The organism is Salinicola halophilus, assembly GCF_003206155.1.
Taxonomy (GTDB): Bacteria; Pseudomonadota; Gammaproteobacteria; order Pseudomonadales; family Halomonadaceae; genus Salinicola; species Salinicola halophilus.
Genome location: NZ_PZJV01000006.1, coordinates 343,352 through 574,037, shown reverse-complemented (window position 1 = coordinate 574,037; position 230,686 = coordinate 343,352). Strand labels below are relative to the sequence as shown.

Below are 230,686 nucleotides of genomic sequence, written 5' to 3'. Positions count from 1 at the left end.
GAGGGTCGCGTGACACCGGCGGCGCGTCGCCCGGCGAGGCGTCGCGCGGCGATACGTCATCCGGCGTTGCCGCGTCCCCGGGGTTGCCCAGCGGGTAGTGGCAGAGCGTGCGCGCCGGATCACCCGGCGCGGCGACCGGCTCCACCTGGCGGCAGTGCTCGGTGACGTACTGGCAGCGCGGGTTGAACAGGCAGCCCGTGGGCCGATCGTGCTGGCCCGGCACCACGCCGGGGATGGTCGGCAGGCGATCCTGCCCCATTGCCCGCTCCGGCAGCGCCGAGAGCAGCGCTTCGGTATAGGGATGGCGCGGGTTGGCAAAGAGCGACTTCACCTCCTGCTTCTCCACCTGGCGTCCGGCGTACTGGACGATCACGTTCTTGGCCGTCTCGGCCACCACGCCCATGTCATGGGTGATCAGGATCAGCGCCATGCCGGTCTCTTCCTGCAGCGTGAGCAGCAGCTCGAGGATCTGCGCCTGAATCGTGACGTCGAGCGCGGTGGTCGGCTCGTCGGCGATCAGCAGACGCGGATCGCAGGAGATCGCCATGGCGATCATCACGCGCTGGCTCATGCCGCCGGAGAGCTGGTGCGGATACGCCTTGATCCGTCGCGCCGGGTCGGGAATCCCCACCTGGGCGAGCAGATCGAGGGCGCGCTCGCGGCGCTCCTTGCGATTGCCGCCCTTGTGCTGCTTGATCATCTCGTCGATCTGGGTGCCGACGGTGAAGCAGGGATTCAGGCTGGTCATCGGCTCCTGAAAGATCATCGACATCTCGCCGCCGACGATGCGTCGGCGCTCCCGCGCGCTCAGATGCTGCAGATCCTGGCCGTCGAACGCCATCTTGTCGGCGGTGACCTGAGCCGTCCACGGCAAGAGCCCCATGGTCGCCAGCATCGAGACCGACTTGCCCGAGCCCGACTCGCCGACGATCGACCATACTTCGCCACGGTCGACGCGGATGTCCACGTCCTCCACGGCGGCAAACAGCCCGCTGCTCGTCTGGAAACGAACGCTGAGGCCTTCGATATCTAGAAGTGCCATTGTGAACTCCTCATCGCAGCGTCTCTCACGAACGCTTCATCTTGGGGTCCAGCGCATCGCGCAGGCCGTCACCCATCAGGTTGATCATCAGCACCGTCAACAGGATCACCAGCCCCGGGAACGTCACCGCCCAGTAGGCGCTGCCCATGAACTCACGCGCATTGGCGAGCATCGCCCCCCACTCCGGCGTCGGCGGCTGCACGCCCATGCCGAGAAAGCCGAGCGCCGCGATGTCGAGAATCGCGGTGGAGAACGAAAGCGTCGCCTGCACGATCAGCGGCGCCATGCAGTTGGGCAGCAGCGTGTTGAACATCAAGCGCATGTGCCCGGCGCCGGCCAGCCGGCTGGCGGTGACGTATTCCCGGCTCTTCTCGCCGATCACCGCCGCCCGGGTCAGGCGCACGAAGTACGGCAGCTGCACCAGGGCGATGGCGATCATCGCGCTGGTCAGGCCCGGGCTCAGGATCGCCACCAGGCCGAGCGCCAGCAGCAGACTCGGGAATGCCAGCACCACGTCCATGATGCGCGTGATGACGGTCTCGACCCAGCCGCGGAAGTAGCCCGCCAGCAGGCCGAGGAAGATACCGCCGCACATCGAGATCAGCACCACCATGGCACTGATCGAGAGCGAGTAGCGCGCGCCGAAGATCAGCCGCGAAAGGATGTCGCGACCCACGGCATCGGTGCCCAGCAGATAGCGCCAGCTCCCCTCATCGTGCCAGACCGGCGGCACCAGCAGCGCCGAGCGGTCCTGCATCGCCGGGTCGTGCGGCGCGACCCAGGGCGCGAGCAGCGCCACCAGCATGATCAGCGTGATGAAGATCAGCCCGGTAAGCGCCCCGCGGTTGGTACTGAAATCCTTCCAGAAGCCACCCAACTGATGACGAAACGTGCCGGGTGCAGCGGGGGTGGAGATTGCAGCCATTGTCATGCCCCCTTAATGGCGAATGCGCGGGTTGATGACGCCATAGGCCACATCCACCAGCAGGTTGACGATCATCACGATGAACGCGATCAGCACTAGGCCACCCTGTACCGACGGGTAGTCGCGCCGCGAGATCGCATCGATCATCCACTTGCCGATGCCCGGCCAGGAGAAGATCGTTTCGGTCAGGATGGCACCGGCGAGCAGCAGCCCCACCTGCAGGCCGATCACGGTGACCACCGAGATCAGCGCGTTACGCAGGGTGTGGACCATGATAACGCGAAAGTTGGAGAGCCCCTTGGCGCGGGCGGTGCGCACGTAGTCCTCGCCCAGCACCTCGAGCATCGAGGAGCGGGTCTGACGCGCGATTACCGCCAGCGGAATGGTGCCCAGCACGATCCCCGGCAGAATCAGGTGATGGAGCGCGGAGAGAAACGCATCCCAGTCCCCCGCCAACAGCGTGTCGATGGTCATGAACCCGGTGACCGAGTCGATGAAATACATGAACGAGATTCGCCCGGAGACCGGCGTCCAGCCCAGCGTCCCGGAGAAGAACATGATCAGCAGAAGCCCCCACCAGAAGATCGGCATGGAGTAGCCGGTGAGGCTCACGCCGACGACGGTGTGATCGAGCAGCTTGCCGCGTCGCGTCGCCGCGAGTACGCCCGCCGGCAGGCCGATGATCACGGCAAAGGCCAGCGCGAAGAGCGAGAGTTCGAGGGTGGCCGGAAAGCGGCTGAAGAATTCTCCGGTGACCGGCGCGTGGGTGACGAGCGAGTCACCGAGATCGCCCTGGAGGAGCCCTTTCAGGAAGTCCCAGTACTGTACGACCAGCGGTCGGTCGAAACCGAACTGCGCCTGCAGCTCGGCGTAGCGCGCAGCGGAGATCCCCCGCTCGCCCGCCATGAGAAGAATCGGATCGCCCGGCAGCAGGCGAATGAAAGCGAACGCCACGATGGTGACGCCAATGAAGGTCGGCACCAGCTGCGCCAGCTTGACCAGTAAGAATCTGAGCATATTGGAGGTCTGGCTAGTCACGCGCGGGCGCGAAGCGGCTGTCAGGGCCGCTTCGCGCGCCACGAAGGGAGGGAGTTACTCTTGGATGTCGACGCCTTCGAAGCTATGGCCACCCAGCGGGTCGACCTTGTAGCCGGTCACGTCCTGACGCAGCGGCATGAAGACCGTGGAGTGGGCGATGGTGTCCCAGGGCGCCTGCTCCTTGAAGATCTCCTGCGCCTGCTCGTAGAGCTTGGTGCGCTCGGCCTGGTCGTCCAGCGTCTTGGCCTTCTGGATCAGCTCGTCGAACGGCTCGTAGCACCACTGAGCACGGTTGGCACCGCCCACACCGTCACAGCCGAGCAGTACGCCCATGAAGTTGTCCGGGTCACCGTTGTCGCCGGTCCAGCCGAGAATGACCGCGCCGTTGCGATCTTCGGCCTTGGAGCGCTCGAGGTACTCGCCCCACTCGTAGGTGACGATGTTGGCATCGACACCGACCTTGGCCAGATCCGACTGCATCAGCTCCGCGGTACGCCGGGCATTGGGCATGTACGGCCGTTGAACCGGCATCGCCCACAGATCCATCTGGAGATCCTCGACGCCAGCGTCCTCGAGCATCTGCTGAGCCTGCTCGGGATCGTACGGGTCGTTCTCGATGGCGTCGTTGTAGCTCCACATGGTCGGCGGAATCGGATTCTTGGCGACTTCGCCCGCGCCCTGGAAGACCGCGTCGATGATGGCTTCCTTGTTGATCGCCATATTGAGTGCCTTGCGCACTTCGGGCTGATCGAACGGCGCCTGCTGGGTGTTGTAGGCCAGATACGCCACGTTCAGGCCCGGCTCTTCCAGCACCTGAATCTCGTCGTTCTGCTTCATGGCATCGACGTCGGACGGGTTCGGGTACGGCATCACGTGGCACTCGCCGGCGCGCAGCTTCTGATAGCGAACCTGAGCGTCGGAGGTGATCGCAAAGACCAGATTGTCGATCGGCTGCTTGCCGCGGAAGTAATCCGGGTTGGCCTGATAGCGGATCGCGGCGTCTTCACGATAGTTCACGAACTGGAACGGCCCGGTGCCGATGGGGCGCTGGTTGGCCATCTCCAGCTGGTCCTGCTCGATCAGCTGCTCCTCGTACTCCTTGGAGTGAATCGAGGCGAAGTCCATCGCGAGGTTGGCGACGAACGGCGCTTCCGGACGGGTCAGATGGAACGTGACGGTGTGATCGTCGACCTTCTCGATCGAGTCGATCAGCTCGCCCATGCTCATGGCGTTGAAGTACTCGAAGCTGCCGTTGGCGAGCTTGTAGAACGGGTTGTTCTCGTCCATCTGGCGCTCGAAGGTCCAGATGACATCGTCGGCGGTGAGGCCGCGGCTCGGGGTGAAGTAGTCGGTGGTCTGGAACTCGACGTCATCACGCAGATGGAAGGTGACGGCCTTGCCGTCGTCGGAAACTTCCCAGCTCTCGGCCAGCGCCGGCTCGACCTCGGTGGTACCCGGGGTGAACTGGACGATACGGTTGTAGATCGGTTTGCTGGAGGCGTCGAAAGTGGTCCCGGCCGTGTAGAGCGAGGGGTCGAAGCCTTCCGGAGAGCCTTCCGAGCAGTAGACGAGGGTCTTTGCCATGACCGGGGTCGTCGCCATCATGGCGGCCGCCACGCCCGCGGCCAGTAACGTCTTCTTCATTGTCGTTCTCCGCACAGCGGTTGCTGTTATTGTGATGTTCGGCTCGTGGCCAGTTATCGTTATCGCGCCTGCTACCGATCGCTCCACGACCGGCAATCGCGACAGAGTAGAGCGATCCGTCGCGCAAGATCAATCCGGCGATGACGTTAGATCGTTGCGTTTGGTCGCAATCGTTAACGCATCCTCGGCGATGTCGTGCGTCGTCGCGGGGATGGCGCCTCCCTGGTAACGCTTCGTCTAGACCCCATGCAGGATCAGGCCGGCACCAGCGAGTCGGGGCCGATGTCGGCGATCGAGCGGGTGCTGGTCAGCGTCATCGCCACCCGCATCTCCTTTTCGAACAGCTCGAGCATATGGGTCACGCCCGCCTCCCCCGCGGTCGCCAGCGCGAATAGCCAGGCGCGACCGAGCAGCACGCTATCGGCGCCCAGCGCCAGCAGACGTACCACGTCGAGCCCGTTGCGCACGCCGGAGTCCGCCAGCACGGTGAGATCGCCGCTCACCGCCTCGGCGATCGCGGGCAGCGCCCGGGTGCTGGAGAGCACGCCGTCGAGCTGACGCCCGCCGTGATTGGAGACGACGATACCGTCGGCGCCGAAGCGCACCGCGTCGCGAGCGTCCTCCGGGTCGAGAATCCCCTTGATGATCATCGGCCCCTTCCAGAACTCGCGGATCCACTCCAGATCCTGCCACGAGATGGCCGGATCGAAGTTCTTCGCAAGCCAGCCGATATAGTCCTCGAGCCCCGTCACCTGGCCGCGGTATTCCGACACGTTGCCCAGATCGTGCGGGCGCCCCTTGAGCCCCACGTCCCAGCTCCAGAACGGATGCGTCGCCGCCTGCAGCATCCGGCGCTGGGCGGCGAACTTGCCGCTCATGCCGGAGTGCGCATCGCGATAGCGCGCGCCGGGGGTGGGCATGTCGACGGTGAACACCAGCGTGCGCACGCCCGCCGCCCACGCCTTCTCCAGCACGTGCTGCATGAAGCCGCGATCCTTGAGCACGTAGAGCTGGAACCAGATGGGGCGGCTGGAGGCGCGGGCGACCTCCTCCACCGGGCAGACCGACACCGTGGAGAGCGTGAACGGAATGCCCTTCGCCGCCGCCGCCCGCGCCGCCTGCACCTCGCCGCGCCGGGCGAACATGCCGGCAAGGCCGATCGGTCCCAGCGCCACCGGCATGGGCAGGCGCTCGCCGAAGAGCTCGGTCGTGAGCGACAGTTCGGACATGTCCTTGAGCACCCGCTGACGCAGCGCGATCTCGGAAAGATCGTCGACGTTACGCCTGAGGGTGTGCTCGGCGTAGGAGCCGCCGTCGGCGTAATGGAACAGAAACGGCGGCAGGCGGCGCCGGGCGGCGCGGCGGTAATCGGTGGCGGCGGAGATGATCATGGCGTGACTCGTCGACCTGAGGGAGACGTTCTCGGCCGTGGCCGTATCGGCTGGCATCATCGATGACGCCGCCCGTGGCGAGCCGGAACGTCTCCAAGCTACGCGTCGGCCGGCCCCGGCTCCATGCGTTGCACCTTCTCCTTTCGTCGTAGACACGTATGGGCACGACTCTCCGCCGTTCGAGATGCCCAGAAAGACGCGCCGCTCTCCTCAAGGCCGGAACGACTTTTGACCTTGGAGGGGATGGCATGTGTTACAAACAGCACGACCGAGAGCCGCCAGGTTACAAAGGAAGCCCCACGAGCGTCTCTTGCCGGGCGCTGACCGAATGCCGGGCCGCTTCCTCTCGCACCGCGCAGCGTCGGGTAGCGCAATGAAAGAGAGCTTGGCGTAGAGCCGCGGTTCGGGCGCTTGCCGGCCCCAACCGGCGCACTGAGCCGGTGTCCTGAAAGGCCGTCACCCCGAGTGGCAGCTACGAATCGCAACGGATCGAGCCCCTATCCATGGCATTACCCACGCTTGGCAAACTCTCTCTCTCCCTGCTTCTCGGGGGGCTGCTATCCGCCTGCGCGACCCTGCATCGGCCCGACCCCGTTCCGCCGCCGACGGGGCTGCCGAGCACTTTCCTGGCGGTAACCGGGGAGCAGGCGCTGGTATCGGGCGGCTGGTGGCGGGACCTGGAGGACGCTCGACTCAACGCTTTCGTCGAGACAGCGCTGGACGACAACCCGGGCCTTGCCCAGGCCATCGCTCAGGCGCGCATTGCCGAGGCACAGTCGCGCAGCGATCGCGCCGACCTCTTCCCTCAGATCAGCGCCGGATTGAACAGTACCCGTCAGCGCCGCCCCAGCACCCCGCTGCCGGGCGGCGAGGGGGGCGGATATAGCATCACCAACAGCCACAACGCGACGCTGGACGTCAGCTGGGAAGTCGATCTGTGGGGGCGGCTGGCCTCTCTATCGGCAGCGGGCCAGGCCGATTATCTCGCCGCCCGCGAGCAGCTGCGCGGCGTACACCAGTCTCTCGTGGCGGACGTCGTATCGCTCTATCTCGACATCGTGGAGGCCCGCGCCCAGGTAGCGCTCTCCGAGGATACGGTGAAGGCGCTGAGCGAATTCTCCCGCCAGGTCGAAAATCGCGTCGAACAGGGCGTCGTCTCGCCCACCGATGCCACCCTGGCCAACGCCAATCTGAGCTCTGCCCAGGCCGGGCTCGAACAGCGCCGCGAAACCCTCGCTCGGGTCACGCGTCAGCTGGAGATCCTGATGGGGGACTACCCGGCAGGACAGCTGATCACCACCAGCGAGCTTCCCGCCGTGCCGCCGCTGCCCGCCGCCGGGGTGCCCGCCGAGCTGCTGGCCCGGCGGCCGGACGTACGCGGTGCCGAGTGGTCGTTGCTGGCGGCGGACTATCGACTGGGAGCCGCGGAGCGCTCCTTTTTACCTGCGATTTCGCTGAGTGGCAGCACAGGCTCCACGGGCAGCGAGCTGGCCGATCTCTTCAGCAGCGGTTCGTTCATCTGGACGATTGCCGGCAATATCGTGCAGCCGATTTTTCAGGGCGGGCGGCTGCGGGCCCAGGCCGATGTCGCCGAGGGGCAGCGCGACGACGCCTTCTACGCCTACGTGGATACCGCGCTCACCGCCCTGTCGGAAGTCGAGACGGCGCTTGCCGTCGACCGCTTCCTGGCGCAGCGGGTCATCGCCACCGACAACGCCGCCGGCCACGCCGAAGATGCGGTACGCGTCTCCTTCAATCGCTACCGACAGGGCATCGAGCCCTTCCTGAACGTGCTGGAGAGTCAGCAGCGGGCGCTGGATAGCCGCAGCGCCACCATCTCGGCCCGAAGTGATCGGCTGGCCAACCGTATTGCCCTGCACCTTGCCCTCGGAGGCGGCTTCGACGACGTCTCGGCGATCGACCCGACCGTTACTGGAAATTCTGCGCTATGAAAACAACTCCCTTGGCCTGCGGGCTGATCCTGTTGCTGGTGCTGAGCGCCTGTGGAAGCGACGAAGCGCCCCCCACGGAGGACGCCGAGGTCCAGCAGGCCCCCGCGGTCAGCGTGCGTGTCGAGCCCGCCGAAGTGGTCGCGCTGCAGGGCTGGACCTACAGCCAAGGCACCGCGCGCTCCCTGCGTCGGGAGTACCTGAGCTTTACCGAGCAAGGCAAGGTGACCTTCGTCGATCAGGACTTGCGAGTGGGCATGCCGGTCGAGGAGGGCCAGCTGATTGCCCACCAGGCCCCCGGGCGCCTGGAGGCGGAGCTGGCCTCCGCCCAAGCCTCGCTCGAGGAGGCCGAGGCCAGCCTTTCGCTGGCGCGGGTCACCCAGCAGCGCTACCAGACGCTGGTCGACCAGCGCTCCGCCTCCGCCCAGGAGCTGGACCAGGCGCGGGTCGAAGTCCAGCAGGCCCTGGCGACCCGCGACGGGGCCCGCGCGGAAATCGCCCAGGCCGAGGTCATGCTCGAGGAGTCGCGGCTGGTCTCGCCCATCGACGGGGTGCTGGCACGCCTCAATATCGAACAGGGCCGCTACTTCATGCCCAGTACGGTGGACTCCTCCACCGAGCAGGGCGCGCTCCAGACGGTGCCGGCGCTGGTGATCGACCCGTCGCGCTTCGAGGTGCGGGTGGATCTGCCGTCGTACAATTTCAACCGGGTCGAGGTCGGGGCGCGCGCCATCATCGGCGGGCGGCCGCCGCAGAATGCGGACAGCCTCGACCCGGAGACGCTCGGCGAAAGCGAGATCGGCGACATTCATGCGATCAGCCCGTCGGTCGACCCGCAGTCGCGCACCTTCGAGGTCATCCTTCGCACCACCGGCGACACCCCGCGCCTGCAGGATGGCGCCTTCGTCGCTGTCTGGATGGCCGAGCCCGAAAAAACCGAGGCGCTGAGCGTGCCCTTCAGCGCCCTGCGCTTCTTGAACGACCAGGCCTTCGTGTTCGTGTTCGATGAGCAGAGCGGCCGGGTGGAAGAGCGCAGCGTACAGCTCGGCCAGCAGGCCGGCGAGCGCCGCGAAGTGCTGGAAGGGCTCGCCGCCGGCGAGCAGGTGGTGACCGAAGGGCGTACCCGATTAAACGATGGCGACCGCGTGACGCTCATCGGGGGCCAGCCATGAGTTCGGACGTCACAGAAAATCCAACACCGCCGGCGCGACGCGAAACCGACGAGGTGCGCAGCGCCCACCGGTTGATGCGCTTTTTCTTCCTCAAGCCGATCTTCGGCATTCTGCTCACCCTCACGATGCTGCTGGGCGGGCTGTTCGCCTACTCGGCGCTGGTCAAGGAGGCGCTGCCCGCCCTCGATATTCCCCAGGCGAGCATTACCACGGTATGGTCCGGGGCGGACCCGCGCTCGGTGGAAGAGCAGATCACCGACCTGATCGAGGACGAAATCACCACGCTCAGCGGCGTGAATACGGTCAACAGCGCCTCGTTTGATTCGCTGTCGGTCATCTCCGTCGAGTTCGATGCCTCGATTAACACCACCGACGCCATGACCCGGCTACGCGCCGCCGTGGCGGATGCGGAGTCCGGTTTTCCTTCCGAGGTCGAAAGCCCCAACATCAGCCAGAGCTCGGTGGACGACCGGCCGATTCTGACCCTGGCGCTGCACGGTAGCGCCGGCTCCGCCACGCTGAATCAAACCGCGCGCCAGATTCGCGACGCGCTGGAGCGCGTGCAGGGCATCAACGAGGTCAACATCGGCGGCGAGCGCGAGGATATCGTCCAGATCCTCATCGACCCGGAGCGGCTTCTCGCGCTGGGGCTTTCGCCTACCGCCATTCGCGACGCCGTGCAGCAGGCCAATATCGAGCAGCCGTTTGGCGAAGTGCGCAGCCAGAACATGGGCGCGGTGGTGCGCCTGGAAGGCCGCTTTTCCGATATCGACGACCTGCGCGCGCTGCCCGTCTCGCGCCTGGAGAACAACCAAAGCTCCCGCGCGCTGACCCTGGGTGAGGTCGCCACGGTCAAGCGCATGCAGGAAACCGAGCAGTCGCGGGCGTTTTTCAGCGAGCTTGGCCGCGACTATGAGTCGTCGCTGGAGATGTCGATCACCAAAACGCCCGGCGCCGATACGGTGCAGGTGGTAGAGCGCATTCGCGCCTCCCTTGCCGACCTGGAAGCGGCCGGCAGCTGGCCCTCTCAGGTGGGCTACTCGGTGCTGCAGGACGACGCCGTGCAGATCTGGGACTCGCTGACCGAAGTTTTCACCAGCGCCCTGCAGACCATGCTGGTGGTGTTCGCCATTTTGTTCATCACCATCTCCTGGCGCGAGGCGATCGTGTCGGGACTCGCCGTGCCCGTTACCTTTGCCGGGGTGCTGCTGGTCGTCTGGGCGCTGGGTTACTCGCTCAACGAGCTGGTGATCATCGGCATGGTCATCGCGCTGGTGATGATCATCGATGTGTTCATCATTTTGATGGAGGGCCTGCACGACGAGATCTACCGCAACGGCTGTACCTTCGGCCAGGCGGTGCTGGCTACCGTCAAACGCTACGCGATTCCGGTTTTCGCCGCGCAGGTGACCACCCTTCTGGCCATGGCGCCCTTGATGTCGATTGGCGGCACCATGGGCGCTTTCGTGCGCATCCTGCCGGCCACGATCATCATCTGTCTGGTGCTCTCTTTCGTGGTCGCCATGCTGTGCGCGGTGCCGCTCTCGCGGGCGCTTCTGGGCAAGCAGCGCCGTGGCGAAGGCGAGGAAAAACCGGGCCTGGCGGACCGGGTGACCCAGCGCGCCGTCGACCGCGTGGAGCGCTTTAACGGTCGCTATATCGTGGCCAGCCGCGGCCGCGCTTGGCTTTGGGTGCTGGGGGCGGTCGTGCTGTTTGTAATCTCGCTGTTCGCGTTTACTCAAACACGCCTTGAGCTCTTTCCGGCAGCGGACGGCGAGCGGCTGGGGATCAATATCGAGCTTCCGCCCACCGCGCCGCTGGAAACCTCCCAGGGGGTCGCCGATCAGGTCGGCGAGATCCTGCGCGACAAGCCCTATTTTGCGAGCATCAGCAAGCTGGTGGGGCTCAAGAGCCCGTTCGCCGGCAGCGGCTCGCTGCAACCCAGCGACGCCGAGAACTTCATCGGTTTTTCGGCGATGTTCAAAGCGCGCGACGCCCGCGATGCGGACTCCTATGTATTGGCGGAGGCGCTGCGCGAAGAACTTTCCGCGTTCTTGCACGACAACGTCGCCGGGGCTGAGCTACTTGTGGTGCCGGAAAGCAGCGGACCCTCGCCGGGGGACCCCATCGAGCTCCAGCTGCTGGGCGGCAACATGGATACCCTGAAGGAACTCTCGCAGCAGGTGCAGCAGGTGCTTGCCTCGACCCCGAACGTGGTCGATGTGCGCGATAATCTGGGCGCCCCGCAGCCCCAGCTGGCGCTTCGCCCCAACCGCGACGCCTTGAGCTTTTTCGGCATGTCCTACGACGAGCTCGCCTCTCAGATCCGCATCGCCTACAGCTCGGATATCATCGGCAGCTTCGCCAGTTCCGGTGAAACCGAGGATCTCGACATTCGCCTTGGCATGGAGTGGCCAAGCCAGCCAGGCGAAGCCGGCGGGCCGAGCAATGTCGAAGAGTTCTCGCGGGTGCGCGCTTACCTGCCGGACGGCGGCTCCATCGCCATGTTCCAGCTTCTAAACCCCGTCCAGTCGGAAGGCGCGATCGCCATTTCCCACGTCGACGGCGAGCGCGCGCTGACGGTGCTGGCCAAGAACCAGGGCCGCACCGTCACCGAGATCATGAACGAGGTTTCGCCGCGCCTTGACGAGCTGCAGCGCGACTGGCCCGCGGGCTATCGCATCGCGGTGGGCGGCGAGTCCGCCGAGACGGCGGATACGCTGGGCTCGGTGGGCGTCGCCATGCTGGTCGCCATCGTGCTGGTGGTCGGCGTGCTGGTCATCGTGTTCAGCAGCTTCCGCCAGGCGCTGATCATCTTCGCTACCATGCCGCTGGCGATCATCGGCACCGCCCTTGGCTTCTGGGCGTTCGGGATCGCGTTTTCGTTTTTCGCCATGATCGGGCTGGTATCGCTGATCGGCATCGCGATCAACAACGGCATCATCATGGTCGATACCATGAACGGCTTCCTCAAGGAGGGCATGAGCGTGGCCGAGGCGGCCTCCGCCGGCGCGGCGCGAAGACTGCGCCCGCTGTTGACCACCGCCGTGACCACCATCGTCGGGCTGGTGCCGCTGGCGCTCAGCAGCGAAAGCTATCGGCCGCTGACGCTGGTGATCATCTTCGGGCTGATTTCGGCGACCTTATTGGCGCTGTTCGTCGTGCCCGCGCTCTACTATCTGCTGACCCCGGCCGATGCCAGCGAGCCCGAGGTGCTCGACTAGGGCAGCGATTCGATCTCGGTGACGCGGCATCGTGGGCGGCGCAGCGTAACGAGCGCTGAGCGCTCGAGCGACGCACCGCCACTTTGGTCTAACGGGCGGCCACGGCGAGAGCCGCTACCCTAGGCCGCCACATCGCCGGCGATACCGCGGCGCCGATTCCCCGACCCGCAGAGAGCTCCATGTCCGCTACCGTCACCCTCACGCTGTCGCAGGCCGAATCGCTGAGCCGTCGCATTCTGGCCGGCGCCGGCTTCAGCGACGCCCACGCCGAGGCGATCACTCGCAGCGTCGTCGCCGCCCAGCGCGACGAATGCCACTCCCACGGGCTCTACCGGCTGCTCGGCTGCGTGGAGACGGCGCGCAAGGGGGCGCTGGAGACGCGTGTCGAGCCCCAAGTGATCGACCAGACACCGGGGATCGTGCGCATCGACGCCCGTCACGGCTGTTCGCTGCTCGCCTTCGAGCAGGGCAAGGCCGCGCTTCAGGTCAAGGTGGAACAGAACGGCATCGCCGTGCTCGCGATCAACCGCTGCTTTCACTTCTCCGCGCTCTGGTCCGAGGTCGAGGCGCTCGCCGAGCTGGGGCTCGCGGCCATCGCCATGAACCCGACGCAGGCCTTCGTCGCCCCCGCCGGCGGCGTGCAGGCGCTGCTGGGGACCAACCCGTTCGCCTTCGCCTGGCCGCGCCCGGGCGCGCACCCCTACGTCTTCGACTTCGCCACCAGCGTCGCCGCCCGCGGCGAGATCGAGCTTCACCAGCGCGCCGGTGACGCGATCCCCGACGGCTGGGCCGTGGCTCGCGACGGCGCCCCCACCAACGACCCGACCGCCGCTCTCGAGGGCGCCATGCTGCCCTTCGGCGGCCACAAGGGCTCGGCGCTCTCGACCATGATCGAGCTGCTCGCAGGCCCACTGATCGACGACGCACTGAGCTTCGAGACTCAAGCCGCCAACGACGCCGGCACTGGCCGACCGCATCACGGCGAGCTGATCATCGCGCTGTCGCCGAAGGCCTTTCTCGGCGAGCGCACGGACGGCCAGCTCGATCACGCCGAGCGGCTCTTCGAGCGAATTCTCGATCAAGGCGCACGGCTGCCCTCCCAGCGCCGATTCGAAGCACGGGAACGCAGCCACCAAGCGGGCGTGACGATCCCGGAAGCGCTGTACCGGGATCTGGAAGCGCTGACCTAGCACGGACGCTCAGCAAGCGTGAACGCCCGGCAAGCGCTGAGGAAACGCCGGATAAGCGTGAACGCCCCGCCAGCGTTGAGGGAACGCTAGGCGTCGCCGCCGGCGGCGAGCCAGCCGTCGACTTGCTCGCGGTTGGCGTCGAGCCAGACTCGAGCGCCTTCGACGGGGTCGCCCACGGATTCGATCTCCGACATCAGCTCGCCCAGGCTCTCGTCGCTCATGTGCCAGGCGTTGAGTACCGACGTCAGCCAGGGATCGTCGGCCGCAAAGCCTTCGCGGGAGAACCAGTAGATGGTGTCGCCGTCACCAAAAATCTTCTCCGGATCGTCGAGGTATTTGAGGTCGTAATCGGCGAACGCCCAGTGCGGATTCCACAGGGTGACAACGATCGGCTCCTGGTTGGAGTAGGCGCTGCCCAGTGCCGACATCATCGCCGGCTCGGAACTATTCACCTGCTCGAGCGGTAGCGCGTAGGCGTCGATGGCGTTATCGGTCATGCCGGCGATCGCCGACCCCGGGTCGATGCCCAGAATGGTCGGACGGCCCTGATACTCGAACTCGTCGGCGCGCTCGGCAAGCTCGTCGATGCTGTCGATATCGACGTAGCTCGGCACCACCAGCCCCAGCCCGGTGCGGTCATACCAGGCGTCGTGAACCTCCAGCGTCTCCTGGTAGGGCGCGAGAAACGCCTTGTCGGTGTACGGCAGCCAAAGCTCCAGCGAGAAATCGATATCGCGGGCGGCCATCCCCGCGAAGAGCGCGCTCTTGCCGACGTTGGCCAGCTCGATGTCGTAGTCGTGATCCTCGAGCACGAGCTTCCACAGGTTGGCGACGGCGATGTTCTCCGCCCAGTTGTTGGTGCCGAGCGTCAGCGATTTGTCCTGCGCCGTGGCCGGCAAAGAGAAGAAGAGTGACAGGGCAAACGTCGCCGCGGCACTCAGCGGAGGAAGGTTCTGGTTCATGATCGTTGATCCATTTCGATGCGCGGCGACCCGTCTCACGGATCATTCGCCCACCGTTATTGTGGGAGACGGCAAAACGCTACGAGTCTCTGCTATTTCTCGGCGATCTTCACGTTCTGAACGCATTCGTCGCCGAATCGAGCGTCTCGGCGGCAAAATATCGACGAAGATCGACGCGAATCATGCCGAATTCGAGCGCTCGTTCGATGCGTGCTCTCCGGTGTTGTCCCAGTCCCCTTTCTCCGTCCACGGGTCGTGTCGAGGAAATGTTTCGATGGCGATCTCCGGGTCGCTGTAGTCCGGCTGATAGCGCATGTCGTACTTCGCCGCCCGCACGAAGGAGACCATCAGCAGTACGGCGATGGGGAGCAGCGGCAGACCACCGACGACGCTGGCGGTCTGCAGGGTCTCGAGTCCGCCCAGCCACATCAGGATCGCCGGCAGAATCGACAGCGAGATGGCCCAGAACAGCCGATTCCAGCGCATCGGCTCGCCGCCCTCCAGCTTCTTCTCCACCGCCGCGGCGAGAATGTAGGAGGTGGAGTCGAAACTGGTCGCCGTGAACAGCACCGCCAGAATGGTGAAGGCGGCAATCGCGACCCAGGCCAGGGGCAGCTCGTGGAGTACGGCGAACATCGCCGCCGTCGGCCCTTGATCGTTGAGTAGGGAGACGGCATCGAGCTGGCCGGTCAGCTGCATATAGAGCCCGAAGTTCCCCAGCGTGATGAAGAAAGCCGCGCAGCCCAGGCTGCCGAAGAAGATCCCCCCGGCCACCATCTGGCGTACCGTGCGCCCCCGCGAGATTCGCGCCACGAAAAAGCCCATGGTCGGCGAGAAGACCAGCCACCAGGCCCAGTAGAACATGGTCCAGCTCTGCGGGAAGCTGGAGTCGGGAAACCCGTCGATACCGCCGAACGCCTCGGTCCAGGTCGCCATGCGGATCAGGTTGGAGAGCATCCGCCCGATCGCATCCAGCCCAGTGTTGGCCATGAACAGCGTCGGCCCGAGCACGAAGACGAAGACCAGCAGCCCCAGCGCCAGCCACAGATTGATGTCCGACAGGATCTTGATGCCCTTCTTGAGACCGGACCAGGCGCTCCAGCCGAAGATCGCCGTGCAGACCAGCAGCACGATCAGCTGCGGCCCGATGCCCAGCGGTACGCCGAACATCTCGTGCACGCCCTCGTTGATCAGCGGGGCCGCCAGACCGAGCGTGGTCGCGGTCCCCGCCATCAGGCCGAAGATGAAGAGAATGTCGATCAGCTTGCCCAGCCAGCCGTTGGCGAGCTTGTCGCCCAGCACCGGCAGCATCGCCTGACTCACCTTCAAGACGCTTCGCTTGCGCACATGAAGGAAGTAGGCCATTGGCAAGGAGGGAATCAGATAGATCGACCAGGTGACGATGCCCCAGTGGAAGATGCCGTAGGTCGCGGCCCAGCGCGCCGCCTCGTTCGACATCGGCTCGATCTCGAACGGCGGGCTCTGGATGTAGTACATCCACTCGATCACCGACCAGTAGAGGATGCTCGCGCCGATACCGCCGCAGAACAGCATCGCCGCCCACGACCAGGTCCGGAATTCCGGCCGCTCATCGGCGTCGCCGAGCTTGATCTGCCCCAGATCGCTGAAGATGACATAGACCATGAACCCCACGGCGACGACGCCCAGCAGCAGATAGAGCACGCCGAGCTGTTCCGTGACGAAATTCTTCGCCGCGAGCACCCAGCGGGCGCCGGCATCGGGAAAGAGTACGAGCGGTACCGCTACTACTAGCAGCAACACGAAAGCGCCGATGAACGTCGGCCAATCGATGCGTTTGGACATTGCGTCAACTCCCTTTTTCGTTATGGCGGATCACCGCGCGCCTCACGGTGGGGCGTCGTTCATGGGCGGTGTCCGCGGTTATTTCCTTCCAGGACCCGAATGGGTCGTTCACTCTCGTCGGCGTCTCGTGCCGATGAGAGCGATCAAGCGGTATCGCGACCAAGCAGTGTCATGGCCAAACGGTATCGCCATTCACCTCGATTCAGGATAGTTAGCCTTTCACCGGCCCGGCGGGACGACGCGCCGATACCGGGCAACGAATCAGGACACGCCCGGCGAACGACGTTCGAGCCCCTGGAATTCGACGAAAGCGGACATCCGCTCCCACAGGCGATCGCCGTAGACGTAGCGGTCGTCACCGCTCGGGGATTCGATCACCGCGTCCACCGCCGGCTCGAAGAAGAACGGGATCGAGTGGCGCGAGCGCGTACCGCCGACGATGCGGTGCTCGGTCGCCTGAATGCGCCCGCCGGACCAGTCCGCCAGCAGCCGACCGAAATTGACCACCAGCGCATTCTTTCGCGGCGGCACCTCTTCCCAGCCGCCGCTTGGCGTTCGCACCTGCAGTCCGCCGACCTGGTCCTGCCACAGCAGCGTAATGAAACCGTTGTCGAAGTGCGGCACGCCGACCAGCCAGCGTCGCGCGTCGCCCTCGCCATCCACCGCCGGCATCGTCGCCAGCGTCTCGGCCGGGCGCTCGGGGTAGTGGATCAGGCGCAGGGTAGAATTGCCGGCATCGAAGGGCGCGACCAGCGTCTCGCGGGGGATCTCGAGCCCCTCGGCGAGCGCCCCGGCGATCCGGCGGCCGAGGGTTTCCATCGCCGCATAGTAGGCGGCGGTGTCCTCGCGCCAGCCGGGCAGGGCCGACGCCGCCGGCTGCGGCGTCGGCTCGCGCAGCGGATCGTCAGCGGCGATATCGTCGCTGGCGGTCAGAGCACGCGCCGGATGCGCCACGTCGGGCCCCAGATCGATGCCCTCTTTCCAGGTCGGGTCCTCGTCCTGCGGCGGGAAGTAGCCGCGGTAGACGTTGCGGTTGGCGGGGACGAACTTGTGTCGCGCCAAGTCGCGCTTGGCGTCGGCCTGAAGCGTGAAAAAGCGCAGCAGCCGGGCGTGGATGTCGTCCGGCAGGTCGAGCTGGCTAGGCGTCAGCCCCACCGTCATGAAGCCGGAGTGGCAGGCCGCCTCGGTGATCGCGGCGACGACCGCTTGCCGGTCGAAACCGCCCTCGAGCAGCGGCGTCAGATCGATATGCGGAATCAGATGCGTAGACATGGTCCTCTCACGGCTCAAAAAGCCTCAGGGAACAGGGAGAGACGCGTCCGGGAGCTCACGCCGGTCGCAAGCGGCGAGGCCGTGTTGCAAGATCGCCGTCGCCGGGCGCGCCCCATCGGCCATCGGCCCAACGGGCCCGAGGCAACGACGCTCCGGCGATCCGGCGATTCGGCGATTCGGCGATCCGGCGATCCGAGTGGCGACCGGACCCGTTTGAGCCCCGGCCGTGGCCGCCGCTATGCTGCACCTCGCCACCTCATCAGTGAAACGAGTCATTCCAATGGCATCCATCGGCATTTCCGATAACCTGGGCGCGCCGGGTCTGGACAGCGATCTGCTGCTCGCCTTCGTGACGGTCGCCGACAGCGGCGGCTTCACCGCCGCCGCGCGTCATCTGCACAAGACACAGTCCACCATCAGTCTGCGTATCCGTACGCTGGAATCGCGTCTCGACGCGCGCCTGATCGAGCGCGGACATCGCCAGCTGACGCTGACGGCCGAAGGCGAGACGTTCTTGATCTACGCCCGGCGCCTGCTGCTGTTGCAGCGCGAGGCGCTTTCGGCGCTGGGTCGCGTCCAACCGATCACGCTGCGATTCGGCCTGCCCGAAGACTACGCCGACACCTGGCTGCCTGCGCTGCTGGAACGCTTCAGCGCCGCCCACCCCGAGGTACGAGTCCACATTCACTGCCGCATGTCGACGGAGCTGCTCGAACAGCTGGAACAAGGGGCGTTGGACATCGTGCTGGCGGTACAGCACGCCGAGGATAGCGGTGGGCGCCAAGTCGCGGCCGAAGAGGTGGTGTGGGCCGCGCACGAGACCTTTCGGCTACCACCGGCGGGGCCGATTCCCCTCGCGCTCTTTCCCGAACAGTGCATCTATCGCCGCAGGGCGATCGCCGCGCTGGCGCATATCGATCGCAGCTGGCGCCTCGACGCGACCAGCCAGAGCCCGAGCGGGCTACGCGTCATCGTCAATCGAGGCCAGGCCGTCACCCTCGCCGATCGTCGTTCGCTCCCCGTCGACTGGCGAGCGCTGGGAGAGGCAGAGGGCCTGCCACCGCTACCGCCGGCGATTCTGGAGATTCACCACTCGCCGAGCCTGACCCATCCCGCCTTCGACGACTTCATCGCGCTGATCGATGCCGTGGTCACGGAACGCGGTGACCATGAAACCGGCGCCGGCCTCTGAACGCCGCTCAACCGGGGCGCTTCTCCAGCGCCAGCCAGCCGGCGAGCCCGATCATCGCGGACGCGAACCCCGCACGAAACCCGTTCGCCAGAGACACCAGCTGATTGGCGCTCGGCGTGAGTGCCATGACCGTCGACGCACTTTAAGACGGAATCGACTGGCTGGCCTCTCGAATTAGGTCCCTGTTGGTTCGCTTGGCGTCTAGTCGGTCGCGGCCATCAACAGTCAAGACCAACGGTAGAAGAGGGATTATTAATCACACCCAGCACAAATTCATTCTGCGCTGTGACATAGCGAACGGCGATGAACATATCGATGTCGTTAAAAACCAAAGACTTCCTGGGTCACCAGGGCAGCGGCGCCACGGCTCCAGAAATTATCTTCATTGTCGATGTAAGTGCGTATGGGGCCATGGAGTGAATACCTGTTCAGTGCCTCGTTGAAAGCGTCAAAGAAATACTCACCAAGCTCTACCACTTCGCCGCCGATCACAACGGGATCGACATCCGTTACGGCCGTCATGTCAGCAAGATATTTTCCGACCGTATGGCCTGCGTCTCTGACGGTTGACATTGCTTTTTCATCGCCTGACGCAAGACAGGCCAGAAGCCTGTCCAGGCGAGTGCGAAAGGACCATTGCGGATCATTCAGGTCCAGCGTACTCAGCATCCCGGAAATGGAATTTTTGACCTGAAGGCAGCCGTATCGACCGCATTCGCAGCGTGCGCCATGTGGATCGTGACACATGTGGCCGAGTTTTCCGGCCGCTCCGGTATTACCGCGATGCAGTTTGCCATCGAGGATCATTTCATAACTGATCCCTTCACCGACGGCGACAGTGGCAAATGAGGCGTGATTAATCCCCACGCCAAAAAGTGCATGCGCCAGCGCGAAGGCGTGACTGTCGTCTTCGATTTTCACCTTGATACCCAGTTTATTTTGCAGCATGCCGGCGAAGTGAATGTCCTTCCAGCCAAAGCGATGGCTTGTTTTACAAACCCCTGTTTCAGCGTCGACAAAAGCCGGAATAGAGACACCCACCCCGATCAGATTCTTGGTGTCTCTTGCCTGGGTCTCCATGAGCTGTGCAATTGCTTCTGCACAGATCTGGCACACGGCTTCGGGGTCCAGCGATGGCAGCGCCGTCGTCAGCTTGTCGATCGGGGCGGTCGACATGTCCGTGAGCACGCATTCAATGCTGTCGGATTTCAGCTTGATACCAATGGCCAGGCGTGTGGTGTAGTTAATTCGCATGGGGGTGGGCCTTCGGCCCCCGGCGCTGACCGAGGCGGTGTCTTCAACGACCAGGTCTTCTTCCAGAAGTTCTGAAACGATGGAAGACACGGTGGCCGGGCTAAGTCCAGTCGATTCAGCCAAAGCGCTTCTGCTTAGCTGCCCCAGCCTTCGGATCTCATTGATGATGAACTTTCTCTTGGCCGCTCGATCGCTGCTTCGACCAATGATTGATTGCTCTCGTTGCACTTATTTTATCCAATGAAAAAAGTAAGTTTCAGGTGACCTCCAGACCTACGGTATGCCTGGTGAGTTGTCACCCCGATTCGCTGGCGAAGAGGAGACTCCCGTCATGAGCAAAGCCAACACCCCTGTCACAAGGCGACGCGTCATCCAGACGCTCGGGGCGGGAGCAGGTCTGCTTCTTTGCGGTCTCCGCGCACCGGCAATTGCGAAGCCTCGCAGGCTGGTCATCATCAGCGACCTGAATGCCGCGCAGGCCCCCGCGTTTCAAGCCATAGCGGCAGAGTTCGGACGTCAGTCCGGCACGGAAGTCATTGTCAATAATATCGCCCATGAAGCCAACAAGACGGCCATTCGCAACTATTTGGTGGCCGATCCGCCCGACATCTGTTTCTGGTTCTCCGGTCAGCGGATGCGCCAGTTTGTCGGAATGGGGCTTTTTTCAGATATATCCGACCTTGTCGAGCACGAAGGCATTGACCGGGCACTGGGCCCCCTGCTCGATACAGTCTCCATTGATGGGCGCCAGTATGGGCTGCCGGTCGGCGGCCTGTTCTGGGGGCTTTTTTATCGCGAAGACGTCTTTCGTGAACATGGCCTGACGCCTCCCGAAACGTTCGAGGACTTCTATCGCACTTGCCACAGAGCCAAGGCGCAGGGGCTTGTGCCTGTTGCCATGGGAACGAAAGACCAATGGCCTGCAGCCGGCTGGTTTGACCATCTAAATCTGCGCATCAACGGTCTCGAAACGCACATGGCGCTGATGGAGGGCCGGGTCGCCTATTCCGATACGATATTTGATCCGGTTTTCGATCAGTGGCGAGACATGATTCAGCAGGACTTTTTCCTGGATCACGGCACGTCTTACGCCTGGCAGCAGGCCGCGGCGTTTCTGGCTCGAAAAAAGGCCGCCATGATGGATCTGAGTACCTTCCTGCAAAGTGTGATGCCACCGGGTCAGGAGGGGGAGCTCAAATTGATTCGCTTTCCCACTTACGACGCCTCGGTCGGGCCCTACGAAGACTTCTCCTCCAACTCCATCCATATCCCGCAGCGTGCTCAGCAAAAGGCGCTCGCCAGGGAATTTCTGGCCTACTTCTACCAGCCGGACGTTCTGGCAAGATTTTTGGCGCCCATCGGTACCGTACCGCCTCGCAATGACATGCCCGTGCCCGACGATCCGCTGACAAAAACGGCTACGGGACTTCTGCGAGCGTCCGCCGGCAGCGCTCAATATTTTGATCGCGACACTCATCCGGCCATGGCATGGGCAGGGCTCAAGGGGTTTCAGAAATTCAGCGTCTATCCATCACAGGGTAAGGAAATTCGACATGAGCTGGACCGCATTCGTACTCGCGTGACGACTTCAACCTGAGTCTCTCGGGAACTCTTTTTAATATCGGCTAACGACATGGGTATCTATCGTGATGACCATATGGCGACGTAATCGGTCCTGGCTCTGGCCTGCTTTTTTTATAGCCCCCGGCATCATCCTGTTCGGGATAGTCATTGTCGGATCTTCCGTACAGAGTCTCTGGATCAGCTTTTTTCAGTGGGATGGCTTTGACGAGATGCAGTGGATCGGGCTCGGTAACTATATCGAGATGCTCGACGATCCCCAGTTCTATATTTCATTGCGCAATAACATCATCTGGCTGGCTGTCTTCATGCTGGCGCCCCCGCTGGGCCTGTTCTTTGCGCTGCTTATCAATCAACAGATTCGCGGCATGCGAATCGTCAAATCCCTGTTTTTTATGCCTCTGGTGATGTCGCAGGTGGCCGTCGGTGTGGTCTTTACCTGGTTTTATGACCCCTCAAGCGGATTGCTGGCACTTTTCTTTGAGGCAATGGGCGCCACTGCGCCGGCCCTCCTGTCCGATCCCAGGTGGGTCACGCTGGCTGTCGTCTTCGCGGCGCTGTGGCCGCAGGTCTCCTTTTGCGTAATTTTGTTCATGGCAGGCCTGAATAATCTGGACGAAAGCCAGATCGAGGCGGCCCGCGTGGATAATGCCAGAGGCTGGAAAATGCTGTGGTACGTCATCCTGCCCCAGCTTCGTCAGGTCAATTTCATTGCGATTGCCGTCACCGTCATTGGCGCTCTGAGGTCCTTTGACATGATCTCGGTGATGACCTCCGGCGGCCCCTTCGGTTCCTCGAACGTGCTTGCCTATCAGATGTACAGCCAGTCCATACAGGCCTATCGATTTGGATACGGTGCGGCCATCGCCAGCGTCCTTTTCGCCATTATGGTGGTCTTTATCAGCTGGTATCTCTGGAGAATGCTGCGTATGGAAAAGGAGGGCGCGTAATGTATCCCCGACAGATTTCAAAAGACGATGTCCTGAAAAAGTATCTCTACCTTGCGGCGGTCACTCTTGTTCTCATGCTGTGGCTCTTGCCGCTGGGGGCGGTCATTCTAACGTCTGTTAGACCTGCCTCTGATGCCGCCGTGGGCAACTACTGGGGATGGCCCTCCGGATTTGACCTCGTCAAAAACTACACGGAAGTGTTCACGCAGACGCCGATGGGGCGGTACTTTTTTAACAGTCTTGTGATCACGATACCTTCGGTCATTGGGGTTCTGGTACTGAGCACGCTGACGGGCTACGTACTGTCACGCTATCGCTTTCGTGGCAATACGCTTTTGTTTGCCATTTTCATCGGTGGCAACTTCCTGCCGTTTCAAATCATGATGATTCCGGTGCGCGACCTGACGATTTCGCTGGGGATCTACAACAGCTACCTCGCGCTTATCATATTTCACGTGGCGTTTCAGACCGGCTTCGCGACCCTTTTCATGCGCAATTTCATTGCCTCATTGCCTGATGAGCTTTTCGAGGCGGCGCGCTCCGAGGGCGCCTCACCCCTGCAAACCCTGATTCATGTGGTCATCCCCCTGGTGCGCCCGGCGTTGGCAGCGCTTGCCATCCTGGCGTTCACCTTTATCTGGAACGACTACTTCTGGGCGGTGGTACTAACGCCGAGTGATGCCGTCAAACCGGTAACGGCCGGGCTCGATAATCTCAAGGGACAGTATGTGGCGAACTGGAGCCTGATTTCCGCTGCCACGATCGCTATCGCGATTCCACCGGTGGTCATGTTCTTTTTGATGCAGCGCCATTTTATTCGTGGATTAACGATGGGCGCTGTGAAGGGATGATCCCAGGACTAAAGCGGCCATCACGGTATATCGACGGGAGCAAAAAGGTATGAGCAACCTGGAAATCAGCAACATTTCAAAGTGCTATGAAGGACGAGAGGTGTTGAAAAATGTCGGTTTCAAGTCATCGGAAAAGGAATTCATCGTTGTTGTGGGGCCTTCAGGATGTGGCAAGTCCACTCTGCTCAAGACGATCGCGGGCCTGACCTCGGTAGATGCCGGCCGAATCCTTATTGGTGAACACGACGTTACCCGCTCCGAGCCTGGTGATCGGGATATCGCCATGGTGTTTCAATCCTATGCGCTTTATCCCCACATGACCGTGGCTGAAAACATGGGGTTCGGGCTGCGTATGGCGGGTCATCCAAAACAGCAGATCAGGGAAGCCGTCGAGCATGCCGCCAGCATCCTCAGAATCACCGACTATCTCGATATGCGTCCCAAACAGCTTTCCGGCGGCCAGCGCCAGCGTGTCGCCATCGGGCGGGCCATCACTCGTTCCCCCGCCGTTTTTCTGTTCGATGAGCCACTGTCCAACCTTGATGCCGCGCTGCGTACGCAAATGCGCGTCGAAATTGGTCAGCTTTACCGCCGCCTCGATGCAACGATGGTCTACGTGACGCACGATCAGGTGGAAGCGATGACGATGGCCACGCGCATCGTGCTGATGAACAGCGGCGTCATTGAGCAGGTGGGGTCACCGATCGAGCTTTATACCAATCCCGTCAACCGTTTTGTGGCCGGGTTTCTGGGATCACCACGGATGAACTTCATTGAGGCCAGTGTCACCGAGGTGAATGACGATCAAATTGTGGTCGCTCTTGAAGGTCTTGATGACATTCGAGTTGCCAGAAGACATGGGGTTGGCGTCAGCAGGGGGGACACGGTAACGCTGGGAATTCGTCCAGAAGAAATCTCGGTCGGGCGTCAGCGCAGCCATCAATTACCGGCCAGAGTCGAGCTGGTAGAGCAGTTGGGCAGGGAAGTGATTGCCTACGTCGATACGGGCAGCATCAGGGCCATCGAATCCGAAAATGGACTGGGGCATTTGACCATCCAGGTCGATCGTAAATCGGCGATGTCGCGAGATGACGATATCCACATTGGCTTTGATGCCGAAGACATTTATCTGTTCAACGCCGATGGCATGACGATGACGCCGAATCGGGATACTGAAAAAAGCCCCGTCCATGAGGTCAGTGAAGCATGAATGATAATTCGGAAAGGAAGCTATCGGCCTGGCGGCCGATCGATACGAATACTTTTCTCTTCGGGGTGCCGCACTATCCCGAACACATCGAGGAAAGCTGGTGGCAGCAGGACGTTGAAAGAATGGTAGCGTGCGGTTTCAATACCGTTCGGATGGGTGAGTTCGCATGGCACCTGTTTGAGCCATGTGAAGGCGTTTACGATTTCAGCCTTTTTGACCGGGCCATCGATGTTCTCGCAAACGCCGGCATCAAGACGATTTTGTGCACCCCGACGGCCACCCCGCCTCGATGGCTTACAGCGAAATATCCTGAAGTGTTGCGTGTTGATAAAAATGGCCGACAGATGAGTCATGGCTCTCGACAACACGCTGACACCATCCATCCGTTGTTTCGCGAGTTTTCACGCCGAATTACACGGGCGATGGCAGAACACTATCGCGATAATCCCAACGTGATTGGCTGGCAGACGGACAACGAGTTGAACACCAGTATGTCCGAGTCTTATTCCGATGCTGCTCGGGCCGAGTTTCAGAGCTTTTGCGAGCGCAAGTATCGAAGCATCGAATCACTCAACGCGGCATGGGGGGGCGATTTCTGGGCAACGGCCTACCGTGGTTTTGATCAGGTCGTTTTGCCGCTTCCCAACGCGCCCGTACACTGCAGCCCGGGTCACGTTCAGGACTATCACCGTTTTCTGGCGCATACGACCATGCAGTTTCAGCGCGATCAGGTTGAAATCCTGCGCCAGACCAACGCCGACTGGTTCGTTTTTCACAATATGGGCAAGCTTGAGAACGTCGATTTCCGCAACGGATTTGCCAGTGATCTCGATTTTGTCGGCTACGATGTCTACCCGTTCCTGCATGAGGAAAAAGCCCGCATCGGAGGGCATGCCTATATGCAGGCAAGTCAGCTCGATCTGTGCCGTGGCTATGCCGGCAACTTCATTGTGCCCGAGCAGCAGTCTGGTTTCGGCAGCCAGGTGGATTTTTCCACTTTAACGCCTGAACCCGGTGAAATGCGCCGCATGGCGTTTTCCTCCATCGCGCATGGGGCCGACGGACTGATGTTCTTCCGCTGGCGTCCGGCCCATTTCGGTGCCGAAATATACTGGATGGGGATTATCGATCACGACAATATCCCCCGGCGCCGATTCGAGGAGGTCAAACAGATTGGCGCTGAAATCCATAAGGTGGCCGAGCACACCCTTGGCACCACCGTGCGTATCGATATCGGCATCGCCAGCGCCGAGTTCGACAATGACATTGCCCATAAAAGCTACCCCATTGGTTTTCCATCTCCTCATGATGACGCCATCCTGCTGCACCGCGCCTGCTTCCAGCGCGGCATTGCGGCAGGCTTTATCCATCCCGAGGACGCGCTCGAGCGTCTGAAGGTCTTCTATGTGCCGCACTGGCTCATGTGGAAGGATGAATGGAGTGAACGTCTTGAGCAGTTTGCCAGGGCTGGTGGCACCGTAATCATCGGGGCGCGTACCGGCTCCCGGAATACCGACAACCATGTCATACGGGTGCCGGCGCCCGGCGAGACACTCACTGCCCTGACCGGTGTGCAGGTCGAGGAGTTTGGCCCTCTCGCAGCGCCGGATCAGGAGGCTCTCATGGGCCGCGCGCCGACGCCTCATGGGGAGTTCACCACGACGGCGCGTCCCACGGAGGCCTCACAGCGTCGCTATCGTTTCGAGTTCGAGGGCCAGGAGCTCACCGCCGGTCACTGCTATGAAATCCTCGATCCCTCAAGCGATGTCGACGTGCTGGCCCGCTGGTCCAATCGCTTCCTGGAAGGGCGTGCGGCCATAACGCGCCGTCAGATCGGTGAGGGTCAGATCCTCTACGTCGGCACCTATATGACCGACGAGCTGGCAGAGCGTCTCACTGACTGGGTCATGGCGAACGGGAAAGTCGAACCACTGATCCCTGATCTTCCGCAGGGCATCGACGTGACCCTGCGAGAGAAGGAGGGCAAGGCGCTTTTGTTCCTCATGAATACGGAATATGTTGAACAGCGTATCGCTTCTCTCGCTCCCGGCATGGATCTTTTGAGCGGTCAAAGAGTTGACGGTTCCCTGACACTGGAAGGCTACGGCTGCGCGATCATCGATCTGTCACAATAGCGGCACTAGCTTCGGCTGTTACATGCTGGCGGTTCCATGATGGAGAACCGATGGAGGGCCCGATTCAGCACTGCGCTGAACGGGCCCTTCGTTTGATCGGTTTGCCAATCCCCCGGAGATGACCGTGAAGATATCAAGGCGTAGATGTCGCTCTGCCCTAGTCATCCCGACAGCTGCCGATGCGGGATCCTTCCCAAGACACATCCTCCCCAAACCCGGATAATGGCCGCCATCCGGCTCGCGCGCTCGCGCAGCCCTGCCACTTGCCAACCCGGTCTACCCCATGGAAATCAAGGTCAACTATCTCGACAACCTCCGCCAGGAGGCGAAGTTCGACGACTTCACGGTGCTCACCGACCAGCCGATCCGCTACAAGGGCGACGGCTCGGCGCCGGGGCCGTTCGACTACTTCCTCGCCTCCACGGTGCTCTGCGCGGCCTACTTCGTGCGCGTGTATTGCAACGCGCGCGAGATCCCCACCGAGAACATTCGGCTCTCCCAGAACAACATCGTCGACCCGGAAAACCGCTACAACCAGGTGTTCCGCATTCAGATCGAGCTGCCGGCGGATATCTCGGACAAGGACCGTACCGGCATTCTGCGCTCCATCGAGCGCTGCTCGGTCAAGCGGGTGATCCAGAACAACCCCGAGTTCCAGATCGAGGCGGTGGACAACATCGACGAGGACGCCCAGGCGCTGCTGATGGGCGGCTCTCTCGACAAAGACGCCAGCGAGGCCACCTGGATCGAAGGCAAGGATCTGCCGCTGGAGCAGACCATCGCCAACATGACCGGCATCCTCGAGCGGCTCGGCATGAAGATCGAGATCGCCTCCTGGCGCAACATCGTGCCCCACGTCTGGTCGCTGCACATTCGCGATGCGGCATCCCCAATGTGCTTCACCAACGGCAAGGGCGTGACCAAGGAAGCCGCGCTCTGCTCGGCACTGGGCGAGTTCATCGAGCGCCTCTCCTGCAACTTCTTCTATAACGACCAGTTCTTCGGCCGCGAGATCGCCGATGCCGAGTTCGTCCACTATCCCAACGAGCGCTGGTTCCAGCCGGGGCCGAATGACGCGCTGCCGGCGGAGATTCTCGACGATCACTGCCGCGCACTCTTCGACCCGGAGGGCGAGCTCAGAGGCTCGCATCTGTTCGATACTAACTCCGGACGCGCCGACCGCGGCATCGTCTCACTGCCGTTCACTCGCCGCTCCGACGGCGAGACGGTGTGGTTCCCCTCGAACCTGATCGAGAATCTCTATCTCAGCAACGGCATGAGTGCCGGCAACACCATTGCCGAAGCTCAGGTGCAGTGCCTCTCGGAGATCTTCGAGCGGGCGGTGAAGCGCCAGATTCTGGAAGAGGAGATCGCCCTGCCGGACGTACCGGACGCCGTGCTGGCGCAATACCCGTCCATCGTCGAGGGCGTGAAGGCGCTGGAAGCGCAGGGCTTTCCGGTGCTGGTGAAGGATGCCTCGTTGGGCGGGCGTTTTCCGGTCGCCTGCGTGACGCTGATGAATCCGCGCACCGGCGGCGTCTTCGCCTCCTTCGGCGCCCACGCCAGCCTTTCGGTCGCCATCGAGCGCAGCCTCACCGAGCTGCTGCAGGGGCGCAGCTTCGAAGGCATGGACGACCTGCCGGCGCCGACCTTCAACTCCCAGGCGGTGGCGGAGCCCAACAACTTCGTCGAGCACTTCATCGACTCCTCCGGGGTCGTCTCCTGGCGCTTCTTCAGCGACAGCGCCGATGTCGACTTCGTCGAGTGGGACTTCTCCGGCACGACCGCGGAAGAGACCGCCAATCTGTTTGGCATCCTCGAAGCGGAAGGGCTGGAAGCCTACGTCGCCATTCATGAAGACCTCGGCGCGCCGGTCTGTCGCATCCTGGTGCCGGGCTACTCCGAGGTCTATCCGGTGGAGGATCTGGTGTGGGACAACACCAACATGGCGCTCAATTACCGCGACGAGATTCTCAACCTGCATGCGCTGGAGGACGAGGCGCTCGCCGACCTGCTCACGCGACTGGAGGAGAGCGAGCTCGACGAGCAGATGAAGATCGTCACGCTGATCGGCATCGAGTTCGACGACAACACGGTGTGGTCGGAGCTGACCATCGCCGAGCTGAAGCTGTTGATCAGCCTGGCGCTGGGCCAGTACGAGGACGCGCTGGACCGCGCGCAGATGTTCCTGCAGTTCAACGACAACACCCGCGACCGCGGCCTGTTCTATCAGGCGCTCTCGGCGGTGCTGGAGATCGCACTGGATGACGATCTCGACTTCGCCGACTACCAGCGCAACCTCACCCGCATGTTCGGCGAGGAGAAGATCAACGCCGCCGTCGGCTCGGTCAACGGCGACGTACGCTTCCACGGCCTCACGCCTACCAACAGCGAACTGGACGGCATCGACCGGCACCAGCGCCTGATCGAGAGCTACAGAAAGCTTCACGCCTGGCGCGCCAAGCAAGCCGGGCGCTGATGACCGCGTCATCACGTTCTCTACAGCGCCCACCGTCGAGTGGGCGCTGTCGCTTGTCGCCCCCTCGGCACCGCGCCCGTTCAGAACCTGGGTTATGTTCGCCGCCGCCTGGCGCCACTACCCTCCCACGCTGGCTCTCTCGGGACGAGGGAGGTCTCGAATCGGGGAGCGTGGTTCATGGGCAGGAATCTCGTCGTCTGCTGCGACGGCACCAATCAGCAGTTCAGCCGCGTCAACACCAACGTGGTGCATCTCTTTCGCGCGGCCGTGCACGATGAGGCGCAGCAGCAGGTTTTCTACAGCCCTGGAGTGGGGACTTTTGCGGCCTCGTTTTTCGGCCTGAACGTCGGCCGGTTGCTGGGGCGCGTGCTCGGGATGGCGTTCGGCTACGGCATTCAGCAGAACATGGAAGCGGCGTATCGCTTTCTGGTCGAGACCTACGAACCCGGCGACCGCGTCTTTCTGTTCGGCTTCAGCCGCGGCGCCTTCACCGCCCGTTCGCTGGCGTCTATGATCGATCGCTGCGGCATCGTCGAGCCGCAGCATGCGGACAAAATTCACGAGGTCACTCGACGCTATCTGCGCGGCGACGACGACGCCACGCTCGACCGGTTTCGTGACGCCTTCGCCCGCCCCTGCGAGCCCTGGATGGTCGGGGTGTGGGATACCGTCGGCGCGCTAGGCCTGCTGATCGCGATGCACAAGTTCCACGACCGCCGCCTGAGCCCGGGCGTTCGCTACGCTTTCCATGCGCTGGCGCTGGACGAGAAGCGCCGGCCCTTCTCGCCCACCCCCTGGGACGAGAGCCAGTGCCATGCAGGGCAGACCGTCGAGCAGCGCTGGTTCGCCGGCAGCCACGGCGATATCGGCGGCATGTACCCCGAGCGCGGACTGCCGGATATCACTCTGCGCTGGCTGCTGAAGCGGGCCGCGGACGCGGGGCTGAAGCTCGAGGCCGGCGCCATCGATGCCCTCGACGGCGACCCCGCGGGCGAGCTGCATCAGAAAGCCTCGGGCCCGTGGCTTCTGCTGGGCGTCGCGCGTCGCACCTACCCGCCGAATGCGCTGATGCACGCAAGCGTTCAAGCGCGTATCGAGCAGGTCGACGGCTACTCTCCCGAAGCTCGGCCCGCCGGCGCTCGCTGACGGTTTCCCGCCAACCCGTGCCGTGACAGCGGCCCTTGCCCGATCACGTTTGCGTGATGCGCTCGAGCTTCTCGATCATCCACCGGTGAATCGCGCTCTCCCGGGTGCGCGGGTGCCAGGCGACGGCGACTTCGAAGGTCGGCGTGGCGAAGTCGGTGGTGAGCGGCGTCACCTTGGGGTTGGGCAGCAGCCGCGCGGGATAGAAGGCGATCAGGTCGGTGGTATAGAGCACGTCCGGCGCCGCCTTGAAGGTCGGCACGGACATGACGATGTGCCGCTCGAGCCCCTGGCTTTCGAACCACTGATCGTGAGAACCCTTGAGCGCCGACCGCGACGGCGAGACCACCAGCTGTGGCAGCGCAGCGACTTCGGCGATCGACAGCGTCCGCCCGTGCAGCGGCGAGCAGGGGCTGGCGACGCAGACGTGGCGATCGTCGAAGAGCGTGAGATAGGGCAGCGAGTCCGGCAGAAAATCCGGGAACGAGAGCGCCAGATCGAGCTCTCCCGACATCAGCTTGTGCTCGACGCGGTCGGTCTCGAAGGGCTGCACGATCAGCTTGAGAAACGGCGCCTGCTGACGCACTTCGCGCAGAAACGCCGGCAGGATCGCCTGCATCGCATAGTCGGTCGCGCTGAGCGTTACCACGCCCTGGTAGGTCGCCGGGGTGAATTCGCTCGGCGCCAGCAGCGCATCGATCTCCCGAAGAATTCGGTCGACGCGCTCACCGAGCTCGAGCGCCAGCGGCGTGGCGGTCATGCCGTTGCCCTGGCGCAGAAAGAGCCGGTCGTCGAACAGTTCCCGCAGCTTGCGCAGCTGTTCGCTGATCGCCTGCTGGGTCAGGCCCATGTCGGCGGCGACGCGGGACAGATTGCGCTCGCGCAGCAGCGCCTGCAGCACCCGCAGCTGCTTCAGGTCGAGCCGGTTGAGTCGCCCGGCGCGGCGTGCGCTCCCGGCGGGCTGCCGAATGCCGTCGCCTTTCTCGCGTTCCTCGTTCCCGCTTGCCTCTCGGCCGCCTGCGCCTTTTTTTCTTTCAGCTTTGTCGCCTTCACCTTCCACGTCTTCACCCTTCCCGCCATCACCACTCATATTGGTAACCTTAACAATGAAGCATTGTTTCTAATGGTAGCGCCAACTCCCTACCCTCCCCCCATCGAATTCGACCGAGACGCGGCGACACGCATCGCCGACACGACGACATGAGTGGGAAGGCAATGGATAACGCAGCACTGTTCGAACCGGTCCGCCTAGGGCCGTTCACCCTGAGAAACCGCATCGTGATGCCGCCGCTGACGCGCTCGCGCAGCAGCCAGCCGGGCAACGTTCCCAACGCGTGGATGATCGAGTACTACGCCCAGCGCGCCGGTGCCGGCTTCATGGTCACCGAGGGCACGCAGATCGAACCGCGGGGGCAGGGCTACGCCTGGACGCCGGGCATCCACTCGCAGGCGCAGATCGAGGGCTGGAAAGCGGTGACCGAGGCCGTTCACGCCCGTGACGGGGTGATCTTCTCCCAGCTCTGGCACGTCGGCCGGGTCTCGCACTGCTCGCTGCAGCCGGGCGGCAAGGCACCGATCGCGCCGTCGGCGATTCGCGCCGACTCGGTCAGCGTGTTCGTCGAGACGGCACCGGGCGAAGGCATGCTGACCGCGCCGAGCGAGCCCGAGGCGCTGACCACCGCCGGCGTCGAAGACCTGGTAGCACGCTACGCCCAGGCCGCGCGCAACGCCCTGGCGGCGGGCTTCGACGGCGTCGAGCTGCACTGCGCCAACGGCTATCTGGTCAACCAGTTCATCTCCGAGCACACCAATACGCGCACCGACCGCTACGGCGGCAGCCTCGACAATCGCCTGCGCTTTCTGGAGGAGATCGTCGAAGCGGTGGCCGGCGTGTTCGGCCCCGAGCGGGTCGGCGTGCGCTTCTCGCCGCTGTTCGAGAGCACCGAAGAGGATCGCGTCTATCTGGGGCTGGTCGAGAGCGACCCGCACACCACCTACGTCACCGCCATCGAGCGGCTCGAGCAGGCAGGTGTCGCCTACGTGTCGCTGGCCGAAGCGGACTGGAACAACGCGCCGGACCTGCCGGAGACCTTCTACCGGGCCGTGCGCGAGACCTTCTCCGGGCGCCTGCTCTACGCCGGGCGCTACACCCCGGAAAAAGCGCTGTGGATGCGCGAGCAGGGCTACGGCGATCTCTTCGCCTTCGGACGTCCCTTCATCGCCAACCCGGACCTGCCCAAACGGCTCTATCACGGCTGGCCGCTGAACGAGGTCGACCCGGCGACGATGTACGGCGGCACCGACGTCGGCTACATCGACTATCCCACCTACGCCGAGGTCACTGCCGACGCCGCCGTCGAAGCCCAGCCAGCGCGTGACACGACCGTCTGAACCGTCGATGCCTGATCCACGCCGTCGTGAACCGGCACCTCGCCATTGCCGTTCGTTGACAGTCGGTGACCGTTTTGTGCTCGACACTTCATGGCAGCGTCATCGACCGCCACTAGTCTCCTCTCTTCGCCACCCGTCGATCTGCGTGAGAGGAGACCATCATGGCATCGCCGAACGGTTCACTGACACGACGTCGTTTTCTGACCACCAGCGGGCAGCTCGGGGCGGGGGTCGCCGGGCTCGGGCTTCTCGGCGCGCCGGCGATCGTGCTCGCCGAAGGGCGCCGGCCAAGGGTCGAAGGCGGCGTGATGAGCGGCGATGTCCTGTTTGATCGCGCCATGCTCTGGGGCCGGTCGAGCCGGCCCTCGCGCCTGTGGGTCGAGGTCGCCGACAACCCCGAGTTTCGCCGCGCACGTCGGCTGGCGCCCGTCGACGTCCTGCCCGGTAACGATCTGATCGGCAAGATCGATGCCACCGGTCTCGGCGGCATGGAGCAGGTCCACTACCGCGTGCGCTTCGCGGCCTACGGTGACGAGCGCGCGCTGAGCGAGCCGGTCATGGGACAGCTTCGCCTGCCGCCGACCGCACCTCGCAATCTGCGTTTCGTCTGGTCCGGCGACGTGGTCGGTCAGGGTTGGGGCATCGACGAATCCCGCGGCGGCATGCGCACCTGGGAAACGATGCGTAAGGTCCAGCCGGATTTCTTCATCCACTCCGGCGACAGCGTCTACGCCGACGGCCCGCTCGAATCGACGGTTGCGCTGGGCGACGGCGGCGTCTGGCGCAACGTCGTCACGCCGGCCAAGCAGAAGGTCGCGGAGACGCTGGCCGAGTACCGCGGCCAGCACGCCTACAACCATCTCGATGCCAACTTCCGCCGTTTCGCCGCCGAGGTGCCCATGCTGGCGCAGTGGGACGACCACGAGACGGTCAACAACTGGTACCCGCAGGAGCTTCTCGACGACGACCGCTACACCGAGAAGAACGTGGCGCTGCTCTCGGCTCGCGCCCGACAGGCGTTCGTCGAGTACATGCCGATCCGCATGCCCCCCGAGGCACCGCAGTGCCTCTACCGGCGCTTCGCCTACGGCCCGGGGATGGAAGTCTTCATGCTCGACATGCGCAGCTATCGCGGCCCCAACAGTCCCAACCGGCAGCCGGACGCCTCGGCGGCGACGGCGTTTCTCGGCGACAACCAGTTTCGCTGGCTGCGCCGAGCGCTGAAAGACTCCACCGCGACCTGGAAGATCATCGCCGCCGACATGCCCATCGGCATGGTGGTACCGGACGGCGATCACTTCGAGGCGATCGCCAACGGTGACGACGGTCAACCGCTCGGCCGCGAGCTGGAGATCGCCCGGCTGCTGCAGGCGATTCGCGACGACGATATCGCCAACGTGGTCTGGTTCACCGCCGACGTGCACTACACCGCCGCGCATCACTACGCCCCGGAGCGCGCCGCGTTCAAACGCTTCAAGCCCTTCTGGGAGTTCGTCAGTGGCCCGCTCCACGCCGGCACCTTCGGCCCCAGCGAGATGGATGCGACCTTCGGCCCCGAAGTCGTCTTTCACAAGGCTCCGCCCGAAGGCCAATCGAACCTGCCGCCCTCGGCGGGCTATCAGTTCTTCGGCCAGGTGGATCTCGACGGCGAGAGCGAGTCGCTGACGGTGCGACTGAAAGACAGCGACGGCCAGACGCTGCACACCCAGACGCTCACCCCCGAACCCCGTACCGCCAATGCCTGACGAGCTTTCGATGGCGACGTGGGAATCACGCCTGGGATCGGCGTGCCGGCGCCATCGCATCAAAAACGGCGAATCGGCTCGTAGCGCCCGAGGGCTGGCGCGCCCGCCATCGCCCGCCGTTCGAGAGGATGCGGCGACGGCAGTCGTGGTAGGGTTCGCGAGTTTCCGGGCGCGAGGCAGACGACGATGATTCACCCAACGAACGCTCGCGGCGTCATCGCCAGCGCCGAGCCGACGGCGCAGCCGGGCGATGCGATCCGCGAGTTCGATGCCACGCTGCGCGGGCTCGGCGTCACCCGCTACGCCTATTTTCGCCTTCGCCACGACCATGCCGGTCCGGAGATTCTGACCAGTCTGCCGTCGGCGTGGCTCGCCGAGTACGCGCAGGCGGCGCTCCACCGGGTCGACCCCGTGCTCCAGCGGGCCAGACGCCGAGCCCTGCCCTTCGCCTGGTCCACGCCGCGCGCCCATGCCCTCGACGATGCCCGCCTGCGCGACAACGCCCTGGCACACGGCATTCACCGCGGCCGAACCTATGTCTCGCTCTCCCACGCCGGCGGTATCGGCATACTCACGCTCTGCGACGCGCCGCCGAGCGCGACCGGCGCGGTACCGGCGGACGCCACCGCCCAGTTCGCGCTGCTGACGTTTCATGCCCATCACGCCGAGCCCGGACCGACGCCGGCCGCCGACTCGAAGGCCTGTGCCCCGGCAAGCGCCGAGGCCATCGCCCGGCTATCGCTGCGGGAGCGCGAGGTCGTCCGCTGGATCGCTCGCGGCAAGACCTACGCCGAGACCGCGACGATCCTCGGCATCGCCGAGCGCACCATCAAGTTCCACATGGCCAACGTGCGCGCCAAGCTCGATGTCACCTCCTCGCGTCAGGTGGTGTCCTGGGCGGCGTCCCACGGTTTGACCTAATACTGTTCGACCTGACACGGCTTGACCTAACACATCGCCTGCCCTCCTAGCACCTGCCCCTTGGGTCAGTTGTCGCGGTTAGCCGCCTGCCTAGAATGGCCGGCGCATTCGCTCAATGACTCGGGGAGATAACCTTGGAAAAGCAGCCGTCGGGAACCGTCACGCTCATCGCGCTGGGCGCCTTCGCCCTCGGCATGGCGTCCTACGTCATGGCCGGGCTGGTGCCGATGATCGTCGAGGATTTTGCCGTCTCGGTCGGCGGCGCCGGGCAGCTCGTCACGGCGTTCACCCTGGCCTACGCCATCGGCTCGCCGGTCTGCGTCGCGCTGCTGCCGCCCCAGCGTCAGCGCCAAGGGGTGCTGCTCGCACTCGCCGTGTTCACCCTTGCCAATCTCGCCAGCGCCTTGGTCACGAGCTACGTCGCGCTGGTGATCACCCGCGTCTTCGCCGGCATCGGCGCGGGCGTCTATCTCGCCTTGGGTATCGCGGCGGCCTCCGCGGTGGTCGACGCGCCACGTCGTGGCAAGGCGCTGGCGATCGTCATGGGCGGCATGGCGAGCGGGACCGTGCTCGGCGTGCCGCTGGGGCTGACGCTCGCCGAGCGCTTCGGCTGGACCTCGGCGCTGTGGACGGTGGCGCTGCTGGGGCTGGCAGCGCTCATGGGGCTCGCGCTGAAGTTACCGCCATTACCCGCCAGCGCCGCTTCCACGCTGGGCGAAAAGCTGGCCGTGCTGCGAGATGCAAGCGTGATGCGCATCCTGGCGGTGTCGCTGCTGGCGGCGGTCGCGAGTCTGGGGCTCTATACCTATCTCGCACCGGTGCTGGCGGACCCGAATCTCGGCGGTGTCGCCAAGATCACGCCCTGGCTCTGGGTGTGGGGGGTCGGTGGCGTACTCGGGAGTTTCTCGATCGGGCCGCTGGCAGACCGGATGAACGGCCAGACCCTGGTGGCACTGATCATGGCGCTGCTGACGGCCGCGCTGGCGACCCTGCCGCTGACCGCCGCGCTCGATGCCCGGTTGGCGATGGTGCCGATCGCGCTGTGGGGTGCGGTGGGCTGGGCGCTACAGGTGCCTCAGAACGGCCAGCTTCTCGCCGCCCGCGAGGGCCGGGGTGGCGGCAACATCGCCGTAGCGCTCAACGAGTCAGCGCTCTATCTCGGCAGTGCCATCGGTGCCGGGACGGGGGGCCTGATCTTCGCACTCCAACCCGACGGCGCCGCGCTCTGCTACGCCGCCGCTGCGGTGGCCGGGCTCGGTCTGCTACTCCAGGCGGGGGCACTGCGCCGTCGACGCGCTACACCAGCTTGCCCGGGTTCATGATGCCCAGCGGGTCGAGGGCCTGCTTGATCGTACGCATCACTGCCCAGCCCTCGCCGTGCTCGGCCTCCATGTAGACACGCTTGCCGGTGCCGATGCCGTGCTCGCCGGTGCAGGTGCCGCCGGCGTCGAGCGCCCGCTCGATCAGCCGCCGGTTGAAGGCGGCGAGCGTCGCCAGCTCCTCCTCGCTCTCGCGGTCCACTGCCACCACCAGATGGAAGTTGCCGTCGCCGACATGGCCCAGCAGCGGCGCGACCAGACCGCACGCGTCGACGTCCGTCTGGGTCGCCTCGATGCACGCGGCGAGCTTTGAGATCGGCACGCAGATGTCGGTTGCCAGAAACTCCATTCCCGGGCGCAGCGCCTTGGCAGCGTAAGCCGCTTCATGTCGCGCCTGCCATAGCGTCTGGCGCGCCTCTTCCTTCGTCGCCCAGGCGAAGTCGCTGCCACCGAACTCCTGGCACAGCTCGGCCATCGTCTCGGCCTGCTCCGTCACCCCGGCATGGGTGCCGTGAAACTCGAGAAAGAGCGTCGGTTTCTCAGCGTAGTCGAGGTGCGAGAAGCGATTGACCGCACGCATCGCGAGCGCGTCCATCAGCTCGATCCGCGCCATGGGGATGCCGTACTGGATCGAGGCGATGACGGTATCGATGGCGCCGGCGACGTCCTCGAACGCCACCGTGGCACTGGAGATCGCCTCCGGCAGGCCGTGGAGCTTTACCGTCAGCTCGGTGATGATGCCGAGCGTGCCCTCGGCGCCGACCATCAGGTGGTTCAGGTCGTAGCCGGCGGCAGACTTGCGCGCCCGGCTGCCGGTCTTGACCACGCGACCGTCCGGCATCACCACCGTCATCGCCAGCACGTTCTCGCGGATGGTGCCGTAGCGCACGGTATTGGTGCCGCTGGCGCGGGTCGAGGCCATGCCGCCGAAGCTGGCGTCCGCCCCCGGGTCGACGGAGAAGAACAGCCCGGTGGCGCGCAGCTCGGTGTTGAGCTGCACCCGCGTGACGCCGGGCTGGACGGTGGCATCCATGTCCTCGGCGCGCACGTCGACGATGGCATTCATCTGCGCCAGATCCACGCAGAGCCCGCCGCGCTCGGCGATCACCTGCCCTTCGATGGACGTGCCGACGCCATACGGAATCACCGGCACGCGGTGCGCCGCGCAGGCGCGCACGATAGCGGCGACCTCGTCGGTGGTGTGCGGAAAGCAGACGGCGTCCGGCGCGGCCGGGTGATGCCAGGATTCGTCGTGGCCGTGCGCCTCGCGAATGCCCGTGGCCGTGGTGATGCGCTCGCCGAGGATCGGCTCGAGTGCCGCGATCAGCGCCTCGAGCGTGGCGGGAGAGGGCCGGTCGCCGGCCTCGGCGGGGAACGCAGCAGCGGATGACATGACAACACCTCGGAAGAGCGAAAGGACAGGCTGATAGCGGTATCTGTGAGCACGCTATCGATCCCGCCAGCATACGCTTTCCGATGCCCTTCGCGACATGCCTTCGCCAAGCGTCTGACCGACTGCCGGTAGAGGCGCGAAGCGCGGACATTCTTAACCTGGATGGCAGTCGCGGCGCCGCACTCGCGTCATGATCGCCCCGATTACCGCTTGGTCTGGATTACCGACAGGCGACAATCGGCGTATTGTCGCGTTCACAGCCGCTGCCAGACCGGCGACAACCTCGACGCCAGGGCCGGCGTCAGTACCGACGCGCCCGATCAGCGCGTGGAACACCAGGGAGCGTGAGATGCCTTATCCGAACGCGAGCGACGCGCTGGCCGGGCTCTGCGCCGAATGGTCGGCCCCCGCCGAGAATGCCGAGACGCTCGCCGCGCGTCTGGCCGAGCTGCGCCAGTACGGGCTCGACCGGCTCCCGCTGCCGGGTCGCGGCGATACCCTCGCCCGCTGGCGCATGCTCGCAAGCGTTGCCGGCTGCGACCTGGCCCTGGTCAAACTCTTCGAGAGCCATACCGATGCCCTGGCGATAATCGCCGAGACCAGCGATCCGTCACGCCATCCGGATGATGCCACCTGGGCGGTATGGGCCGCGGAGCCCCCCTTCGCCCGCCTCGAGATCGCGCTCGACCCGACCACCCCCGAGCGAGCCACTGCCACAACGGTCGGCCCGGGCCGGACCGCGCCGGCGCTCACCGATCGTCAGCGCGTCCGCTTGAACGGCACCAAGGCGTGGTGCTCGGGGGCGGCGACGGTGAGCCACGCGCTGGTGACCGCCAGCTACGACGAAGCCCCCTATCTTGCGGCCGTCGCCCTCGATGCGCCCGGCGTCCACGTGACCAGAGCCGGCTGGCACGCCGTGGGCATGGCCGTCACCCAGAGCGTCGACGTGCGCTTCGATGACGTCGACGCCGTGATCGTCGGCACCGCGCGAAGCTACCTCGAGCGCCCCGGCTTCTGGTATGGCGGGATCGGCGTCGCCGCCTGCTGGTGGGGCGCGGCAGTCCGGCTCGGCCAGTGCCTGCACGCCAGCGCCGGACGCCGCGGCGAACCGCACGCCCTGGCGCACCTCGGTGCGGTGGACGTGGCGCTGCGTCATGGCCAGGCGCGGCTGGAAGCGGCCGCCGCCTGGATCGACGCCCATCCGCGAGCCGATGCGTACTACGAGACGCTGTCGGTGCGTGCCGCCATCGACGGCGTCGTCGCCGAGGTCATCCATCACGTGGGCCGCGGCGTCGGCGCCGGCCCTTACTGTCGCGATCCGGCTTTCGCACGCCTGATCGCCGATCTGCCCGTCTTCGTTCGCCAGTGTCACGCCGAGCGGGACCTGGAAGCGCTCGGCGCCTATCGCGCCGAGCAGGACACCACCGCCTGGGCGTTGGGCCAGCCGGCGTCGTTTCGCCACTACGGAAAAGTGCAGCCATGAACGAAGAGACACCGGACTTCGGCGGAGAGGGCACGCCGCTCACGACCTGGCGCGACTGGCCCGGACTCGCCGCGCTGGCGCCGCTGGATCTGGAGAGCGTCTTCGGCGAGGGCCGGCGGGTGGTGGTGATCGCCCCGCATCCGGACGACGAGGTGCTCGGCTGCGGCGGGCTGCTGATGCAGCTTCACGCCCTTGGCCGGGAGCTCGTGATGGTCTCGGTCACCGACGGCACCGGCAGTCACCCCGGCTCGACCCTGTGGCCCGCCGAGCGGCTCGCCGCCACGCGGCCGGAAGAGAGCCGACGGGCGCTTGCAAGCCTCGGCCTCGACGCCATGGAGACGATACGCCTGCGACTGCCGGACACTCAGATCGCCGCCGAGGCGAAGACGCTCGCCTATCGCCTGCATCATCTACTGCGCGACGATGACATTCTGCTCACGACCTGGCGCGGCGACGGCCACGCCGACCACGAGGCGACCGGCGACATCTGCGTCGACCTGATCGAGGCGGCCGGCGGCGAGCAGCGCACGCTGGTCGAGATGCCGATCTGGATGTGGCACTGGGCCGAGCCCGACGACACTCGCGTGCCGTGGCATCGCGCCCACCGGCTGGCGCTGACCGAATCGCAGCGCGCCGCCAAGCGCCACGCGATGGTCGAACACGCGAGCCAGTGCCAGCCGGACGACACCACCGGCGCGCCGCCGGTCCTCTCCGCGCTGACGCTCGAGCGGCTGACCCAGGCCTACGAGGTGTTCCTGCTATGAGCGATGCGTCGTCACGACGGTCCGAATCCGCTGCACTTGCCACCGAACGCACCCTCCACGCCCACTTCGAGCGGCTGCACGCCGGCTCGGCGGACCCCTGGCGCTACGCCGACTCCTGGTACGAGGCGCGGAAACGGTCCCTGACACTGGCCATGCTGAGCCAGCCGCGCTATCGCTGCGCCTTCGAGCCGGGCTGCTCGGTCGGCGTGCTCAGCGCCGCGCTGGCCGAGCGCTGCGACGCCCTGCTCTGCTGGGACGTCAGCGAGAGCGCGGTGAACCACGCCCGGCGGCGACTCGTCGCCCATTCGCACGTCACGGTGGCCCGCCACGCCCTGCACGACGGGACGCCGCCGGGTGGATTCGACCTGATCGTGTTCAGCGAGCTCGGCTACTACCTCGCGCCCGACGCGCTGGTCGCGGCCATCCGCACGCTCGAGGCATCGCTCAGCGACGACGGCGAGCTGATCGCCTGCCACTGGCGCCACCCGATCGCCGACGCGCTCAGCGACGGCGACAGCGTCCATGACACCCTGCGAACGACGCTCGCGCGGCCCCGTACGAGCTGCCTGATCGAGCCGGATTTCCGCCTCGAGTCGTGGTCGGCGGCGCCGCGCGCCGCCACGCTGGCCCCCCGCGGATGATCGGCGTCGTGATACCGGCCCACGACGAGGAGCAGCTGCTCGGCGCATGCCTGGCATCGGTCATGGCCGCCGCCCGCCACCCCGGCCTCGCCGGCGAAGCGGTGACCGTGGTGGTGGTGCTGGATGCCTGCCGCGACGGCTCCGCGGCCATCGTCGCGCGGTTGGCGAACGAGCAGCTAACGAACGAGCAGCTAACGAATGAGCGGTTGGCGAACGAGCGGTTGGGGAACGGGCGGTTGGGGAACGGGCGGTCGGTGACTGAGCGTCTCACGGCCAAGAAGACGCCGACGACACTCGTGGGCTTGAGCGTGGGGTTCACCAACGTCGGCATGGCCCGTCACGCCGGCGCGCTGCAAGCGCTGGATGAAGGCGCCCGCTGGCTCGCCTTCACCGATGCCGATACCGTCGTCCGTCCGGACTGGCTGGTGCGCCAGTGCGCCAGTCGCGCCGATGTGGTCTGCGGCGGTGTGCGTCTCGCCGGCTGGCATGCGCTGCCGCAGCGGCTGCGCCGTCAGTATCTGGCGCTGAGACGGGAGTGCCCGGACGGCCGCCACGTTCACGGCGCCAACCTGGGAGTCGACGCCGACGCCTATCGCGCCGTCGGCGGCTTCCCGCCGCTCGCCTCCCACGAGGACATCCAGCTCGTCGCCAGTCTCCAGCACCACGGCTTTCGCGTCGCCTGGCTCGACGCACTGCGGGTGATCACCAGTGGACGCTGCAATGCCCGCGCCCCCGAAGGACTCGGGGCACGGCTGAATGTGTTGCAGGAGAGCGCCCTGCAGGAGAGTGCGCTACCCGAAGGCGCCGAACCGCGCCCCGCCGGCTAGGCACGACCGCCCCGGCGGCGTTGCGAGGCCACGGCGGGGACGAACTATTCGGAGCCGGCGGCGTGGCTTTCGGACTCGTCGCCGCGATCCCTCTGAAGGTGATCGGAGAGCGCACTGGCGGCGCCGATCTGCGCCAGATGACTTAGCCCCTGTGGCGCGTTGCCCAGAAAGGCGCCGGTCGCCGGGTCGAGCATCTCGGTCATCAGGCCCAGGTTGATGTCGGTCACTTCCAGCATCTGATCCATCAGCCGTTCGGCCTCCTCGCGTTCGCCGAGCGCGACCAGCCCCTCCACCAGCCAGTAGCTGCAGGCGATGAACGTGCCCTCCGTCTCGGCGGCGCCGGAGAAGCGATGGAGCTGCGGGCCGCGCCCGAGCTCTTCGCGGATGACGCGATAGGTCGAGCGCATGCGTTCGCGATCGACCTCGTTGCCGTAGCCGTGCATCAGCGCCATCGAGGCGTCCAGATCCTCGGCGTCGGTGTGCATCAGGTAGGCCCCGCGGGCTTCGGACCAGCCGTGAGTCTCGATCCACTCGCTGATGCGCGCGCGCTCTCGCTGCCAGCGCGCTTTCCAGGTCGCTTCGAGATAGCCGGCCTCGGCGAGCTGCACCGCATGGGTCAGCGCCTGCCAGCACGCCATCTTCGACTGCACGTAGTGGCGCTGGGCGGCGCGCTCCCAGATGCCGGCGTCCCGCAGCCGCCAGCGGTCCGCGCACTGATTGGCGAGATCGCAGAGTAGCCGGGCGGTTTCGAGATCGATCACGTGGCCGGCCTCGATGAACAGCGACGCGGTCGAGAGCATGTCGCCGTACATCCCGAGCTGGCGCTGATAGCGGACGTCGTTGCCGATACGCACCGGGCGCGAGTCCCGGTAGCCGGGGAGATCGGGGTGGGTCTCGGGGGCGATCATCTCGCCATCGAGCCGATAGCAGACGTGAGGATCGGGACCGTGGCGGCGGATGACGCCCGCCAGCCAGGAGAAGGCCGCCTGCGACTCCTCCAGCGCACCGATCTGCAGGAACGCCTTGATGGTCAGGCAGGCATCGCGCACCCAGGCGAAGCGGTAGTCGTAGTTGTCGGTGCCGCCGATGCCTTCGGGCAGCGACGTCGTGGCGGCGGCGGCGATCGCCCCGCTGGGCGAATACCACAGGAACTTGAGCCCCAGCGCCGAACGCACCACGGTGTCGTGATAGCGCCCTTGATAGGTCAGCTTGTCGACCCAGTCGCGCCAGGCGAAATCGCTCACCTCGATGCGCTCGTCGATCCTGTCGAGAGGCGGAATGGTCAGCGGCTGACTCTCCACTGCCAGCAGCGTGACCAGCGACCGGGAGCCGACGCCCGTGGTCAGGCGGGCCTCGACGCAGCGGTCGTCCCGGCACGCGACCGTCACGTCGTCGGAGACATGGAACATCGCCATCACGCCGTCGATATTGTGGACTTCGCCCTGTGCCGTGCGCTGCATCCACGGGCTGACGCGACCGTTCTGCGTTCCGGGCTTGAAGCGAACGTCGAAGTCGACCTCGCCTTCCAGTCCCTCGACGCGCCGGGCCAGCTCGCACCAGGGCTGGCGCCCCGCGGTCGAGCTGTTGATCGACTCGGTGACGCGGGCCCGCCCGCTGGCGGTGACGAATTCGGTCTCCAGCACGTTGCTGTCGTCGCGGTAGCGCCGCTCGACGCGAAACGCCTCCGTGGGGGTGAGGGCGAAATGGCCGCCCGCGTCGGGGTCGAGCAGCCGGTCGAACAGCGCCGGCGAATCCATCGACGGCACGCACCACCAGTCGATCGAGCCATCCAGCGCCACCATGGCCAGCGAGCGGCCTTCACCGATGGCCGCGTAATCCTCCAGCGGCGCATTGCCGTTCAAACGTGTCGGATGGGTTTTCTGTCTACAGCGGGTCATCGCTTGCCTTGGGTTGGTGAATTCTCGCTCACGCGAGGACCCGAGTCGGCGACCGTATTCGGTCGCCGGCGGGTCAGTCTCGCGTTCGGGTTTCCGAGTTCGGCAGGCTCAGTAGTCCTCGCTCTCCAGCGGCCGCCCGGAGAGCGCGTTGGCGGCACAGATCTGCGCCAGATGGCTCAGCCCCTGAGGGAAGTTGCCCAGATAATCGCCGCTGGCCGGATCGACCATCTCGGTCATCAGCCCGAGGTTGCCGTCGGTGGCCTCGAGCGCTTCGTCCATCAGCGCCTCGGCCTCTTCGCACTCGCCGAGGGCGGAAAGCGCCTCCACCATCCAGTAGGAGCAGGCGACGAAGGCGCCCTCCTCTTCGCTGGCGCCGGAGTAGCGATAGAACAGCGCACCACGGCCGAGCTCTTCGCGAATCGCGCGGTAGGTGGCGAGCATGCGCTCACGATTGACCTCGGCACCGTAGCGGTGGGTCAGGCACATGGCGGCGTCGAGCCCCTCGGTGCCCTCGTGGAAGACGTAGGCCCCGCGGGCCTCCGACCAGCCGTGCTCCTCGATCCAGTCGCGGATACGCTCGCGCTCCCGCGCCCAGCGCTGCTTCCAGGTCGGCTCGATGTGCCCCGCCTCGGCAAGCTTCACCGCGTGGGTCAGTGCCACCCAGCAGGCCATCTTGGAGTGAACGTAGTGGTTCTGCTCCGGCAGCTCCCAGATACCCGCGTCGCGGATGCGCCAGCGATCGGCGCACTGATTGGCGAGATCGCCCAGCAGCCGCGCGGTGTCGATGTCGATCACGTGACCCGCCTCGATGAACAGCGTCGCCGTCGCCAGCATGTCGCCGTACATGCTCAGCTGCACCTGATCGCGAGCGTTGTTGCCCACCCGCACCGGCTGCGAGTGGCGATAGCCGGTCACCGGCGGATAGCTCTCCGCCGGGATCAGATCGCCCTGCAGCTCGTAGCAGGCGCGCATGTCCGGACCGTGGCGGCGGATGGTTTGAGTGATCCAGGAGAACGCCGCCTGGGACTCCTCGACGGCGCCCGCCTGAATCAGCGACTTGATGATCAGACAGGCGTCGCGCACCCAGGCGTAGCGGTAGTCGTAGTTCTTCTCGCCGCCGATGCGCTCCGGCAGCGAGGTGGTCGCAGCGGCGGCGATCGCCCCGCTGGGGGAGTAGAGCAGAAACTTGAGTGACAGCGCCGAGCGCGTCACCCACTCGGCGTAGCGGCCGTCGAAGTCGAGCTTGTCGACCCAGTCCTGCCAGGCGAAGTTGCTGACGTCGATGCGCTCGTCGATCTTGTGGATCGGCGGCACCGCCAGCGGCACCCCTTCCACCGCCAGCAGCGCGATCAGCGAGCGCGAGCCGGCATGGGTCTCGAGATGCGCGAACACCCCGCGGTCGGCGTACTCGTCGATGACGACGTCCTCGGAGCCGCGGAACATCGCCATGACGTTGCCCACGTTGTGGACGTTGCCCTGCGGCGTTTCCTGCAGCCACGGGCTCACCTTCTCGTTCTGGGTGCCGGCGCGAAAGCCGATATCGAACGTCACCTCGCCCTCGATGCCCTCCACCCGGCGGGCCAGCTCGCACCAGGGCTGACGCCCGGCGGTGGTGCTGTTGATCGACTCGGTCACCCGCGCCCGGCCGGACTCGGTGACGAAATCGGTCTGCAGCACGTTGCTGTTTTCCAGATAGCGCCGCTCCACCCGGTAGTCGCCGCGCGGGGTGAGCGAGAAGTAACCGCCCACCTCCGGCTCCAGCAGGCGGTCGAACAGCGGCGGGGAGTCCATCGACGGCACGCACCACCAGTCGATGGAGCCGTCCAGCGCCACCATCGCCACCGAGCGTCCCTCGCCGATCGCCGCGTAGTCCTTGAGCGGTGCGAACCCGTCGATCCGCTCGGGGTTCTCCTTCGTTCTCAGGCTGGTCATTCGTCGTTCCTGTTCTGTTCCGTTCCGTCGGTTGGCGCGGCCATGACCACCTGGGTCGTCTACACCCAAAGTTCTATGCCCTCTCCTTCCAGCGTAGTCGCTTGGCAAATGACGCAAGTGCTGCCGTCAGACATCTGCCGATGAACCGAGGTCCGCTCTGGCAACTCGCATCATTGGCGGCTCAGGCCGAGCCGCCGCCCAGCCAGCCGCTGGCCAGGTAGAGCAGATAGGCGACCACCGCCACGATCAGCACGATCGTCATCGCGCGCTCGTGGCGGGCCCAGAGCTTGCGCGCCCGGTCACCGAAGACCTGCACCAGCAGCGCCAGTCCGAAGTAGCGCGCACCGCGCGCCAGCATTGCGGCCAGCATGAACAGCACGAAGGAGTAGCCGGTGCTGCCCGCCACCAGCATGGCGATCTGGAAGGGAATCGGAATGACGCCGATCATCAGCACCGCCCAGAAGCCGTTGTCGGCGAAGCGCTGATCGAAGGCGTCGAAGGCCTGCTGGCCGCCGAACAGCGCAATCAGCTGGTCGCCGAACTGGCCCATCGCCCAACTGCCCAAACCGTAGCCGATGGCCGCCGCCAGCAGATTGCCCGCAAGCGCCACCGTTACCAGCAGCCAGCGCTTCTCGGGGCGCAGCACCATCCAGGGAATCAGGAGGGTCTCGATCGGAATCGGCACGATCAGGGTTTCCAGTACGGAAGCGGCGAACAGCAGCCACACCGCTCGCCGATGATCCAGCAGCCCGGTGAGCTTCTCGCCCAACCGTTGCCTGCCGTGCTTGAGATTCCGTGGCATATCGAAACTTCCTGATGCGAGTGGCCGCCCGGCGGCTGAAACGCCAAGCGTAGCAGCCCTTCACCCGTCGGCAGGACGTTGCATCGACTCCGTCGCGGCGGCAGCTCCCGTCTTGAAGCCGAGAGCGAAACGGCGCGCACTCAGCGCCTCGAACAGGGCGCTGACGCTGGCCGAGCGGCGGATGTCGGGGTGCGTCAGCAGCCATAGCGGGGTTTCCAGCTCGTCGATGGCCCCGCCGAGGCGCACCAGCCCCCGTCGCCCCTCGGCGAGATAGTCCGGTAGCACGCCCTGCCCCAACCCGGCCTCCACGGCGGAGGCCATGCCCAGCGTCGAGTCGGCATGAAACCCCGTTCGTCGATCGACGCCGCTGGCACGCATCCACCGCTCGAGCGAGCGATAGCCCATCGAGGCGTCCGGCGCGACCCACGGTATCGACTCGCCCCCCCCGCCCTCGGGCGAAAGGCGCGTGCGCGACACATAGACGGACTGGCAAATGCGCCCCTGCTCTCTGCCGATGAGGGTTTCCGGCGGATGGAAGGTGGGGCGTAGGGCGACGTCGGCTTCGCGGCGAGTGAGATTGTGAAGCGCGGCGGACGTCGTCGTTTCGATGACGACGCCGGGGTGAGCGCGGCGAAACTCGGTTAGCGCCGGGACGAGCACACAGGCCAGCAGCGCGTCCGTCGTGGTGATGCGCAGCGTGCCGGTCAACGCGGTGTCACCGCGCATCAGCGCGCGCTCGGCGTCCGCCGTGGCGAGGCGCATCCGGCGCGCCGTCGTCGCCAGCGTCTCGCCGGTCGGCGTCGGCGTGTAGCCCCCTGCGTGGCGCTCGAAACAGCGGCTACCCAGACGCGATTCGAGCGCTTCCAGCCGCCGAAAGACGGTGGCGTGATTGACGCCGAGACGACGCGCAGCCCCGGATAGGGAGCCGGCCTCGTCGATGGCGAGCGCGAGACGGTAATCGTCCCATTTGGGGGTCGAATTCATGAGTGACCTGTGCGTTTTGGCAAAGCCGATTTGCGATTTCCGGGAATGTTCGTCGCTTCGTGCACAGGCTAGCGTAGCGTTTCCCCTTCGCGACGGATGCCATCGATGAAAGTCCTGATCGTTCACTGCCACCCCGAGCCGCAGTCGTTCAACGCGGCGCTGACGCAAACCGCGGTCGAGACGCTCGAGCGCGACGGACACGAGGTCGCCGTCAGCGACCTCTACGCCGACGGTTTCGAGCCGGTCGAAGGCCCCGCGCGCTACAGTTCTCGCTGCGATGCCCGCTACTTCCAGGCGCTCGACGAGCAGCGCTGGCACGTCGAGCACGACGACCTTGCCGCCGACGTTCGCCGAGAGATCGTCCGGCTCGAGTGGGCCGATACGATCATTCTGCAGTGTCCGCTCTGGTGGCACGGCGTGCCGGCGATGCTGAAGGGCTGGTTCGATCGGGTCTTCGTCTACGGCGGGCTCTACACCGGCAGCCGTCGCTTCGACCGCGGGATGCTGGATGGCAGGCGAGCGCTACTTTCTCTCACCACCGGTGCGCCGGAGACGACCTTCTCGACCTTCGGACGCAGCGGCGACATGCGCACGCTGCTGTGGCCGCTGCACTGCTCGCTCTACTATGTCGGCCTCGACGTACTCGCGCCCCATCTCAGCTACGGCGTTCAGGGCGGCGGCCTGAGCTATCAGGCGGAAACCGCCTTTTGCGCCCACCTGGAAGCAGAAAAGGCGCGCTGGGCGACGCGCCTGGGGACGCTGGCGGCGTCCTTGCCCATTCCTATGAGCGGCTGGGCGAACTGGAACGACGACGGCACGCTGGCGGCGAGTCATCCGCTGCGATGGCGGGTCTAGCACGACCGCACTCGCCAAGCGTCGCGGGGCGATCCATACTGCAGGAGACGACCTGTCCGGTACCGTGTCAGTCGCGTGTCTCGCCCCGCCGCCTATTCTCTGCGGCCCACGCTCTCTGGCCGATGCGGTGCCCCTCATTTCGTTCGTCATGCCGCGGGGTTGCGCCGCTGCCGCTATCGGCAGCATGCCCGCAATGCCATGACGTCGCCCTGGCCGACCCGACGCCCGAAAATCCCTTCCCGCGTGGGTTTCGACCGTATTCTCGTCCGACGACGACCGCCACTGACCTGGCCACGTCCGTCGTCGACGTGAAGGAGAACGACGATGGACCGGTGTTTTCCTGACCTTGCATTGCGTAGCCCATTTCTCGGTGCCGACAGGCCTCTCGCCCCGTTTCTGGTGGTGAACCCATGAGCCTCTGGGGGCGTTTTGGCCGGCCCCCTGCCGCCGGCCGGCCATTCTGGGATACCACCCTGCCGGTGCGCGAAGAGCTCTTCGGCCCCGAGCGACTCGAGCAGCACGCCGAGAGCCTGGCCAAGGCGCAGCCGATCACCCCCCGCCCGCCCCGCGTCGAGCCGCTCAATCAGCGCCTGGCCGACAACATCAAGGCGCTCGGGACGATCTATCACCGCCTGAGCGTCGATGCGGCCCACCGGCGCGATACCGTTCCCGCCGCCGAGTGGCTGCTCGACCACTACCATCACGTCGAGAAACACGCCGGCGACATTCGCCGCGACCTGCCGCCGGGCTACTACCGTCAGCTGCCCAAGCTCGCCGACGGCCCGTTCACCGGCTATCCGCGCGTCTTCGGGCTGACCTGGGCGTTCGTCGCCCACACCGACAGCCGCTTCGATGCGGCGACGCTGATCCGCTTTCTCGACGCGTACCAGCGCGTCCAGCCGCTGACCATCGGCGAACTGTGGGCGGTGGCCATCTCGCTGCGCCTGGTGCTGGTGGAGAACGTTCGCCGCCTGGGCGAGCAGATCGTGGAAGCGCGGGATGCCCGCAATGCCGCCGATGCCCTCTGCGAGCGGCTGCTCGAACCGGACGCCGACAGCGGCCGGATACTCGCCGAGACCGACCCGGAGCCACTGGGCAGCGCGGCCGATCACTTCTTTGCCCAGCTCGCCAAACGACTGCGCGATCAGGACCCGGGGCGCTCCCCGGCGCTTGCCTGGCTGGAGCGGCAGATGGCGCGTCGGGAGACGTCGTCCACGGTGGTCGTGCAGCGCGCGCTCCAGCGTCAGGGGGCATCGAATGTCAGCGTGCGCAACGCCATCACCAGCCTGCGCCACATCGCCGACTTCGACTGGGCGACCCTGGTGGAGCGGGTCAGCCTGGTCGACCGCTGCCTGCGGGAGCGCAGCCGCTTCGGCGAGATGGATTTCGCCACCCGGGATCGCTACCGCAACGCCATCGAGCAGCTCGCCCGCGGCACCGAGCACGACGAGCTGACGATCGCCCAGCGCGCGCTGGACGCTGCTACCGTGCCGCCGCCGCCGCCAACGCCGCCGGCACAGGCCACGCGTCTGGCCGACCCCGGCTACTACCTGATCGCCGACGGCCGCGCCGACTTCGAACGTGAGCTGGGCTTTCGCGCGCCGCCCACCCTGCGCCTGCGCCGGCTGGTGCTGGAGATGGGCCTCGCCGGCTATGCCGGCGCCTGCTGGCTTCTGACCTTCGCGCTGCTGGGGCTGGCGTACTGGGGCCTGGAGGCGACCGGGCTGGAGTCGACCTGGGCCTGGGTGTGGCTCGCGCTGATGGTACTGCCGGCCAACGATATCGCGATGTCGCTGGTCAACCGCATGCTGGGCATGGGCGTGGGCGGTGAGGCGCTGCCGGGGCTCGCGCTCGGCCGCGGCGTACCGGCCTCGCTGAGAACGCTGGTGGCGGTCCCGGCGATGCTCGGCGACGCCGAGGAGCTGCACGAACTCGCCGAGCGTCTGGAGGTGCACTACCTCTCCGGCAAGAAGGGTGATGTGACCTTCGCCCTGCTGCTCGACGATGTCGACGCCGCCAGCGAAACCCGCCCCGACGACGCCGAGCGTCTGCGCATCGCCCGCGACGCCGTGGCCGCGCTCAATCGGCGTCATGGCCCCGGCCCGACCGGCCAGCGCTTTGTGCTGCTGTACCGCCGACGCCAGTTCAACGCCAGCGAGGGCCACTTCATGGCCTGGGAGCGCAAGCGCGGCAAGCTCGCCGAGCTCAACCGGCTGCTGCGCGGGGCAACCGATACCTCCTTCGTCGCCATCGACGGGGAAACGCCGTGGGTGCCCGCCGACGTTCGCTACGTGGTCACGCTCGACAGCGACACCCGCCTGCCGCGAGACACCGTCGCCCGGCTGGTGGGCAAGATGGCCCATCCGCTGAGTCAGCCGGTACTCGATACCGACGGGCGCGTCACCCACGGCTACGCCATCCTGCAGCCGCGGGTCACCCCGTCGCTGCCGATCGGCCGCCAGGGTTCTCGCTATCAGCGGCTCTTCTCGGCACCGGGCGGACTCGACGTCTACAGCGCCGCGGTGTCGGATCTCTACCAGGATCTCTTCGGCGAGGGCTCGTTTGCGGGCAAGGGCATCTACGCGGTGGACGCCTTCGAGATGGCGCTGGCCGGGCGGGTGCCGGAGAACAGTCTGCTCAGTCACGACCTGCTCGAGGGGATCTTCGCCCGCGCCGGACTCGCCTCCGACGTCGAGGTGGTCGAGGCGGAGCCGGAGCGTTACGACGTCGCCGCGCGCCGCCAGCACCGCTGGGCCCGCGGCGACTGGCAGCTGCTGCCGTGGCTGGTCGGCCGCAACGCCGACCGTCGCGCGCTGGGCGCGGTCGGCTGCTGGAAAGTCGCCGACAACCTGCGGCGTACGCTGCTCGCGCCTAGTCTTTTCGCGGCCTTCGCCGTCTGCGCGGCCTTCCAGGCGCCGGTCGCGGGGGTGGCGATCCTGCTGACGCTCGCCGCGCTGATCATCCCGGCGCTGCTGCCGATCAGCTTTGCGCTCAAGCCGCGCCACCGCGACGGCGACTGGCGCCACCACCGGCGCACGGTCTTTCGCGACCTGAAGCTGGAAACCGGACGCTGCCTGCTGAGCGTCGCGCTGCTGGCCAACCAGACCTGGCAGATGCTGGATGCGATCGGCCGCACGCTCTATCGCGTCTACGTCTCGCGTCGGCATCTCCTCGAGTGGACCACCGCCGCGGCGCTGGCCAAGGACCGCGAGCTCAGCGCGGCGAGCTTTGCCCGATCGATGGCCGGCGGGGCACTGCTCGCGCTCATCGTGGTGCTGATCCTGGCACTGTTCGAGACGCCGGGCTGGCCGCTGCTGCTGCCGCTGCTCGCGGCCTGGCTCGCCGCCCCGCTGATCGCCCTCTGGACCAGCCGCGCGCCTGCCGACACCACCGACAACCTCAAGCTCGATACGGCCCAGGCGCGGGCGCTTCGCGACATCGCCCGACGTACCTGGCAGTTCTTCGAGACGTTCGTCACGCCGGCCTCCCGCGCGCTGCCGCCGGACAACTTCCAGCTCGACCCCAAGCCGGTGATCGCCGAGCGCACCTCGCCCACCAATATCGGGCTCTATCTGCTCGCCTGCGTGGCGGCGCGAGACTTCGCCTGGATCGGCACCCGCGGCGCCGTCGAGCGCCTGGAAGCGACGTTCGCCACGCTGGACTCGCTGGAGCGCTGCCGCGGACATCTCTACAACTGGTACGACACCGCCACCGGCGCGCCGCTGGAGCCGCGCTACGTCTCGGCGGTGGACAGCGGCAACCTCGCCGGCCATCTGATTGCACTGGCCAACGCCTGCGAAGCCTGGATCAAGGCGCCCCGAGTGCCGGACTACCGCGAGGGGCTGATCGACACCCTGCATTTGCTGCATGAAGACGCGGGGCGGGACGACTCCCTCACTCCGACGACGCGTACCGCGCTGCTCGCCGAGATCAAGGCGTTGATCGAGCGGCTCGAACCGGGAATCGAAGATCAAGCGCAGCGAAACGACGCAGCCGCCGACGTCCGCCGCTGCCTGACGGCATGGCGCGAGCGGCTGGCAGACGATGCCAGCCGGGAAGCGCAGCAGGCCGCCGACGCCCGTCACGCCGCCAACGATGACGCCGGCGGGGTCAAACTGGCCGCGGAAGCGTCGGCCGATGACGCCGACGATGCGACGCGACGCGCCCCGGTCTCCTACTGGCTGGAACGGCTGGAGCAGTGCCTCGACGAGCATTTGGCGGATGAGCATTTGGCGGATGAGCACTCGGCGGACGAGCATTTGGCTGATGAGCATTCGGCGGACGAGCACTCGGCGGATGTGAACGTCGCTGCCGACCCCGCGGAGCGGGCGTCGCTGGCGACGCGACTGCGCGCCCTCGCCGAGCGCGCCCGCACGCTCACCCGGGAGATGGATTTCGCCTTCATGCTGGTGCCCGAGCGCAAGCTCATGGCGATCGGCTACACCCCGCGGGAAGACCGGCTGGATGACGGCTGTTACGACCTGCTCGCCTCCGAGGCGCGGCTGGCGAGTCTGGTGGGCATCGCCAAGGGCGATCTGCCCACCCGGCACTGGTTTCGCCTCGGCCGCGCCGTGAGCCCGCAGCGCGACGGCGTGGCGCTGATGTCCTGGTCCGGCTCGATGTTCGAGTACCTGATGCCGTCACTGGTGATGCGTGCCCCCCGCGACAGCCTGCTCGAGCAGACCAACCGGCTGGTGGTGGCCTGCCAGCAGCGCTATGCCGGCGACAAGGGCGAGCCCTGGGGCATTTCCGAGTCCGCCTACAACGCCCGCGATCTCGACTTCAACTACCAGTACTCCAACTTCGGCGTGCCCTCTCTCGGGCTCAAACGGGGGCTCGCCGACAATTTCGTGCTCGCCCCCTACGCCACGGCACTGGCGGCGATGGTCGCCCCCAAGGCGGCGCTCGAGAACTTCGCGCGGCTGCGCGAGCTCGGCGCCGAAGGGCGCTACGGCTTTTTCGACGCCATCGACTTCACCCCGACCCGGCTGCCGCTGGATCGAGACTTCGTGGTGGTGCGCAACGTCATGGCCCACCACCAGGGCATGACGATCGTGGCGATCGCCAACGCCCTGCTCGACGGCCGGCTACGCACGCACTTTCACGCCGAGCCGATGATTCAGGCCAGCGAGCTGCTGCTCCACGAGCGCCTGCCGCGCGAGGTCGCGACGCTACCCTCCCCCAACGACGCCGAGCCGGTCGTGGTGCCCGAGCCCGCCGACCCCGAGGCCGCGGTACGCAGCCTCAACGGCTCGCCGCCGGCACAGCCGCTGACCCACCTGCTCTCCAACGGCCGCTACTCGGTGATGCTGACCGCCGACGGCACCGGTTTCAGCCGCTGGGGCACGCTTGCCATCACCCGCTGGCGCGAGGACCCGACGAACACCGACTGGGGCAGCACCATCAGTCTGTACCACCGCGAGAGCGGCCAGCGCTGGGCCGCCGGCGGACGACGTCTGACGACGCCGGACGAGGTCGACGATGCCGCCTACAGCGTCGAATTCGCCGAGGATCACGCGCGTTTCGTACGTGACGATGCGGCGTTCACCACGGCGCTCGACGTACTGGTCTCCGGCGAAGAGGATGGCGAGGTGCGCCGAGTGACGGTGACCAACAACACCGACCGCCCGGCCACCATCGAGCTGACCTCCTACGCCGAGCTGGTACTGACCACGCCGCCCGCCGACGACGCTCACCCCGCCTTCGCCAAGATGTTCGTCGAGACCGACACCATCGATGAGTATCAGGCGCTGACGGCGACGCGGCGCCATCGCGACCCCAGCGAGACGCCGATCTGGGTGGCGCATTTCGCGCTGATCGACGGCGCCACGGAACTCGTCGACGACCGTGACACACACAATGGCGTGACGTCGTCAGTCCCCGCCTCGAGCGAGGCGGTATCGACGAGCCGCGATTTTCAGTTCGAGACCGACCGCGCGCGTTTTCTGGGCCGCGGACGCACCCTCGAGAACGCCGTCGCGCTCATGCCGAACTCGTCGAGCCCGTCGATGCCGGCCCTCTCGCGTCGTGTCGGCGCCGTGCTCGACCCGGTCTTCGCGCTGCGCTACGTGGTAAGGATCGCCCCCAATCACGCGGCCCACGTCGACTTCTGGACCGTCGCCGCCGACAGCCGCGACAACCTGCTGGCGCTGATCGACCGCCACCACGATGCCGGCGCCTTCGAGCGGGCCAGGACGCTGGCCTGGACGCAGGCCCAGGTGCAGCTCCGTCATCTCGATATTACCCTGGACGAGGCCGCCGACTTCCAGCGCCTTGCGGCGCCGATCCTCTATCACGATGCGCGTTTCCGCGTCGGCGAGGAGACGCTCGCCCGCGGGCTGTCGGTGCAGTCCGACCTCTGGCCGATGGGGATATCCGGCGACCTGCCGCTGGTGGTGCTGCGCATTGCCGACACCGAGGAGATCGGCTGGGTCAATACGCTGCTGCGCGCCCAGGAGTACTGGCGGGCCAAGGGGCTGGGCGTCGATCTGGTGATTCTCAACGAGCGCTCGCACTCCTATCTGCAGGAGCTGCAGGATGCGATCGACACCGCCGTGCGCACCAACCTTTCACCGCCGCAGCCGAGCAGCCAGCCGCCCCAGGGGTCGGTCATCGCCCTGCGCGCGCATCAGCTGAGCCCCGCCGCTCTCGCACTGGTGCTCTCCGTGGCCCGGGTGGTGCTCAAGGCGCACAAGGGCCCGCTGCACCGCCAGCTCACCGCGCTGCTCGACGTCGACGGCGAATCCCTCATGGAGACGCGGCGTGACGCTCGCCCGCTGGCCCCGCTGGATCGCAAGGGGCGCCGAACGCCCGAGAGCAAGACGGGCGGCAAGAACGACGGCAAGGCGGGAAGCAAGAAGAGCCTCAAGGCCGGCATTCGGATCGGCGCCAGGACCGATAGCCCGACACGGCCGGCCGCGAGCAGCCCGGAAAGCGTCAAGGGCGGCAGCCGGGAGAGCCGAGAAAGCCTGAAAGCGCGTACCCAGGCCGCCGTTCGGCTCGATACGACATCCGCCGACGCCCGGGCCGAGCCCGGCATCGCCGGCGATCCGGCTCGGCCCGAACCGAGCACCGCCGTCGACCGCCCGCCGGTTGAAGACCTCGAATTCTTCAACGGCCTCGGCGGCTTCGCCCGGGACGGCCGCGAGTACGTCTGCGTGCTCGACGACGGCGCCACCACGCCGCAGCCGTGGATCAACGTGATTGCCAACGCGGGCTTCGGCTTCCAGGTCTCCGCCGAAGGCAGCGGCTACGTATGGGCGGACAACAGCCGCGACAATCAGCTCACCCCCTGGTCCAACGACCCGGTGAGCGACCCCGCGGGCGAGGTGATCTACGTGCAGGATGCCGACACCGGCGTCATCACTACCGCCACCGCCGCGCCGTGCCGGTCGCCGGGCGAGCGCGGCCGCTACGTCGCCCGCCATGGCTTCGGCTACAGCCGCTTCGATCACGACACCGCGACGCTTTCGCTCTCGCTTTTGCAGTTCGTGCCCAAGGACGATCCGATCAAGATCTCCCGGCTCACGCTCACCAACCGCAGCGACGCACCGCAGACCCTGATCGTGACGCACTACGCCAACTGGGTCATGGGCAACTCGCGGGCCAAGAACGCCCTCTATCTGACGCCGACCCACGATGCCGATACCGGCGCGCTGCTGATGCGCAATCCGTGGAACATGGCGTTCCCGAATCGGGTCGGCTTCGTCGACCTCGGCGGGCGGGCGGCGCAGTGGACGGCGGATCGCCGCGAGTTCCTCGGGGCGGGCTCGCTTGCCGCTCCGGAGGCGCTGACCCAGCGTCGCGCGCTCAGCGGCTGGACCGGTCTCGGTCGCGACCCGGCCACGGTGCTGCAGTGCACGCTGACGCTAGCCCCCAACGAGTCGGTGACGCTCGACGCCTTCCTGGGGCAGACGAGCGACGCCGAGACGGCACGGACGCTCATCCTGCGCTACCGCGAGGCGGATCTCGCCGACGAACTCGATAGCATCGAGCGCTACTGGCGCGAGCTGCACGCCTCGCTGCAGGTGCGCACCCCGGACCGGGCGATGGACGTGATGCTCAACGGCTGGCTCACCTATCAGACGCTGGCCTGCCGGGTCACGGCCCGCTCGGCGTTCTATCAGGCGAGCGGCGCCTACGGCTTCCGCGATCAGCTCCAGGACGGCATGGCGCTGACCTTCGCCCTGCCGGATCTAACCCGCCACCACCTGCTGCGCGCCGCCGGCCGCCAGTTCGTCGAGGGCGACGTGCAGCACTGGTGGCTGCCGCACTCCGGCCAGGGCGTGCGTACCCGTATCGCCGACGACCGGGTATGGCTCGCCTTCGCCGCCGCCACCTACGTCCAGGCCGCCGACGACGAAGCGGTGCTCGACGAGCCGGTGGGCTTTCTGGAAGCGCCGACCCTCGCCGCCGGCGCTCACGACGAGTTCTCCCAGCCTTCGCCGGCGGACGAGACCGCGCCGCTGTTCGAGCACTGCGTGCGCGCCCTCGAACAGGCGCTCGAACAGTTCGGCGAGCACGGGCTGCCGCTGATCGGCACCGGCGACTGGAACGACGGCTTCAACCGGGTGGGCGAAGCCGGCCAGGGCGAGAGCGTCTGGCTGGGCTGGATGCTGCTGCGCACGCTGACGCTGTTCGACCCGCTGATCACCCGGCGCGACCCGGCACGTGCCGACCGCTGGCGCGAGCGGGCCGAGGCACTGCGGGAAGCGCTCGAGACCCACGCCTGGGACGGCGACTGGTACCGTCGCGCCACCTTCGACAACGGCGACTGGATGGGCACGAAGGCAAGCGTTGAGTGCCGCATCGATGCCATCGCCCAGTCCTGGGCCGTGCTCTCCGAGCGCGCCGACCCCGAGCGCGCCGCCCGCGCGATGGACTCCGTCGCCGAGCATCTGATCCGCGAAGACGACGGCCTGGCGCTGCTGTTCACGCCGCCCTTCGACAAGAGCGAGCAGGAGCCCGGCTACATCAAGGGCTACCCGCCGGGACTGCGCGAGAACGGCGGGCAGTACACCCACGCCGCCACCTGGACGATTCTTGCGCTGGCCAAGCTGGGCCAGGCCGAGCGGGCGCACGCGCTCTTCGCGATGGTCAACCCGGTCAATCATGCCCTTACGCCCGAGGCGGTCGAGCGCTACCGCGTCGAACCCTACGTGATCGCCGCCGACGTCTACTCCGAGCCGCCCCACGTCGGCCACGGCGGCTGGACCTGGTACACCGGCTCCGGCGGCTGGTTCTACCAGGCCGGCGCCCGCGGCATCCTGGGCATCCGCCGCGAAGGCCGCGAACTCATCGTCGCCCCTGCCATCCCCGACGACTGGCCGGGTTATGCCGCCACCGTCGAGCTGGAGGGCGGCCGCGTGGAGATCCGCATCGAACGGGCCGAGGCCGGCGAGACGCCTAGCGCCACACTCGATGGGGAGGCGATCGGAAGCGACGATGGTGCCCGCGTACCGCTGGACGGGCAGGCGCACGCGCTGGTGATGCGGCTGGAGAGCAAGGAAGGCATGGCGTGACGTGACTGCCCCGGCTGGACGTTCAGCCGGGGCGTTCAATGATGGGACACGTCAGCGTCAGACGTCGCCGACGTACCCGCATCGAGTGGCAGGCGCGTTGGCAGACAGAGAAGCGCTTCTGTTTTCATCTGCAGTGCGTAGCCACTCCCCTACCGCGTCACCACCAGCAAACCGATCAGCAAGAGCGCTCCGCCCACGAGAAAGCCGGTCGTCAGCGGTTCGCCCAGTACTATCGCCCCGAACAACACGCCGAATACCGGCGACAGAAACGAGAAGATGCCCAGTTGAGAAGCAAAGTAGCGTCGCAACAGCGCAAACCAGAGCAGTAGCGCGGTGAAAGAGATGACTAGCGTCTGAAAGGCAAGACTGGCAACCGCGACGCCGGTGAACTGGACGCGTCCGAGATCGCCCAGCAGGGCGCTGGCGGGCAGCAACAAAAGGCCTGCAACGGTGAGCTGATAGCAGAGCGTCTGCACCGGCGGCGCGTCGGACAGTGACGGACGGCGAATGACCAGCGTGGTCGCGGCCCAGGAGAGACCGGCCAGAAGTCCCAGACAATCGCCAAGCAGGATGTCGCCGGCATTGTCGATGTCGGTATCCGGTGCCATAGCGATCAGCATCCCACCGAAAGCCAATGCGACACCGACGAACTGACGTCGGGTCAGCTGCTCTCCCGGCACCAGCAGGTGTAGCGCTAGAGCGGCGAATACCGGCGCCGTATAGAGAAACACCGACATGTGCGAGGCCAAGGTGTAGTCAAGCCCCCAGGCCACGAAGAGAAACTCCGCCACGAACCCCAGCCCCACCAGAACGCCGGGGCCGACATGTGCCCGCATGTCGCGCCACCGAATACCCTGCCGGTGGGCAAGCATCATTACCAGTAGCGCGGCCAAGGATGAGCGAATCGCAACCTGCGCCAGCGGGGACATATCCGCGGCAACGGCCTTCATCGCCACCTGCTGACAACCGAATCCCAGGCAGAACAGCACCATCAGCGCACTGGCCGGCAGGTCCAGGCGCCGGCGCACCGCCCCGCTCTGCGTCATTGGCGTCGTTTCTCTCGGCGGCCCCGTCTTTTGCATACCGCCGCTACCACTCTTCTGCGGTGATGGCGTAGCGGTCGTGGTCGCGCCAGTCGCCGGCGATCTTCAGGTAGCGGGGCGAATGGCCTTCGAACCGGAAACCCAGCGACTCGACCAGCGCCACCGAGGCGCGGTTGGCGGGCTGGATGTTGGCCTCGAGCCGGTGAAGCTGGTGCGGGCCGAATGCCTCGTCGATCACCTGGCTCATCGCCTGCTTCATCAGTCCCTGGCCGCTATGCGGTGAGAAGGCGTAGTACCCGAGAAAGGCGGACTGAAAACCCCCGCGTACGATCTCGTTGATGTTGATACAGCCGATGAGCTGATCGCGCTCATTGCGGGCGAGGTAGCTGAAGCGATTGTCCGCGGTATATCTCGCCAGGTGCGCGGCGAAGCGTTCCGGACTGTCCGGCGGGTCGACCCAGTCAGCGAAAAGTACGCGACTCCTCGCCACGGCATCGAGAAACGCCCCTTCGTCGCAGGGGCGAGCCTGGGCAACGTGAATGTTCATACGGTCATCGTTCTTGTACTGAAAAAAGTGGGTTGCTGGACTGAAAGCCCCAGAGGAGCGGCGCATCGAGAGCCCCGCAAGGCGAGGGGCGCTACCGGCTCACTGTTCGCTACCGTCAACGTCGAACCGATCGGAATAGGCGAGATAGACGACTCGGTTACGTCCACTCGCCTTCGCCTGGTAGAGCGCCTCGTCGGCGCGCTTGATCAGATGGTCGACGCCGTGGAAGCCCACCTCCGGAAACACATGGTTGATGCTCGAAACGCCGACGCTGACCGTGACACAGGCGCCCTCGCCGGCGGCTTCGTTGGGAATCTGCAAACGCTCGACCGCCTCGCGCAGTCTCTCTGCCAGAAGCCGGGCGCCTGCCTCTTCCGTGCCGGGTAGTACCAGCGCGAACTCCTCCCCGCCGTAGCGCACCGCCAGGTCGGCGGGCCGCGAGAGAACGCCCTCCAGTGCGGTCGTGATTCGCTGCAGACAGCGGTCACCGCCGTCATGACCGTAGCGGTCGTTGAAGCCTTTGAAGTGATCCACGTCGCACATGATCACGGCCAGCCCGCTGGAGAGCCTCGAAAGCCGCGACCACTCGCGCTCCAGGGCCGCGTCCAGCGCACGGCGGTTGGCCAGTCCGGTCAGCGGATCGGTGTTGCTCAGCGTCTCCAGATACTGATTGCTCAGCGTCAGCTCGTCCTCGGCATGATCGATCTGCTGGCGAAAGAGGTAGAGCAAAGCGCCCGAAAGCATCAGTACGCCCACCACGCTGCCTGCGTACATGATGTCGACCCACGGCGAGGGCACCGGCGAGATCACGGCCTCCCGCGTGAACAGAAAATGCGAAAGCGCATACTGCGCGCCGAACAGTGCCATGACGAAGGCATACGTTTGCACGCGCAGGTGCTGGTAGAGAAAGACCAGGATGGAAGCCAGCGTGAAATAGAACAGATTCACGCCGGCCTCGGTGCCAATGAAAGCGGTCACCACGAAGAGCTGAGCGCCACCGTTGATGAGCAGCACGTTGCTCGCCACGCTGTGCAACCGTCGGTGATTGAGCGGCAACACCAGCAGATAGCCTGCCATGAACAGCAGATTGACCAGAAAGACGCCCCAATAGGTAGCGAAATCATAGAAATAGTAGAACAGCTGATAGGGCAGCGTCGCGACGGTGCCGAACAGCCCTACCTGATTACAGAGTGCTATCTGGCGGCGCAGCCTGAGTGGATTCTCATCCACACCCGGCGACCATAATTTCTTGATCGTATCGATCATAGAACCGCCTGTGTGAGGGGAGAAAAGTGAGATCACACCCCCGGGGTGCAAGATCGGTAGCCAACGATCTATCGGCAAGAACTTAACTATCATGAGACTCCGAACACTCAGGATAGCCGTTCCGCATAGCTGGCGCTGGGTCGGTCGGCTCATCATCCCGCAAACTGCATGTTAGCCCCCCTCCTGCCGGTGTCGCTTTCGGCACTGGCATTGTTAACTTTCAATAAGCTTGAGGTTAACGAATGGCACTGGCAGAGTTTTGGTCATCTTTTCGAAGCCAAAAGGTTAACAACGCCATGGACACGTCCGATCACGGCTCTCCCCGACCCGAGCGTTTTCGTCACGACTGGCAGCGACACGAAATCGAGGCGCTGCTCACCCTGCCGCTCAACGATCTGCTGTTTCAGGCGCAGGGGGTGCATCGTCAGTACTTCGACCCCAATGCCGTGCAGATCTCCACACTGCTGTCGATCAAGACCGGTGCCTGCCCGGAAGACTGCAAGTACTGCCCGCAGTCCGGGCACTACAACACCGGGCTCGAGCGCGAAAAACTGATGCAGGTCGAGGCCGTGCTGGAAGAAGCGCGCCGGGCGAAGGAAGTGGGGGCAAGTCGTTTCTGCATGGGGGCGGCCTGGAAGAATCCGCGGGCGAAGGACATGCCGTACGTTCTGGAGATGGTACGCGGCGTGCGCGCCATGGGCCTCGAGACCTGCATGACGCTGGGCATGCTCACCCGCGATCAGGCTGAAGCGCTGGAAGAGGCCGGACTGGATTACTACAACCACAATCTGGACACCTCCCCGGAGTACTACGGCGAGATCATCACCACCCGCACCTACGCCGACCGGCTCGAGACGCTGGATCACGTCCGCCAGTCCGGCATGAAGATCTGCTCCGGCGGCATTCTGGGCATGGGCGAGAGCATCAACGACCGCGCCGGCCTCTTGCAGCAGCTGGCCAACCTGCCCACCCATCCCGAGAGTGTGCCGATCAACATGCTGATCCGCATTCAGGGCACGCCGCTCGAGCACGTCGAGGATCTCGATCCGATCGATTTCATTCGAACGATCGCCACTGCCCGCATTCTGATGCCCGCCTCTCACGTGCGCATGGCGGCCGGCCGCGAGCTGATGAGCGACGAGACCCAAGCGCTGGCCTTTTTCGCCGGCGCCAACTCGATCTTCTACGGCGAGCGGCTGTTGACCGCGCAGAATCCCCAGGCTGCTCACGACAAGCGCTTATTCGAGCGTCTGGGGCTCTATCCGGAGCAGCGACACGATGTCGATGACGCCACCCACGAGGCCGTGCTCAACGACCGGATCCGCCAAGCGCGGGTCACGGCCATGACCACCGATGCCGCAGGCCATGTAGCGGGGTAACCGAGACTGACATCGTCATTCGACCCATCCCTCGAGTACCTTGCCGTCCAGCGAATCCGCGGGCAGTTCGAGCAGCCGGGCGAACGTTGCGCCGACGCTATCCATACGCGGTAGCGCATCGGTACCGAGCCCTGGGTAGTGACGAATGCCGGCGCCGTGGAAGAAGGCGACGCCGAGGTTGGAGGCAAACGCCGTGCGCGCGGTGGGCACCTGCGGGCCGTGATTCGCGCCGGGAGAGGTCACCGGCGCGACGGTGTCACCGCGGGCGTTGCTGCCCCAGACGAAGCCCTGCGCGTAGGCGAAGAGGATGTCGCCCATCGCCTCGCCCCAGTAGCCGAGCGGCGCGGCGTCTTCACGCTTCACCGCCAGCGCGACGACATTGCGCTCGCCCGACTCGGTATCGACGTACCAGGTGTTGAGCGCCTTGAGAATGCGCGTCTTCACGCCCTCGATCTCGCTCTGCGGGACGAGGTCGCGGTTGACGAAGATCTCCAGCCCACCACGTTCGTCCTTGAGAAACGTCCGGCTCCGGCTCGGGTCCGGGCGCCCGGCGTCATCGAGTGTGCACAGGTCGAACTCGGCCAACCGCCTGTGGATATCGCAAAGGTGGCTGTTGGGTACGTCGCCGTGATCGGAGGCGAGCACGAAGGTGGTGTGCTCGTCGCAGCCGGCGAGCGCCCGGCCGACCGCCTCGTCGAGCAGGCGGTACGACTGACGGATGACATCGAGATAGCGCGCGTGGTCCTCGCGGTCGTAAAAGATCGATGCCGGATCGCACTGGGCAAGACTGGTGTGGTGGGTCTCGTCGTTGAGCCGGAAAACAGTGGCAAAGAGCGAAAAGCCCTCGTCGTTGAGTAGCGCAAGGGCACTGCCGACCAGCCACTCGAGCTGGTAGCGCCCCTCCTCGAAGCTGGTCTCGAAGTAGCGACTATCCGGGTCGGCGGAGACGGCCCACTTGGAAATGAAGGGGCCATGGCGGTCGATCAGTCGCCGCGTCAGCCCCGGTCGATCGCTACTCCCCGCCGGCGCGGTGACCTGCGACTGCAGCAGATCGATGTCGCCCGTGGCGGGGTCGAATGAGAGAAGCTTGAAGCGCACGGCGGCCGGTTTGCCCTCCAGGGCGTGCTCGCCTTCCAGCGCCAGCCAGGCACTCCACTCGTCGACATTGAGACTCGCTTCGCTGCCAGCGACCGTCAGCCGAAGCCCTTGGCCCTCGGCCTGCAGCGTGACGGGCACTGGCTCGACGCGATGCGCGGGAATGTGGGCGACGAAACGCTCGCCTGCGCGCTCGATCGCGTAGCGGTTGTGCTTCTGGTGATGGGCGAGCGTACCGGTCGGCGGCCAGCCCAGCGCCTCGCTGGGCGCGTCCACTTGCCAGCTCGCCAGCCGGGTGGTGTGCAGACACGCCGGGGCCAGCTCCATCGGTGCCGGCCCCTTGCCGCTCCAGAAAGGCGCGAGGCAGAGATCGCGCTCACCGACGGGCGTCAGGCTCTCGGGAAAGTGAACCAGCGCTGCGCGCTGGTGGGCATCCCGCATCAGCTCGAGCAGATGCTGCGTATCGCGCGGCGGCTGGCGCTGGCCGACCCAGCTGGTGCCGGGGGCCTGCCCCGTCAGCAGGGTGACGAAGTTGGTATCGCCCCAGGTGGAGATATAGGGCAGCAGCCGGGTCGAGCCGCCCTCGTCGATCAACCGCTGAAAATTGGGCAGCACGCCTTCGGCACAGAAGCGCTCGACGAGTTCGGGAATCAGGCCGTCGACGCCCAGCAGCAGGATTTTCTTGGATTCGCTCATGAAACACTCCGGGGTCGTTGGGCTCAGTCGAGGCGATAGCGGTCGATGACCGAACGATCGATCTCGATACCCAGTCCCGGCCCCTCCGGCACCGCGACGAGGCCGTCGGCGTCGAGGCCGAACTCGCCATGAATCAGTTCCTGTCGGAAGGGGTGCGCGGACTGATCGTATTCGAGCATGGGCTCATCCGGGGTCAGCGACAGCGGCTGAGGCGCCAGATTGGCGATCAGCTGTACCGCCGCGGCCAGGCCGATGCCCGTGCCCCAGACGTGCGGCATCACCGGCACGTGCCATGACTGGGCGAGCGACGCGATCTTGCGGCATTCGGTGAGTCCGCCGGCGGCGCCGATGTCCGGCTGGATGACGTCAAGCGCCCCGTCGCTGATCCAGTCGCGGTAGCCAAGCCGGGTATATTCGTTCTCGCCGGCGGCGATCCAGGTTTTCGAGATCCCCTTGAGCTCGCGATAGCCGTGACGGTTTTCGGGGCTCAGCGGCTCCTCGAACAGATGCACGCGCGTCTCCTCGAGCTCCATCAGGATGCGCCGTGCCGCCGGCACGCTGTAGGCACAGTTGGCGTCCATCATCAGCGCGATGTCGTCGCCGACCGCTTCACGCACCGCACGCATGTCGCGGATGTCCGCCTCGATGCCGAAGCCGGTCTTGATCTTCATCGCCCGGTAGCCGTTGGCCTGGTGACGCAGCGCCTCCTCGACCACCTCCTCGGGGTAACGACCGCCTTCGCGACGATAGAAGCCGGTGGCGTAGGGCCGGATGCGCTGACGAAATGCCCCACCCATCAAGCGATGCACGGGTTGATTCAGCGCCTTACCGACGAGATCCCACAGCGCGACGTCGATCGCGGCGATGCCGAACAGCGCCACGCCCTGCTGCCCGTAGGGGCGGGTGTGGTTGTACATCGCCTCCCACAGCACCTCGCGGTCGAAGATCGAGCGGCCGATCACCAGCGGCTTGAGCGCGTGCTCGACCATGGCCTGAGCGACCTGCGGCGGCTGCAGGCCGTGATTGACGCACTCGCCCCAGCCGGTCAGGCCGTCGTCGGTGGTGATCTCCACCAGCATGGCGGTGCGCTGATGAACCCAGCCCTGGGAGAACGCGAACGGCTCGGCCAGCGGCGCGGCGAGGACATGGGTCTTGAGATCGGTCACGCGGGTCATGAGAGTCTCTCTACGGTGGATAGCTTGACGGGCATCAAACGTGTCGGCGTGCGAGTCACGCGGCCGGACTCTCGCTGGCGGCGCGGTCCTTGCGCCACTGGGTGAATCCGGACCAGAGCGTGCCGGCGATGAACAGCGCGATCAGGATAAAAAGCACGCTGGCGATGGTGCTGTGGGTGAAGAAGGCGCTGAAGTCGCCGCGGGAGATCAAAAGCCCGCGGCGCAGCGAGCTTTCGAGCTCGGGACCGAGGACCATGCCGATCACCAGCGGCGCCAGCGGATAGCCGCCGCGGCGCAGCACGTAGGCGAGCAGACCGGTGACGGCTGCGACGACCAGATCCAGCGGGTTGCCGCGCACCGAGACCGCGCCGATGAAGCTGAACATCACGATGCCGCCCATCACGAAGCCCTGCGGCAGCTTGAACAGATAGCGAAAGAGGCCGACCGAGGGTTTGCTGAGAATCAGCATCGCCACGTTGACGATGATCAGCACCACGAAGAGCGAATAGACCGTCTGCGCCTGATCCGCCATCAGCCGAACCCCCGGCGTGATGCCGTGAATCACCATCGCGCCCATCATCATCGCCGTGACCACGTCGCCGGGAATGCCGAGCGCAAGCGTAGGGATGAACGAGCTGCCGGTGACGGCGTTGTTGGAAGACTCCGAAGCGATGATCCCGTCCGGCTCGCCCTTGCCCAGATTCTTGCGTCTAGGGGATAACTTCTGCGCCGAGGCGTAGCTGATGAAGGCCGCCGCCGCCGCGCCGGTGCCCGGCAGCGCCCCGATGAGCCCGCCGATGAACGAACCGCGGATCAGTTCGATCAGGCGTCGGCCGATGTCGCGCAGGCCGGGGAATGTGAGCCGCGCCTCGGGGATGCGCGCCGCTTCGTCGTCGCGGCTCGCAAAGCGCACGAACACTTCCGACAGCGCAAAGGCGCCGACCACCACCGGGATCAGTGTCAGTCCGGAGCTCAGCGCATACTGGCCGAAGGTGAAGCGATCCGCCCCGGTGATGGGATCGCTGCCCACCATCGAGAACAGAAAACCCATCATGCCGCAGAGGATGCCCTTGAGCGTGCTGCCCTGGGAGACACCCACGATGCAGAGCATGGCGAGACAGACCAGCGCGAACACCTCGATGGAGCCGAAGTTGACCGCGAATTTCGCCAACTGCGGCGCACCGATGATCAGCATGACGCACGACAGCACCCCGCCGAAGAACGAGGCGAAGGTCGCCCAGCCCAGCGCTTCACCCACCCGCCCCTGCTGGGTCATCGGATAGCCGTCGAAGGTGGTAGCCGCCGCCTGCGGCGTGCCCGGCGTGTTGATCAGAATCGCGGTGATCGAGCCGCCGTAGACGGAGCCGCAGTAGACCCCGATCAGCAGCGCCATGCTGGTGATGACATCCATGCCGAAGGTGAACGGCAGAAAGATCGTCAGCCCGACGACCGAGCCGAGCCCGGGCAGGCCACCGATGATGATGCCGGCCCAGGTACCGATGACGATGGCGAGCAGCGCCTGCCAGGTAAAGGCGTCCGCTGCCGCCGCAAGAACGATGTCCATCTCGATGGTCTCCGAAGGTCAGATCAGACCGTTGGTCAGCAGCGTCGGCAGCCGGATCAGCAGCACGTGGTGGAACAGAAACCAGAGCCCGCCGCCGAGAATCAGCGTGCCCAGCGCGAGCCACAGCGGCTGGCGAACGCGAAAGAGCCAAAGCGTCAGCGCCACCAGCGGCAGTACCGGAATCAAAAAGCCGAGACTCGCCGTGGCGACGGCCGCGATCAGCACCGCCGCCATCAATAGCGGCAGCGGCGAGCGTGAGACTCTCGGCATCGGCGCGCGACGAATCAGCTCGCCGATCAGCACCACCAGCGCCGCCGCGCACCAGATCGCCAGTACGAACCGCGGCACCAGCATGGCATCAGCCGGGCCCTGCCAGGCCGTGACCGACAGCCCCGCGCCGACGAGCAGCAGCGCGAGAGCGGTGAGGACTCGAGGGTGAAACAGCGTCGACGTCATACCGACTCCTTGGGTGACAGGCGAACCGGCGAGCGCATGGCTACTCGGCCAGCCCGGCGTCCTTCAGTACCTGCTTGTTGATCTCGACGCGGCGTGCGACGAATGCCTCGAACTCCTCGGCACCGAGATAGGCAATGTTCGCCTTCGCCTTGTCCGCAAACGTCTCGAAGCGATCCGACTCGACGGTCGCCCGGCAGGCCTCGGCGAATTCGTCGGCACGTTCTTGGGAAATACCCTTGGGTGCGACGATCCCCTGCCAGACGGCGAAATCGAGATCCTGCATGCCGAGTTCACCGAAGGTCGGCACATCGTCGTAGCCCTCGATGCGCTCCTCGGCGAAGACCGCCAGCGGCTTGAGGTCGTAGTTCTCGAGAATGGTCTCGGTGTCGGCCATGATCTGAATCTCGTTGCCGGCGAGTGCGTTCATTGCCGGGCCGGAGCCGCTGTAGGGCACGTGCTGGGCCTGCAGGTCGCTCTTGACGGTGAGTGCGGCCATGGCGAGATGAGGAAGCGTGCCCGGACCGGATGAACCGTAGAGGAACGGATACTCCTGGGACTCCTCGATGAGCTGATCGATGGAATCGATGTCGGAATCCTTCGACACCATGAGGAACATCGGGTTGGAGACCGTACGGCAGACATAGGTGAAGCTGTCCGGGCCGTAGGGAAGATCCTTGAGCGACGGTTGGATCGAGAGCGCGCCGGCCGGCTCGTAGCCGATGATGTTGGGGTTGCCCTCGCTGTCGGCGACCTCTGCCGTGCCTACCGTGGCGCTTGCGCCGGCGACGTTGCGGATCACCGAGGTGACGCCGAGCTGCTCGGAGAAGATGGGTTCGAAACTGCGGGCGACGATATCGGTGGCACCGCCGGCGGCGAAGGGCACGACGATATCCAGATTGTCGGCGGCAGCCGACTGCGTGATACCGACGAGGGCGACGGCGACGAGAGAGTGACGCAGAGCGTTCATATCGGACTCCGTTTCGTAGCGCTGCGATTGGCGACGACGCCAGCGCGAGGATTCGTTGATCGAGATCAGGCAAGGCTTTCGACAATCGGCGCGACTCGATAGGGACCGAAATCGTAGCGCTACGATTTACGTGCGACAATGACTGCCTATCGTCCATTCGTCGTAAGATGAGCCCAATCTTGCGCCGCAGGGATCGGTACCGGGATCACGCCACCGGCTCGAGTGGGTAGACTATCGCGCCAGACGCGAAAGGGAACGACGAAAGCGTCATGAGCTTATCGACTTCCGAGGCATGAGTTCATCACGCTCGGCAATGAGGGCCGCCGCCGCGGCCAGCGCGGCCGACCACGACGACAGGAGAGTGCCAGTTTGGCCAAGCGACAGCGCCGCGGATCACAGCGGGTCACCATGGGCGAGGTCGCCCGTCTCGCCGACGTCTCGCCGAGCACGGTATCGCTCTATCTGCGCCGGCCCGACGAGGTCTCCGCCCACCGCGCCGAACAGATCCAGTCGGCGATCGATCGGCTGGGCTACCTGCCCAACGTGATGGCGGGGGGGCTCGCCTCGTCGCGCTCGCGGGTGATCGGCGTGCTGGTGCCGACGGTGACGAACTCCTTTTTCTCCGAAACGCTGGAGACGCTGGAGCGCCATCTGCGTGACGCCGGCTATCAGCTGCTGATCGGCAATACGGAGTTCGACGAGGCACGGGAGGAGGAACTGGTTCGCTCGATTCTGAGCTGGAACCCGGCCGGACTGGTGCTGACGGGCTTCGGTCATAGCCGCAAGACGCATGCACTGCTTTCACAGAGCGCAACCCCGGTGGTCGAAATGTGGGACTACGGTCAGCCGGGACTCGACATGGTGGTGGGGTTTTCACACCACGCCTGCGGCCGATTGATCGCCGAGCACCTGCTGGCGCAGGGGCGGCGCCGTACGGCGTTCGTCAGTACCCATTTCCAGCGCGACGTGCGTGCACAGAATCGCTACCACGGCTTTCGCGATACCGTCGAGGCCGCCGGTGGCACGGTCGTGCTGCAGCAACTGAGCGGACGCAGCCACGCCGAAGAGACCGGTCGGCTCACCGGCGAGCTGCTCGAGGCGCACCCCGAGATAGAGGCGATCGCCTGCTCCAACGACATGGTCGCGCTCGGCGTGCTGTTCGAGTGTCAGCGTCAGGGGCTTGCGATCCCTGCGCGTGTCGCGGTGGCGGGATTCGGCAATCTCGATTTTACCGCCAGCACGGTCCCCCCGCTGACCACCATCGAGCCGCCGCGCCACGAGATCGGCCGGCGCACCGCACGCCTGCTGCTCGACAGCCTCACCCGACGAATCGATGGCGACGCGCGACGGCTCGATCTTGGCGTGAGGCTGGTGGTAAGGGAGAGCGCCTGAACGCTGCAGCCGAGCACCGACGCGACCCGACGAATCGCCAAAGCGCTTCCCCACCGCCCCTCACATGGCCGAGTCACGCGGCCATGACGACGCAGGACCTTGTGAATACACGAGAACCCGGCCACAAACGCGAATGCAACTGAGAAAAATTATCATTATTGACCGACGACTCCCCCCTGCGGATAATCCCTGCGCCCGCCCATAAAAAACCGCGGGTTAGACGACAAGGGATCAATCACTTTGGGGAACATCATGATGAGCGGTCGCAATCGCCCGATCGTGAGTCGCGAGAATTCGACCTGGTGGCACCACACCACGACGGCGATTCTCTGTGGCTCGGCACTATTCACCCTTCCCGCTACCAGTCATGCCCAGCAGACACAGAGCGACGATGGGACGTACCGTCTATCCCCGGTCATCGTCAACGCTCAGGCACCCGCCGATAACGATGCCGATACCGTTGTGGCACGTGAACTGTCGGTCGGCGGGAAAGTCGCCACGAGCCTTCAGGACACCCCCGCCTCCGTCTCGGTGATTACCCAGAAAGAGATCGAACAGCGCGCCGCTCAGACGACCGAGGAGGTGCTGCAGTACACACCCGGCGTCGTCTCGGGCTACTACGGCTCCGATGACCGCAATGACTATTTCCAGATTCGCGGCTTCCAGGCGACCACGTATCGCGACGGTATGACGCTCGGCTCCATGCGTGGCGTGCGCGAAGATCCCTACGCCTACGAGCGTGTCGAAGTGCTGCGTGGGGCGAACTCCACGCTGTTCGGCCCTGCCGACCCTGGCGGCTCGGTCAACTTCGTCAGCAAACGTCCGCGGTTCGAGCGCTTCGGCAACGGCTTTCTCTCCTACGGCTCGTTCGATCACAAGGAAGCCGGCCTCGACGTCGGCGACGTCGTGGACTCGGGCCAGACGCTCGCCTATCGCTTGACCGGCAAGATTCAGGACAGCGACCGCGAGTACGATCGCTCGGAGGACAACAACGGGCTGCTGATGGGGGGACTGACCTGGGAGCCCACGGATCAGACCACAGCGACGCTGATCGTGGATTATCTCAGTCGCGACGACACACCCAACAGCGGCGGTTATCCGCTCGACAAAGAGTACGATCGCGACGACTTCTTCGGCGAACCCGGCTTCAACGACCAGGATGTCGACCGCACCAGCGTGACCGGCCAGCTTCGCCACGACTTCGACAATGGCCTGACGCTGCGCGCCAACCTGCGCTACAGCGATCTGGAAGACAATTTTCAGTACGTCTATATCAACGATGTCGCTGCGCGCACCGGCACGGTCGTGAACCGCGACTACTTCGGTACCGATACCGAAGCGCAGGAGTTCATCGGCAATACGATCCTGCAATACGATGACAGCTTCGGCGAGATCGACAGCAGCACCCTCGGCGGTGTCGAGTACCGCGACGCCTCGACCGATACGCAGTCGATCTACGGGAATGCGACGCCGATCGACATCGCTGACCCGACCTATACCGGCGGCCCCGACGAGCTGACGACCTATCGGTACGAGGACCAGGATTTTAAAACCCGTTCGGTGTTCCTGACCCAGAACCTCTCCTTTTACGATCGCTTCGTCCTGAGCGCCGGCGTGCGCAATGATTCGATGGATCTTTCCAGCGAGGGGGCATCCTACGGTGAAGGGTTCGATGACAGCGACGATTTCTCGGAAACCACCTTCCGCGGTGCGCTGACCTATATCGTCAACGACGAGCTCTCCACCTACGTCAGCTACGTCGAGTCGGTCGCACCGCCGGAAATCGGTGTCACGCCGGAACGCGGAGAGCAGCAGGAGATCGGCGTGAAGTACTCGCCCGACGGGATGAACGCGCAGTTCTCGGCGGCGGTGTACAACCTCGAAAGAGACGATGTGACGATTGCCGTGGTCCAGGACAACGGCGCCATCGATCAGCAGACCGTCGGCCAGTCGCGGGCGCGCGGGCTCGACCTGGAAGCCAAGGCGGAGCTGGCCGACAACCTGAGCCTCGTCGGTGGCTACTCCTATCTGGATGCGGAAGTCGAAAAGGGGACGCTCACCGATGGCACCTCGATCGAGGGCAACGCGCTCCAGACCGCCCCGAAACACACCGCCAAACTGTGGGGCTATTACACGCTACCCGGGGAAGACATGAGCGTCGGCCTGGGCGCCCGCTACACCGATGGCTACTACTACGACGCTGCCAATACGTCGAAGAGTGACTCGGCCACGCTGTTCGATGCGGCCTTCGATTACCGGATCGTTCAGAACACCGATTTCACGGTCAATGTCAGCAACATCTTCGATGAACAGCACGTCGTCGGCACGGGTACAGCCAACTACTACAACGCAGGCCGCGAGGTTCGCGCGAAAGTCAGCTACCGCTGGTAACGCCGATGATCGCGTACGCAATCGCCCCGAACGGTCTCGACCGTTGGGGGCGATTGTCTTCCTCTCGTCCATGGTGGCGCTGACTGCTGGCACGTTAGCGCATGACCGGTGCCAAGCTGGCGGCCACCGTTTGATGCCAGGGAGCAGCGTAGTGAGCCTTTGACAGCCTACAGCGCCCCCTCGGCGATGGCGCGTGCCATCGTGGGCGAGATCGGCAGACGCGGCAGCAGCGTCGCCTGATAGGCGTGATAGAGATCCGGTTTGCCGGACCACACCTCGCTGGAGGGCCTGTTGTAGCGGTCGAGCTCCTGCCACCAGCTGCCCCGCTCCCGGTCGATCATAAAGCGGTCGATGTAGTCCCAGAACCGGCGATACCACACTTCGTAGACTTCATCGCCGGTGCGCTTGAGCAGTAGCGCAGCGGTGCCGGCGGCTTCGGCGAGCGTCCAGTGCATGCGCTCAAACACCACGGGCTGGTTGTCCCAGTCGTGGGTGTAGATAAGCCCGGGTTCGCCGTCGACGTGCCAGGCGAGCTCGGTGGCGCGGTGGAACAGCCCGCGCGCGTCCTCCAGCAGCCATCCCGGCACGCTCTCGCCGTGACGCAGCAGGCCGCCTTCGAGATGCAGCATCAGCCGCGCCCACTCGAACGCGTGCCCGGGTGTGGCCCCGTAGGGCCGAAACGGGTCCTTGGGGTTGTCGTGATTGTAGCCACGCCACTCGTTCCACTCGCTGTCGAAGTGCTCGACCACGCGGTAGCCGTTGGGCTCGGCGTGACGATGGATGATTTTCTCGACGATGGAGAGCGCCCTCGCCCGCCACTTGGGGTCGTCGAGCACGTCGGCGAGCTGCAGGAATGCCTCGGTGGCGTGCATGTTGCTGTTGCCGCCGCGGTAGGCCTCGTCCTCGCTCCAGTCGCGGGAGAAGCCCTCGCGCAGCCGCCCTTCGTTTTCGTCCCAGAAGCGCTCTTCGATCACCTCGACGATGTCGTCGAGCAGTGTCTCGGCGTCCTCGTCACCCGCCTGCCAGGCGCTGGCCGCAGCGAGGGCGACGAAGGCGTGGATGTACGCCTGCTTGGTGGCCGGCGTCTTTGGACCGGGGCGGGCGCCGTACCAGCCGCCGTGGGTGGCATCGCGCAGCTCGCCCTTCAACGCCGCCACGCCGTGGGCGACCAGCGGCATCGCGCCGGGCTCGCCACGCATGGCCGCCAGCGCGAAGCAGTGCGTCATCCGCGCGGTGATCATGGTGTCGGGTTCGGCGTCGTCCGGCAGACGACCGTCGTCGTCCAGCGCCGCGAAGCCGCACTCGGGATGGCGCGAGGCGCGATAGAAGGCGAGCAGGCGCTGGCCTTCGCTTTCGAGCCAGTGATGGTGCGCCGGCCGGTCGAGCCAGCTGTCGACACGCGGGGGAAGATTCGACGTGGTACCGAACATGGGTTTCAGAGCCTCTTTCGTGCCGGTCACTCGGGGTTCGCGCCCCTATTGATGACGCCCGGGCGCGAGATGTCCATTCCACCTTGGCCCACCGGGCGGCGCCGTGCGGTGGGCCCGGGCGAAGGTTCGATGCCGTCGACTAGCCGTTGACGACCGTGCCGCCGTTGGGATGCAGCGTCTGCCCGCTGATGAACGACGAGTCCAGCGAGGCCAGGAAGACGTAGCAGGGACCGAGCTCGGCGGGCTGGGCGGCGCGGCCCATCGGCGTGCCGGAACCGAAATCCTCGAGCATTTCGGGATCGTAGGCGCCGAGCGTCGCCGGCTGCAGCGGGGTCCAGACCGGGCCCGGGGCGACGGCGTTGACGCGCACGCCGCGGCCGACGACCTGGTTCGACAGCGCCCGCGTGAAACTCACGATCGCGCCCTTGGTGGCGCTGTAATCGATCAGGAACTCGGGGCCGATGTAGGCGTTGATCGAGGTGGTGTTGATGATGGTGTCGTCTTCACCCAGATACGCAAGCGCCGCCTTGGAGAGATAGAACATGCCGTGCATGTTGGTGGCGAAGGTCTCTTCCCACTGCTCATCGCTCAACTCGGTCATGTCCTTGCTGACCGCCTGGGTGCCGGCGTTGTTGACCAGGATGTTGAGCTTGCCGAAGGTCTCGATGACCTGCTCGAGCGCCTGGCGGCAGAAGTCGGCATCGCGAATGTCGCCGGCGATCAGCGAGCAGCGACGCCCTTCGGCCTCGACCAGACGCTTCGTCTCGTGGGCATCCTCGTCTTCGCTCAGGTACATCACCGCCACGTCGGCGCCCTCGCGGGCAAAGTGGATCGCCGCTGAACGGCCGATGCCGCTGTCGGCCCCGGTAATGAGTGCCACCTTGTCCTTGAGCTTGTCACTGCCGCGATAGCCCGGGCGAATGAACTCTGCCGGCGGCTGCATCTTGCCTTCCGTCCCCGGCCACGCTTGCTGCTGCGGATGAATCGTCGTCTTCTCGACCATGGGGGCGTGCTCCTCGTCCGTAAGATGACCGGGCGGCTGCCTGAGACGCGCCCGGCTGGCGTTGCGGCGCAGGGTCGGTAAGTTTCCTACGCCGCCTAAAGTCCTAGTCGAGAAGCCCGGGCGTCGCAACCGAGCGTGCGGCCCGAGCCTCTCGGGACTTGCTCGCAGCCCGAAGCGGGGCGCCTCGGGCACTTCGCCTCGGACACTTCGCCCCGGGAATCGATGATAGATTGCCTCCAGGAACGCGGTCACGGCGTTCGTGAAATACGCCTGACCGGAAAGACGCATTGATGGCCCGGCAAGTCGAACGCCGGGGCATCGCCGAGGAGGTCGATATGTCTCGCCTACTGCTGCTGAGCAGCTCTCGTGCCGGCTCGACCGGCTATCTCGACCACGCACGGTCGCTGTTCGCGGCGTTTCTCGCCGACCATGCGACCCCGGTCTCTCGCGTGCTCTTCATTCCCTTTGCCGGCGTCGGCAAGACGTTCGATACCTATCTCGAGCAGGTGCGGCCCGCTTTCGCCGCCAACGGTATCGAGGTGGAGAGCGTGCATCAGTTCGACGACGCCCGCGCGGCCGTGACCGACGCGCAGGCGATCGTAGTCGGCGGCGGCAACACCTTCGCGCTGGTCAAGCGTCTCTACGAGGCCGAGCTGCTGGACGTCATGCGCGAGCGGGTGGCGGCGGGCACGCCCTATATCGGCTGGAGCGCCGGCACCAACCTGGCCGGGCCGACCCTCTGCACGACCAACGACATGCCGATCGTCGAGCCGCCGAGCTTCAACGCGCTCGGCCTGGTCCCGTTTCAGCTCAATCCGCATTTCCTCGCCGGCAAACCCCAGGGGCACAACGGTGAGACTCGCGAAGAGCGTCTCACGGAGTATTTGGCACTCAATCCCGAGGCAACGGTCGTCGCACTGCGTGAGGGGACCGCACTGCGCCGCGAAGGCGAGTCGCTCGAACTGCTGGGTGAGCTGGACGGCGTCGCCTTCACCTCACGAGGGCAGGAGACCCTCGCCGCCGGCAGCCGGCTCGACGCATTGCTCTCGTTGCGATGATCGCCTCCGTTGCGCTGATCGCCCCGGGCGATCACACCGGCGCCCGCTTCGACCCCGAATCGTCGGCGCTGACGTCGGTGGCGGCTTCGCCTCGCCATCGGCGGCCCCTCACCCGAACCTTGGCTTCATACCCTACCCCTTCGAAACGTTCTCGCGCTCCACGCTTTCCCGATACCTTATACCTTTCGCTTTTTCTGGAGGCTTTTTCCGCTAACGTTAACCGCCATCTCTTCGTTATTTTTCAAACTTTACTGCTACCTTCGCCTCCCCTTCTCCATCTCTCTTTCGCGATATAACCGCCTTTCGCTGCCTGGCGCCTGCTGTCTACCTTCCCCCTCTTCACCCTGAAAATGCCCTCTCTTTCCCCTCTATTTGCTCTTTCTTTGCCCTTCCCTTTCCCTCCACGCTTCTGGAATTTACTTTTATCCTTGCCGGAAATCGATCATCGAAACGCCCGAGACAGGGTTCATACCGTTCCCCCCCTCCCTCTTTTTACCGGCTCGTTCGCCATCCCTTTACTACGATTTTTACCGCTAGCCCAGCGTTTTGCATGACTTTCTTACCTGCGACTCAAAAAGCCGTCTTATTTTTCTCATCGACGGTGAATGGCGCACGCTATAGCCGCACCACCCTCTATCGAAAGTCGAATATTTCACCGCGATAACGTCTCGCCTATCACATTTTCATATCAGTAAACTTTAAGACTTTGGCATACAGCGCAGCGGCCATCGCCCTATCAGCACGAAAATAAAATATTGATTGGCATCGATTTTTCATTAACAACCGGCGCACTCGATTAGACCTTGGTCGAGATAGACCATGGTTACAATGAAAGTTTACGAAGTAATCTCAATAATGGCGCCCATTGCCATCGGACAACGAAGACCAATTCGGAATGGTCGACAGGTTGAAATGGCAAGTGGGCAATAACAAGAATGCTCGAGGCTGCTTTCTAAGAATACTTCAGCAGTGACGGACTCGCTTCACGGCTGAAATAGCTGGGACGTCGCGAGTTCAGTGAGCATGACGTTTTGAATCGATCGCGCGACTGCCTACTGAGCGTCTGCGCCATTTTTCAGGGCGTCCTGCATGGCAGTCAGCGGTGTTCGGCCACCAGCAGCAAGCGATAACCGCTCGTAACGACAGCAATCAGTTAAAACAAGCAACGACAAAACCACGAGGGATACGAACGATGATTGCCTCAAGATCCGTGCTACGCCGGCCACTGCTCGCCGCCGCCATCGGTGCCTCCTGCACCTTGCCGGCACTGGCTTATGCCGACATCAATCCCGAGTTTTTCGGCTACGCCCGCTCGGGTATCGGTTCGACCTCCGGCGGCGGTAGCCAGACCTGCTTCCAGGCGGCCGGCGCCCCTGCCAAGTATCGCCTCGGCAACGAGTGTGAAACATACGCCGAGCTCGGCCTGGGGGCACAGCTCTATCAGCAGCAGGACGCGACTTTCGATTTCGCCAGCCGCGTGGCCTACGTCACCGCCCAGGACAACGACTCCGAATCGCTGCAGGACGACGACAACGACATCGCCCTGCGCGAAATGTACGTCTCCGGCTACAACGTCGTCGACGGACTCCCCGGCGCTACGCTGTGGGCGGGCAAGCGCTTCTACAAGCGCCACGATATCCACATGAACGACTTCTACTACTGGGACGTTTCGGGCCCCGGGGTGGGGATCTCGGATATCGATGTCGGCACCGGCACGCTGAGCTTCGCCTGGGTGCGCAGCTCAGGCAGCGACGACGGCGACGGCCTCTTCCCGGACAGCGGTCAGCAGATCTCCGACGACACCGTGGACGCGCGCTGGAGTGCCATTCCCGTCAATCCCGGCGGCACGCTGGAGCTAGGTGTCGACTACGGTCGCTCGTCGCTCTCCGAGTGGCAGGAGGATTACTACGACGATCGTAACGTCGACTACGACAACGGCGACAAGGGCTGGATGGGCACCGTACAGCACACCCAGAGCGACTGGTTCGGCGGCAGCAATACCGTCGCCGTGCAGTACGCCACCGACGGCATCATCACTCGCGATGGCAATGCCGTGGGCCGCGGCTCCGGCGCACTGCGCCAGGAAGGCAACATGTGGCGCGTGCTCGATCACGGCCAGATTTGGCTGGCACCGGACAAGGTCGATCTGCTCTATGCGGCCGTCTACGAGGACAAGGACATGGATGACAACACCGGCCGCGAGTGGTTCTCGGCGGGCGTGCGTCCCTCCTATTACTGGAACGACATCATGAGCACCGCGCTCGAGCTGGGTTACGACCACATCTCGCCGCAGAGCGGGGTTCAGGGATACAACGGCAGCGATCACCACGTGACCAAGCTGACCATCGCTCAGCAGTGGTCCGCCGGACGCGGCGCCCTGGTTCGTCCGACCATTCGCCTGTTCGCGACCTACGCCGAGTGGAACGGAGACGCCTACGATGGTGATCGCGGCGCCAACTCGCTCAGCGCTTCGGCCGGACCCAACAACGTCGATTTCAACGACAACGACGGCCTCACCTTCGGCGCCCAGATGGAAGTGTGGTGGGGTAGCTGATCGCCGGGCGCCCACGCCTGACACGCACTGTTCCGATCCTTTGGCTCCGGCGACTCGATGCGCCGGAGCCGTTTTCGTCTAGCCGTTTTTTGTCTTTCAAAAAAGGAGTGGCCGAATGCCGATTCCGTATCGCCTCGTCGTGCCGTTGGGCACGCTTCTCTTCGCGCTGGCCGGGTGCAGTACGCCGCTGACGACGCCCCCATCGCCGATGCTCGCAGCACCGGCGGGCGAGCAGGCGCTGGCAACCACGACCGACTGCTGCACGTCGCTGGCCAGCTTGCCGTACCGGCCGCTGCCGATCGGCGAAATCCTCGACCTGCGCTTCATGCCAGAGACGCCGGCGCATGCGTTCGACGACGGCAAGAGCTTCTTCCAGGCCTTCGAACTGCCCCGCAACGCCGGCCCGCTGTCCCTGGACGTGACCAGTACGATCCGCAACGGTCAGGTATTCGCGCCCACGCTTTTGATCCTCGACGCGGCGTTCACTCCGGTCAGACGCGTCACGAGCGAGTCGCTCAGCGTGCGCCGCCCTTCCGGTTTCTCCGGCGCCCGGCTCGGCGAGGCGTTCAACCTGACGCCCGGCCCCGACACGGCCTATCTGGTGATCTACTCGAGCCGCACGGATCGAGAGGCAACGACCCCCTATGAGTCGGAAGCGCAGGCATACGCCCGAGTCAGGGGGCTCGCAGCGCCTCCCGGCCCGGACCCGAAAGCCGTGCATGCCGCAACCGGAACGATGACGCTGGAAGTGGCGGCGCTGACACGTAACGACGGCTTTCTGTCACTGGGCAATTCCACAACGCAGAGCACCGCCGCCGTTCAACCGAGGACGACCGCGCCAGCCGCCGCCGCGCCGCCGCGAGACGCCGGCGACATCGACCCGGAATTCGACTATCGCCGCATGATCGAAGCGGCGCTCAAGGCAGGGGATATCGAACTGGCGATGACGCTGGCCGAACGCGCCGAGCGCGACGGCCACCCCGGCACCCGCGCCTGGCTCGCCGAGCGGCTGCAGGCCCGAACGCCCTGACGGCGCCGGACCCGGTGGCGCGCGCTCGTCGCCCGGCCACGCATTCGTGCGCGGCCGGGCGCCAACGGTTAACGAAAAGCGTCGCGCTCAATCGTCTGCCAGACGGATGCCGTCGTCCGCAATCACGACTCTGCGCTGCTTGTAGAGCCGGCCGATCGCCTGCTTGAAGGCATTCTTGCTGACGCCGAGGCGCGCCTTGATCTCGGGAGCGGGGCTCTTGTCACCGAGTGGCAGGAAGCCATCGTTGGCGGCGAGGGCTGACAGCACTTTCTCCCCCACGACATCCAGACGCGACTCCCCGGGGGGCAGTAGCGAGACATCCAGCCGACCATCTTCGCGCAGGCGCTTGACGTAGCCCACGGTGCAGTCCCCGCGTCGCAGCGAGCGGCTGATGTCGTCCTGATACAAAAGCCCCCAGAAGCGATGATTGACGATCACCTTGGCGCCGAGGTCGGTGAGATCGGCCACGACGAGATCGACCCGGTCCCCGGCTTTCAATCCCTGGGCTTCGTCCTTCAAAAAGCGGTCCAGGCGCATGCTTGCTACCGGCCGCATCTGATCGTCGACGTAGATCATCACGAGCACGCGCTTGCCCGCATCGGGACGAAAGCGCTGCTCGCCGAACGGCAGCAGCAGATCCTTGGGTCGTCCCCATTTGAGAAACGCACCGATGTCGGTCACGCGGTCCACGCGCAGATAGGCGACTTCGCCGACCTCGACGCGCGGTTCGCTCTCGGTCGACGGCTGGGCTTTCCGGGGCGGGTTAGACATGTCGGCACTCTCGATCGTTGGGGCAGGACGGCATTATGCGGGCGCCGGGGGCGGTTCAAAAGCTCGCCCGCCCATTCACCGCTGCGAACCGGCGATGGTCCTTCGCGCACGACGCCACGGTGCGCCCTGACCTGTGCGTCGCCAATGCCAGTACGGCTCGACAAGGGGAGTGGCCGGTCGCCATGGAGATCGAGAAAATGGCGGCTCGGTGACACCACGATAGATCTTTCGGTACCCTGGCGGTAACGGAACCCATGCGACCTTCGTATCAATCCCATCGATAGTCGAATTCACTGCTTCTGATTAGCAGCCTAATAGTCACCTCTCCATAATGTCCGCACAGGTTGAGGCCAAGAGGCCACTGCAACAACGACATTACTGGAGGTCACCCATGAAAATTCGCACTCTCGCCGCCATCGCTCTCGCTGCCGCACTGCCGACCGTCGCGCAGGCCAACAGCTTCATCAACGAGCGCCTGTTCGAACTGCAAAGCGAGCCGCTCAACGTCGAGCAGACCGCCGAGTACCACGCGCTGCCGACGCAGTACACCGTGGATGCCACTCAAGGTGGCCATTCGGTCGCCAGTGACGAAGCGCTCGGTAACGTCGCGCAGTCCACTCAGCTGCAGACGCACATCCAGAGCGGCGATACCGATCTGGCCTCGCAGGGCCACTCCGTCGCGGCCTCGCGAGCCCTCGAGAACGTCGACCACGCTGGCGTTCGCAGCGGCAATGTCGAATTCGCGACGCTGTAACGCGTCAGCGCATCGCTCGACACGACGAACCGGGAGCCCTAGGGCTCCCGGTTTTTTTTGCGCCTACCCAAGACGTGCACTTCGGGCGCGTACGTCCTTGCAGCTCGCGAGGCGAACATGACGTGCAATGAACATGACGTGCGATGAACATGACGTGCGATGAACATGACGTGCGATGAACGAATCAAGCCATCGACGAAGACGCAATGAGAAAACGGAGGGGCATAAAACAGAACGGCACCAGAGCGAAAACTCTGATGCCTATAGAGGAGAGGGCCGTGACGTTAACGGCATGACCCTCGATAGCACTTGCCGACAGGTGCTGACTGTCACGGCCCTCGCAAACCGTAATTCCGTGGCGGGGAAACTCCGTTTCCCGGTCCTGGCGAGCATCCATTCCTTGGATGACGTCAGGCTACGCCTCCTGCGCTATTAACGATACCGATATATAGGGTTTAAGAAAACTTAATTGTATATTTGTGTAACATTCCAGCGAAATCAGTACTTTATCTCGGTATTGCCTCGAATCCTGGTCGCTGCCCCTCACGAAAAGCCTCCCGTGACAGGGCCGATGATACGGTGAAGACGACGCTTCAGGCCGCGTAGTCCTGCGCACCGAGAGTCAGCCGTGTCTTGCGCGAAGACGAGCAGATGCGACTACCGACTCGCGTGGTCACCGTCGTATGCTCAACGAGATAAACCGGCAGTACGCGAAGCGCCGAGATACCTTCCAGACGCTGACGAGCCTCGCGGAGCGAGCGCTCACGAATGAGCTTGCCATCGTCGTCCAGCAGCACCACGCCGTGCCCATCGGTCATCGCGCGATAGTGATACGACATTGGCTTCACCGACTCCACGTGCAGCTCGCTGACGGCACCACTTTCCAGAAGTTGTACAAAAGCATCGAATTTCATTGCCCGACTCCTCGCTTCGCCTTCTCTGGCTCACGTTGGTCGCGAATACCATCTGATACTCGCTTGACGATTCGAACCCGAGACCCTGCGAAAATTATGCTTCACGCCCGGCAAACCGGGCTCGAAGACTCCCTGTGGAACGCGATCGACAGCTTGATGACGTGTCGATCGGTCGACGCCGACACCCGGCCCTCGTCCCTGTACCGAAATCTATACCAAATTATAACTTGTACAACTTTTTTCGACGTGCCATGATCCATTTCGTCGCTGGCACGGATCGCCAGCGGTGTCGAAACGGACGTTTCAGCAGTGGGCATGGATTGCCTTTACAGCTCGGTCGCTCACTCTCGCGAGCGACCGCTATCAGGGAAGGACGGACATGGCGCCGATCGAACTGGAGATGACGTGCAGCATCTGCGGGCATAAGCGGTTCTACATTCCCTCGGCCGCATCACCGTCCATTCGTGTGACGTGTGCGAACTGCTCGGCCTATCAGTGCCGCACGCAGGATCTCGAGAAGGTTCTGCTCAGCCTCAGTCGCCCGGGAAGCCCCCTGTCCTCCGTCGCCTGATGACATTCGATCCCTTGTTGCCGCGCTCAGCGCGGCTTTTTTATGCCCGGCGTTTGGCCGCCACGTCGATTCCCGTCACGCCGATCTCTGTTCATACTGTCAGGCGTTCAGGGTCACCCTGAAATACGCTGGGCCCGAAAGCTTCCGTCTTTCGGCCACTGTCCCGTTTCGTGCCAGAGTTCGCCATGTCGACATCGCTTCTTCATCGCCCTATCGCTGTCTTCGATGCCGGTATCGGCAGCTACGCCATCGTCGCCGAGATCCAGCGCCAGCGACCCCGGCAGGACATCGTCTATTTCGCCGACCGGGCGAGCTTTCCCTACGGGGAGAAATCCCGCGAGGCGCTCGCCGACACCATGGCCCGAACCTTCCGCTACCTGGCGCGCTTCGATCCCTGCGCGATCGTCATGGCCTCCAACGCGCCTTCCATTACCGTGCTGGAAACCGTCCGACCGCTTGCCTCGGTGCCGCTCTATGGCGTGTTTCCACCGCTGCCGGAAGCGATCAAAGCGTCTCGCAACCGCGCGGTGGGCATCATGGGCGTCACATCGCTGGTCGAAAGCGAGCGGCTTGCCGACTTCATCGAGGCGCATCGCGCCGATGGTGCGGCCGTCACCGCCATCGACGCCTCCACGATGGTGGCACTGGTCGAGAGCGGCGCATTCCTGTTCGATCCCGAAGGCACGCAGGCGAAGGTCGATACCTTCATCGGCGCCCTGTTCGATCGCCATCCGCGGATCGACGTTCTCACGCTTTCGAGTACGCACCTGCCTTGGCTCAAGTCGTTCTTCGAACGCGCCCGCCCGAACTGCCGGTTCCTCGATCCCGCCGAGCGCGTCGTCGCCAGTCTGAGCGAGAGCGCCGAGGGCACGGGTAGCGTGCGCACGCTGGTCACCGAAGACGAACGCTACAGCGTCGCCGACTTTCGCCGCATGCTCGAACGGCTCGGGGTGAAACTCGAACTCGAAGTCGTCACGATGGCGCCCAGGGAGATCGACTAGTCATCACGCACGGCTGCGGCATTCAGCGCAGTTCGTCTTCGAGTGCTAGCGTGAAACCAACGACAAAAAGCAACTTTAGAAAAACGGCGAGACTTTATGTGGCAATGGATTTCCGAGTACAGCGGCGCAATTTCGGCAGTGGCAAGCTGTTTGACGTTTCTCATCTGGTTGTTCTACCTGCAGATGCTCTATCAGGGCTTCAAGCGCCAGCGCCAGCCCAAGATCATCGTCAACCGCGGCGGCGGTAGCGGTCTGGATGCCCGCTGCGTGATCAGCAACATGAGTTCGGAGTCGATCTTCATCGAACACCTGGTCGCGGTGCTGTATACCGACCGAGGAACACTGCTCAAGGATCTGACCGATCTCGAGCCGCCCCAGAACCGTCAAGACCTCGAAAACTGGGAGAACCTCAACGAGGTCACTCGCCAAGGACCGATGCTGTCCGGCAGCTACAGTCACGTGGGCTCTTTTGCGGACATCGCCAATCGCGTCCTGCGCTCTCACGGCATCGAGGCAGAGGGGGCGGTCGCGAAGGACGGGCGCGCCCTGCAGGCATTGGAGATTCGCGTCATCGCCGTCTACGGCAGTGAAGATCACCCCGTGGGCGCCTCGCGCACCTTCGCCATGGTGCAGTCCGACGACGGCCAGGCGTTGCAGCCAGCCTCGATCGAAACCCAGCGCTACGCCACTCGCCTGAAACGCATGAAAGTGAAACAGTGGATTCAAGAGCTGGAAAACTAGGCGCGCCCCCGAGTTCACGATGCCGTCATGAGTCGACGGCATCTCATCGAGCGGTAGTTCAGAACGAGAAAACCCGGCCACTGGGGCCGGGTCGATAGCGCTGCATTTCCTTGCCTACTTGCCATGGCTTCCTGCCATGCGTCCTTGTGGAACCGTCGCGTCCCGCGACTCCATCCTTGGCTGAGCGTCGTCCTGACGCTGTAGACACACCATACGCCCTATCCGCATCACCAAGGTTTATGCAGATCAAGTAATACCGGCATATATGTATCCATATGTAACGAATTCAGCCTCAAGCTGCCTTTCGACAGGGCGGACCTCGAAAAAGTGCGCCGGGCTCGAGCCGGCCGAGCTCTCGCTCCAGCTTCTGCAGGTCGCGCAATCGCGCCCTGACGCTCTACGCGCTCCATCGCAGTGACAGAACACGCGCCGGCGCGGCACTCATCAAGAGCCTGTTCACGTTCGTCTTCGGGCTCGCCGTCATCATGGAGGCGATCCACAAGAGCCTGGCGGGGAGTGTTCCAGAAGCCATAGCCGTCAGCCTGACCGGCACGCTCTGGCCGGACATTATCGTCGGCCTCGCCATCATCGCCGCGCTCTTTCTGCACTCCGCCTGGCAGATTCCCAGCGAGCCCCTCAAAGCCTGGCGCCACGCCGGCCGCAAGGTGGCCGACACACCCCGACGAACACCGCCACCGCGGAGAGCTGCTGTCGACCGAACGTCTCGTGCGGTGACCAGCCGACTCTTGTCGATACCACGAGAAAGTCGGCTCCCTGAGAAAGACCGGCGCTCGGAGGGTGACCGGAGACCCACTTTTCGCAACGATCAGCGACAAACAAAAAAGCCCGCCGAAGCGGGCTGCCTTGCGTTCAAGTCTTGTTAGATCTGCCCCAGATATCGCAGATTGCCGCGATCGGCCTGCGGGATATCCTTGAGCAAAGAGATATGCAGCTGTTTGGCGCCATTGTCGAGATCACTGACCTGAGCCCCCAGATCGGCGGATATCTCGTCAGGGCTCAGAGAATACATCGCCCCCGAGAAGGGATCGACGATGAACCAGCCGATGAGACCGCCAAAGACGAGATTTCCTGCGATATACCAGCCGTTGGGGCTGCTGGTGATCGCGAGCGACTGCGTTTCGTACCCGGTTTTGGAGATCGAAACGTTGTAAGTCTTTCCGCCCCAGTACGAACCGTCAGATTTTTCGAGTGTGACCGTTGCCGGCGTTTCATCACTCACGATCTGCCGCCCTTTCTCGTCATTGATCGCAATCTGCGCCTGGGAAGGCGTGCTGATAAACGACACCGTCTGGCTGTCGTCACCGATGATCGATGCACAGCCGGTCAGCGAAAGCGCGCCCGCTGCAGCCGCCATCGCAAATACTTTTCTCAAAATCATTCCCTCAAAATCAATAATTTATCGTTATGCAAGGCGCGGTTACACTAATTAACATCGGTCGGATTATCAAGCGCTCGTGGCTTAATTAAAGTTGATTAGCTTATTCACTATTACCGCTCCCCTTGCATCGATTGCTTCGAGGGAAAACAGAGCCTCGGAAGACTCATCGTCGCATCCAATGGCGAACTTGAAGCGTAAACAGATCGACACGTTCGTCAGGCTCCATCCGAATGACGAGCCGTGTTCCTTGTGAACCGAGCTCGATGACTGTCAGCGGGTGACCAGCGCTAGACTTGCCGATGCTGTTTTGCCGGCGGGAATGGGACAGTCTCGAGACGGAGAGAAGTCAGTCGAGCGGCGTCGCCGGTGAGACGATCTGGTAGGGTTCGCCGCCGAAATCATTTCGGACGGCGCGATCCCGAAGAAAGGAAAGGACTGTAGAGAGATACGCTATGCCCATGACATTGGTCGAGGCCTTCGAACCCTGGTTCAAGGCGGATTCCTGGCACACGCACAGCCCGGAGGACGACAGACGCTTTCACCGGTGCTGTTACGACTTCCTGCAGATTCGAGGTCGTCAGGTGACGACAGAAGACTTCGTCGACCGGCTGCGCGACGCGATCCAGCGGCAAAACGACGGAGAATGGTCTGAGCGCGACGAGGAGGCGCTGACGTTCTACACCCTGCGCTTCGATGCCATCGTCGCCTATCTCGGCGACACCGAGCAGCTGCCCGGCTCGTAGCCAGATACCTGGAAGCGACTGGAGACAAGCCGCACCTCGGGTGCGGCTTTCGTGTTTGGCCCGCCTCTGTCGACCGGCAACGCACGCTCGGTAATATCGAACCGAACCGAAAGACACAGACGACCAGTACCGGGAAACGAAGCGCTCACTCCCCGAGCGCTTTACAATGCGCCGCTGCCATCATGGTCATTCTCGGTTCATCGATAAGGAAAGCGTCATGTTTCTCATCGGTTTGATATTGGTCGTCGCCGTGGCGGCCGGCCTCATCGCCGCCTTCGTGAACAGCGACAGCGAGCGTAGCACCGCTGCGAAAGGGACCGTCTCGACACTGGTAATCGTCATGGCCATCGGGGCGATCGTCGTATGGGGCCTCGGCTTGGTCGTGCTGTCGCCGGCAAGCTTGTGAGGAACATCGAAACGCATCGGTTCAGGCCAAGATCGCTTGCCAAAAGCCTTCATCGAGACCCAGGGCCTGGAAAAGCTATCGCGCTTCATCGTCGTCTTCAGCCCATTCTCGCCGCCAGAATCAACTCGTTGACCGCGGCCACGTCATGCTGACTGAAGACCTGCACGCCGTGCTGCTTCAACAGCGCGGCCGTCACACCCATCCCGGGAATCTTCCCTCCGGCAAAATGGCCATCGTAGATAGTCGTCGTTCCGCAGGAAGGGCTCGATTCCGCCAGTACAGCGATGTCGATGTCGAATCGCTGGCAGAGATCCAGCGCGATCCGGGCGCCTGCGATGAAAGCGGCGGTGACATCGTCGCCCTCTTTCTCGACGACGACGGCCTCTCCCGACAGAACCTCATTCCCCGTGCCGTTCGCGATCTCCGCCGGCTTTCTGGGGATGCTCATGCCAGCCTGAACCTCGGGGCAAACCGATACGATACGTCCCTCGGCTCGCCACCTCTCGACGATCCGGTCGTTCAGGGGGAGATCGCCCCCGTCGTATCGAACGCGCTTTCCGAGCAGGCAGGCACTCATCAAGATCTGCTTCACATCGTTCTCCGCCGCTGCTGGTTCACTGCTGACCGAGATCCTCGATCTTGAAGCATCGCCGCGCAAGCGCCGACTCGCTCAAGCGTCGACGACCTCGCTTTCCACACCCGCCACCCTCGCCAGATCTATCCACAGCCGGTTGAACGTGCCGCAGCCTCAGAAGAGTCGCCGAAGACGGTACGTACCCATAAAAAAAACGCCACCTGACAAGTCAGATGGCGGTTTCAGTATGTGCTTGGCGCGCCCAGAAGGATTCCATAATGACAGGTAAGTACCTGTTTTAGGATGAGATTCACGAAGTTCGACAATCTAGATATACCATGCGATATACCTCCCAGCCTCAAAAGCTGACCCTATGACTGTCCATCGCATGACTACGTCGCTACGGCTCCAGGCCGCCAAACCAGCTCATCTGTGGGCACGGTGCGCCTACAATGACCGCCCATGGGGCTATCAATCACCGCTAAGGGTATCAGTCCATGCCAATTCAAGTGAGAGAAGCGAGAGAGACAGACATTGGAGAGATCTTCGCCATCCGCACCAGCGTGGCGGAGAACCACCTTTCGCTCGAGCAGCTTGCCGAAATGGGCATCACATCCGATGCCACTGCCGGCGAGCTCGCCCAGGGCCCTTATCTTTGGGTTGCAGAGATTGATGGAGTACTCGTAGGTTTTTCAATGGTTCGCAATGAGACCGGGTGCGTATTTGGACTGTTCGTCCGCGCCGACCATCAAGGGCGAGGTGTGGGCCGCTTACTTCTTGAGAAAGCCGAGAGCCATCTATTCGTCAAATTCGACGAAATTTGGCTAGAAACCGAGATCGGCAGCCGAGCCTATGCCTTTTACGAGCGTGCCGGCTGGCTCCCCGTTGAAAAACGGGATCGCGGCTTGATGAAATTTGTCAAAGCGCGATCCGTGGCAGGTGAGCTGTGAACGACATCATTCGGCCAGGAGCGGACACTTTCCCTAAAAACATTAAGTTTCACTAACCCGAGTATCTTTTTTGTATTCTGCGCCAAATTCACATAGACAACTAGGCTGTTAAACTTCGTTAAACTTTTGCTTCAGCCTGTGATTATTGCTTAGTATTCGTTCAATGTCTGACTTTTCGAAGCCAAGCTGCTGAAGAAGATGAAGCTGAAAAACAGCTTCCATTTTTTGGCACAGAACCCATAGCTCTGGCCCTTTCAAAGATTCGTTTTCTAGCTCCTCACTATAGTGAGTAAGGTAGTTCCTAGTATTAACAACGCCTCTAATAAACTTATTTCTCTGTTTTGAGCTTCCAAGGTACGACTTATAAGGGTCAATGATCCTTTTGATTCTTTGGCCAAGATTAATATCATTACCGTGATAAAGGTGTCCTCTCAACCACTTCCTACTCGCTTTTGGGCAGTTCCACAGTAACGAGGCAACGATTGACCTGAACTCCGCTTCGTCCCGCAGCGTCTCGGTAGAGGTTCTTCTATGATACGTTTCAAGTCCTTGGGCAAGTGATAAAAATCTGCCATCCAGATATTTATGATCTCCCGACACTGCAGAGAAATATAAGCCAAGAGAAGGCCGTATTATTGAATAAGCGACAAGCCATTTATTAAATACGCGTTCGGCGTTTTCACGTATATCTGAGAATCGAAATAAAAACTTATTCATGTCTATTACCGGCTCATCTTCAGAAAATGGGAGGCTAGGGTAATAGAGCTTTATATTTGCGGGTCTTGTCTTACCTTTCGAAATATTAATGGTTATATCATTAGACGTAGCTGATACATCGCTAATAGAGACTGTAGAACCAATAGCAAAACAAAGAAATTGGGTGATCCGATGAATAATTATGCTAAACTTTGGGAAGTCCCTGGCCATTTCGGATGATAATTTGAAATAAGCCTGATGGCTTATTCTGGCTTCTGTTGTACTTGAAAAATTTGGAAGCGTATAGCCAAAAAAGATATGTAATCTAAACCCATCTATTAGATTGTAAACCAGTTCTTTTTGAGGGGTGTAATTTATAGTTGCTGTTTTGTAATCATTGCCATAATTAACATTAATGCCAGTGATAGCTACCCACTCACTTATCCCCTCAACCGAAAATGAGACGGTATTGAATTTGATTACATCGTCTTCCACATAAGCAACTCCGCTAATGGCTTTGTTGACATAAACCAGTGACTTTGATATTCCACCAAATGCAATATTTTTCTTCTTATAGAAGCAATCTTGTAGTGTGACTAGGCCATCCTTTTCTACATGCCCAATAATTGTTTGTATATCATCATCCCCATTAAAAGCGGCGATGGTTTCTTGAAATAGGCCCACCACTTCTAGCTCAATATTGCCTCCATCAGAAATAGATAGAATCCCTGGGATTTTTTTATCCGGATTCTGAGGCAACCAGAAGTAGCCCGATCTCTTTATTTGATCCCTGATTCTCACGAAGAACCCTCTTAACCCCTAATTTTTAGGCGCGCCCACCTTTTTGTAGCAACAAAATAACACAGCTCGACTAGAATCCTTGCTCATGAGTTGATTTTCACTACATTATCACGAATCTCCTGTATTGCTGCCCTTAGTACTTGTAAGCATATCTTTGCCGTATGTTGTCTCGGGCTAAAGCCAGAACTCATCTGCTGGAACGGGTGAATATAATTGCGAAAATCTCTGAGAGTATGGCTAAACTTCTGGATATCATATTGCACAAGCCGAAGCTCGTAAGCAACATCGATGAACGAACTAAGTGACCATTCATGAAATTGGCGAACTTTCCCCGAACCATCTTTCGGCGAGGAGGTTGCAGTGTTGAACTGTTTGGGATGCTTGGTAGCCAAACCAAGTAAGATTCCTTCTAGAGTACTTCCAGCAATAACGATCACTGATAGATACGCACCGGAGGAATAGCATTTTTCGATTTCATTGATTCTCTGATCAATGATCGCTGAAACCATTCCATCCAATCCGATATTTTGCGTTGATATATCCGAAAACTCTCTGCTCAGGAATTGATCTTCTGTATCAAGCTGACCGGTCGAACATGACTCCTCAATTTCAATTTTTTCTAATTTTATAAACTTGATTTCAGCCCCCTCCCGAACCACCCTCCACTTGTCGAAGGCAAGAAATTTATTAAATTCGTTAGTGTGATTATCTAGATCTGCCAACCTACCGATAAAATTTACTGGATTGAGCACCATTCTGATGCACTGATCTAATTCTGGGCTACCGTTGATTCGTTCCAGTTTTTCATCAGTGTACATCCATCGCGACGGAAAGCCTTGTCCGTAAGATTCATTGAATCCCAAACTATTGAAGAAACGAACAAGCTGAGGCCCTGATCTGTACTCAGTCTCTTCGTTAATCAATAGGCGCAATTTCTCAAGCGATTTTGGGGTTAGTATCATCGATATTTCCCAATATCCTTATGTATTATGCCTGGCTCTGCGGTTGGCGAAGTTCATACATATGATTCTAATAGACTTTTAGCTGATCCGGCCAAACGACATCGATCATCGTTCCGACTGCATAACATGATTGGGTATGCTTCCTCAGTCGAAGTCTTCTCAGTGTAAGAGCCTGTAAGCTTCCTTAAGCCCTGTTAGGAATACCTTTCGTATCAATCTGCCACATTCCGTTTCACATCTCTATCCAACGCCCCCTATCTTTCGTCGGGTAGCCTATAGAACGCATCATTTCGCATCATTTTTCCGGCCCTAGAATCACCCTACCGCCCCAGTACTGGCGGGGCTCGGCGCCCTCTGCAACGCTGCATCAAAACCGACCCATTTAGCGCGCAGGCGGGGCGGGGAGTCGACAGCGCGCCGGCAGGTTGCGGCGAGATAAGGGCAGGTTGAAGGCCACAGGGACGTGGCCACCCATCCGCCGCTTTTACCGCGACAGAGACTCGATGATTTTGCAGTCGGCCACCGTATCCGCCTGGCAGCATTGCTCGAGCCGGTCGAGTTCCCGTTCTAGCTGCTGTAGATCCTTGAGCCTCGACCTGATCCGCTCCAGCTGCTCGTGGATGATCGAGTCGACCTGCCCGCACGGTGCGTTCTCGTCATCGGCTAGCCCAAGTAGCGATTTCACATCCTCCAGACTCAGGCCCAGGTGACGCGCGCGCTTGACGAAGATCAGGCGATCTCTCTCCCGATCCGTATAGAGGCGATAACCGCCCTGCGTTCTGGTCACCGGCGAGATGAGCCCCGCGCTTTCGTAATAGCGGATGGTCACCGCCTTGGTGTCGGTGGCCTTGGCAAGCTGACCGATGGTTATCCGAGCATCCATGATGCTTGACCCTATAGCGGCTAGAACCTTCATGCTAACAGCCAATCATTTAAGGAGGCACTGGCATGGATTCCTGCTGCGAGAACAAGGCCGGCGAGCTGGCGCAATTGCGAGGCACGCAGGCCAAGGTGCTGTACTGGGTACTCGGTATTAACGGCTCGATGTTCGTAATCGAGTTCGTGGCGGGCTGGCTGATCGGATCGACGGCGCTACTGGCGGACTCGCTCGATATGTTCGGCGACGCCACCGTCTACATGCTGACGTTGTACGCGCTGAACCGCAGTGACCGAACACGAGCTGGGGCGGCGCTGGTCAAGAGCCTGTTCATGTTCGTGTTCGGTCTGGCTGTCATTGGCGAGGCGATCCACAAGAGCGTGGTCGGCACCGTTCCCGAGGCCGGGGCAATGGGCGTCATGGGCACTCTGGCACTGGCGGCCAACACGGCCTGCTTTTTCATGCTGCTGCGCTACCGCTCGGCAGATCTCAACATGCGCTCGACTTGGCTGTGTTCGCGCAACGATCTCATCGCCAATACCAGCGTGGTTCTGGCTGCAATAGCCGTCGGCGTGACTGGCGCGGTATGGCCCGATGTGGTGGTCGGTCTGGCCATTGCGGCGCTGTTCCTACATTCAGCTTGGCAGGTCTCGACCGAAGCAATGGTGGCGTGGCGAAGCACGGATCAAGACAAGGCAAGTGAGCCTTCAATTCCCCCGAACAGGCCGAATGACGAGAGTTGCTGTAAGCCCGGTTCGTCATGTTGTGAATGAAGCGGAGTCGATATCCCCACGCAAGAAGTCGAGGAGCGCACTGGCCAACGCCTCCGGCGCTTCCTCAGCCATATGATGGCCGCAGTCGAGCCCATGCCCCACTACCGATGTCGTCCAGGTTCGCCAGACGTCGAGCACGTCACCGTAAAGCCGCTCGAGATCGTCACGCAGCGACCAGAGCACCATTGCGGGGCACTGGATGCGCTTGCCCTGTTCGCGGTCCTGCCGATCGTGAAGGTAATCCACGCTCAAGCCGGCCCTGTAGTCCTCGATCATGCCGTGGACGGTCGCGGGGTCGTGAATGGCGCGGCGGAAGTCGGCGAACGACGCTTCTCCCATCGCCTCGGGGCTGCCGCCGTACCAGGCATCCGGATCGGCCAGAATGGCGCGCTCGGGTTTCTCGAGCTGGGCGAAAAAGAACCAGTGCCACCACTCGGTTGCGAAGCGCGCGTCGCAACGCTCGAGCGCCTCGAGGATTGGGACGCCGTCGAGCATGACGGCCTTGTCGATCACGTCGGGATGATCCATGGCCGTCCGAAAGGCGGTATAGCTGCCGCGATCATGGCCAACGACGGCGAAGCGGTCGAAGCCGAGATGGCGCATCAGCTCGACGCAATCCCGCGCCTTGGCACGCTTGGAAGAGCCGGAGTGGTCTGGCGTGTCGGCGGGCTTGGAGGACTCCCCGAAGCCGCGAAGGTCGGGACAGACGACGGTGTAATGAGCGGCCAAGAGTGGAGCGACACGGTGCCAGGTCATGTGCGTTCGCGGATGGCCATGCAGTAGTAGCACCGGCGGGCCCGAGCCGCCGTGGCGGACTCTCAACGTCGCCTCGGACAGCTCGACCGTCTCCAACGTGAATCCCTCGAACATCACTCCCTCCGCTTGCCCAGTTTGTGGATCGTCTCAGGGTAGACGCGCCGGCCTGGGATCGCTCGCCAGGGGGTGAAGTGTTCGGCGCTCGATTGTGCATATCACACGCCTCTGACACGTCACCCTCTCAGAGCACATATTCACACACGTGATTTTTGAGTGGGAACAGTGGGAACACCGGGAACAAGGCTCAACCATGCGGGTTACAGCGTGGGTACACCGTTCCCCGTTTTGGGAACAGTGGGAACAGAATCGCCTTCGATCGAGGGGGAGCGAGGCCCGTACCCATTGTTGTACCCACTTGTTCCCGTTTACACACTCACTAGTGGGAACAAGGGAACCGCTCAACCATGCGGGTTGTAGCGCGGTGTTCCCACTGTTCCCGGTGTTCCCACTTTTTTTCAGGTTCCTGTGAGAAGTTGCCTAGATGTTCCTGATCGACGCGCCGAGCGTGCCGACTGCCGGAATCGTAGGATTAGGCAAATCCCTCTTTCTTGGCGAGCGAAAGGGGTTCGTGATTGGGTCGCCGCGCTGAGCCATTCCCAGGCGCCGGGCGATGGCTGGCGCGCCACGCAAAAAGCCCCGCACGTGGCGGGGCTGTTCGTTGGGTCAGGCAGGGCCGGGGCGCTAGGCGCGGCGATGCTCGCTCGCGTTGCCTTCGGCGGCGTCGATCTGCCGGCGGCGGTTAGCCATGTCCAGCTGGCCAGCCGTCTTGGGTCCGGTGTAGCCCTGCTCGCAGGCGAGTTCGGCTACCGGCTGTAGCGCGTCGAGACTATGGAGCTGTGCCGGGGCATCGATCCCCTGGGCTTGCTCCTGCTTCGCCAGCCCGTCGGCCAGCCGGCGCGGGAAGCGCCGTTCGACCTCGGCATCCACGCGGCGGCGTGCGTCGGCAGGCAGGCCGCTGTACTGGTCATCGCCATAGGCCGGATCGACCATCACGTCGCGCTCGCTCTTGCGCTGCATCAGCCGCATGGCGGACAGCAGGCGCTGGCCTTCGGGTGTGGCGGTCACCGCCGCCAGGGCGTGATCGAATTCGTTCTCGACCTCGGTATCCCAGGCCGCTTGCCGAGCATCCCGATACGCCCTGCGCGCCGCGATCACCTCGACCTGACGGGCTTCATACTCCCCGGTCAGTTCGGTGGCCATGGTTTCCAGTTCCTCGGCCGTCTCGCGATTGTCGCCCACGGCTCGCTTTAGCTGCCGGATCTCCTTGGTGACGTCGCCGTGGTTCTCGCGCAGCAGTTCGCGCCACCGCTTGTCGCTGGTGTCGGCCTCTTCACGGGCAGCGGCGGCGCCCTTGCGATAGCGCTCGAGACGATCGGTCAGGGTCTTAAGCGTGTCGCGTTTGGTCAGGTAGGCCGTGCGCTTCTGGTCGTGGGCGATCATGTGACGAGGCTGGGTCATGTCGGCGCTCTCTCCAATCGGTTGCGTCGGGGTTTGGGTGTCCTGGCTGTTCTCGGTTGGCGTGGTCATGCGGGCTCGCTCCTGGGTCATGGTGGTGGCGTTGGGGTCGGCTGGCTGCCGGGCGGTAGTCATGCCGCCCGGGTGGGTGTGGCTTGGGGCCGTGTCGATCGGCACGTCATGGACGTGCGGGGCGTTGTCGGGCCGCATCAGGTACCGCTCTCCGGGTCGAGGCGGTCGGGATCGATGACGAAGAAGCGCCCCATGCCGCCCCCTGGCAGGCGGTATTTCTTCTGCTTGCGCCCCTCGTCCATGCGGGCGAGGACGTCGTGATCGCCGAGCGTGCGCAGGATGCGGGCGCGGCTGTAGCCCTCGGCGGCTTCGGTCAGCGCGGCGCGGTTGAACAGATAGAAGCGCTTGTCGCCCTCGATCTCGTAGTACCCGGCGCGCTGGCGAACGCCGGTATCGGCGATCTGGGCGTGAATGCTCGAGAAGCGGCTATCGCCGTGCAGGGCGATGAAGTCGGAGAGCGCGGCGAGGATCTGGCGATCCTCGGCGTTGCCGTCGCCGATGGTGGCCAGCCACTCCGCGAAGAGCTGCCGGCAGCCGTCGGTGGCGGTCCCCGCTGGCCAGGGCAGGATGCCGCTTTCGCTGGCCAGCTCGCCGGCGAGCGCCATCACTGCGAAGCGGTCCGCCACGCGCCCCGCCTGTGAGCTGGTCACGTCGAAGGCGCGGCGGATCTCGCCGAAGCGCCAGGCCAGACCATCGGCGATCCCGTCCTCGAGCAGCCGTTCGACCAGCGCCGGGCCGGCATGGCCATAGTGGCGGCCCAGCGCGCCGGTCAGGGTGCGGTGGAAGGCTTCGCCGCTGGTGCCGTGCACGTCGTCGAAAGCGCGGTAACGGCGGGTGCCGGCGTTGATGTCGACCATGCGCAGCTCGGCGCCGGCATGGGCGGTGCTGCCGCCCATGGCGGCGTGATCGGCCAGCGATCGCTCGCCGCTCGAGAGCGCGAGCAGGCGCCAGTAGTTCTTGGGCCGGCCTTCCCGTTCCCGAGTCATGGTGCCCTTGCCGGTCCCGTTGGCGATGGCGTAGGCGTGGCCCTGGATCTGCTTGGGGCTCGCCCGGCTCATCTCGTCGTTGATCATCACCGTGTCGTTGCGCGAGGAAGCCTCGATCTCGACGCCGCCGCCGGACATGTCCCAGGAGACCTTGAAGCGGTCCGCCGGCCCCCACACCGTCGCGGCGATGTCCTGGGCGAGCGATTTACCGCTCGAGGAGTCGCCGACCAGATGCACGCCGCCGCCGTTGACGCCCACCTTCTTGAGCAGCGGTCCGGCCAGCGCGCAGCACACCGACAGGATCAGGACCGGGTTGCCCAGGCATGGCGTGGCGATCTCCTCCTGCCAGCCCTCGAGGCTGCCGAGCGTGTCGAAGATCCGCGCCTCCCGCCCGGAGCTATGGAAGCGCACCTGGTCGCTGCCGATGATGCGATGCGGCAACACGAAGGCGCCGCTGCGATCGTGCCAGCCGGGCCGGGTCACGGTATCCAGCACCAGCGCCGGGGTGTGGTGGCTGGCGATGTAGGCCGGCACGTGCTTGCGGTGGTGATACTCGACCACCAGCCCTTGGCGCATCAGCGTCTTCAACACGTCTTCGCCCTTGCCGGCGAGCGCTTCCATGGGGATGACGCATTCGCACTCGCGCCCCCGGTGCTGGAAGCGCAGTAGCCGCCCAATGCTGCCGTCGTCGCTATCCACGGTCTCGGCGATGACGTGGACCGGTCCGCAGACCCACAGGTCGAACGGCTGGCCCGGCTCGTCCGGGCTCGTTTGCTTGCTGCCGTGATACCAGACGCCGGCGCGGTAGACGCGCCCGTCGACGGTGGTGGGACCGGCATAGACCTCGTAACCCGGTCGGTCGACGCTAATGCGCTCCGGCGCGGCGGGTTCGCCGACCACGGTGAGGTGGGGCTGTGACTCACTCATGGCCACCTCCCACGCTGCCCGCCTGCCCAGAGTCGGCGCGGGCCGCTTCGTCGAGTCTGGCGCGGTGCCAGCGATACAGGTCGTTGAAGTCGGTGAGATCGTCGGGGCAGCCCTCGGGCCACTTGGGATAGAGCACCATCGCGCCCACGGCGAGGGCGGCATCGTTGGCCGCCTGGCGCCCGGGGTTGCCCGCCGTCTGGCGATCGTCGTCGCCGGCGATGACCAGATCGAGCGAGCCATTCAGGACGCCGCGCATGGTCTCGGCGACGGCGCGCAGGTTGCCGGCGTTCATGGCGCAGACCACCGGGTCCCCGGTGAGGCGATAGAGCGTCGCCCCGGTCGCCCAGCCTTCGCAGACGAACAGCCGCCCGCCCGCAACGGGCTCGCCCAGCGCCGCATGGGCGCCCTGGACCTGGCCCCCCTTGAGAAAGCGCTTCTTGCCGTTGGGGGTGATCCACTGGAGATTGACCAACTCGCCACCGGCCAGAAGCGGCACCAGCAGCCACCCGCGCCGGCACTGACGCAGGCCATAAGCCGGGACACCCCGGCTCATCAGGTAGGGATGGGTCGAGGGCGCCGGCTTGGCGGCGGCCCACGCGGCTTGCGCTCGAGACGCCGCTTCCTGGCGAGCGTTCTCGCGCTCGGCGGCGTGCGCCTCGAGACGCTGACGATGCGCCGCCTCACTGGCGAGCGAGGGGGTTGGCTGCGCCGCCGCCGGCGCCGCGCCCCAGCGGAACACGCCCAGCCCCAACCGGCGATCGATCGCCATGGCGGCGTCGACCTGGCGACAGCCGTGCAGGTAGCTGTAGAGCGACACCAGATCGCCGCCGTGGGCGCTACGGTCGGCGAAGTCGTTCCACTTGCCGCTGACCAGCGACACCCCAAAGGAGCCGCTGGCCCGGTCGCCCCGGGCGACGTTGCGGGCGACCCACTCGCTCCCTTGACGGCTGCCCTGGGGCAGCCATTCGCGGGTGAGGGTTTCGGCATGAGCGAGCGAGGCGCGGGAGACGCGCTGAATCTTGGCGATGACCTCAGACATGGCCACCTCTCGGCGCTGTCTGGCGCCGCGACGCCGCCCGGGCGTGCAGGTCTTGCTGACGTGCCGCTACGAGCAGATCGGAGGCATCACCGACCAAGAGCCGCGACACCATGGCCAGGTTCGACAAATCCACCGACGTGAGGTCGTTGTCCCGCCCATTCATGGTCGAAAGGGTGAACATCAGATCCTTGATCGCATCGAGCCGCATCTCCGCGTTATCCAGCAGCGTCTCGCGGTCGGTGCGCGGATCAATCAGCAGGCACTCGGTCTCGGTCAGGCAGTTGGCATCCTCGAGGCGCTTAGCCATGGGTCACCTCCTCGGCCATCAGGGCGTCGAGGTCGGCGAGGAACTGCTGGCGCTCGTCCTGGGTGATCGCGCCGAGCTCGGCGGCCATGCGGGTCATGCCCAGCAAATGGGCGAGCTGTTCGGGACGGCGGTTGACGCGAAAGGCGATCAGCTTGGCGCCAATGACGGCGGTGGCGATCTGGTGCGGGGGAATGGCGGATCGTGCGGACGCACTTGTGGCGTGTTCTGCCATGGGTCTGGCTCCTCTTTCTCTGAAGGAACCGCCCCGGCTGTCGCCAAACAGCATGGGGGCGGACTGCACAGGGTTGGCGAACCGGAGAAAGAGGAACCCGGCAGACCCGAAGGTCTCCCCATGCAGCCCGCCATAACGACGCATTGCGGGCACAAAAAAAGCGCCTGCAATGGTATGGGCGCTACTGCGCCTCCTTCCTTCCGGGTCGCCAAACCCGGTCGCGGATTTTGCCGCGACGCCAGCATCGTAAGCGGTCGGCTCAGGAACGCGCAAGCCTTCCCCGGCGTTGGAGACGTGAATCGATAGCCCGAGCCCGTGGAAAAACGGCGTCACGCCGGGCGTGACAGCGCCCCGGATTTTGCTAGGATCGAGCGTGCATTGAGTGTCTTCGAGAGCCCCGGCAGCCCCACGCTGACCGGGGTTTTCGCGTTTGTTGGGCACAAAGCCTCCCTGTTCCCCTCGGCGCGAGCGCCGAGCGGCTGGATGATTCGCTATCGGTGGGTGTTGCGGGTGCGGCGGGCGGTCTAGCAGTCGGTCTCGATGGTCGGGCCGTGACGCTGATCGCGCATCAGGACCGTGTTGGGGTCGCGTGGCAGCGCCGAATGCTTGCCGCCGCTGCCGGCGCGCTCCATCAGCACCGCCACGCGGGTGCCGCCGTCGCTGTGGCGGACCACTTCGCGCCCGGCGCGGTTGGTGGCGACGTTCAGCGCCTCGTCGAGTGCCGGGATGTCCTGCTCGGTGAACTGGAGCGACTGCGCGCCCACGGTGAGCGTGAAGCGTTTCATGGGCGGGCCTCCTGGGCGGTGGCGAAGTGTTGGATCTTGCCGGTGGTCATGGTGCGGTTGCGCTCGGCGAGCCGGGCAGCGATCCAGCTATCCACCTCCTCCTCGAGCCAGGCGACGCTCTTGTCGCCGATGGGCACCGGCGCCGGGAAGGTGCCGTTGCTCACGCCGGCATAGATCGCGGACCGGCTCTTGCCGGTCTTCAGCTCCACGTCGCGGCGGCGTAGTAGGCGGTTGCCGAGCTCGATACGCTCGACCCGTCGGTAAGGGGCGGTTGTCGATGGGGCGTTGGCCATGGGTTCCTCGCTGGCTGTCTTGGCATGTCCGGGCGTTGCCTCTTAGGACACGGACAGCATGACGAGGTGAGAAAAGCGCTTCGAGCGATTGGCGTTGTAAAACTCGCCCCCACAAGCCAGCCAGGAATGACTGGCCCTATAGAAGAATCGTCCACGAAAAAGCCGCCGCCCTGGTAGGGACGGCGGCTCGGTGTAGCGCGGCCTTGGAGTCAATGCTGGTCGGTGCGCCGCCACGGGATGGTCGCGGCCAGCCTTTCCTGGTAGTCGGGATTTGGGTTACCGCTGGGGCTCAGGGTCTCGGTGACGACGAAATCGGCGCGTGCTTTCGCGCCGCAGGCGGGGTTGAGGCATTCGAGGTAGAGCTTCCGGTAGTCCGGGTGGGGCTGCTTACTCGTGCGGGTGCGCATCAGTGACCCGCAGTGGTCGCAATGGATGTCCATTCCTCGCATGGGCTCTCACACCTCGATGGTATCAACGGCCTTCTAACTGACTTTATTTTATATAGAAAAACATGGATTGTTTTAGAGCACCAGCGCGTTGGCGTAACGAGAGCAGGTGCAAGGATGAGGCTTCAAACACGTTCTGTCCTAGCAAAGTCATCTAAAAGACACGCGGCCAGTATACTACCGCATATTAACGTAAAAAGGAACACACATGATACTTGGGAAAAAAAGACATTTACATGAAGCTTTAACAAGATGGAACTACTTCCCAAACCAAAAAGAGGGAATCGGGGAAATTCCACCGTGCTTTTCAACCAGAACTTTCACCCCAGAAATCTCCCAGATCTTGAGTGGAGAAAATTCACGCGCGCTTGGGTATGACCTCATAGAGTACAGGGCGACTCGCTATAACAACGTGCCGAGGGTTTTGAGTATAGTTCACCCCAAGGCACATTCTGATATAGTTGAAAATTTAATCAATAACTGGGAGTCTTTGGAGAGTGTATATGAAAACAAATTCAGCATTGTAAAACCAGATCAACATATTGATGGCCGCGCATTCATAATGAATTACGAACAATACGAAGACAAGGTGGCGAACTCTCTAGACTTAACCTTTGGGAAACGATTTCGTGTGCATACAGATATAGCAAACTGCTTTGGCTCAGTGTACTCTCATTCACTCGAATGGACATTAAGAGGCTTCGAAGAGTCAAAGCTAAATCTAGCAAAAAAGAGAAATGAAAAAGAAAGCCACTGGTCCGAAAATCTCGATCGGGCAGTGCGTAAATCCAAAAGAAATGAAACACAAGGAATTCCTATTGGGCCAGGAACTTCCAGCTTAGCTGTTGAAATAATATTAGGCGCCATTGACAAAAATTTAAGTAAAGAAGGTTTTGAGTTTATAAGGTATATCGACGACTATACCTGTTTATGCACGACGCATGAAGACGCACAAAAGTTTATAAGAATTCTGGGCACTGAGCTTTCTAAGCGCAAAATGTCTCTAAACCTATCAAAAACTTCTATCGTTGAGCAGCCTGACCCACTTCAGCCAGATTGGGTGGCAGAGTTAATGAGAACCAAACCATCAACCTTACTTGAATCGAACAAATCCCGACAGCTCTCATTTTCTGAAGTAATCCACTTTCTAGACTATGCAGTGAGATTAAACAATATAACACCCGACGGCAGCGTTTTAAAATTCGCCTTTGGATCAATCATGCACAGTCTGTCGCCAAGTCACAGTGCAATATTAGCTGCCTATATTGTCAACCTTAGCTGGCACTACCCGATTTTATTACCATATCTCGACAACCTTCAAGTGGATGAGGGTATGGAGCATCCAATCCAGAACTTAGGGGAAAAATTAAACATCATATTAATGGAGCATGCTAAGCACGGGAGGTCTGACGGAGTTGCTTGGTCATTGTTTTTCTTGCTCAAACATAAACTTAAAATAGAACCCGAAGCGACTCGGGCAATTATTGATACAGAAGATTCAATAAGCATAACATTACTGTCGGAGCACGCTCCTTCAGAGGCATACGTCTTAGACTACGCTTGCCAGTTGTTAGAGGGGACTGACCTCGAAAAAGATCAGCAGTGGCTTCTCCTGTATCAACTTTATCGAAAAGGATTAATCAAGAACGCCTACAGTGATAATGTATTTAAAATCATGAAAGAAAACGAAGTCAACTTCCTGCCCAACGAAGACGAAGAAACACTACCAGAAAAATATTGCAAAGTATTAAACAACCCGTTTCAAGACATGGAGGACGAAAAGCCACCTACTTTTGAAAACTGGATACAACGGAATAGGAGTTAAACTATTTAAAATTCAGATTATCTGCCCAGAACTGCATCATTGCCGGGCGCTGCTCGGCGGCCATGTGCTCGGCGTGAGTGTAGACGCCTTGTAGGCCCGGCAACTTGTGAGAGAGCTGCATCTCGATCCATTCACCCGGGTAGCCAAGCTCCTTGAGCCCGGTGGCCACGACATGGCGGGTGCCGTGGGGCACGTGGCGACCGTGAAAGCCCATGCGTTTGAGCGCCATTCCGAAGGCGGCATCGGAAAGCGGCTTCCTCGGATCGTTTCGGCCAGGGAAAAGCAGGCCGTACTGCCCTGTCATGACGTGCAACTGACGGAGCTCGGCGAGCGCCTGTGTCGGTAGCGGGACTCGGTGGGCGCGGCCCATCTTCATCCGCTCGACAGGTAGCTTCCAGATGGCGGCCTCGAAGTCGATCTCTTCCCACCTCGCTTGCCGCATCTCCCCTGGCCGTAGCGCAGTCATCAGAAGCAGTTTCAGGCCGATGCGAACCAAGGGGTTGTGATAGTGCTCGATCGCCTGAACCAGCTCTGGCAGTTCCTCTTGCGAGACGTGGGGGAAGCTTTTCTGCCTGTGGGGTATCAGCGCGCCATTGAGGTCGGTGAGTGGGTTACTCGTGGCGCGACCGGTGATGATCGCGAAGCGGTAGATGTCTCGGCAGAACGAATGCACTTTGCGCCGCTGCTCGAGCTTGCCGGCTTTCTCCAACCGCTTGAGCAGGTCCAGCCACTCGAGCGGCTTGATGGATTCGATAGGCCGATCGCCGACGTGCGAGAAGATGTAGTTCTCGAGCGAACGTAGGCTCTCTCTCGCTCGCTTGGAGCTGGCTTTCCAGCGCGGGGCCATTGTCGCGTGCCACTCATGCGCCAGCGCCCGAAAGGTGCTCTGCTGGGTGAACCGCTGCTCGCGCTTTTCTTCCTTGCGCTGCTCCACTGGGTCGATGCCCTGGCTCAAGAGGCGGCGGGCATCCGTGCGCTTCTCGCGTGCCTCGGCAAGCGTTACCTCGGGGTAGCTGCCCAGGCTCATCATGTTGCGCTTGCCGTTGGGGCGTGTGTACCGCAGGCGCCAGCCCCGGCTGCCACCGGGAGAAATCACAAGTTGTAATCCCGACCCATCGATGAGGGTAACGGGTTTCGTGTCTGGCTTAGTTGCTTCGATTTTTCGGACAGTTAGCGGCATCGTGGTATAGCGACGTTTTCCGAACAGGGGTATATACCCTGTTCTATACCACAAATAGGCCGGATTCGGTAGGAACGCTTAGGAAGGCACGAGACCAAAAATCGCTGATTTTACTGCGTTTTTTCGCCCGTTTTGGAACTGTTCGGAACGCTCAAGAACCTTAGATGGCGCGCCCAGAAGGATTCGAACCTTCGACCCCTGCCTTCGGAGGGCAGTACTCTATCCAGCTGAGCTATGGGCGCTTGGGGGGACCGGTGATCGAGGACTTGCCCCGTTCACGGCGCGGCCATCCTACTCGCTCGGCTCATGGCTGTCCAGACACGTACCGCTGGGGAGGCGCTACCTTTCACCCCGCCGCGCGCTGCTTATACTGATCGGCAACGACACGACAAAATGACGTTTCGGCCGATGAGGAGAGCATGATGACGAAGATGGGAAGCGCGTTCGTTGCCGCCACACTGATGCTACTCAGCGCTGGCGCACCGGCACTGGCCGTGGATGGAAAGACGGTATTCGAGAGCGACTGCGCGGGCTGCCACCAGGGCGGCGGCGCACCGGCCATCGGCGATCGGGACGCCTGGGCGTCGCGCCTCGACGCGGGCATGGAGACGCTCTATGCCAACGCCATCGACGGGGTCGGCGGCATGCCGGCCAAGGGCGGCAACGCGGATTTGAGCGATGACGCGGTCCGAGCCGCGGTGGACTATATCGTCGAGGAGAGCCGGTAACGTCATGCAGGAATCGTATTTCTCACCCGAGGCGCTGTCGGCTCGTCTGCTGGCTACGCGGGAGCGGCTGCGCGAACGAGCGCCGCTGGTGCACTGCCTGACCAATCAGGTCACCGTCAATTTCGTCGCCAACGCGCTGCTGGCCGCCGGCGCCTCGCCGGCGATGACCGATCACCCGGAGGAGGCCGGCGAGCTGGCCGCAGCGGCAGATGCCGTGCTGATCAATCTGGGCACCCCCAATGCGGGGAGTCTAGAGGCGATGCGCCGCGCCGCCCGGGCCGCCAACGCCGCGGGCAAGCCCTGGGTGCTCGATCCGGTGGGTGCGGCGGCGCTGCCATTGCGGCGAGAGGTGAGTCTCGAGCTGATGGCGCACCACCCGGCGGCGATCCGCGGCAACGCCTCCGAGATCATGGCGCTGGCCGAGGCGGGCACCCGCGGCCGTGGCGTCGACACCCGGCACGACTCCCAGGATGCGCTACAGGCGGCTGGCGACCTGCTGACCCAGACGAACGGCGTCGCCATCTCCGGTCCGATCGACCGCTTGCTGGGGCGACCCGCCGAAGCGGCCGAGCCGCTGACGATAAGCCTTGCCGGCGGTAGCGCCTGGCAGCCGCGGGTCACCGGGACGGGGTGTGCGCTGGGCGGATTGATCGCCGCTTATCTGGCCGTGGCCGAATCACCGCTGGAGGCGATGACGGTGGCCCACGCCCATGCCGCGGCGGCCGCCGAGCAGGCGGCGCACACGGCAAAAGGCCCGGGCAGCTTCGCCATGGCGTGGCTGGATGCGCTGGATAGCGTCGAGCTGACAGGTTTCTTGGCGAGCCGCCTGACGCTGGATTGAGATCGTCCTAGCGCCCGCAGCAAAGCTTGCCATTGACGGGCGCGGTCCGAGCCGGGTTTTCCGGCTCCAGTGGCTTGTCGAGGCAATGCTGCATTTCCCGTGAAGGTGCCGCGCAGCCGGCATCGCCGACGATACGCGCCGGGACGCCAACCGCCGTGGTGTGAGGCGGCACCGTCTTCAGCACCACGGACCCGGCGCCGATACGGGCACCTTCGCCGATCTCGATATTGCCGAGCACCTTGACGCCGGCACCGATCAGCACGCCACGGCGCACCTTGGGGTGGCGATCCCCCGCCTCCTTGCCGGTGCCGCCCAGGGTCACGCCCTGCAGCAGCGAGACGTCGTCCTCAATGACGGTGGTCTCGCCGATCACCACGCCGGTGGCATGGTCGATGAACACGCCGTTGCCGACCCGTGCCGCGGGGTGGATATCGGTCTGGAACACTTCCGAGCTGCGACTCTGTAGATAACGCGCCATCTGCCGGCGGCCGCTCCGCCACAGCACGTGGGCGAAGCGATGCACGGTCAAGGCGTGGAACCCCTTGAGATAGAGCAGCACTTCGGTGACTTGGCGAATCGCCGGATCGCGTTCGATCACTGCGTTCAGATCCTGGCCGATGCCTTCGCCGACCGAGGGATCGCCAGCCAGCAAATCGTCGAATAGCGCGATCAGCTGATTAGCCGCCAGATCGGGGTGCGCCAGGCGTTGCCCCAGGCGATAGGCCAACCCCGCGCCCAGCGTCGAGCGATTGAGCACCGCGCCCAGCATCAAGGGGGTCAGCAGCGGCTCCTGCCGCGAGATCGTCATCGCCTCGTCGCGGGCCTGCTGCCATAGCTCGATCGTGTTCATCGTCTCTCCTTGAAGTGCCTACCCGCGACTGTGGCCGCCGGCGCCAAGTGGAATCGCTACCCCAGCAGCGAGCGCAACCCGGCAATCGCGCTCTGGCCGCGCTCCTGTTTCTTCTCCGGGTTCTCCTTGTCGGCACGGCCTTCCCACTCGAGGTCGTCCGGCGGGAGTTCGTCGAGAAAGCGGCTCGGGGTGCAGTCGAGCAGCTCGCCGTAGGTCTTGCGCTGGCGCGCGAGCGTCAGGGTCAGCGTGCGCCGGGCGCGGGTGATGCCGACGTAGGCCAGGCGTCGCTCCTCCTCGATGGTGCCGGATTCGATGGCGTTGCGGTGCGGCAGCAGCTCCTCCTCCAGCCCCATGAGGTAGACGTGGGGAAACTCGAGGCCCTTGGAGGCGTGCATGGTGAGCAGCTGCACGCGGTCGGAGTCGTCCTCCTCGGCCTGCTGCTCGAGAATGTCCCGCAGCACCAGCCGCGAAATCGCCGCCTGCACGTCGTCGGTCTCCTCGCTCGCCTCACCGTCTTCGTCGTCGCGGTGCATCGACTTCTCGAGCTGGTCGATCAGCGTCCAGACGTTGGCCATGCGCCGCTCGGCGATGGTCGGGGCGCTGGCGTTCTGATAGAGCCAGGCTTCGTAGTCCATGTCGCGCAGCATCTCGCGGATCGCGCTGATGGCGTCGCCCTGATCCATGCGCTTGCGTACGCCGTCGATGAAGTGGGCGAATCGTCCGAGACGCTCGACGGCGCGGCTCGGCAGCACCTGCTCCAGCCCCATCTCACCGCAGGCGGCGAACATCGAGCCCTGGCTGTTACCGGAGCGTCGCTCGCTGGCGTAGTTCGCCAGTTTTTCCAGCGTGCCCGGCCCGATCTCTCGCCGCGGCACATTGACGATTCGCAGGAAGGCGTTGTCGTCGTCCGGGTTGATCAGCAGACGCAGATAGGCCATCGCGTCCTTGATCTCGTTGCGCGAGAAGAACGAGGTGCCGCCGGAAAGCTTGTAGGGAATCTGATGATGCTGAAGCTTGAGCTCCAGCAGCCGCGCCTGGAAGTTGCCGCGGTAGAGCACGGCGAAGTCCCGCCACTCGGCACGTTCCTTGATCCGACGGGTGAGAATCTCGCCGGCGACGCGCTCCGCCTCGGCCTCCTCGTGACGATTGACGATCACGCGGATCGGATCGCCCTGGCCCATGTCCGACCAGAGCGTCTTCTCGTAGACGTGGGGATTGTTCGCGATCAGCGTGTTGGCGGCGCGCAGAATGGTGCCGGTGGAGCGGTAGTTCTGCTCGAGCTTGATCACGTTCAGCCGCGGGAAGTCTTCGCCGAGGGTGACCAGGTTCTCCGGTCGCGCCCCGCGCCAGGCATAGATCGACTGGTCATCGTCGCCGACCACGGTAAAGGTGGCGCGCTCGGCCATCAGCATCTTCACCAGCTCGTACTGGCTGACGTTGGTGTCCTGATACTCGTCCACCAGCATGTAGTGGATGCGCTTTCGCCAGCGGGCCAAAGCGTCCGGATCGGTCTTCAACAGCACCACCGGCAGCATGATCAGATCGTCGAAATCGACCGCGTTGTACGCCTTGAGATGGCGGTTGTACGCCTCATAGATACGCGCGGCGTACTGCTGATCCTCGTTTTCGGCGTGGGAGAGCGCCGGCCCCGGCAGCACCAGGTCGTTCTTCCACTGGGAGATCTGGCTCTGCACCGCATTGATCTGCTCGGCGTCGGTATCGGCTTCCTTCTGCATCAGATCCCGCAGCAGCGCCTTGGCGTCTTCCGGGTCGAAGAGCGAGAACCCGGGGCGAAAGCCGAGCGCCTTCAGCTCGCGGCGGATGATGTTGAGCCCCAGGTTGTGGAAGGTCGACACCGTCAGACCGTGACCCTCGCGCCCCTGAAGCATCTGTCCCACGCGCTCCTTCATTTCGCGCGCCGCCTTGTTGGTGAAGGTGACGGCGGCGATCTTGCGCGCGCTCATCCCGCACTCCTGCACCAGATAGGCGATCTTGGTGGTGATCACGCTGGTCTTGCCGGAGCCGGCGCCCGCCAGCACCAGACAGGAGCCGTCGATGTAGCGCACCGCCTCCTGCTGGCGCGGGTTGAGCTTGGCGACACGTTGGCGAATATCGGACATGGGGAACCTGAAGAGAGGCACGGTGAGCCCGCGCTATGATACAGGTTGTGGTTGGCGAAGATCAGGCCACTCGGTCCTGGCGCGACGACTTCTTTTGCGCGTTCGCGGGCGCGAACACAGGGAGCTTTTCATGCGACATCTCATCTCACGCCGCCAGCGCTGGGCGCTCGGCACACTCGTAAGCCTTTGGCTGGCCACGTCGCCGGCCTGGGCGACGTGTCAGCCCAATGCCGTCGATTACGATCTCCCGACGCAGCGTCTCGATCAGGCACTGCAGCAGTTCGCACACCGCAGCGGCTGCTTCGTCGAGGTGACGCAGGCAGCGCTCGCGGGGCAGCAGGCATCGCCGACCAAGGGGCGTTTCGTACCGACCACCGCCATCATCCATCTCGTCCAAGGGACGGGGTTGGAGGTCCATCTCGACGGCGATCACTATCGCGTCGATCACTCGGACCGGGAGGCGATGTTCGCCCGGATCGACGCACTGACCGACGAGATCGCGTCGGCGCGTGCCCAAGGCGCCCTCGATGCCGCCAGGGCGAACGCGCTATCGGCCCAGCTCGACGTCGTCACCACCCAGATGCCGGCGCTGATCGCCCAGCAGGGCTTTTTGAGCGCCGCCGAGAAGGCGAGCTATACGCGGCTGTTCGCCTGGGTCGAGACGCAGTTGACGCCAGAATCGCCGCCAGATGCCTGACGTCGGCCATGTCCATGGCGGGACACGCTCAGGGCCTTCAATCCCTCAATTCTTCAACCCCTCACTAAGACGACGAGATTACGTAACATGCACATCATTCGAGACGATCTTCGCGGCCCCGACATCGCTGCGCTACTGCAGGCGCACCTGGACGACTTCGCCCCACACTCGCCGCCGGAGAGCCGCCACGCGCTGGACCTCGAGGCGCTTCGCCAGCCGGATGTCTACTTCTATACCGTGTGGGAAGACGACGACCTGCTCGGCTGCGGGGCGTTCAAGCGCCTGGATGCGCGTCATGCCGAGATCAAGTCGATGCGAACCGACTCGCGCCACCTGCGCCGCGGCGTAGCCCGGGCGCTACTCACCCACCTGATCGACGAAGCCCGTGCAGCCGGATTCGAGCGCCTGAGCCTGGAGACCGGCTCAGTGGCGCACTTCGCCCCGGCACGCCAGCTCTACGCCGCCTTCGGCTTCGAGACCTGCGGCCCGTTCGGTGACTACGTCGAAGACCCGTACAGCGTCTTCATGACGCGCTCGCTCTAGCGCCGACCGCGACAACGCGCCCGCGCGGTGCCCGTACCGCGTCGGTTGGCTCACGCCTTCCCCGCCACTCGAACGAACGCCGCCCCTCNNGAGGGGCGGCGTTCGACATTCGCATCAGGGGTCGCGCCTAGGCAGCGCGGGGATCAGTAGCGCTTGGCGTAACGCAGGGCCTGCTCCACCCCGCGAAGCTCCGCCAGCCCCTTGAGTCGGCCGATGGCGGGGTAGCCCGGCGTCGACGCCTTGTGGTTGTCGTCGAGCACTTTCTGGCCGTGATCGGGGCGCATCGGCAGCGCGCGATGGTCGCCCGCCTGGCGTCGGCGGCTCTCGATGGTGAGCAGCTGATCGACGACACCCACCATGTCGATGTTGCCGGCCAGATGGTCGTCCTCGAAGAAGCTGATGCCGTCTTCCAGCGTCTTGGTCGCCCGCAGGTGGGTGAAGTAGATCCGGTCGGCGAAGCGCTCGATCATCCGTGGCAGATCGTTGTCGAGCCGCGAACCGTAGCTGCCGGTGCAGAAGGTGAGCCCGTTGGCGGGGCTCTCCACCGCGGCGAGTATCCACGCCGCATCCTCTTCGGTGGAGACGATCCGCGGCAGCCCGCAGAGCGAGAACGGCGGGTCGTCGGGATGGATCGCCAGGCGCACGCCACACGCTTCGGCCACGGGCACGATTCGCTCCAGCAGGTGCAGAAAGTGCTGGCGGAAGGTCTCGCGGCTCATTCCGGCGTAACGCTGGATGTGGCGCTTGAACTCCTCGAGCGAGTAGCTGCCCTCGTTGGCGGGCATGCCGGCGACCAGGTTGTGGACCAGGTGCTCGACCTGCGCGTCGCTCATCGTCCGGTAGCGCTTTTCCGCCCGTTCGCGCTGCTCGTCGGTGTAGTCGGCGGCGGCGTCGGGACGCTCGACGATGAACAGATCGAAGGCGCAGTAGTCGACGAAGTCGAACAGCAGCGCCTTGCTGCCGCTGGGCCGCTCGTATTCGAGCTCCGTGCGCGTCCAGTTGAGCACCGGCATGAAGTTGTAGCAGACGGTATCGATACCGCAGGCGGCGAGGTTGCGAATCGTCTGGGCGAAGTTGTCGATGTACTTGGCCGCGTCGCCCTCGTTGAGCTTGATGTCCTCGTGCACCGAAATGCTCTCCACGACCGACCAGGTCAGGCCGTGGGATTCGATCATCGCCTTGCGCTCTTCGATCGCCGCCACCGGCCATACCTCGCCGATGGGCATCTCGTGCAGCGCGCTCACGATCCCCGTGGCCCCCGTCTGACGCACGTCGTCGAGAGAGATCGGGTCATTCGGGCCGAACCAGCGCCAGGTGTGTTCCATCGAGTACTCCATGTGATTGTCGGTGAGGGTCTTCAGAACGATTGTTGTCGTGACGAGGGCTTTCAGGTCCCGCGTCTTCGCTCGCTCATTCGCCCATGATCAGGTTGGGCAGCCAAAGCGACAGGAACGGCAGGTAGGTCACCAGCAGCAGGACGCAGAGATTGCAGATGAGGAACGGGATGATCGCCCGCACCACCTCCATGACCGGCACCTTGCTGATGCTGGAGGCGACGAACAGGCAGATCCCCATCGGCGGCGTGGTCAGCCCGATCATCAGGTTGAGCACGGCGATGATGCCGAAATGCACCGGATCGACATCGACCCCCACCGCAATGGCGAGCAGCGTCGGGAAGAGGATCACCAGCGCGGCGATGGTCTCCATGAACGTCCCCACGATCAGCAGCAGCACGTTCAGGATCAGCAGAATCAGGAACTTGTTCTCGGTGATCGACAGGATGTAGCTCGCGATCGCCTGCGGAATCCGCTCGCTGGTCAGCACCCAGCCGAACAGGTTGGAGACCCCGATCAGCAGCATCAGCGACGCCGAAAGCTTGGCGGCATCGAAGATGAGTTCGACGATGCTCTTAGGCGTGAGCCCCTTGTAGACGAACAACCCCACCACCAGCGCGTAGAGCACCGCCACCATCGACGCCTCGGTCGGCGTGAAGACGCCGCCGGTGATCCCGAACAGAATGATGAAGGTCAAAAGAATCGCCCAGAGCGCGCTCTTGAAGTCGTGAAACAGCTTGGGAAAGCCGACCCAGCCGTGACGCGGATAGCCCTTCTTGAGCGCGATCAGATAGCAGGTGAGCATCATCCCGGCGGCCAGCAGCAGCCCGGGAATGGCACCGGCGAGGAACATCCGACCGATGGAGATGCCCGTCAGCGAGCCGGCGATGATCATCGGCAGGCTGGGCGGAATGATCGGCCCGATGGTGGAAGAAGCGGCCGTGACCGCAGCGGCGAACGGCTTGTCGTAGCCGTTGCGCGCCATGCCCGGAATCATCACCGAGCCGATGCTGGCCGTGTCGGCGACCGCCGTGCCCGAGATGCCGCCGAAAATGAGCGAACCGCCGACGTTGGCAAACCCCAGTCCGCCGCGAATGTTGCCGAACAGCGAGTTGCTGAAGTCGATGATGCGTCGGGTGATGTCGCCCCCGTTCATCAGCCCGCCGGCGAGAATGAACCCCGGCAGCGTCAGCAGCACGAACGAATCCATCCCGGAAAATACCTTCTGGGGTACGACCGCCATCGGCACGCCCGCCATGAAGATATAGAAGGCCGAAGAGAGGCCCAGGCAGACGATGATGGGCGCCCCGAGCACCAGCAGCCCGAAGAAGATGGCGAACAGACCGAGCGTTTCCATCAGTGGTTCTCCGAGTCGAGTAGCAGCAGACCTTCGCGAAACGCCTGCCTGAGCGCATGGAACGCGAGACTGCCGAGCAGCACGAACAGCGCGAAGTAGACGTACTTCATCGGCATGCCGAGCGCCGGCGAGCGCTGGAAGCTGCCGATCTGCATGAGCGCCGGCACGGTCACCAGCGTGGCGAGCGACGCGACGCCGGTGAGGGCCGACATGATCAAGCGATGGATCGCCTGTCCTCGCGGCCCCAGCCGGTGCTGGTAGAGATCGAGCGAGATGATGTCGCCGTCTCGCCAGGCGAGACCGATGGCCGAGGCCACCAGATAGATGAAGCAGTAGCGGGAGACCTCTTCCGTCCACGCCGGCGTACTCGGCAGCAGAAAACGGGAGAAGACCTGCAGAAAGACGGCCGCCGCGATGGCGACGAAGCAGGCGATACTGACCGCTTTCAATGCCCCGTCGATCAGCGCCAGGGCCTTTCGCGCCCCGGCGACCCACCGGCTGCTTGCTGAGGTCTCCATGGCTTTTCTACCTCCGTGGTTGGCGGGCGCCGTGCGTCATTCCTGCTCGAGCATCTTGTGGTAGAGCGTCAGCGTGTCGCCGCTCAGGTTCGCCTCGACCGCCTCGCGGGCACGCTCGCTGAACGCTTGCTGGTCGACTTCGACGAACTCCATGCCGCGCTCCTGCAGGCTGTCCCGGAGCCGTTCCTCGTCCTCGACGAAGAGCTCCTGATAGGTCTCGTGCATGTTGTCGGCGGCCTCGCGCACGACCGCCTGAAGGTCGTCGGGCATGCTCTCGAGCTTGCGCTTGCCGATCACCACGTAGATCCAACTGCGCACGTGGTCGGTCACGTTGACGTAGTCCTGAACCTCGTAGAGGCTCGCGCTCTCGATCAGACTCAGCGGGTTCTCCTGCCCTTCGATCGTGCCCTGCTGCAGCGCGGAGAACATCTCGCCGAAGGCCATCGGGGTCGGCTTGGCACCCAGCGCCTGCCACACCTTGATATGCAGCGGCACGTCCGGAAGCCGCAGGATGATGCCGTTGAGATCGTCGGGCGTTCTGATCGGGCGGTTGGAGGTGAGCTCTCGCGGGCCGCGCTCGAACCAGGTCAGCGGTACGAGTCCCACCTCGCTTTCGATCTGCGCTTCGATTTCCTGGCCGATCTCGCCGGTGGCGATCTGCTCGAGTCTCTCCGAGCTGTCGATGGCGTAGGGCACGCCGAGCAGCGCTGCCTTGGGCGCCCCCCAGTTCTGCAGCGGCTCACCGGTGATCGTCATGTCCGCGGTACCCAGCTGGATACTGCTGACCATCTCGCTTTCGCTGCCCAGCTGCTCGCTGGGGAATATCTGGACGTCTATCTGCCCGTCGGAGCGCGACTCCACCTCTTCTTCGAAGGCGAGCGCGGCCTGGTTGTAGATGTGGTTCTCGTTGGCGAGATGCCCGAACTTCAGCGTGTAGTCCGCCGCGTTCGCCGTCAGCGGCAAGGCGGCGAACGACGCCGCGGCAAGCCATCCGGCCAGGGCGAGCTTCCTCGACCCGCCGTCGACTCTCTTCATCGCCTCCCGATCGATCCTTCTCATCGAACCCCTCCGCGCCTTTCGTTTGTTAATGACAAACTATATTCTCTAATGACAAATACAGTCTTGAGCCTGGGCATTTTTCGATCAATGCTCCGTTAGGCAAATAGACGAAGGGCTAAGGCGGTCATCGAGACGCGAAGTGAGATCGTGACCCAGGAGCACCGGTCGGAGGCCGTGCCGTCGTCAGCACGGTCGGCCAACCGGAAAGGAAAGGAGAGTGACGTGAAAGCACCCAACGAACCGAAAGGCTCGTCACAGGGCTCGGCCATGCCCAGCGTCGACAAGGCGCTCCGCGCCCTGCTGACGCTGGCCAACGCGGGGCCGGCCGGGCTCTCGCTCAACGAGCTGTCGGCCACGCTCGACATCAACAAGAGCAGCCTGCACGTGACGCTGTCGGCCCTGAAGTTCCGCGGCTTCATCACGCAGCGAAGCGATACCGGGTTCTACGGGCTGGGCAGCTCGATCCATACGCTCTATCAGAGCTATATCGACAACCTGGACATCATCGGCGTGCTGCGCCCCGCGGTGCGACAGCTGTCGGTCGCCCTCAACGAGGTCTGCCACGTCTCGATTCTGGATGACCAGGAGATCCTCTATCTGGAGCGCATCGAATCGCGCAAACCGATCCAGGCCGGCACCAGCGTGGGGATGCGGATACCGGCCACCAATACCGCCATGGGGCGGATCATGCTGGCGCATCGGTATCGCGAGTTCTCGGAATTCGAGGCGAAGTTCGGGGAAGGATATCGCCAGCCCTGCGCGAACGCGCCGGACTCGCTCGAGGGCGTCTGGGCACGAGTCTGCGAAGCGCGAGACGCCGGCTACGGGCTGGACATGGAAGAGAACGTGCCCGGCGTGGTCGCCATCAGCATCGCCATCCTGGATCACTCGGGGCCGGTGGCGGCGGTCAGCGTTGCGACCCTCGCCAACGAGACCACCCGCGAAGAACTGCTGGGCTATGAGCCGCTGCTGCGGGAAGCGCTCGCCGGCGTCATACCCTCGCCCTACTGGCTCTCTCGGCCGACGACGCGCCCCTCAGAGTCGTAGTCAGACATCCACCGCCCCGGCGAAGTCGAGCTGGCGCCATGCCTCGTAGACGATCAGCGCGCAGGCGTTCGACAGGTTGAGGCTGCGGCTGTCGGCAAGCATCGGGATGCGCAGGCGCTGACCGGGCGGCAGCGCCTCGAGCATCGATTGCGGCAGCCCACGGGTTTCGGGACCGAAGACGAGGGCGTCGCCTTCGCGGTAGTGCACGTGGCTGTAGCCGTGGCGGCCGCGGGTGGAGACGGCGAAGACGCGCTCGGGGCCAACGGTCTCCAGAAAGGCGGCCCAGTTGGCGTGAACCTGGACCCGCGCCCACTCGTGGTAGTCGAGCCCGGCACGCCGCAGGCGCTTGTCGTCGAGCTCGAACGCCATCGGCTCGATGATGTGCAGGCGAAAACCGGTATTGGCGCAGAGCCGGATGATATTGCCGGTATTGGGCGGGATCTCGGGTTCGAATAGAACGACGTCGAGCATGGTGATTGCTCTCGCGTGGGGGAGGTTCTTCGCATCATACGAAATCGGCGCCACTCTCTACACAACCCTGAAGCTGGCTGCGTAGAAGAGTGACGCCGATCTCGGTGTTCTCGGGCGCCACGATGTCGCGTCCGAGCGGTCTAGCGGGGTCCGGCGCGGTTTAGAAACCGACGCTGACGCCCAGTACCGGACCGCTATCGAGCGTGTGGCTGCCTTCGCCCTCGAAGTCGGAACGCATGTAGCGATAGCCGCCGTAGACGTAGGTCTGCGACAGCAGGCTCACGCGGGCCTGAGCGCCGTACTCGTAGCTCTTGTCGAGATCGCCGTTGCTCAGGCCTTCCGGCGTGTAGAAGCCGTAGCCACCGATCGAGGTGAGCGGAATGGGCGTGTCGACGAAGGCCGAACCGCCGAGACCGAGACCGCCGCCGTTACCGTAGTGCGTGTCCTGGTACTGATAGCGGCCGCCCACGGCGAGGTCGATGCCCGGCAGCCACGGCGAGAACATCAGCGAACCGGAGTACGCCTTGGCATTGTGGCCGCCGTCGTTGGTATCGAGATAGCCGATGCCGGCGCGAAAACCGGGGAAAATCGTCTGGCTCGCTTCGGCACCGAAAGAGTCGTCACCGCCATTGGCGGACACGCTGAGCGCCATCGCCTGCTGACTGGCGAAAAGGAAGCTGGCAGTGGCGAGGGCAAAACCCCAACGCTTGATCATGAACTGTCTCCAGAAAATCGCGCCGTTGCGCATTGGACTTCGGCGTCGAGGATGACATAATTCATGCGATTATCAAACAGCGTTTCTAAATGATTTGTAACGCCCCGTCGTTCAGCCCTCGGCTCGCACGCCGTAGCGGTCCCGATACGCCCGGATGGCGTCGGCGTGACGGGCAACGTCACCCATCCCGTCGTTACCGGCGGGGCGCGCTTCGAGATAGGCGAGCATCTGATCGAGGTTGACGATGCTGACCACCGGCATCGCATGGCGCGCCTCGACGGCCTGAATCGCGCTATGCGGCTCGAGGCCGTCGCCCTTGGGGGCGCGCTCCTGGCGGTCGAGCGCGATCACCACTCCGGCGGCGCGGGCACCGGCGCCGGCGATGATCTGCATCACCTCGTTGATGGCGGTACCGGCGGTAATGACGTCGTCGATGATCAGCACATCGCCTGCAAGCTCGGCGCCGACGATGTTGCCGCCCTCGCCGTGGGCCTTGGCTTCCTTGCGATTGAACGCGAAGGGAATGTCGCGATCGTGGTGGTCGGCCAGCGCAATGGCCGTGCTCGCGGCAAGAGAAATACCCTTGTAAGCTGGACCGAACAGAACATCGGCCTCGATCCCGCTGGCGACAATGGCGCGGGCGTAGAAGCGGCCCAATCGAGCGAGAGCACGGCCGGAACGAAAGAGCCCGGCGTTGAAGAAGTAGGGACTGACCCGGCCGGATTTGAGCGTGAATTCGCCGAAACGCAGGGCGCCTTCGGCAATGGCGAATTCGATGAATTCCTGCTGATAGGGCTGGACTTCCACGCTCACTCGACTCCTCTCTCGGCCTCCGGCATTTCTAGCGCCGGCCATTGTCTGGACACATCGACGCCCCCATCTAGGGGCGTTCTCTTTTACCTAAATCGTCAAAGCTCGGGTATCATACACGCGCGACAAAGAAGGAACACGGTATGAAAATCGCCAGCATCAACGTCAACGGGATACGCGACGCCGTCGAGCGGGGCTTTCTCGACTGGCTGGCCGAACAGGATGCTGACGTCGTCTGCGTGCAGAACCTGAAGGCCAAGAGCTTCGAGCTAGACGACAGCATTCTCTACCCGGAAGGCTACGAAGGTTACTTTCTGGATGCCGAGCAGGACGATTTCTCCGGTGTCGGCCTCTACTGTCGCAAGATCCCCAAGGCGATCATGTACGGGCTCGGTTTCGAGCAGTGCGATCACGAGGGTCGCTTTCTCCAGGCCGATTACGACCGCTTCAGCATCGCCACCTTCCTGATGCCCGATGGCGACGACCCCGACGCCAAGCAGACGTTCATGACCCAGTATCTGGAGTACTTGAACAAGATGGCGCGCAAGCGTCGCGAGTACATCATCTGCGGCACCTGGCACATCGCGCACAAGACGCTGGATCTGGCCAACTGGACCGACAATCAGGCAACGCCCGGCTTCAAGCCCGACGAGCGCGCCTGGATGGATCAGGTCTTCGGCCCCATCGGCTTCATCGACACCTTCCGCGAGATCGACCGCGACGCCGGCCAGTACACCTGGTGGCCGAAGCTCGATCAGGAAGTGCCGCGGGCTCGTCAGGAAGGCTGGCGTCTCGACTATCAGGTGGTCGGCCCCAACTTCCGCCGTAACGTGAAGAATGCCTGGATCGACACCGACGCCACCTTCAGCGAGTTCGCCCCGTTGATCGTCGAGTACGACCTCGAGCTCTGAGCGCGCCCGCCCGGTTCGATCGCGCGACTGCCGCACAGCAAAACGCCCCGCTCAGCGGGGCGTTTTGCGTTGGGGCGCTCGAATCGCCCACTCTTGCGCAAACGCTAGGCTCAGCGGCGCACGCCCAGCGCCTCACGCTGCTTGTCGAACAGCGCGTTGCAGCCCGTCTCCGCCAGATCCAGCATCACGTTGAGCTCGGCGCGCGAGAACGCCTCGGCTTCCGCCGTGCCCTGAATCTCGATCAGCTTGCCGTCCTCGGTCATCACCACGTTCATGTCGGTGTCGGCGGCGCTGTCTTCCGGGTAGTCCAGATCCAGCACCGGCGTTCCCTTGTAGACGCCCACCGACACCGAGCTGACCAGCTGCCGGAAGGGATCGGACTTGATCATCTTCTTGCGCTGCATGGTCTGCAGGGCTTCGATCAGCGCCACGCAGGCCCCGGTGATCGACGCCGTGCGGGTGCCGCCGTCGGCCTGGATCACGTCGCAGTCGACGGTGATGGTGTACTCGCCGAGCTTCTTGAGATCCACCGCCGCCCGCAGGCTGCGTCCGATCAAGCGCTGAATCTCCAGCGTCCGCCCGCTCTGCTTGCCGCGCGTCGCTTCGCGCCCGCCACGGGTATGCGTCGCGCGCGGCAGCATGCCGTACTCCGCCGTGATCCAGCCCTGATTCTTGCCCCGCAGCCAGCGCGGCACGCCAGCCTCGACGCTGGCATTACACAGCACCTGGGTGTCGCCGAAAGTCACCAGCACCGAGCCCTCGGCATGGCGGGTAAAACCGCGGGTCAGCGTGACCTCGCGGGGCTGGTCGGGATTTCGTCCACTCGGGCGCATGTGAGCCTCTCGCAACAGATGACGGTTGATAACGAGCCGCCATTCTACCGATCTCGCGGCCGAATTCACGGCTCGCCCTCGCCATCGCCCCGCTCATCGATGCGCTACACTCGCGCCATCGGATCGCCGACCTCGAGGAACTCCCGTGCCCTACAGCATGACCGCCTTCTCCCGCCAGACGCAGGATGCCGACTGGGGCAGCCTTGCGCTCGAGCTGCGCTCGGTGAACCAGCGCTATCTGGAACCGCACTTTCGCCTGCCCGACGCCCTGCGCGATCTCGAACCCGTCTATCGCGAAGCGCTGCGTCAGCGTTTCTCCCGCGGCAAGATCGAGTGCACCCTGCGCTTCGAGCCCGCCGAGGCCGGCGCTGCCCCCGAGATCAACGACGCCCGGCTCGAAGCGCTCTCCCAGGCGCTCGGCCGGGTGCGTGACAAGCTCCCCGACGCCGCCATGCCCAACGCCCTCGAACTGCTCGCCCATCCCGGCGTGATGGCCACCGAGCGGCTGAACATCGAACGCGTCAAAGCCACCGCCCGCGAGCTCTTCGACGCCGCACTCAGCGATCTGGAGAACGGCCGCGGCCGGGAGGGCGAACGACTCGCCGCGCTAATCCGCGAGCGGCTCGACGGCATCCGCGAACAGATCGCCATCGTCCGCCAGCACCTGCCGACGATCCTCGAGCGCCAGCGCGCCCAGCTGCTCGAGCGTCTCGAAACCGCCCGCACCGAGCTCGACCCACAGCGCCTGGAGGCCGAAATGGTGCTACTGGCACACAAGGCCGACGTTGCCGAAGAGCTCGACCGCCTCGAGACTCACGTCACCGAGGTCGAACGCCAGCTCGGGCAAAAGGGCCCCGTCGGACGGCGCCTCGACTTCCTGATGCAGGAGCTCAACCGCGAGGCCAACACCCTCTCCTCCAAGGCCATCGTCGCCGATACCACCCGCTGCGCCGTCGAGCTCAAGGTGCTGATCGAGCAGATGCGCGAGCAGATTCAGAATATCGAGTAGTCCGTCCGCGACCCTCCTTCCTTCCGATCCATCCCACGCGTCGGGCGGTATTGCCTGCCAGCGAATGCCGCTCGCTTCCGGTGTGGTCCGGTCTCTGCCCGGCATTCGCTCTGCCGCGGGCCGGCTGACCGGACTGCGCCGAAGCGTCTCAGCGATCGAGCGATACCAGTAGAGACATTCGGCCATTCGATGGCCTCATGACAAAACCTTGCGGTAACGCGCCATCTCTCGAAATTCCACTCACGATTTGGCGTATTTTTTAATGCCGCCTATTGAAAAAGCGTTAAAGCCGATTATCGTTGAGCAGGGGCGAAATTCGTCTTGAATCACGGTGAATCTTTATAACCAATCCCCACAAAAGCGCTTTCACCTCTAAACTCGTCTTCTCGTTTAAAAAAGCCAAAAAGTCCGCACAAGATCATTGTAAAACTTCCTTCTCCTCCCTAGGCCATCCGGACTTCAACGCCCCAGGGCGCCTACCGAGCCAGTTACAACCCGACCGACAGCTATTGGGTGTGGTGCACTTCGACTTGGATCACGTATTGATCGCTTTAAAAACTAACAACGCCATGAGCGTGGAAGTCGATATAACACCAATTACTTTCAAAAAAGCGGATTATAAGACAACAATGAAAGGGCCTGCTTCGAGTCAGAGTGACAGTTCACGCAATACTTACGTACTCACGCTTTTTACTGCGATAACGAATATCGGCGACGGCGTTTTGAAAGTCGCGCTCCCCGTCATCGCCACGACCCTCACACAGTCTCCCATGCTCGTGTCGTTGGTCGCCATGTCGATGACGCTGCCCTGGCTATTGGCGGCGCTGCATGTGGGCGTGTTGGTCGACCGGGCGGATCGCCGGCGCCTTCTATGGGCCGCCAGCATCGTCCGGCTTGGCATTCTCACCGGCCTGACGCTCGCCACACTCTATGGCCAGCTAGGGCTGGGAGTGCTGTTGGTCGGCGGCCTGTCGCTTGGCATGACAGACGTTCTCGCACAGCTTTCGGCCTCGGCGCTGGTACCGGATGCGGTGGACGAAGGAGACCGAGAGCAGACCAATGCCTGGATGACGGGCGCCGAAACGGTCTGCAACGAGTTCGTGGGGCCGCTGATCGGGGGCGCCCTGATCGCTATCGGCACGATCTACGCGCTGACGGTGGGGCTGGGCAGCTACGCCGGTGCTGGCCTGGTTCTCTGCCTGCTAGCCGGTATCGCGAGTCTCAATCCCCGTCGGCCAGCGAGTCAGACATCGGCCCATCAGCAAATCGCCGAAGGCATCACTTACTTGTGGCAAAACCAGGTGCTACGCCTGATGGCCCTGACGCTGCCGATCATGTCGGCGAGCTGGGCCGCCTGGTTTGCCCTGATGCCCCTCTACGCCAGTCAAGTCATGGCGATCGATGCGAGCACCTACGGTTTCATGGTCAGCGCGCTCGGCGTTGGCGGCATCATGGGCGCCATGCTGGCCAGACCGTTGAATCGTCTGTTGGGCCGCAAGCCAGTGATGCTGCTCGACATCGTCGGCACCATTCTGCTCGTCGGTGTCCCGTCGATCAGCTCCCAGCTCTGGCTGATTGCCTTGGGCGCCTTTCTCGGCGGTCTGGGCGGTACGCTGTGGGCCGTCAACTCTCGCACCATCAGCCAGCAGCTGGTCCCTTCCCCGCTGTTGGGTCGTTACAGCTCGGCGGCGCGACTGCTTCAGTGGGGCGCCATGCCGCTTGGCTCTCTGCTCGCGGGCGGGCTGGCCGAGTCTTTCTCCATCCAGTTTGCCCTCGGCATCTTCGCGGCCCTGTCGTGCTTGCTGATCGTTCCTTTCTGGAAGCTCTTCCGCCATCGCGAATGACGATAACCGGCCGGTCCGACTACAGGCCGCCTCGACTGGCGCCTGCCGCCAGCTCCACGAACGCCGCGGCGGCGGGAGAAGACGCGCGGGATGATGACGCCAACGTCGCCAGGCAGAGCGGAAACGCCGCCGCCGGCTCGGCGATGGGCCGGTAGACGATACGATCCTGCCTGAAGGTCTGCATGCTTGCGGGCACGATCGCCACCCCGGCGCCCACGGCGACCAGGGAGAGCACGGCGTGCATGCCGTGCGCCTCCTGCACGACTCGGGGAACGAAGCCTGCGTTGGCGCAGAGCCGCACGACCTGCAGATGAAACCCGCGCCCCTCGACCATCGGCCAGAGAATGAACGGCTCGTCGGCGAGGTCGGCAACGGCCAGCTCGCCGGCTTCCGCCAGCGGGTGATCTTTCGCCAGCGCGATACAGAGTCGATCGTCGTCGAAGTCGGAAAGCGTTAGCCCCGCGGCGTCGGCGACCGGCGGAATGACGACGCCGACATCCAGCGCGCCCTCTTCCAGATCCGCCAGCTGCGCCGCAGTGGTCGCCTCGCGAAGCTCGAGATCGACGTTCGGCTTGGCGGCGCGAAAGGCGCGAATCGTTTCCGGCAGCCGGCCGTAGAGCGCGCTGCCGACGTAGCCCAGCCGCACGCGCCCCAGACGGCCCGCGGCCGTATCGCGCGCCGCCTGAATGGCGACATCTGCCTGGCGCAGCGTCTCTCGGGCCTCCCCCAGAAAGGCCTCGCCGGCCGCCGTCAGGCCGAGCAGGCGCTTATCGCCCCGTTCCAGCAGCGGGACGCCGAGATCCGCCTCGAGCCTGCGCATCGCTACGGTCAGCGGCGGCTGCGACATGCCCAGCCGCGCCGCTGCGCGATGAAAATGCAGCGCCTCCGCGACCGCCACGAACTGCTCCATCTTGCGCAGATCGATCATGCCCCGCCCCTGGGCAACCGTGCTTGATACTTCCGCCATATCAAACCTGCTTTCAAACGATATTGGAGCTATCACTGTGCGTCTTTCATTCTCCCAACTCAAAGGAGGATGCCATGACCGATCAGCTACATTTCGAGGGACAGACCGTTCTCATCACGGGGGCCGGGCGCGGCCTGGGTTTCGCCTACGCCCGGGAGGTCGGTCGGCTCGGCGCGACCGTGCTGCTGCACGACGTGGGCGCCGGTGCCGACGGCGACGGCACCGACCCCGCCATCGCCGCCGCCGCGGCCCGCCAGCTCCATGAGGAGGGCATCGACGCCCGGGCTTTTCACGCGCCCATCGAGACCCGCGAGCAGTGCCACGCGCTGGTGGAGGCGTGCCTGGGCGTGCACGGCCGTCTGGACGCCTTCATCCACAACGCAGGCTGGGTGGCCTACGCGCGAATCGAGCAGATTCAGGATGACGCGTTCGACCACGCCATGGCGGTGATGGCGAAGGCCCCGCTATGGATCGCCCAGGCCGCCTGGCCGAGCATGCGCGAGGCCGGCTACGGGCGCGTCGTCCTGACGACGTCGTGCCGGGCACTTTTCCCGCAGTACGTCCATCAGGGGCTCGCTGCCTACGCCGCCGCCAAGATGGCCGCCGTCGGCGTCGTCAACGTGCTCGCCGCCGAGGGCGCGGCGCACGGCATCGTCGTCAACGCGGTGTCGCCGGTGGCGAAGACGCGCATGTGGGGCATCGACGGCGAACCGACGGAGCTGAGGCCCGCCGACGTCGCGCCGGGGGTCGCCTTTCTCGCCTCGTCTCGCTGCCGGGAAGGCGGCTGGATTCTACGGGCGGCGAACGGCCAGTTCCACGCCACGCGCGCCGTCGAGGCCAGCGGCGTCGACTACCCGCGGGATCTCAACGCCGTGCGCGCAGGCCGTCTGGAAGCGGTCGCCGAGCGCTGGGGGGACATCGCGCTGGCGACGCGAGAGGCACGCCAAACGAGCGAGGCGCGGTCATGAACGTCGTCTCGCCGGCGGTTACCGTCGCCGTCCACACGGATGCCCTCATCGGCGAGAGCCCGGTCTGGTCCGCGCGTCTCGGCCAGCTAATGTGGATCGACATTCTAGGCCGGCACCTACACCGCTACGACCCTGCGAGCGGGCGCAGTGACAGCATTGCCACCCCGGCGCCCATCGGCCTGCTGGCCGAGAGCCCTTCGGGTCAGATCACTCTTAGCAGGGGGGTGAGCTGGCTCGCCGTCGCGCCGACGGCGAGATCGAGACCCTCGCCCGCGTCCCGCACGCGAGCCCGGCCTTTCGTTTCAACGACGGGCGGTACGACCGCCAGGGGCGGCTCTGGACCGGCCTGATGAACACGCAGGGAGAGAAAGGCACCGGCCGGCTCTATCGTTTCGACCCGGACGGCACCTGGCACCTGGCCGATGACGGCTTCGACCTGCCCAACGGCCTGGCGTGGAGCGCGGATGGACGGATTTTCTACTTCACCGACTCGCACCGGGGCGAGATCCACGCCTACGACGTCGATACGCGATCCGGCAGCATCAGCCATCGCCGGGTCTTCTGTCGCATCGACCCGGAGCTGGGCAAGCCCGACGGCCTGACGCGAGATGCACACGGTCATCTGCTCAGCCCGCTGTTCGACGGCGCGGCAATCGCCCGAATCGCCTCCGATGGGGCGCTCGAGCGCCTGATTCGCCTGCCCGTCCCGCGGCCGACCCACTGTGCGTTTCTCGGTGACGGCAAGACGCTGGTCGTCACCACGGCACGCTTCGGGCTGACGCCAAGGCAGCTGTCGGCAGCGCCCGAGTCCGGTTCCCTGCTCGCGCTGGATTACCCAGCGGCGCTGCGGTAGCACGCTTCGGGACGTTTATCGGCTCGCAGGGCGAAGCACACCCATCGCCGCACGCATCGCCGCGACTCGTTTTCGCCCAGAGAGCCGATGAATACCCAGAGAACCGACGAACGGCCGGGCTTGCCGAAGTACCTCGCCCCGGAAGGGCGAGCTGACGGCGCGGCAAATGGCGGCAAAAAAATGCCCCGCAAGAGCGGGGCGAATGGGATATCGAAATCGCTTGGGCTGGGATCAGAACGTCGTCCACTCCTCCTCGGACGCGACGACGGGTTGGCGGGTCGGTGCAAGCTCGCGCACCGCCGGCTTCGCGGCCGTCCTGGGCGCTTGCGCCCGAGCGTCGTACTCGGAGGCCACTTGGAACGTCGAGACCAGCTCCGAAAGATGCTTGGCCTGACTCTCGAGCGATGCCGAGGCCGAGCTCGTCTGCTGCACGAGAGACGCGTTCTGCTGGGTCACGCTGTCCATCTCCGTGACCGCCGTGTTCACCTGGCCGATGGCGCTGTGCTGCTCTCGCGTCGCGGCCGCGATCTCGCTCATCAGTGTCGCCACCGTACCCACCGACTCGACGATCTCTTTCATCGTGTGGCCATTGCGCTCTGCCTGCGTCGCGCCGCTCGTGATGTGCTCCGCCGTGCGAGACACCGTCTCCCTCACCCTTTTCGCGGCTTCCGCGCTGCGGCTCGCCAGCGATCGCACTTCCGTCGCCACGACGGCGAAACCGCGTCCCGACTCGCCGGCCCGGGCGGCTTCGACCGAGGCGTTCAACGCCAGGATGTTCGTCTGGAAGGCGATGGAATCGATGACGCCGACCAGCTCGTTGATCTCCTTCGAACTCTCGGAGATCGTCCGCATCAGCTCGATCGTTCTCTCGACGTCCTGATTGCCGTTGGTCGCCTTCTGCGCCGCCTCGGTCGACAGCCGCCGCGCCTCGTCGGAAGAGTCGGCGTTCTGGCGCACCGTCGAGGTGATCTCCTCCATGCTGGCTGCCGTCTCTTGCAGCGCCGCGGCCTGCTCCTCGGTACGCGAAGAGAGATCCTGACTGCCCTCCGCGATCTCGTTGGCACCCGCATAGACGCTGGCGCTACTGGCGCGTAGCGAGCTGACCAGCTCGCTCAGCTTGTCCTGCATGGTCTTCAAGGTGGTCAGCAGCTTGGCAACCTCGTCGCGCCCCTTCGGCTCGATTCGCGACGTCAGGTCCCCTTCCGCCACGCGCTGCGCGACGCGCACCGCCTCTTCCAACGGGCGGGCGATGCTTCGGGTGATGAGCACGGCGAGCACCACTGCCAGCGCCAGCGCGGCGGCGGCCGACACGAGCAGCGCCACGAGCGAGCTTTGATACTCCCGGTCCACGGTGAGTATGGACTCACTCACCCTCGCCGAGACGGCCTCGTCGATGCGCTGCGCCGCATTCTCGAGCCGATAGATGGCCGGCTTGTATTCGCCGAACGCCTCGTTGGCTGTCGCCGTCGCCGTGAGCTGGCCGTTGGCGATGCGCTGATAGACCGCCGCATAGCCCGCCTCGTAGCCCTCAAGCGCCTTGCCCGCTTCTTCGTAGAGCGCATCGATGGCATCCGTACGAGAGATGACTTCGCCCGCGGCCAGCGTCTCGGTCAGTGATTCGTAGGCGTTCTGCCAGCGATCGCGATACGACGCGACGGCCTCCCTGTCGCCGATATTGATGAAGGTGTCTTTCTCGTAGCGGCGCAGCTCGAGCCCTTGGCGCTGAACCGCTGCCGCGTTGAACCCCAGGGCGACATCTTCCTCGAGCGCCACGTGCGCCGTGTGTTGAATCGCATTGAGCCCGATGACACCCGCGGCGAGCGTGCCCAGCAGCAGCAGGGAGACGATGGCGAAGGCGACGCCGAGGCGAGTGCCAATCTTGAATTTTGAGAGCATGTTACGGACCATTTCGGTGGATTTGGACGTAACATCGGCGAAAGCTAAAATTAATTAAGCATCATGGGAGATAAACGCATCACCCGCGATGCGGTTTTCGGCCACGCCGCGCTCACCAGGGGCACGCATGAAAAACCCCGGCCATGAGGCCGGGGCAAAACATCGGTCAACCGAGTCGATCGCCTGACGCCGGGCGGACTACCGGCCGGCCTCAGCGCACCCGCTCGCTTTTCATCTGCACCCGCTCGCTGTTCACAAGCACCCGCTCACTGCCCATCAGCACACGCCTGACGCCGGACGATGCCCTGCTGCCGCCTGCCCTCGACGGGCCGATGAAAGAAAGACGTCTGAGAGGCATTCACCCGAAGATCAGGTAGAGCAGGCCCAGGCTCAGCGTGCCGACGGCCCCGAATGCGCCGCCGTAGGCGACGCCCAGGCACAGGCTGGGCAGCACGCCCCGCTCCTTCTCCAGGTGATAAGCCACCGCACGAAACACGAACAAGAGCGATGAGAGCGACATTACGACGATCGCTGTATGCCAGACCATGTACCGTCCCCTGATTGTTGTGTTGTCGAAAGCCACCGCTCGGATGGCCCAGGTTCCCTTCTACGGCGGCGAGGCGTTTTCCGATTCACTCCCGTTCCCTGGTGGCGAACGTCGCCGCGATGCCCCTACCCTCCACGAAAATGACCTAAGTTAAAATGTTGACATCAACCGTTGCCGTGGCACGCGCGCGGCGGTTCCGCCGGATCGCTCGAGCGCAGGGCGCAGGGCGCAGGGCGCAGGGCGCGCACAGGGAAAGATGAAGCAAAGAAAAGCCCCGGCGAAGCGGGGCAAGAATCGGTATGGAAGCGGAGCCAGAACCGATAGGGAACCGGGGCAAGAACGGGTAAGCGGGTCGCGCTGGATCATTCGACGCTGGGTTTCTTTCGACCACCGCCTCAGGGAACGATGACGTCGACCGACGCGTGACGCTAGCCGGCGACCAGATTCGCGCCGTAGCCGCCGATGAAGATCGTGATCGCCAGCAGCGCCTCGAGCACCAGCACCCCGACTGCCAACCAGGCACCCGCCGCGCGCAAACCCGCCTGCCGATCGATGCCCAGAAAATGGGGCAGCCCGATGATCACTAGATAGGCCGTGTAGGCAAGGCCAATACCCAGGGCAAGCACGCAGAGCCACACCAGCGGATACAGCGTGACGATGCCGCTGAGAAATAGCGGCGTTGCCATGTGCCCCGCGAACACGGTGCAGCGCTGCAGGCTGGGCCGGGACTCGAATCGAGCGGCCAGCCAGTGGATGACAAATCCCATGAGATAGACCGCGCCGAGAATCAGCGCGTAGAAGAGCGCAGCCAGTACCAGCGCCATGCCGGCGCTCAGCTGCACACGCATGTCCTGCCCCTCGACCGACTCGCCAAAGTGCCAGCCCACGAACGTGGTGCCGATCAGCGAGCAGAGCACGGGAATGGCCGCGAGAATCGCCACGTGGGAGCCGAAGAGCTGAATGACGTTCTCATCCTCTCCGCGGATCTTCTGCCATTCGCGCTTCGGGTGCGCCATCAACCCCCAAACGTGATGGATCATTACAACACTCCTTAACCCCTGCGGGCGTCATTCCTAGGGTCCGAATTCGACTTCAAAGCGCTGCGCGCACGACCGGCGCCAGCTCTCGCAATTCTTAACTTTAGTTAAATTCTGCGGTTTTGCCCGCGCGTCTACCTCGCTCTACCGACCGGATCATCCGTCGATACGCACGCCGCGCTCGGCGGGATTCACGCGTCGTCTAGCCACGCAGAGTCTCGCCGTCAGGCAAGCGCCGAGATGGCCGGTTTCGCGGTCGAGTCACCCGGCGCGCAGACGAGTCAGAGTCGTTCCGAGCGCCCGGATTGCCGCGCCCGGGCATATCGTCGTGGCGCTGGTTGAAGGCGAGCTGATGGTGAAGGCGTGGGTGCGGCGCGGGCAGTACGAGATGCTCTCACCTGGGTGCTTCCGGGGTGGGCTCGATCTACCGCCACACGTGGAACGCGGCTCGGTTTGGATGATCGATGCTATAGCCACTCCGATGGGGCTAGGCTTCAAAGAACGCCCAATAAGGTAGGATTTGCGCGCAGGAAGGGTTCCAGACTTAGCCTCTCACCGCTACGGTCATTCTCACTCTGTTTCTTCTCGTGCGGAGAAGCCTTTTTTGAAGAGTTCAAGCCATCGGTGGTGCTCGTCAGCCGAGTTCGAACTCCCTTGACTCATCTCTCTCCAGGCGCTCTAGATCGCGTTTATCGAGTTGATCGTTAAGTAGGCAACTAACGTAGCGGTGAGTCACAGCCGAGGCCAACGAAGCGGCCCTTTGCCCCAGCAGTTGCATGGCTACCAAGGTGTGATTCCACTCGTTGTCTTCCATCGCTCCTGACCACTCCGGGCTCCAGAAGGTATCGCCGTCCTGATCCTGCAGATGATAGGACCCTAGGATGAAGCTGATATCGGAAGCGTCCTTGGTTCGTTTGTTCGGCGCCCTCTCGCTCCAGGCTATAAGCTTGAGGAGAATCTGGCTTTCCAAGTTGGCCACTTTGAATTCGATATCCGGCCGCGATTCATACCTCACCAGGTAAGCGGTCCGGCAGGCTTCATCGAAGCCCATGACGGACATGACGATTTGGCCATCCGGGGGCCATTGAATGGCGTCATCTTCAGTCGCCAGGCCACCGAACGGCACGATGTCCACGGTATCGCCTCCCGGCGAATGCAGGCGATGCTGCTGTCGCTCTGGTTCATAGCCTTTCGCGATCAGGGCTTCGTGCGTTTGATGGAACTCTTCCCACCCTGCCACGTACACCGCGAAGTCGATGTCCGCGGTCGCCCGCTGGGGCTTGGCCCCGAAATGGTGCGTCAGCACGATGTCGCGCGCTTTGGCACCGATCAAGACGTAATCGATGGCAAGCGAGGCCGCAATTTCGTTCATGTCTCCCACCGTATCGAGAACGCTGTCCTCAATCGGCGTCGAAATCGTCAGCGAGGTAGCGCTCATCGATCATCCTTGCTGTCTCGGCGTTGCGTGGGTCGGCGGTATTAATCAGGTCGGCGTATGCAAGAAGTGGCGATACGTACCCGCGTTCTCTTTCTTCATCGCTCCAGAACTTTTCCAGTAGGCGCACGTTGGGCTGATGGCCGGGAGGGGCTTTACGTAATCGATAACGTCGCATGACTTCGCCATAGCGGGCCCTTGGAAGATAAAGTGTTGCGACCTCCGGTTGCAGATAGTGGCTGTAAAACTTGCCCGCGATCTCTCCCCCCCACGCGCCTTGGTAATCAACTACCTCTGAGTCACCCCACCACTCATTACTCTCGCACCAGAATTCTCCAATCGTAAGCTTTGGCGCCAAGGTTTCACCATAAGCGGCCACCCACCGATCCATTAGCCGTCGCTCGTGCGTCAGTACTCGACGCTTGTCGCGGTTGATTGATACGAACCCCCCGTTCTTCAACGAATGCATCACGTTGTTGACGGTGCCGTGTGCTACATCGCACTTAGCCGCGATCGTTCTCAAGGATTCGCCCGTTAAACCTGGCTTCATGAGCAGGTTATAGACCACCACCAGGCCCTTACGCTGGAAAGCTCCTGAGGCCGGCTTCTGATCGCTATTTTCTAGCAATAGCGCCGGGCGAGGATTGCCACGAATGTGAACTTTCAAGCCGGATCGATCGATGTAAGCATTGCCGGCCGCATCGATGTATTGAACACCCTGGGCCCGTAGCTTCTTGCCAGTTCCATTCGTCACGTAATCGGTGACCAGCAGATAGTCGGAAGACTTACTCATCTGCCTAAGAATCTTTCCTGTGAGAAACGGTGACCACTTTTTCACAGTCGCCTCGAAACAGTGCTCATCGATTTTCACTCTGAACGTCCCCTCCGGGTCGTCCACGCTAGTGTTGCGAATGTCCAGGTCGGTCTCACCACGCACCGCTTCGACCGCGACCTCCATGATCATCCACTCGTCTTGATACATAGCGCGTCCAATTTCCCGAGGTGTCCAAAAATAATGTACGCCCGTTCAAAATGGACAGCAACCGTCAGACGCTGAACGTCGTCAACACGCCAGGCGGAGTCATTCTTTCGAGGGGCGGCTCGCCAGTGACATGAAGAAGAACCCGCGTACCAGGAGCGCAACGGTAGTCGGTAGCCAAGGAGGGGGCAGAGATAAGCGGCCAGTCGTGCCATAGGAGGCATGGCCGACCGGTATGGAAGGTTTGCGAGGACCCCCTAGGCGCTACTCAAAAGTCGACGAGCGAAGCCCACACAAGGCAAAAATTGGCGAAAGAGGGACCGGGCTGGCGCGCCAGTTTACGAGGATGTAAATGAGCATCTTGATCGGACTGACGCACCGGCCCATTTTTAACGCCGTATGGTCGAGCGCAGACATTTTTTAGACAAAGCCTGGTGTGCAAAGGGCATTGCCCAACCCCTGCCTTTCGAACAATACTGTACGCACATACAGTATTCCTGGGGAGGATCGATGCGCCATGTTTCCGCTCACTTTCGTCGGCGCCGCCCGACATGACCCGCCGCACCGCGCGGTGCCCTGCGCAGGGGTGCTGCTGCGCGCGGGTATCGCCGGCTTCGCCAGCCCCGCGGAGGACTACGCCGGGCGCTCGCTGGATCTCAATGAGCGCTACATCAAGCACCAGGCGGCCTCGTTCATCTTCCAGGTCACGGGGGACTCGATGGAGGAGTACCGCATCGGCGAGGGGGACTACCTCGTCGTCGACCGCTCGATCACGCCCCGCCCCGGGCATATCGTCGTGGCGCTGGTCGAAGGCGAGCTGACGGTGAAGGCGTGGGTGCGGCGCGGGCAGTACGATCTGCTCTGCTCCGGGGGCGAGCGCTACCCGCCGATTCCCATGAACGACGTCGAGACGCAGATATGGGGCGTGGTGCGCTCGGGTCACGTCGAGTTCCCCGTATGATCGGCATCGTCGACTGCAACACGTTCTACGTGAGCTGCGAGCGCCTGTTCCGGCCCGATCTCGAGGGCCGCCCCGTCGGCGTGATGAGCAACAACGATGGCTGCGTCATCGCGCTTTCCAACGAGCTCAAAGCGATGGGCGTGACGATGGGCACCCCCGCCCACCATCTGCGCGACGAGATGCGCCGCGGCGAGATCACGCTGTTTTCCAGCAACTACGAACTCTACGGCGACATCAGCGCCCGCGTGCAGGCCGTGCTCGAAGAGTTCAGCGCCGGCATCGACCCCTACTCCATCGACGAGTGCTGGGTGGATTTCTCGGGCTTCGCCCCCGGCCAGCTCGAAGCGCACGCCCGCGAGCTGCGCCGGCAGGTGAAGCAGTACACCGGCATTCCCGTCTCCGTCGGCGTCGCCCCCACCCGCACGCTGGCCAAGGTCGCCAACCGCGCCTCCAAGAAGATCGCCGGCTACGACAACGTCTGCGTGCTCTACCCGGACAGCCCGCAAACCAAGGGTCTGCTCCAGCGCTTCGAGCTGGGTGATGTCTGGGGCGTCGGCCGCCGGCTGACGAAGACGCTCAACGGCCTGGGGATCGAAACCGCCTGGGACCTGCGCCAGCAGAGCGCCAAGGCGATCCGCCGGCAGTTCTCGGTGACGCTCGAGCGCACCGTGCTCGAGCTGCAGGAGGTCGACGCCATCGAGATGATGGGCATGGACTTCGCCCGCGAGCGCATCATGACCAGCCGCTCGTTCGGCAAGCTCACCAACGACAAGCGCCAACTGCGCGAAGCGATTCGCCAGCACGCCCAGCGCAGCGCCGAGAAGCTGCGCAGGCAGGGCTCGCTCTGCCGCGCCGTGCTCGTCTTTCTGCGCACCAACCCGCACCGACAGGACCACGCCCAGCACAACCCCAGCATGATCATCGAGCTGGACCACGCCACCGACGACAGCCGCGAGATCGCCGCCGCCGCTATCCAGGTGCTCGAGCGCCTGCACCTGCCCAACCGGCACTACATGAAAGGCGGCGTGATGCTGATGGAGTTCTGCGAGCCCGGCACCGAGCAGCTCTCGCTACTCAGCGCCCCGCCGGACGACGACCGGCGCCAGCGCAGCGAAAAGCTGATGGGTGTGATGGACGAGCTCAATCAAAAAATGGGCCGCGGCACCGTCAAGATCGGCACCCCGACGCCGGGTGCGGCGTGGTTTCTGCGCTGTGCGCACCGCTCGGACCGATATACGACGCGGTGGGGGGAGATACCCGGGGTGAGAACCTAGGCGGGATTCAGCAGGCTTTCGTCATCGCCCTCACCCGGCTTGTTGACGCGGGTCGAGACAGGCCAGTGCGTGAACGCATCAGCCGACACGTGCCGCACGAAACGGCGCAGCGTGTCGCGGTCGGTCAGTGCCGGGTCGAGCCAGGGTTCGAGGCTTTCATCGGTGAGCACCAGCGGCATGCGGTCGTGCACTTCCGCCGCCGAACCGCGACCGGGTTCGGTGAGAATCGCCACGCCCGGCTTGCCATCGGCGCGCTCGGTCCAGATGCCCGCGAAGAAGAACGGCTCACGATCCGCCCGGCAGAGAAAGTGCGGCTGCTTCGGACTCGAACCGGGCAGCCACTCGAACCAGCCGTCGGCCGGAATCAGACAGCGATGCCGCTGGAACGCCGCCTGATAGAACCGGGATGTCGCCACCGTCTCCACGCGGGCGTTGATCGGCGTCGGCGCCGTCTCCCCCGCCCACTGTGGCTGGTAGCCCCACCACACGCTATCGAATGTCAGCTGCGGATCATCCGTTCGCCGACGAATCGCCCCGATCCACGTCCCCGGCGCCACGTTGTAGCGTGGCGCCGGCGGCTCGTCCTCGCGAAGCTCACCGATGCGGTGCGCGAAACGCGGGTAAGTGCTGTAGAGGGAAAAGCGGCTACACATAAGGTGTGAAGTTCATAACCACGGCTCGTCGATCCACGTCACGAAACGGCGCGTTCCTTCTGGGTCGGGACAAATGGCTTCTACTCCATGTGACCTCAATTGATCCATATAGCGAACTAAACCAAGCTCATCTTTGCTGTCATTGCCGATGTGATTCTCGATCGAGCCTAACGGCCAAACCCAAATTTCATGCTCTAGCAACTTCTGATGAATGTTCCTAACATGCTGGTGTGCCTCCGGCTGAGTAGCTAGTAGATGATAAGCCTCCTCTGCTGAACATGGAGATTTTTTAGTTTTGGGATGGCCCTTATCATCTAGAGCTATTAGCTGCTGAACCTCTAAGCTTTTGAGAATGGCGAGTAGCGCTTGGTAGTCAGAATCTGACGAATCTAGGAAATCATTTTCGTGCGCCAACTTAAAAGCAAAATCCAAATCGGCCACAAATTTAAAAGGAATGTCCATGGAACTGAGGATTCTGTGCGCTTTAGGAAAAAGCTCCTTACCCGACAAATCAGCGACACCAATATGATTAACAGCAAGCGCCTTGCTATTTAGGGACTGATATAGCAATGGAATAATACGCTGCTCCGTTTTACCCTCAACAACCAATACCGTCTCGGAAAAAAATATCTGAGTAGCTTGACTTAGCGAATAGATAATTTCTTGCAAATGCTCAGGTTTATTGACAACCTCGTGAGCGGCAATGGTCAATGGCTTTCGCACATATGTGCCGCGCTCGGGAGACTTTCTAACTAGGACCACTGAGGGCGCAATTGACTTATCGATGAGTTGTGCGGAGTGGGTAGAATAGACAACTTGGTACCCAGCATGCGTAAGTGATTTGAATGCTTCAAAGAGAATATCAATTGCAAACGGGTGTAGATACAACTCAGGCTCATCGATTAACAGTAGCCTTGTGGATGGATTCTCCTGATCTTGGGAAGACGCGCGAATATCCGCTAATAGTTTGACAAGCGCCATCTGAATTGATCGCTGCGAGCCGTGACCGTAATAGGTAATCGGCCGCCCGATTTCAGCATTGTCCTCGTAGATTTTAATAGTCCCTGAGCCAAACATCTCCTCCATATCAGGAACGGGAATATCGAGCTTGACACTTACTCTAGGAAAAAAAGTAGATACGCTTTCATTCATTTTTTCATCAATATCGTTCAGTGCCGAGAATCGCCCGATCCCTTCTGCGGACAACTGATCACGAACGACTCCGAGAGTGGAGTCCACTTCGCCTTGATGCTTTTCAACTACCGCACCTGAAACCTCCTTCAACAGTTTACCTATTGTAGAAGAAGTTTTTGCTTTCGAGGCATCTGCAGCGGCATCGTCCATAGCGTTTATACGGATTGCATCTGGAAAAAGCTTCTTGATGGCGGCATCAATGCCTGCAGGATTTTCATCCCACTCTTCAGTTTCAGGGTCTAGCAAGCTCCACTTATTGGCAGTCGCACGAAGTCCAGGTTCAGCTTGAACGCGCTTTATAACCAACTTATCATCCCGAATGTATTTTTCTATTTTTTTGCGATGTGTCGAGCCTAAACGTCCGAGCGAGCATTCAGATACCCCTTCAATTTCTGCAGACACTACCACCGGAGCTTCGCAATTATTAAAGTCCTGCTCGCTGAGAGAGCCGTTGGATATCAGCCATTCAATGGCGTTCAGGATATTCGACTTTCCCGCATTATTATAACCAACTAGTGACGTTAGCGGACCCAAAACTATTTGACATTCTTGTGAAAACGACCGGTAGTTGATTATTGTAATATTAGCAATAAATGTTTCCATGTATGATACTCTCGCGTATCCGGGTCTTCGCCCGATAATCAGTTTATGGTTTATCGTTTCGCTGCAGATCCATAAATCTTTTTTATGTAAATGTATCTAGCGGCTCAAAAAACCTTGCCCACCTTTCTCCAGCACTGCCTAATCACTTCGATATCCTCAGGCTGCACCATCTCCCGCTCGTACGCCGGGTTATCGCTGATCAGCCGCCAGCCGCAATTCGTTGTCCACGCGCAGCAGGAACACGCCATCCAGTATGCGCTGAGCACCGTTCGCCACCATCTACTCGTGGTAGCGGATGTTGCTACTAGCAACCTGCGCCAAATCCGAGACTCTCATGTAAACGAGTGTTATCCGGGTTTTCGCAGATATCGTGCGGCCTGTCCAATCTGCCGCCTCCTACAAAAGTCACTGGTGAAGAGGATAGAGCTCTGTCACGCCCGCCGACTGATGGCGAGCGCGCTAGAACACCGCCGCAGTCACTACCGCCCCCCCCCCCCTACAGCGCATCCAGCGGGATCTTCAGATACCGCGTACCGTTGGCTTCGGGCTCGGGCAGGCGCCCGCCGAGGATGTTGACCTGCAGGGCGTGGAGGATGAGCTTGGGCATCGGCAGTTCGCGGTCGCGGCGGTTACGCATTTCGACGTAGTCCGCCTCGTCGAGTTCGCCGAGCTGGTGCTTGTTGCTCTCGCGCTGCTCGCGCACGGTGCTTTGCCACTGCGGTTCGCGGTCGCCGGGGCGGTAGTCGTGGCCGGTGAAGAGCCGCGTGTCGTCGGGCAGGGCGAGAATCGCCTGAATCGAGTGCCAGAGCTGGCTGGCGCTGCCGCCGGGGAAGTCGGCGCGGGCGGTGCCGAAGTCGGGTTGAAAGAGGGTGTCGTGAACGAAGGCGGCGTCACCGACCACGTAGGTGATCGAGGCCAGCGTATGCCCGGGGGAGTGCATCACGCGCACGTCGATCTCGCCGAGTTGGAAGGTGTCGCCGTCGTCGAAGAGGCGATCCCACTGGCTGCCGTCGTCGCGCAAATCCGGCCAGTGGTAGATCGTCTTCCAGAGTGCCTGCACCTGGGTGATCGGCCGGCCGATGGCGGTGGGTGCGCCGGTCTGCTCGTGCAGGTAGTGCGCGGCGGAGAAGTGATCGGCGTGGGGGTGGGTATCCAGAATCCACTCGACTTCCAGTGACTCCCGTTCCACGTAGGCCAGCAGCGCGTCGGCCTGATGCGTGGCGGTGGCGCCGGCTTTCTCGTCGAAATCCAGCACCGGGTCGACGATCGCGCAGCGGCGCGTGGCAGGGTCGATGACCACGTACTGCACGCTGAAGGTGTCGGGGTCGTAGAACCCGGCGACGTCGGGGCGGCCCGGGCCGTGGCCGGGCGAGAAGGCGAAAGTGTTCATGAAGTCTCTCCAGCGGGCGAGCCTTCAGCGTAGTGGTATCGCGCCCATCGCGTTAACGCGCCCGTTGCCCGCTACGGGCCGATGCCGTGGGCGCCGTCGCCATCGATGGCGGCGTCTCTTCACAACGTCTCTTCACCACGTCTACCCGCAACGCTTACGCGCGGCGCCAACGGGTCAGGCGGCGCTGACGCTGCCGGTACGGGCGTACGCCCACGACGCCTCGATGAGCGAGTGGACGACCGCCAGCTCCTGCCTGTCACGCGGGGCGTAGAGCAGCACGATGAGGTGCGAAATCGTCGGTTGCCCGGCCAGTGGATGCGGCTCCGCCCACCCTTTCTCGATCGCCTGGGTTCGAATGGGCTCCGGCAGCGTCAAATGCAGGCTGACGTCGGGCACCGGATGCAGGTGCGCGAACTCCGTCTTCAGCATGAAACCGTCCGCCGGGCCTTCGGCGTATTCGGGTTTCAGGTAGAACCCCGTCGTGTTCGGGGGGGCGCGACGGCTGGGCGCCAGCACGACCCCGGCAAGCCGTCCGACCCTCTCCTCTATCTCTTGGCTCAACGGCGCTTCCGGCTGCTGGTCGAGCTGCGTATGGGGGTTGGTGTCGGTCGTGGCAGGACGCGGCCCCGCCCGCCGGGGCAGGTCATCGCGCGTGAACGGCTCGCGGCGGTCGGTCTGCTGTGGCCTGGCTGTGTCGGACATGGCTCTGGACTCCGGTTTCTGATGAGGGCGCCCCGTAGCGGGCGATCTGATTCGATGCATGGGTAACTGACGATCTGTCGCTCAACGCACGCCGTTGTCGAGCGCGGCGATTTTCCGTCGGCTCACTGGCCGCCCGCCAGCAGCCGGCGGTAGAGCGTGACGTAGTCGCTGGCCATGCGCTCGGCGGTGAAACGGGCGAGAAACGCCTCGCGCACCCGCTCACGGTCCAGCTCGGGCAAGCGTTTCACCGCGGCGACGGCCTCCTCGACCGAGTCGACGATGAAGCCGCTGACGCCCGCCTCGACGATCTCTTCCACCGCGCCGTTGCGCCAGGCGATCACCGGCGTGCCGCAGGCCATCGCCTCAATCATCACCAGCCCGAAGGGCTCCGGCCAGTCGATGGGGAAGAGCAGGCCTGCGGCGCCGCCCAGCAGATGCTGCTTCTGGGCATCGGTCACCGGGCCGACGTGCGCGATGCGCGACCCCAGCCGGGGCAGTACGTGGCGCTCGAACCAGCGCGGGTTGCCGGCGTCGATGTCGCCGGCCAGGCGCAGCGCGTGGCCGCTCGCCAGCGCCACGTCGATCGCCCGGTCCGGACGCTTCTGATCGGTCATGCGACCAATGAACGCAAGGTATCCACCGGCGCCGTCACCTAGGTTAAAGCGCTGGGGATCGAGCCCGTGATAGACCGTTCCCAGGCGGTTGGCGGCGGGAATGGCCGCGCCCTGGGCCTGGGAGATCGCCGCCACCGGCAGATCCGGAAATCCCGCGAAGAAGAGCGCGCGGTCGAGTTCGTCCACCCGCCAGTGAATGGTGGTCAGGCTGTGCCGGCGGCGCTCGCCCAGCACCGCCGCGTGGCAGAACTCGCCGTGACAGTGGATCACATCGAACCGATGGAGATTGAGGCGTAGCTGCTCGAGCACCAGCGACTCGAGCACGCCCGGCACGCCGGGTGGCACGTCGCGACGCTCGCGCTGCCAGTGGCTCAGGCTCGGCGGCACCGACAGCAGCCGGGCGCGGGTGCGGGCATCCCCCGGGGCCACCAGGGTGACGTCGTGCCCCAGCGTCACCAGCGCTTCGGTCAGATCGAAGACGATCCGCTCGGTGCCGCCGCTGTCGACGGGAGGCACGGCGTGGATGACCGGGGCGACCTGGGCAATGCGTAATGGCGCGTCGAAGGCCATGGAGAGAACATTCCCTGTTCGAGTGAAAGGATTTCACCATGCATATCGTTCATCTGGCACTGCAGGGCTGCCTGCGCGGCCGCCACGTGGAGTATGGCATCACCGCCGACACCGGCGGCCACATTCGCTACCTGCTGGAGCTGGTCGAGGCCTCGGCGAAAGCCCCTTCGATCACCCGCATCACGCTGGTCACCCGCGCCTTCGACGGCGATTTCAGCCCGGTGGACTACCGCCACTCGCCGGAGATCGTCGGCCCCAAGGTGACGCTGGTGCGCCTGCCGACCGCGCGCGCCGGCTACCTGTCGAAGGAGGCGCTGTGGCAGGAGCACCCGTCGTTCATCGCGGCGTTCGACGCCTGGCTCTCGGCGCTGCCGGCACCGCCGGCGATGCTCCACGCCCACTATGCCGATGCCGGCGAGATCGCCGCCGAGATCGGCGCCCGCCGCGGAATTCCGTTCGTGTTCACGGCGCACTCGCTGGGGCGCGGCAAGTTGAAGTGCCTGACCGACAACGGCCTGGCGCTCGATGCCGAGACGCAGCGCGCCCTGCAGCGGCGCATCGCCTTCGAGGAGCGAGCGATCCGACACGCCGCACTGGTCATCGCCAGCTCCCGCGACGAGGCGGAGGTGCAGTACGCGGACTACCTGCACTTCGATGCCGGGCGCATTCGGGTAATCGCCCCCGGTAGCCATCTGGACGACTTCACCCACGCGACCGCGACTCCGGCGGCGCAAGCGCTGCTCGCGCCCTTTCTGAGCGAGCCGGACAAGCCGGCGCTGCTCGCCATCGCCCGCCCGGTGACGCGCAAGAACCTGGCGGCGCTGGTGCGCGCCTTCGGCGAGAACGCGGCGCTCCGAGCGCGCGCCAACCTGGTGATCGTGGCGGGCGTTCGCGAGCACATCGACGATCTGGAGCCGGAGCTTGCCGACAACCTGCGCGAGCTGCTGGAGCTGATCGACGACTACGACCTCTACGGGCAGATCGCCTATCCCCGCCATCACGCGCCGGAAGACATCCCCGCGCTCTACGCCTGGGCCCGGGCGCGCGGCGGCGTGTTCGTCAATCCGGCGCTCAACGAACCCTTCGGCCTCACCCTGCTGGAAGCCTCGGCGGCGGGGCTGCCGCTGATCGCCACGGACAGCGGCGGCCCCAACGACATCATCGAGCAGTGCGGCAATGGCGTGCTGATCGACCCGCGCCACACCGGGACGATCGCCAGCGAGGCGCTGGCGCTGTTCGACGACCCCGCCCGCTGGCAGCGCCTGGCCGCCAACGGCCACGCGGCCGTCAAGGCGTTCGACTGGCCGCGCCACGTCCAGCGCTATCACGATCTGCTCCAGCGCCTCTGCCGCCCTCGCGTCGCGCCTGCCACGCCTCGCTCCCTGCTGGTCTGCGACATCGACAACACGCTCACCGGCTCCCCCGACGGCATTCGCGCCTTCAACGCCTGGTATCGGGCGCAGCCGCTGCTGGGGTTCGGCGTGGCGACGGGGCGCAGCTTTCACAGCGCGCTGTCGATTCTCGAGCAGGCGGGCATTCACTATCCGCAGCTGATCATCTCCTCGGTGGGCTCGGAGATTCACTACCTCGACGCCAACGGCGTGACCTACCACCGGGACGACGGCTGGTCGGCGTGGATCGACCGCCGCTGGCACCGCGAGGCCGTGCGCGAGGCGCTGGTCGACTTCCCCGGCCTGACGCCGCAGGGCGCGCTGGAGCAGCGCCGCCACAAGCTCAGCTACTTCAGCGACGGCGATGCGGGCATCGTGGGTCGCCTGCGCGAGCGCCTGCAGGCGCGGGATCTGGCTGCCAGCGTGATTCACAGCCACGCCCGCTATCTCGACGTGCTGCCGGTGGATGCCTCCAAGGGGCAGGCCGTCGAACACGTGCGCCGCCGCCTGAAGATCGCCCGCGATGCGCTCTACGTGGCGGGGGACTCGGGCAACGACCTCGACATGCTGAGCTCGGTACCGTGCTCCATCGTGGTCGCCAACCACAGCGACGGCCTGCTCGAGGCCCCGGGGATGACCCACGCCTACGCCGCCGACGCCGCGCATGCCCTCGGCGTGATCGAAGGCGTCGAGCACTTTCGCCGCCGCGCCGGCGCGGATCTCGCCTCGTGAAGGTGAGCGTGCTGACGCTGGTGCGCGGCCGGCGCGACGCCCTCATCAATCTGATGCGAAGCCTCGCGGCGCAGCACTACCCGCCGGACGAGCTGGTGATCGCCTGGATGCAGCCGGCGCCGGAACCTGACCTGCCCGAGACCCCGTTCCCCGTGCGCCACGTGATCGTCGAAGGCGAGGCCCTGCCGCTGGCCCGGGCGCGCAACGCCGCCGTGGCCGCCGCCCGCTTCGAGGCGCTGGTGTTTCTCGACGTCGACTGCATCGCCTCGCCGCCGCTGGTCGGCCGCTATCGCGACGCGCTCGCCCGCGGGCCGGCGATCTATCTCGGCGAGGTGCACTATCTACCGGCAAACGCGCTACCCGCAAACGCGCTACCGGCAAACGCGCTATCGACAAACGCGGGTCGGGATCGCCGCGATGGCCCCCTCGACTGGGCGCGGCTGGCGGCACTCGGTGAGCGGCATCCGGCGCGCCCGGCGATCGCCGACGACGAGATCCGCTTCGACCCCGATCACGGCAATCTCTGGGGGCTCTCGTTTGCGCTCTACCGTGAGGATCATCGCCGCGTCGGCGGCATGGACGAGGGCTACGTTGGCTACGGCGGCGAGGAGACCGACTACGCCTGGCGGCTGGCAGCGGCGGAAGTGCCGCTCTACTGGGTGGGCGGGGCGCTGGCCTGGCACCAGCACCATCCGGTCTACGCCCCGCCCTGGCCGCACTTCGAGGCGATCATCGCCAACGCGCGGCGCTTTCATCGCCGCTGGGGGCGCTGGTGCATGGCGTACTGGCTGGGGCAGTTTCGGGATGCCGGCGCCATCGCGTGGGACGAGCGGGCCGCGACCCTCGAGATTCTGCGCTATCCCAGCGCGGCGGAAACGGCAGCGGCGCGGCTGCCCGCCAGCGCTCGCTACGGTTGAGACCTCTTTGAAGAAGCGCCCCAAGGGTCGAACCCTGGGCGAACGAACCTCAACGCGAACGAACCTCAGGGCGGGCGAACGCCGGCGCGGGCGAACCGCACCGGCCCCCCTCGAATCACTGACACGAGACACGCCGTGAAACGACCGATCAGTTTTTTCGTGCACCACCAAGGGCGCGGACACGCCAGACGGACCATGGCGATCGTCCGCGAGTTCTCCGCCGACCGCCCCGTCAGCGTGATGACCGCCGACCCGTCGCTGTTCGACGGTTTCGAGCGCGAGATCGAGATCATCGCGCTCCCCGACATGATCGGCGCCGACGTGCCCACGCCCGCGCTCTTCGATCAGCCCACACCCTCGGTGATGCACTGCGTGCCGATGGGCGTGGTGGAGATGCGCCAGACCATGCGACGGATTCTCGATCATCTCGACGACATCGACGCCGGCCTGTTCGTGATCGACGTGTCGGCGGAGCTGGCCCTGCTGTCGCGGATCGCCAGCGTCCCGGCGGTGAAGATCCGCATGCACGGCGATCGCAACGATCCCGGCCACCGCGGGGCGTACGAGGCCTGCGTCGGCATGCTGGCGCCGTTCGACGAAGCGCTGGAGCAGGAGGACTACCCCGCGTCGCTGCGTGAGAAGACGTTCTACAGCGGCGGGCTCTGCACCACCGCCGCCGAGGTTCCGAGCCGGGAAGCCGCGCGGCGGCGGCTGGGGCTCGATCCGGATCGCGAGATCGTCGTGGCCCTGACCGGTGGCGGCGGCTCGGGCACGCCCTACGCGCCGCTGACGGTGGCGGCGCGCGCCGCGCCGCAGACGCTGTTCATCACCGTCGGGCCGCTGCGTCGGGAGGGCCACGAGACGGACTTCGCCAATCTGGTCAACCACGGCTGGGTCGAGAACGTGATCGACTACCTCGCCGCCAGCGACATCGTGCTGGCTTCCGCCGGCGACAACACCGTCCACGAGATCGCGATGCTCGAGCGGCCCTTTATCGTCGCGCCAGAGTGGCGCTATTTCGGCGAGCAGACGCGCAAGGCCGAGCGGCTCGCGATGCTGGGCGCGGCGGTCGACATGCCGGTATGGCCGGCGGACTTCGCCGGCTGGCAGTCGATTCTCGAGCGCGCGCGAGCACTGGACGTCTCGCAGCTCTCGCGCCTTTACGAGCGCGACGCCGCAGCGCGTGCCGCGCAGTGGCTGGAGGCGTGTGTCGATCGACTGTGGGCGGGCGCCGCTGAGACAGAAGCGACGCTCGACGACGTACCGGCGCGGGTGACGCCGCTCAACGCCTCGCGATCCTGACGGTCGTTCACGTTGTCGACGGTCGTTCACGTTTCGCCGGTCGTCGGCGAGCATTTGCCGCCCGCTGAGGTTGGTTCGCGTCGAGGTCTATCCGCATCGTGGTACGGACTCGAGTGGCTCGGGCTCACGGAGCAGGATTCGAGGCACCCAATAAAAAACCCGGCCACGGGGCCGGGTCGTACTGTTCAGGTCTGGACGTCTCGTTGCCGGTCAGCGCTCGCGATGCGCGTCACCGCCGGCTAAAGGCTCGATCACTCGGGCGCGGCATCCTCGGTGTCGGCGTCGTCGTCCTCGCCCTCGTCGTGAACCACGTCCGGCGCTTCGTCGTCGCGCAGGGTGTCATCGTCGCCCACCGTCGCGGCGTTGTTGACGTCTTCGGTCGGGGTGCGGACGCCGGGCATCTTCGGTGAATCCTCGAGATCGCTCTGCGTCTCGGTCGCCTTGTCGGTCCCTTCCTCGATATCGCCGGCGGCCTGCGCCATCGCCTGGGGCGCAAGCACTGCCGTGCTCAACCCCAGCACGGCCGCCATCATCGCCATTCGCTTGCTGTTCATCGTGTTCGACTCCTGTCGGTTCGCCTTCCTGGGCAACATCGTCGGGTCGCTTCGCGGTACGCCGCGATCCCCACCCCTTCAATGTGGCTGGCCGCCGCCGGCTTGCCAAGGCCGCATCGTGAGAGAGGCCCCGTCTGCAGGCGCGAGCCCCGGCGGAAGAACTCGGCTCGGGAACCGGGAAGCGGGAATCGGGGCGTCGAGCCATAAAGCGGCTAGGCTCGGAGAGAGTCCAGGCCCGGCCGTGACGAGTGTCGTTGCGACCGAGACGCCCCGGAGACAAGACGATGCCACCGCTCGATCGCCGAGACTTCCTCGCCGGGCTGCTCGCCGTCGGCGCGATGAGCCGAATACCGGCGCTGTTCGCCGCCGAGGAGAACGCTCCACTCACCCGCGCCATCCCCGCCAGCGGCGAGACGCTGCCGGTCATCGGCATGGGCACCTGGCGCACGTTCAACGTCGGCCGCGACCCGGCGCTGCTCGACCAGCGCCAGCGCGTGCTCGAGACCTTCTTCGCCCGCGGCGGGCGGCTGATCGACGCCTCCCCCATGTACGGCACCGCCGAAGCGGTGGTCGGCGAGCTGCTCGAGCGCCTGTCGCCGGACGCGCGCTTCGCCGCCACCAAGGTGTGGACCGGCGACGAGAGCGCCACCCGCGAGAGCGTGGCGAACTCGCAGGCACTCTGGCGGATACCGCGCTTCGATCTGATGCAGGTGCACAACCTGGTCGGCTGGGAGGGGCATCTGGAGACGCTGAAGGCGATGAAGGCGGCAGGCGAGATTCGCTACATCGGCATTACCACCTCCCACGGCCGGCGCCACGCGGATGTCGAGCGTCTGCTCGCCCGCGAGCCGCTGGATTTCGTGCAGCTCACCTACAACATTCTCGACCGCGAGGCCGAGGCGCGGCTGTTGCCGCTGGCACAGGAGCGCGGTATCGCCGTCATCGCCAACCGCCCCTATCAGGGCGGGCGGCTGTTCGACCGCTTTCAGTCCCGGCCGCTGCCGGACTGGGCCGAAGAAGTCGGGGCGAGCAACTGGGCGGAGTACTTTCTCAAGTTCATCGTTTCGCACCCGGCGCTGACCTGCGCCATCCCGGCGACGACGACAGTCGAGCACATGCGCGAGAACATGGGCGCGCTCTATGGCCGGCTGCCCGACGCCGCCCAGCGTCAGCGCATGGCGAACCATCTCGAAGACCTCTGAGGCGGCGATCATGGACTACGCGCTGAGCGATTTGCTGATGTTCACCCCCGAGGTCTATCTGCGGCTCTTCGTGCGCGCCAATCAGTCGCTGGGGCTCTGGCTGGCCGCGGTGGTGGCCGCCATCGGCGCCGTCGCGCTGCTGCTGCGCCGGGCCCGCCCCGCCGCTCGCCAGGGGGCGCTGATGCTCGTCGCCGCGGGCTGGGGGCTGACTGCGGCGCACTTCCTGGCCCAGCTCTACGCGCCGATCAACTGGCCGGTCACGGGGTTCGTCTGGGCCTTCGCGCTCGAGGGCGTGCTGCTGGGTGCCGTTGCCCTGCGCCGGCCGCCCGCGCCCGTGCGCACGTCGTTGCTGGTAGTAGCGCTGGTGGCGCTCTCGATTCTCGCCTCGCTGACGGCGCTGGCCGCCGGCACGGCGACGGCGGTGGCGCTACCCGGCATCACCCCGGACATGACCGCGGTGGGCACCGTCGCGCTCCTCGCGCTGCTCCCCCGGGTCTGGCGCTGGCCGCTGCTGGTCGTGCCCGTTCTCTGGTGTCTCTTCAGCGCGCTGACGCATCAGGCGCTGGCGCTCTGGCTGCCCATGGCGGTGCCGGGGGTCGGGTTGGTACTGGGGGCGATCGTTGCGTGCTGGCCGTCGCGTAGCGCCGCGCGAGCGAAAAGACAGGCTCCCGGCCGCTCGGCCTGAGCGCCCTCGCGTCGGGGCGTATCGCTACCCGATACGCGCAACGACTAGCCGACCAGCTTGATCCGCTCGATCAGACTCGACGCCTGCAGCCGACTTTTGACCAGTGCCACCGCGGCCCCGTCCTGCGCGGCGACGTCCGGCGATTCGATCAAGCAGGCGAGACACTCGGGCAGCGTCGAAAACCCTTCTCGGCTGCCCAATACCTGCATGGCGCCGGTCAGCCGCGCCCGGTTGAGGATACTGACCGCCAGACCGTTGGCGACGGCCGATTCGACGGCCGCCACGCTGGTACTGGCAAAGACCGTTTCCCAGCGCCGGCCAGCGGCATTCAGCGCGGCCAGGCCGATGGCGCGATACGCGCAGTCGACGGGATGCAGGGCCAGCGGCAGCGGATCGAGCCGGTGTAGCTCGTTGCCGGCCGCCCCCGCCCAGACCGGTTGCGTACGCCAGAGAGGCAGCCCGGGGGATGACGCATCGCCGTCGGCACACAGCGCGATCGCCAGATCGAGCTCGCCCCGGGCCACCAGTCGCCGGAGCGCGAGACTATTGGCGGTTGTGACCTGCAGCCGAACACGGGGGACCGATTGGCGTAGCGCCGGCAGCAGGCTATCGAGCACCTGCGGCACGTAGTCGTCCGGTAGGCCGACGCGCACGACCCCCTGCGTCGAGCGATGCGAAAGGCGCTCGAGCAGCGCATCGTGCTCGGCGAGCAGCGCGAGCGACTGCGCGATCAGCTGCTCGCCTTCCGCGGTGAGCTGCACCCCCGTCTTGAATCGCACCAGCAGTTGGCGGTCCAGCTGATGCTCCAGCCGTTTGATCTGCTGGCTGACCGCGCCGAGCGTGCAGTGCCGGCGAATGGCCGTCGCCCGCAGTGTCCCCAGCGACCCCGCCATGTGCAGCGTCCGCAGCAGTTCGATGTCCAGCGTTCGATCGGTCATGTTTAGTTTTTCTATACACATCGTGCCTGGATTATAGATTCAATGATCACACGATGACGCCTACCCTCACAACGCATCCGTCACCGCACGCCGGGGGCCACGCTCGGGTGAGCGCAGCCCATGGGCCGGGCGCGCTCAGCGTCGAGCCCAACGGCGAGGGATGTACCAGTGGCCGCCCCGCGACTCAGGTTCCGCGACACCGGTTCCGCGGTCTTTGGGGGCGGCCGATAACGTCAGGGGTTCATAACGCATGGTGCCATCGTGAAGAGACAGTCGGACCGAGACGACATGGGAAAGACCGTGGCGATTGCCGCGGGCGGCGCGCTCTGCACCGCTATCGCCTTCGGGCCGGCCCGAATGGGCTACGGGCTGTTTCTGCCGACATTTCGCGACGCGTTTTCATTGAGCACCGCCCAGGCCGGCTTGATCGCCAGCAGCGCCTTCGGGGCCTTCTTCCTTGCCCTGCTGGTGTCTGCCCATTGCGTCACGCGTTATGGCTCCCGCGTGCCGGTCTGTCTCGGCTCGGCGGCCGCTGCGATCGGCATGGCACTCGTCGCCGGCACGCAGGACGCGCGTCTATTTACCGCCGGCATCGTTCTGGCGGCCACGAGCGCGGGTCTTTGCTGGTCCCCCTTCAACGACGCCGTTGGCCGCGCGATCGTCGAGAAGTGGCACGGCCGCGTACTGTCCGTTGTCAGCACGGGGACCACTTTCGGTATCGCCGGCGCCGGGATATTGGCGCTCGCCGTCGCCATGCTCGCCTGGGACTGGCGCACCATCTGGTTCGGCTTTGCCGCCCTGGCACTGGCGTGCGCCCTCTACAACCTGGCGGTGCTGGGTCGGCTCCCCCGGGCGACCGCGTCGCCTCTCGACCGGGACAAACTCAGAAGGCTGCTGAACCGGGCGATCCGCCCCATCTACTGGATCGCCGTCTCCTTTGGCGTGACCAACGGCATCTATCTGTCATTCGCCACCGATCAGATCGAATCGGCCGGCGGCCTGGCCGGCCTGCAGGCCGACGGCGCTGGCGCGATCCTGTTCATCGCCTTCGGCGTCGGCGGTGTCGTCGGCCTGTGGACGGCAGACGTCGAGCGGCGTATCGGCCTGCGCCGGCTGGTACAGGGCGTCTTTCTCTGCTCGGCGGCCTCGTTACTGGCCCTCGCCTTCGGCGCCAGCAGCTGGGCGGGCCTGATCGTTTCTGCCGCCCTGCAGGGTCTTTGCCTGATGAGCCTGAGCGCCCTCTTTTCATTCATCAGCCAGCGGCTCTATCCCGACATCTCGAGTGTCAGTTTCACCGCCGTTCTGACGGTCTACGCGCTCGGGAACGTGGTGGGCCCGGCGCTGGCCGGCTATCTGGCAAGCGCCACGAGCCTGATGATCGTCTTCATCAGTGCCGCGGTCCTGTCGCTCGTCACAGGGGTGCTGTTTCGCGCCCGGCATACCTGAAGACCGGTGCTGCGAGAATGACAAGACAGAGGCAAGAGAAGAGCAAGAGAGGGGCAAGTAGCGCCGCAAGCGATTGACGACGCGTCCGCGACGGCTAGAGAGCGCGACGGCTAGAGAGCGCGACGGTTCGAGAGCGCGGCGCCGATGGCGATCCATCGGCGCCTGCCGGATCACGACGTCGCGACCTGCCGCGACCCGCGGGCCGGCGCTTAGTGGCCGGCGTGGCCTGAGTGGCCGGAGGCGAGGTCACAGTGGGCGGTGTAGGCGCGGGAATCGACGTTCAGCGTCAGGCGGTCGTTGACGGTGTCGTAGAAAAACGGGGCTTGGCCCGAGTCGGCGTCGGCGACTTCGTAGCGCCCGCACACCCCGTAGTCGTACTGCACTTTCTGCAGCTGAGAGAGTTCTACCGCCGACGACGTGCCGAGTTCGCTGGCGATCGCCTGCCGGATCTCCTGGTCCACCGGGTCGGTCGAGAACGCCTGTTTGCCGAAAATGACCGCCCCGACGATCACCATGGCGGCGAGCGGAAGGACGACCTGCAGCAGGAAGGGACGAGATTGGATCATGGAGTCACTACTCCTTGGCGTTGAAGTCGTTCAGGGACGTTACGAAGAAAGAGAGACGTTACGACGCAATAGAGGCGCCGGGGCATCGACGATGCCACGGCGCCTGCGGGATCACGACGTCGCGGTCTGCCGCGCGCGCTCACCGCGCCGGCGGACGACAGCGTCGATCAGTGCCATGACGATCATCGAGGCGCCGGTGAGCGGAAAGATCACCCCGCCGATCGCCAGCAGTGCGAGCACGCCGCGCAGCCGCCGCGGGTCGGAGGGTGCCGGCGGCACGCCCATCCGCCCGCTGGGCCGACGCTTCCACCACATCACGCCGCCGCTTGCGCAGAGCAGCACGATTCCGGCGCAGGCGAGCGCCAGGATCAGCTGGTTGGCCAGGCCGTACTGCTGCCCCATATGAGTGTTGATGCCCCACTCCAGCGTCTTGCCCATCGGGCCGTAGTCGGCGTAGCTCATGTCCAGCAGCGCCTCGCCACTGTACTGGTCGAGATGCACCACCCGCTGTTGCGACAGGTCGTCGGGATAGATCGACCCGGTATACACCCCGGTGGCGCTGCTCGGCAGGCTGATGGCGTAGCCCGGCGCCAGCCCGAGGTCGTCGAACGTCTCGACGGCGCGATCCAGCCCGATCGGCCCGGCCGCGGACGGCTCGGAGGTGGGCATCTGCGCCTGCTCCATCGACCAGGTCGTGGTGGTCTCGTGCTGGACGAGGCGCTCTTCGGAGACCGGCACGTTGACGCGCACCCCGTCCGGATAGCCGAAGTTGTTGCCGTTGGCCCACTCGTTGACCTGCGAGCCCCACAGCGTCGACCAGGGCATTCCGGTGACGGCGAGAAAGAGGATGAAGCCGCCGACGAAGATGCCCGTCACGGCGTGCAGATCGCGCCAGAAGAGCCGCTTCGACGGCCGCGAGCGGACCGTGACCACACCCCCCTTTCGACCCCGCGGCCACCAGAGGTAGATCCCCGTCAGCACCAGCAGGATCGCCCAGCCGCCGACGATCTCGATGATCAGGCTCGCCGTCTCACCGAAGTAGTTGAGGCTGTGGATGTACCGAATGGTCCACATGATGCTGCCGCGATAGGGGGTCGATCCCGTTATCTCGCCGCTATAGGGGTCGACGTAGACCGCCTGCTTGCCGTCGGCGGTGGTGATATCGACTTCCGCCGCTCGGTCGTCGGCCGCCGGCGGCACGTAGCGGAAGGCATCGCCGGCGTACGTCGCCAGCGCGGCATCCACCTGGCGCTCGGGCGCAACGGTCGGCGTCGACTGCGCCTCGACCATCACGGTGTCCTGATAGAGCCACTGGTTGATTTCGTCCTTGAACAGATAGAGCCCGCCGGTCACGGCGAGCGAGAGAAGAAACGGAATGACGAACAGGCCGGCGTAGAAGTGCCAGCGCCACACCGCGCGATAGAGATCGCCGGCGTTGGATGGTGAACGAGCCATGAGCCCTCGCATCGTATCGTTCGCTGCCCGCGAGGCAGCGCTAGGGGGAATCCCCGCGACGCGGCGCGTCACGGTGGATCTCGTCAGTACGAACGATCGATGAAGCGCGGAGGCGCCCGGGTCAGGGCGTTGGGGAAGGTCGTGGCGACGGCACGGGCGTCGCGGACGGGCTGGCAACCGGCGCGTGGTGGCGGCACTCCGCCGAGGTTCATTCCCAGCTCCGCCTGCGCCACCGCAGGGCAGTGGCTGAACAGCGAGCAGTAGCCGCACTGATCGTGCAGGCCAGGGTTGTCGACATCCTCGGCGGTGTCAGCCGCGTGCGACGCCCCCGCCGCATGGTGCATCGAGTGGGCCTCGTGGGCGGCCGCGCTGCCCGAGGCGTTCATCGCCGCACTGGTCTGACCGATGGGCGCACCGAGCACCAACAGCAGCATGGCGGCGAGGCTGAGCCAGGCCGCGAATCGCGTGCGTTGGGGCGGGCGTGATGTCATCGGGTCGACCGTGAGTCGCAGAGGTGGATGGCCGTAACGAATGCCGCGGTGAATGGCGGCAATGAACAGCCGCGGTAAATGGCGGTGATGAACGGCCGCGATGTATAGCCACGAAAAACGCCATGCTAGCGCATTCGGCGGCACGAACCACGGCTGTCAGCGCCCTGCGACAAAGTGTCTCGGCGCAAGTCGATTCGGCCAGCGACTCAGCCGGCGCTGTTGCCGGCGCCCTCGGGCAGGCTGTTGGTCGCTTTCAGGGCCTCGGCGACCTCCGGGGGCATGTAGTTCTCGTCGTGCTTGGCGAGCACCTGCTGCGCGGCGAAGTCGCCATCGTCGCCGAGCGTGCCGATCACCACCACGCCCTGCCCCTCGCGGAAGAGGTCCGGGAGGATGTCGTCGAAGCGCACGGGCACGTCCTGAGCGAAGTCGGTGACGACGAAGCTGACTGCCAGCGAGTCGGGGTCGCGCTGGACGCTGCCATCCTTGACTACCCCGCCGAGACGCATCGTGCGGTCGTGGGGCGCGTCGCCGGCGGCGATCTGCGACGGCGTGAAGAACAGGTCGATATTGGCGCGCAGGGCGTAGAGCGTCAGCCCCACGGCGATGGCGACCAGCGCCACCAGCCCGGCAATGATCGTCAGCCGCCGTTTGCGTTGGAGCCTCATTCGCCCGCTCCTCGAAAGGCGACACTCGTCTGGCGTTCGCCGCCCCCCGCCTGGCGCTGCCGCCGACGGATCTGCGCCCGCGTGCGCTGGCGTTCGCCGCGGGCGAACAGCAGCGAGCCACCCAGCAGCAGCGCCGCCAGCCCCCAGGCCGACCAGACGTAGGGCGCATAGCCGTGCATGGAGAAGAAGTCAGCCAGTGAATCAAAAGCCATCGCGAAGACTCCAGAAAGCGCGCGCGTTGCGTAAGCGCCGGAAAGCGCGCGCGTTGCGTAGGTGAGAGCCAGGCGTGCGCATCAGGGAGCCGGCACCACGCGGTCGATGACCACGGTTGGCGACGCGTCGTCGTCGAGGCTGACCGCATCCAGCCGGCCGTAGAGATCGCCCGGCTGCGGCTTGGCCTGGCCGCTGGCAGAGACACGCGCCAGCAGGTCGACGCGCGTCGCCTGGGAGAGCGTCGCCGCATCGGTCATGGCGCTGGCGTCGTCGATGGTGAGCGTCTGCGGCAGCGCCCCCAGCGTGGTACGGGTGACGGCCAGCGGTGCTCGGCCCTGATCGCTGTCGCGGGCGACCAGAAAGACGCTGGCATCGCTCGGCAGGCGCCCGGCCAGCCGCGGGTCGAGCGTGACCTGCACGCGCAGCGCCGCCGCGGCCGGGGCTGCGTCCTGTCCCAGTCGCTGCTGGGCGGCGGCCACTGCCTGCTGCAGGGCCTCCACCGTCTTCGGCTCGTCGTAGCTCGCCAGCGCCTTGCGCCAGTAGCCGATCGCCTGTTCGTAGCGGGCGTGCTCGAAGGCCTCGACGCCCAGCAGATTGTTGACCACCGGCTGGCCGGGCTCGCGGGCGAGGGTTTCATCCACCAGCGCACGGACGTCGTCCGTCAGCGTGCGATCGGCAGCGAAGAACTTCACCTGCGCCAGCTGTGCCAGCAGCGTCGGCTCGCGGCCCTCGAGGCGAATCAGCGCCTCGATCGCTTCCGCGGCCTTGGCGTAATCGCCGCTGTCGCGATAGCGCGGAAACAGCTCGAGCCAGACGTCGGGGTTGTCCGGCTGACGCTCGGCCTCGGCTTCCAGCGCGGCGAGCTGGGTTTCCGGCGGCAGATGCTCGAGTGACTGCACTAGCCGGTAGAGGGCGAGATCCTCCCGCGCGCCGAAATGCTCGTAGAGCACGCCCCCGGCCACGATGACGCCGAGCGCCACCACCGGCAGCAGCCAGCGCCCCGCGTTGGGCGCGGCAAGCGTGCGGCCTCGCTTGGCCTCGGCGTCCTCGAGCAGCCGGCGCTCCAGCTCCAGCCGATCCTGCGCGAAGCGCTGCTGGTCGATCTCGCCGGCGGCAAGCTCCGCCTCCAGCGAGCGCAGCCGCTGGCGATAGATCGCCACGTTCTCGGCGTTATGGGTGTCCTTCGACTCGAAGGCGAGCTGTGCCTCGCGCAGCGCCGCGGCCCGGCGCAGCGGCCAGACAACGAGCGCCAGCGCCAGCAGGGTGAGCAGGCCAATGCCGATCCAGAGCGGCGTCATGTCGCCTCCGGGGGGCACGGCGTGCGGTCGGCAGGTAGCGGTAGCGGTAGCGGTAGCGGTAGCGCGGTCACTTCACCGCCTCCCGCACCCAGCGGGTGCGCGATTCGCGCTTGAGAATCTCGCTGCGCAGGCGGTAGAGCGTCAGCGCGGTGAAGAAGCAGTAGAAGCCCAGCACCATGAGCAGCAGCGGCATCCACATGCTCTCCGGCATGGCGGGGCGCTCGGTCAGCGTGAAGGTCGCCGGCTGATGCAGGGTGTTCCACCACGACACCGAGTACTTGATGATCGGAATGTTGACCACGCCGACCAGCGTCAGCACCGCGACCGCCTTGGCGCCCTGCTCGGGGCGGGCGAACGCGCCCCGCAGGGCGATGATGCCGATGTAGATGAAGAGCTGGATCAGCATCGAGGTCAGCCGCGCATCCCAGGTCCACCAGGTGCCCCAGGTGGGGATTCCCCACACGGCGCCACTGAACAGCCCCAGCAGCGTCATCGCCGCGCCGAAGGGCGCCATCACGCTGGCCGCCATGTCGGCGAGCTTGATCTTCCACACCAGAAACACCACCGAGGCGAAGGTCATGGCGAGAAAGACGCTCTGCGCCAGAATGGCCGCGGGCACGTGGACGTAGATGATCCGGTAGCTGTCGCCCATCTGATAGTCCGGCGGCGAGAACGCCAGCGACCAGACCGCCCCCACCGCCAGCAGCACGGCCGCGGCGATCCAGAACGCCGGCTGCAGCCGCCCGCAGAGTTGATAGCACCACTTGGGCGAGCCCAGCTTGTGTATGAATTTCCACATTCCGATCTGCTTACCTCTCAATGCATTCATCCCGCCGGAGCGGGTCAGCCGTCGACGCTGATACGCAGCGCACCGGCGATGGCGAACGGCGCGCCGGCGATCGCCAGCGCCAGCATGGCGCCGAGCAGCGCCATCGGGGCCGCGACCGGGTCACCGACAATGGCGGCATTCACCGCCCCGGCGCCGAAGATCAGCACCGGGATGTAGAACGGCAGGATCAACAGCGACAGCAGCACCCCGCCCCGGGGCAGGCTGACCGTCAGCGCCGCGCCGACCGCGCCGATCAGGCTGAAGGTGGCCGACCCCAGCAGCAGCGCCGCCATCAGCGTGGCGACCCCTGCGGCCGGCAGCGACAGCAATAGCCCCAGCAGCGGTGCGATCAGCGACAGCGGCACCCCGGTCAGCAGCCAGTGCGCGAACGTCTTGGCCAGACAGAGCGCCGGCAGCGGCTGCGGCGAGAGCAGCATCTGCTCCAGGCTGCCGTCGTCGAAATCGCTGCGGAACAGGGCGTCCAGCGATAGCAGCACCGCCAGCAGCGCGGTGACCCACAGAAGACCCGGGGCGAGGGTCGCGAGCAGCGCCGGTTCCGGCGAGATCCCCAGCGGGAACAGCACGATCACCAGCGCCTGAAAGAGCAGCGGATTGATCCACTCGCTGCCGCGGCGCCGGGCGATCGCCAGCTCGCGCTTCACCTGCCTCACGCAGGTGGCGGCCAGCCCGCGGGGCGCTGGCGACGGCGCCGCGGTCGAGGTCGACTCAGGCAGCGGCATGCGTGGCTCCCAGCCGCAGGCGCTCGATGCACGCGGTCGGTGCAAATTCATGATGGGTGGTCAGCACCACGGCCCCGCCGGCGTCGCGGTGCGCCAGCAGCCGCTGCTCCAGCCAGGCCACGCCGGCGCGGTCGAGCGCGGTGAAGGGTTCGTCGAGAATCCACAGCGGCCGCGGGATCAGTTCGAGCCGCGCCAGCGCGATGCGCCGACGCTGCCCGGCGGAGAGCTGCCCGGCGGGCAGATCCTCGAAGCCGTAGAGCCCCACGGTCTGCAACGCGGCCTCGATCGCGGCCGCGTCGACGCGAAGATCCGCCAGCGCCGCGGACCAGGCAAGATTCTCCATCGCGGTCAGCGACGCGGTGACGCCGGGCTCGTGGCCCAGATAGAGCAGTGCCGCGCGGTAGTCCGCGCGCGCCCTGGCCAGCGGCTGGCCGTGCCAGCTCAGCGTCCCCGCCGTTGGCGCCAGCTGCCCGGTCAACAGCTTGAGCAGGGAGGTCTTGCCGCTGCCGTTGGGCCCCTCGATGCGCAGCAGGGTGCCGTCGACGACCTCGAGATCCAGCCCGTGCAGCAGCTCGCGCTCGTCCCGCTCGCAGGCGAGCCCGCGTCCTGTCAGCGCGACCGTCATGCGTCCCGCCCCGGCTCGCCGGCGCGCTCTGGCTCACCGTCACGTCCGGGCTCATCGTTACGTACGTCGTGACGCGCGATCAGCCCGTCGAGATGGCGGCGCTCCTGTGCGCTCAGGGTGTCGTCGCCGGTACGCCGCCGGCGCACGACGAACAGCGCAACGATGCCGCCGCCGATGACGATCAGCCCGAACGGCAGCCCCCACAGCAGCCAGGTTCGCGCTTCGAAGCGCGGATCGTAGAGGGCGTAGTCGCCGAAGCGCTCGACCATGGCGTCCTCGATCTCGGCGTCACTCGCGCCGTCGCGCAGCATGGCGGCGACCCGGGCGCGCATGTCGCCGGCAATCGGTGAGTTCGAGGCGCCGATCGACTCGTTCTGACACTTGGGGCAGCGCAGCCGCCCGCTCAGCGCCTCGAAGCGCTGGGCCAGCGCCGGGTCGTCAAAAGACTGGACGTCGATCGCCGCCTGCGCCGTCATCGTCAGCAGGAGCAGCAACAGCCACACCATCGGCCGGGCGAGCCCCAGGAGACGCTTTACCGCCATTTCGCCATCTCCGGCAGGATCACCTGCTCGACGTCGTCCGGGGTGATGTAGCCGGTGTGGTGGTAGCGAATGACGCCGTCGCCATCGACGATGAAGCTCTCCGGGGCGCCGTAGACGCCGAGGTCGAAGCCGAGGCTGCCTTTCGGGTCGAACAGCGACACCGCGAAGGGGTCGCCGTAGGTCTCGAGGAATTCGTTGCCCTTGTCGCGGGTATCCTTGTAGTCGACGCCGACCAGATGCACGCCGCGGTCGGCCAGCGTCTGAAGCTGGGGCATCTCCTTCTTGCACACCGGGCACCACTCGCCCCAGACGTTGACCAGCGTCACCTCGCCCTCGCTGTCATCGCCGCCCTCGAGCAGCGAACGGTCCAGGCGCCGGTCGGGGTCGTCGAGCGTCGCCAGATCGAAGGCCGGAAAGCGATCAGCGAGCTTGGCCGAGTCCCGCGCCGAGGGGTCGTGGGAGAGACCCCGGTAGAGAAAGACCACCAGCACGGCAAAGATCAGCAGCGGCACCAGCAGGAGCAGACGACGTTTCATGACAGCGCCTCCGGGGAAGAGGTCACGGCAGCGCGGGGCGCGGTTCGGCGGCGGTAGCGGCGATCCAGCACTGCGAGCACGCCGCCCGCGGCCATGATCAGCGCGCCGAGCCAGAGCCAGCGCACGAAAGGTTTGATCTGGATGCGCAGCGACCAGTCGCCGTCGTCGACCTCGTCACCCAGCGCGACGTAGAGATCGCTGAAAAGCCCCGGGCGCAGGGCAACGTCGGTCATCGGCATGCGGCTGGCCTGATAGAAGCGCTTCTCGGGGTAAAGTTCGAATGCGTGGCGCCCCGGCGGCACGACCTCGATGGTGGCGGTATCGGCGAGATAGTTCGGCCCGCGGCGTTCGTTGAAGTCGGTCATGGTGAAGCGATAGCCACCGACCTCGACCGTCTCCTCCGGCCCGAGGCGCACGTTCTGCTCCGCGCTGTAGTTCGACACCATCACCACGCCGACGATGGTCACCGCGACGCCCAGGTGCCCGAGGAGCATGCCCCAGTAGGCCGGGGTGAGTTTTTTCAGCGCCGTCCAGCGCCCCGGCGAGCCCTCATGGCGCGGGCGAATTCGATGGATCAGGTCGCGGGCGAGCGACAACACCAGCCAGAGCGCGAGCAGCAGTCCCACCGAGACGCCGAGATTCCACTTGCCGCCGTAGAGCGAGGGAACGATGGCCGCGATGACCACCGCCGCCAGCGCCGAGAGCGCCAGCCGCTTGCCCAGCTCCCGGCCCGGCATGCGCTTCCAGCGCGCCAGCGGCCCCAGCCCCATGAACACGCAGAGCAGTGCGGTGAGCGGCACGAACAGCGCGTTGAAGTACGGCGGGCCGACGCTGATCTTGCCGAGATCGAGCGAGTCCAGCAGCAGCGGATAGAGCGTGCCCAGCAGCACGGTGACGGTGATGATCACCAGCAGGATGTTGTTGATCAGCAGCAGCGCATCACGGGAGAACCAGCCGAACCCGGAGGCAGAGACCACTCGGGGGGCGCGCAGCGCGAAGATCGTCAACGACAGCCCCACGGTGATCCCCAGCAGAATCAGGATGAAGGTGCCCCGGGCCGGGTCGTTGGCGAAGGCATGCACCGAGGTGAGCACGCCGGAGCGCACCAGAAAGGTGCCCAGCAGCGACAGCGAGAAGGTGAAGATCGCCAGCAGCACGGTCCAGTTCTTGAAGGTGCCGCGCTTTTCGGTCACCGCCAGCGAGTGAATCAGCGCCGTGCCGGCGAGCCACGGCAGCAAGGAGGCGTTCTCGACCGGGTCCCAGAACCACCAGCCGCCCCAGCCGAGTTCGTAGTAGGCCCACCAGCTGCCCAGCGCGATGCCCACCGTCAGGAAGGCCCAGGCGAGGTTGGTCCAGGGGCGCGCCCAGCGGGTCCAGGCGGCGTCCAGCCGACCGCCGATCAGCGCCGCCAGGGCAAAGGCGAACACCACCGAGAAGCCCACGTAGCCCATGTAGAGCATCGGTGGATGGATGATCAGGCCGAAGTCCTGCAGCAGCGGATTGAGGTCGTTGCCGTCCGCGGGCACGTTGGGCAGCAGCCGGGAGAAGGGGTTGGAGGTCATCAGGATGAACAGCAGAAAACCGCTGCTGATCCAGCCCATCACTGCCAGCACCCGGGCGAGCATGTCCCGCGGCAAGTGGCGGGAGAAGACGCTGACGGCGAAGCTCCAGCCGCTCAGAATCAGCGCCCACAGCAGCACCGAGCCTTCGTGACTGCCCCATACCGCGCTGAGTTTGTAGTACCAGGGCAGCATCGAGTTGGCGTTGTGGGCGACGTAGGCGACGCTGAAGTCGTCGAGCAGGAAGCTCGCCGCGAGAAAGAGAAACGCCAGCGCCAGAAACGCGAACTGGCCCCAGGCCATCGGCTGGGCAAACGCCATCCACAGCGGACGACGCTGCGCTGCCCCGATCATCGGCACGCTTGCCTGAACCAGCGCCATGGCCAGCGCCATGATCAGGGAGTAGCTGCCCAGTTCAGGGATCATCGTCGTCATGGAACCGCTCTTTACTCAAGGGATGGTCTTGCTGGCCGCGATCGCTCGGCTCGATCTCGCCTCACCGTGCCAAACCGGCTGTGGATACCTCACAGGATGTGGATATCTCGAACGCCGCCCGCGGTGGCGACGTCACCCCGAGCGCATCACCGAAAGACGCGAGGCGCGATCTTGAAGCGCCGGCGGTCGCGAGAACGCGATGTCAGCCAGCTTCGCAGGCGAATCAACGGCTTAGTCAGCGAAGTATCCAGCGACTGAGGCAGCGAGAGCCCGCACGCAGCGCGCAATGCCCCGCCGGCCGGGCCGATCGCGGGGCGCTACGATACCAAAACAGACCGCGGGTGGCCCGTTTAGCGTGCGAATGATTTATTCCTCTAGCCGTCGCTGCCTTCTACCGACCGCCTGCCCGGTCATCTCCCCAGTCTTATTCCCGGTCATCTCCCCGATCATCTCTCCAGTCATAATGCCGACTGGCCGCATCGCGCTGGACGCGCCGGCACTCGGCCGCGTCGCGTCTTTCTTTAGCGCCGCCTACCCCGGATTAACGCAGCAAAACACCCGCTAATCGCCGGCTTCCCGCCGCTCGCGCCGCTTACGCTAGGCGCTCCTTCCCGATGCCCGAGCCCGCCGTGGACCTTCCCTATATCTATCAGCTGCAAGAAGCTTCCTACGAGACGCTCATCGAGCAGCGCTTCAGCGTCGCCGTCGTCGACATGGACGACACCGGCATGAGCCGCGCTCAGGTCGAAGCGATCGAGGCGCAGGACAAGACGCTGATCACCTACTTAAGCATCGGCGAGGCGGAGGACTACCGCGACTACTGGGATCGGGTGAGCGCCGACGGCGTGCCGAACTACGTGCTCGACGAAAACGACGACTGGGAGGGCAACTACCGGGTCGAATTCTGGCAGCCGGCGTGGCAGGCACTGATGGCCGAGCGGCTCGAGGAAGCGGTGGCGCTGGGCTACAGCGGCGCCTATCTGGATATCGTCGACGCCTACACGGTGGAATCGGTCCGCGACCGCTATGACGGCGAGGACATTCGCGCCGCGATGCAGGATTTCGTCATCGGCCTCTCCGAGCATGCCAAGGCGCTCGACCCCGACTTTCTGATCGTGCCGCAGAACGCCGTCGGCCTGCTCGGCGAGACCGAAGACACGCCCGAGCAGCCCAACGTCGCCTATCTCGCCGCCATCGACGGCGTGGGCGTGGAAGACCTGTGGTACGACGACGACCGCCCCTCGCCCTGGACCGAAGGCGATCTCGAATTCCTGCGCACCGCGCTGGATGACGGCAAGTTCGTGATCGCCACCTCCTACCCCACCGAGACCGCCAACCAGCGCGCCTTCATCGCCGGCGCCTTGAGCGAGGGGCTGCTGCCCTTCGTCGGCAACCGCCCGCTGGACGGCACGTTTTCCGAAGTGGAGATCGCCCCCGTCGACGGCTACCCGCTCACCTGGCCCGGCGGGCTCGCGCCGACGGGTACGCTCGACCTCACCGACCTCGCCTTTCTCTCGCCGCAGCTGCGCTTCGCCGACCGCCGCGCCGTCATCGCGCTGACCCGCAACGACGTGGCGTTTGCCGATGTCGCGACCACCGCCAACGCCCGCGAAAGCGCCGAGGGCGTCGAATCGCTGGGGCTGGGTAACGCGCTGTTCGACACCCTCGTCACCCAGGATGCCGCCACCGCCGACCGCGCCTTCGGCCAGCTCGCAGGCAACCTGCACCCGGCAACGCTGACCGCGCTCTCCCAGGAGGCACTGCAGCTGCAGTCGCTGATGCAGTCCCGCCTCACGCGGATGGACCCGACCGATGCCGTCGCGACCGGCACCCGCGTCTGGACGCAGGGCTGGGGCGCGCGCAGCGAGATCGACGCCGACAACGGCTTCGACATGCACTCCAAGGGGCTAGTGGTGGGCGTCGACGCCGCGACCGGCACCGGCTGGCAGGTGGGCGCGCTGGTCGGCACCGGCGAGGGACGGCTCAGCATGGATGAATTTGACGCCCGCACCGAGCTGGATCACACCCACCTCGGCGCCTATGCCCGGCACCGCTTCGGCGACAACGAACTGCGCCTCGGCGCCGCCTACATCGACAGCGACGCCGACAGCCGCCGCCGCGTGCGCTTCGCGGATGTCGACGACACCCTCGAGGCCGATTTCGATGCCGAGACGCTCACCGCCTTCGCCGAGCTTTCGCGGCACTTCGCACTGGGCGCTGCAACGCTTTCGCCCTTCGCCGGGGTGAGCGTGGTTTCCACCCGGATCGACGACATTCACGAGCACGGCGGCCCCGCCGCGCTCACCATCGACGGCGAACGCGAGACGAGCCCGTACGCCCAGCTCGGCCTGCGCCACCGGCAGACGCTGGGTCTCGATCGCGTGACGCTACGCAGCGAGATCGCCTGGCAGCGCCGCCTGGACGACGACGCCCCCGAACTCAGCGCGCGTTTCGACGGCGGCGACACGTTCTCCGTGGAAGGCACCGACGCCGCCCGCGATCTGCTCCAGGTCGGTGCCGGCGTGGGCGTGGCGCTCACCCGCGACGTTTCGCTCGACGTCGGCTACGCCGGCCGATTCGGTGACGACCTCAAGGACCACGGGGGGAATGCGGCTCTGACTTGGCGGTTTTGAGACAGAACTCGAATGCAATATAGAAGCTGGCTGGGGCGGTAGAGAGCGCAATGATCGGCTTACAGTAGATACCGCTCTAGCAGAACATGGCTAAGTTAATATGACACATCCTTGTATAGCTATTATACAAATGAGATTAATATAATTATATAAGGCATTTAATTTATCTCGCACACCTTAATGTCCAAAAATAATTAACGGGCAGCAAGATTTGAGTTCAAAAAACAAAATCCAACTTGGCGTGAATTTAGGTAATGACAACTAACGCAGAAAAATATCGATTTTCGTCTCAAGACATCTCCTCATGCTTAGATCATGCGCTCCTACCCCGTACCAAAGGTCTGGTTTCTGATAGAAATCCAAGCCCCGGCCAATCTTAATCACCCATCCATTGCCGATCCGAATCTCTCGATCGTGAAGGTTCTCATTAATCAGAATTTTTAATTCGACATCCAGCTCAAGAAGGCTCTGCTTGAGCTCCTCGAACCGCTCATTGAGAGCCTTAAGGTCCGTATCCTGGTCATAGCTGGTGGTCAGCACGATCTTGCGTACCTTTGGCGACTTGATCACTGCCTCACAGAAACGAACGAAGTTATGCACCTGATGGTTAGCCCTGATGTAGGGGTCATCAATCTCCACCAGCTTGGCTCTCTGAAGGTACGGGAGCAACAGCGACTCGTAGCTATGGCCTGTATCCCCATAATGGATGGTGAAGTGCTGCTCCTGGGGTTCGGCTACCGCCGCATCGGGCATGCCCTCAGCCACAGGCGCCGCCGCCTCTGGCTGCAGCTCTGCTTCAGCACTGGGAACGCCCGAAAGGGCAGGCGTGGACTGACCCTCCTCATCACCAACATGAATGTTGCGTCGGCTCGGCTCCTGAGTTGCCGTGGCATTCTGCGATTCCGGGCAGTAGACCACCACCTCTTCACCCGAGGCGGTGAAGTAGGAGAGATTGATGCGCGAGAACTCGTCGTCGGTCTTGCGCTTGTTCATCTGCTCCTTGATTCGACGGCGAGTCTCCACCGCATAGGCCACATACTCCTCGAACTCTTCATCGGTCGGCTTGCCATTGGGGTGCAGGATCTTCAGGAAGGCGCAAAGCGTCTTCTTGATGCCCTTCTCGTCCCTGCCCTCCACGGCATCACCCAGCTTCACTCGGCTAGAGACCTCCTCATAGCGGTTGGTCTGCTTGAACTGGTAGTGAAACGCTTCTGCCAGGTAGTCGGTGATGAAGCCGTAGTTGCCGGTCAGGAACTCGCTGCCATTCTTGGGCATCTCCCAGCCTGGCAGGTAGCAGGCAAAGCGGTCCTGAATAGCCAGGTCGAATTCCTTGGGTAACGGCTGGAAGAGGTCGTACACCTCGGAGTTGACGATCTGCTCCACGGATAGGTCCAGGTTGCCAACGAAGGTCATGGAGGCCTGGGCGATAACCTCGACGCCGCGGGAGAAGCGACCGTTGGCCATGAAGTCCTTCATGATCTGGATGGTATCGGGATCCTTGATCTTGATCCCCCCAACCTCATCGAAAGCGACCGTGTCCCAATACCCCACCAGGCCGATCTTGCGACGCTGCACGTTGTAGAACAGCGTCGCCTTGGTGGCCTGCCCCCCACTGATCAGCGTCGAGTAGGGAGAAAACTCGCTGTAGAAGTAGGACTTGCCGGTGCCACGGGGCCCCAGCTCGATGAAATTAAAGTTGGGTTCGATCAGCGGCGCCAGGCGGGCGATGAAATGAAACTTCACCCGTTTCGACAGCTTGGTCGGCTCCAAGCCTACGGAGCGCAGGATCACATCCATCCAGTCATCACGGCTGAAGGCATCGCGTCCCTCGCAGTAGCGATCGAAATCGAAACGGCTCAGCTGGATCGGGCGCAGGTCCTCGACGAAGAAGGCGTAGTCGTCATCCTCGATCTCGTTGTAGCCGATAGTCACCTCGGCCCACAGCCCGCCCTGAAGCAGCCGCTCATTGTCGCGATAGAACTTTTCGCTGATCGCCACGCGCCGGGAATCGAAGTTCTCCAGGGCCGCCCAGTGCCGCCGATCCTTCTCGACATAGTTGACGTGCACCTTGTCGATGAAGCGGTGCTTTCCCTTAGTCGCCACTCGGGACTGGGCGGCGTTCGCCTCATTGGGCCGCACGTAGTTGTCGTTGAGGGTGTCCAGCACGGCTTCCATGCCGGCCTGAATCTCCTCCGGCTCATCACTGGCGCAATAGCGCGCCAGCAGGAACTCCAGCACGAAGGTGGGCACGTTGGTACCCTTCTTGATGCGGTGCAGGAGGTCCTTGCGCACCACCTTGCCATCGAAGAGCGAGGTCAACTGCTGGTCGAGTTCATCCTGGTCAAACTGATCCATGGCTTACACTGCATAGTCCGTTTCTAGATCGATCTGGCTGTATATGGCATGCGTCCGGGGATCGAGAGCCTTCACCTTGAACTTGCCCTCAAATTCCATCTGCATCTTCAGGTTCACCTTCACTGACTCCCCTGGCTGCAGACTAAGGGTGCCGGTTGCCGGGTTCACCGGACCGGTAGCTCTGGCCTCGCCGACCACCTCCCCCTTCTTGTCATGCGCCTCCAGCAAGATCTCATAACTACCCTCGCTGGAGAAAATATCGGCCGCTTCAACGGCCACATCGATCACCGGCACTCGGGTAGTGATACGGGTCGCACCCTGTTTGTAGCCGATGCTGACGCTGGCCTGCTGGACACTGGGCTGCTTATGGCTCTTGAGCTGCATGCAAATCACCGGCACCACGCACTCCTGTAACGACAGGCCACCATGGAAGTACTCTAGTCCACTCCGATAGGGTGCCATGGTTAGCGGGGCCGCCAGCCTGGTCGCGTTGCTGCGTATCCCTAGACGCTCGGTCTCCATCAACAGATGGTGATCATCCGCGGAGCCTTCGCCGAGCGCACAGCGATCATGGACGATCAGCCAATCACCATGCGGCTTGGTCGCCACGTCTCCGGCCCCGGCGTGGCTATTCATGAAGAACCCGTGGTCGGTGGCGATCACTACCTCATGGAAGCCGTGCTCCACCAAGCGATGCACTGCCATACGGATCCGCTTCAGGGCATTGGTAATCTCCGCGGGCGCCGTCTCGGGGTGGTTCTCGAAGTGGCTGTCGATCTCGACGGAGCGAAGCACCAGCAGGTCCGTCTCTTTATCGATCTCGGGCCCCTTGTTGCGAACGAAGTCCTCCAGGCGCATCTCGGCGAAGCGCTGCCCGTATCGGCGCCGGAAGGCGTCCATGCGCTGAGTGACGGTCGCCACGGGCTTGCCATCCAGCAAAGGCACCACCCCATCCGCGTTCTTATCCAGCGACAGCAGGTCGTTGGCCCCAGGCAGAAGGCTTGCCATACCTACCGGCGTTACGCTGGGCAACTGAACCAACGCCGGCTGCATCTCGATCGCCCCGTCTTCGGCCAGCTGCTTCTCGAGGGCTACTCCCAACTCATAGCGCAGAGCATCCACCATGAAGAAGGCCACCCGGTGGCCGTTCTGCTTGAGCTGTGGCGCCACGAGCCTGTCGAAGACCTGAGTATTGGCAAGCATGCCGGGCAGCGGCCAGCCCGCCTTCTTGACCAATCGCATGAAGCCCTGCTGGACCGACTCCGCCACCTTAGCGTAGCGCTTGCGGGCGCGCTGAATCAGGGACGACATCTCGCCCCGAGTGTCTTGCCACTCATAGTCGCTCACTGCCTGCTCGAACTCACGATGCAGGCGATCGACTTCACGCAAGCTGCCCACATAGAAATGGACGAGGCCTTCCAGGCTCTCGGTATTCTCTGCCAGGCGCTGTTCGAGATCTTCACAGACCTGAGCCAGTGCAGCCGCTGCCTCGACCAGGTACCACTTTTCCCGGCTCTCGCCCTGGCACGTCCAAACCGAGTGGTCATGCCTAACCAGGATGGTTCGGACGCGCTCGATATCCCCCTGGTCGAAGGCCGTCATCGCCTGGATCAGGAAGGTACGCTCCTCGAAGGGGAAGGTATCGCGGATGCCCAGATCGGTCAGCGCCTCACAGTAGCCGGGCAGGTTCAGCTCGTGCTCGATCTCCTCGGCCTTCTCGATATAGATATCCTGGCTACGTCGGTCATTGCGCAGGGTATCGCATAGCCCCTCGATGATCGGCCGTGCGCCCTCCTCCGCCCTGGGAATATCGGCCAAGGCTTCGGGCAATGTCTCGGGCAGGTCGAAGACGAATTCGCTGAACAGCACGAAGCGCCAAAGCTCGTCGCTGATGGAGGACCAAGTCTTGCCGCGGGTCCGCAGCTTCATCCCCAATGTTCTCTTGAATAGGTCTCGGACCTCGCTGACCCAGGCGTCATTGGCCTGCAGGGCTTGCTGTTGGCGGGTATCTGGCGCCATCAATCCCGATAGGATATCGCGGCTAGACTCTGCCCCAAGTTGCGCTCGCAGATTTGGCCAACCCACGCCGCCGCCTACAGCGTCGATCACGGCAAAGTCGGGGGTAGCGTCGTCGATGAAGAGCCGACGGATCTCGTCGGCATGCTCCGGCTTGGCCTTCAGACACAGCGATTGGAAGCTATCACCGTCGCCGGCCGGGAACACGGCGCCGCAGGCTGCAAAGGGAGAGAAGGGATCGACCTGCTTGTGCTCATCATCCAAGGGTGCCTCAGAAGGCACATACACCAGCAATTCTTGGAGCTCATTGCGGCCGAGACGCTGCAAAGCACGCATGGCATGCTCCCGACTCTCAATGCTGCTCTCGGTAGCGTCTACCACCGCGGTGCCATCACTGGCCAACCCCTGGCAGAGCCGGCGGTAGCGGAGCTCGGCATCGTAGACCACCACGACCGAACTCTTGCGTAGCCTCTCCGCCAGCACCTGCTCCTGGATATAGGCCTCAATACTCATCTAGATCACACTCCTGTTCCCTGGCGTATCGCCTGCCGAGTCTCATGCCCGGCTGAATTCTCAAGCCTGCTGATGTTCATCAGTAAAGACCAACCAGCAGTTTATGGTTCACGAATGCAGATCTAGAGTCGCTGTGGCTCACTCTTGAGCTCTCATGATTACCAAAGTCTGGTGAGCAGAAGCCCATTAAACTGCTGAGCTGGTCAAGGACACAGGCAGAGTTAATGGCCATGGCCATCAGCTCTCCGCGGTTGCCGGCGCCTGCCACAGCTGATGCAGGTCAGGCTCCTGCCCCGCGGCGAGACACTCGACCACCTGGGCAACCAGGCTCGCACGGTCGTCGAGGAAGCGCTCGAAGTCCTTCTTGAGCCTCTCGCGAGCTTCCGGCTGTTGAAGGTCGCCGTAATCCCCCTTGGCCAGAAGGTCGTAATCGATCAGGTGGGTCTTCATGCGCTGGCGAACCGTGTCTTCGCCGGCCCAGTCCACGCGCTCCTTCAGGTAGGCGAGCGGGTCCTTGCGACCGATGACCCGGTTGGTCTTCCAGGTGATCAGGGCACAGTTGAGCGCCAGAAAGCTGGGGATCTCGGCCTCCTGCAACAGCGCATCGGGGAACACATGGTGGTACTCCCGCTTCTGCAGGTTGTCATAGCTGGCCGGCTGGTTGTCAGCGAAGTCCCTGGCTTCCAGGTAGGTCGTCACTGCCATGATGCCCCGGGCCTCGATGCCCATAGCCTTGGGCCAGCCAGCGGCCTTGAGCTCGTCCCTGGTGGCCAGCGGGTACTGCTCGCGGTCCATCACCGGAATCTGCACGATATGGCTGTCGTCGAACTGTTGGTTCTTCAGCACCGTCTTAAGCGCCTTGAAGTCCGCATAGGCTCGTGACGAGGAAGAATTCTCGTAGCGGTCGGTAAAAAACGCCGACCAGAGGTAGCACTGCAGCAGGGTCTCGGCCTTGCCACGATAGTCGCCGTCGTCGGGAATCATCTCGTAGCAGGCCGCTATCACCGGCAGCACAGCATTGGTAGGCAGCCTGGCGGCATCATGGATGCCCTGGCTGGCCAGGAAGTCAGCCATGCGCTCCAGCCCACGCTCCAGGTGATGCCAGTTATCGACGAGCACCTGCTTGTTCATCTCGATCATGCCGCGGTTGTTCGGCACCTTGTCCTGCAGCAGCGCGGAGGTCGAGAGAATCAGGTCTCGGAGTTCGGAATAACGCTTGGCATAGGGACAGTGGGAATCGAGCTGCGCCTCAAGGTCATGCAGCGAGCTGCCGGCCACGCTCTCGACCTCCGCCACGATGATGTCGTAGAGCGATAGTGGCTTGCTGTTGGTGTTCATATTGATGAAAACCTGAAGCGCCACTTCCTTGGGCGTAGCCGCCGGCAGTGCCAGGTAGGGAAGGTTGAAGTGAGTAACTCGCTCCCTGAGCTGATTGATCGTATCTTTCAGCTTTTCCTGCAGCGTCATGTATGCCTGAAGCTTTTCGAAGGCATCCTCTTCCCCACCGGTCGGCTTCAGATGCTGAGTGGCATCGGCCAGCCAGGTTGATATCTCAGCGCTCATGTCGCCGGGCCGCAGAAGCGAGATGGGAAACAGCCCTCGTTCCAGGGTGGAACTGGGATCATCCGCCCAGAGCGGCATCCGTCTGCCGTGCTTATCGAACCACCTGGGCCTCATGAAGACCTGCACCTCCTCGCCGGCCTTCTCGGCGCGGGGATCAAACTCCGGGTGGTAGACGAAGAAGGTTTCGTAGTCGTAGTTGTTATGCATCGCCCGCCAGAAGGCCGTCAGCCGTTGCTGGCCATCCAGCAGATGCTGGGTCAACGTGCCTTCCTTTTCAGGCTCGGCAGTGCTGATATGCCGAGATACAAACTTCTCGTTCTCGTTACCATCGACCTGAAGGATCAGCACTACCCCCATCGGCAGGTTGCTGATTACGGTATCCAGGAAGCTGGCGATCCGGTTCCTGTCCCAGGCCTCCATGCGCTGGAAGCGCGGCAGCTTGATCGAGCCACGCTGGATATCGTGAAACCATTCGCCAAGGCTGCGATCGTGCGCCTTACTGGACTGACCGATGGTACTCATTCACTGCTCCCTGTGCCTTTCTTGCGGCCACGCGCCTTCTTCGGCTTCGGCTCGGGCTCGACATAGAGATACTCAAGGTCGTGGGCGATGGCGAGCGACTTGTCGGTGATGCACTTCTCGCGCACCCGCTCCGGCCAGTAGGCCATGACCAGGTGGGCCCAGTCGTAGTCGCCCTGCTCCAACCTCTCCCAGATATCGCGCAGCACGTTCTGCCAGGGACGATGGCGGAACAGCGGCCAGAGCGGCGCGGCGGAGATCTGAACGCCGTCGTCGTGGTTGGGTTTGTAGCCCGGGGCGATCCTGAGCAGCGTATCGCGCAGGTCGGCCAGCTCGTCGCGGAAGTCGCTCAGCTCTTCAAGGCGCTTCTCGTCGGCGCGGCTGCGGCTGGCACCAGCCAGGCGCAGATTGCCCAGCTCGCTATCCACCTGCTTAAGCTTGGGCTCGACGAAGTCGTTGACCGCGGTAAACAGTGTCTGGTCGGTCAGGTCCGGGTAGTAGACCCAAAGGGTGTAGCTGCCTGAGGCCGTCGCCAGCGGCCAGTAGATCGGCGCCTTCCGACGGCTCTTGGAGTACTGCTGCAGGTGGTACTTGAAGAAGTCGCGGCGCAGCCAGCGGCGCAAGTCTTCATCGACTTGGGCATTCACCGTCTCCAGCACATCGGCCATCAGCCGCGGCAGATCATGCTCATGCCCCTTGTCATCGACAAGGATACCGGCATGGCGATGATAGGGATCGGCATCGTCGCGCAGCATGCCGGGACTCTTGACCGGCAGCGGATCGAAGGGTTCGGGATCGGGGGGCGCTTCCCGTTCACCGGTGACCAGGCGCCAGTCAAAGCGGCCGAAGGCGACACCGGCTGTCCAAGAGAGCAGCGCATCCAAGGGTGGAGCTTCTTCTGCTTGGCTCTCGTTGTCATTGTCTTCTTCAACGTCTTCTACTAATTCAACATCGCCCTGGGCCGCCTGACGATCCTCATCAGAGAAGCTGTAAAGGTCGAAGGCGATATCATCTATCTGGGACTGGATGTCGGCCAGCTCGGCATGAATTGCAGGTGGGTCATAATCAAATAACCGCCCACGCAGAGCCCCCGGCAACAAGAAGGCATGAGAGGTTTCAACAACTGTATCTAGCAGTCTCTTTTTCTTCCACGCGCTACTGATAAGGTAAGATACCTCTTCTCGACGATGCTCATAATTAGGTATCGGCACTCGCTGTATCAACCCAGCCTCAAACTGAATCCTAACAGCATCAGTGAGCATTCGGAGAAAATAAGTAAATGCCCGAGAGCTCATTATTGCATGAAGCGGGCCAATATCTTTAAGGCTAGCAAACGCCATTTTTCCTGCAACACTAAAAATACAGCCCTCAGGAACGGCCTGGACTGACAGCACTGCACCACGGAGTGGCCATGTTAAGCCAGGAAAAAAATAAGAACCTGAATTCTTTGCCACAAAGTCTGGATTTCCATTTAAATATGGATACCTCCTACAAATCTCTGCCTTAATTTCAGCACCATTCTCGGCCCAATTTACGACTGGAGTTACATCCATGTAATAATGAGAAAACACACCACCCTTAACGAAACCAAACCAGAACCCACCAACCTCAAAAACCTCCCACCAACATCTTACAAACCGAAAGTCATCTGTCGTTGCCAGACCTTGGCGCACGGTGCGTCCATCATTTTCAAATAGGACCAAATCGTTAAATGATTCACGAACTCTATCGCTGGCCCTATATGCAAATGGAGTTCCCGGGATATCAAAAAAACCATCCGGATCTGCCTGAAATATATTAGAGCCACCTCCCCCTATTCTCACTGCCCGGCAGGCCTCACCAAGGCTATTGCTTTTATTTTCTTCACCTACAAGCCTAAAAAAGATACTCATCAAGTTTTCCCCAGAACATATGCCGCAGCCTCGACCATGGCATCGTCCATTACGCCATAGCCTAAATCCGCCATCACCTCAGGCCGCCCGACACCCAATACCACCTGCTCCCGCCATTTGCGATATGTAGTTAGAAAAAAACAGGTCCGAGAGGTGATCGCACCCAAGCGTCCACCTTGATGAAGCAGTTCCAACCCGCGCTCGACAAAGGTCGCAAGCAGATCATTTTTGCTATTTGGGTATTCCTTGCCCAGCTTGGCCTTGACCCCGGCACTGAGCGCCCCAAACGGTGGATTCATCACTACAACGTCGTAGACCACCCGACACAGATCGATCATTCGCAGCCCCTGTAGCGCATCCTGGGCGAAGAGGCGGCTCTGGTAGGTGGCACCGGCTTCTTCGGAGAACTCATGCAGGGCGTGGCGAAGGCGCTCTTCGGCCTTCTGCCAGGTTTCCTGCTCCTGCTCGGCGAAGAGGTCGCTGCCCTTGCCTACGTAGACCTGGCGGATCAGCGCGGGGAGCTCCTTCTCGGCACGCAGCAGTACGCCGAGTTCGGGCAACCCCTTGAGCGTCTGCAGGGTCTTCTCGAACAGTTCGGCATCCTGGCGATCCAGACGGGCCGCGAAGGCCTCACGGAGTTCCTTTTCGGCCGGCGGGGCCACCGCAGCGATGACGTTACCCTGCCCCACATCCGGGCGCTCCATGGCCTGCACACCGGCCTCGTGCCAGGCGCGCTGGGCGCGGAGCCACAGCGCCAGCGACGCGATCTGGGCGGCGCGAGGGTCGATGTCCACGCCATAGATGTTGTGCTCGATGATCAGCCGCGGCACGTCGCGCAGCAGGGCCTCTTCATCGGCGTAGGTGTGAACAAGCGGCTCGAAGCCGGCCTCCGGCTGCGTGGAGAGATCCAGCGAGCCGGGGCCATGCCGCTGCTCCCACTGCCAGGCGTCGCGATAGATCTGCAGGAAGAGGTCGAAGGCGTAGAGGCCGAAGTGCATGGAGCCACAGGCCGGGTCCAGCAGCTTGAGGGTGCGGGGGTCGCGCAGCTTGATGCCGGCCTCGGGCTGCTCGTCCGGCTTGACCAGCAGGTACTGGCAGCCGTCGCGCAGCGGTGTGGTGCCGCCGGTGGCGTTGAACCACTGGCGGCCCAAGGTGTTGTCGACCAGGAACTCCACCACGTAGCGTGGGGTAAAGAACTGGTTGCGCACCGCCAGCTCGCGGCTGTTGCGCGGCGCCTGGCTCGCCTTGCGCATCGCCTTGCGCTCTTCCTGGCTGTTGAAGTACTGGTAGATCCAGCCGATGGTCTCGTCCAGCGCCCACAGCGGCTCGATCTCGTGGTCGTTGAGCAGCGCCAGCAGTTCGTTCAGCGCCGTCTCCCGAGGGAAGAGTCGCCCCTGGGGCGCGAAGCGGTCGAACAGCGACGGCAGGTCGAGGGCGAACTCGTCAAACAGGCTGAACAAGAAGGTCTGGTAGGCCTCGCCGGTCTCCCCGAGGGATGTGCCCGCTACCCTGCGGTAAAGCTCGAAAGCCTGAGACTGAGCACCCTGGCTCACGGCGGGCAGCAACAGCCCCCGCGCCTCCATCATCAAGAGCGCCGCCAGGCGGTTGAGCACGGTGAAGGCCTGTTCGCGGATGATGCGGTCGATGGCCGCCTGGCGCTGGGCCTTGCTCTCTCCTTCGCTGGCAAGATAGTGCGCAAGCGTTTCACGCAGCAGCGAAGCGGTATGGCGCTCGCGGTCGGTCAGGTGGGTCAGCCGCGCGAGCTCCGTCACCTCGCCGGTGCGTGGGTCGAGGCCGTAGTCCTGCTGCAGCTGGAGCGTGAACTCGTCGGTCAGGGTCTTGCGACAGTCGCTGACCAGGCGCTGCAGGCGATTGCGGGTGCCTTGATCGAAGGCCATGACTTACTCCTTGTCGCGGTTCTCGGGGGCCTCGTCGAAGGCGACGTCCAGCTCGAAAGCGTGGGCATACTCCAACTCGCCACGCAGCTTCTGCAGCTCACGGATCATGGCGTCGAGGGTGTCCAGCGAGGTGATGCGTGAGCGCGTGGTGAAGCGGCGGCTAAGCACCTTCTTGCTCTCCTGGCACCCCGCCTGCTCCTGTTCTTCCTCGAGCTCATTCTGCTCCTCGCGGATACGCTCCTGCTGGCGTTCACGGCCAACCCGCTCGATATGCTCCTTGAGCGCGGCCAGTTCCGCCTGCAACTCGTAGTCGCAATTTACCAGGCTCTTCAGGCCATCAATATCCGGCAAGACCTCCAGCGCCAGTCCATCCATGCGCCCGAGAAGGTCTTGCTGCTCCTGGTTGGTGAGCTCAGGCCACTCCGGTACACGCGTGAGCTCCTGCTCGGCCTGACGCAGGCGTTGCTGCTGATGTTCCTGCATGCGCTCGGCGGCCTGCCTCACCTGGCTGCGCAGCTCGGTCAAGCGTGTGTTGAAGTCTGAGGCACTACGATAGGCGTCCTCGGAGTCCAACCGGGCCGCGATCTCTTCGAGGGGCTCGGCCAGATCGGCCTTCAGCTCGCCAGGAATGCCGCTACCGGGAAGTCCTTCGATGGACTGGGCAAGGGAGCGCAGCTCCTTCAGGGTGCTCTCAAGGCCATGCTCCAGCGCCTTCTTGAGCTCCCCCGCCCAGGTCAAGTTGTCATAGAGGCTCGACTCTTCGCGCCCCAGGCGTTGGGGCGCGTCTGAGCCATCGGTGAGCAGGATGTCGGCCATGTCACGTCCCATCGCCTCCAGGCGTTCATCACCGGGCAGACCCAGCGCTTGTAACCGGCTGGAGAGCGAGGCGTAGCGCTGCTGCAACAGGGGGAAGAGCTTGGTGGCCGCCTTGCTGATGGCATCCTCAAGGGGCACTACCATTTCGCCACTGAGATCGCGAAGGCGACTGGAAGCCAGCGCCAGCATCTCCATGGAGGGACGATCCTCACGCAGAGAGATACCCACATTCTTGAAGGCGTTGTTGCTCTTCAGCGCATCGATGGCCTGTTGGCCATTGACGGTGACCTCGCGCCCCGACACCTTCAGCTTGATCACACCGCCAACCAACATGGCCGCCACCAAGTAGCGCAGGGTATCTTGAGACCAGCCGTAGGGAGCGTCGCTGAAGCGGCTGGACAGGCTCTTGCCTTCGACCATCCCAACCCGGTCGATATGGTCGCGGATACTTACCAGCGCACGGTGGTCGGTATTGATGCCGGGCTGTCCGCCCTGCTGGGTCACCAGGCCCAAAGGATCCAGCTTGGTGGTGATACCGCTCAGGTTACCGACGCGCAAGAAGCGTTCGGCCAGGTCGCTCTGCACCCGCTCCGGGGCCTCTCCATAGCGGCTGAATACCTGGCCCGCTACATTACCCAGCTGTTTCCGAGCCGCCTCGGCCAGGTCACCGGCCAGGCTTTCTACTGCCGTGGTCTGCCCGCGGAAGATGAAGGAGCCCTGAACCAGGCTGCGCTTGATCAGCCGCTGCAGGTCGGCATTCAGGCGGCTCGCGCGATCCAGCTGGGCACGACAGTAGTCGCGCACCTCCTGGTCGGGATCGTGGCGAAACTTGGTTTCGATCTCCTGGCAGCGATAGATATCCGCGGTGAGACCTTCCAGTTCTGGCGACTTGCGCCCCACCAGGTAGATCAAGTTCTCGTTGGTCTTGACGCGGGAATCGTCCTCCAGCCGTGAGCGAGCGGCATCGTAGTCGGTGGGCTCGACCAGCTCGACCACCATCTGGATCGGGTGACGGTCACCCGCCAGGGAGACGGGCAGCCCCTCGGGGCCCTGGGTCTTGAGGCCGGTCTGCACCGAGAGCGAGCCATGCAGCTGAGTGCTGGGCAGCGGAGCAAACACTTCCTCCAAAGCGCGGTTGAGGATGCGCTTCATCTCCACGCTACGCAGCGGGATCTGGGTGCGCTCCTGTTCGATGTCGTTGAGCTTCTCGCTGAAGAAGCAAAGGAAGCCGTCCTGCTCGCCAAAAGGTACGATCGAATCATCGATCAGCTCCTCGATTGCGGCATTAATCTCCTCGGCCTGGCTGCCGCTGGCCACTTCGGAATGAATCAGGCTGGCAACGTTGCGCCGAGTGATCGGCAGGTTACCGAGAATCTGCAGCACGGCCACCGTCTTGGCGATGCGCTGATGGAGCTCGTCATCGCGGTGGCGGATCTTGGTGACCGTATTGACGGCCTTGTGCCAGTTGGGGAAAGCGCGCTCGATGTCCTTTTCCAGAGCATCAAAAAGGGTCACCGTGGTGGCCAGCCAGCCCACCGGCTGATCGGCGACCGGGACGCGGTTGCCATCACCCTCGATCAGAATGTCCTGGATCACTTTGATAGCCGAGCGCAGACCGATGCCGCCGGTGGAGCGCGCCAGCGCACCCAGCAGGTGCAACAGGATATCGAAGTGCGCCGGCAGGAAGGGGTAGAGGTCAATAAAAGTCTGGCGGTCGAAATCCGCCCCGTAGGCGCGGGCATCCTCAAGCTTGGTGTTATGGCGCAGCGCCTGGCCATGCTGGTCGAACAGCTCGCGCAGCTGTTTTGCCCCCTCGGGTGGCTTCCCCAGCAGACGCGTATAGCAGATCTCCTTGATATCATCGGCCTCGAGGTCGATAGAGATCGGGAAACGGTCCTTGAGCTTGAAAAGCTCCGGCGAGTTGAGTGATGTGCGCGGATCGTCTTCAGTCAGGGTCTGCTGGCCGGTGCCGATCAGCCACACCTTGCCATTGCCCTGCGCCTTGATGTTCTTGGCTAGCCCATCGAGGTTGAGGATCAACGGCTGCCGCGCGCCCACGTATTGCCCCACCTCGTCGACGATGAAGATCACGTGCTCCTTGCCGGAGTGCTCACGGACGATGCCGAGCATCTCCTCGACACGATCGTTCTCGAAGCGGATCACATCGCTGGTAGCCGTGTTGAACGAGCTGGATGACGTGAAAAGCGTGGGATAGAGCTCATGGGCAATCTCCGGCATCAGGCTATCAACCACCAACTCGTCATTGCGGTAGTCACGCCAGACCTCGCCACCGGTCTTCTCCTCGAAGAGTGTCAGGAACTCCTCGTAGCGCCCCTCCTGCTTCAGGCGGCGCTCCAGAGCTGCCACCTTGAGGTTGCGTGAGTACCCAGCCCATTGCAGCACCTTGTAGTAGAGGACACTGGAGACATCCTCCATAGTGGCCCCGCTGACCTGTTCCGTGGCCAGGTCCAGCATCAGCACAGCGGCGGGGAAGCGTTTGGAGACGGTACTCAGCAGCTGGCGGGTAGTGTTGTTCTTGAGGCGGTTCTGAAGGTGCTGGCGGAACGGCACGTCATCGATGGTGACGCTGTCATCGAAGGCCAATCCCAGGTACTTGGTAAAGGAGCTCTTGCCCGAGCCGTAAAAGCCCGAGACCCAGACACCTACCTCATTCTCACCACCGGCCTCCATGGCCGCCTGCATCTTGGTCAGCAGCTGGTTGAACTGCTCGTCGATGGCATCGGTAACCACGTACTCGGCGATCTCCTTGCGCAGGCGCTCCTCCTGGGAGACGCCATAGGCGATCACCTTCTCGATACTGCGGTGGATATCGCGGCCGGGATCGAAAAGCTGTTTGATTTCCATCTATAAACTCCTGTCTTAGCCGCCGACGTGGACCGAACGGTAATTGCCATCTTCCGGGTAGAAGCCCAGAAACTTGAGCCGCGTCTTGCCAGTGCGTACGCCCGGGTAGAGGAACACCGTGGGCACGTGGAAGCGGCCCTGGAGCTGGCCTTCGATCACCCCGATACGCATATAGGGATGAAGCGCCTCCAGATCCGTCACCAGCAGGATGCTGCCGGGTGTGTCTTCAAGCTCGGTCAGCTTGGCTTCGAGACGCTCCTGGAGCGCGCCGTTCGCCACGGCATTGGCCAGAGACGCATCTGTCTTCTTCCAGTCCAGAGGGTTGCGCTGGTCGGCGGCCAGCCAAATCTTGCGCATGCGGGCCTGGGAGAGAATCTCGTCGACCGCCTCGGCGATCGAGAAGGTATGAACGTTCCAGCCCTCGTTGCCCAGCCGGCTCTTCCACGCCGGCAGGTGGCGCTTCACAGACAGGATCTGCTCGGGGCGAAACACCAGATAGAAGATCGGTTCGAAGCTGGCATGGCCGAACTCGCGGCCGTGGCGCACTCGCTCCATCAACTCGTTGAAGTCAGTATCCAGCGAGGACATCGACCACCTCCTGCATGTTCTTGTGCTGCCAGCTGATGTGCGTGACATCTCCCGCGGTCTGCATGATCAACAGTCCCTCGAGCGAGAGGCGCTTGAACTGCTCCTTGACGTCGGAGCGCTCCAGACCGAACAGCTGCCAGTCAGAGTGATTTAGCACCTGGTTATCACCCAGCCCCAGGAACTTCAGGTCGTAGGCCAGGTAGGCCGCCACGCGTGATGAGAGACGCACGGAATAGAGCCGGCGGAGGCCGCTGCGACGGTACTCCAGCAGGCCAAAATCGGCGCAGGCGCTGAGTAGGTAACCCGAGATCCGCCGGATGGTGCTGGAGGCCCAGGGCTTCTGTGTTCTGCCCTCCCGCACGGCGTTCTCGACGAACTCGACAGCATCCTCCCGGGATAGGCTGTCCCGTCCTGAGGTATAGCGGGGCCAGTACACCTCTCGAATGAAGTCGGCCAGAATGGTATTGGCTCGTGCGGTGTGCAGCATCAGCAACTGGCGGCGCTCGTCGCTAGCTAGAAGGGGGATAAGCTGCTTTAGCCATTCGGCGACACGCGACTGGCGCAGGTAGCGCGGTCCAAAACATTCGCGAACAATATTATCCAAGCGTCTTGCCGAGACTAGTGGGAACTGGCCTGATTCGAGCGCCTTGGAGAACAGCTGGGGATAGCGCATCCCTGGCTCGTAGAGATGGAGGAGCCGCTGAGTCTCCTCTATAAGGCCCAAGCCAGCTTGTAACTGGGTCGTATAGAGAGGCGACTGATTCACTGCGCCTCCCGCAGGTAGGGATAGGTCTGTATGCCGCGTCGAAACGCATCCAGATAGAAGCCAGCCATAGTGGCAAGTGGCGTTGACAGGCTCTCGCCAAGATCCCCGACGGCGACTGGCCCTTCCTTCGCCTCCTGCGGCATGGTCAGCGCTTCCAGGCGAGCTTGTGCGCGCTCTGTCGAATCGATGTGCGCGAAGAGCGCCTCGGCGCGGTCGCGATCGGCAAGCAGACTGGCCGCTCCCTGCTCGTAGTGCTCCGGCATATGGAAGAGGTGCAGGGTACGACCGATGCCGATGTGCTCATCATGAACAAGCCGGGCTGCCTCCAGTACCCCCTGGTACTGAGCCTGCCGAGCAGATCGGCCAAATACGGGGGTCAGAAAGGCCATGGCCGTCTGGCCGAAAAAATGGGATCCCCACCAGGCCGGTGCTTGCTCTCCCAGGTAGCCGACGAGCACGCGCAGCTCGGCAAGCGTACTTGCATTCTCAATCATTCTGGCTCCTGCAGATTTGGGAGGATATTCAAAAATCCTTCACTTAATGGCGGCTCAAGTAGGTTTGTACCTGCACGCACAAAATTGCCTTATGTTACGTCAGGCACTTCGCGAGGACGACCTAAGCGAATCAATCATCACTACCTCATCAAGAGCCAGCTCTCTCGATGCAGTATCAGCTCAAAAATGGCCGATTTCGCTCTTCTGCTGGGTCTTCATAAGCCATGGTTGATCTAAATCCACGTGTTGCACTGCACCATCGGAACAGCTCAAATACTATTGCCTTTCTCGCCAACTCAATTGCCCGCTGTTCAACAAAGCAACGTAAGCACTATAAGCGAAAACCCGATTCCGCCTGTTACCGGTCAGCTCCTGAACGATACCCAGCTGGTTTTCCAATAATTCCAGCACTTTGCCGATGGTGGCCTGTGCCAATCCTGTTTCCCGGTGAAGCGCGGCGATATTGGCAATCGGATGATGAAACAGCGCCTCCAACACCTGATTCGCGGAACCGGCCAAACGGCCGAGTTCACTCAGGCGCCTCTTATCCTCGATCAATAGCGCATTCAGCGACTGCGCCGTGACAACGGCGTGGTTGGCGGTGTCGGCGATGGCATCGACGAAAAAGAGCAACCAGCTCTCCCAGTCGCCGGTCAGGCGCACGTTTTGTAGGTGCTCGTAATACACTTGCCGATGGCGTTTGAAGAACACGGAGAGATAGAGCAGCGGCTCGGAGAGAATACCGGCCTGCACCAGAATCAGCGGAATCAGTAAGCGCCCTAGCCGGCCGTTGCCATCCATAAAGGGGTGAATGGTTTCGAACTGCACATGGGCCAGCGCCGCCTTGATCACTGGCGCAGTGGTCGCGGGTTCATCGTTGAGGAACCGCTCGAAGTCGCAACAGCAGTCGGCGATCTGGTTGGCCGGTGGTGGCACCAAAGCGGCCTCGTCCGCCCGGTGCCCCCCGATCCAGACCTGATTCTGGCGAAATGCACCGGGGCGACGGTGCGTGCCACGGCCGTGGGTCATCAACGCTTCGTGAAGCTCCAGCACCAGGCGAATCGTGATCGGGTGGCCTTCGCGAATACGCTGCACGCCAAGATTGAGCGCTCGCACGTAGCAAGAGACCTCCTGCACATCGTCCATGGGCACGCCGGGAACGCCTTCCATCTCGTAGATCATGAGGTCACTGAGCGAAGACTGCGTGCCCTCGATCTGCGAGGACATCACGGCTTCCTTACGCACATAGCTGTAGAGGAACAGCTGCGCATCCGGCAATAGCGTCGAGATCCCATCCAGGCGCCCCAGGGCAAGGTGGGCTTTTGCCAGGCGATCCTGCAGCTTGTCATCCATGGCCAGCGCCGGCTCGGGCGGAAGCGGTGCCGGCACGAATGCCCGACAGCTTACGCCGCCCGCCACGCTGGGGAGATAACGACCGGTCAGCCCTCGATGCATGGGGCGTCTCGCAGAAGATTGAAATAGGTCGCGATACTATTTCATCTTCGGCCCTAAGTTAAAACAATGTCGCTCACTATTTTAACTTCCTGCTGTCACGAGATCTGATTTACTTACCCTCATCACTCTCCCGACGAACGCCAGCGCCCTGGGCCGGTGCGACACCAGCAGGGTGGTCTTGCCCTGCATCAGGTTGCCAAGCGCCTCGAGCACGCGGGCTTCGCTGTCGGCATCCAACCCTTCGGTGGGTTCGTCGAGCAGCAGGATGCGGGCGTCTCTGAGGAACGCGCGGGCGATGGCGACGCGGCGCGCCTGGCCGCCGGAGAGGCGGGTGCCGACTTCGCCGACCAGTGTGTCGAGTCCGTCGGGAAAGTGGGCGATCTCCTCTTCCAGTCCGGCGAGTCTGAGCGCCTCTCGCACTTCGTCGTCGCTGGCGTCGGGCTTTGCGAGCAGCAGGTTGTCGCGGATCGAGGCGTTGAACAGATGCGTGCGCTGGGCGACGACGGAGATCGTCTGGCGCAGCGTGGCATCGTCGATATCGCGCACCGACACACCGCCGATAGTGATCTCGCCCGCCTGGAATTCCCGAAAGCGCTGGATCAGCGCGAGGATCGTGCTCTTGCCGGCGCCGCTGTCGCCGACGAGGCCCACCGCTTCGCCCGCCTCAAGTGTCAATGAAAAGCCCGCCAGCGCCCAGTCGGCCTCGTCACGGTAGCGCATGCTGACGTCGTCGAAGGCGATGTCGAAACGCGCTGGCGTCCTGGCGGCGGCCGGGTCGGGGGCGGTCACGACGGGCGTGGCATCGGCGATCTCGACGAGCCGCCGCGCGGCAGCCGCCGTCTCGCCGAAGGCAGCAAAGGCGGTGGGCAGCGCGGCGACGGCCTCGAAGCTTGCGAGCACGCCGAGCGCGAGCATCGCGAGCTGCGGCCCGGGCATGTCACCGGCAGCGACGCGGGGAATCACCAGGATCAGCGTACCCCAGAGGGCGAGGTTGGCGGTGAGCCCGGAGAGCGCGCGGCCGATGGCGCCGACCCACATTTGCCGGCGCTGGTGGCGAATCAAGCGCTCGGCGAGCCCGGCAACGCGCTCGCGCTGGCGCGTCACGGCGCCGAGCACGGCGAGTTCCCCCAGGCCGCGCACGGTGTCGGTGGCGGCGCCGTCGAGTGCCGCGCGGGCCTCTGTCAGCCCGCGCCCAGCGGCGTCCCCCAGCTTCAGCGCGAGTAGCGGCAGCACGGCGCCAGCGAGCATCAGCGCGGCAAGGTCGAGCAGGGCAATGCGCGTGTCGAACCAGGCCAGGCCCGCCACGATGACGATGCCGCAGAGCAGCGCGTTGGTGACCGGCGCGACGATGCGCAGGTAGAGATTGTCGAGGCTGTCGATGTCGGCGCGGATGCGGCTCAACAGATCGCCGCCGCGCCAGGTGTCCATCGCCGCCGGGCCGAGCGGTTCCAAGCGCTCGTAGAACCACACCCGCAGCTCGGCGAGGCAGCGCAGCGTCGCCTCGTGGGTGACCAGCCGCTCGCCGTAGCGGGCGCCGGTGCGCAGGATCGCCAGGCCGCGGATGAGCGCCGCCGGGGCGAAGTAGGCGATCGTCTGCAGCCCCAGCCCGGCCAGCGCCATGGAGGCGATGAACCAGCCGGAGAGCGCGAGCAGCGCGACGTTGGCGAGAATCACCACCGAACCGAGCGCGATGCCGCCGAGCATCCAGCGGCGATAGGGTGTGAACAGTTTGAGCAGTCGCAGCAGGTCGGTCATGCGGCCCCCTCTTCGGCCAAGAGAGCGAAGCGGGCGAAGGCGCCGCCGGTGGCTTCCAGCGCCGCCGGTGTGCCCTGCTCGACCACGTGGCCGCGGTCGAGAAAGACGAGGCGGTCGGCGGTGCGGGCAACGTCGATGTCGTGGGTGACGAGCAGCGTCGCGGCATTGGCCGATGCGCTGTGCACGCCTGCCATCACGCGTCTGGCGGTGTCCCCATCCAGCGCCGCGGTGGGCTCGTCGAGAATCAGCACTTCGGGCTGGCTGAGCAGCGTCCGCGCCAGCGCCAGGCGCTGGATCTGGCCGCCGGAGAGGCCGCTGCCGCCGTCACCCAGCCAGGTGTCGAGGCCGTCTTCCAGCGCCGCGACGAAGCCTTGTGCGTCGGCGCGTAAAAGCGCGGCATGGATCTCGTCCGGCGTCGCGTTCGGCGCGCCGAGGGTGAGGTTTTCGGCGATCGTGCCGGCAAACAGCGTGGGCCGCTGCGGCAGGTAGCCGAGCCGGGCGCGCCAGGCCTCGACGTCGATCTCGCGAAGATCCACGCCGTCGATCTCGATTCGCCCCGCGCCGGGGGCGAGAAAGCCGAGCAGCAGCTTGGCGAGCGTGGTCTTGCCGGCGCCGCTGGGGCCGACCAGCGCCACGCACTCGCCGCGGGCCAGCGTCAGGTCGACCGACTCGACGCCGTCGCCGTCTTCATTGGCGGCATCATGCCGAAAGCCGACGCCGTCAAAGCGAATCGTCCGGATCGGGTCGCTTGGCAGCGGCCGGGCGGTGCGGGTCTGCGCGGCCGCGTCGGTCTCGTCTTTCGCGTCGCCTTGTGTCTCGCCTTCGCTTTCGTCTCTGGTCTCGGCTTCGGTCTCAAGCACCGGCGCGAGTTCGCCGACGGCACCGATCGCCTCCATGCGGGCGTGGTAGTTGGCGCCCATGTCGCGCAGCGGGCGATAGAACTCCGGCGCGAGCAGCAGCGCGAAGAGCCCCGGGAGAAAGTCGAGCTGGCCGTAGTAGAGCCGGAAGCCGACGTAGACCGCGACCATTGCCACGCCGAGGGTGGCGAAGAATTCGAGCACCAGCGAGGAGAGAAAGGCGACGCGCAGCACCCGCATGGTGGCGCTGCGGTACTCATCGGCCATGCGGCCGACGGCTTCGGCCTCGCGGCGGCTGGCGCCGAACTGCTTGAGCGTGGTCAGCCCCTCGATGGCGTCGAAAAAATGCGCGCCCATCAGCGAGAGCCGCCGCCACTGACGCTGGTTCAGCGCCTCGGCGCCGCGGCCGACGATCACCATGAACAGCGGCAGGATCGGCGCGGTCACCAGCAGGATCAGCCCGGAGACCCAGTCCAGCGGCAGCACGGCGACGAGGATCGCCAGCGGAATCATCGCCGAGAGCAGTTTCTGCGGCAGGTAGGCGGCGACGTACTGCTCGATCCCCTCGACCGCGCCGCCGAGCACGTTGGCGATCTCGCCGCTGCGCTGCCCTTCCATCCAGCGCGGGCCGAGCGCGGCGAGGCGGTTCATCACCTGGTCACGCAGTGTGCGTTTCAGCCGGGCGGCAGCCTCGAACGCCAGCGCGTCGGACGCGATGGAGGCAAGCGCGCGCAGCGCAAAGACGCCCAGCAGCGGCCACAGCCACTGCCAGACCTCATTCAGACCGGCGCCGTCGATGATCGTGGCATCCAGCACGCGGGCCACCAGCCAGCACTGCGCGATCAGCGCCAGCCCGCCGACCAGCCCCGAGCCGGTGGCGAGCATGAGCGTGCCCTTCACCGCCCCGGCGCGGTCTTTCAGCCAGCGCTCGTGACGTTTGGCCTCACCGCCATGGCTCGGCCTCTGCGATACGGCCATTCCTACCTCCTAAGGTGAGGTTGCGTCGAACCGCTCTTCCTTCCCGTGTGGAGCAAGAGACGGAAGAGCGGCCTGCGCTCGGGCGCTATTCGAAGAGTCGACGAGCGCAGTCACTTTTCAGACGAGGCCTAGTGGGCGTGAGCGGCGAGCTTCGTCACCCGCGCCCTGAACACCCAGATCTGATAGGCGTTGTAGAGAATCATCACCGGGACGAAGCCGCCCATGGTCATGGTGAAGGTGAGGATCGACACCTGCGGGCTGGCGGCGTCGAAGATCGTCCAGGTGCCCGGCACCAGATAAGGGAACATGGTGGCGAGCATGCCGAAGCCCATGATCACGGCGGCGGTGTTGAACCAGAGAATCGCAGCGAGGTCGCGCTCGTCGAGGGTGGCGCGACGCATCCGGGCGATGGCGAAGACGCTCGCGACGAACAGCAGCCCCCAGATCCAGAAGTGCGCGCCGAACCACTTGTCGGCGGCCCAGGGGAAGATCAGCGCGCTCCAGAGCGTGGTGATACCCACGGCGGCGATGGCGAGATAGAAGATCGTCATCGTCCACTTGGCGGCGTCGATGCGGATCGGCTCGCCCTTCTCGAAACGCGCCCGCACGAAGAGCACCCCGGCCAGCGTGACCGCCACCACCGAGGCCACGCCGACCCAGACGCTGAACGGCGAAAGGAAGGTGAAGGCGCCGCCGACGTAGGTCGGCACGCGGCCCTCGACGTCGGTCTGCGGATAGCCCTGAAGCACCGCGCCGACGCAGACGCCGCCGAAGAAGGTGACGGTAAGGCTGCCGAGGCCGAAGACGCCGTCGCTGAAGCGCTGCCAGAACGGCGAGGCGAGATGGCGGAACTCCAGCGCGATGGCACGGGCGATGATCCCCCACAGCACGAAGGCGAGCGGCACCATCAGGTAGCTGAACGCGGAGCCGTAGACGAAGGGGAAGGTGCCGAAGAGGATACCGCCGGCGACGATCAGCCAGGTCTCGTTGGCGTCCCAGGTGCCGGCCATGGCGGTCATGATGGCGCCGCGCTCGTCATGGTCGCGGACGAACAGCGAGAAGATGCCGGCGCCGAGATCGGCGCCGTCGAGTGCGATGTAGATCAGCACGCTCACGCCCAGCGCCAGCCACCAGGCCAGCGCGAGCACCTGCTGAGAGAGTGACAGAATGGCCATTGAAGATTCCTCTGTTCCGGTGGGCTCAGGCGTGACTGGGCGCGTCGTGGTGACCGTCGCCGTGACGATCGCTGGCGCCGCGGCCTTCGGGATGCGTCGCCGGCGTCGCGCCGTCGTTGTCGTGCGGATCGAACGCCGCCACCGGCGTGTCGAGATCCGGCCCCTTGCGACAGATCTTGGCCATGAAGTAGAGCGTGCCGAAGAACACCGCCGTCTCGAAGACCGCAAAGCCGACGAACCAGAAGATCGCCAGCTCGGGCGACATCTGGCTGACGCCGTCCTCGGTGCGCATCAGGCCGTAGACGACCCAGGGCTGGCGCGCGATTTCGCGGGTCCACCAGCCGGTCCAGACGGCGAGATACGGCAGCACACCGGCGGCCATCACCGCTTTCAGGAACCAGCGATTGTCCGCGATGCGATCAATGGAGAGCTTGCCGCGCACGGCGAGCCAGCCGCCCCAGAGGCCGAGCAGCAGCAGGACGCCGCCGACCGCCACCATGAGCCGGAACGAGTAGAACGTCGGCGCCACCGGCGGCTGCTCATCCTGGGGAAACTCGTTGAGCCCCGGTACCGGTTCGGACCAGCTATGGGTCTCGAGCAGGCTCAGCACGTGGGGAATCTGGATCGACCAGGCGTTGCCGTCGCCGGCCTCGTTGGGCCAGCCGACCACGTTCCAGCTCGTGTTGGCCGAGCCGTCGGCGTTGTAGGTGTCGTAATGGCCTTCCATCGCCGCCAGCGCCGCCGGCTGCGTCTCCGCGGTCACCTGGCCGAGCTCGTCACCGACCCAGACCTGGAGTGCGGCGACCACGATCAGCGCGAGAATCGACAACTTGAGCGGGCGCTGGAACAGCGCCACGTGGCGACGCTTGAAAACGAACCACGCCGCCACCGCCGCGACGAAGGCGAGCGAGAGCTCGACGCAGGCGATCAGCATGTGCGGAAACGCACTCATGAAGTGCGGGTTGAAGATCGCCTTCGACCAGTCGACCACCTGAAAGACGCCGTTCTTGAGTTCGACGCCCGCCGGCGACTGCATCCAGGAGTTGGCGTCCAGTATCCACATCGCCGAGAGGGCCGAGGAGATCGCCACGTTGGCGGTGGCGAACAGATGCATGCGCCGGCCGATGCGCCCCCAGCCGAAGATCATCAGGCCGATGAAGCCCGCCTCGTACATGAAGGCGGTGATCGTCTCGTAGCCGAGGATCTGGCCGAAGAAGGGTCCGGCGGCCTGGGAGAAGGGGCCGTAGAGAATGCCGAAGGCCATCTCCATGGTGACTCCGGTGGCGACCCCGGCGCCGAAGTTGACGATGAACAGCCGCTCGAAGAAGCGGCAGAGCCGGTACCAGCCCTCGTCGTCGCTGCGCATCCAGCGCCACTCGGCGAAGAACAGCAGCATCGCCAGACCGATGGTCAACGGCGGATAGAGAATGTGAAACGTGGTGATCCAGGCGAAATCGATTCGCGAGATCAGCGTGGAAAGATCCGTGGTGCTCACTGCGCCTCCTGTCTGGCGGTGATCCGGCGTCGTGGGTGCGAGTGACTGACCGCTCGATGACACCGCTTCCGGAAGGCGTGAACCGACCACAGACTCGGAAGCGGTCATCGCACCCGATGATTAGGACGGTAATGATTGACCCTAAGCGAACTTCAGGCAACGACAGATAGGCTTTTGGCCTGCGACATATCGTCAGCGCCAGGATGTCGCACCCGTTTCGACATCACCGGCCAGACGATCGACTGGCACTCGAGACGTCCTTGCGTCTGCGACCATCGGCGCAGAACCTCCCGGTCGCCGCCGGGATCGGCTACCCTTCTTTTCCCTCGGTCGGCGTGCCCCGGCGCACGCCACGACGACTCCCCATTTCCGCTCATCCAGGACGGCCTCTTGTCGACTTCCGCGCTGCCCCGTCGGGGCCTACTCACTCTCGTCGCGCTGCTGCTGGTCGCGCTCAACCTGCGCCCGGCACTGACCAGCGTCTCTCCGGTACTGGCGAGCCTCGCCGAGGCGCTGTCGCTCTCCCCCACCGCCCAGGGCGTGCTCACCACGCTGCCGGTGCTCTTTCTGGGGCTCGCCGCCCCGCTCGCTCCCAAACTGGTGCGCCGCTACGGGCCGGAACGCGCGGTGTTCGCGGCGATCGTGCTGCTCGCCGTCACCCTCGCCGTGCGCCCCTATCTCATCATCCCGGGGCTCGATCTGCCGGGGATCGGCAACCTGGGGCTTTTCGTCACCACGGCCATCGCCGGCGGCTGTATCGGCGTCACCGGCGTGCTGCTGCCGGGTATCGTCAAGCGCGACTTCCCCAACCGGGTCAGCGTGATGACCGGGCTCTACACCGTGGCGCTCAACCTCGGGGCCTCCGCCGCCGCGGGCACCACCGAGCCGCTGCGCCAGGCGTTCGCCTCGGTGAGCGAGGCCCCGTGGCAGCCGGCGCTGGCGTTCTGGCTGCTGCCGGCGGTGGTCGCCGCGCTACTCTGGCTGCCGCAGTTGAAGGGCACGGCGCCGGTGCGCGTCGCCGCCCGTCACGGCGCACGGCTGCGTCATGACAGGCTTGCCTGGCAGGTATCGCTGTTCATGGGGCTGCAGTCGGCGCTGGCCTATTCGGTGTTCGGCTGGCTGCCGACGATTCTGCGCGACCGGGGGCTGGACGCCGTCACCGCGGGGCTGGCGCTGTCGGTGTCGATTCTGCTGCAGGTGAGCACGGCGATTCTGGCGCCGTGGATCGGCAGCCGGATGCGGGATCAGCGCGCGGTGATCGTGGTCGTGGTATCGCTGACGCTGGCCGGACTGCTCGGCTGTCTCTTCGCGCCGATCTCGACGATCTGGGTGTGGGTGCTGGTGCTGGGTCTCGGCCAGGGCGGGACGTTCAGCATGGCGCTGACGCTGTTGGCGCTGCGCGCGCCGGATGCCACCACCGCCGCCAATCTCTCGGCGATGGCGCAGGGCATCGGCTATACGCTGGCCGCGCTGGGGCCGCTGCTGGTGGGGCTGCTGCACGACTGGAGCGGCGACTGGAACCTGGTCGGCGGGCTGCTGGCCGCCATCGCGCTCTGCGCCATCGGCGCAGGGCTGGGGGCAGGCCGAGACCGACAGGTCGCTTCGAGTCTCGGCGAAGCGTAAACAGCTCGCCTCCAGCCTGGGTGACGCCTGAACGCGTCTCGTGCCGGGGAGCGCGGCGTCGCGGTCCTCGCTCAGAAGGCGATGTCGACCACCAGGGTGTCGCTGTAGGCGCCGGGGGGCGGCGTGGTTTGGTTCGGCAGGATCTCGGCGCGGTAGGTGAAGCCCTGCGCCGTGATGCCGGTGCCAACGCCGGGGTTGATCTCGGCGCTGGTGGAGGCGCGCCGCGCACCGCCGCTGTTACCCCAGCGGTTTGGCGAGTTCACGCCCTGATAGATCTGGTAGGCGAGATAGTCGCCACCCGCCGCCATCCGTCGCTGGCTGCCGGCGGCGTGCAGGCCGTCACCGATCCCCACGCTATAGCTCTGCCCCTTGGTACAGCGCACGGAGATCGTCTGGGTGATCGGCTGGAAGCCGGCCACCAGCGGCGCACTGCCGAAGTCGACGTCCGGCGCCTGGATGAGGCAGTCCGGCGAGATCGTCAGCGTCAGGTTGATCGTGCTGGTGGCGGTTCCCTGCCTGGGGATCCCGATGCAGAGACCCGCAGCGCCGATCAGCGGACAGACTCGCCAGCTCCAGGCGACGGTGAGCGTGTCGGTGTAGGTGCCGGCAGAGAGGTTGCCCGTCGTCGCCGGCATCCGATAGCTCATCGGTACGCTCACACCGCCGCTGCCGAGCTGCAGGACGCCACTTTGATAGTAATCGTAGGTCGTGCCCGGGGTGATAGGTGTCTGACTGCTATCGCTGGGGTAGGCCGCGTAGGCAATCGTGTCCCCGGACGAATGTCGCAGCCGCATGGCGTTGGCGCTGCTGATAGTGGCCCGGATATAGAAATTGCCGGTGAGCAGGCCGATGGCTGACCCCGGGCAGCTGATCCCGGCGTTGGGCACCGCCCGAGCGCTCTGTGAGCTGATCCCGGCATTCAGCGACGCCTGGCTGCCGAAGCTGACGATCTGGCTGGGGGTGTCGAGCTGGCAGGCGCTGGCCGTCAGCGGCAGCCAGGCGAGCGTCAGCACCAGCAGCGCCAGTGCCGCGCGTCGCGCCGTTCGAATGGGCGTCATGGCGTACTCTCCTCGGGGTGGCAGATCACCGCGCCGGGCTGGTAGAGGCCGGCGACCTCGGTGTCGACCGGAATCGTCGCTACGCAGGTGCCGCCGGCCACGGTGGCCCGCACGGGCGTCGGCTCGCTCAGCGACTCGAAATAGGCGAGCCCTTCCCAACCCACCCGCGTGGTCGCGCCGTCCGGTAGCGTGACCACCGTCCCCACCGGCAGCGCCGCGCCGCTGGCGTCGACCAGCTGGACCTGCGTGGTCGTGGTGCGCACCAGCGGAAAGCGCAGCAGATAGCCGCTGCCGGAGGCGACCGAGACCTCCTGCTCCACCGAGGGCGTGCGTACGTTGATCGGTAGCGACATGGGGTTGATGGCGTACTTGTTCGGATACCAGGCGGTGCTCCAGGGCACCAGCAGATAGCCGTTGCGGTCGGTGACGCCGATGCGCTGATTCTCGTAGCGCACCGGCACCTCGGGATAGCCGTCGGTCGAGACCAGCACGAAGGCGTCGCGGATCTCGTTGGCGGCGAAGGCGTGGCCGTCCATCACCGCGAAGGCGCCGGAGAGCTGGCCGTAGGTGAGGCTCTCGTCGCCGTAGTCGTAGTAGCCGGCGGTGGCGCTCATCGCGCGCTGGCGGTAGGTCAGCTCCCCTTCGGGGCGAAGCTCGGCCTCTTCGCTGCGTCCCACACCGATGTCCCAGCCCCAGCCGCCGGCGAGCGGCGCGGCGCGGGCGTAGCGCGCCCGCTGGCGGCTGTCGCCGCGCCCGTCGTGGTAGTGCCCGAGCGAGGCGACGCCGCCGATACCGGGCAGCGACAGACTGACCTGCGCCAGCCCCGACCACGCCTCGCCCGGCTCCCGGTTGGCGGTGAGCGACAGCTGCGCGCGGTCGCTGAGCGGGCGCTGATAGGAGAGGTTCAGAAAGCGCGACTCGACGCGCGCGCCGCGAAGGTCGAAGTACCCTGCGGCAACGCTTCCCCAGGCGCCCAGCGAGCGGCTCACGGTGAGCTGAGAGCGCTGCTCCTCGCCGCCGACGATCTGCAGCGCCGTCCAGCTGGAGAGGTCGGCGAAACCGGCGCTGCGCTCTTCGTGGCGTACGCCCAGGCTGAAACGCGGCTGACGGTATTCGTAGGCGGCACTCCACGCCTCGCCACCGACGCTGCCGTCGACACCGTTACCGCCGCTTCGCTGATGCGAGAGCTCCACCACGCCCAGCTGCCACAGCCGCGCCGTCGCGCCGACGCCGCCGAGCGCCATCACCTCGGCCGCCTCGCCGTGGAGGCCGAGCGTCAGCCAGTCGGTGAGGCCCCGGCGCCAGGAGGCGTCCGCCGCTCCCGCGCCGTAGGCGAAGTCCCGCTCGGCGTAGTCTTCCCGCAGCGCGCCGACGCTCGCGCTGTAGCTCGAGAATCCCGGTCGCAGCAGATCGCTGGTGACGTAGAACGGCAGCGTCGTGACGATCTCCTGACCGTTGGCGTCACGCGTGACCAGCGTCGCCTCGCCGGCGCCGTTGAGGGTGGGAATGTCGGCAAAGGTGTACGGCCCCGGGGCGACCTCGCGCCGGTCCGCCCGGCCGCCGTTGACCAGCAGGTCCACCGTGGTCGGCACGCTGGCGCTACCGGAGAAGGCGGGAAGCGGGTAGGTGACCAGATCGGGACGCAGGGCGAAATTGCGCGACACCTGCACGCCGCCCAGACGCACGGCGCGGGTCCAGGCGAGCGGTCGCGTCACCACGTCGCCCGCCTCCCAGGCGAGCATCGAGTCCTGATCGTAGGTGCGCCAGGTGGTGTCGTAGCGAATGTAGTGATCCTCCTCCCGCCCCACGCGCGACTCCTGGTCGTGGCTGAGGCGCCCCGTGGTGCTCAGCGACCCGCCGATGCCGAAGGCTCTCACCTCGTGCCACAGCGAAGTGCGCGTCCCCTCACGCTCGGTATGGCTGGTGTAGAGGTCGTAGTTGATCAGCGCGCCGGGCGTGCTCATCGCCGGCTGGGCGGACATGGCGCGACGCGGCCCCAGCCACTGCGGTGGCAGCCAGTCGCTCGGCAGCGTCAGGCGCAGCTGCTGGGTCGCCGGGCGGTAGTCGACCTCGGTATCGGGCAGCGCCGTCAGCTCGAGCGACTCCCCGGCGTCCCGCTCCGCTTCATCCTGCCTCTCTTCGACCAGCCCTTCTTCGACCAGCCCTTCTTCGACCAGCCCTTCTTCGACCAGCCCTTCTTCGGCCAGCCCGCTTTTGGCCGCCTCCCCCGGCAGCGAGACCTCCCCTAGATCGCCTCGTGCCATCCAGAACCGATCGCCCTCACGACGCACGGGCACGATGCGCCCTGTCGTGCGTGCGTTGACGATCAGCTCGAGATAGAGCGGCTCGGCCGTGGCCGCGGTGTCGCCGCCTGGCGCGCGCTCGTTACCCGGCAGCGCCGTGGGGGGCGGTGGCAGTGTCTGGGCCATGGCCGGGAGCGTGAGCGTGAGCGTGAGCGCGCCGAGCATCCCCGCGAAAGCGAGCGCCGTGAGAGAGCGAGTCATCAAAGCCGCCGCGGGTCTCAGTTGCCATCGCGAACGAGCGTGACCGGGGCCTGCCCGTTGAGCTTGGCCGTCAGGCTGTCGATATCGACGCCGTCGGGCAGCGGCCAGCGCTGTGTGCTTTCCGGCAGTACGTAGCCGAGCAGGCCCTGGGCGATCGTCGTGTCGCCGCGGGAGCCGCTGCCGACGACCTGCGTCAGCCGCACGTGGCGCTCGCCCCGGTTGCTGATCTCGAGCTGCGTCGCGCCATTGCGGTCGACGAGGCGCCAGCGCAGATCGTCGCCCGTCTCGTCAGCGTCGGCGAGCCCCTCGCCAAGGCTGAACAGCGGCAGCGAGTAGCGCATCTGCAGATTGACGCCGGCCTTGGGCTCGTCCGTCGCACCGCGGTTCTCCAGCGTGGGAATCTCGTCGAGAATGATGCGCCAGGCCTGCTCGGTGCCCGCCGGGGTGGCCACCTGGCGTACCAGACGGACCAGATGCCGCTCGCCGCTGCCGACCTCGAGCATTGGCGGACTGGCGACCACCGACTGCTGCGCCGGGTAGCGGTTTTCGCCGTCCTGCTGCTCCCAGCCGACCACACGGACCTGCAGCCACGCCGTGCTCTCGCCGCGGTTCTCGATCCAGAGAGCGGCGGCGGGTTCGTCCGCCTCGAAGACCGGATGCACCGGCCACAGCAGCAGGCTCGCCGCCGAGGCGCTCGTCGAAAGCGCCGCCAGCGCCATCCCGAGGATGGCGAACACGAGACGTCGAGGATGAATGCGCCCCGGCGCGCGCCGGGCGATAGCAGGGATCTTCGGCATCGTTACCACTCCAGCGTGACCGTCAGTCGGTCAGTGTAGGTCCCGGCGGCGGCGCTCTCCGGTAGCGTCAGCCGCCCGTAGAGCGGCAGCGTGACGCGGGAGACGCCGGTACCCAGCACGAACGACATCGGCTGGTCGATATCCAGACGCCGGCCCAGGCCAGCGTCGGCGAAGAGGGCGTAGGCCAGCCGCCCGCCGCCCTCGTGGGTCAGGTAGCGCGCCCCGCCGCTGGGATTGAGGCCGCCGCCGACGCGCATCGTCAGTGCCAGGCCGGGCGTGCACTCGAGGCTCACGCCGCCGGTCTGGACCACGGCGCTGGTGAGGGTCGCCTCCGAGAGCGCCGATGCGGTGCCGAAATCCAGCCGGCCGAGCGGGGCTGCCCCGCCCGCCGCCGCGCCGATCAGACAGCCCTCGGTCACCCGCGCGGCGACCTGAAACGACTGCTGCGGCGTCTGCGCCAGCGCGCCAGGCGCCATCAGCGCAGTGGCGAGTGTGACGAGCGCGACCCGCGCCGCGCCCGGGGTCATGAAAGCCATGAGCGCCCGACCGAGCGCGAGCGCCGGGCGGGCGCTCGGTCTCAAAACGAGAGGACGACGTTCAGGGTGTCGTTGTAGGTGCCCGGGGTCAGGCCGTCACGCCCCACGGCACGGCCGTAGAGACTCAGAGTCTGCGGATTGACGCCGTCGGGGGTTCCGGCGAGCGGCAGGTCCTGACCCAGAGTGATCTGCTGAGTGTGATCGGCGTCGGTATAGAGCGAATAGGGCACGAAGCTGGTGCCGTTGCTGAGCGCGTGAACGTTGCCCGCATCGGACTCTTCGTCGTAGCTGCCGCCGCTGATCGCCACCGACGGCGTGGTCTCCGGCGAACAGATCACGCTGATCGCGCTGCCGTCGCTCTGCACTTCACTGCTGGTGTCCTCGAAGAGCGTGGTCTGGGTGCCGAAATCGAGCAGACCGAAGTCGAGCCCGCTGGTCTCCTCGATGCCGTTGATACGACATGCCGCGGTGAGTTCGAGGGTGACGTCGATCGTCCCCGTCACGCTCTGGCCCGCCGCTTGCGCCAGGGCCTGGGAGGAAACGCTGGCCGCCATTACCGTGGCGAGTGCGATGCCGAGATACCGTTGAGTGGTCATTGCCGTGAACTCCTGGAGTGCAGTTGGCAGAGGCCGGCATCTCGGATGCGAACGCATCGGTCGACGGTCGGCGTGGCAGGTCTTGCAGTTCTCGTCGCTCGATCTCGCGCCACCACCCTGAGCATCGGCGTGACGGTTCGATCGACGGCACTGCGTCGACGTGAAACAACGTGACTTTAAACTGGGTTAATTTTGAAACGAGTTAATCTTGAACTGGATTAACTTTGACCTACGTTAACTTTCAACCCGCCGCTGGTGACTACGCTGATTAGTAACCGCTAAAATACTTAATCGGCTAAACACTCATCGACGGCCAGAATGACACTTCTTCGCTTCTTTTGACCCGATAGACGCACGATAGTGGGCCGATCGCCGAGATTGAGACTGATGGCAGGCCAATGGCCGGGGTGGATGGCGGCAATCTAGCACCGCATTCCCGCATTAAAAACAATTGGAATAGCCTTTAAAAGCGCTATTTCGCGCGATTGACAATCACTCTTCTCATACTTTTTCGGTAAGTCCTTAATTATCCTGCGGCTTGGGCGATTTAGTAGCAGGTTAATTAAGCATAATTAACCTTATTCCAGGACCCATCGACCGAAAGACGACGTCGAATTGCCGTCGACGTCGCTCACGCTTGCGGACGTCCATCGGCATCCGGCAGGGGGACGCGAGGTGGCGCCGACCGCGCCATGTCACCGAAGCGCACCGACGCACGACAGCGCGTCAGCGCATGGGCATGGGCATGAGTCGGATCGCCGACGCGCAGGGTGGCGTCGACGAGAAAACGCCCCGCCAGTGGGGCCGGTAAAGACAGGAACGGCAGGCAGCTAGCGGCTAGCCCCGACCCGCTGTCGGAAGACAGGGCGTAGGGCGCGGGCATAGAGAAAGACAGCAGCGGTTCGAGACAACCGGACGAGCGCCACGACGGCCGCGTGTGGCGCTCGCTCGGTTGGTTGTGTGGCTGGCTGGTTGGTTAGGTGTCAGGCGCTCAGCCGCGCCTCGCCCCAGCTGCGCCGCAGATAGCCCAGCACCGTCTCCAGCTCGGCGTCGGGAACGGCGGCCAGAATACCCCCTTCCTGCGGGTCGAGGTGGAAGATGTAGAGGCGCGAGGCGAACTGCACGAAGGGCAGCGAGGCTTCGCCGAAGCGTTCGCCGTTGCCCTCGGTGCCGACGAGGACGCCGTCGCCCCAGTCCTGACCGCTGTCGTTGTTGGGGTTGAAGAAGTAGATCCGCATGACGTCGTCGGGGCCGAGGGCGGCACGCAGTATGGTGATGGCGTGCCAGCCGACGAAGCGCCCGGCGCTGTCGGTGGCCGCGATGCCCGCCGGCTGCGGATGCACCAGCGGCTGGTTGCCGTTGTAGAGCGGGTGATAGGCCGCGTAGAAGTGGCGGTAGAACGTTTCCGGGTCGTCGATGTTGCCGGTAGCGACGTTCACGCTGATGTGAAAGCCGCGGCCCGCCCACCAGCCGTGAAACTCGGGGTTGATCCAGCGGTGCGGGTCGCCCTCGCGCTCGCTGCAGCGTCGACCCATCTCGGCGTAGATACGGTCGAGATGCGGTACGACCAGCAGCGACACCGGGTCGAGATCCAGCGTCATGTTCGCGGCGAGACCGGCCCCCGTATCCGTCGAGGAGATCGGGCTCCCCTCGAAGGACATCACGATCTCGTCGTCCCGCGCCGCCCACGCCACCATCTGCAGCAGGTAGTCCGGGTCGTTGTAAGCCCACATCGACAGCGCCCGCGCCGACTGGCAGGTCGGGTTGTTGCCCTGCCCCACACCGAAGGGCAGCCCCAGCATGCCGAGCACGCCGGAGAGGAGGAAGGCCTGTGGCGTGGCGCCCTCGCCGTAGGCGAGCCGCAGCCGCTGACAGGCGAAGTCGCTCAGCGGCAGCGCGAGCTGACGCCAGAGCGCCGGGGCCAAAGGCGGCTGATAGAGGATGCCGCGCTCGAGCAGCAGCGCCAGCCCGTAGACCCCCTGCGGCGCCGCCGGGCTCGCCACGCCATCGATCAGCGCGCGGACCAGCTGGTGGTAGCAGAGCAGACAGTCGCGTCCGGTGGTCGAGAGCCCCAGCGCTTCGCTGATCAGGTGGTCGCCGTGATCGAGCAGATGGCGCAGCAGCACCGGGTGATAGGCCGATACCAGCCCGGTATCGTGCATCGCCCGCGCCATGCCGGTGGCTTCCTGCTGCAGTCCCAGGGTATCCATCGCCGCCAGCCGCTCGGCGTAGACCGCCACGCCCGGGTCCTCGCGGCACGCCTGGGTCGGGCCGAAGAGACTGCTGACCAGCCTTGCCGCTCCTTGGCCGCTGGCGCCGAGATCAATCGCCGGATCGGCCTGGCAGAGTGCGATCTGGGTGATCATCTCGGCGATGGGCGCGGTCAGCAGGGGGCGCTGTGCCAGCAGCCGCCAGATCTCGTCGACCATGGTGTCGACGATGAACTCGTAGCCCACGCGCTCGGCGAGATACTGACACAGCGCCCGCGGTACCTCGGCCAGGCGCCCCTGGGTCTCGCGCTCGGCTTCGCCGCCCATGCCGAACAGCCGCGAGAGGTTCAGCGCCAGCACCTGGGTCAGGTAGTGATGCGCCTGCTCGGCGGCGATCAGCGGATGAACGTACGCGCCTTTCGCCACCGCCATCAGCCGCAGCTCGCTGAGCGACTCGATGACCACGGTGTCGGCGTGCGCGCTGCCCAGCGCCTGCGGTGTCAGCGTCGGCAGCAGGCGCTGCGGCTCGGCCCAGTCGGAGCCCGCGAACACCCCGGCGCGCTCGAGAGTCGGCGTGCGTGCCTCCAGCGCGGCACAGCCGCCGGGTTCGAGCATCACGCGCCGGGCGCTGTCGAAGAGTCGAGTCAGGCGGTTCGCCCGCCCGACGCTGGGGGCGTGCTCGAGCGTCTCGAGCGCACCGTCGAGCTGCACGAGCAGCCCGTCCAATCGCGACTTCACGGTCGCGTCATCCGTTTGCGACGACATCACGCTCTCCTGGGGCCGTGATCCGGCACCGCCCGACGGGCGGCGTCCGGCTGATCGGCCACTGCTGGCCGCTCAAGCGTATTGCCACTCAAACCCGGAAATCCATTCACACCCGGAAATCCATTCAAACCGAAAAGTCGGTTCAAACGTAGAAATCCAGCGACTCCTGGTGCTTGAGCAGATCGCGCAGCTGGTGCGGGTCGTCGCCGAAGAAGAACATCAGCCCCCAGTGGGTGCCGAACGCGGTGCGCTTGGTCACCGTCGCCTCCAGCGGCGCCGTCAGCTCGTGAAAGTCGAAGTAGGGGTGCTGCTCGGTCTCGGCGGGAATCTCCAGCCGGCTGACCACGCGCTTGCGCGGATAGACGCCGAAGCAGCCGGCGTGGCCCTTGGCACCGGTGACCTCTTCCGGGAAGAACGCCTCGACTTCCTCGGCGGTGGCCTTGGGGTCGAAGACCAGCATCGAGGCCTGATAGGCGTTGAAACCGTAGGCGCGCTCGATCAGCTCGAACGCCTTGAAGCCCGGCGGGCGGTAAGCGACCTCGCCGAAGTACATGGTGCCATCAGAGGTCACGAAGTACTCGGGATGAATCTGACCGAAGCGAATATCGAAGGTGTGGATCAGAAGCTCGATCTGGCGGGTGATCTGCTCACGGTAGCGCTCGAGCTCCGGCGTTGCCGGGACGAACACCGAGTAGCCCAGCGTCACGTATTCGGAAATGTTGAGAAACTGGATCTTGCCGTCCCAGACCCACGCCTCCACCGCGAACTCCCAGCCGTCGAGATGGCTCTCCATCAGCAGCGGATACTCGCTGTCGGAAATCTGCTCGATCTCGTCCGGCGAACGAATCACCCGGTGGCCGAGACAGCCCGCCTTGTCGAAAGCCTTGAGGTGGATCGGGTCGTCCGGGTCGCCGTCGAGCTTGAGCAGGGTCTGGTTCACGCGTTTGAAAAAGCGCACCACGTCGCTCTTCTCGTGGGCCTCTTCGAATATGCCCACGCGGATGCCGCCGAGCTGGGCGCGGCGCTTCATCAGCGCCTTGTCGCGAAAGAGGACCGCCTGACCGTGCAGCCGCGGGTTCTGCATCAGCACCGAGTTGATCGCCCCGGCCCACTCCACCGTCTCCTCGTAGAGCGGTACCGCGGCGTCGACACCCATGTCGCGCAGCGTCTCGGCGATCTCCATGGAACGATCGTTGAGGCGCTCGAAATCCCAGGAGAGATAGGGGATCGAGTGCTCTTTGCAGTACTCCTCGGCCCAGGGCGGCGCGACGACGACGTAGCGCCGATCGAAGTTCTCGGCCGCTTCCACGGCGCCCAGGCTCCAGCCCAGCAGAGCGATGTAACCTTTATCGGGATTCTTGTTCATGTAATACCTCACGGAGTGACGAATGAACGCGCGTCGTCGCTCCAGTGTAGTCGGCCACCCGGCTCGAGTCAGACGCAACTGCGTATTTTGCGACGAATTCCTGACAAATGCCGGCACAATCGGCACAGAAAAATGGTCGGCAATTCAGGCGTTTCCGATGGTGAATCCCGCAGCGCCAACGGCGAAACGCCCTCGCCCCGGTGCTACCCTTGAGCCTCACGCATTCTTGAGCCTCACGCACCCGGGAGCGACCCATGCCTGCCAGAGCCATTACCCTCGATCAGCAGCAGCGACTCATCGAGATCGTGCGCGACGCGGCGAAGACCGAGATCCTGCCGCGCTTTCGCAATCTCTCCGAAGAGGCGATTCGCTCGAAGAGCGCGCCGGACGATCTGGTCACCGATGCCGACCAGGGCGCCGAGCGCATGATGACCGCGGCGATCCACGAGTGGCTGCCGGAGGCCACGGTGATCGGCGAGGAAGCGGTGGCGGACGGCAGCGCCTCGCTCGAGGCCATCGCCGGCGCCGAACTCGCGCTGATCATCGACCCGGTCGACGGCACCTGGAACTTCGCCCGCGGGCTCAACCAGTTCGGCGTGATTCTGGCGGCAACGAGCTTCGGCGAAACGATCTTCGGGCTGCTCTACGACCCGATGGCGGACGACTGGATCGTCGCCCGTCGCGGCGAAGGCGCCTGGTTCGGCCGCCCCGACGGCACCGAGCGCCGCCTCGAAGTCGCCCAGACCGGGTCGTTCGACGCCATGGTCGGCTCCACCTCGATTCGGCTCTTCCCCAAGCCGCAGCAGTATCAGCTCGCGGCGACCTTCCCCGACTTTCAGCGCATGATGGCCTTCGGCTGCGCCTGTCACGAGTACCGCACCATGGCGTTCGGCTTCGTCGACTTCATGCTCACCGGCAAGCTGATGCCGTGGGATCACGCCGCGGGGCTGATGATCCACGCCGAGGCCGGCGGCTACTCGGCGCTGCTCGACGGCACGCCGTACCGGCCGACGATTCATCAGGGCACGGTGCTCGCCGCCGGCTCGCGGGCGCACTGGGAACAGCTGCGGGAGAAGTTTGCGTTCCTGATCTGAGGCGAGCCGCGGTCGACACCGGTCAGCGAGGTCGAACGCCAAGTCTCGACGACGAGCTCGACACGAAAAAAACCGGCGCCGAGGAGGCGCCGGTTTTCTTTTTCTCATCGATAGAACCTGTCATCGATGAAACCTGCCATCGATAGAACGCGTCATCGGTCACAACGGGCCGTCGAGAACAACCCGCTGCCGATCAAGCCACGATCCCTCAGACCGGGTTACGGAATGATCTTCTCGGCGCGCAGGCGATCGAACAGGTCGAAGAAGGCGCCGCGCGTCTCGCGGAAGTGATCGAAGCCGAAGTCGCGGCACTTGGTGGTGTCGTTGACGCACTCCTGATCGCGACCGAGGTCGGCGTCGGTGTGCCACCAGGAGGCGAGCTTGTCGACGTCCGGCTCGACCAGGTCGTGCTTCTCGGCGATCTCGCGCCAGGTGGACTCCGCACCGGCCATCTGGTTTTCCAGCGGCTGCATCGTCTCCGGGTCGTCCGAGGCTTCGGGGCCCTGGACCGCTAGACCGAAGTACTCGCCGATCTCCTGCCACATCCGGCGCCAGCGGAAGACGTCACCGTTGACGGTGTTGAACGCCTGGTTGGCGGCGCCCGGCGTGGTCGCGGCCCACTCCATCTGGCGGGCCAGTACCAGCGCATCGGTCATGTCGGTGAGCGCGTTCCACTGCGTCTGCGAGCCGGGATAGACGAACGGCTGGCCGGTCTCCTTACAGATCGAGGCGTAGACGGCGAGCGTGGTGCCCATGTTCATGGCGTTGCCGCGGGCGTAACCGATCACGGTGTGCGGACGGTGCACGTTCCAGGCGAAACCCTGGCGCTCGGCGGCCGCGAACAGCTCGTCTTCCAGCGCGTAGTAGAAGTTGTCACCGGGAACGCGCGGCTCGGATTCACGGAACGGCGTCTCGATGCGCCCGCTGCCGTAGGCCTCGAACGAACCCAGGTACTGCTTGGTTCCGGTGACCAGCGAGGCGTGCTCCACCGGCGCCGACTCGAGCCCGGCGAACAGGTTGCGCATCATCTGGCTGTTCGCTTCGACGTTGGCCTTCTCGTTGTCGCGGCGAATCCAGGTGCAGTAGAACACGTGGGTGATCGGCAGCCCGGCGAGCGCCTGCTCGGTGGCGGGCTTGTCGAGCAGATCCGCGGCGACCGGAATCACCCCGCTCTGTTCGGTGGCGCGGCGCGAGAGCCCGTAGACCGTCCAGCCGCTGGCCACCAGATAGGACGCCAGATTGCCGCCGGTGATGCCAGTGGCGCCGACGACGAGTGCAGTGCCTTTACGCATGATCACTTCTCCTGTCGAGGGATGCTCTGTCGAGAGATGAATGAGCCACTCGGTGAACGCCGAGTCGATGCCAGCAGTCTGGTAGCGCATTCAAGTTGCTACAATCGAAAGCCTCACAAATCTTCATTGCACGGGGCGCAACTCGATGTCGCTCGATACGCTGGATCTCAACGCGCTACGCACCTTCGAGCGGGTCGCCGCCACCGGCAGTTTCACCGCCGCGGCCCACCACTTTCACCGCGCAGTCTCCTCCATTTCGCGCCAGATCGGTGCGCTGGAGAGCGCACTCGGCCAGCCGCTGCTCTACCGGCATACCCGCGCGGTCAGCCTCACCGAGGCGGGGGAGCGCTACTACGACGAAGTGCGCGAGATCCTCGAGCGGCTCGATCTCGCGACAGAGGCGCTGGCGTCGCCGGACACCGAGCCCCGCGGCGCGCTGCGGATCAACGCCCCCGTGGCTTTCGGCCAGCATCAAATCGTGCCGCTGCTCAATCGCTTCCAGCGCCAGCACTCGGGCATCACCGCCGAGCTGCAGCTGAGCGACCGCGTCGTCGATCCGGTACGCGAAGGGCACGACATCACCTTTCGGGTCGGCGATCTCGCGGACTCTTCGCTGGTGGCGCGCCGGCTCGCTCCCATGAACTACGTGGTCGCCGCGGCGCCGGACTATCTTCGAGCGCACGGCGAACCCGCGAGTCCGGAGGCGCTCGCCGAGCACAACTGCCTGCTCTATCAGGGCGAGATGGGCCGCCAGCGCTGGTACTTCCAGGCATCGACGCAGCCGGCGGCGACGCCCTTCGACGTCACCGGCAACTTCTACAGCAACGACGCCGGCAGCCTGCTGCGGGCCGCCCTCATGGGCCAAGGCGTAGTGCTGTTTCCCACCTGGCTCGTCAGTGACGCGCTCGCCCGGGGCGAACTGACCCCGTTGCTGGAAGCGTGGCGCAGCGAGGTCGTCCCCGGACGCCGAGATCTCCACGTGCTGACCACCGAGCGGCGGCTGCGAACGCGCAAGGTGCGGGCCTTCGTCGACTATCTGCAGACCGTGCTGTCGCCCGTCCCCGCCTGGGATCGCTGGCGTGAGGCCCGCGAGCCACCTCCGAACGAGTGACGCGCATCCAGGCGATAGAAGAAGCTCATTGGCGATCGGCCCGCCGACGTTCTGAACTCACTGCGGTATCGTTCACCCCCTTCCCCACGACAGGAGCGCAACAGCATGTCACTCGACAAAGTTCTCTACCGTGCCAACGCCACTGCCACCGGCGGCCGCGACGGTCGTGCTACCGCCGACAATGGCGCCTTCGATCTCGAACTCTCCACGCCCAAGGAGCTCGGCGGCGCCGGCGGTGAGGGCACCAACCCGGAGCAGCTCTTCGCCGCCGGCTACTCGGCCTGCTTCATCGGCGCGCTGAAACTGGTGGCCTCGAAAGAGAACGCCAAGCTGCCCGACGACACCCGGATTCAGGGCGAAGTCGGCATCGGCCCCCAGGGTGACGCCTTCGGCATCCAGGCGGCGCTGACGGTGAAGCTGCCGGGCATGGATCGCGAGCAGGCCGAGGCGCTGGTCGAGAAGGCGCATCAGGTCTGCCCCTACTCCAACGCCACCCGCGGCAATATCGACGTGACCCTTAACGTCGAGGTGTAAAAACCGCCGGTACCGGCGTCCGCCGCGCACGAATCGCGGCGGACGCCTGATTTTCCCTTCCCGCGACGGCGTCGATTCGGGTGCTAATATCACCCTCCTCTCTCGACTGCATCCGGACCGTCCCCCGTGACCACCCCCACGTCTTCCACCGCCCGCCCGACCCCGTGGCCAACCATCGTCTTGCTGGCGATGACCGCTTTCTGCGCGTCGGCGACGCAGCGCATTCTCGACCCGATGCTGCCGCGGCTCGCGGAGGTCTACACCACCACGCTTGCCGCCGCCTCCTGGACCATCACCGCCTTCGCCATCGTCTACGGCTGCCTGCAGCTGGTGCTGGGGCCGAGCGGCGACCGCTACGGCAAGCTGCGGGTGATCTCGCTGTTCTCGATGGTGGCCGCGGTAGCGAGCCTGCTCTGCGCGCTGTCGGGGAGTCTTGCGACGCTGATCGCGGCGCGCATGCTGGCGGGCGTGGGCTGTGCGGCGGTGATTCCGCTGGCGATGGCGTGGATCGGCGACAACGTGCCCTACGAACAGCGGCAGGCAGTGCTGGCGCGTTTTCTGATCGGCCAGATCGCCGGTCTCGCCTGCGGTCAGACCTTCGGCGGTCTGGCCGCCGAGCAGAGCTGGTGGCAGTGGCCGTTTCTCGCCTACACGCTGCTCTTCGCCCTCGCCGGGAGTCTGCTGTGGCTGCGTGCCGGGCGTCGGGAGCGCCCTGAGCGCCGCGAGCGGGAGGCGCTCACCGTCAGCCTGCGCCATGTGCTGACCCAGCCCTGGCCGCGGGTGGTGCTGATCAGCGTGTTCTGCGAGGGGGCGGCGGTCTTCTGCGGCTTCGCCTTCGTCGCCAGCCACCTGCACCTCGCCGGCGGCCTGCCGCTGGCCGAGGCGGGGCTGATTCTCTCGGCCTTCGCCCTCGGCGGTTTGAGCTTCGCCCTGCTGGCGCGTCAGCTCGTGCCCCGGCTCGGCGAGAGCGGCCTGTGTCGGCTGGGGGCGGTGCTGATCTCGCTGGCGCTAATGGCGATCTGCCTGCGCCCCACGCCGCTGGTCGCGGTGATCGGCTGCTACGGCTTCGGGCTGGGGTTCTACATGCTGCACAACACGCTGCAGACCACCGCGACCCAGATGGCGCCCGAGCGGCGCGGGGCGGCGGTGTCGCTGTTCGCCACGGCCTTTTTCACCGGCCAGTCGCTCGGGACCGGCGTCGGCGGCGCGATCATCGCGCTCTACGGTACCGCGCCGACGCTCATCATCGCCGCCCTCGGCGTGCTGCCGGTGGGCTTCGCCTTCGCCTGGCAGATTCGTCGCCGCGACCGCCAGACGCTGCCCGGCTGAGCGCCGGGGGTGACGTTTTCTGCGGCAAGCGGCGGTCAGGTTTTCTACGCTCAGAGGCGCATCCGCGTTGAGCGCATCATCGCTTGTTCGCCTCAGCGCTTATTCGCCTCACAGTCAGGGAGGACCGCATGCGTCTCTATATCTACGATCACTGCCCGTTCAGCGCCAGCGCGCGAATGATCTTCGGGCTGCGCGACGTGCCCGTCGACGTGCAGACCTTGCTGTTCGACGATGTCGAAACGCCGACGCGACTGGTGGGCGAGAAGGCCGTCCCCATTCTCGAGTTCGACGACGGCGGTACGCTCGCCGACAGCCAGGCGATCGTGCGCGGCATCGATGCCGAGGCCGAAGGCGTCAAGGTGATGGACGGCCCGCGCAACCCGGACATCGAGCGCTGGGTGAGCGCCGCCAGCGGCACGATCGCCGCGCTTTTCGCCCCACGCGCGGCCGAGGCGCCGCTGGGCGAGCTCGCCACCCCGGAGGCGGCGCAGCAGTTTCGCGACAAGCACGCCGAGATGCTGGGCGACCTCGACGCGCTGCGCGAGCGCACGCCAGAGCTGCTCAACGACCTCACCCGCTGGCTCGACGAGCTGGAGCCGCTGATCCAGTCGCCGGAGGCGGTCAATCAGGTGCTCTCGCTGGATGACATCGCGCTCTACCCGGTGCTGCGTCACCTCTCGCTGGTCGAGGGCGTGAAGTATCCCGAGACGGTAGACGCCTACCGCCGCGCCATGGCGAAGCTCTCTCGCGTGCCGCTGCATGACGAGCCGATCGAAGCCACCTGACCGCGAAGCGCTCGTCGGTTCCCATCATCCCGCGGACGGGCGGCCCCTGAGCCGTAGTGGCCGCCGTTCGCCCCTCGCTTCCCGGCAGGACACCCCATGCCCGATTCCGCTCGCCTCGCTACCCCCGCCGACGTGCTCGCTTTCTGGTTCGAGGAGCTCGCGCCCAAGCAGTGGTTCAAGAAGGACCCGGCGCTCGATCGAACCATCGCCGAGCGCTTCGGCGATACGCTGGCGGCGGCCGGCCGCGGCGAGTGCCAGGCCTGGCGCATCGGCGCCGAAGGCAGGGTGGCGGAGATCCTCGTGCTCGATCAGTTCTCGCGCAACGTCTACCGCGATACGCCCGCGGCGTTCGCCCAGGACCCGCTGGCGCTTTCGCTCGCCAAGGCGCTGATCGACCGCGGCGGGGATGCGCGGTTACCCACCCCGCGGCGCGTGTTCGCCTACATGCCGTTCATGCACAGCGAAACGCTCGCCGATCACGACCGCGCGCTCGAGCTGTTCGCCCAGCCGGGCATGGAGAAGGAGTTGCGCTACGAGCAGCGCCACCGCGAGATTCTCGAGCGCTTCGGCCGCTACCCGCACCGCAACGCGATCATCGATCGCGAATCGACCCCGGCAGAGGTCGAATTTCTCCGTCAGCCGGGGTCGTCGTTCTAGCGTTGGCGGTCGGGGTCTAGCGCGCTCCGGCCGTATCCGGCGCTCGATCGGGTCAGTGGACGATGAATCCGACGCAGGCCGCGGTGGCGAGGCCCATCACCACGTTGAAGATTCGCCACGCCCGCGGCGTGGTCAGCAGCCGGCCGATCGCCATGCCGAAGCCCGCCCAGAACGAGATGCAGAAAAACGCCACCCCCTCCATGACCAGCGCCAGGACCGTGGCGTTGAGGAGGAGCGGCCCTTCATGGGGCAGAAAGCCCGCCACCAGCGCGATGCCCATGACCCATACCTTCGGGTTGACGAACTGGAAGGCCGCCGCCTGCCAGGCCGTCAGTGGCCGCGCCCCTTCGCGCGCGGCAAGATCCGGCGGCGGCGCGCTGGCGATCTTCCACGCCAGGTAGAGCAGATAGACCGCGCCCACCACCTTGAGACTCTGCTGGATCAGCGGATAGCGCTCGAACAGCGCACCCAGGCCGAGGGCGACGCTCAGGAAGAGCACGAAGCCGCCGGCCATGATGCCGAAGATGTGCGGCAGGGTACGCCGATAGCCGTAGAGCGCGCCGGAGGCGGTGAGCATCACATTGTTAGGCCCCGGGGAGCCGGTCATCGATGCGGCGAAGAGGGTCAGCGACAACCACCAGGCGAGCGAGGTCATGATTGCTCCTCCGGCGTCTCGTCCCACACCAGCGTGACCCGGCGATTGCGCGCACCGCGATTCTTGATACTTGCCACGCGTAGCGCACCGACCTCCACGGTCGAGGCAACATGGGTGCCGCCACAGGGCTGATAGTCGACGTCGCCGATGCGCACCATGCGGATCTCGCCGGCGCCGCGGGGCGGTGCCACCGACATCGTTCTCACCAGCGCCGGGCTGGCGTCGAGCTCGGCGTCGCTGATCCACTCGCTGAAGACCGGATGGTCGGCATCGACCAGCGCGGTGAGCTGCGCCGCGACCTCGGCCTTGTCGAGCGTCACCTCGCCCAGGTCGAAATCCAGTCGCCCGCGCTCGGCGCCGATGCTGCCGCCGGTGACCCCGTGGGGTATCGCCACCGCCAGCAGGTGCAGCGCGGTGTGCATGCGCATGTGGGCGTAGCGCCGCGACCAGTCGAGGCGCTGGGTGACGACGTCACCCACGGCGAGGCCGTGATCGGCAGCGAGATGGTGATGCACCGCGCCCGCCTCCCCCTTGCGGGTATCCTCGACCGGTATCTCGCGGCCATCGGCGGTGACGAAGACGCCGCTGTCGCCGGGCTGACCGCCGCCGTGGGGGTAGAAGATCGTGCTGTCGGTGACCACCACGCCGTCGCTACCCACCGCCGTGACGGTGGCGGTCTGCTCGTGAGCGTAGGGGCTGTCGCGAAATGCCAGCGTGGTGGACATCGAATCGTCTCCTGAAAATCGATAGAGGCAGCGGACAGGTGACGACCCCGTAATTGTATGCATACAATAGTGGCATCGATACCGCCAACCGCCGAAGATTCGAGCATAACCGTCGCAATTTTCGGGTCAACGGGATTTTTGTCACCATGACAATTTGGATGCCTACGCTGTCGGGCTACGGCCCGCGCTATCGCCAGCTCGCCGATGCCATCGTCGACGCCACGACACGCGGCGAGCTCGAGCCGGGAACGAAGCTGCCGCCGCAGCGGCGTCTGGCCGACGCACTCGGCGTCACCGTCGGCACGGTGACCCGCGCCTACGCGCTAGCCGAACAGCAGGGGGCGGTCAGTGCCCGTGTCGGCAGCGGGACTTACGTGCGTGACACGTCGGTCCGATCCAGCACCTTCGACACGATCTTCGAACAGCCGCGCCAGCCCGACCTGATCGACCTCAGCCACGCCACGCCGCCGCCTTCGCCGCGCCGATCCCAGAATCTGGCGCGGGCGCTGGAGGCGATCGCCGGCCAACCAGCGGCGCTGCGCGCCGGCGTCGACTATCAACCCGAGACCGGGCAGACGTGGCAGGTGCAGGCGCTGGCCGGCTGGCTCACCCGCCTCGGCCGGCCCGTCGAGGCGGAGAATCTGCTCATGGATCAGGGTGGCATGCACGGTATTCACCTTGCCTTGAGCGCGCTGCTCGCCCCCGGCGAACGGGTGGCGGCAGAGCAGCTCACCTATCCGGGACTGGTGAGTGCGCTGTCGCAGCTCTCGTTGAAAGGGGTGGCGGTGCCGTTCGACGACCATGGCATCGACATCGAGGCGCTGGCGCGGGCCTTTGAGCAACAGCCGTTCCGGGCGCTCTACGTCATGCCGGACTGCCATAACCCAACCACCAGCCGGCTCAGCGAGGCACGCCGCGAGGCGCTGGTGGCGCTCGCTCGCGAGCGGCAGTTCTGGCTGATCGAGGACGACATCTATCCCGATCTGCCGGGCGAGGCGAACACGCCGCTCTACCGGCTGGCCCCGGAATGCACGATCACGCTGTTCTCGGTATCCAAGCTGCTCGGCGGCGGGCTACGGGTCGGTGCGCTGCATGCGCCCGAAGCGGCGCGCCCGCGCCTGACCGCGGCGCTCAGAGCGCAGTGCTGGATGCCGCCGCCGCTGATGCCGATGGTGGTCGCGCACTGGATCGACAGCGGTGACGCCGATGCCCTGATCGCCTGGCAACGCGAGGAGCTGGCGTGGCGCTTCGACCGTGCCATGGCGCGGCTGGCGGCGTTTCGTCCCCGCGGTCAGCGCGGCGGTTTCTACCTCTGGCTGCCGCTACCGCCGGATCTGCGTTCGAGCCACGTGGTGGAGCAGCTGCAGCGGCGCCGGGTCGTCGTCAGCAGCGCCGAGAGCTTCTGCCTCGGCAGCGTCAGCGCCCCCCAGGCGATCCGACTCTGTATCAGCGCCGCCGAGAGTCGCGAGGCGCTGGAGAGCGCACTGGACACTCTCGTCGACACGCTGGGGGACCCCGATCCGCTGCTGTGGGAGACGCTCTGACCGTCGAGACGCGAGGCCACGAGGGGAAGCCCTGCCGCGCGTCGGCAACAGTCCGCGGAAAGCGCCACCAGGGCATTGACCGGGAAAACCCCTCAAATGATAATGATTCTTTTTAATCAACTAGAAGAATCGACATGCCTGCTTTGCAAGATCGGTATCGCTTTCTGGGTCTTTGCTTGCTGCTGGCCACGATGGTTTCGGTGTGGGCAGCGCCAGCCGCACACGCCGAAGGCTTCCCTCTGACCGTGACCGACCTTGCCGGGCGTGAAGTGACGCTCGATGCGCCACCCAGGCGACTCTTTCTCGATGATCCCCGCCATCTCCTCGCCCTGGCGACGCTGCTTCCGAACCCGGTCGCGCGGATGAGCGGGTGGCGAGGGTCGCTTTCACGCTTCGACAGCGAGGCGCAGGCGCGCTTCGCCGACGCTTTCCCCGAACTCGACGCCCTGCCGTCGCTCGGCCACGGCAACGCTCCGCTCAGCGCGGAGTCGCTGCTGACGCTGTCGCCCGACCTGGTGGTGACCAATCTTGCCCGCTACCCGGATCTGCACGACTCGCCGCTGCTCGACCAACTCGAGGCACTGGGCATTCCGGTGGTGTTCATCGACTTCCAGCGCCACCCACTCGCCGACACCGTGCCCTCGCTGGCGCTACTCGGCGACGTACTGGATGCCAAGCCCCGCGCCGCGGCCCTGACACGACGGCTGCAGGCAGCCATCGAGGCCGTCGACGACTGCGTCGATAGCGTCACGGCGAGCCCCAGCGTGCTGATCGATATCGCCCCGGGGCTGAAGACCGACTGCTGTCGCAGCAACTTCGATACCGGACTGGCCGATCTGGTCGAGCGGGCCGGCGGTGACAACATCGCCGCCGGGCTCTCCCCGGGCAGCGAGAACGTGCTCAACCCCGAGGCGATTCTGGCCCGCAATCCCGATGTCATCGTCGCCACGGCCGCCGGGTGGTCACAGGGAGGCTCTATCCGGGCCGGGTTCGGCGTCGAGGTGAACACCACCCACCGCGACATGGCCGAAGTCGTCGCCCGCCGACCGGGCTGGCCGACGCTCTCCGCGGTGACCGACGGTCGCTTTCACGCGCTCTGGCACGGTTACCACCAGGGGCCCTTCGCCGCCATTGCGCTTCAGACGATCGCCCGCTGGCTCCATCCGCGGCAGTGTGCGGCCCTGGACCCGCAGGCGACCCAGGACGCGCTGTTCACGAGCGAGCTGCCCATCGCGACCGACGGTACGTTCCAGACGACGTACCCCGCAGCATCCGATACCCGCTGACGCGCGTGTGTCGCCGGCCGCCCCACCGACAAACCGGCTCTAACGCCGTGACCCCAGCCCGCTGACGCGGCACATTCAAGAGATATGACCCATGCGGCTCTTCCGCCTTATCCGCCCCGTCCCGCTCAGCGCGACACTGTTGCTGCTTCCGCTCGCCGTGCCCGTCTCGGCGAGCGCCGAGACCACCGACACCTCCGCCCTGACGTCGATCACGGTCACCGCCGACCGACTCGGCACGACAGCCGAGGGCTATCGACCCGGGGCCTCCGACATGGTCACCGGCCGGTCCACGGACTTCCTCGATCAGGCGCGCACCGTCGATGCGATCACGCCCCAGCTGCTCTCGGATATCGGCGCCGACTCTCTCACCGATGCCATGGCCTACATTCCCGGCGTGACCCAGGCCAACACCATGGGCGGCACCGAGGCGGGTTTCGTCAAACGGGGGTTCGGCAGCAACAGCGACGGCTCGATTCTGCGTGACGGCATTCGCCAGCCTCGCAACACCTTCCCGCTCTTTACCACCGAGCGTGTCGAAGTGCTCAAGGGCCCCGGGTCGTTTCGCTACGGGATCCAGGAGCCCGGCGGAGTGATCAATCTGGTCAGCAAGAAGCCGCAGTACACCTGGCAGCGCCACATCAGCGGCAATACCCGCTCCTTCGGCGGCGGCCGTGCCAGCGTCGATGTCACCGGTCCGCTGGGCGAGACCGGTGCCGCCTTCCGCTTCATCGTCGGCCAGCAGGACGAAACCTACTGGCGCAACTTCGGCAGCGACCGCCAGACTGTCATCGCACCGTCTCTGACCTGGGAACGTGACGACACCCGCCTCTGGTTTGCCTACGAGTACCGCGACTACGATCGGGTGCTCGATCGCGGGACCGCCTTCGTCGACGGCAAGCCGATCGACGTGCCGCGCCACCGCCGGCTGGATGAAGACTGGTCCGGCGTCGAGGGTCACGATCAGTCGTTTACCGCACGTTGGGAACAGGACCTGACACCGGACTGGACCAGCCGACTCACCTACGGCTGGAACCGCCGCCAGTATGACGACGGTCAGCCGCGGGTGCTGAGCGTCGACGAGGATGGCACCGCCACCCGGCGAGCGGATGCCAATCACGGCTTCGATCGTCGCGTGATCTATACCGCCGCCGAGCTGCTCGGCGATGTGACACTGGCCGGCACCCGCCATGAGATGACGCTCGGGATGGATCACGAACGCCGCCGCGACTACCTCGCCGATCGCTATCGCGGCGCCACCGATACGATTTCCGTCGACTCCCCCCGCTATGGCGATCTCGACATCGAAGGCGCTACCTACCAGACCCGCCGCAGTCATCGTCTCGACGAGATCAACAGCACCGCCGCTTACGTCGACGACAACATTCATCTCGGTGAGCGCTGGATCGTGGGGCTCGGCGGCCGCTACCAGGCCACCGAGCAGTATGGCGGTCAGGGCCGGCCTTTCGAGGTGAATAGCGATACCGACGACACGGTCTTTCTACCCCACGCCAGCCTGCTCTATCGACTCGACCCGCAGACCTCGGTCTATGCCAGCTACAGCGAGTCGTTCGTCCCCAACTCACCGGACAGCGACAGCGGCCGGACCTTCGACCCGGAAGAGGGTCGCGGCTGGGAGCTCGGTCTCAAGCGCCGGCTGCTGGACGACCGGCTGGAAGCGTCGCTGGCGTGGTTCGACATCACCAAGGAGAACGTCGTGGTCGCCGACAATGGCGTCTCGCGGGCGATCGGCAGGAGCGGCTCCCAGGGCGTGGAGCTCGCCCTGCAGGGTCAGCTGACCGAGCGCCTCGCGCTGCTCGCCAATTACGCCTATACCGACGCCGAGATCCTCGACGATGGCGAAGGGAGCACCGAAGGCAACGCGCTGCCCAACGTGGCGCGGCATACCGCGTCGCTGCGACTGGCGCAGACGCTGCCCGTGGACCCGGACTATGGCCGCTGGCGCATCGGCGGTGGCGTGCGCTACGTCGGCGAGCGCGAGGGCGACGATGCCAACAGTTTCACGCTGGATGACTACACTGTGGCCGACGCCTTCATCGCCTGGGACAACGGCTGGCTGGGGGACAACACTCACCTGCAGCTCGACGTGAAGAACCTGTTCGATACCACCTACTACCCGTCGAGCGGCGGCGATACTCGCCTCGTCGTGGGTGAGCCAATGGAGGTGGCACTTCGCGCCGGCGTGACGTTCTAGGCATGAGGCGCAACGCCAGGTGCCCCCGCTCGGCTCAGTAGCCCAGCGCCGGGTCGACGCGGTTTTCCAGCGCCTCACCGGCCAGGTAGCGCTCGACGTTGGCGAAGAAGGCACGCAGGCAGCGCGGGGCGTAGTCGGCGTCATAGAGGCCGCTATGGGGCGTGACGATCAGGTTGCGTGTCGTCCAGTAGGGCGACGACGCCGGCAGCGGCTCTTCGGGAAAGACATCCAGCACCGCGCCGCCGAGCCGGCCGTCCTCGAGCCGCTCGGCAAGCGCCGCGACATCGAGCACCGGTCCGCGACCGATGTTGATCACCCCGCCGCGCTCGGGCATGGCATCGAGCGCCGAGGCGTCCACTGCGTGATGCGTCTCGGCGGTCAGCGGCAGGGTGATCAGCAGGAAATCGGCCTCGGCCAGCGCTTCTTTCAAGCGGCTCTGCGGCAGACTGACATCGGCGAGGTCGTGCTCGCGCCCGGCGCGGCTGACGCCGACCACGCGCAGACCGAGCTGGCGGGCGCCCCGGGCGGCGGCGCTGCCCAGCGCGCCCATGCCGAGAATCACCACCGTCTTGCCGTCGATCGGCGCCAGCGCCGTCTGCGCCCAGCGCTGCTCGCGCTGTTGAGTAGCGAACAGCGGCAGCTGATTGTTGAGCATCAGCAGCGCGGTCATCGCGAACTCCCGTGCCCGCGCGTCGTGATTGCCCTTGGCATTGGTCACCCGCACCGTCGGCGGCAGCCGATCGAGCGGTACGCGATCCACCCCGGCGCTGGTGATGTGAATCCAGGCGAGCTTCGGCGCCCGCGCCGCCAGCTCGACGAGCTCCAGCTTGCCCACCACCACCAGCACCTCGATCTCGGCAAGCGCCGCCTCGAGCGTCGCGAGATCACGGCTGACCTCGACCGTCACCCGCGGCGCCAGCTCGGGGAAGGCCGCCAGCGCCGCCGCGACGCGGGACTCGGCGAACGCGGGCGACTGGCGAAAATCCGGGTCGGTGAAGACGTGGATGCGAAGCGGCGCCGAACGGTGGGTCATGCGAAATCCTCGACAGTGGGAGCCCTGGCAGTGTGCCGCGGCATGAGGGAGGCGACAAATCGGGGTATCGCGCTAGCCTGGATGTAACCCCACGCTCACGGAGCCTCTGCCATGCCCCAGCCGCCGGCGCTGATCCGCCGCCCCTTCGTCTTCCTGCGTCACGGCGAGAGCACCCGCAATCAGGAGCGCCGCATCGGCGGCCAGCAGGACGTCGCGCTGACCGAGCGCGGCCGGGAGGAGGCACGACTCGCCCATGCGCTCGTGGGCGATATCGACTGGTCGCTGACGGTCACAAGCCCGCTGGTGCGCGCCCGGGAGACGGCGGAGATCGCGCTCGGGCGGGCGCCGGATCGGCTCGATGCGCGGCTGATGGAGCGCCACTGGGGCGAGTTCGAGGGCCAGCCGATTCCCGCGCGGCTGCCCTATCTCGACACCCCCGTCGGCGGCGAATCCTGGGCGGCGTTCGTCGCACGCCTCGTCGCGGGGCTGAACGATGCGCTGAACGAGGCCGAGCGGCCGCTGATCGTCGGCCACTCCGGCCTCGTTCGCGCGCTGCGCTGGATCGCCACCGGCTCTCCCGAGGGGCCGCGCTCGAGCAATGCCGTGGCGCTATTGATCGCCCCCGAGGGCAGAGAGCGCTGGGACATCCGCCCCTTCACGGCGCCAGACGCCAGCACACGATGAGCGCTCAGCCCGGCGGCACCGGATAGCGGGTGCGGTAGTCCTCTTCGTTGATCTCGCCGCGCATGAAGGCGAGCAGGCGCTCGTCTGCCTCTTCGTCTTCGGTGGTGGCCCCGATGCGATGCCGGATCACCAGCCGCGCCCGCTGATGATTGAAGAGTCCGCCAATCAGAAAGAGCGCACTGCCGATCAGAAACTGCCAGGCGAGAAAGCCGAGCATCTGGGCGCGGTTGGAGACCTCCTCCAGCGACCAGAGATAGGGCACGGAAGCGACGACGAAGAGCACCGAGCCGGTGACGAACATCACCGCGGTGAGATTCATCAGCTGCAGCGTCATCAGCGACGAGGCACGGATGATCATCAGCACGTTGAGACTCGCGCCGAAGACGAAGAACAGCGAGCCGATGACGAAACACCAGGCGCCGGCGACGATCCAGTGCCACCAGGAGAGGAAGAACAGGCTGCCCACGGTGAACAGCAGCGTGCCGAGCGTATAGGCGCACAGCGAGACGATCTCCAGCAGCCGCGACGGCGACGTGCGGGACTTCATCCAGAACTCCCGCACCTCGATCATGTCGTGGGCGAGGACCACCAGATAGACCAGCGAGCCGACGAAGAAGAGCCAGGCGCCGATGTCCTTCCACGGCTCCAGCGAGGGGAAGAACAGTACGCTGCCGATGACGAAGAGCACGCCACCGAGTTCGTAGAGCAGCGCGTTGACGCCCTCCCACCACATCTCCTTGCGCAGATCGGGGTTGCTTCGCTTGAGTCGCGCGGCACGCGGTCGGTTGGTAAAGAGATGGGGCATGAGTCGGTTTCCACGGAACATCGGGGCCGAAAGCGTGGGGGTTCGACCGCGTTCACGCCAGCCTCACGTCGTCACGAGCGATCGCACAACGACTCGACTCGTGCCTGCCAGCCCGCATCGTCGCGAGTCGCGATGACGAGGCTGTCCGCGCCGTCGGCCGTGACGAGCTTGCCGTCCGCGTTCCAGAAACCGCTACGGCCGATCGCCGCCATACCGCCGGAAGGCGCGTTGTGGTTGGCGACGCCGACCAGCCAGTCGTGGCGTGCCGCGGTGCGGGCGAGGTGGGCGGTGTCGGCGGCGTAGCCGCCTTCGGTGATGAGCACGCCGCCGAGGTAGACCGTGGCGCCGAGTGCGGCGCAGCGCTCGGCGTGCTCGGGGGCGTTGGTGTCGGCGCAGACGGCGATGGCGATGCGCTCGTCGCCGAGCGCGAGCAGACAGTCCCCCTCGCCGGGCTCGAAGGCCGCCTCTTCGCCCGGGTGCAGATGGCGCTTGGCATAGGTCGAGACCTCACCGTCGGCGGAGACGATCAGCGCGCCCACTCGGGGCCGCGTGACGCCCTTCAGCGGTAGCCCCGCGACAATACCGATACCATGCCCCGCTGCCGCCGCGACGAGCGGCGCCAGGCGGGGGGCGTCCGGCGTGAACGAAAGCCCCGCCGCCAGCGCGGGCTCGTAGCCGGTCAGCGACAGCTCGGGGAAGACGAGCAGCGTGACGCCGGCACGGGCCGCGGCAGCGACGACTTCGAGATGGCGCGCAAGATTGGCCTCGACGTCACCCGCCACCGACCCGATCTGCGCCAGCCCCAGTACGGGCGCCGTCATGCCGGGCTCCGGGCTACCTGCCAGGTCAGCGACTCCCCCGCCTTGTAGGGCACGAAGGTGCTGTCGCCCTCGCCCACAGACTCGGCCACCGGCGTCGGCCGGCGCGTCAGGGTGACCGTACCCTCGTTCAGCGGCAGGCCGTAGAAGCGCGGGCCGTTCTCCGAGCAGAACGCCTCGAGGTGTTCGAGCGCGCCTTCCTGCTCGAAGACGTCGGCGTAGACCGAGAGCGCGGCCTCGGCGTTGAAGACGCCGGCGCAGCCGCAGGCGGTCTCCTTGGCGGCGGTAACGTGAGGCGCAGAGTCGGTGCCCAGGAAGAAGCGCGGGTGGCCGCTGGCGACGGCCTCACGCAGGCCGCGCTGGTGCTCTTGGCGCTTGAGGATCGGCAGGCAGTAGAGATGCGGGCGAATGCCGCCGACCAGCATGTCGTTGCGGTTCTGCGCCAGGTGCTGCGGGGTGAGCGTGGCGGCCAGAAACTCGTCGCCCTCGAGCACGAACTGGGCCGCGTCTTTCGTGGTGATGTGCTCGAAGACCACCTTGAGTTCGGGGAACCGGCGGCGAATGTCGCTCATCACCTCGTCGATGAAGACCTTCTCGCGATCGAAGATATCGATCTCGCTGCGGGTCACCTCGCCGTGGACCAGCAGCGGCATGCCGATGCGCTGCATTGTTTCCAGCAGCGGGTAGACGTCACCGATGCGCTTCACGCCGTGCTGGGAGTTGGTGGTGGCGTTGGCCGGGTAGAGCTTGGCCGCGGTGAAGACGCCGTCGCGATGGCCGCGCTCGAGGGTCTCGGCGCTGACGCTCTCGTTGAGGTAGCAGGTCATCAGCGGGGTGAAGTCGTGCCCCGCGGGCAGCGCGGCGAGGATGCGCTCGCGGTAGGCGCTCGCCGCCTCGATCGTGGTCACCGGCGGCGCCAGGTTGGGCATGACGATGGCGCGGGCGAAGGTCGCGCTGGTGTAGGGCAGCACGGCGGGGAGAATCTCGCCGTCGCGCAGGTGCAGGTGCCAGTCGTCGGGGCGGCGAAGGGTGAGCGTATCGGGCGAGGCGGTCATCGAGGGCTCCTGACGGCGGGTGGGGAACAATCCGCCCGCCATGATACCAGAGCGCGCCGGCCCGACCGTGGCGTTCGCCTCGCCCTCGGCCCGCTGTCCTTCCCCCGTCGGACCGGCGCCGGCCTCAGCCCTTGGCATTGCGCCCGGCGCCCCGCAGCAGCAGCACCAGTGCGGCCACACAGAGCAGCGCGACCAGACCGTCGAAAATCAGCCCGGTGGTGGTGAGATCGATCACGCTCGCCAGCAGTCCGATCCCCACGACCGGCAGCGAGATGGCGACGTAGGCGACGACGAAGAAGGTCGAGACCACCGCCGCCTTGTGCTCGTCGGGACTGGCCGCGGCGACGGCACCAAGCCCGGCGCGAAACGAGATGCCCTGGCCGATGCCGGCGATCACCGGCCCGAGGAAGAAGCCGGCGAGCGTCTCGGCAGCGATCCCCCAGGCAAAACAGCCGACGCCGACGAGCAGCACGCCGCAGCCGATCGGCAGGCGTCGCGACGCCGGCAGCCGGCCCTGCACCAGTTGCCCGAGGGTAGAGGCGATGAACAGCAGCCCGGCGACGACGCCGATCAGCGCCGGATTGTGGTAGCCGAGCTCGCCGCCGACGAAGGCCGGGGTCACCGAGGTGGCGAAGCCGCACACCATGAAGCCGGCAAAGGCCGCGATCGCCGCCGGCACGAAGACCCCGCGCACCTCCGGCGGCACGCTGAGCCGCTGCACCCGCAGGCGAATTCGCTCGGGGCGCGAGACGGTTTCCGGGGCGCGCCAGATGCAGAGCACGGCCAGTACCGCCAGCACCAGATGCACGACGTAGGGCGTCTGCAGCGGCAGCGGCGCGAGCCAGGCAAGCCCGCCGGCGAGCATCGGCCCGAGGCCGAGCCCGCCCATATTGGCGGCGGTGGCGACGAGCGTACCGACCCGGGTCCAGCGCTCGGGGACGAGCTCCATCACCGCGACGGTGGCGGTGCCGGTGAAGATGCCCGCGGACATGCCGGAGAGCACGCGAGCGACGAGAATCGGCGCGAGGCCGTCGGCCTGCCAGAACACCAGGTCGCTGGCCGCCGAGAGCAGCAGCCCGGCAAAGAGCAGCGGGCGGCGGCCGAGCTGGTCCGACCAGCGCCCGGTGAGCAGCAGCGCGCCGATGACGCCGATGGCGTAGACCGCGAAGATGACCGTGATCATCAGCTGGGAGAAGCCGAAAGTCTCGCGGTAGAGCGGATAGAGCGGGGTCGGCAGGGTCGCACCGAGCATGGTGATCATGAAGGCGAAGGCGGCACCGAGAAAGACGGTACGGCTCTGGGCGGGGGAAGCGGTGGCGGCCATGACGATCCTTGAGTCACTAGCGAAGATGGCAGATGAAAGCGGCGCAAGCGCGCGGCGTAAGCATCGTGAAGGGTCGCGAAAGTCGCAAATCGATTCGTTCGAGGGTTTCTCGGCCGGCGCAAGCGTGATGATCGCCCGGGGGCTCCTGAGCAGCGCCCGATCTGTGACATACTGAGCGGTCTCATCCATCGCTCGACGACTCTCTCATGCCACACACGCCACCGTCGGCCACGCCGAACGCGACAACTTCCGCCGCTTTGGCTCAGGGTACCGCCCAGGGCACGCTCTACATCGTTTCCGCACCGTCCGGTGCCGGCAAGACCAGCCTGGTGCGAGCGCTACTACAGCGCAATCACGCCATCGGCGTCTCGGTCTCACACACCACCCGCGCCATGCGCGCCGGCGAGCAGGACGGCGTCAACTACCACTTCGTGACGCCGGAAGCCTTCGAGGCGATGGTCGCGCGGGGCGAATTCTTCGAGCACGCCTGGGTCTTCGATCGCCACTACGGCACCTCGCGCCTCGAGGTCGAGAAGCGCCTGGCACTCGGCGAGGACGTGATCCTCGAGATCGACTGGCAGGGCGCGCGGCAGGTGCGCGAGCAGTCGCCGGATGCGGAATCGATCTTCATTCTGCCGCCGTCGCTCGCGGCGCTGCGTGAGCGTCTCTCTGGACGCGGTACCGACGACGACAGCGTGATCGAGCGGCGCATGCGCGACGCCGTCGACGAGATGTCGCACTACGACGAGTACGAGCACGTCATCGTCAACGACACCTTCGAGCATGCCCTCGACGAGCTCGAATGCATCGTTCGAGCGCGCCGTTCGCGGCTCGACAAGATGCGCCATCGCCACGCGGCGCTGCTCGACGAGCTGCTGAACGGCAGTGAATGAAGGGCCGGGCGTGTCGGGCGGTGACGCCTGCTAGCGTCCGCCCCCGGCGCCTCGATCAGGCCTCGAAGGCCGGGACGGTCTCGCGCTTCGAGGCCGGCGCGGGCAGGGAAGTCGGCTCGGGTGGCGCCGACGCGATGTCATCCGACACGTCTGCCGCACCCTCACCCTGCGCCGCTGCCAGGGTAAAGCTTGCCACTTCTTGACGCAGCCGCTCCGCTTCGGCGTCGAGGCGCTCCGCCGTTTCGCTCGCCACGCTCGCCCGCTCGCGGTTCTGGGCGGTGACCTGACTCATTTCGGTCATCGCTGCATTGAGTTCATCGAGCCCTTCACGCTGCACGCTGGATGCCGCGGCAATGTCGCCCACCACGGTGTTGATCTCGCCGGCGGAGTCGACGACGCGCGCCATGATCGTCTCGACTCGTGAAGCCAGACCCGCACCTTCGGCGATGCGGCTGTCGGAGGTCTCGATCAGCCCGCGCACGTCGCGGGCCGCACCGGCGCTACGTTCGGCGAGCGTGCGGATTTCGGCGGCCACCACCGAGAAGCCACGACCGTGCGGGCCGGCATGGGCGGCCTCGACCGAGGCATTGAGCGCCAACACGTTGGTCTGGAAGGCGATATGATCGATCAAGCCGATCATTTCGCGCACTTCACCACTGCTGCGCTCGATGCCGTTCATGGTCTCGGTCATCCGCTGCATCTCGCCACTGGCGTTTTTCGCCTCCTGCTCCGCCTTGAGCGTCAGCTCGCTGGCGCGCCGCGCATGATCGGCATTGTCGCTTACCGTCTGGGTGAGCGCCCCGAGGTGCGCCGCTGTCTGTTCGAGCGCCGTCGACTGGCGATCCGTATCGGCCGCGAGCTCGCGGTTGCCGGTCGTCACACGGTCGGCGTGGGTCGCCACCACGTCGCTGCTGCCACGCACCTCGAGCACGGTCGAGGCGAGGCTTTCGCGCAGCTCGCCGAGTCCGGCGAAGAGCTGGCCGATCTCATTGCGTCCACGCGGCTCGATCGGCGTCGACAGGTCACCCGCGCCGATGCGCGAGAAGCGTTCCAGCAGGCCGCGAATGGGACGCGTGACGTAGCGCGTGACCCACCACAGCATGAAACCGACGAGCAGCAGGCAGGCGACGATGGCGCCGGCGATGGCGACGTCGAAGGTCCGGCTCAGCGCGTTGGACTGAGCGGCGAGCGCTTCGCCCTGGGCGCGCGAGATGGTAAAGAAAGCCTCTGCACTCTCGACGAAAGCCGCGCTCATTTCGCTGACGCGGGAGCGGTAGGCCCGCCAGCCATCGATATCGCCATCCTGCAGCGAGCTCAGCTGCAGCCGCAGGCCGGTGCCGAGGAAGGATTCGAAGCCGCGCGACAGCGCCTCGATCGACGCCTCCTGCTCGGGAAGGGCATCGATGGCGGCGAACGCCTCGAAAGACCGAGCGGCGCTCTCCAACAGTGTCGCGGCCTCGTCGAGCGCCGGCCCCGGTCGATCGAAGGAGGGCCGCTCCAGCAGCTGCGCGGCGCGGCTCATTTCGATGCGGGCGCGTAGCATGGCGACGTAGGCGTCGTTGAGTGCGCTGGACTGTCTGACGTGAATGCGATCGAAGGTCGCGAAGCTCGTCCGGCTCGCCTCATTGCCGTAGACACCGATTCCCCCCACCCCGACGACCAGCAGCGTGAAAATGGCGAGCGTGGTGATCCACGTCGTACGAATGGGGAGATCGGCCAAGCCTTTCATCGTCTACTTCCCGCTGATTGATCTCAGGTGTCCGCTCCGCGTCATGACACCACGAACGGAAGATGCCGGGTGTCACGCGTGGCGCGTCACGCGGCGGGAGACAGTTGAGCGGGAAAATGTTTCAGTTTGTTGTCAACGATCATCTCTACGTAGCCGCGTGCCGACCCCACCGGCTGCATACTTGTCAGACATAGTCGGCGTTGCGTAGACTGCTCGGTCCCCAGGACCGCTCGTGGAGCGGCATCCTCCACTTTCCGGCTGCAGGGTTATCCTCATGGCACGAGTGACCGTCGAAGATTGTCTGGACCATATCGAGAACCGTTTCAAGCTGGTGATGATCTCCTCCCGGCGTGCCCGTCAGCTGTCGCGCGGCTCCCGCGATGCGCTGCTGCCGTGGGAAAACGACAAGCCCACCGTCATGGCGTTGCGCGAGATCGCCACCGGCCAGATCGGCGACAGCATCCTCGACGAGCCGGTCGAAGCCGCACCGCCGCGTCCGCGCCCCGAGCCGCAGCCGAACCAGGACTACGACATCTGACTGCCGCGTCCGGCACGATCGCGGGTGCGCGTTCCGTCGCGCATTCGGGTCCGCCGGGCCCTGGCTCGACCTGGCCTGCGGGCTTTTGGGTGAGCCGTTACGGCCGTCGACGAGCGCTCCAGGCATCCCGAGCGCGCGATGACGCCCTGCCAAGCGGTTCCCAGTAATATAGGCGCACTGCATGTTCACCATCGATGACCTGGCCGATCGCCTCGGCGGCTATCTACCGGACGATGAGATCCAGCAGGTCAGGCGCGCCTTCTACTACGCCGAACAGGCCCACGACGGCCAGACCCGCCGCTCCGGCGAGCCCTACGTCACCCATCCGCTGGCTGTCGCCAATATCCTCGCCAACATGCATATGGACCATCAGAGCCTGATGGCGGCAATGCTGCACGACGTGATCGAGGATACCGGCGTCACGCGCGACGCGATCGCCACCCAGTTCGGCGAAGCCGTGGCGGGGCTGGTCGACGGCGTCTCCAAGCTGACCCAGATCACCTTCGAAGACAAAGCCGTCGCTCAGGCGGAGAACTTCCAGAAGATGGTGATGGCGATGTCCCAGGACATCCGCGTGATCATCGTCAAGCTCGCCGATCGCCTGCACAACATGCGCACCCTCGGCGCGCTCCGGCCGGACAAGAAGCGCCGCATCGCCCGCGAAACGCTGGAGATCTACGCCCGCATCGCCGGGCGGCTGGGCATCAACACCATTCGCGTCGAGCTCGAGGATCTGTCGTTCCAGGCGATCCACCCGATGCGCGCCGAGCGAATCAAGCGTGCAGTGGCCCGGGCCCGTGGCAATCGCCGCTCGACCATGCGCCAGATTCAGGACGGCCTGCAGCGCCGCCTCGACGAGGACGATCTCATCGGCAGCGTGGTCGGCCGCCAGAAGCACCTGCTGTCGATCTACCGCAAGATGCACGATCAGCGAAAGCCCTTCGCCGAGATCATGGACGTGTTCGGGTTTCGCATCATCACCGACTCCGTCGACAACAGCTATCGCATCCTCGGCGCGGTGCACAATCTCTACAAGCCGGTCCCCGGGCGCTTCAAGGACTACATCGCCATCCCCAAGGCGAACGGCTACCAGAGCCTGCACACCACCCTCTTCGGCCCCAGCGGCATGCCGATCGAGGTGCAGATCCGCACCCGCGAGATGGAGGCGATGGCCAACAACGGCATCGCCGCGCACTGGCTCTACAAGGCCGGCCAGACCGAGCGGCCGATCGCCGTTGGCAGTCACGCCCGCGCCCGCGAGTGGGTGCGCGGTCTGCTCGAGATGCAGCGCCACGCCGGGGACTCGCTTGAGTTCATCGAGCACGTCAAGAACGACCTTTTTCCCGACGATGTCTACATTTTCACGCCGAAAGGCGACATCATGGAGCTCCCACAGGGAGCGACGGCGGTGGATTTCGCCTACAGCGTGCACACCGATATCGGCAACAGCTGCATCGCCTGTCGCATCGACCGCCACCTGGCGCCGCTGTCGACACCGCTGGAGAGCGGTCAGACGCTCGAGATCATCACCGCCCCCGGGGCCAAGCCCAACCTCGCCTGGCTCAACTTCGTGATCACCGCCAAGGCGCGCTCGGCCATCCGCCACGCGCTCAAGAACCAGCAGCGCACCGAGGCGGTGCAGCTCGGACGCCGGTTGCTCAACCGGGCGCTGGCGGCCTTCGAGACGAGTCTCGAGACGCTCTCGCCGGAGCGACTGTCAGCGCTGCTGACCGAGATCGACCTGAAGAGCGAAGAGGATCTGCTGGCGAGTATCGGCCTCGGCACGCGGTTGGCGCATGCCACCGCACGCCGCCTGGTCGATACCGAGCCCACCGACGAAGCGAACGAGCGGGCGGAGTTCCGGCGTCTGGCGGAGTCCAATGGCCCGATCGTGATCAACGGCTCTGAGAGCATGGCAATCAGCTTCGCGCGCTGCTGCTACCCGCTGCCGGAGGATCCGGTGATCGGCCATCTTTCCATCGGCAAGGGCATCGTCGTGCACCGCCACGACTGCGGCAATCTCGAAGAGCTGCGCGACGATCCCGACAAGCTCGTCTCCTTGACGTGGTCCAATCAGATCGAGCAGGATTTTCCGGTTCCGCTGCGCATCGAAGTCGAGACCCGGCGCGGGCTGATCGCCGAGCTCGCCAGTCTGATCACCGATGCCGACGCCAACATCGAGCGCATCGGCATCGAAGAGCGCGACGTTCGCCTGTCGATCGTCAACCTGACCATTCTGGTCAAGGGTCGCGTTCATCTGGCGCGGATCATCAAGCGCCTGCGCAATTTGAATCACATCGGACGCATCGTTCGCGCCCGACACTGAACAACGCTCGAGACTGCCCCGCCGTGGTTCCCCGCGGCGGGGCGTCGTTTTTTTCGTCGGGACGCTCGTCCTGAGCAGGGCTCGTCAAAAAGGCTGTCTCATCTCAAACGATTGAAGCTGGAGGGTACGCCATGAGCAACAAAGCCGTTATCAATACCGAAAACGCCCCGGCCGCCATCGGCCCTTACTCGCAGGCCATCAAGTCGGGTAACACCGTCTACATCTCCGGGCAGATCCCGCTGGACCCCGAGACGATGGAAATGGTGTCCGACGCGTTCGAAGCCCAGGCGCATCAGGTATTCACCAACCTCTCCGCGGTGTGCCGCGAGGCGGCCGGCTCGCTGCAGGACATCGTCAAACTCAACCTCTACCTCACCGATCTCGACAACTTCGCCGTGGTCAATCAGGTGATGGAAACGTTCTTCTCCGCCCCCTATCCGGCGCGGGCCGCCGTCGGCGTGAAATCGCTGCCCAAGGGCAGCCTGCTCGAAGCCGAAGCCGTCATGGTGATCGGCGACTGAAACGTCGCCCCTTCGATTCCCACCGAGTCGCGATACGGCATCGCGACTCCTACTCGCCCCCCTCCCTCGACTACTCCCACTCCGCTCGCACGCCCGAAAAATCATCCTCTCTCGTTCGCCGTTTCGCCACGCTATCGATGGCAATTGGATCGAGTCGCGGACATATATCGTACAACTTTAGTCTACACCGCCCCCTTGCTGGTCTCTCATCGCTTTATCAAGCGTGGCGACCACCGTAGAGTACTTCGCCGATAAATGAGAAATATTATCAAATAAGAGCAGGTCGGCATTCCGCTGCGGAACGGAGAAAGAGAAAGTGAAAATCGTTGCTGTTGTCCTGGGTGGGGTCACGGCCCTCCTGGGTTTGGGTCTTTTGGGCGGGGGCGTCTGGCTCGCGACCCTGGGGGGAAGCCCGTTTTATCTGCTCGCCGGCCTACTGCTGGCAGGCGCCGGCATTGGCTTGGCGCGCGGCAGAGCCTACGGGCTCTGGCTGGCGCTGCTGACGCTGGCGCTGGCCACGGCTTGGGCGCTTTGGGAAGTCGGTATCGATTTCTGGCAGCTGGTGCCACGACTGCTCGTCTTCCTCGGCATCGCCATGGTATTTGCCGCACTCGCGCCGTGGATGAAACGTCGATCCGGCGCTGCGGCCTTGAGCTGCAAGCCGGCGGCCGCGCTGTCCGTCGCCTGCCTGATCGCCCTCGGCGCGTTCGTTGCCGGCATGTTCCAGCCGCATCCGACGGTCGAAGCCGATGACAGCGCGAGCGCCGACGTGATCCGGCCGGACGCTGGCGAATCCAGTGGCGAAGACTGGCCCGCCTACGGTCGCAGTACGACTGGAGAGCGCTTCGCGCAGTTCGACCAGATCGATAAGGACAATGTCGATCAGCTCGAGGTGGCCTGGACCTACCGCACGGGCGACATGGCGACCGGCGGTGCCGAATACCAGGTCACGCCGCTCAAGATCGACGACACCGTCTATCTCTGTACGCCGCTGAGCAAGGTGATCGCCCTCGATGCGACTAGCGGTGAAGAGCAGTGGCGCTTCGACCCCGAGCCAAAAGTCACAGAGAGCGTACAGGGCTGGAAGCGCTGTCGCGGCGTAGGCTACGCAGATCTGGGCGCGCAGCCATCGATTGCCGATACAACTGCCGACGACTCGGCGACCTCGGTCGAGGCAGCCAGTGCGAATAGTGATTCGTCGTCTCCGGCAGACGGCGACCGCGCCGATACGGCGCTCGCCGCGAACGCCCCACAGCAGTGCCGTCGCCGTATCATCGAGACCACCATCGACGCGCGCTTGCTGGCACTCGATGCCGAGACCGGCGAGCTCTGCCGCGATTTCGGCAACGGCGGCTACGTCGATCTGCGTGACGGCCTGACGCCGACGCCCGAGGCGAGCCAGAATGGCACCTACAACGTCACCTCCGCACCGTTGGTCGCCGATGGTGTGATCGTGGTCGGAGGCCGTCTCAACGACAATCTCAGCGTCGACGAACCCTCCGGCGTAGTGCGCGGATTCGACGCCGAGACCGGCGAGCTGCTCTGGGCCTGGGACGCCGCTCGCAATACGAGCGAACCGCTGCCGCCGGGCGAGACCTACGCACCCGAGACTCCCAACTTCTGGGGCACGGCCGCCTACGATCCCGAACTGGGTCTGGCCTACTTCCCGACCGGCAACCAGACGCCGGACTTCTGGACCGGCAATCGCCACGACTATTCCAACGAGTACAACGATGCCATCGTCGCCGTCGACATGCAGACGGGCGAAGAGCGCTGGCACTTTCGCACCGCCAACATCGATCAGTTCGACTACGACGTCTCCTCCCAGCCGATCCTCTACGATCTGCCACAGCAAGACGGGTCGACCGTACCGGTACTGATCCAGCTGACCAAGCGCGGCGAGATCTTCGTGCTCGACCGACGTAACGGCGAACCGGTGTTCCCGGTCGAACAACGCCAGGTACCCACCGATGGCATGCCGGGCATGCAGATCGCCGATACCCAGCCGTTCTCGGCGCTCTCGGTAGGCACCGAGCCCCTCACCGAGTCGGACATGTGGGGAGCGACGCCGTTCGATCAGCTCTACTGCCGTATCCAGTTCAAGCAGATGCGCTGGGAAGGCCCGTTCACGCCCCTATCCGACGAGAAGCGCACGCTGATCTACCCCGGGTACTACGGCGGCTTCAACTGGGGCGGCGGCGCGATCGATGCCAGCACCGGCACGCTGATCGTCAACGACATTCGCATGGCGCAGTGGGGCCAATTCATCAAGCAGGAAGTCGCCGAGGAAACCGGCCTCGAACCCTCCACCGAGGGCGAGTACTCGACCCAGACCGGCACGCCTTGGGGTGTCGAGCGGTCGATGTTCGTTTCTCCCTTGGGTGTCCCCTGCTTCAAGCCGCCCTTCGGCACCATGACCGCCATCGACCTGACCAATGGCCAGACCAAGTGGCAGGTTCCAATGGGTAGCATCGAGGATGCGCCGATTCGCGGCTTCGTCTCTGGCCTGCACATCCCGCTCGGCATGCCGACCATGGGCGGACCGCTAGTGACCGGTGGCGGGCTGACCTTCTTCCACGGCACGCTGGACTACTATCTGCGCGCGCTCGACAACGACACGGGTGAAGAGCTCTGGCGTGGTCGACTGCCGGTCGGTGGTCAGGGTGCCCCGATGAGCTATATCGGTAGCGACGGCAGGCAGTACGTTGTCGTCGTCGATGGCGGTGCCACACGCACCGGCAGCGACGAGAATCGAGGCGACTACGTCATCGCTTACGCGCTGCCGAAAGACGCCGAGTAGCATCTCGCTTTCGAAGTCCTTATTGACGACTGCCCCCGTTGCGTACTGCGCACGGGGGCTTTTTCGTTCCTTCTAGATTGTGGCGCCACCACCGCGGCTGCGATGGGTTGCTTCAACACCTTCGGCAACGGAGGTTCCCGCTACACCACGCTAGCCGTCAGCGCGTGACGCCCGGGCGCTCAACCACTCGACGATCATGTGCGGTACGGTCAGACATGCCAGGCCGATGAAGGTCGTCTTCAGCAGCGGCGAATCCACGGCGTGCTCGCCCATCCACGCATAGCCGACGCTCGCGCCGATCCAGGTGACGATCACGATGGGGGCCGCGACGCGTATCAGCTGGCTGGGCGTCTCGAAGCCGAACTCACGCCGAATGGCGCTTAGATGCAGCGGGCTGTGAAAGCAGCAGAAGTAGCAGGCGAAGTAGATCAGCGGATTGAGCAGCGCCGCGCCGAGCAGGAGCACCGCCGTCGCGAGCAGCATGGCACGGCTCTCGACATGGCGTTCGAGAAGCCGCCAGACCAGCAGCGGCGCCATGATCAGCAGCGCCCATTGGCCGATCGCGATGAGGGGTGCCGGCGCGCGCACGCCCAGCGCCTGGAATATCTCGCCGACTTCCCCCGCGTGAAACGCCATGGGTGACGCGATGACCAGCACGCCCCACCCCAAGCGACGCCATAGCGGGTGATGGCTTCGCCAGTCGGTGCCGAAGTGCGCCACCGACATCAGCAGAAACAGCGATAGCCCGAGAGTCGGCCAGCGCTGCCAGCCCCATAGCAGCGCGAGCGATAGGGCGAGATAGGCAAGCAGAAAGAGCGCGAGCCAAAGCCAAGGCGCACCGCGAGACGGCGCCCATCGGCGAATGAGCCGAAGCCCGGCCACGTGATCGAAGGCGCCGTGAGGCAGACCGACGACGGCCACGCCGGCAGCCAGCACGATGAGCGAGAGGGTGGTGGCGGGGTGCCACTGCGCGCCGAGCAGCGCCACGGTGATGGCAACGGCCATCAGGGCGATGAGGCGCAGCCGTAGAGAGGGGGCGGGCATGGGAGAGGGCTCTCGAGACGGGGCGACGAGCGCCCCGTCGATGAACGCGATCAGTGACGGATGTGGCGCGCCGCACCGAGTGCGATGAAGCCGAAGCCGACCTTCGCGGTGACGTCGAGCACCAGATAGAGCCAGCTCTCCACGGTCAGCGTGATCCAGCCGAAACCGGAGCTGCCGATGAGCCAGACGATCGGATAGCCGATCCACAGCACGGTCAGCATGATCGCGAGCTTGGAGTACTCGCCGGAGGTGTGGCCCTTGTTGGCCTCGGCGCGCAGCGGTCCCCAGATCATGCCCAGCACGGCGAAGAACGCGACCATGCTGATGACCCACCAGTAGTAGTTGTTGGGCGCGACGGACAGGTTGCCCACCAGCCCGGTAACGATCATGTAGATATCGGCGACGATCAGGGCGCCGACCAGCGTGCGGATGCGACCGAGATCGGGCGTGGCCATCATCGCAAGGCTCGCCAGCAGGATCGGCGTGGTGATGACCCAGTCGGTATAGCGGGCGAAGAACACCGTTTTGCCGTGGACCATGATGTCGCCCTGGCCGATCGCCATGGCGAAGTAGTTGGCGAACGCGACGAACACGATCGACATGGCGGCGACGCCGTGGCGCTTTTCGCTCAAGGGCAGCGAGCGGCTCATCGCCCAGAACGCCACGCCCCCGGCGAGCATGGCGATCCAGCCAACGATGAATGAGAGTTGTACGGCAGCAGGCATGATTAGCACTCCTTTGCTAGGTGTCGGTCCCCGCCTGAGCGGGTGCCTCGTGTGCTGAAACCTTTCGAGACTCACGAGACGAACTAAAGTTAGGTGACAATTCCGTTAGCTGCAAAACTGTGTCTAGGACAATGGTTCTCCGACGAAGTAAGCGCATGCCACGCCCCGACAGCTTCGACAAGCCAACGGCATGCGAAGCAAGGTCTGGGACATTAGCCAAAGGAACGGCACGACGGCTCACCGTCAACGCGTTGCGTCGGGCGGTAATCGTTGTTGCGGGAATCTACGGTGGGGGCGTCGGCGTGAGGCTCGACCGGCGAAAGCCGGCGACGACGGGACAGATACCGCACGAACGGGCGTCCGTGCGGTAAGTGATTCAGGCCTTGGCTTTCGGCTTCGGCTTCGCCTTTGCGGGCGTGTCGAGAAACCCGCCCTGCTTCAGGACGTCTTCGTAGCCTTCGCGGAAGCTGGGATAGTGGAAGCGGTAGCCGGATTCGATCAGTCGGGCGTTGTTGCAGCGCTTGCTGGAGCGCCGACGCAGCGGCGACTGAATGACCTCCGGCGTCTCTACCTTGAGCCGCTGGGCGATCCACGCCATCACCTCGTGGAGCGGGGCGGCATCGCCGTCGCTGGCGAGATAGATCGGCTCCAGCGGCTTGTCGTCGAGCGCAAGACCAATCAGATGCCCAAGGACGCCAGCGCAGTCGTCGCGGTGGATGCGGTTGGAGTACATCGGCGGGTTGGCAGCGGCGATGCGCCCTTCCTTGACCTGACGAATCAGCCGGTCACGCCCCGGGCCGTAGATGCCCGAAAGGCGCACCACCGTGCCGGATAGCGTCGCATCGAGCAGCGCCTGCTCCGCTTCGCGCATCAAGGTGCCGGAGAAGCCGTTGGGCTCGGTCGGCGAGGTTTCGTCGACCTCTTCGCCACCCTGCTGGGCATAGACGCTGGTCGAGGAGACGAAGAAGATCCGTTTGGGCGCCGCTTCACGCTGGGCGAACTCACTGATGACCGTCTTCAACCCTTGCGGGTAGGCCGCTTCGTAGGCGGACTCCTCGAAGCGGTCGGCGGTGACCGCATAGACGACGATATCCGCATCGGGTAACGTCGCCACCGCGGCCGCGTCGGCCACGTCGAGCGACACCGGTTCGATGCCGGTCCCTTCGAGCGCACTGGCGCTGCGTCGCGCGCCGATGACGCGGTGGCCGGCGTCGAGCAGCTGCTGGCCGAGCTGCGTGCCGATATCGCCGCAGCCGAGAATTAATGTCGTTTTCTTCACCTTTACCTGACCTCTTGGTAAAACATCCTTGTTGCTACACCCGTATCGAGGTGACTACGACTTCGCTACGAATGCCCACGAGAGACGGACTCAAGGCGTACACTCGAGATACGTGCACCGCGCTTGGCGATGATCCTTTCCGATAGGGAGCCTTTCGGTCCCACCCCATGACTCTAACAGAACTCCGTTATATCGTAACCTTGGCCCAGGAGCGCCATTTCGGCCGAGCGGCGGAGCGCTGCTTCGTTTCCCAGCCGACGCTGTCGGTGGCGGTCAAGAAGCTCGAGGAAGAGCTCGGCCTGGCGCTGTTCGAACGCTCCAAGTCTACCGTCCAGGTGACCCCGCACGGCGAACGCATCGTCGAGCAGGCGCAGCGCGTGCTCGAACAGGCCGCGCTGATCAAGGAGATGGCGAGCGAAGGCAAGGATCAGCTGGTCAGCCCGCTGCGTATCGGCGCCATCTACACCGTCGGCCCGTACCTCTTCCCGCATCTCGTGCCGGCGCTGACGCGTCTCGCCCCGCGCATGCCGCTCTACATCGAAGAGAGCTTCACCGGCGTGCTCAGGGGCAAGCTGCGTAACGGCGAGCTCGACGCGATCATCGTCGCGCTGCCCTTCAACGAGCCGGACGTGGTGACCAAGACGCTCTACGAGGAGCCCTTCGAGATTCTGCTGCCGAGCGATCACCCCTGGACCGAGCGCGCCGCCATCCCGAAGGAGGATCTGCTCACCGAGCGGCTGCTGCTGCTCGGCGAGGGGCACTGCTTTCGCGATCAGATTCTGGAAGCCTGCCCGGCGATCAGCGCTCAGCTCAACAATCCCGGGAATACGCTCACCGCGGAAGGGGGGTCGCTGGAGACGATCCGGCATATGGTCGCCTCCGGGCTGGGTATCACCGTGCTGCCGAAGCTCGCCATCGGCACCAGCCACTACGAGAACGGACTGCTGGAGAGTCGGCCGTTCGCCGGTACGGCGCCGACGCGTAGCGTGGCGCTCGCCTGGCGCGCGAGCTTTCCGCGGCCCAAGGCGATCGATGCGCTGATCCAGGCGATCGGCCAGGCCCAGGACCACGACACCGAGGCGGCATGAGTCTCGATGCGAGCGTCACCGAACTCTCGGGCGTCGGCGAGGCGATGGCCGAGAAACTCGCCCGGCTTCGCGTCGAACGCATCGTCGATCTGCTCTTTCACCTGCCCCTTCGTTATCAGGACCGCACTCGCATCACCCCGATCGCCACGCTGCGCGCCGGCGTCGAAGCGGTCGTCGAGGGCGAAGTGCGGGCCGCCGAGGTGGTTCGCGGCCGCCGCCGCAGCCTGCTGGTTCGGCTGAAAGACGGCTCCGGCATCCTCAGCCTGCGCTTTTTCCACTTCTCGCCGGCCCAGCAGCAGCAGTTCGCCAAGGGCGTCCAAGTGGGCTGCTTCGGCGAGGCCCGCGCCGGCAGCACTGGGCTCGAGATCTACCACCCCGAATACCGACTGGTGCAGAGCGAGGCGGCACCGGTGGACGAACATCTCACGCCGATCTATCCCGCCACCGAGGGGCTCGCCCAGCCACGGCTGCGCGCGCTGATCCAGCAGGCTTTGAAGCGCCTGAACGACGACCCCGGGGCGCTGGGCGAGTGGATTCCCGAACCGCTGCGCGGCCGTTTCCGCCTGCCGAGCCTGCTCGAATCCCTGCGCTATCTCCACGAGCCGCCGCCGGATGCGCCGCAGGAGCGTCTCGCCGAAGGCCGCCACCCCGCCCAGCGACGTCTGGCGCTGGAAGAGCTGCTCGCGCACCAGCTGAGCCTGCGCCAGGTCCGCCTACGCATTCAGACCGACGGCGCCCCGCCGCTTGCCGGCAGCGGCCATCTGCAGGCGCGATTTGTGACTCAGCTGCCCTTCTCGCTCACCCGCGCCCAGCGCCGGGTGCTCGACGAGATCGGCCGCGATCTCGAGCGTGAGGTGCCGATGCTGCGTCTCGTTCAGGGCGACGTTGGCTCCGGCAAGACCGTGGTTGCGGCGATGGCAGTGCTCGCCGCCGTTTCCGGCGGCTATCAGGCCGCCGTGATGGCGCCCACCGAGATTCTGGCCGAGCAGCACTTTCGCCAGTTCCGCGCCTGGTTCGAGCCGCTGGGGATCGAGGTCGGCTGGCTCGCCGGCCGGCTCAAGGGCAAGGCGCGGCTCGATGCCAAGGCCGCCATCGCCGACGGCCGCGCCCAGGTGATGGTCGGCACCCATGCCCTGTTCCAGGACGACGTGGTCTTTCAGCGTCTGGGGCTCGCGGTGATCGACGAGCAGCACCGCTTCGGCGTGCATCAGCGCCTGGCGCTGCGCCAGAAGGGCGAGAACGGCGGACTCACGCCGCACCAGCTGATCATGACCGCGACGCCGATCCCGCGCACGCTGGCGATGAGCGCCTACGCCGATCTGGATCTTTCGGTGATCGACGAGCTGCCGCCGGGGCGCACGCCGGTGCACACCGTCGCCGTCCCCGACGAGCGCCGCGGCGAGGTGATCGAGCGCATTCGCGGCGCCTGCGCCGAGGGCCGTCAGGCCTACTGGGTCTGCACGCTGATCGAGGAGTCCGAAGCGCTGACCTGTCAGGCGGCGGAGGTGACGCGGGAGACGCTTGGCGAGGCGCTGCCGGAGCTCGAGATCGGGCTCGTCCACGGCCGTATGAAAGCGGCCGAGAAAGCCGAGGTGATGGACGCCTTCAAGACCGGCGAGCTGGATCTGCTGGTCGCGACCACGGTGATCGAGGTCGGTGTCGACGTGCCCAATGCGAGTCTGATGATCATCGAGAACCCGGAGCGTCTGGGCCTCTCCCAGCTGCATCAGCTACGCGGTCGCGTCGGTCGCGGGCGGGTCGAGAGCTACTGCGTGCTGCTCTACCACCCGCCGCTGTCACATTACTCTCGTGAACGGCTCGGTATCCTGCGAGACACCACCGACGGCTTCAAGGTCGCGGAGAAGGATCTCGAGCTGCGCGGCCCCGGCGAGGTGCTCGGCACCCGCCAGACCGGGCTGGCACAGATGAAGATCGCCGATCTCGAGCGTGACCGCGACCTGCTCGACACCGTCACCGCACTGGCCGAGGCGCTGCTTTCCGAGGCCCCCGATGCCGTCGAACCACTGATCCGGCGCTGGCTCGGCAGCGAGGCCGGGCGCTACGGGCAGGTGTGACGCGCGATTCGGGCGATGTCGGTGGTCCATCTGCCACTTTAGGAGCCTCTATGCCATCTCGCTTTCCCGCGACGCTCACGCCCCCGAGGCTCAAGAGTTCGGTGCTTACGACCCCGGTGCTCAAAAGCCTGGTGCTCAAAAGCCTGGTGCTCGGCTGCGCTACGCTCTATTCCCTCGCCGCGCTGGCCGACGGCGTCAGCGACAAGCGCGGTATCGCCTTCGCCGCCATCCAGCCGGCGGATCGAGCGACGATGAACGGCAACGTCGCCTGGTGGTACAACTGGTCGCCCGCGACCGATCCGAACCTCGAGGCGTCGGCGGAGGCCGAGAGCGCCCTCGAATTCGTGCCCATGACTTTCGGCGCGGACTTCGACGAGCAGAGGCTGCGCGGCTATCTCGACGAACACGCCGAGGCGCGCTACCTGCTCGCCTTCAACGAGCCCAACTTCCGCGATCAGGCCAATCTCACCCCGCAGGCGGCGGCGAACGCCTGGCCCAGGCTCGAGGCCATCGCCGACGACTACGGCCTGAAGCTGCTCTCGCCGGCGGTCAACTACAGCCCAGGGGAGGTCGACATTCCCGGCACGGACGACAACGGCAGTCCTTTCGCCTATCTGGATGCCTTCTTTGCCGCCTGTGCCGGCTGCCGTGTCGATGGCATCGCCGTTCACGCCTACATGGCGGCGCCCGAGTGGTTCACGCCCTACATCGAGCAATTTCATGAGCGCTACGCCAAACCCATCTGGGTAACGGAGTGGAATCAGAGCTCGGATGGGGGTTCGACGACGCGAGAGAGTCAGATGGACTTTCTGGCCGAGACGGTACGCTGGATGGAGGGGCAGGATTACATCGAGCGCTACGCCTGGTTTCTGGGCCGAGTGCCCGACGACGACGACGCCCCGCCCACCGTCATCGACCTGCTCGACGACGACGGCGACTGGACCGCGCTCGGCACGCTCTATCAGGGCATTCAGGGCTCGGATACCTACACGACGCTGCCCGCGACGATCCAGGCCGAACACGCCGTCACCATGACGGGCATGCATCACCGCACCACCGTCGACAGTGACGGCCGCCCGGTCGTCCAGCTCTTCTCCAACCAGGACGAGCGCGAGCAGCGCCTGCGCTTTCAGATCTCCTCTGAGAGCGACAGAACCTACCGCGTGCGCCTCGCCTATGCCGCAGGTGCCGCCAGCGTTCGTCTTCGGGTCGACGGCCAGACGCGCCAGACGCTTTCGCTACCCAGCACCGGGAGCGTCTACGTATGGTCCCAGACCACCGCCTCGCTCGCGCTCTCGGCGGGCGAGCACACCCTCACCCTCGAGACCACCGGCGGCTATCCCAGCTTCGACTGGCTCGCCTTCGAGTGACGCTGCCTCCTCGGCTTCTGCCCTTTCAGCGGATCGCGTCGCCTTCTCTCAGCTCTCCCACACGGCGCCGAACACGTCCTTGAGTTCGGCGATCTGGGCGTGACTGAGTTCGCGATAGGGTTTGTCACGCAGCAGCAGATAGAGCTTGGCGGTCTCCTCGAGCTCTTCGGCGGCGCTGACCGTCGCCTCCAGATCCTTGCCGGTGACCACCGGGCCGTGATTGGCCAGCAGAACGGCGGCATGGTGCGGCGCGTAGGCAGCGATGTCCTCACCCAAGCGCTCGTCCCCCGGGCGCCGGTAGGGCAGTAGTGGCAGGTTACCCACCCGCATCACGAAGTAGGGGGTGATCGGCGGCAGCGCGCTCTGCGGATCGAGATCATCCAGACACGCCACCGCGCTCGAGTAGCTCGAGTGCAGGTGCACGATCGCCTGCGCCGCCGGACGATTGGCGTAGTAGGCCAGATGGAAGAAGTACTCCTTGCTGGGCGGCTTGCCCCCCAGCAGGTTGCCCTGCCAGTCGAGCCGGCTGATCTCGTCCGGCGCAAGCTCCCCCATGCACGAGTTGGTGGGCGTGCAGAGCCAGCTTTCGTCATCGAGCCGAACGCTGATATTGCCGCTGGTGCCCGGGCTCAAGCCACGGGCGTAGAGGCGCTGGCCCAGCGTCGCGATTCGCTCGCGCAGGTAACGCTCGTCGGCGGGGTGACTCATCGAACAATCTCCCAAGCATTGGTGAACATCTCGCGAGCCCCGAAGTTGCCCGACTTCAGCGCCAGATGAATATCGCCCTGTGCAGTAGCGGCGTGGGTCCAGGGCACGCCCGGCGCGATTTCGGGGCCGATCTTGAGCGACGTGATACCCAGCGCCTGGACGATCGCCCCCGAGGTCTCGCCGCCGGCGACGATCCACTGGCGCACGCCGAGTACCAGCAGGCGCTCGGCGAGAGTCGCCATCGCCCGCTCGATCAGCGCACCGGCCGCCTCTACGCCGAGCTGCGACTGCGCCGCCTCGATCGCCTCGGGTCGCGTGTCGCTGTGAATGAGCAGCGGGGTCGGCCCTAGCTGCGGCTCGGCCCAGCGGATGGCGTCATCGACCGTCGCGTCGAAGCTCTCCTGTAACCGTCGCGGATCGATCGTGAAGGTGGGCAGGCGTGTCGCCGCGTGCTCGATCTGCTCCCGCGTGCGCCGGGAGGCGCTGCCGGCAAGCACCACCGCACTCCCCGCCGCGGTCGGTAGCCGGCCGGCGTCGGTGGCCGTAGTGGGCGAAAGATTCTTCAACCCCAGCGCCAGCCCCGAGCCGCCGGTCACTAGCGGAAGATGAGCGCTGGCACGGGCGAGCAGGTCGAGATGGGCGTCGTCCAGGGTGTCGGTGACGATCAGCGCCTTGCCCTCATCGATGAGCGCGTCGATACGCGCGCGGACCGCGGCTTCGCCGAGGCTGAGATCGCTGTAGGCGATGAGACCCACGTCGCGACGGCTCTGCCGGCCGAGCCAGCGCACCAGATCGGCATCGGCCATCGGCGTCAGCGGATGGGACTCCATGCCCGAGTCGTTGAGAAGCCGGTCGCCGACGA

The 230,686-nt window shown here is 64.7% G+C and carries 187 protein-coding genes and 1 tRNA gene (2 of these 188 cut by a window edge); 75 read left to right on the top strand and 113 right to left on the bottom strand.

Annotated features, from left to right (window positions below):
- The 5 genes from DOM33_RS14375 to lldD all read right to left on the bottom strand — a co-directional run.
- Positions 1–1,042, bottom strand: partial view of an ABC transporter ATP-binding protein gene (locus DOM33_RS14375; RefSeq protein ID WP_110670116.1) — the 5' portion only. The gene continues 29 nt to the left of window position 1, outside the view; the window shows 1,042 of its 1,071 coding nt (coding positions 1–1,042); its start codon is at positions 1,040–1,042; the stop codon falls past the left edge of the window.
- 25 nt (positions 1,043–1,067) lie between these two features.
- The gene (locus tag DOM33_RS14370) at positions 1,068–1,967 is read right to left on the bottom strand and encodes an ABC transporter permease subunit (RefSeq protein ID WP_110670114.1); all 900 of its coding nucleotides are present in this window, start codon (positions 1,965–1,967) and stop codon (positions 1,068–1,070) included.
- Between the two features lie 12 nt (positions 1,968–1,979).
- Positions 1,980–2,984 (bottom strand): ABC transporter permease subunit, encoded by a 1,005-nt coding sequence (locus DOM33_RS14365; protein ID WP_110670341.1) that lies wholly within the window; start codon positions 2,982–2,984, stop codon positions 1,980–1,982.
- A gap of 75 nt (positions 2,985–3,059) precedes the next feature.
- Positions 3,060–4,649: an ABC transporter substrate-binding protein gene (locus tag DOM33_RS14360; RefSeq protein WP_110670112.1), complete on the bottom strand. Its 1,590-nt coding sequence runs from the start codon at positions 4,647–4,649 to the stop codon at positions 3,060–3,062.
- A 254-nt stretch (positions 4,650–4,903) separates the two neighbouring features.
- Complete coding sequence (gene lldD / locus DOM33_RS14355) at positions 4,904–6,040, bottom strand: FMN-dependent L-lactate dehydrogenase LldD (protein WP_110670110.1); 1,137 nt, start codon at positions 6,038–6,040, stop codon at positions 4,904–4,906.
- Positions 6,041–6,543: 503 nt separating this feature from the next.
- Here lldD and DOM33_RS14350 point away from each other — a divergent pair.
- The 4 genes from DOM33_RS14350 to DOM33_RS14335 all read left to right on the top strand — a co-directional run bounded on the left by DOM33_RS14350 (position 6,544) and on the right by DOM33_RS14335 (position 13,575).
- Positions 6,544–7,992, top strand: coding sequence for an efflux transporter outer membrane subunit (locus DOM33_RS14350; protein ID WP_110670108.1), 1,449 nt, complete (start codon positions 6,544–6,546; stop codon positions 7,990–7,992).
- Complete coding sequence (locus DOM33_RS14345) at positions 7,989–9,161, top strand: efflux RND transporter periplasmic adaptor subunit (protein WP_110670107.1); 1,173 nt, start codon at positions 7,989–7,991, stop codon at positions 9,159–9,161. Before DOM33_RS14350 ends, DOM33_RS14345 begins: the two co-directional genes overlap by 4 nt.
- Positions 9,158–12,385 (top strand): efflux RND transporter permease subunit, encoded by a 3,228-nt coding sequence (locus DOM33_RS14340; RefSeq protein ID WP_110670105.1) that lies wholly within the window; start codon positions 9,158–9,160, stop codon positions 12,383–12,385. Before DOM33_RS14345 ends, DOM33_RS14340 begins: the two co-directional genes overlap by 4 nt.
- 179 nt (positions 12,386–12,564) lie before the next feature.
- A complete protein-coding gene (locus DOM33_RS14335; RefSeq protein ID WP_110670103.1) occupies positions 12,565–13,575 on the top strand; it encodes an Ldh family oxidoreductase in 1,011 nt (336 codons plus the stop codon).
- An 86-nt stretch (positions 13,576–13,661) separates the two neighbouring features.
- Here DOM33_RS14335 and DOM33_RS14330 read toward each other — a convergent pair whose 3' ends face one another.
- From DOM33_RS14330 to DOM33_RS14320, 3 genes are all read right to left on the bottom strand, one after another.
- Positions 13,662–14,537, bottom strand: a complete 876-nt coding sequence (locus DOM33_RS14330; protein ID WP_110670101.1) for a glycine betaine ABC transporter substrate-binding protein — start codon at positions 14,535–14,537, stop codon at positions 13,662–13,664.
- 180 nt (positions 14,538–14,717) lie between these two features.
- Positions 14,718–16,361 (bottom strand): BCCT family transporter, encoded by a 1,644-nt coding sequence (locus DOM33_RS14325; RefSeq protein WP_110670099.1) that lies wholly within the window; start codon positions 16,359–16,361, stop codon positions 14,718–14,720.
- Positions 16,362–16,622: 261 nt separating this feature from the next.
- A complete protein-coding gene (locus DOM33_RS14320) occupies positions 16,623–17,633 on the bottom strand; it encodes an isopenicillin N synthase family dioxygenase (RefSeq protein ID WP_110670097.1) in 1,011 nt (336 codons plus the stop codon).
- A gap of 280 nt (positions 17,634–17,913) precedes the next feature.
- Here DOM33_RS14320 and DOM33_RS14315 point away from each other — a divergent pair, with 280 nt between their 5' ends.
- Positions 17,914–18,825: a LysR substrate-binding domain-containing protein gene (locus DOM33_RS14315; RefSeq protein WP_110670095.1), complete on the top strand. Its 912-nt coding sequence runs from the start codon at positions 17,914–17,916 to the stop codon at positions 18,823–18,825.
- A gap of 321 nt (positions 18,826–19,146) precedes the next feature.
- On the opposite strand, the gene DOM33_RS14310 is transcribed toward DOM33_RS14315, so the two are convergent.
- Positions 19,147–20,307: an ROK family transcriptional regulator gene (locus DOM33_RS14310; RefSeq protein ID WP_110670093.1), complete on the bottom strand. Its 1,161-nt coding sequence runs from the start codon at positions 20,305–20,307 to the stop codon at positions 19,147–19,149.
- Between the two features lie 103 nt (positions 20,308–20,410).
- On the opposite strand from DOM33_RS14310, the gene DOM33_RS14305 reads away from it, so the two are divergent.
- The 7 genes from DOM33_RS14305 (at position 20,411) to DOM33_RS14275 (ending at position 30,431) form a co-directional block, all read left to right on the top strand.
- Positions 20,411–21,676: an ABC transporter substrate-binding protein gene (locus DOM33_RS14305; protein ID WP_110670091.1), complete on the top strand. Its 1,266-nt coding sequence runs from the start codon at positions 20,411–20,413 to the stop codon at positions 21,674–21,676.
- Between the two features lie 52 nt (positions 21,677–21,728).
- Positions 21,729–22,610, top strand: coding sequence for a carbohydrate ABC transporter permease (locus DOM33_RS14300; protein ID WP_204352708.1), 882 nt, complete (start codon positions 21,729–21,731; stop codon positions 22,608–22,610).
- Entirely contained in the window at positions 22,610–23,461 is an 852-nt protein-coding gene (locus DOM33_RS14295; RefSeq protein ID WP_108841624.1) for a carbohydrate ABC transporter permease, read from the top strand. Before DOM33_RS14300 ends, DOM33_RS14295 begins: the two co-directional genes overlap by 1 nt.
- A 49-nt stretch (positions 23,462–23,510) precedes the next feature.
- The gene (locus DOM33_RS14290) at positions 23,511–24,671 is read left to right on the top strand and encodes an ABC transporter ATP-binding protein (RefSeq protein ID WP_110670087.1); all 1,161 of its coding nucleotides are present in this window, start codon (positions 23,511–23,513) and stop codon (positions 24,669–24,671) included.
- The gene (locus DOM33_RS14285) at positions 24,668–26,806 is read left to right on the top strand and encodes a beta-galactosidase (RefSeq protein ID WP_110670085.1); all 2,139 of its coding nucleotides are present in this window, start codon (positions 24,668–24,670) and stop codon (positions 26,804–26,806) included. The genes DOM33_RS14290 and DOM33_RS14285 overlap by 4 nt, the downstream gene beginning before the upstream one ends.
- A 283-nt stretch (positions 26,807–27,089) precedes the next feature.
- Positions 27,090–29,285 (top strand): OsmC domain/YcaO domain-containing protein, encoded by a 2,196-nt coding sequence (locus DOM33_RS14280; protein WP_110670083.1) that lies wholly within the window; start codon positions 27,090–27,092, stop codon positions 29,283–29,285.
- A gap of 177 nt (positions 29,286–29,462) precedes the next feature.
- Entirely contained in the window at positions 29,463–30,431 is a 969-nt protein-coding gene (locus DOM33_RS14275; RefSeq protein WP_110670081.1) for a DUF2235 domain-containing protein, read from the top strand.
- A gap of 43 nt (positions 30,432–30,474) precedes the next feature.
- Here the strand turns inward: DOM33_RS14275 and DOM33_RS14270 are convergent, their stop codons facing one another.
- Positions 30,475–31,518 (bottom strand): LysR family transcriptional regulator, encoded by a 1,044-nt coding sequence (locus DOM33_RS14270; RefSeq protein ID WP_110670079.1) that lies wholly within the window; start codon positions 31,516–31,518, stop codon positions 30,475–30,477.
- A 125-nt stretch (positions 31,519–31,643) separates the two neighbouring features.
- Between DOM33_RS14270 and DOM33_RS14265 the strand changes: the two genes are divergently transcribed.
- The 4 genes from DOM33_RS14265 (at position 31,644) to DOM33_RS14250 (ending at position 36,807) form a co-directional block, all read left to right on the top strand.
- Positions 31,644–32,819, top strand: a complete 1,176-nt coding sequence (locus DOM33_RS14265) for an alkene reductase (protein ID WP_204352693.1) — start codon at positions 31,644–31,646, stop codon at positions 32,817–32,819.
- 161 nt (positions 32,820–32,980) lie between these two features.
- A complete protein-coding gene (locus DOM33_RS14260) occupies positions 32,981–34,564 on the top strand; it encodes an alkaline phosphatase D family protein (RefSeq protein ID WP_110670075.1) in 1,584 nt (527 codons plus the stop codon).
- Positions 34,565–34,750: 186 nt separating this feature from the next.
- Entirely contained in the window at positions 34,751–35,485 is a 735-nt protein-coding gene (locus DOM33_RS14255) for a helix-turn-helix transcriptional regulator (protein ID WP_110670073.1), read from the top strand.
- 134 nt (positions 35,486–35,619) lie between these two features.
- A complete protein-coding gene (locus DOM33_RS14250) occupies positions 35,620–36,807 on the top strand; it encodes an MFS transporter (protein ID WP_239495374.1) in 1,188 nt (395 codons plus the stop codon).
- On the opposite strand, the gene DOM33_RS14245 is transcribed toward DOM33_RS14250, so the two are convergent.
- Positions 36,782–38,197: an FAD-binding oxidoreductase gene (locus DOM33_RS14245; RefSeq protein WP_110670071.1), complete on the bottom strand. Its 1,416-nt coding sequence runs from the start codon at positions 38,195–38,197 to the stop codon at positions 36,782–36,784. The two genes, DOM33_RS14250 and DOM33_RS14245, sit on opposite strands and share 26 nt — an antisense overlap.
- 349 nt (positions 38,198–38,546) lie before the next feature.
- On the opposite strand from DOM33_RS14245, the gene DOM33_RS14240 reads away from it, so the two are divergent.
- Genes DOM33_RS14240 through DOM33_RS14225 form a run of 4 tightly spaced genes read left to right on the top strand, consistent with a single transcriptional unit; the run spans position 38,547 to position 41,912 of the window.
- Entirely contained in the window at positions 38,547–39,680 is a 1,134-nt protein-coding gene (locus tag DOM33_RS14240; protein WP_110670069.1) for an acyl-CoA dehydrogenase family protein, read from the top strand.
- Positions 39,677–40,444: a PIG-L deacetylase family protein gene (locus DOM33_RS14235; protein WP_110670067.1), complete on the top strand. Its 768-nt coding sequence runs from the start codon at positions 39,677–39,679 to the stop codon at positions 40,442–40,444. Before DOM33_RS14240 ends, DOM33_RS14235 begins: the two co-directional genes overlap by 4 nt.
- Positions 40,441–41,085: an SAM-dependent methyltransferase gene (locus tag DOM33_RS14230; RefSeq protein ID WP_110670065.1), complete on the top strand. Its 645-nt coding sequence runs from the start codon at positions 40,441–40,443 to the stop codon at positions 41,083–41,085. The genes DOM33_RS14235 and DOM33_RS14230 overlap by 4 nt, the downstream gene beginning before the upstream one ends.
- A gap of 8 nt (positions 41,086–41,093) precedes the next feature.
- Positions 41,094–41,912 carry a glycosyltransferase family 2 protein gene (locus DOM33_RS14225; protein ID WP_204352692.1) on the top strand — a complete coding sequence of 273 codons (819 nt, stop codon included), beginning with the start codon at positions 41,094–41,096 and terminating at the stop codon, positions 41,910–41,912.
- Between the two features lie 44 nt (positions 41,913–41,956).
- Here the strand turns inward: DOM33_RS14225 and DOM33_RS14220 are convergent, their stop codons facing one another.
- The 4 genes from DOM33_RS14220 to DOM33_RS14205 form a co-directional block, all read right to left on the bottom strand.
- The gene (locus tag DOM33_RS14220) at positions 41,957–43,810 is read right to left on the bottom strand and encodes a glycoside hydrolase family 15 protein (protein WP_110670063.1); all 1,854 of its coding nucleotides are present in this window, start codon (positions 43,808–43,810) and stop codon (positions 41,957–41,959) included.
- Positions 43,811–43,918: 108 nt separating this feature from the next.
- On the bottom strand, positions 43,919–45,742 hold the full coding sequence (locus DOM33_RS14215) for a glycoside hydrolase family 15 protein (RefSeq protein ID WP_110670060.1): 1,824 nt from the start codon (positions 45,740–45,742) through the stop codon (positions 43,919–43,921).
- Positions 45,743–45,923: 181 nt separating this feature from the next.
- Positions 45,924–46,544 (bottom strand): YqaA family protein, encoded by a 621-nt coding sequence (locus tag DOM33_RS14210; RefSeq protein ID WP_110670058.1) that lies wholly within the window; start codon positions 46,542–46,544, stop codon positions 45,924–45,926.
- A 60-nt stretch (positions 46,545–46,604) separates the two neighbouring features.
- Entirely contained in the window at positions 46,605–47,528 is a 924-nt protein-coding gene (locus DOM33_RS14205; RefSeq protein WP_110670056.1) for a LysR family transcriptional regulator, read from the bottom strand.
- A 105-nt stretch (positions 47,529–47,633) separates the two neighbouring features.
- Between DOM33_RS14205 and DOM33_RS14200 the strand changes: the two genes are divergently transcribed.
- Complete coding sequence (locus tag DOM33_RS14200) at positions 47,634–48,383, top strand: NAD(P)H-dependent oxidoreductase (RefSeq protein WP_110670053.1); 750 nt, start codon at positions 47,634–47,636, stop codon at positions 48,381–48,383.
- 410 nt (positions 48,384–48,793) lie between these two features.
- Entirely contained in the window at positions 48,794–57,904 is a 9,111-nt protein-coding gene (locus DOM33_RS16305) for a GH36-type glycosyl hydrolase domain-containing protein (protein ID WP_204352691.1), read from the top strand.
- Between the two features lie 149 nt (positions 57,905–58,053).
- On the opposite strand, the gene DOM33_RS14190 is transcribed toward DOM33_RS16305, so the two are convergent.
- From DOM33_RS14190 to DOM33_RS14180, 3 genes are all read right to left on the bottom strand, one after another.
- Positions 58,054–58,950, bottom strand: coding sequence for a DMT family transporter (locus DOM33_RS14190; RefSeq protein WP_110670051.1), 897 nt, complete (start codon positions 58,948–58,950; stop codon positions 58,054–58,056).
- A gap of 43 nt (positions 58,951–58,993) precedes the next feature.
- A complete protein-coding gene (locus DOM33_RS14185) occupies positions 58,994–59,494 on the bottom strand; it encodes a GNAT family N-acetyltransferase (protein ID WP_110670049.1) in 501 nt (166 codons plus the stop codon).
- Between the two features lie 99 nt (positions 59,495–59,593).
- Positions 59,594–60,760: a GGDEF domain-containing protein gene (locus tag DOM33_RS14180; RefSeq protein ID WP_162617985.1), complete on the bottom strand. Its 1,167-nt coding sequence runs from the start codon at positions 60,758–60,760 to the stop codon at positions 59,594–59,596.
- Between the two features lie 296 nt (positions 60,761–61,056).
- Between DOM33_RS14180 and bioB the strand changes: the two genes are divergently transcribed.
- A complete protein-coding gene (gene bioB, locus DOM33_RS14175; RefSeq protein ID WP_110670044.1) occupies positions 61,057–62,139 on the top strand; it encodes a biotin synthase BioB in 1,083 nt (360 codons plus the stop codon).
- 15 nt (positions 62,140–62,154) lie between these two features.
- On the opposite strand, the gene DOM33_RS14170 is transcribed toward bioB, so the two are convergent.
- The 5 genes from DOM33_RS14170 to DOM33_RS14150 are packed head-to-tail and all read right to left on the bottom strand — an operon-like array spanning position 62,155 to position 68,092.
- Complete coding sequence (locus DOM33_RS14170; protein WP_110670042.1) at positions 62,155–63,930, bottom strand: alkaline phosphatase family protein; 1,776 nt, start codon at positions 63,928–63,930, stop codon at positions 62,155–62,157.
- A 23-nt stretch (positions 63,931–63,953) separates the two neighbouring features.
- The gene (locus DOM33_RS14165) at positions 63,954–65,105 is read right to left on the bottom strand and encodes a mandelate racemase/muconate lactonizing enzyme family protein (protein ID WP_110670040.1); all 1,152 of its coding nucleotides are present in this window, start codon (positions 65,103–65,105) and stop codon (positions 63,954–63,956) included.
- A 55-nt stretch (positions 65,106–65,160) separates the two neighbouring features.
- On the bottom strand, positions 65,161–66,669 hold the full coding sequence (locus tag DOM33_RS14160; protein WP_110670039.1) for a tripartite tricarboxylate transporter permease: 1,509 nt from the start codon (positions 66,667–66,669) through the stop codon (positions 65,161–65,163).
- Positions 66,670–66,687: 18 nt separating this feature from the next.
- Positions 66,688–67,125, bottom strand: coding sequence for a tripartite tricarboxylate transporter TctB family protein (locus DOM33_RS14155; protein WP_110670037.1), 438 nt, complete (start codon positions 67,123–67,125; stop codon positions 66,688–66,690).
- 40 nt (positions 67,126–67,165) lie between these two features.
- The gene (locus DOM33_RS14150; RefSeq protein WP_110670035.1) at positions 67,166–68,092 is read right to left on the bottom strand and encodes a Bug family tripartite tricarboxylate transporter substrate binding protein; all 927 of its coding nucleotides are present in this window, start codon (positions 68,090–68,092) and stop codon (positions 67,166–67,168) included.
- A gap of 369 nt (positions 68,093–68,461) precedes the next feature.
- Here DOM33_RS14150 and DOM33_RS14145 point away from each other — a divergent pair, with 369 nt between their 5' ends.
- Both DOM33_RS14145 and DOM33_RS14140 read left to right on the top strand, forming a co-directional pair.
- The gene (locus tag DOM33_RS14145) at positions 68,462–69,484 is read left to right on the top strand and encodes a LacI family DNA-binding transcriptional regulator (RefSeq protein WP_239495373.1); all 1,023 of its coding nucleotides are present in this window, start codon (positions 68,462–68,464) and stop codon (positions 69,482–69,484) included.
- A gap of 255 nt (positions 69,485–69,739) precedes the next feature.
- Positions 69,740–71,875: a TonB-dependent siderophore receptor gene (locus DOM33_RS14140; RefSeq protein ID WP_110670331.1), complete on the top strand. Its 2,136-nt coding sequence runs from the start codon at positions 69,740–69,742 to the stop codon at positions 71,873–71,875.
- Positions 71,876–72,042: 167 nt separating this feature from the next.
- On the opposite strand, the gene DOM33_RS14135 is transcribed toward DOM33_RS14140, so the two are convergent.
- Together DOM33_RS14135 and DOM33_RS14130 are read right to left on the bottom strand one after the other, a co-directional pair.
- Positions 72,043–73,305: a D-mannose isomerase gene (locus tag DOM33_RS14135; RefSeq protein ID WP_110670033.1), complete on the bottom strand. Its 1,263-nt coding sequence runs from the start codon at positions 73,303–73,305 to the stop codon at positions 72,043–72,045.
- Between the two features lie 139 nt (positions 73,306–73,444).
- Positions 73,445–74,308: an SDR family oxidoreductase gene (locus DOM33_RS14130; RefSeq protein ID WP_110670031.1), complete on the bottom strand. Its 864-nt coding sequence runs from the start codon at positions 74,306–74,308 to the stop codon at positions 73,445–73,447.
- A gap of 335 nt (positions 74,309–74,643) precedes the next feature.
- Between DOM33_RS14130 and pepE the strand changes: the two genes are divergently transcribed.
- The 3 genes from pepE (at position 74,644) to DOM33_RS14115 (ending at position 78,950) form a co-directional block, all read left to right on the top strand.
- On the top strand, positions 74,644–75,366 hold the full coding sequence (gene pepE, locus DOM33_RS14125) for a dipeptidase PepE (RefSeq protein ID WP_110670329.1): 723 nt from the start codon (positions 74,644–74,646) through the stop codon (positions 75,364–75,366).
- A 1,192-nt stretch (positions 75,367–76,558) separates the two neighbouring features.
- On the top strand, positions 76,559–77,920 hold the full coding sequence (locus tag DOM33_RS14120; protein ID WP_110670029.1) for a maltoporin: 1,362 nt from the start codon (positions 76,559–76,561) through the stop codon (positions 77,918–77,920).
- 115 nt (positions 77,921–78,035) lie between these two features.
- Positions 78,036–78,950, top strand: coding sequence for a MalM family protein (locus tag DOM33_RS14115; RefSeq protein WP_110670028.1), 915 nt, complete (start codon positions 78,036–78,038; stop codon positions 78,948–78,950).
- A gap of 87 nt (positions 78,951–79,037) precedes the next feature.
- Here the strand turns inward: DOM33_RS14115 and DOM33_RS14110 are convergent, their stop codons facing one another.
- Positions 79,038–79,721 (bottom strand): CvfB family protein, encoded by a 684-nt coding sequence (locus DOM33_RS14110; protein ID WP_110670026.1) that lies wholly within the window; start codon positions 79,719–79,721, stop codon positions 79,038–79,040.
- A gap of 391 nt (positions 79,722–80,112) precedes the next feature.
- Between DOM33_RS14110 and DOM33_RS14105 the strand changes: the two genes are divergently transcribed.
- Positions 80,113–80,475: a hypothetical protein gene (locus tag DOM33_RS14105; protein WP_110670024.1), complete on the top strand. Its 363-nt coding sequence runs from the start codon at positions 80,113–80,115 to the stop codon at positions 80,473–80,475.
- 593 nt (positions 80,476–81,068) lie between these two features.
- Here the strand turns inward: DOM33_RS14105 and DOM33_RS14095 are convergent.
- Positions 81,069–81,389: a DUF6482 family protein gene (locus DOM33_RS14095; RefSeq protein WP_110670020.1), complete on the bottom strand. Its 321-nt coding sequence runs from the start codon at positions 81,387–81,389 to the stop codon at positions 81,069–81,071.
- Positions 81,390–82,145: 756 nt separating this feature from the next.
- Between DOM33_RS14095 and DOM33_RS14085 the strand changes: the two genes are divergently transcribed.
- The gene (locus DOM33_RS14085) at positions 82,146–82,961 is read left to right on the top strand and encodes a glutamate racemase (protein WP_110670016.1); all 816 of its coding nucleotides are present in this window, start codon (positions 82,146–82,148) and stop codon (positions 82,959–82,961) included.
- Positions 82,962–83,057: 96 nt separating this feature from the next.
- Positions 83,058–83,702: a hypothetical protein gene (locus tag DOM33_RS14080; RefSeq protein WP_110670014.1), complete on the top strand. Its 645-nt coding sequence runs from the start codon at positions 83,058–83,060 to the stop codon at positions 83,700–83,702.
- 880 nt (positions 83,703–84,582) lie between these two features.
- Here DOM33_RS14080 and DOM33_RS14070 read toward each other — a convergent pair.
- On the bottom strand, positions 84,583–85,101 hold the full coding sequence (locus tag DOM33_RS14070; RefSeq protein WP_204352690.1) for a hypothetical protein: 519 nt from the start codon (positions 85,099–85,101) through the stop codon (positions 84,583–84,585).
- A 452-nt stretch (positions 85,102–85,553) separates the two neighbouring features.
- On the opposite strand from DOM33_RS14070, the gene DOM33_RS14065 reads away from it, so the two are divergent.
- The gene (locus tag DOM33_RS14065) at positions 85,554–85,844 is read left to right on the top strand and encodes a hypothetical protein (protein WP_162617984.1); all 291 of its coding nucleotides are present in this window, start codon (positions 85,554–85,556) and stop codon (positions 85,842–85,844) included.
- A 217-nt stretch (positions 85,845–86,061) separates the two neighbouring features.
- A complete protein-coding gene (locus DOM33_RS14060) occupies positions 86,062–86,250 on the top strand; it encodes a hypothetical protein (RefSeq protein ID WP_110670006.1) in 189 nt (62 codons plus the stop codon).
- Positions 86,251–86,347: 97 nt separating this feature from the next.
- On the opposite strand, the gene DOM33_RS14055 is transcribed toward DOM33_RS14060, so the two are convergent.
- Positions 86,348–86,842, bottom strand: coding sequence for a 2-thiouracil desulfurase family protein (locus DOM33_RS14055; RefSeq protein ID WP_239495372.1), 495 nt, complete (start codon positions 86,840–86,842; stop codon positions 86,348–86,350).
- Between the two features lie 479 nt (positions 86,843–87,321).
- On the opposite strand from DOM33_RS14055, the gene DOM33_RS14050 reads away from it, so the two are divergent.
- Positions 87,322–87,774 carry a GNAT family N-acetyltransferase gene (locus tag DOM33_RS14050; protein WP_110670004.1) on the top strand — a complete coding sequence of 151 codons (453 nt, stop codon included), beginning with the start codon at positions 87,322–87,324 and terminating at the stop codon, positions 87,772–87,774.
- A 108-nt stretch (positions 87,775–87,882) separates the two neighbouring features.
- Here the strand turns inward: DOM33_RS14050 and DOM33_RS16220 are convergent, their stop codons facing one another.
- From DOM33_RS16220 to DOM33_RS14040, 3 genes are all read right to left on the bottom strand, one after another.
- The gene (locus tag DOM33_RS16220) at positions 87,883–89,271 is read right to left on the bottom strand and encodes an ApeA N-terminal domain 1-containing protein (RefSeq protein ID WP_162617983.1); all 1,389 of its coding nucleotides are present in this window, start codon (positions 89,269–89,271) and stop codon (positions 87,883–87,885) included.
- A gap of 83 nt (positions 89,272–89,354) precedes the next feature.
- Positions 89,355–90,233, bottom strand: a complete 879-nt coding sequence (locus DOM33_RS14045; protein ID WP_110670002.1) for a hypothetical protein — start codon at positions 90,231–90,233, stop codon at positions 89,355–89,357.
- Positions 90,234–90,717: 484 nt separating this feature from the next.
- Positions 90,718–91,149: a MerR family transcriptional regulator gene (locus tag DOM33_RS14040; RefSeq protein ID WP_204352689.1), complete on the bottom strand. Its 432-nt coding sequence runs from the start codon at positions 91,147–91,149 to the stop codon at positions 90,718–90,720.
- A gap of 32 nt (positions 91,150–91,181) precedes the next feature.
- Here DOM33_RS14040 and DOM33_RS14035 point away from each other — a divergent pair, with 32 nt between their 5' ends.
- Complete coding sequence (locus DOM33_RS14035; RefSeq protein ID WP_110670000.1) at positions 91,182–91,883, top strand: cation efflux transmembrane domain-containing protein; 702 nt, start codon at positions 91,182–91,184, stop codon at positions 91,881–91,883.
- Here DOM33_RS14035 and DOM33_RS14030 read toward each other — a convergent pair.
- The 9 genes from DOM33_RS14030 to DOM33_RS13990 form a co-directional block, all read right to left on the bottom strand.
- Positions 91,869–92,753, bottom strand: a complete 885-nt coding sequence (locus DOM33_RS14030; protein WP_110669998.1) for an alpha/beta fold hydrolase — start codon at positions 92,751–92,753, stop codon at positions 91,869–91,871. The genes DOM33_RS14035 and DOM33_RS14030 overlap by 15 nt on opposite strands.
- Before the next feature lie 627 nt (positions 92,754–93,380).
- Complete coding sequence (locus DOM33_RS14025; RefSeq protein WP_110669996.1) at positions 93,381–94,364, bottom strand: hypothetical protein; 984 nt, start codon at positions 94,362–94,364, stop codon at positions 93,381–93,383.
- A complete protein-coding gene (locus DOM33_RS14020) occupies positions 94,364–96,139 on the bottom strand; it encodes a DUF927 domain-containing protein (protein WP_110669994.1) in 1,776 nt (591 codons plus the stop codon). Before DOM33_RS14020 ends, DOM33_RS14025 begins: the two co-directional genes overlap by 1 nt.
- A complete protein-coding gene (locus DOM33_RS14015) occupies positions 96,132–97,178 on the bottom strand; it encodes a toprim domain-containing protein (protein ID WP_110669992.1) in 1,047 nt (348 codons plus the stop codon). The genes DOM33_RS14020 and DOM33_RS14015 overlap by 8 nt, the downstream gene beginning before the upstream one ends.
- Positions 97,171–97,485 carry a hypothetical protein gene (locus DOM33_RS14010; protein WP_110669990.1) on the bottom strand — a complete coding sequence of 105 codons (315 nt, stop codon included), beginning with the start codon at positions 97,483–97,485 and terminating at the stop codon, positions 97,171–97,173. Before DOM33_RS14010 ends, DOM33_RS14015 begins: the two co-directional genes overlap by 8 nt.
- The gene (locus DOM33_RS16215) at positions 97,478–97,717 is read right to left on the bottom strand and encodes a hypothetical protein (protein ID WP_162617982.1); all 240 of its coding nucleotides are present in this window, start codon (positions 97,715–97,717) and stop codon (positions 97,478–97,480) included. The genes DOM33_RS14010 and DOM33_RS16215 overlap by 8 nt, the downstream gene beginning before the upstream one ends.
- Before the next feature lie 524 nt (positions 97,718–98,241).
- Positions 98,242–98,502, bottom strand: a complete 261-nt coding sequence (locus DOM33_RS14000; RefSeq protein ID WP_110669986.1) for a hypothetical protein — start codon at positions 98,500–98,502, stop codon at positions 98,242–98,244.
- A complete protein-coding gene (locus DOM33_RS13995) occupies positions 98,499–98,795 on the bottom strand; it encodes a helix-turn-helix transcriptional regulator (protein ID WP_110669984.1) in 297 nt (98 codons plus the stop codon). Before DOM33_RS13995 ends, DOM33_RS14000 begins: the two co-directional genes overlap by 4 nt.
- A gap of 209 nt (positions 98,796–99,004) precedes the next feature.
- A complete protein-coding gene (locus DOM33_RS13990) occupies positions 99,005–99,244 on the bottom strand; it encodes an ogr/Delta-like zinc finger family protein (RefSeq protein ID WP_110669982.1) in 240 nt (79 codons plus the stop codon).
- Positions 99,245–99,449: 205 nt separating this feature from the next.
- Here DOM33_RS13990 and drt4 point away from each other — a divergent pair, with 205 nt between their 5' ends.
- A complete protein-coding gene (drt4, locus tag DOM33_RS13985; protein WP_110669980.1) occupies positions 99,450–101,066 on the top strand; it encodes an antiviral reverse transcriptase Drt4 in 1,617 nt (538 codons plus the stop codon).
- A gap of 1 nt (position 101,067) precedes the next feature.
- On the opposite strand, the gene DOM33_RS13980 is transcribed toward drt4, so the two are convergent.
- Positions 101,068–102,246, bottom strand: coding sequence for a tyrosine-type recombinase/integrase (locus DOM33_RS13980; protein WP_110669979.1), 1,179 nt, complete (start codon positions 102,244–102,246; stop codon positions 101,068–101,070).
- 165 nt (positions 102,247–102,411) lie between these two features.
- A tRNA-Arg gene (locus tag DOM33_RS13975) sits at positions 102,412–102,488 on the bottom strand.
- 180 nt (positions 102,489–102,668) lie between these two features.
- Between DOM33_RS13975 and DOM33_RS13970 the strand changes: the two genes are divergently transcribed.
- Positions 102,669–102,974, top strand: a complete 306-nt coding sequence (locus DOM33_RS13970) for a c-type cytochrome (protein WP_204352688.1) — start codon at positions 102,669–102,671, stop codon at positions 102,972–102,974.
- A gap of 4 nt (positions 102,975–102,978) precedes the next feature.
- On the top strand, positions 102,979–103,815 hold the full coding sequence (gene thiM, locus DOM33_RS13965; protein WP_110669975.1) for a hydroxyethylthiazole kinase: 837 nt from the start codon (positions 102,979–102,981) through the stop codon (positions 103,813–103,815).
- A gap of 7 nt (positions 103,816–103,822) precedes the next feature.
- Here thiM and cysE read toward each other — a convergent pair whose 3' ends face one another.
- Positions 103,823–104,665, bottom strand: coding sequence for a serine O-acetyltransferase (gene cysE / locus DOM33_RS13960; protein ID WP_110669973.1), 843 nt, complete (start codon positions 104,663–104,665; stop codon positions 103,823–103,825).
- 56 nt (positions 104,666–104,721) lie between these two features.
- Complete coding sequence (gene rep, locus DOM33_RS13955) at positions 104,722–106,785, bottom strand: DNA helicase Rep (protein WP_110669971.1); 2,064 nt, start codon at positions 106,783–106,785, stop codon at positions 104,722–104,724.
- A gap of 130 nt (positions 106,786–106,915) precedes the next feature.
- Here rep and DOM33_RS13950 point away from each other — a divergent pair, with 130 nt between their 5' ends.
- Both DOM33_RS13950 and DOM33_RS13945 read left to right on the top strand, forming a co-directional pair.
- Complete coding sequence (locus tag DOM33_RS13950) at positions 106,916–107,482, top strand: hypothetical protein (protein ID WP_110669969.1); 567 nt, start codon at positions 106,916–106,918, stop codon at positions 107,480–107,482.
- An 87-nt stretch (positions 107,483–107,569) separates the two neighbouring features.
- On the top strand, positions 107,570–108,025 hold the full coding sequence (locus tag DOM33_RS13945; protein WP_110669967.1) for a GNAT family N-acetyltransferase: 456 nt from the start codon (positions 107,570–107,572) through the stop codon (positions 108,023–108,025).
- A 143-nt stretch (positions 108,026–108,168) separates the two neighbouring features.
- Here DOM33_RS13945 and uxuA read toward each other — a convergent pair whose 3' ends face one another.
- From uxuA to DOM33_RS13925, 4 genes are all read right to left on the bottom strand, one after another.
- On the bottom strand, positions 108,169–109,350 hold the full coding sequence (uxuA, locus tag DOM33_RS13940) for a mannonate dehydratase (protein WP_110669965.1): 1,182 nt from the start codon (positions 109,348–109,350) through the stop codon (positions 108,169–108,171).
- A gap of 85 nt (positions 109,351–109,435) precedes the next feature.
- Positions 109,436–110,716, bottom strand: coding sequence for a TRAP transporter large permease (locus DOM33_RS13935; protein ID WP_110669963.1), 1,281 nt, complete (start codon positions 110,714–110,716; stop codon positions 109,436–109,438).
- Positions 110,716–111,234: a TRAP transporter small permease gene (locus DOM33_RS13930; protein ID WP_110669962.1), complete on the bottom strand. Its 519-nt coding sequence runs from the start codon at positions 111,232–111,234 to the stop codon at positions 110,716–110,718. The genes DOM33_RS13935 and DOM33_RS13930 overlap by 1 nt, the downstream gene beginning before the upstream one ends.
- Positions 111,235–111,270: 36 nt before the next feature.
- Positions 111,271–112,293 carry a TRAP transporter substrate-binding protein gene (locus tag DOM33_RS13925; protein ID WP_239495371.1) on the bottom strand — a complete coding sequence of 341 codons (1,023 nt, stop codon included), beginning with the start codon at positions 112,291–112,293 and terminating at the stop codon, positions 111,271–111,273.
- A 222-nt stretch (positions 112,294–112,515) separates the two neighbouring features.
- Between DOM33_RS13925 and DOM33_RS13920 the strand changes: the two genes are divergently transcribed.
- Entirely contained in the window at positions 112,516–113,340 is an 825-nt protein-coding gene (locus DOM33_RS13920) for an IclR family transcriptional regulator (protein WP_110669959.1), read from the top strand.
- Here the strand turns inward: DOM33_RS13920 and trmL are convergent, their stop codons facing one another.
- From trmL to pyrE, 3 genes are all read right to left on the bottom strand, one after another.
- Positions 113,341–113,811: a tRNA (uridine(34)/cytosine(34)/5-carboxymethylaminomethyluridine(34)-2'-O)-methyltransferase TrmL gene (gene trmL / locus DOM33_RS13915; protein ID WP_110669956.1), complete on the bottom strand. Its 471-nt coding sequence runs from the start codon at positions 113,809–113,811 to the stop codon at positions 113,341–113,343.
- A 160-nt stretch (positions 113,812–113,971) separates the two neighbouring features.
- A complete protein-coding gene (locus DOM33_RS13910) occupies positions 113,972–114,526 on the bottom strand; it encodes a YfaZ family outer membrane protein (RefSeq protein WP_110670323.1) in 555 nt (184 codons plus the stop codon).
- 111 nt (positions 114,527–114,637) lie between these two features.
- Complete coding sequence (gene pyrE / locus DOM33_RS13905; RefSeq protein WP_420820193.1) at positions 114,638–115,381, bottom strand: orotate phosphoribosyltransferase; 744 nt, start codon at positions 115,379–115,381, stop codon at positions 114,638–114,640.
- A 98-nt stretch (positions 115,382–115,479) separates the two neighbouring features.
- Between pyrE and DOM33_RS13900 the strand changes: the two genes are divergently transcribed.
- Positions 115,480–116,247: an exodeoxyribonuclease III gene (locus DOM33_RS13900; protein ID WP_110669953.1), complete on the top strand. Its 768-nt coding sequence runs from the start codon at positions 115,480–115,482 to the stop codon at positions 116,245–116,247.
- A 110-nt stretch (positions 116,248–116,357) separates the two neighbouring features.
- Here the strand turns inward: DOM33_RS13900 and rph are convergent, their stop codons facing one another.
- Complete coding sequence (gene rph / locus DOM33_RS13895; protein WP_204352687.1) at positions 116,358–117,080, bottom strand: ribonuclease PH; 723 nt, start codon at positions 117,078–117,080, stop codon at positions 116,358–116,360.
- Positions 117,081–117,225: 145 nt separating this feature from the next.
- On the opposite strand from rph, the gene DOM33_RS13890 reads away from it, so the two are divergent.
- Both DOM33_RS13890 and DOM33_RS13885 read left to right on the top strand, forming a co-directional pair.
- Positions 117,226–118,089 (top strand): YicC/YloC family endoribonuclease, encoded by an 864-nt coding sequence (locus DOM33_RS13890; protein WP_239495370.1) that lies wholly within the window; start codon positions 117,226–117,228, stop codon positions 118,087–118,089.
- A gap of 530 nt (positions 118,090–118,619) precedes the next feature.
- Positions 118,620–119,933, top strand: coding sequence for an MFS transporter (locus DOM33_RS13885; protein ID WP_204352686.1), 1,314 nt, complete (start codon positions 118,620–118,622; stop codon positions 119,931–119,933).
- A gap of 19 nt (positions 119,934–119,952) precedes the next feature.
- On the opposite strand, the gene DOM33_RS13880 is transcribed toward DOM33_RS13885, so the two are convergent.
- A complete protein-coding gene (locus DOM33_RS13880; protein WP_110669947.1) occupies positions 119,953–120,900 on the bottom strand; it encodes a LysR family transcriptional regulator in 948 nt (315 codons plus the stop codon).
- A gap of 74 nt (positions 120,901–120,974) precedes the next feature.
- Here DOM33_RS13880 and DOM33_RS13875 point away from each other — a divergent pair, with 74 nt between their 5' ends.
- From DOM33_RS13875 to DOM33_RS16295, 3 genes are read left to right on the top strand one after another with little or no spacing between them, the layout of a single operon-like run.
- Positions 120,975–121,868 carry an SDR family NAD(P)-dependent oxidoreductase gene (locus tag DOM33_RS13875; RefSeq protein WP_110669945.1) on the top strand — a complete coding sequence of 298 codons (894 nt, stop codon included), beginning with the start codon at positions 120,975–120,977 and terminating at the stop codon, positions 121,866–121,868.
- Positions 121,865–122,218 (top strand): SMP-30/gluconolactonase/LRE family protein, encoded by a 354-nt coding sequence (locus tag DOM33_RS16480; protein WP_204352684.1) that lies wholly within the window; start codon positions 121,865–121,867, stop codon positions 122,216–122,218. Before DOM33_RS13875 ends, DOM33_RS16480 begins: the two co-directional genes overlap by 4 nt.
- Entirely contained in the window at positions 122,125–122,721 is a 597-nt protein-coding gene (locus tag DOM33_RS16295; protein ID WP_275425802.1) for an SMP-30/gluconolactonase/LRE family protein, read from the top strand. The genes DOM33_RS16480 and DOM33_RS16295 overlap by 94 nt, the downstream gene beginning before the upstream one ends.
- Before the next feature lie 231 nt (positions 122,722–122,952).
- On the opposite strand, the gene DOM33_RS13865 is transcribed toward DOM33_RS16295, so the two are convergent.
- The 5 genes from DOM33_RS13865 to DOM33_RS13850 all read right to left on the bottom strand — a co-directional run bounded on the left by DOM33_RS13865 (position 122,953) and on the right by DOM33_RS13850 (position 128,618).
- A complete protein-coding gene (locus tag DOM33_RS13865; protein WP_110669943.1) occupies positions 122,953–124,617 on the bottom strand; it encodes a methyl-accepting chemotaxis protein in 1,665 nt (554 codons plus the stop codon).
- A 358-nt stretch (positions 124,618–124,975) separates the two neighbouring features.
- Positions 124,976–125,164 (bottom strand): hypothetical protein, encoded by a 189-nt coding sequence (locus tag DOM33_RS16210; RefSeq protein ID WP_162617981.1) that lies wholly within the window; start codon positions 125,162–125,164, stop codon positions 124,976–124,978.
- A 428-nt stretch (positions 125,165–125,592) separates the two neighbouring features.
- Positions 125,593–126,204 carry a Yip1 family protein gene (locus tag DOM33_RS13860; protein ID WP_110669941.1) on the bottom strand — a complete coding sequence of 204 codons (612 nt, stop codon included), beginning with the start codon at positions 126,202–126,204 and terminating at the stop codon, positions 125,593–125,595.
- 631 nt (positions 126,205–126,835) lie between these two features.
- Positions 126,836–127,639 (bottom strand): nucleotidyl transferase AbiEii/AbiGii toxin family protein, encoded by an 804-nt coding sequence (locus DOM33_RS13855; protein WP_110669939.1) that lies wholly within the window; start codon positions 127,637–127,639, stop codon positions 126,836–126,838.
- Positions 127,602–128,618, bottom strand: a complete 1,017-nt coding sequence (locus DOM33_RS13850; protein WP_110669937.1) for a type IV toxin-antitoxin system AbiEi family antitoxin — start codon at positions 128,616–128,618, stop codon at positions 127,602–127,604. The genes DOM33_RS13855 and DOM33_RS13850 overlap by 38 nt, the downstream gene beginning before the upstream one ends.
- A gap of 514 nt (positions 128,619–129,132) precedes the next feature.
- On the opposite strand from DOM33_RS13850, the gene DOM33_RS13845 reads away from it, so the two are divergent.
- Complete coding sequence (locus tag DOM33_RS13845; RefSeq protein ID WP_110669935.1) at positions 129,133–129,576, top strand: LexA family protein; 444 nt, start codon at positions 129,133–129,135, stop codon at positions 129,574–129,576.
- A complete protein-coding gene (locus tag DOM33_RS13840; protein WP_110669933.1) occupies positions 129,573–130,850 on the top strand; it encodes a Y-family DNA polymerase in 1,278 nt (425 codons plus the stop codon). Before DOM33_RS13845 ends, DOM33_RS13840 begins: the two co-directional genes overlap by 4 nt.
- Here the strand turns inward: DOM33_RS13840 and DOM33_RS13835 are convergent.
- From DOM33_RS13835 to DOM33_RS13815, 5 genes are all read right to left on the bottom strand, one after another.
- On the bottom strand, positions 130,847–131,503 hold the full coding sequence (locus DOM33_RS13835; protein WP_110669930.1) for an SOS response-associated peptidase: 657 nt from the start codon (positions 131,501–131,503) through the stop codon (positions 130,847–130,849). The genes DOM33_RS13840 and DOM33_RS13835 overlap by 4 nt on opposite strands.
- Before the next feature lie 12 nt (positions 131,504–131,515).
- On the bottom strand, positions 131,516–133,300 hold the full coding sequence (locus DOM33_RS13830; RefSeq protein WP_110669928.1) for an ATP-dependent nuclease: 1,785 nt from the start codon (positions 133,298–133,300) through the stop codon (positions 131,516–131,518).
- Between the two features lie 496 nt (positions 133,301–133,796).
- Positions 133,797–134,690 carry an MBL fold metallo-hydrolase gene (locus DOM33_RS13825; RefSeq protein ID WP_110669926.1) on the bottom strand — a complete coding sequence of 298 codons (894 nt, stop codon included), beginning with the start codon at positions 134,688–134,690 and terminating at the stop codon, positions 133,797–133,799.
- Positions 134,691–134,864: 174 nt separating this feature from the next.
- Positions 134,865–135,392: a luciferase domain-containing protein gene (locus tag DOM33_RS13820; RefSeq protein ID WP_110669924.1), complete on the bottom strand. Its 528-nt coding sequence runs from the start codon at positions 135,390–135,392 to the stop codon at positions 134,865–134,867.
- 122 nt (positions 135,393–135,514) lie between these two features.
- Positions 135,515–136,576: a glycosyltransferase family 4 protein gene (locus tag DOM33_RS13815; protein WP_110669921.1), complete on the bottom strand. Its 1,062-nt coding sequence runs from the start codon at positions 136,574–136,576 to the stop codon at positions 135,515–135,517.
- Positions 136,577–136,614: 38 nt separating this feature from the next.
- Here DOM33_RS13815 and DOM33_RS13810 point away from each other — a divergent pair, with 38 nt between their 5' ends.
- From DOM33_RS13810 to DOM33_RS13800, 3 genes are all read left to right on the top strand, one after another.
- Entirely contained in the window at positions 136,615–138,699 is a 2,085-nt protein-coding gene (locus DOM33_RS13810; protein ID WP_110669919.1) for an HAD-IIB family hydrolase, read from the top strand.
- The gene (locus DOM33_RS13805; RefSeq protein WP_204352682.1) at positions 138,696–139,616 is read left to right on the top strand and encodes a glycosyltransferase family 2 protein; all 921 of its coding nucleotides are present in this window, start codon (positions 138,696–138,698) and stop codon (positions 139,614–139,616) included. Before DOM33_RS13810 ends, DOM33_RS13805 begins: the two co-directional genes overlap by 4 nt.
- Before the next feature lie 135 nt (positions 139,617–139,751).
- Entirely contained in the window at positions 139,752–140,918 is a 1,167-nt protein-coding gene (locus tag DOM33_RS13800; protein ID WP_110669916.1) for a glycosyltransferase, read from the top strand.
- Positions 140,919–141,169: 251 nt separating this feature from the next.
- Here the strand turns inward: DOM33_RS13800 and DOM33_RS13795 are convergent, their stop codons facing one another.
- The gene (locus tag DOM33_RS13795; protein WP_110669915.1) at positions 141,170–141,472 is read right to left on the bottom strand and encodes a hypothetical protein; all 303 of its coding nucleotides are present in this window, start codon (positions 141,470–141,472) and stop codon (positions 141,170–141,172) included.
- Positions 141,473–141,756: 284 nt separating this feature from the next.
- Between DOM33_RS13795 and DOM33_RS13790 the strand changes: the two genes are divergently transcribed.
- Both DOM33_RS13790 and DOM33_RS13785 read left to right on the top strand, forming a co-directional pair.
- The gene (locus DOM33_RS13790) at positions 141,757–142,674 is read left to right on the top strand and encodes an aldo/keto reductase (RefSeq protein WP_110669911.1); all 918 of its coding nucleotides are present in this window, start codon (positions 141,757–141,759) and stop codon (positions 142,672–142,674) included.
- Positions 142,675–142,684: 10 nt separating this feature from the next.
- Positions 142,685–143,359: a hypothetical protein gene (locus DOM33_RS13785; RefSeq protein WP_162617980.1), complete on the top strand. Its 675-nt coding sequence runs from the start codon at positions 142,685–142,687 to the stop codon at positions 143,357–143,359.
- Positions 143,360–143,403: 44 nt separating this feature from the next.
- Here DOM33_RS13785 and DOM33_RS13780 read toward each other — a convergent pair whose 3' ends face one another.
- On the bottom strand, positions 143,404–144,297 hold the full coding sequence (locus tag DOM33_RS13780) for a LysR substrate-binding domain-containing protein (protein ID WP_162617979.1): 894 nt from the start codon (positions 144,295–144,297) through the stop codon (positions 143,404–143,406).
- A 288-nt stretch (positions 144,298–144,585) separates the two neighbouring features.
- On the opposite strand from DOM33_RS13780, the gene DOM33_RS13775 reads away from it, so the two are divergent.
- Positions 144,586–145,743: an MFS transporter gene (locus tag DOM33_RS13775; RefSeq protein WP_110669904.1), complete on the top strand. Its 1,158-nt coding sequence runs from the start codon at positions 144,586–144,588 to the stop codon at positions 145,741–145,743.
- A 209-nt stretch (positions 145,744–145,952) separates the two neighbouring features.
- Here DOM33_RS13775 and DOM33_RS13770 read toward each other — a convergent pair whose 3' ends face one another.
- From DOM33_RS13770 to DOM33_RS13715, 12 genes are all read right to left on the bottom strand, one after another.
- Positions 145,953–146,309: a hypothetical protein gene (locus DOM33_RS13770; RefSeq protein ID WP_110669902.1), complete on the bottom strand. Its 357-nt coding sequence runs from the start codon at positions 146,307–146,309 to the stop codon at positions 145,953–145,955.
- 111 nt (positions 146,310–146,420) lie between these two features.
- Positions 146,421–147,764, bottom strand: a complete 1,344-nt coding sequence (locus DOM33_RS13765; protein ID WP_110669900.1) for a PepSY-associated TM helix domain-containing protein — start codon at positions 147,762–147,764, stop codon at positions 146,421–146,423.
- An 83-nt stretch (positions 147,765–147,847) separates the two neighbouring features.
- Positions 147,848–148,255 (bottom strand): DUF2946 domain-containing protein, encoded by a 408-nt coding sequence (locus DOM33_RS13760; RefSeq protein ID WP_162617978.1) that lies wholly within the window; start codon positions 148,253–148,255, stop codon positions 147,848–147,850.
- Between the two features lie 206 nt (positions 148,256–148,461).
- Positions 148,462–148,920, bottom strand: a complete 459-nt coding sequence (ccmE, locus tag DOM33_RS13755; RefSeq protein ID WP_110669896.1) for a cytochrome c maturation protein CcmE — start codon at positions 148,918–148,920, stop codon at positions 148,462–148,464.
- Entirely contained in the window at positions 148,917–149,132 is a 216-nt protein-coding gene (gene ccmD, locus DOM33_RS13750; RefSeq protein ID WP_110669894.1) for a heme exporter protein CcmD, read from the bottom strand. The genes ccmE and ccmD overlap by 4 nt, the downstream gene beginning before the upstream one ends.
- 81 nt (positions 149,133–149,213) lie before the next feature.
- A complete protein-coding gene (ccmI, locus tag DOM33_RS13745; protein WP_110669892.1) occupies positions 149,214–150,431 on the bottom strand; it encodes a c-type cytochrome biogenesis protein CcmI in 1,218 nt (405 codons plus the stop codon).
- A 67-nt stretch (positions 150,432–150,498) separates the two neighbouring features.
- Positions 150,499–151,230, bottom strand: coding sequence for a heme ABC transporter permease (locus DOM33_RS13740; RefSeq protein ID WP_110669889.1), 732 nt, complete (start codon positions 151,228–151,230; stop codon positions 150,499–150,501).
- A 44-nt stretch (positions 151,231–151,274) separates the two neighbouring features.
- On the bottom strand, positions 151,275–152,000 hold the full coding sequence (ccmB, locus tag DOM33_RS13735; RefSeq protein ID WP_239495369.1) for a heme exporter protein CcmB: 726 nt from the start codon (positions 151,998–152,000) through the stop codon (positions 151,275–151,277).
- Positions 151,987–152,625, bottom strand: a complete 639-nt coding sequence (gene ccmA, locus DOM33_RS13730; protein WP_110669885.1) for a cytochrome c biogenesis heme-transporting ATPase CcmA — start codon at positions 152,623–152,625, stop codon at positions 151,987–151,989. Before ccmA ends, ccmB begins: the two co-directional genes overlap by 14 nt.
- Entirely contained in the window at positions 152,622–153,167 is a 546-nt protein-coding gene (locus DOM33_RS13725; protein ID WP_110669883.1) for a cytochrome c-type biogenesis protein, read from the bottom strand. Before DOM33_RS13725 ends, ccmA begins: the two co-directional genes overlap by 4 nt.
- The gene (locus DOM33_RS13720; RefSeq protein WP_110669881.1) at positions 153,158–153,703 is read right to left on the bottom strand and encodes a DsbE family thiol:disulfide interchange protein; all 546 of its coding nucleotides are present in this window, start codon (positions 153,701–153,703) and stop codon (positions 153,158–153,160) included. The genes DOM33_RS13725 and DOM33_RS13720 overlap by 10 nt, the downstream gene beginning before the upstream one ends.
- Entirely contained in the window at positions 153,700–155,688 is a 1,989-nt protein-coding gene (locus DOM33_RS13715) for a heme lyase CcmF/NrfE family subunit (RefSeq protein WP_204352707.1), read from the bottom strand. Before DOM33_RS13715 ends, DOM33_RS13720 begins: the two co-directional genes overlap by 4 nt.
- 623 nt (positions 155,689–156,311) lie before the next feature.
- Here DOM33_RS13715 and DOM33_RS13710 point away from each other — a divergent pair.
- The gene (locus DOM33_RS13710; protein WP_110669878.1) at positions 156,312–158,330 is read left to right on the top strand and encodes an autotransporter domain-containing protein; all 2,019 of its coding nucleotides are present in this window, start codon (positions 156,312–156,314) and stop codon (positions 158,328–158,330) included.
- Between the two features lie 261 nt (positions 158,331–158,591).
- Here DOM33_RS13710 and brxL read toward each other — a convergent pair whose 3' ends face one another.
- From brxL to DOM33_RS13640, 14 genes are all read right to left on the bottom strand, one after another.
- Positions 158,592–160,685 carry a BREX system Lon protease-like protein BrxL gene (gene brxL / locus DOM33_RS13705; RefSeq protein WP_110669876.1) on the bottom strand — a complete coding sequence of 698 codons (2,094 nt, stop codon included), beginning with the start codon at positions 160,683–160,685 and terminating at the stop codon, positions 158,592–158,594.
- Positions 160,686–160,688: 3 nt separating this feature from the next.
- Positions 160,689–163,214, bottom strand: coding sequence for a PglZ domain-containing protein (locus DOM33_RS13700; RefSeq protein WP_110669874.1), 2,526 nt, complete (start codon positions 163,212–163,214; stop codon positions 160,689–160,691).
- 237 nt (positions 163,215–163,451) lie between these two features.
- Complete coding sequence (locus DOM33_RS13695; protein WP_110669872.1) at positions 163,452–165,299, bottom strand: DUF262 domain-containing protein; 1,848 nt, start codon at positions 165,297–165,299, stop codon at positions 163,452–163,454.
- Positions 165,296–167,188 carry a type II restriction endonuclease subunit M gene (locus DOM33_RS13690; protein ID WP_110669870.1) on the bottom strand — a complete coding sequence of 631 codons (1,893 nt, stop codon included), beginning with the start codon at positions 167,186–167,188 and terminating at the stop codon, positions 165,296–165,298. The genes DOM33_RS13695 and DOM33_RS13690 overlap by 4 nt, the downstream gene beginning before the upstream one ends.
- Positions 167,188–169,086, bottom strand: a complete 1,899-nt coding sequence (locus DOM33_RS13685) for an Eco57I restriction-modification methylase domain-containing protein (protein ID WP_110669868.1) — start codon at positions 169,084–169,086, stop codon at positions 167,188–167,190. Before DOM33_RS13685 ends, DOM33_RS13690 begins: the two co-directional genes overlap by 1 nt.
- Before the next feature lie 3 nt (positions 169,087–169,089).
- Positions 169,090–172,767 (bottom strand): BREX system P-loop protein BrxC, encoded by a 3,678-nt coding sequence (gene brxC / locus DOM33_RS13680; RefSeq protein WP_110669866.1) that lies wholly within the window; start codon positions 172,765–172,767, stop codon positions 169,090–169,092.
- 15 nt (positions 172,768–172,782) lie between these two features.
- The gene (locus DOM33_RS13675; RefSeq protein ID WP_110669864.1) at positions 172,783–173,355 is read right to left on the bottom strand and encodes a BREX protein BrxB domain-containing protein; all 573 of its coding nucleotides are present in this window, start codon (positions 173,353–173,355) and stop codon (positions 172,783–172,785) included.
- Positions 173,336–174,121, bottom strand: coding sequence for a BrxA family protein (locus DOM33_RS13670; protein WP_110669862.1), 786 nt, complete (start codon positions 174,119–174,121; stop codon positions 173,336–173,338). Before DOM33_RS13670 ends, DOM33_RS13675 begins: the two co-directional genes overlap by 20 nt.
- The gene (locus DOM33_RS13665; RefSeq protein WP_110669861.1) at positions 174,118–174,615 is read right to left on the bottom strand and encodes a BrxE family protein; all 498 of its coding nucleotides are present in this window, start codon (positions 174,613–174,615) and stop codon (positions 174,118–174,120) included. Before DOM33_RS13665 ends, DOM33_RS13670 begins: the two co-directional genes overlap by 4 nt.
- Before the next feature lie 276 nt (positions 174,616–174,891).
- A complete protein-coding gene (locus DOM33_RS13660) occupies positions 174,892–176,070 on the bottom strand; it encodes a Fic family protein (protein WP_110669859.1) in 1,179 nt (392 codons plus the stop codon).
- Between the two features lie 81 nt (positions 176,071–176,151).
- Positions 176,152–177,825 carry a thiol reductant ABC exporter subunit CydC gene (gene cydC / locus DOM33_RS13655; RefSeq protein ID WP_110669857.1) on the bottom strand — a complete coding sequence of 558 codons (1,674 nt, stop codon included), beginning with the start codon at positions 177,823–177,825 and terminating at the stop codon, positions 176,152–176,154.
- Positions 177,822–179,660 (bottom strand): thiol reductant ABC exporter subunit CydD, encoded by a 1,839-nt coding sequence (cydD, locus tag DOM33_RS13650; RefSeq protein ID WP_110669855.1) that lies wholly within the window; start codon positions 179,658–179,660, stop codon positions 177,822–177,824. Before cydD ends, cydC begins: the two co-directional genes overlap by 4 nt.
- 128 nt (positions 179,661–179,788) lie before the next feature.
- Positions 179,789–180,835 carry a cytochrome d ubiquinol oxidase subunit II gene (locus DOM33_RS13645; RefSeq protein WP_110669853.1) on the bottom strand — a complete coding sequence of 349 codons (1,047 nt, stop codon included), beginning with the start codon at positions 180,833–180,835 and terminating at the stop codon, positions 179,789–179,791.
- A 25-nt stretch (positions 180,836–180,860) separates the two neighbouring features.
- On the bottom strand, positions 180,861–182,330 hold the full coding sequence (locus DOM33_RS13640; RefSeq protein WP_204352681.1) for a cytochrome ubiquinol oxidase subunit I: 1,470 nt from the start codon (positions 182,328–182,330) through the stop codon (positions 180,861–180,863).
- A 390-nt stretch (positions 182,331–182,720) separates the two neighbouring features.
- Here DOM33_RS13640 and DOM33_RS13635 point away from each other — a divergent pair, with 390 nt between their 5' ends.
- Positions 182,721–183,953 carry a CynX/NimT family MFS transporter gene (locus tag DOM33_RS13635; RefSeq protein ID WP_239495368.1) on the top strand — a complete coding sequence of 411 codons (1,233 nt, stop codon included), beginning with the start codon at positions 182,721–182,723 and terminating at the stop codon, positions 183,951–183,953.
- 71 nt (positions 183,954–184,024) lie between these two features.
- On the opposite strand, the gene DOM33_RS13630 is transcribed toward DOM33_RS13635, so the two are convergent.
- From DOM33_RS13630 to DOM33_RS13600, 7 genes are all read right to left on the bottom strand, one after another.
- Positions 184,025–185,011 carry a Csu type fimbrial protein gene (locus tag DOM33_RS13630; protein WP_110669850.1) on the bottom strand — a complete coding sequence of 329 codons (987 nt, stop codon included), beginning with the start codon at positions 185,009–185,011 and terminating at the stop codon, positions 184,025–184,027.
- On the bottom strand, positions 185,008–187,515 hold the full coding sequence (locus tag DOM33_RS13625) for a fimbria/pilus outer membrane usher protein (protein ID WP_110669848.1): 2,508 nt from the start codon (positions 187,513–187,515) through the stop codon (positions 185,008–185,010). Before DOM33_RS13625 ends, DOM33_RS13630 begins: the two co-directional genes overlap by 4 nt.
- Before the next feature lie 17 nt (positions 187,516–187,532).
- On the bottom strand, positions 187,533–188,312 hold the full coding sequence (locus DOM33_RS13620; RefSeq protein WP_110669846.1) for a fimbrial biogenesis chaperone: 780 nt from the start codon (positions 188,310–188,312) through the stop codon (positions 187,533–187,535).
- A 2-nt stretch (positions 188,313–188,314) separates the two neighbouring features.
- Positions 188,315–188,848, bottom strand: coding sequence for a Csu type fimbrial protein (locus DOM33_RS13615; protein ID WP_162617977.1), 534 nt, complete (start codon positions 188,846–188,848; stop codon positions 188,315–188,317).
- 41 nt (positions 188,849–188,889) lie between these two features.
- Positions 188,890–189,444, bottom strand: coding sequence for a Csu type fimbrial protein (locus DOM33_RS13610; protein WP_162617976.1), 555 nt, complete (start codon positions 189,442–189,444; stop codon positions 188,890–188,892).
- Positions 189,445–190,427: 983 nt separating this feature from the next.
- Entirely contained in the window at positions 190,428–192,419 is a 1,992-nt protein-coding gene (locus DOM33_RS13605; RefSeq protein ID WP_110669840.1) for a hypothetical protein, read from the bottom strand.
- Between the two features lie 142 nt (positions 192,420–192,561).
- Positions 192,562–193,785, bottom strand: coding sequence for an ATP-grasp domain-containing protein (locus DOM33_RS13600; protein WP_110669839.1), 1,224 nt, complete (start codon positions 193,783–193,785; stop codon positions 192,562–192,564).
- Between the two features lie 254 nt (positions 193,786–194,039).
- Here DOM33_RS13600 and DOM33_RS13595 point away from each other — a divergent pair, with 254 nt between their 5' ends.
- The gene (locus tag DOM33_RS13595) at positions 194,040–194,879 is read left to right on the top strand and encodes an inositol monophosphatase family protein (RefSeq protein ID WP_110669837.1); all 840 of its coding nucleotides are present in this window, start codon (positions 194,040–194,042) and stop codon (positions 194,877–194,879) included.
- A 218-nt stretch (positions 194,880–195,097) separates the two neighbouring features.
- On the opposite strand, the gene DOM33_RS13590 is transcribed toward DOM33_RS13595, so the two are convergent.
- On the bottom strand, positions 195,098–196,171 hold the full coding sequence (locus tag DOM33_RS13590; protein ID WP_110670314.1) for an SDR family oxidoreductase: 1,074 nt from the start codon (positions 196,169–196,171) through the stop codon (positions 195,098–195,100).
- A gap of 145 nt (positions 196,172–196,316) precedes the next feature.
- Here DOM33_RS13590 and DOM33_RS13585 point away from each other — a divergent pair, with 145 nt between their 5' ends.
- From DOM33_RS13585 to DOM33_RS13565, 5 genes are all read left to right on the top strand, one after another.
- Positions 196,317–197,282, top strand: a complete 966-nt coding sequence (locus DOM33_RS13585) for a LysR family transcriptional regulator (protein ID WP_338053858.1) — start codon at positions 196,317–196,319, stop codon at positions 197,280–197,282.
- Positions 197,283–197,387: 105 nt separating this feature from the next.
- A complete protein-coding gene (locus DOM33_RS13580; RefSeq protein WP_110669835.1) occupies positions 197,388–197,816 on the top strand; it encodes an organic hydroperoxide resistance protein in 429 nt (142 codons plus the stop codon).
- 126 nt (positions 197,817–197,942) lie between these two features.
- Positions 197,943–199,145, top strand: a complete 1,203-nt coding sequence (locus DOM33_RS13575; protein ID WP_162617975.1) for an MFS transporter — start codon at positions 197,943–197,945, stop codon at positions 199,143–199,145.
- Between the two features lie 128 nt (positions 199,146–199,273).
- A complete protein-coding gene (grxB, locus tag DOM33_RS13570) occupies positions 199,274–199,930 on the top strand; it encodes a glutaredoxin 2 (RefSeq protein WP_110669831.1) in 657 nt (218 codons plus the stop codon).
- A 96-nt stretch (positions 199,931–200,026) separates the two neighbouring features.
- On the top strand, positions 200,027–200,587 hold the full coding sequence (locus DOM33_RS13565; protein ID WP_110669829.1) for a DUF924 family protein: 561 nt from the start codon (positions 200,027–200,029) through the stop codon (positions 200,585–200,587).
- Between the two features lie 52 nt (positions 200,588–200,639).
- Here DOM33_RS13565 and DOM33_RS13560 read toward each other — a convergent pair whose 3' ends face one another.
- Positions 200,640–201,242, bottom strand: coding sequence for a LysE family translocator (locus DOM33_RS13560; protein ID WP_110669827.1), 603 nt, complete (start codon positions 201,240–201,242; stop codon positions 200,640–200,642).
- Positions 201,239–201,967: an alanyl-tRNA editing protein gene (locus DOM33_RS13555; protein WP_110669826.1), complete on the bottom strand. Its 729-nt coding sequence runs from the start codon at positions 201,965–201,967 to the stop codon at positions 201,239–201,241. The genes DOM33_RS13560 and DOM33_RS13555 overlap by 4 nt, the downstream gene beginning before the upstream one ends.
- Positions 201,968–202,113: 146 nt before the next feature.
- Here DOM33_RS13555 and DOM33_RS13550 point away from each other — a divergent pair, with 146 nt between their 5' ends.
- The 3 genes from DOM33_RS13550 to DOM33_RS13540 all read left to right on the top strand — a co-directional run bounded on the left by DOM33_RS13550 (position 202,114) and on the right by DOM33_RS13540 (position 207,009).
- On the top strand, positions 202,114–203,511 hold the full coding sequence (locus DOM33_RS13550; RefSeq protein WP_110670310.1) for an aminotransferase-like domain-containing protein: 1,398 nt from the start codon (positions 202,114–202,116) through the stop codon (positions 203,509–203,511).
- A 134-nt stretch (positions 203,512–203,645) separates the two neighbouring features.
- Positions 203,646–204,797 (top strand): ABC transporter substrate-binding protein, encoded by a 1,152-nt coding sequence (locus DOM33_RS13545; RefSeq protein WP_110669824.1) that lies wholly within the window; start codon positions 203,646–203,648, stop codon positions 204,795–204,797.
- Positions 204,798–204,888: 91 nt separating this feature from the next.
- Entirely contained in the window at positions 204,889–207,009 is a 2,121-nt protein-coding gene (locus tag DOM33_RS13540; RefSeq protein WP_110669823.1) for a TonB-dependent siderophore receptor, read from the top strand.
- Positions 207,010–207,043: 34 nt separating this feature from the next.
- Here the strand turns inward: DOM33_RS13540 and DOM33_RS13535 are convergent, their stop codons facing one another.
- Positions 207,044–208,042: a D-2-hydroxyacid dehydrogenase gene (locus tag DOM33_RS13535; protein WP_110669821.1), complete on the bottom strand. Its 999-nt coding sequence runs from the start codon at positions 208,040–208,042 to the stop codon at positions 207,044–207,046.
- Positions 208,043–208,153: 111 nt separating this feature from the next.
- Here DOM33_RS13535 and DOM33_RS13530 point away from each other — a divergent pair, with 111 nt between their 5' ends.
- Complete coding sequence (locus DOM33_RS13530; RefSeq protein ID WP_110669820.1) at positions 208,154–208,726, top strand: histidine phosphatase family protein; 573 nt, start codon at positions 208,154–208,156, stop codon at positions 208,724–208,726.
- Positions 208,727–208,730: 4 nt separating this feature from the next.
- On the opposite strand, the gene DOM33_RS13525 is transcribed toward DOM33_RS13530, so the two are convergent.
- From DOM33_RS13525 to DOM33_RS13510, 4 genes are all read right to left on the bottom strand, one after another.
- Positions 208,731–209,531 carry a YrhK family protein gene (locus tag DOM33_RS13525; RefSeq protein WP_204352680.1) on the bottom strand — a complete coding sequence of 267 codons (801 nt, stop codon included), beginning with the start codon at positions 209,529–209,531 and terminating at the stop codon, positions 208,731–208,733.
- Positions 209,532–209,602: 71 nt separating this feature from the next.
- Positions 209,603–210,352, bottom strand: a complete 750-nt coding sequence (locus DOM33_RS13520) for a carbon-nitrogen hydrolase family protein (RefSeq protein ID WP_110669818.1) — start codon at positions 210,350–210,352, stop codon at positions 209,603–209,605.
- Positions 210,349–211,404 (bottom strand): dihydroorotase, encoded by a 1,056-nt coding sequence (gene pyrC / locus DOM33_RS13515; protein ID WP_110669817.1) that lies wholly within the window; start codon positions 211,402–211,404, stop codon positions 210,349–210,351. Before pyrC ends, DOM33_RS13520 begins: the two co-directional genes overlap by 4 nt.
- A 124-nt stretch (positions 211,405–211,528) precedes the next feature.
- Positions 211,529–212,728: an MFS transporter gene (locus tag DOM33_RS13510; RefSeq protein WP_110669815.1), complete on the bottom strand. Its 1,200-nt coding sequence runs from the start codon at positions 212,726–212,728 to the stop codon at positions 211,529–211,531.
- A 206-nt stretch (positions 212,729–212,934) separates the two neighbouring features.
- Between DOM33_RS13510 and gmk the strand changes: the two genes are divergently transcribed.
- Entirely contained in the window at positions 212,935–213,621 is a 687-nt protein-coding gene (gmk, locus tag DOM33_RS13505; protein ID WP_110669813.1) for a guanylate kinase, read from the top strand.
- Between the two features lie 55 nt (positions 213,622–213,676).
- On the opposite strand, the gene DOM33_RS13500 is transcribed toward gmk, so the two are convergent.
- Positions 213,677–215,350: a methyl-accepting chemotaxis protein gene (locus DOM33_RS13500; protein WP_110669811.1), complete on the bottom strand. Its 1,674-nt coding sequence runs from the start codon at positions 215,348–215,350 to the stop codon at positions 213,677–213,679.
- A gap of 274 nt (positions 215,351–215,624) precedes the next feature.
- On the opposite strand from DOM33_RS13500, the gene rpoZ reads away from it, so the two are divergent.
- The 4 genes from rpoZ (at position 215,625) to DOM33_RS13480 (ending at position 221,535) form a co-directional block, all read left to right on the top strand.
- Positions 215,625–215,888, top strand: a complete 264-nt coding sequence (rpoZ, locus tag DOM33_RS13495; protein ID WP_110669809.1) for a DNA-directed RNA polymerase subunit omega — start codon at positions 215,625–215,627, stop codon at positions 215,886–215,888.
- A gap of 181 nt (positions 215,889–216,069) precedes the next feature.
- Positions 216,070–218,214 carry a RelA/SpoT family protein gene (locus DOM33_RS13490; protein WP_110669806.1) on the top strand — a complete coding sequence of 715 codons (2,145 nt, stop codon included), beginning with the start codon at positions 216,070–216,072 and terminating at the stop codon, positions 218,212–218,214.
- Between the two features lie 131 nt (positions 218,215–218,345).
- Complete coding sequence (locus DOM33_RS13485; RefSeq protein ID WP_110669804.1) at positions 218,346–218,735, top strand: RidA family protein; 390 nt, start codon at positions 218,346–218,348, stop codon at positions 218,733–218,735.
- Between the two features lie 316 nt (positions 218,736–219,051).
- Positions 219,052–221,535, top strand: coding sequence for a membrane-bound PQQ-dependent dehydrogenase, glucose/quinate/shikimate family (locus tag DOM33_RS13480; RefSeq protein WP_110669802.1), 2,484 nt, complete (start codon positions 219,052–219,054; stop codon positions 221,533–221,535).
- 150 nt (positions 221,536–221,685) lie between these two features.
- Here the strand turns inward: DOM33_RS13480 and DOM33_RS13475 are convergent, their stop codons facing one another.
- From DOM33_RS13475 to DOM33_RS13465, 3 genes are all read right to left on the bottom strand, one after another.
- Positions 221,686–222,579, bottom strand: a complete 894-nt coding sequence (locus DOM33_RS13475; RefSeq protein WP_110669800.1) for a Brp/Blh family beta-carotene 15,15'-dioxygenase — start codon at positions 222,577–222,579, stop codon at positions 221,686–221,688.
- A gap of 50 nt (positions 222,580–222,629) precedes the next feature.
- On the bottom strand, positions 222,630–223,304 hold the full coding sequence (locus DOM33_RS13470) for a bacteriorhodopsin (protein WP_110669798.1): 675 nt from the start codon (positions 223,302–223,304) through the stop codon (positions 222,630–222,632).
- 376 nt (positions 223,305–223,680) lie between these two features.
- Positions 223,681–224,583, bottom strand: coding sequence for an SDR family oxidoreductase (locus DOM33_RS13465; protein WP_110669796.1), 903 nt, complete (start codon positions 224,581–224,583; stop codon positions 223,681–223,683).
- 167 nt (positions 224,584–224,750) lie between these two features.
- Between DOM33_RS13465 and DOM33_RS13460 the strand changes: the two genes are divergently transcribed.
- Genes DOM33_RS13460 through DOM33_RS13450 form a run of 3 tightly spaced genes read left to right on the top strand, consistent with a single transcriptional unit; the run spans position 224,751 to position 229,116 of the window.
- A complete protein-coding gene (locus DOM33_RS13460) occupies positions 224,751–225,671 on the top strand; it encodes a hydrogen peroxide-inducible genes activator (protein ID WP_110669794.1) in 921 nt (306 codons plus the stop codon).
- The gene (gene recG / locus DOM33_RS13455) at positions 225,668–227,746 is read left to right on the top strand and encodes an ATP-dependent DNA helicase RecG (protein WP_110669792.1); all 2,079 of its coding nucleotides are present in this window, start codon (positions 225,668–225,670) and stop codon (positions 227,744–227,746) included. The genes DOM33_RS13460 and recG overlap by 4 nt, the downstream gene beginning before the upstream one ends.
- Before the next feature lie 50 nt (positions 227,747–227,796).
- Entirely contained in the window at positions 227,797–229,116 is a 1,320-nt protein-coding gene (locus DOM33_RS13450; RefSeq protein ID WP_110669790.1) for a glycosyl hydrolase, read from the top strand.
- A gap of 48 nt (positions 229,117–229,164) precedes the next feature.
- Here DOM33_RS13450 and otnC read toward each other — a convergent pair whose 3' ends face one another.
- Positions 229,165–229,824 (bottom strand): 3-oxo-tetronate 4-phosphate decarboxylase, encoded by a 660-nt coding sequence (gene otnC / locus DOM33_RS13445; protein ID WP_110669788.1) that lies wholly within the window; start codon positions 229,822–229,824, stop codon positions 229,165–229,167.
- A protein-coding gene (otnK, locus tag DOM33_RS13440; RefSeq protein ID WP_110669786.1) for a 3-oxo-tetronate kinase crosses the window boundary here: on the bottom strand, positions 229,821–230,686 show its 3' portion. The gene runs 397 nt beyond the window's last position; 866 of the gene's 1,263 nt are visible here — the last part of the coding sequence; the start codon falls outside the window, past its right edge; its stop codon occupies positions 229,821–229,823. Before otnK ends, otnC begins: the two co-directional genes overlap by 4 nt.

Coding starts and splice junctions, on each gene's coding strand:
- DOM33_RS14155 (WP_110670037.1), bottom strand. CDS start 67,125: ATGACGTCGACGCTGTTTCACCCTCGAGTCCTCACCGCTCTCGCGCTG.
- DOM33_RS14210 (WP_110670058.1), bottom strand. CDS start 46,544: ATGCCACGGAATCTCAAGCACGGCAGGCAACGGTTGGGCGAGAAGCTC.
- DOM33_RS13740 (WP_110669889.1), bottom strand. CDS start 151,230: ATGTGGAAATTCATACACAAGCTGGGCTCGCCCAAGTGGTGCTATCAA.
- DOM33_RS13585 (WP_338053858.1), top strand. CDS start 196,317: ATGTCGCTCGATACGCTGGATCTCAACGCGCTACGCACCTTCGAGCGG.
- DOM33_RS13910 (WP_110670323.1), bottom strand. CDS start 114,526: ATGATCAAGCGTTGGGGTTTTGCCCTCGCCACTGCCAGCTTCCTTTTC.
- DOM33_RS16215 (WP_162617982.1), bottom strand. CDS start 97,717: ATGGCAGAACACGCCACAAGTGCGTCCGCACGATCCGCCATTCCCCCG.
- DOM33_RS14200 (WP_110670053.1), top strand. CDS start 47,634: ATGAAAGTCCTGATCGTTCACTGCCACCCCGAGCCGCAGTCGTTCAAC.
- DOM33_RS13990 (WP_110669982.1), bottom strand. CDS start 99,244: ATGCGAGGAATGGACATCCATTGCGACCACTGCGGGTCACTGATGCGC.
- DOM33_RS14260 (WP_110670075.1), top strand. CDS start 32,981: ATGGCATCGCCGAACGGTTCACTGACACGACGTCGTTTTCTGACCACC.
- DOM33_RS13610 (WP_162617976.1), bottom strand. CDS start 189,444: ATGACCACTCAACGGTATCTCGGCATCGCACTCGCCACGGTAATGGCG.
- pyrE (WP_420820193.1), bottom strand. CDS start 115,381: ATGGCCGGCGCTAGAAATGCCGGAGGCCGAGAGAGGAGTCGAGTGAGC.
- DOM33_RS13850 (WP_110669937.1), bottom strand. CDS start 128,618: ATGTATCAAGACGAGTGGATGATCATGGAGGTCGCGGTCGAAGCGGTG.
- DOM33_RS13595 (WP_110669837.1), top strand. CDS start 194,040: ATGCCTGCCAGAGCCATTACCCTCGATCAGCAGCAGCGACTCATCGAG.
- DOM33_RS13475 (WP_110669800.1), bottom strand. CDS start 222,579: ATGCCCGCCCCCTCTCTACGGCTGCGCCTCATCGCCCTGATGGCCGTT.
- DOM33_RS13510 (WP_110669815.1), bottom strand. CDS start 212,728: ATGGCCGCCACCGCTTCCCCCGCCCAGAGCCGTACCGTCTTTCTCGGT.
- DOM33_RS13845 (WP_110669935.1), top strand. CDS start 129,133: ATGTTTCCGCTCACTTTCGTCGGCGCCGCCCGACATGACCCGCCGCAC.
- DOM33_RS16305 (WP_204352691.1), top strand. CDS start 48,794: ATGAGCCTCTGGGGGCGTTTTGGCCGGCCCCCTGCCGCCGGCCGGCCA.
- bioB (WP_110670044.1), top strand. CDS start 61,057: ATGGACACGTCCGATCACGGCTCTCCCCGACCCGAGCGTTTTCGTCAC.
- ccmB (WP_239495369.1), bottom strand. CDS start 152,000: ATGCCGCTGCCTGAGTCGACCTCGACCGCGGCGCCGTCGCCAGCGCCC.
- DOM33_RS13540 (WP_110669823.1), top strand. CDS start 204,889: ATGCGGCTCTTCCGCCTTATCCGCCCCGTCCCGCTCAGCGCGACACTG.
- DOM33_RS13935 (WP_110669963.1), bottom strand. CDS start 110,716: ATGGAAACGCTCGGTCTGTTCGCCATCTTCTTCGGGCTGCTGGTGCTC.
- otnC (WP_110669788.1), bottom strand. CDS start 229,824: ATGAGTCACCCCGCCGACGAGCGTTACCTGCGCGAGCGAATCGCGACG.
- DOM33_RS13820 (WP_110669924.1), bottom strand. CDS start 135,392: ATGTCCGACACAGCCAGGCCACAGCAGACCGACCGCCGCGAGCCGTTC.
- DOM33_RS16210 (WP_162617981.1), bottom strand. CDS start 125,164: ATGGTCTGGCATACAGCGATCGTCGTAATGTCGCTCTCATCGCTCTTG.
- DOM33_RS14035 (WP_110670000.1), top strand. CDS start 91,182: ATGGATTCCTGCTGCGAGAACAAGGCCGGCGAGCTGGCGCAATTGCGA.
- DOM33_RS14290 (WP_110670087.1), top strand. CDS start 23,511: ATGAGCAACCTGGAAATCAGCAACATTTCAAAGTGCTATGAAGGACGA.
- DOM33_RS13760 (WP_162617978.1), bottom strand. CDS start 148,255: ATGACATCACGCCCGCCCCAACGCACGCGATTCGCGGCCTGGCTCAGC.
- DOM33_RS13785 (WP_162617980.1), top strand. CDS start 142,685: ATGGACTACGCGCTGAGCGATTTGCTGATGTTCACCCCCGAGGTCTAT.
- DOM33_RS14325 (WP_110670099.1), bottom strand. CDS start 16,361: ATGTCCAAACGCATCGATTGGCCGACGTTCATCGGCGCTTTCGTGTTG.
- DOM33_RS14365 (WP_110670341.1), bottom strand. CDS start 2,984: ATGCTCAGATTCTTACTGGTCAAGCTGGCGCAGCTGGTGCCGACCTTC.
- DOM33_RS14060 (WP_110670006.1), top strand. CDS start 86,062: ATGTTTCTCATCGGTTTGATATTGGTCGTCGCCGTGGCGGCCGGCCTC.
- DOM33_RS16480 (WP_204352684.1), top strand. CDS start 121,865: ATGAACGTCGTCTCGCCGGCGGTTACCGTCGCCGTCCACACGGATGCC.
- DOM33_RS14040 (WP_204352689.1), bottom strand. CDS start 91,149: ATGAAGGTTCTAGCCGCTATAGGGTCAAGCATCATGGATGCTCGGATA.
- pepE (WP_110670329.1), top strand. CDS start 74,644: ATGTCTCGCCTACTGCTGCTGAGCAGCTCTCGTGCCGGCTCGACCGGC.
- DOM33_RS14370 (WP_110670114.1), bottom strand. CDS start 1,967: ATGGCTGCAATCTCCACCCCCGCTGCACCCGGCACGTTTCGTCATCAG.
- DOM33_RS13630 (WP_110669850.1), bottom strand. CDS start 185,011: ATGACGCCCATTCGAACGGCGCGACGCGCGGCACTGGCGCTGCTGGTG.
- DOM33_RS13765 (WP_110669900.1), bottom strand. CDS start 147,764: ATGGCTCGTTCACCATCCAACGCCGGCGATCTCTATCGCGCGGTGTGG.
- DOM33_RS13645 (WP_110669853.1), bottom strand. CDS start 180,835: ATGGCCATTCTGTCACTCTCTCAGCAGGTGCTCGCGCTGGCCTGGTGG.
- DOM33_RS13685 (WP_110669868.1), bottom strand. CDS start 169,086: ATGGCCTTCGATCAAGGCACCCGCAATCGCCTGCAGCGCCTGGTCAGC.
- DOM33_RS13550 (WP_110670310.1), top strand. CDS start 202,114: ATGACAATTTGGATGCCTACGCTGTCGGGCTACGGCCCGCGCTATCGC.
- DOM33_RS14240 (WP_110670069.1), top strand. CDS start 38,547: ATGCCTTATCCGAACGCGAGCGACGCGCTGGCCGGGCTCTGCGCCGAA.
- DOM33_RS14050 (WP_110670004.1), top strand. CDS start 87,322: ATGCCAATTCAAGTGAGAGAAGCGAGAGAGACAGACATTGGAGAGATC.
- DOM33_RS14330 (WP_110670101.1), bottom strand. CDS start 14,537: ATGAACCAGAACCTTCCTCCGCTGAGTGCCGCGGCGACGTTTGCCCTG.
- DOM33_RS14065 (WP_162617984.1), top strand. CDS start 85,554: ATGCCCATGACATTGGTCGAGGCCTTCGAACCCTGGTTCAAGGCGGAT.
- DOM33_RS14085 (WP_110670016.1), top strand. CDS start 82,146: ATGTCGACATCGCTTCTTCATCGCCCTATCGCTGTCTTCGATGCCGGT.
- DOM33_RS14320 (WP_110670097.1), bottom strand. CDS start 17,633: ATGTCTACGCATCTGATTCCGCATATCGATCTGACGCCGCTGCTCGAG.
- DOM33_RS14220 (WP_110670063.1), bottom strand. CDS start 43,810: ATGACCCGCTGTAGACAGAAAACCCATCCGACACGTTTGAACGGCAAT.
- DOM33_RS13980 (WP_110669979.1), bottom strand. CDS start 102,246: ATGCCGCTAACTGTCCGAAAAATCGAAGCAACTAAGCCAGACACGAAA.
- DOM33_RS14245 (WP_110670071.1), bottom strand. CDS start 38,197: ATGTCATCCGCTGCTGCGTTCCCCGCCGAGGCCGGCGACCGGCCCTCT.
- DOM33_RS13605 (WP_110669840.1), bottom strand. CDS start 192,419: ATGTCGTCGCAAACGGATGACGCGACCGTGAAGTCGCGATTGGACGGG.
- DOM33_RS13860 (WP_110669941.1), bottom strand. CDS start 126,204: ATGATCCATCACGTTTGGGGGTTGATGGCGCACCCGAAGCGCGAATGG.
- DOM33_RS13460 (WP_110669794.1), top strand. CDS start 224,751: ATGACTCTAACAGAACTCCGTTATATCGTAACCTTGGCCCAGGAGCGC.
- DOM33_RS13875 (WP_110669945.1), top strand. CDS start 120,975: ATGACCGATCAGCTACATTTCGAGGGACAGACCGTTCTCATCACGGGG.
- DOM33_RS13450 (WP_110669790.1), top strand. CDS start 227,797: ATGCCATCTCGCTTTCCCGCGACGCTCACGCCCCCGAGGCTCAAGAGT.
- gmk (WP_110669813.1), top strand. CDS start 212,935: ATGCCACACACGCCACCGTCGGCCACGCCGAACGCGACAACTTCCGCC.
- DOM33_RS14270 (WP_110670079.1), bottom strand. CDS start 31,518: ATGAGTGGTGATGGCGGGAAGGGTGAAGACGTGGAAGGTGAAGGCGAC.
- DOM33_RS14360 (WP_110670112.1), bottom strand. CDS start 4,649: ATGAAGAAGACGTTACTGGCCGCGGGCGTGGCGGCCGCCATGATGGCG.
- DOM33_RS13770 (WP_110669902.1), bottom strand. CDS start 146,309: ATGATCCAATCTCGTCCCTTCCTGCTGCAGGTCGTCCTTCCGCTCGCC.
- rph (WP_204352687.1), bottom strand. CDS start 117,080: ATGCGCCCGAGTGGACGAAATCCCGACCAGCCCCGCGAGGTCACGCTG.
- DOM33_RS13675 (WP_110669864.1), bottom strand. CDS start 173,355: ATGTCCTCGCTGGATACTGACTTCAACGAGTTGATGGAGCGAGTGCGC.
- DOM33_RS14095 (WP_110670020.1), bottom strand. CDS start 81,389: ATGAAATTCGATGCTTTTGTACAACTTCTGGAAAGTGGTGCCGTCAGC.
- DOM33_RS14045 (WP_110670002.1), bottom strand. CDS start 90,233: ATGATACTAACCCCAAAATCGCTTGAGAAATTGCGCCTATTGATTAAC.
- DOM33_RS13600 (WP_110669839.1), bottom strand. CDS start 193,785: ATGAACAAGAATCCCGATAAAGGTTACATCGCTCTGCTGGGCTGGAGC.
- DOM33_RS13470 (WP_110669798.1), bottom strand. CDS start 223,304: ATGCCTGCTGCCGTACAACTCTCATTCATCGTTGGCTGGATCGCCATG.
- DOM33_RS13665 (WP_110669861.1), bottom strand. CDS start 174,615: ATGATTGAGAATGCAAGTACGCTTGCCGAGCTGCGCGTGCTCGTCGGC.
- DOM33_RS13780 (WP_162617979.1), bottom strand. CDS start 144,297: ATGACCGATCGAACGCTGGACATCGAACTGCTGCGGACGCTGCACATG.
- DOM33_RS13815 (WP_110669921.1), bottom strand. CDS start 136,576: ATGGCCTTCGACGCGCCATTACGCATTGCCCAGGTCGCCCCGGTCATC.
- DOM33_RS14335 (WP_110670103.1), top strand. CDS start 12,565: ATGTCCGCTACCGTCACCCTCACGCTGTCGCAGGCCGAATCGCTGAGC.
- DOM33_RS14345 (WP_110670107.1), top strand. CDS start 7,989: ATGAAAACAACTCCCTTGGCCTGCGGGCTGATCCTGTTGCTGGTGCTG.
- DOM33_RS14235 (WP_110670067.1), top strand. CDS start 39,677: ATGAACGAAGAGACACCGGACTTCGGCGGAGAGGGCACGCCGCTCACG.
- DOM33_RS13825 (WP_110669926.1), bottom strand. CDS start 134,690: ATGAACACTTTCGCCTTCTCGCCCGGCCACGGCCCGGGCCGCCCCGAC.
- DOM33_RS13625 (WP_110669848.1), bottom strand. CDS start 187,515: ATGACTCGCTCTCTCACGGCGCTCGCTTTCGCGGGGATGCTCGGCGCG.
- DOM33_RS13710 (WP_110669878.1), top strand. CDS start 156,312: ATGCCCGAGCCCGCCGTGGACCTTCCCTATATCTATCAGCTGCAAGAA.
- DOM33_RS13695 (WP_110669872.1), bottom strand. CDS start 165,299: ATGAGTACCATCGGTCAGTCCAGTAAGGCGCACGATCGCAGCCTTGGC.
- DOM33_RS14115 (WP_110670028.1), top strand. CDS start 78,036: ATGCCGATTCCGTATCGCCTCGTCGTGCCGTTGGGCACGCTTCTCTTC.
- DOM33_RS13900 (WP_110669953.1), top strand. CDS start 115,480: ATGAAAATCGCCAGCATCAACGTCAACGGGATACGCGACGCCGTCGAG.
- ccmI (WP_110669892.1), bottom strand. CDS start 150,431: ATGACGCCGCTCTGGATCGGCATTGGCCTGCTCACCCTGCTGGCGCTG.
- DOM33_RS14120 (WP_110670029.1), top strand. CDS start 76,559: ATGATTGCCTCAAGATCCGTGCTACGCCGGCCACTGCTCGCCGCCGCC.
- DOM33_RS13555 (WP_110669826.1), bottom strand. CDS start 201,967: ATGTCCACCACGCTGGCATTTCGCGACAGCCCCTACGCTCACGAGCAG.
- DOM33_RS14205 (WP_110670056.1), bottom strand. CDS start 47,528: ATGAATTCGACCCCCAAATGGGACGATTACCGTCTCGCGCTCGCCATC.
- DOM33_RS13490 (WP_110669806.1), top strand. CDS start 216,070: ATGTTCACCATCGATGACCTGGCCGATCGCCTCGGCGGCTATCTACCG.
- DOM33_RS13855 (WP_110669939.1), bottom strand. CDS start 127,639: ATGAGCGCTACCTCGCTGACGATTTCGACGCCGATTGAGGACAGCGTT.
- DOM33_RS14255 (WP_110670073.1), top strand. CDS start 34,751: ATGATTCACCCAACGAACGCTCGCGGCGTCATCGCCAGCGCCGAGCCG.
- DOM33_RS14020 (WP_110669994.1), bottom strand. CDS start 96,139: ATGAGTGAGTCACAGCCCCACCTCACCGTGGTCGGCGAACCCGCCGCG.
- ccmD (WP_110669894.1), bottom strand. CDS start 149,132: ATGGCTTTTGATTCACTGGCTGACTTCTTCTCCATGCACGGCTATGCG.
- DOM33_RS13535 (WP_110669821.1), bottom strand. CDS start 208,042: ATGACCCACCGTTCGGCGCCGCTTCGCATCCACGTCTTCACCGACCCG.
- DOM33_RS14110 (WP_110670026.1), bottom strand. CDS start 79,721: ATGTCTAACCCGCCCCGGAAAGCCCAGCCGTCGACCGAGAGCGAACCG.
- DOM33_RS13945 (WP_110669967.1), top strand. CDS start 107,570: ATGCACATCATTCGAGACGATCTTCGCGGCCCCGACATCGCTGCGCTA.
- DOM33_RS14215 (WP_110670060.1), bottom strand. CDS start 45,742: ATGACCAGCCTGAGAACGAAGGAGAACCCCGAGCGGATCGACGGGTTC.
- DOM33_RS13485 (WP_110669804.1), top strand. CDS start 218,346: ATGAGCAACAAAGCCGTTATCAATACCGAAAACGCCCCGGCCGCCATC.
- DOM33_RS14150 (WP_110670035.1), bottom strand. CDS start 68,092: ATGAACGCTCTGCGTCACTCTCTCGTCGCCGTCGCCCTCGTCGGTATC.
- DOM33_RS13880 (WP_110669947.1), bottom strand. CDS start 120,900: ATGGCGGAAGTATCAAGCACGGTTGCCCAGGGGCGGGGCATGATCGAT.
- DOM33_RS13615 (WP_162617977.1), bottom strand. CDS start 188,848: ATGGCTTTCATGACCCCGGGCGCGGCGCGGGTCGCGCTCGTCACACTC.
- DOM33_RS14025 (WP_110669996.1), bottom strand. CDS start 94,364: ATGCGGCCCGACAACGCCCCGCACGTCCATGACGTGCCGATCGACACG.
- DOM33_RS14130 (WP_110670031.1), bottom strand. CDS start 74,308: ATGGTCGAGAAGACGACGATTCATCCGCAGCAGCAAGCGTGGCCGGGG.
- DOM33_RS14230 (WP_110670065.1), top strand. CDS start 40,441: ATGAGCGATGCGTCGTCACGACGGTCCGAATCCGCTGCACTTGCCACC.
- DOM33_RS13720 (WP_110669881.1), bottom strand. CDS start 153,703: ATGAAACGTCGTCTGCTCCTGCTGGTGCCGCTGCTGATCTTTGCCGTG.
- ccmE (WP_110669896.1), bottom strand. CDS start 148,920: ATGAGGCTCCAACGCAAACGGCGGCTGACGATCATTGCCGGGCTGGTG.
- DOM33_RS13930 (WP_110669962.1), bottom strand. CDS start 111,234: ATGGAGACCTCAGCAAGCAGCCGGTGGGTCGCCGGGGCGCGAAAGGCC.
- DOM33_RS13725 (WP_110669883.1), bottom strand. CDS start 153,167: ATGGCGGTAAAGCGTCTCCTGGGGCTCGCCCGGCCGATGGTGTGGCTG.
- DOM33_RS13970 (WP_204352688.1), top strand. CDS start 102,669: ATGACGAAGATGGGAAGCGCGTTCGTTGCCGCCACACTGATGCTACTC.
- DOM33_RS13810 (WP_110669919.1), top strand. CDS start 136,615: ATGCATATCGTTCATCTGGCACTGCAGGGCTGCCTGCGCGGCCGCCAC.
- DOM33_RS13560 (WP_110669827.1), bottom strand. CDS start 201,242: ATGACCTCGCTCGCCTGGTGGTTGTCGCTGACCCTCTTCGCCGCATCG.
- cydC (WP_110669857.1), bottom strand. CDS start 177,825: ATGACCGACCTGCTGCGACTGCTCAAACTGTTCACACCCTATCGCCGC.
- DOM33_RS14315 (WP_110670095.1), top strand. CDS start 17,914: ATGGCATCCATCGGCATTTCCGATAACCTGGGCGCGCCGGGTCTGGAC.
- cysE (WP_110669973.1), bottom strand. CDS start 104,665: ATGAACACGATCGAGCTATGGCAGCAGGCCCGCGACGAGGCGATGACG.
- uxuA (WP_110669965.1), bottom strand. CDS start 109,350: ATGGAACACACCTGGCGCTGGTTCGGCCCGAATGACCCGATCTCTCTC.
- rep (WP_110669971.1), bottom strand. CDS start 106,785: ATGTCCGATATTCGCCAACGTGTCGCCAAGCTCAACCCGCGCCAGCAG.
- DOM33_RS13790 (WP_110669911.1), top strand. CDS start 141,757: ATGCCACCGCTCGATCGCCGAGACTTCCTCGCCGGGCTGCTCGCCGTC.
- cydD (WP_110669855.1), bottom strand. CDS start 179,660: ATGGCCGTATCGCAGAGGCCGAGCCATGGCGGTGAGGCCAAACGTCAC.
- pyrC (WP_110669817.1), bottom strand. CDS start 211,404: ATGACCGCCTCGCCCGATACGCTCACCCTTCGCCGCCCCGACGACTGG.
- DOM33_RS13525 (WP_204352680.1), bottom strand. CDS start 209,531: ATGCCCCATCTCTTTACCAACCGACCGCGTGCCGCGCGACTCAAGCGA.
- DOM33_RS14305 (WP_110670091.1), top strand. CDS start 20,411: ATGAGCAAAGCCAACACCCCTGTCACAAGGCGACGCGTCATCCAGACG.
- DOM33_RS13530 (WP_110669820.1), top strand. CDS start 208,154: ATGCCCCAGCCGCCGGCGCTGATCCGCCGCCCCTTCGTCTTCCTGCGT.
- DOM33_RS14350 (WP_110670108.1), top strand. CDS start 6,544: ATGGCATTACCCACGCTTGGCAAACTCTCTCTCTCCCTGCTTCTCGGG.
- DOM33_RS13590 (WP_110670314.1), bottom strand. CDS start 196,171: ATGCGTAAAGGCACTGCACTCGTCGTCGGCGCCACTGGCATCACCGGC.
- DOM33_RS13565 (WP_110669829.1), top strand. CDS start 200,027: ATGCCCGATTCCGCTCGCCTCGCTACCCCCGCCGACGTGCTCGCTTTC.
- DOM33_RS13925 (WP_239495371.1), bottom strand. CDS start 112,293: ATGAGAAGGATCGATCGGGAGGCGATGAAGAGAGTCGACGGCGGGTCG.
- ccmA (WP_110669885.1), bottom strand. CDS start 152,625: ATGACGGTCGCGCTGACAGGACGCGGGCTCGCCTGCGAGCGGGACGAG.
- DOM33_RS13500 (WP_110669811.1), bottom strand. CDS start 215,350: ATGAAAGGCTTGGCCGATCTCCCCATTCGTACGACGTGGATCACCACG.
- DOM33_RS14015 (WP_110669992.1), bottom strand. CDS start 97,178: ATGTCTGAGGTCATCGCCAAGATTCAGCGCGTCTCCCGCGCCTCGCTC.
- DOM33_RS14275 (WP_110670081.1), top strand. CDS start 29,463: ATGGGCAGGAATCTCGTCGTCTGCTGCGACGGCACCAATCAGCAGTTC.
- DOM33_RS14285 (WP_110670085.1), top strand. CDS start 24,668: ATGAATGATAATTCGGAAAGGAAGCTATCGGCCTGGCGGCCGATCGAT.
- DOM33_RS14000 (WP_110669986.1), bottom strand. CDS start 98,502: ATGAAACGCTTCACGCTCACCGTGGGCGCGCAGTCGCTCCAGTTCACC.
- DOM33_RS14135 (WP_110670033.1), bottom strand. CDS start 73,305: ATGTTCGGTACCACGTCGAATCTTCCCCCGCGTGTCGACAGCTGGCTC.
- DOM33_RS14340 (WP_110670105.1), top strand. CDS start 9,158: ATGAGTTCGGACGTCACAGAAAATCCAACACCGCCGGCGCGACGCGAA.
- DOM33_RS13775 (WP_110669904.1), top strand. CDS start 144,586: ATGGGAAAGACCGTGGCGATTGCCGCGGGCGGCGCGCTCTGCACCGCT.
- DOM33_RS13995 (WP_110669984.1), bottom strand. CDS start 98,795: ATGGCCAACGCCCCATCGACAACCGCCCCTTACCGACGGGTCGAGCGT.
- DOM33_RS13660 (WP_110669859.1), bottom strand. CDS start 176,070: ATGCATCGAGGGCTGACCGGTCGTTATCTCCCCAGCGTGGCGGGCGGC.
- DOM33_RS13690 (WP_110669870.1), bottom strand. CDS start 167,188: ATGAGTATCTTTTTTAGGCTTGTAGGTGAAGAAAATAAAAGCAATAGC.
- DOM33_RS14160 (WP_110670039.1), bottom strand. CDS start 66,669: ATGGACATCGTTCTTGCGGCGGCAGCGGACGCCTTTACCTGGCAGGCG.
- lldD (WP_110670110.1), bottom strand. CDS start 6,040: ATGATCATCTCCGCCGCCACCGATTACCGCCGCGCCGCCCGGCGCCGC.
- DOM33_RS14265 (WP_204352693.1), top strand. CDS start 31,644: ATGGATAACGCAGCACTGTTCGAACCGGTCCGCCTAGGGCCGTTCACC.
- DOM33_RS13580 (WP_110669835.1), top strand. CDS start 197,388: ATGTCACTCGACAAAGTTCTCTACCGTGCCAACGCCACTGCCACCGGC.
- DOM33_RS13835 (WP_110669930.1), bottom strand. CDS start 131,503: ATGTGTAGCCGCTTTTCCCTCTACAGCACTTACCCGCGTTTCGCGCAC.
- trmL (WP_110669956.1), bottom strand. CDS start 113,811: ATGCTCGACGTCGTTCTATTCGAACCCGAGATCCCGCCCAATACCGGC.
- DOM33_RS14295 (WP_108841624.1), top strand. CDS start 22,610: ATGTATCCCCGACAGATTTCAAAAGACGATGTCCTGAAAAAGTATCTC.
- drt4 (WP_110669980.1), top strand. CDS start 99,450: ATGATACTTGGGAAAAAAAGACATTTACATGAAGCTTTAACAAGATGG.
- brxL (WP_110669876.1), bottom strand. CDS start 160,685: ATGGATCAGTTTGACCAGGATGAACTCGACCAGCAGTTGACCTCGCTC.
- DOM33_RS14030 (WP_110669998.1), bottom strand. CDS start 92,753: ATGTTCGAGGGATTCACGTTGGAGACGGTCGAGCTGTCCGAGGCGACG.
- DOM33_RS14190 (WP_110670051.1), bottom strand. CDS start 58,950: ATGACGCAGAGCGGGGCGGTGCGCCGGCGCCTGGACCTGCCGGCCAGT.
- DOM33_RS13830 (WP_110669928.1), bottom strand. CDS start 133,300: ATGGAAACATTTATTGCTAATATTACAATAATCAACTACCGGTCGTTT.
- DOM33_RS14165 (WP_110670040.1), bottom strand. CDS start 65,105: ATGACCCGCGTGACCGATCTCAAGACCCATGTCCTCGCCGCGCCGCTG.
- rpoZ (WP_110669809.1), top strand. CDS start 215,625: ATGGCACGAGTGACCGTCGAAGATTGTCTGGACCATATCGAGAACCGT.
- DOM33_RS13715 (WP_204352707.1), bottom strand. CDS start 155,688: ATGATCCCTGAACTGGGCAGCTACTCCCTGATCATGGCGCTGGCCATG.
- DOM33_RS14140 (WP_110670331.1), top strand. CDS start 69,740: ATGAGCGGTCGCAATCGCCCGATCGTGAGTCGCGAGAATTCGACCTGG.
- brxC (WP_110669866.1), bottom strand. CDS start 172,767: ATGGAAATCAAACAGCTTTTCGATCCCGGCCGCGATATCCACCGCAGT.
- DOM33_RS13520 (WP_110669818.1), bottom strand. CDS start 210,352: ATGACGGCGCCCGTACTGGGGCTGGCGCAGATCGGGTCGGTGGCGGGT.
- DOM33_RS14180 (WP_162617985.1), bottom strand. CDS start 60,760: ATGATCGATACGATCAAGAAATTATGGTCGCCGGGTGTGGATGAGAAT.
- DOM33_RS14280 (WP_110670083.1), top strand. CDS start 27,090: ATGGAAATCAAGGTCAACTATCTCGACAACCTCCGCCAGGAGGCGAAG.
- DOM33_RS14105 (WP_110670024.1), top strand. CDS start 80,113: ATGAAAATTCGCACTCTCGCCGCCATCGCTCTCGCTGCCGCACTGCCG.
- recG (WP_110669792.1), top strand. CDS start 225,668: ATGAGTCTCGATGCGAGCGTCACCGAACTCTCGGGCGTCGGCGAGGCG.
- DOM33_RS13700 (WP_110669874.1), bottom strand. CDS start 163,214: ATGAGTATTGAGGCCTATATCCAGGAGCAGGTGCTGGCGGAGAGGCTA.
- DOM33_RS13620 (WP_110669846.1), bottom strand. CDS start 188,312: ATGCCGAAGATCCCTGCTATCGCCCGGCGCGCGCCGGGGCGCATTCAT.
- DOM33_RS13545 (WP_110669824.1), top strand. CDS start 203,646: ATGCCTGCTTTGCAAGATCGGTATCGCTTTCTGGGTCTTTGCTTGCTG.
- DOM33_RS13950 (WP_110669969.1), top strand. CDS start 106,916: ATGCGACATCTCATCTCACGCCGCCAGCGCTGGGCGCTCGGCACACTC.
- DOM33_RS14010 (WP_110669990.1), bottom strand. CDS start 97,485: ATGGCTAAGCGCCTCGAGGATGCCAACTGCCTGACCGAGACCGAGTGC.
- grxB (WP_110669831.1), top strand. CDS start 199,274: ATGCGTCTCTATATCTACGATCACTGCCCGTTCAGCGCCAGCGCGCGA.
- DOM33_RS14080 (WP_110670014.1), top strand. CDS start 83,058: ATGTGGCAATGGATTTCCGAGTACAGCGGCGCAATTTCGGCAGTGGCA.
- DOM33_RS13840 (WP_110669933.1), top strand. CDS start 129,573: ATGATCGGCATCGTCGACTGCAACACGTTCTACGTGAGCTGCGAGCGC.
- thiM (WP_110669975.1), top strand. CDS start 102,979: ATGCAGGAATCGTATTTCTCACCCGAGGCGCTGTCGGCTCGTCTGCTG.
- DOM33_RS13795 (WP_110669915.1), bottom strand. CDS start 141,472: ATGAACAGCAAGCGAATGGCGATGATGGCGGCCGTGCTGGGGTTGAGC.
- DOM33_RS13865 (WP_110669943.1), bottom strand. CDS start 124,617: ATGCTCTCAAAATTCAAGATTGGCACTCGCCTCGGCGTCGCCTTCGCC.
- DOM33_RS14070 (WP_204352690.1), bottom strand. CDS start 85,101: ATGATTTTGAGAAAAGTATTTGCGATGGCGGCTGCAGCGGGCGCGCTT.
- DOM33_RS14170 (WP_110670042.1), bottom strand. CDS start 63,930: ATGAGCGAATCCAAGAAAATCCTGCTGCTGGGCGTCGACGGCCTGATT.
- DOM33_RS14185 (WP_110670049.1), bottom strand. CDS start 59,494: ATGAACATTCACGTTGCCCAGGCTCGCCCCTGCGACGAAGGGGCGTTT.
- DOM33_RS14300 (WP_204352708.1), top strand. CDS start 21,729: ATGACCATATGGCGACGTAATCGGTCCTGGCTCTGGCCTGCTTTTTTT.